The organism is Nocardioides sp. NPDC054178 (assembly GCF_055585005.1).
In genome coordinates this window covers 388507-612503 of the sequence record NZ_JBVJKY010000002.1, presented here as the reverse complement: position 1 = coordinate 612503, position 223997 = coordinate 388507, and the positions used below count along the sequence as shown (strand labels likewise).

Annotated in this window: 223 protein-coding genes, 6 tRNA genes and 1 riboswitch (2 of these 230 only partly in view); of the genes, 125 read left to right on the top strand and 104 right to left on the bottom strand. The window is 69.7% G+C overall.

Annotated features, from left to right (window positions below; translation table 11 throughout):
• Window positions 1-484: the 3' end of a CAP domain-containing protein gene (locus ACZ6WN_RS09670; RefSeq protein ID WP_465864370.1), read on the top strand. The gene continues 536 nt to the left of window position 1, outside the view; only the last 484 of its 1020 coding nucleotides appear in the window; its start codon lies off the left edge, out of view; the stop codon is at window positions 482-484.
• Window positions 485-548: 64 nt separating this feature from the next.
• Here ACZ6WN_RS09670 and ACZ6WN_RS09665 read toward each other — a convergent pair whose 3' ends face one another.
• The 3 genes from ACZ6WN_RS09665 to ACZ6WN_RS09655 all read right to left on the bottom strand — a co-directional run bounded on the left by ACZ6WN_RS09665 (window position 549) and on the right by ACZ6WN_RS09655 (window position 4003).
• The gene (locus ACZ6WN_RS09665) at window positions 549-2057 is read right to left on the bottom strand and encodes a DHA2 family efflux MFS transporter permease subunit (RefSeq protein ID WP_465864368.1); all 1509 of its coding nucleotides are present in this window, start codon (window positions 2055-2057) and stop codon (window positions 549-551) included.
• Window positions 2058-2174: 117 nt separating this feature from the next.
• A complete protein-coding gene (locus ACZ6WN_RS09660) occupies window positions 2175-2981 on the bottom strand; it encodes an ABC transporter permease (protein WP_465864366.1) in 807 nt (268 codons plus the stop codon).
• A complete protein-coding gene (locus tag ACZ6WN_RS09655) occupies window positions 2978-4003 on the bottom strand; it encodes an ATP-binding cassette domain-containing protein (protein ID WP_465864364.1) in 1026 nt (341 codons plus the stop codon). The genes ACZ6WN_RS09660 and ACZ6WN_RS09655 overlap by 4 nt, the downstream gene beginning before the upstream one ends.
• Window positions 4004-4293: 290 nt before the next feature.
• Here ACZ6WN_RS09655 and ACZ6WN_RS09650 point away from each other — a divergent pair, with 290 nt between their 5' ends.
• Window positions 4294-5250, top strand: a complete 957-nt coding sequence (locus ACZ6WN_RS09650; RefSeq protein ID WP_465864362.1) for a helix-turn-helix transcriptional regulator — start codon at window positions 4294-4296, stop codon at window positions 5248-5250.
• Here the strand turns inward: ACZ6WN_RS09650 and ACZ6WN_RS09645 are convergent.
• From ACZ6WN_RS09645 to ACZ6WN_RS09635, 3 genes are read right to left on the bottom strand one after another with little or no spacing between them, the layout of a single operon-like run.
• Window positions 5230-5781, bottom strand: coding sequence for a GNAT family N-acetyltransferase (locus tag ACZ6WN_RS09645; RefSeq protein ID WP_465864360.1), 552 nt, complete (start codon window positions 5779-5781; stop codon window positions 5230-5232). The two genes, ACZ6WN_RS09650 and ACZ6WN_RS09645, sit on opposite strands and share 21 nt — an antisense overlap.
• Before the next feature lie 8 nt (window positions 5782-5789).
• The gene (locus tag ACZ6WN_RS09640; RefSeq protein WP_465864358.1) at window positions 5790-6581 is read right to left on the bottom strand and encodes a serine hydrolase; all 792 of its coding nucleotides are present in this window, start codon (window positions 6579-6581) and stop codon (window positions 5790-5792) included.
• An 11-nt stretch (window positions 6582-6592) separates the two neighbouring features.
• Entirely contained in the window at window positions 6593-7321 is a 729-nt protein-coding gene (locus ACZ6WN_RS09635; protein ID WP_465864356.1) for a hypothetical protein, read from the bottom strand.
• 74 nt (window positions 7322-7395) lie between these two features.
• On the opposite strand from ACZ6WN_RS09635, the gene ACZ6WN_RS09630 reads away from it, so the two are divergent.
• The 4 genes from ACZ6WN_RS09630 (at window position 7396) to ACZ6WN_RS09615 (ending at window position 11100) form a co-directional block, all read left to right on the top strand.
• Complete coding sequence (locus ACZ6WN_RS09630; protein WP_465864354.1) at window positions 7396-8010, top strand: peptidoglycan-binding domain-containing protein; 615 nt, start codon at window positions 7396-7398, stop codon at window positions 8008-8010.
• 67 nt (window positions 8011-8077) lie between these two features.
• Entirely contained in the window at window positions 8078-8437 is a 360-nt protein-coding gene (locus tag ACZ6WN_RS09625; RefSeq protein ID WP_465864353.1) for a sterol carrier family protein, read from the top strand.
• 369 nt (window positions 8438-8806) lie between these two features.
• The gene (locus tag ACZ6WN_RS09620; RefSeq protein ID WP_465864351.1) at window positions 8807-9625 is read left to right on the top strand and encodes a hypothetical protein; all 819 of its coding nucleotides are present in this window, start codon (window positions 8807-8809) and stop codon (window positions 9623-9625) included.
• A gap of 110 nt (window positions 9626-9735) precedes the next feature.
• The gene (locus ACZ6WN_RS09615) at window positions 9736-11100 is read left to right on the top strand and encodes a M20/M25/M40 family metallo-hydrolase (protein WP_465864350.1); all 1365 of its coding nucleotides are present in this window, start codon (window positions 9736-9738) and stop codon (window positions 11098-11100) included.
• A 96-nt stretch (window positions 11101-11196) separates the two neighbouring features.
• On the opposite strand, the gene ACZ6WN_RS09610 is transcribed toward ACZ6WN_RS09615, so the two are convergent.
• The 3 genes from ACZ6WN_RS09610 to ACZ6WN_RS09600 all read right to left on the bottom strand — a co-directional run bounded on the left by ACZ6WN_RS09610 (window position 11197) and on the right by ACZ6WN_RS09600 (window position 16922).
• Complete coding sequence (locus tag ACZ6WN_RS09610; protein WP_465864349.1) at window positions 11197-12966, bottom strand: ATP-binding protein; 1770 nt, start codon at window positions 12964-12966, stop codon at window positions 11197-11199.
• A gap of 173 nt (window positions 12967-13139) precedes the next feature.
• On the bottom strand, window positions 13140-14984 hold the full coding sequence (locus tag ACZ6WN_RS09605; protein ID WP_465864348.1) for a sensor histidine kinase: 1845 nt from the start codon (window positions 14982-14984) through the stop codon (window positions 13140-13142).
• 48 nt (window positions 14985-15032) lie between these two features.
• A complete protein-coding gene (locus ACZ6WN_RS09600) occupies window positions 15033-16922 on the bottom strand; it encodes a sensor histidine kinase (RefSeq protein ID WP_465864347.1) in 1890 nt (629 codons plus the stop codon).
• Between the two features lie 179 nt (window positions 16923-17101).
• On the opposite strand from ACZ6WN_RS09600, the gene purF reads away from it, so the two are divergent.
• Together purF and purM are read left to right on the top strand one after the other, a co-directional pair.
• A complete protein-coding gene (purF, locus tag ACZ6WN_RS09595; protein WP_465864345.1) occupies window positions 17102-18619 on the top strand; it encodes an amidophosphoribosyltransferase in 1518 nt (505 codons plus the stop codon).
• A 14-nt stretch (window positions 18620-18633) separates the two neighbouring features.
• Window positions 18634-19701, top strand: coding sequence for a phosphoribosylformylglycinamidine cyclo-ligase (gene purM / locus ACZ6WN_RS09590; RefSeq protein ID WP_465864343.1), 1068 nt, complete (start codon window positions 18634-18636; stop codon window positions 19699-19701).
• A 63-nt stretch (window positions 19702-19764) separates the two neighbouring features.
• Here the strand turns inward: purM and ACZ6WN_RS09585 are convergent, their stop codons facing one another.
• The gene (locus ACZ6WN_RS09585; protein WP_465864342.1) at window positions 19765-21912 is read right to left on the bottom strand and encodes a PhoX family protein; all 2148 of its coding nucleotides are present in this window, start codon (window positions 21910-21912) and stop codon (window positions 19765-19767) included.
• Between the two features lie 287 nt (window positions 21913-22199).
• Between ACZ6WN_RS09585 and ACZ6WN_RS09580 the strand changes: the two genes are divergently transcribed.
• Window positions 22200-22391 (top strand): DUF3073 domain-containing protein, encoded by a 192-nt coding sequence (locus ACZ6WN_RS09580; protein ID WP_045551786.1) that lies wholly within the window; start codon window positions 22200-22202, stop codon window positions 22389-22391.
• A gap of 43 nt (window positions 22392-22434) precedes the next feature.
• Here the strand turns inward: ACZ6WN_RS09580 and ACZ6WN_RS09575 are convergent, their stop codons facing one another.
• The 3 genes from ACZ6WN_RS09575 to ACZ6WN_RS09565 all read right to left on the bottom strand — a co-directional run bounded on the left by ACZ6WN_RS09575 (window position 22435) and on the right by ACZ6WN_RS09565 (window position 27427).
• Window positions 22435-23769 carry a hypothetical protein gene (locus ACZ6WN_RS09575; protein WP_465864340.1) on the bottom strand — a complete coding sequence of 445 codons (1335 nt, stop codon included), beginning with the start codon at window positions 23767-23769 and terminating at the stop codon, window positions 22435-22437.
• Between the two features lie 33 nt (window positions 23770-23802).
• Window positions 23803-27228: an SCO7613 C-terminal domain-containing membrane protein gene (locus ACZ6WN_RS09570; RefSeq protein WP_465864338.1), complete on the bottom strand. Its 3426-nt coding sequence runs from the start codon at window positions 27226-27228 to the stop codon at window positions 23803-23805.
• Window positions 27229-27353: 125 nt separating this feature from the next.
• Window positions 27354-27427, bottom strand: a tRNA-Phe gene (locus ACZ6WN_RS09565).
• Window positions 27428-27542: 115 nt separating this feature from the next.
• Here ACZ6WN_RS09565 and ACZ6WN_RS09560 point away from each other — a divergent pair.
• The 6 genes from ACZ6WN_RS09560 to ACZ6WN_RS09535 all read left to right on the top strand — a co-directional run bounded on the left by ACZ6WN_RS09560 (window position 27543) and on the right by ACZ6WN_RS09535 (window position 33438).
• Window positions 27543-27615 (top strand) — tRNA-Glu (locus ACZ6WN_RS09560).
• 108 nt (window positions 27616-27723) lie between these two features.
• On the top strand, window positions 27724-28869 hold the full coding sequence (gene macS, locus ACZ6WN_RS09555; RefSeq protein ID WP_465864337.1) for a MacS family sensor histidine kinase: 1146 nt from the start codon (window positions 27724-27726) through the stop codon (window positions 28867-28869).
• Window positions 28842-29498 (top strand): response regulator, encoded by a 657-nt coding sequence (locus tag ACZ6WN_RS09550; RefSeq protein ID WP_465864335.1) that lies wholly within the window; start codon window positions 28842-28844, stop codon window positions 29496-29498. The genes macS and ACZ6WN_RS09550 overlap by 28 nt, the downstream gene beginning before the upstream one ends.
• Window positions 29499-30174: 676 nt before the next feature.
• Window positions 30175-31983, top strand: coding sequence for a PGAP1-like alpha/beta domain-containing protein (locus ACZ6WN_RS09545; RefSeq protein WP_465864333.1), 1809 nt, complete (start codon window positions 30175-30177; stop codon window positions 31981-31983).
• A gap of 77 nt (window positions 31984-32060) precedes the next feature.
• Window positions 32061-32134 (top strand) — tRNA-Asp (locus tag ACZ6WN_RS09540).
• 632 nt (window positions 32135-32766) lie between these two features.
• Window positions 32767-33438, top strand: coding sequence for a hypothetical protein (locus tag ACZ6WN_RS09535; RefSeq protein ID WP_465864332.1), 672 nt, complete (start codon window positions 32767-32769; stop codon window positions 33436-33438).
• 86 nt (window positions 33439-33524) lie between these two features.
• On the opposite strand, the gene ACZ6WN_RS09530 is transcribed toward ACZ6WN_RS09535, so the two are convergent.
• Window positions 33525-34574, bottom strand: coding sequence for a hypothetical protein (locus ACZ6WN_RS09530; RefSeq protein WP_465864331.1), 1050 nt, complete (start codon window positions 34572-34574; stop codon window positions 33525-33527).
• 280 nt (window positions 34575-34854) lie between these two features.
• Between ACZ6WN_RS09530 and ACZ6WN_RS09525 the strand changes: the two genes are divergently transcribed.
• Both ACZ6WN_RS09525 and ACZ6WN_RS09520 read left to right on the top strand, forming a co-directional pair.
• A complete protein-coding gene (locus ACZ6WN_RS09525; protein ID WP_357334458.1) occupies window positions 34855-35202 on the top strand; it encodes a WhiB family transcriptional regulator in 348 nt (115 codons plus the stop codon).
• Window positions 35203-35232: 30 nt separating this feature from the next.
• Entirely contained in the window at window positions 35233-35589 is a 357-nt protein-coding gene (locus ACZ6WN_RS09520; protein WP_465864330.1) for a metallopeptidase family protein, read from the top strand.
• A gap of 4 nt (window positions 35590-35593) precedes the next feature.
• On the opposite strand, the gene crcB is transcribed toward ACZ6WN_RS09520, so the two are convergent.
• The 3 genes from crcB to ACZ6WN_RS09505 are packed head-to-tail and all read right to left on the bottom strand — an operon-like array spanning window position 35594 to window position 37408.
• A complete protein-coding gene (gene crcB, locus ACZ6WN_RS09515; RefSeq protein WP_465864329.1) occupies window positions 35594-35962 on the bottom strand; it encodes a fluoride efflux transporter CrcB in 369 nt (122 codons plus the stop codon).
• The gene (locus ACZ6WN_RS09510; protein WP_465864328.1) at window positions 35959-36447 is read right to left on the bottom strand and encodes a fluoride efflux transporter FluC; all 489 of its coding nucleotides are present in this window, start codon (window positions 36445-36447) and stop codon (window positions 35959-35961) included. The genes crcB and ACZ6WN_RS09510 overlap by 4 nt, the downstream gene beginning before the upstream one ends.
• A 16-nt stretch (window positions 36448-36463) precedes the next feature.
• A complete protein-coding gene (locus ACZ6WN_RS09505; RefSeq protein ID WP_465864327.1) occupies window positions 36464-37408 on the bottom strand; it encodes an ATP-binding protein in 945 nt (314 codons plus the stop codon).
• A gap of 312 nt (window positions 37409-37720) precedes the next feature.
• Between ACZ6WN_RS09505 and ACZ6WN_RS09500 the strand changes: the two genes are divergently transcribed.
• From ACZ6WN_RS09500 to ACZ6WN_RS09475, 6 genes are all read left to right on the top strand, one after another.
• Window positions 37721-39163: an NAD(P)/FAD-dependent oxidoreductase gene (locus tag ACZ6WN_RS09500; protein WP_465864326.1), complete on the top strand. Its 1443-nt coding sequence runs from the start codon at window positions 37721-37723 to the stop codon at window positions 39161-39163.
• Window positions 39164-39308: 145 nt separating this feature from the next.
• Window positions 39309-40175, top strand: coding sequence for an alpha/beta fold hydrolase (locus tag ACZ6WN_RS09495; RefSeq protein WP_465864324.1), 867 nt, complete (start codon window positions 39309-39311; stop codon window positions 40173-40175).
• A complete protein-coding gene (locus ACZ6WN_RS09490) occupies window positions 40172-41122 on the top strand; it encodes a metal-dependent hydrolase (protein ID WP_465864322.1) in 951 nt (316 codons plus the stop codon). The genes ACZ6WN_RS09495 and ACZ6WN_RS09490 overlap by 4 nt, the downstream gene beginning before the upstream one ends.
• A complete protein-coding gene (locus ACZ6WN_RS09485; protein ID WP_465864321.1) occupies window positions 41119-42195 on the top strand; it encodes a PDR/VanB family oxidoreductase in 1077 nt (358 codons plus the stop codon). Before ACZ6WN_RS09490 ends, ACZ6WN_RS09485 begins: the two co-directional genes overlap by 4 nt.
• A gap of 47 nt (window positions 42196-42242) precedes the next feature.
• The gene (locus tag ACZ6WN_RS09480) at window positions 42243-42776 is read left to right on the top strand and encodes a GNAT family N-acetyltransferase (RefSeq protein WP_465864319.1); all 534 of its coding nucleotides are present in this window, start codon (window positions 42243-42245) and stop codon (window positions 42774-42776) included.
• Complete coding sequence (locus ACZ6WN_RS09475; protein WP_465864318.1) at window positions 42773-43051, top strand: hypothetical protein; 279 nt, start codon at window positions 42773-42775, stop codon at window positions 43049-43051. The genes ACZ6WN_RS09480 and ACZ6WN_RS09475 overlap by 4 nt, the downstream gene beginning before the upstream one ends.
• A 17-nt stretch (window positions 43052-43068) precedes the next feature.
• Here ACZ6WN_RS09475 and ACZ6WN_RS09470 read toward each other — a convergent pair whose 3' ends face one another.
• Window positions 43069-43839 (bottom strand): IclR family transcriptional regulator, encoded by a 771-nt coding sequence (locus tag ACZ6WN_RS09470; protein WP_465864317.1) that lies wholly within the window; start codon window positions 43837-43839, stop codon window positions 43069-43071.
• A gap of 69 nt (window positions 43840-43908) precedes the next feature.
• Here ACZ6WN_RS09470 and ACZ6WN_RS09465 point away from each other — a divergent pair, with 69 nt between their 5' ends.
• Genes ACZ6WN_RS09465 through dmpG form a run of 3 tightly spaced genes read left to right on the top strand, consistent with a single transcriptional unit; the run spans window position 43909 to window position 46714 of the window.
• On the top strand, window positions 43909-44712 hold the full coding sequence (locus ACZ6WN_RS09465) for a 2-keto-4-pentenoate hydratase (protein WP_465864316.1): 804 nt from the start codon (window positions 43909-43911) through the stop codon (window positions 44710-44712).
• Window positions 44713-44717: 5 nt separating this feature from the next.
• Window positions 44718-45692 (top strand): acetaldehyde dehydrogenase (acetylating), encoded by a 975-nt coding sequence (locus ACZ6WN_RS09460; RefSeq protein ID WP_465864314.1) that lies wholly within the window; start codon window positions 44718-44720, stop codon window positions 45690-45692.
• Window positions 45689-46714 carry a 4-hydroxy-2-oxovalerate aldolase gene (dmpG, locus tag ACZ6WN_RS09455; RefSeq protein WP_465864313.1) on the top strand — a complete coding sequence of 342 codons (1026 nt, stop codon included), beginning with the start codon at window positions 45689-45691 and terminating at the stop codon, window positions 46712-46714. The genes ACZ6WN_RS09460 and dmpG overlap by 4 nt, the downstream gene beginning before the upstream one ends.
• 195 nt (window positions 46715-46909) lie before the next feature.
• Here the strand turns inward: dmpG and ACZ6WN_RS09450 are convergent.
• Window positions 46910-46982: transfer RNA gene (locus ACZ6WN_RS09450), tRNA-Arg, on the bottom strand.
• A gap of 446 nt (window positions 46983-47428) precedes the next feature.
• Between ACZ6WN_RS09450 and ACZ6WN_RS09445 the strand changes: the two genes are divergently transcribed.
• The 8 genes from ACZ6WN_RS09445 to ACZ6WN_RS09410 all read left to right on the top strand — a co-directional run bounded on the left by ACZ6WN_RS09445 (window position 47429) and on the right by ACZ6WN_RS09410 (window position 57127).
• Entirely contained in the window at window positions 47429-47668 is a 240-nt protein-coding gene (locus ACZ6WN_RS09445) for a helix-turn-helix domain-containing protein (RefSeq protein WP_378732053.1), read from the top strand.
• Window positions 47661-48923, top strand: a complete 1263-nt coding sequence (locus ACZ6WN_RS09440; protein WP_465864312.1) for a type II toxin-antitoxin system HipA family toxin — start codon at window positions 47661-47663, stop codon at window positions 48921-48923. Before ACZ6WN_RS09445 ends, ACZ6WN_RS09440 begins: the two co-directional genes overlap by 8 nt.
• Before the next feature lie 44 nt (window positions 48924-48967).
• The gene (locus tag ACZ6WN_RS09435) at window positions 48968-49372 is read left to right on the top strand and encodes a DoxX family protein (RefSeq protein ID WP_465864311.1); all 405 of its coding nucleotides are present in this window, start codon (window positions 48968-48970) and stop codon (window positions 49370-49372) included.
• On the top strand, window positions 49369-50427 hold the full coding sequence (gene mgrA, locus ACZ6WN_RS09430) for an L-glyceraldehyde 3-phosphate reductase (RefSeq protein ID WP_465864310.1): 1059 nt from the start codon (window positions 49369-49371) through the stop codon (window positions 50425-50427). The genes ACZ6WN_RS09435 and mgrA overlap by 4 nt, the downstream gene beginning before the upstream one ends.
• Window positions 50428-50465: 38 nt before the next feature.
• Window positions 50466-51941: an amidase gene (locus ACZ6WN_RS09425; protein ID WP_465864308.1), complete on the top strand. Its 1476-nt coding sequence runs from the start codon at window positions 50466-50468 to the stop codon at window positions 51939-51941.
• 68 nt (window positions 51942-52009) lie between these two features.
• On the top strand, window positions 52010-53839 hold the full coding sequence (locus ACZ6WN_RS09420) for a serine hydrolase domain-containing protein (protein ID WP_465864307.1): 1830 nt from the start codon (window positions 52010-52012) through the stop codon (window positions 53837-53839).
• Between the two features lie 25 nt (window positions 53840-53864).
• Window positions 53865-55184 (top strand): M20 family metallopeptidase, encoded by a 1320-nt coding sequence (locus ACZ6WN_RS09415; RefSeq protein WP_465864306.1) that lies wholly within the window; start codon window positions 53865-53867, stop codon window positions 55182-55184.
• Window positions 55185-55291: 107 nt separating this feature from the next.
• The gene (locus ACZ6WN_RS09410) at window positions 55292-57127 is read left to right on the top strand and encodes a bifunctional metallophosphatase/5'-nucleotidase (RefSeq protein WP_465864304.1); all 1836 of its coding nucleotides are present in this window, start codon (window positions 55292-55294) and stop codon (window positions 57125-57127) included.
• An 88-nt stretch (window positions 57128-57215) separates the two neighbouring features.
• On the opposite strand, the gene ACZ6WN_RS09405 is transcribed toward ACZ6WN_RS09410, so the two are convergent.
• The gene (locus ACZ6WN_RS09405; RefSeq protein ID WP_465864303.1) at window positions 57216-58685 is read right to left on the bottom strand and encodes an MFS transporter; all 1470 of its coding nucleotides are present in this window, start codon (window positions 58683-58685) and stop codon (window positions 57216-57218) included.
• An 83-nt stretch (window positions 58686-58768) separates the two neighbouring features.
• On the opposite strand from ACZ6WN_RS09405, the gene ACZ6WN_RS09400 reads away from it, so the two are divergent.
• Window positions 58769-59242 (top strand): MarR family winged helix-turn-helix transcriptional regulator, encoded by a 474-nt coding sequence (locus tag ACZ6WN_RS09400; RefSeq protein ID WP_465864301.1) that lies wholly within the window; start codon window positions 58769-58771, stop codon window positions 59240-59242.
• Here the strand turns inward: ACZ6WN_RS09400 and ACZ6WN_RS09395 are convergent.
• Window positions 59218-59931 carry a TetR/AcrR family transcriptional regulator gene (locus ACZ6WN_RS09395; protein WP_465864299.1) on the bottom strand — a complete coding sequence of 238 codons (714 nt, stop codon included), beginning with the start codon at window positions 59929-59931 and terminating at the stop codon, window positions 59218-59220. The genes ACZ6WN_RS09400 and ACZ6WN_RS09395 overlap by 25 nt on opposite strands.
• Window positions 59932-60075: 144 nt before the next feature.
• Here ACZ6WN_RS09395 and ACZ6WN_RS09390 point away from each other — a divergent pair, with 144 nt between their 5' ends.
• From ACZ6WN_RS09390 to ACZ6WN_RS09375, 4 genes are all read left to right on the top strand, one after another.
• On the top strand, window positions 60076-60951 hold the full coding sequence (locus tag ACZ6WN_RS09390) for a helix-turn-helix domain-containing protein (RefSeq protein ID WP_465864297.1): 876 nt from the start codon (window positions 60076-60078) through the stop codon (window positions 60949-60951).
• Between the two features lie 31 nt (window positions 60952-60982).
• Window positions 60983-61058 (top strand) — tRNA-Lys (locus ACZ6WN_RS09385).
• Between the two features lie 367 nt (window positions 61059-61425).
• The gene (locus tag ACZ6WN_RS09380; RefSeq protein ID WP_045548871.1) at window positions 61426-61629 is read left to right on the top strand and encodes a cold-shock protein; all 204 of its coding nucleotides are present in this window, start codon (window positions 61426-61428) and stop codon (window positions 61627-61629) included.
• A 264-nt stretch (window positions 61630-61893) separates the two neighbouring features.
• Window positions 61894-62040 carry a hypothetical protein gene (locus ACZ6WN_RS09375; RefSeq protein ID WP_465864294.1) on the top strand — a complete coding sequence of 49 codons (147 nt, stop codon included), beginning with the start codon at window positions 61894-61896 and terminating at the stop codon, window positions 62038-62040.
• 6 nt (window positions 62041-62046) lie between these two features.
• On the opposite strand, the gene ACZ6WN_RS09370 is transcribed toward ACZ6WN_RS09375, so the two are convergent.
• On the bottom strand, window positions 62047-63180 hold the full coding sequence (locus tag ACZ6WN_RS09370; RefSeq protein WP_465864292.1) for a hypothetical protein: 1134 nt from the start codon (window positions 63178-63180) through the stop codon (window positions 62047-62049).
• 50 nt (window positions 63181-63230) lie between these two features.
• On the opposite strand from ACZ6WN_RS09370, the gene ACZ6WN_RS09365 reads away from it, so the two are divergent.
• The 5 genes from ACZ6WN_RS09365 (at window position 63231) to pstB (ending at window position 68294) form a co-directional block, all read left to right on the top strand.
• Window positions 63231-64097, top strand: a complete 867-nt coding sequence (locus ACZ6WN_RS09365; RefSeq protein WP_465864290.1) for an NUDIX hydrolase — start codon at window positions 63231-63233, stop codon at window positions 64095-64097.
• A gap of 176 nt (window positions 64098-64273) precedes the next feature.
• The gene (locus ACZ6WN_RS09360) at window positions 64274-65371 is read left to right on the top strand and encodes a phosphate ABC transporter substrate-binding protein PstS (RefSeq protein WP_465864288.1); all 1098 of its coding nucleotides are present in this window, start codon (window positions 64274-64276) and stop codon (window positions 65369-65371) included.
• Window positions 65372-65484: 113 nt separating this feature from the next.
• Window positions 65485-66444, top strand: coding sequence for a phosphate ABC transporter permease subunit PstC (pstC, locus tag ACZ6WN_RS09355; RefSeq protein ID WP_465864286.1), 960 nt, complete (start codon window positions 65485-65487; stop codon window positions 66442-66444).
• On the top strand, window positions 66441-67511 hold the full coding sequence (pstA, locus tag ACZ6WN_RS09350; RefSeq protein ID WP_465864284.1) for a phosphate ABC transporter permease PstA: 1071 nt from the start codon (window positions 66441-66443) through the stop codon (window positions 67509-67511). The genes pstC and pstA overlap by 4 nt, the downstream gene beginning before the upstream one ends.
• 9 nt (window positions 67512-67520) lie before the next feature.
• The gene (gene pstB / locus ACZ6WN_RS09345; RefSeq protein ID WP_141801331.1) at window positions 67521-68294 is read left to right on the top strand and encodes a phosphate ABC transporter ATP-binding protein PstB; all 774 of its coding nucleotides are present in this window, start codon (window positions 67521-67523) and stop codon (window positions 68292-68294) included.
• 82 nt (window positions 68295-68376) lie between these two features.
• Here pstB and ACZ6WN_RS09340 read toward each other — a convergent pair whose 3' ends face one another.
• From ACZ6WN_RS09340 to ACZ6WN_RS09330, 3 genes are all read right to left on the bottom strand, one after another.
• Window positions 68377-69378, bottom strand: coding sequence for an inorganic phosphate transporter (locus tag ACZ6WN_RS09340; protein WP_465864282.1), 1002 nt, complete (start codon window positions 69376-69378; stop codon window positions 68377-68379).
• Window positions 69379-69382: 4 nt separating this feature from the next.
• On the bottom strand, window positions 69383-70000 hold the full coding sequence (locus tag ACZ6WN_RS09335; protein ID WP_357334399.1) for a DUF47 domain-containing protein: 618 nt from the start codon (window positions 69998-70000) through the stop codon (window positions 69383-69385).
• 81 nt (window positions 70001-70081) lie between these two features.
• Window positions 70082-72277: an RNA degradosome polyphosphate kinase gene (locus tag ACZ6WN_RS09330; protein ID WP_465864279.1), complete on the bottom strand. Its 2196-nt coding sequence runs from the start codon at window positions 72275-72277 to the stop codon at window positions 70082-70084.
• A gap of 151 nt (window positions 72278-72428) precedes the next feature.
• Between ACZ6WN_RS09330 and ACZ6WN_RS09325 the strand changes: the two genes are divergently transcribed.
• Complete coding sequence (locus tag ACZ6WN_RS09325) at window positions 72429-73475, top strand: alpha/beta hydrolase (RefSeq protein WP_465864277.1); 1047 nt, start codon at window positions 72429-72431, stop codon at window positions 73473-73475.
• A gap of 7 nt (window positions 73476-73482) precedes the next feature.
• On the opposite strand, the gene ACZ6WN_RS09320 is transcribed toward ACZ6WN_RS09325, so the two are convergent.
• Window positions 73483-76128, bottom strand: coding sequence for a coiled-coil domain-containing protein (locus ACZ6WN_RS09320; protein WP_465864275.1), 2646 nt, complete (start codon window positions 76126-76128; stop codon window positions 73483-73485).
• A gap of 105 nt (window positions 76129-76233) precedes the next feature.
• Window positions 76234-76593 (bottom strand): DsrE family protein, encoded by a 360-nt coding sequence (locus ACZ6WN_RS09315; protein WP_465864273.1) that lies wholly within the window; start codon window positions 76591-76593, stop codon window positions 76234-76236.
• A gap of 60 nt (window positions 76594-76653) precedes the next feature.
• On the opposite strand from ACZ6WN_RS09315, the gene ACZ6WN_RS09310 reads away from it, so the two are divergent.
• The 3 genes from ACZ6WN_RS09310 to ygfZ are packed head-to-tail and all read left to right on the top strand — an operon-like array spanning window position 76654 to window position 78577.
• Entirely contained in the window at window positions 76654-77157 is a 504-nt protein-coding gene (locus ACZ6WN_RS09310; RefSeq protein ID WP_465864271.1) for a heme-binding beta-barrel domain-containing protein, read from the top strand.
• A 19-nt stretch (window positions 77158-77176) separates the two neighbouring features.
• Window positions 77177-77608 carry a Fur family transcriptional regulator gene (locus ACZ6WN_RS09305; RefSeq protein ID WP_350830679.1) on the top strand — a complete coding sequence of 144 codons (432 nt, stop codon included), beginning with the start codon at window positions 77177-77179 and terminating at the stop codon, window positions 77606-77608.
• A gap of 9 nt (window positions 77609-77617) precedes the next feature.
• A complete protein-coding gene (ygfZ, locus tag ACZ6WN_RS09300) occupies window positions 77618-78577 on the top strand; it encodes a CAF17-like 4Fe-4S cluster assembly/insertion protein YgfZ (protein WP_465864269.1) in 960 nt (319 codons plus the stop codon).
• Between the two features lie 14 nt (window positions 78578-78591).
• Here the strand turns inward: ygfZ and ACZ6WN_RS09295 are convergent, their stop codons facing one another.
• The 4 genes from ACZ6WN_RS09295 to ACZ6WN_RS09280 all read right to left on the bottom strand — a co-directional run bounded on the left by ACZ6WN_RS09295 (window position 78592) and on the right by ACZ6WN_RS09280 (window position 81936).
• A complete protein-coding gene (locus tag ACZ6WN_RS09295) occupies window positions 78592-79239 on the bottom strand; it encodes a hypothetical protein (protein WP_465864267.1) in 648 nt (215 codons plus the stop codon).
• A 134-nt stretch (window positions 79240-79373) separates the two neighbouring features.
• Window positions 79374-80351 (bottom strand): ADP-ribosylglycohydrolase family protein, encoded by a 978-nt coding sequence (locus ACZ6WN_RS09290; RefSeq protein ID WP_465864265.1) that lies wholly within the window; start codon window positions 80349-80351, stop codon window positions 79374-79376.
• A 10-nt stretch (window positions 80352-80361) separates the two neighbouring features.
• Window positions 80362-81180 carry a mycothiol synthase gene (mshD, locus tag ACZ6WN_RS09285; RefSeq protein ID WP_465864263.1) on the bottom strand — a complete coding sequence of 273 codons (819 nt, stop codon included), beginning with the start codon at window positions 81178-81180 and terminating at the stop codon, window positions 80362-80364.
• A gap of 9 nt (window positions 81181-81189) precedes the next feature.
• A complete protein-coding gene (locus ACZ6WN_RS09280) occupies window positions 81190-81936 on the bottom strand; it encodes a response regulator transcription factor (RefSeq protein WP_465864261.1) in 747 nt (248 codons plus the stop codon).
• Between the two features lie 121 nt (window positions 81937-82057).
• Here ACZ6WN_RS09280 and ACZ6WN_RS09275 point away from each other — a divergent pair, with 121 nt between their 5' ends.
• Window positions 82058-82327 carry a MoaD/ThiS family protein gene (locus ACZ6WN_RS09275; protein WP_357334379.1) on the top strand — a complete coding sequence of 90 codons (270 nt, stop codon included), beginning with the start codon at window positions 82058-82060 and terminating at the stop codon, window positions 82325-82327.
• Window positions 82328-82396: 69 nt separating this feature from the next.
• Here the strand turns inward: ACZ6WN_RS09275 and ACZ6WN_RS09270 are convergent, their stop codons facing one another.
• Window positions 82397-82831 carry an Hsp20/alpha crystallin family protein gene (locus tag ACZ6WN_RS09270; RefSeq protein ID WP_465864258.1) on the bottom strand — a complete coding sequence of 145 codons (435 nt, stop codon included), beginning with the start codon at window positions 82829-82831 and terminating at the stop codon, window positions 82397-82399.
• 94 nt (window positions 82832-82925) lie between these two features.
• Between ACZ6WN_RS09270 and ACZ6WN_RS09265 the strand changes: the two genes are divergently transcribed.
• The 5 genes from ACZ6WN_RS09265 to ACZ6WN_RS09245 all read left to right on the top strand — a co-directional run bounded on the left by ACZ6WN_RS09265 (window position 82926) and on the right by ACZ6WN_RS09245 (window position 85601).
• A complete protein-coding gene (locus tag ACZ6WN_RS09265) occupies window positions 82926-83216 on the top strand; it encodes a MerR family transcriptional regulator (RefSeq protein ID WP_357334376.1) in 291 nt (96 codons plus the stop codon).
• 29 nt (window positions 83217-83245) lie between these two features.
• Window positions 83246-83707 (top strand): thioredoxin family protein, encoded by a 462-nt coding sequence (locus ACZ6WN_RS09260; protein WP_465864256.1) that lies wholly within the window; start codon window positions 83246-83248, stop codon window positions 83705-83707.
• A gap of 243 nt (window positions 83708-83950) precedes the next feature.
• The gene (locus ACZ6WN_RS09255) at window positions 83951-84412 is read left to right on the top strand and encodes a DUF4395 domain-containing protein (protein WP_357334372.1); all 462 of its coding nucleotides are present in this window, start codon (window positions 83951-83953) and stop codon (window positions 84410-84412) included.
• Window positions 84413-84450: 38 nt separating this feature from the next.
• Window positions 84451-85299 carry a sulfurtransferase gene (locus tag ACZ6WN_RS09250; RefSeq protein ID WP_465864254.1) on the top strand — a complete coding sequence of 283 codons (849 nt, stop codon included), beginning with the start codon at window positions 84451-84453 and terminating at the stop codon, window positions 85297-85299.
• A gap of 2 nt (window positions 85300-85301) precedes the next feature.
• Window positions 85302-85601 carry a DUF1416 domain-containing protein gene (locus ACZ6WN_RS09245; RefSeq protein ID WP_357334369.1) on the top strand — a complete coding sequence of 100 codons (300 nt, stop codon included), beginning with the start codon at window positions 85302-85304 and terminating at the stop codon, window positions 85599-85601.
• Here ACZ6WN_RS09245 and ACZ6WN_RS09240 read toward each other — a convergent pair whose 3' ends face one another.
• Both ACZ6WN_RS09240 and ACZ6WN_RS09235 read right to left on the bottom strand, forming a co-directional pair.
• Window positions 85602-86300: a hypothetical protein gene (locus ACZ6WN_RS09240; RefSeq protein WP_465864252.1), complete on the bottom strand. Its 699-nt coding sequence runs from the start codon at window positions 86298-86300 to the stop codon at window positions 85602-85604.
• Window positions 86297-86812: an RNA polymerase sigma factor gene (locus tag ACZ6WN_RS09235; protein ID WP_465864250.1), complete on the bottom strand. Its 516-nt coding sequence runs from the start codon at window positions 86810-86812 to the stop codon at window positions 86297-86299. The genes ACZ6WN_RS09240 and ACZ6WN_RS09235 overlap by 4 nt, the downstream gene beginning before the upstream one ends.
• A gap of 159 nt (window positions 86813-86971) precedes the next feature.
• On the opposite strand from ACZ6WN_RS09235, the gene ACZ6WN_RS09230 reads away from it, so the two are divergent.
• From ACZ6WN_RS09230 to ACZ6WN_RS09220, 3 genes are read left to right on the top strand one after another with little or no spacing between them, the layout of a single operon-like run.
• On the top strand, window positions 86972-87283 hold the full coding sequence (locus ACZ6WN_RS09230) for a hypothetical protein (RefSeq protein ID WP_465864248.1): 312 nt from the start codon (window positions 86972-86974) through the stop codon (window positions 87281-87283).
• A complete protein-coding gene (locus tag ACZ6WN_RS09225) occupies window positions 87267-87851 on the top strand; it encodes a hypothetical protein (RefSeq protein WP_465864246.1) in 585 nt (194 codons plus the stop codon). The genes ACZ6WN_RS09230 and ACZ6WN_RS09225 overlap by 17 nt, the downstream gene beginning before the upstream one ends.
• Before the next feature lie 26 nt (window positions 87852-87877).
• Entirely contained in the window at window positions 87878-88702 is an 825-nt protein-coding gene (locus tag ACZ6WN_RS09220; RefSeq protein WP_465864244.1) for a beta-keto acid cleavage family enzyme, read from the top strand.
• A 155-nt stretch (window positions 88703-88857) separates the two neighbouring features.
• On the opposite strand, the gene ACZ6WN_RS09215 is transcribed toward ACZ6WN_RS09220, so the two are convergent.
• On the bottom strand, window positions 88858-89457 hold the full coding sequence (locus tag ACZ6WN_RS09215; RefSeq protein WP_465864242.1) for a TetR/AcrR family transcriptional regulator: 600 nt from the start codon (window positions 89455-89457) through the stop codon (window positions 88858-88860).
• Window positions 89458-89566: 109 nt separating this feature from the next.
• Here ACZ6WN_RS09215 and ACZ6WN_RS09210 point away from each other — a divergent pair, with 109 nt between their 5' ends.
• The gene (locus ACZ6WN_RS09210) at window positions 89567-90718 is read left to right on the top strand and encodes an FAD-dependent oxidoreductase (protein WP_465864240.1); all 1152 of its coding nucleotides are present in this window, start codon (window positions 89567-89569) and stop codon (window positions 90716-90718) included.
• A gap of 116 nt (window positions 90719-90834) precedes the next feature.
• Here ACZ6WN_RS09210 and cysC read toward each other — a convergent pair whose 3' ends face one another.
• From cysC to ACZ6WN_RS09185, 5 genes are all read right to left on the bottom strand, one after another.
• Window positions 90835-92025 carry an adenylyl-sulfate kinase gene (gene cysC / locus ACZ6WN_RS09205; protein ID WP_465864238.1) on the bottom strand — a complete coding sequence of 397 codons (1191 nt, stop codon included), beginning with the start codon at window positions 92023-92025 and terminating at the stop codon, window positions 90835-90837.
• A gap of 226 nt (window positions 92026-92251) precedes the next feature.
• The gene (locus tag ACZ6WN_RS09200; RefSeq protein WP_465864236.1) at window positions 92252-93502 is read right to left on the bottom strand and encodes a sulfate adenylyltransferase subunit 1; all 1251 of its coding nucleotides are present in this window, start codon (window positions 93500-93502) and stop codon (window positions 92252-92254) included.
• Complete coding sequence (gene cysD / locus ACZ6WN_RS09195) at window positions 93502-94416, bottom strand: sulfate adenylyltransferase subunit CysD (protein ID WP_357334357.1); 915 nt, start codon at window positions 94414-94416, stop codon at window positions 93502-93504. The genes ACZ6WN_RS09200 and cysD overlap by 1 nt, the downstream gene beginning before the upstream one ends.
• Before the next feature lie 156 nt (window positions 94417-94572).
• Window positions 94573-95424 (bottom strand): HipA N-terminal domain-containing protein, encoded by an 852-nt coding sequence (locus tag ACZ6WN_RS09190; RefSeq protein ID WP_465864234.1) that lies wholly within the window; start codon window positions 95422-95424, stop codon window positions 94573-94575.
• A complete protein-coding gene (locus ACZ6WN_RS09185; RefSeq protein ID WP_465864232.1) occupies window positions 95424-95711 on the bottom strand; it encodes a helix-turn-helix transcriptional regulator in 288 nt (95 codons plus the stop codon). The genes ACZ6WN_RS09190 and ACZ6WN_RS09185 overlap by 1 nt, the downstream gene beginning before the upstream one ends.
• An 89-nt stretch (window positions 95712-95800) precedes the next feature.
• Between ACZ6WN_RS09185 and ACZ6WN_RS09180 the strand changes: the two genes are divergently transcribed.
• Together ACZ6WN_RS09180 and ACZ6WN_RS09175 are read left to right on the top strand one after the other, a co-directional pair.
• Complete coding sequence (locus ACZ6WN_RS09180) at window positions 95801-96967, top strand: nucleotide sugar dehydrogenase (RefSeq protein ID WP_465864230.1); 1167 nt, start codon at window positions 95801-95803, stop codon at window positions 96965-96967.
• A gap of 140 nt (window positions 96968-97107) precedes the next feature.
• On the top strand, window positions 97108-97479 hold the full coding sequence (locus ACZ6WN_RS09175; RefSeq protein ID WP_465864228.1) for a phosphomannose isomerase type II C-terminal cupin domain: 372 nt from the start codon (window positions 97108-97110) through the stop codon (window positions 97477-97479).
• A 61-nt stretch (window positions 97480-97540) separates the two neighbouring features.
• On the opposite strand, the gene rfbA is transcribed toward ACZ6WN_RS09175, so the two are convergent.
• On the bottom strand, window positions 97541-98413 hold the full coding sequence (rfbA, locus tag ACZ6WN_RS09170; RefSeq protein WP_465864226.1) for a glucose-1-phosphate thymidylyltransferase RfbA: 873 nt from the start codon (window positions 98411-98413) through the stop codon (window positions 97541-97543).
• A gap of 94 nt (window positions 98414-98507) precedes the next feature.
• Here rfbA and rfbB point away from each other — a divergent pair, with 94 nt between their 5' ends.
• Both rfbB and ACZ6WN_RS09160 read left to right on the top strand, forming a co-directional pair.
• On the top strand, window positions 98508-99506 hold the full coding sequence (rfbB, locus tag ACZ6WN_RS09165; RefSeq protein ID WP_465864224.1) for a dTDP-glucose 4,6-dehydratase: 999 nt from the start codon (window positions 98508-98510) through the stop codon (window positions 99504-99506).
• Window positions 99507-99512: 6 nt separating this feature from the next.
• On the top strand, window positions 99513-100895 hold the full coding sequence (locus ACZ6WN_RS09160; protein WP_465864222.1) for a sugar nucleotide-binding protein: 1383 nt from the start codon (window positions 99513-99515) through the stop codon (window positions 100893-100895).
• A 3-nt stretch (window positions 100896-100898) separates the two neighbouring features.
• On the opposite strand, the gene ACZ6WN_RS09155 is transcribed toward ACZ6WN_RS09160, so the two are convergent.
• Entirely contained in the window at window positions 100899-101834 is a 936-nt protein-coding gene (locus ACZ6WN_RS09155) for a sulfite exporter TauE/SafE family protein (RefSeq protein WP_465864220.1), read from the bottom strand.
• A gap of 28 nt (window positions 101835-101862) precedes the next feature.
• On the opposite strand from ACZ6WN_RS09155, the gene ACZ6WN_RS09150 reads away from it, so the two are divergent.
• The 3 genes from ACZ6WN_RS09150 (at window position 101863) to ACZ6WN_RS09140 (ending at window position 103930) form a co-directional block, all read left to right on the top strand.
• On the top strand, window positions 101863-102819 hold the full coding sequence (locus ACZ6WN_RS09150) for an asparaginase (RefSeq protein WP_465864219.1): 957 nt from the start codon (window positions 101863-101865) through the stop codon (window positions 102817-102819).
• 141 nt (window positions 102820-102960) lie between these two features.
• Window positions 102961-103401 (top strand): helix-turn-helix domain-containing protein, encoded by a 441-nt coding sequence (locus ACZ6WN_RS09145; protein ID WP_357334340.1) that lies wholly within the window; start codon window positions 102961-102963, stop codon window positions 103399-103401.
• Window positions 103379-103930 (top strand): hypothetical protein, encoded by a 552-nt coding sequence (locus ACZ6WN_RS09140; RefSeq protein ID WP_465864218.1) that lies wholly within the window; start codon window positions 103379-103381, stop codon window positions 103928-103930. The genes ACZ6WN_RS09145 and ACZ6WN_RS09140 overlap by 23 nt, the downstream gene beginning before the upstream one ends.
• Window positions 103931-104051: 121 nt before the next feature.
• Here ACZ6WN_RS09140 and galE read toward each other — a convergent pair whose 3' ends face one another.
• Window positions 104052-105029, bottom strand: coding sequence for a UDP-glucose 4-epimerase GalE (gene galE / locus ACZ6WN_RS09135; RefSeq protein ID WP_465864216.1), 978 nt, complete (start codon window positions 105027-105029; stop codon window positions 104052-104054).
• Between the two features lie 43 nt (window positions 105030-105072).
• Here galE and ACZ6WN_RS09130 point away from each other — a divergent pair, with 43 nt between their 5' ends.
• The 9 genes from ACZ6WN_RS09130 to ACZ6WN_RS09090 all read left to right on the top strand — a co-directional run bounded on the left by ACZ6WN_RS09130 (window position 105073) and on the right by ACZ6WN_RS09090 (window position 113601).
• Window positions 105073-105753 (top strand): dihydrofolate reductase family protein, encoded by a 681-nt coding sequence (locus ACZ6WN_RS09130; RefSeq protein WP_465864214.1) that lies wholly within the window; start codon window positions 105073-105075, stop codon window positions 105751-105753.
• 97 nt (window positions 105754-105850) lie between these two features.
• Window positions 105851-106765, top strand: a complete 915-nt coding sequence (locus ACZ6WN_RS09125; protein ID WP_465864213.1) for a carbohydrate ABC transporter permease — start codon at window positions 105851-105853, stop codon at window positions 106763-106765.
• Window positions 106762-107688, top strand: coding sequence for a carbohydrate ABC transporter permease (locus tag ACZ6WN_RS09120; protein WP_465864212.1), 927 nt, complete (start codon window positions 106762-106764; stop codon window positions 107686-107688). The genes ACZ6WN_RS09125 and ACZ6WN_RS09120 overlap by 4 nt, the downstream gene beginning before the upstream one ends.
• A gap of 42 nt (window positions 107689-107730) precedes the next feature.
• A complete protein-coding gene (locus ACZ6WN_RS09115) occupies window positions 107731-109104 on the top strand; it encodes an ABC transporter substrate-binding protein (protein WP_465864211.1) in 1374 nt (457 codons plus the stop codon).
• A 48-nt stretch (window positions 109105-109152) separates the two neighbouring features.
• Window positions 109153-109911 (top strand): enoyl-CoA hydratase-related protein, encoded by a 759-nt coding sequence (locus tag ACZ6WN_RS09110; RefSeq protein ID WP_465864210.1) that lies wholly within the window; start codon window positions 109153-109155, stop codon window positions 109909-109911.
• 38 nt (window positions 109912-109949) lie between these two features.
• Window positions 109950-110708 carry a DinB family protein gene (locus ACZ6WN_RS09105; RefSeq protein WP_465864208.1) on the top strand — a complete coding sequence of 253 codons (759 nt, stop codon included), beginning with the start codon at window positions 109950-109952 and terminating at the stop codon, window positions 110706-110708.
• Window positions 110709-110783: 75 nt separating this feature from the next.
• On the top strand, window positions 110784-112169 hold the full coding sequence (locus tag ACZ6WN_RS09100) for a cytochrome ubiquinol oxidase subunit I (RefSeq protein ID WP_465864207.1): 1386 nt from the start codon (window positions 110784-110786) through the stop codon (window positions 112167-112169).
• On the top strand, window positions 112166-113164 hold the full coding sequence (locus ACZ6WN_RS09095; RefSeq protein ID WP_465864205.1) for a cytochrome d ubiquinol oxidase subunit II: 999 nt from the start codon (window positions 112166-112168) through the stop codon (window positions 113162-113164). Before ACZ6WN_RS09100 ends, ACZ6WN_RS09095 begins: the two co-directional genes overlap by 4 nt.
• 71 nt (window positions 113165-113235) lie before the next feature.
• Window positions 113236-113601, top strand: coding sequence for a YrdB family protein (locus ACZ6WN_RS09090; protein ID WP_465864204.1), 366 nt, complete (start codon window positions 113236-113238; stop codon window positions 113599-113601).
• A 26-nt stretch (window positions 113602-113627) separates the two neighbouring features.
• On the opposite strand, the gene ACZ6WN_RS09085 is transcribed toward ACZ6WN_RS09090, so the two are convergent.
• A complete protein-coding gene (locus ACZ6WN_RS09085; protein WP_465864202.1) occupies window positions 113628-114461 on the bottom strand; it encodes a helix-turn-helix domain-containing protein in 834 nt (277 codons plus the stop codon).
• Window positions 114462-114599: 138 nt separating this feature from the next.
• Between ACZ6WN_RS09085 and ACZ6WN_RS09080 the strand changes: the two genes are divergently transcribed.
• Window positions 114600-115469: an oxidoreductase gene (locus ACZ6WN_RS09080; protein ID WP_465864200.1), complete on the top strand. Its 870-nt coding sequence runs from the start codon at window positions 114600-114602 to the stop codon at window positions 115467-115469.
• Here ACZ6WN_RS09080 and ACZ6WN_RS09075 read toward each other — a convergent pair.
• Entirely contained in the window at window positions 115466-116155 is a 690-nt protein-coding gene (locus ACZ6WN_RS09075; RefSeq protein WP_465864199.1) for a helical backbone metal receptor, read from the bottom strand. The genes ACZ6WN_RS09080 and ACZ6WN_RS09075 overlap by 4 nt on opposite strands.
• Before the next feature lies 1 nt (window position 116156).
• Window positions 116157-116840: a GntR family transcriptional regulator gene (locus ACZ6WN_RS09070; protein ID WP_465864197.1), complete on the bottom strand. Its 684-nt coding sequence runs from the start codon at window positions 116838-116840 to the stop codon at window positions 116157-116159.
• Window positions 116841-116956: 116 nt separating this feature from the next.
• On the opposite strand from ACZ6WN_RS09070, the gene ACZ6WN_RS09065 reads away from it, so the two are divergent.
• The 4 genes from ACZ6WN_RS09065 to ACZ6WN_RS09050 are packed head-to-tail and all read left to right on the top strand — an operon-like array spanning window position 116957 to window position 121002.
• The gene (locus ACZ6WN_RS09065) at window positions 116957-117418 is read left to right on the top strand and encodes a nuclear transport factor 2 family protein (protein WP_465864195.1); all 462 of its coding nucleotides are present in this window, start codon (window positions 116957-116959) and stop codon (window positions 117416-117418) included.
• On the top strand, window positions 117415-119163 hold the full coding sequence (locus ACZ6WN_RS09060) for an FAD-dependent oxidoreductase (RefSeq protein ID WP_465864194.1): 1749 nt from the start codon (window positions 117415-117417) through the stop codon (window positions 119161-119163). Before ACZ6WN_RS09065 ends, ACZ6WN_RS09060 begins: the two co-directional genes overlap by 4 nt.
• 31 nt (window positions 119164-119194) lie before the next feature.
• On the top strand, window positions 119195-120085 hold the full coding sequence (locus ACZ6WN_RS09055; RefSeq protein ID WP_465864193.1) for a fumarylacetoacetate hydrolase family protein: 891 nt from the start codon (window positions 119195-119197) through the stop codon (window positions 120083-120085).
• The gene (locus ACZ6WN_RS09050) at window positions 120082-121002 is read left to right on the top strand and encodes a VOC family protein (RefSeq protein WP_465864192.1); all 921 of its coding nucleotides are present in this window, start codon (window positions 120082-120084) and stop codon (window positions 121000-121002) included. The genes ACZ6WN_RS09055 and ACZ6WN_RS09050 overlap by 4 nt, the downstream gene beginning before the upstream one ends.
• 127 nt (window positions 121003-121129) lie before the next feature.
• Here ACZ6WN_RS09050 and icmF read toward each other — a convergent pair whose 3' ends face one another.
• From icmF to ectB, 7 genes are all read right to left on the bottom strand, one after another.
• Window positions 121130-124249, bottom strand: a complete 3120-nt coding sequence (gene icmF / locus ACZ6WN_RS09045; protein WP_465864191.1) for a fused isobutyryl-CoA mutase/GTPase IcmF — start codon at window positions 124247-124249, stop codon at window positions 121130-121132.
• 91 nt (window positions 124250-124340) lie between these two features.
• Complete coding sequence (locus ACZ6WN_RS09040; protein ID WP_465864190.1) at window positions 124341-124823, bottom strand: MarR family winged helix-turn-helix transcriptional regulator; 483 nt, start codon at window positions 124821-124823, stop codon at window positions 124341-124343.
• Window positions 124824-124859: 36 nt separating this feature from the next.
• The gene (locus ACZ6WN_RS09035) at window positions 124860-125369 is read right to left on the bottom strand and encodes a hypothetical protein (RefSeq protein WP_465864189.1); all 510 of its coding nucleotides are present in this window, start codon (window positions 125367-125369) and stop codon (window positions 124860-124862) included.
• 79 nt (window positions 125370-125448) lie between these two features.
• Entirely contained in the window at window positions 125449-125775 is a 327-nt protein-coding gene (locus ACZ6WN_RS09030; RefSeq protein ID WP_465864188.1) for a DUF4333 domain-containing protein, read from the bottom strand.
• A 127-nt stretch (window positions 125776-125902) separates the two neighbouring features.
• Complete coding sequence (gene thpD / locus ACZ6WN_RS09025; RefSeq protein WP_465864187.1) at window positions 125903-126802, bottom strand: ectoine hydroxylase; 900 nt, start codon at window positions 126800-126802, stop codon at window positions 125903-125905.
• Entirely contained in the window at window positions 126799-127230 is a 432-nt protein-coding gene (locus ACZ6WN_RS09020) for an ectoine synthase (protein ID WP_465864186.1), read from the bottom strand. Before ACZ6WN_RS09020 ends, thpD begins: the two co-directional genes overlap by 4 nt.
• 24 nt (window positions 127231-127254) lie before the next feature.
• On the bottom strand, window positions 127255-129117 hold the full coding sequence (ectB, locus tag ACZ6WN_RS09015; protein ID WP_465864185.1) for a diaminobutyrate--2-oxoglutarate transaminase: 1863 nt from the start codon (window positions 129115-129117) through the stop codon (window positions 127255-127257).
• 152 nt (window positions 129118-129269) lie between these two features.
• Between ectB and ACZ6WN_RS09010 the strand changes: the two genes are divergently transcribed.
• Window positions 129270-129974, top strand: coding sequence for an IclR family transcriptional regulator (locus tag ACZ6WN_RS09010; RefSeq protein ID WP_045548462.1), 705 nt, complete (start codon window positions 129270-129272; stop codon window positions 129972-129974).
• Window positions 129975-130044: 70 nt separating this feature from the next.
• Here the strand turns inward: ACZ6WN_RS09010 and ACZ6WN_RS09005 are convergent, their stop codons facing one another.
• The 6 genes from ACZ6WN_RS09005 to ACZ6WN_RS08980 are packed head-to-tail and all read right to left on the bottom strand — an operon-like array spanning window position 130045 to window position 135350.
• On the bottom strand, window positions 130045-130530 hold the full coding sequence (locus ACZ6WN_RS09005; RefSeq protein ID WP_465864184.1) for a nuclear transport factor 2 family protein: 486 nt from the start codon (window positions 130528-130530) through the stop codon (window positions 130045-130047).
• A complete protein-coding gene (locus ACZ6WN_RS09000; protein WP_465864183.1) occupies window positions 130527-131984 on the bottom strand; it encodes an FAD-dependent oxidoreductase in 1458 nt (485 codons plus the stop codon). Before ACZ6WN_RS09000 ends, ACZ6WN_RS09005 begins: the two co-directional genes overlap by 4 nt.
• Window positions 131977-132810, bottom strand: coding sequence for an SDR family NAD(P)-dependent oxidoreductase (locus ACZ6WN_RS08995; RefSeq protein WP_465864181.1), 834 nt, complete (start codon window positions 132808-132810; stop codon window positions 131977-131979). The genes ACZ6WN_RS09000 and ACZ6WN_RS08995 overlap by 8 nt, the downstream gene beginning before the upstream one ends.
• A complete protein-coding gene (locus ACZ6WN_RS08990) occupies window positions 132803-133243 on the bottom strand; it encodes a nuclear transport factor 2 family protein (RefSeq protein WP_465864180.1) in 441 nt (146 codons plus the stop codon). Before ACZ6WN_RS08990 ends, ACZ6WN_RS08995 begins: the two co-directional genes overlap by 8 nt.
• Window positions 133240-134034: an SDR family NAD(P)-dependent oxidoreductase gene (locus ACZ6WN_RS08985; protein ID WP_465864179.1), complete on the bottom strand. Its 795-nt coding sequence runs from the start codon at window positions 134032-134034 to the stop codon at window positions 133240-133242. Before ACZ6WN_RS08985 ends, ACZ6WN_RS08990 begins: the two co-directional genes overlap by 4 nt.
• On the bottom strand, window positions 134031-135350 hold the full coding sequence (locus ACZ6WN_RS08980) for an MFS transporter (RefSeq protein ID WP_465864178.1): 1320 nt from the start codon (window positions 135348-135350) through the stop codon (window positions 134031-134033). Before ACZ6WN_RS08980 ends, ACZ6WN_RS08985 begins: the two co-directional genes overlap by 4 nt.
• A 211-nt stretch (window positions 135351-135561) precedes the next feature.
• On the opposite strand from ACZ6WN_RS08980, the gene ACZ6WN_RS08975 reads away from it, so the two are divergent.
• The 4 genes from ACZ6WN_RS08975 to fahA all read left to right on the top strand — a co-directional run bounded on the left by ACZ6WN_RS08975 (window position 135562) and on the right by fahA (window position 139516).
• Entirely contained in the window at window positions 135562-136236 is a 675-nt protein-coding gene (locus tag ACZ6WN_RS08975) for an IclR family transcriptional regulator (protein WP_465864176.1), read from the top strand.
• Window positions 136237-136326: 90 nt separating this feature from the next.
• Window positions 136327-137508, top strand: coding sequence for a homogentisate 1,2-dioxygenase domain-containing protein (locus ACZ6WN_RS08970; protein WP_465864175.1), 1182 nt, complete (start codon window positions 136327-136329; stop codon window positions 137506-137508).
• A complete protein-coding gene (locus tag ACZ6WN_RS08965; protein ID WP_465864173.1) occupies window positions 137505-138341 on the top strand; it encodes a hypothetical protein in 837 nt (278 codons plus the stop codon). Before ACZ6WN_RS08970 ends, ACZ6WN_RS08965 begins: the two co-directional genes overlap by 4 nt.
• A complete protein-coding gene (gene fahA / locus ACZ6WN_RS08960) occupies window positions 138338-139516 on the top strand; it encodes a fumarylacetoacetase (protein WP_465864172.1) in 1179 nt (392 codons plus the stop codon). The genes ACZ6WN_RS08965 and fahA overlap by 4 nt, the downstream gene beginning before the upstream one ends.
• 18 nt (window positions 139517-139534) lie before the next feature.
• On the opposite strand, the gene ACZ6WN_RS08955 is transcribed toward fahA, so the two are convergent.
• The 8 genes from ACZ6WN_RS08955 to typA all read right to left on the bottom strand — a co-directional run bounded on the left by ACZ6WN_RS08955 (window position 139535) and on the right by typA (window position 149077).
• The gene (locus ACZ6WN_RS08955; RefSeq protein ID WP_465864170.1) at window positions 139535-140533 is read right to left on the bottom strand and encodes a LacI family DNA-binding transcriptional regulator; all 999 of its coding nucleotides are present in this window, start codon (window positions 140531-140533) and stop codon (window positions 139535-139537) included.
• 14 nt (window positions 140534-140547) lie between these two features.
• Window positions 140548-142008, bottom strand: a complete 1461-nt coding sequence (locus ACZ6WN_RS08950; RefSeq protein WP_465864169.1) for a glycoside hydrolase family 1 protein — start codon at window positions 142006-142008, stop codon at window positions 140548-140550.
• On the bottom strand, window positions 142005-142853 hold the full coding sequence (locus ACZ6WN_RS08945; protein ID WP_465864168.1) for a carbohydrate ABC transporter permease: 849 nt from the start codon (window positions 142851-142853) through the stop codon (window positions 142005-142007). Before ACZ6WN_RS08945 ends, ACZ6WN_RS08950 begins: the two co-directional genes overlap by 4 nt.
• A 79-nt stretch (window positions 142854-142932) precedes the next feature.
• Window positions 142933-143898 (bottom strand): carbohydrate ABC transporter permease, encoded by a 966-nt coding sequence (locus ACZ6WN_RS08940; RefSeq protein WP_465864166.1) that lies wholly within the window; start codon window positions 143896-143898, stop codon window positions 142933-142935.
• Window positions 143899-143905: 7 nt separating this feature from the next.
• Entirely contained in the window at window positions 143906-145201 is a 1296-nt protein-coding gene (locus tag ACZ6WN_RS08935; protein ID WP_465864164.1) for an ABC transporter substrate-binding protein, read from the bottom strand.
• A gap of 137 nt (window positions 145202-145338) precedes the next feature.
• Complete coding sequence (locus tag ACZ6WN_RS08930; RefSeq protein WP_465864162.1) at window positions 145339-146175, bottom strand: class II fructose-bisphosphate aldolase; 837 nt, start codon at window positions 146173-146175, stop codon at window positions 145339-145341.
• 53 nt (window positions 146176-146228) lie between these two features.
• Window positions 146229-147110, bottom strand: a complete 882-nt coding sequence (locus tag ACZ6WN_RS08925; RefSeq protein WP_465864160.1) for an SIS domain-containing protein — start codon at window positions 147108-147110, stop codon at window positions 146229-146231.
• 74 nt (window positions 147111-147184) lie between these two features.
• Window positions 147185-149077 (bottom strand): translational GTPase TypA, encoded by a 1893-nt coding sequence (typA, locus tag ACZ6WN_RS08920; RefSeq protein ID WP_465864159.1) that lies wholly within the window; start codon window positions 149075-149077, stop codon window positions 147185-147187.
• Window positions 149078-149176: 99 nt separating this feature from the next.
• Here typA and ACZ6WN_RS08915 point away from each other — a divergent pair, with 99 nt between their 5' ends.
• The gene (locus ACZ6WN_RS08915; protein WP_465864157.1) at window positions 149177-150484 is read left to right on the top strand and encodes a M4 family metallopeptidase; all 1308 of its coding nucleotides are present in this window, start codon (window positions 149177-149179) and stop codon (window positions 150482-150484) included.
• Window positions 150485-150506: 22 nt separating this feature from the next.
• On the opposite strand, the gene ACZ6WN_RS08910 is transcribed toward ACZ6WN_RS08915, so the two are convergent.
• Window positions 150507-151199 carry an aspartate/glutamate racemase family protein gene (locus ACZ6WN_RS08910; protein WP_465864155.1) on the bottom strand — a complete coding sequence of 231 codons (693 nt, stop codon included), beginning with the start codon at window positions 151197-151199 and terminating at the stop codon, window positions 150507-150509.
• Between the two features lie 49 nt (window positions 151200-151248).
• Window positions 151249-151992, bottom strand: coding sequence for an SDR family NAD(P)-dependent oxidoreductase (locus ACZ6WN_RS08905; RefSeq protein WP_465864154.1), 744 nt, complete (start codon window positions 151990-151992; stop codon window positions 151249-151251).
• Window positions 151993-152138: 146 nt separating this feature from the next.
• Here ACZ6WN_RS08905 and mshA point away from each other — a divergent pair, with 146 nt between their 5' ends.
• Window positions 152139-153395 (top strand): D-inositol-3-phosphate glycosyltransferase, encoded by a 1257-nt coding sequence (mshA, locus tag ACZ6WN_RS08900; RefSeq protein ID WP_465864152.1) that lies wholly within the window; start codon window positions 152139-152141, stop codon window positions 153393-153395.
• Window positions 153392-153904 carry a type III secretion system chaperone family protein gene (locus tag ACZ6WN_RS08895; protein ID WP_465864151.1) on the top strand — a complete coding sequence of 171 codons (513 nt, stop codon included), beginning with the start codon at window positions 153392-153394 and terminating at the stop codon, window positions 153902-153904. Before mshA ends, ACZ6WN_RS08895 begins: the two co-directional genes overlap by 4 nt.
• Here the strand turns inward: ACZ6WN_RS08895 and ACZ6WN_RS08890 are convergent, their stop codons facing one another.
• Both ACZ6WN_RS08890 and ACZ6WN_RS08885 read right to left on the bottom strand, forming a co-directional pair.
• Window positions 153905-154807, bottom strand: a complete 903-nt coding sequence (locus ACZ6WN_RS08890) for a DMT family transporter (protein WP_465864150.1) — start codon at window positions 154805-154807, stop codon at window positions 153905-153907.
• A gap of 95 nt (window positions 154808-154902) precedes the next feature.
• Window positions 154903-155886 carry a GlxA family transcriptional regulator gene (locus tag ACZ6WN_RS08885; protein ID WP_465864148.1) on the bottom strand — a complete coding sequence of 328 codons (984 nt, stop codon included), beginning with the start codon at window positions 155884-155886 and terminating at the stop codon, window positions 154903-154905.
• A gap of 71 nt (window positions 155887-155957) precedes the next feature.
• Here ACZ6WN_RS08885 and ACZ6WN_RS08880 point away from each other — a divergent pair, with 71 nt between their 5' ends.
• Entirely contained in the window at window positions 155958-157256 is a 1299-nt protein-coding gene (locus tag ACZ6WN_RS08880) for an MFS transporter (RefSeq protein WP_465864147.1), read from the top strand.
• Window positions 157257-157337: 81 nt separating this feature from the next.
• Here ACZ6WN_RS08880 and ACZ6WN_RS08875 read toward each other — a convergent pair whose 3' ends face one another.
• Both ACZ6WN_RS08875 and ACZ6WN_RS08870 read right to left on the bottom strand, forming a co-directional pair.
• Complete coding sequence (locus ACZ6WN_RS08875; RefSeq protein ID WP_091046002.1) at window positions 157338-158015, bottom strand: response regulator transcription factor; 678 nt, start codon at window positions 158013-158015, stop codon at window positions 157338-157340.
• Complete coding sequence (locus ACZ6WN_RS08870) at window positions 158012-159169, bottom strand: sensor histidine kinase (protein ID WP_465864146.1); 1158 nt, start codon at window positions 159167-159169, stop codon at window positions 158012-158014. Before ACZ6WN_RS08870 ends, ACZ6WN_RS08875 begins: the two co-directional genes overlap by 4 nt.
• Before the next feature lie 121 nt (window positions 159170-159290).
• Between ACZ6WN_RS08870 and phoU the strand changes: the two genes are divergently transcribed.
• Window positions 159291-159941, top strand: coding sequence for a phosphate signaling complex protein PhoU (gene phoU / locus ACZ6WN_RS08865; RefSeq protein WP_465864144.1), 651 nt, complete (start codon window positions 159291-159293; stop codon window positions 159939-159941).
• Window positions 159942-159997: 56 nt separating this feature from the next.
• On the opposite strand, the gene ACZ6WN_RS08860 is transcribed toward phoU, so the two are convergent.
• From ACZ6WN_RS08860 to ACZ6WN_RS08850, 3 genes are read right to left on the bottom strand one after another with little or no spacing between them, the layout of a single operon-like run.
• Window positions 159998-160738: a phosphoglyceromutase gene (locus ACZ6WN_RS08860; protein ID WP_465864143.1), complete on the bottom strand. Its 741-nt coding sequence runs from the start codon at window positions 160736-160738 to the stop codon at window positions 159998-160000.
• The gene (locus tag ACZ6WN_RS08855) at window positions 160738-161490 is read right to left on the bottom strand and encodes a hypothetical protein (protein WP_465864141.1); all 753 of its coding nucleotides are present in this window, start codon (window positions 161488-161490) and stop codon (window positions 160738-160740) included. Before ACZ6WN_RS08855 ends, ACZ6WN_RS08860 begins: the two co-directional genes overlap by 1 nt.
• A gap of 44 nt (window positions 161491-161534) precedes the next feature.
• The gene (locus ACZ6WN_RS08850) at window positions 161535-162380 is read right to left on the bottom strand and encodes a UbiA family prenyltransferase (protein WP_465864140.1); all 846 of its coding nucleotides are present in this window, start codon (window positions 162378-162380) and stop codon (window positions 161535-161537) included.
• 235 nt (window positions 162381-162615) lie between these two features.
• Between ACZ6WN_RS08850 and ACZ6WN_RS08845 the strand changes: the two genes are divergently transcribed.
• Entirely contained in the window at window positions 162616-163101 is a 486-nt protein-coding gene (locus ACZ6WN_RS08845) for a CarD family transcriptional regulator (protein WP_008360791.1), read from the top strand.
• 79 nt (window positions 163102-163180) lie between these two features.
• The gene (locus ACZ6WN_RS08840) at window positions 163181-163795 is read left to right on the top strand and encodes a 2-C-methyl-D-erythritol 4-phosphate cytidylyltransferase (RefSeq protein ID WP_465864139.1); all 615 of its coding nucleotides are present in this window, start codon (window positions 163181-163183) and stop codon (window positions 163793-163795) included.
• Window positions 163796-163805: 10 nt separating this feature from the next.
• On the opposite strand, the gene ACZ6WN_RS08835 is transcribed toward ACZ6WN_RS08840, so the two are convergent.
• Window positions 163806-164507, bottom strand: a complete 702-nt coding sequence (locus ACZ6WN_RS08835) for an IspD/TarI family cytidylyltransferase (RefSeq protein WP_465864137.1) — start codon at window positions 164505-164507, stop codon at window positions 163806-163808.
• 179 nt (window positions 164508-164686) lie between these two features.
• On the opposite strand from ACZ6WN_RS08835, the gene nirD reads away from it, so the two are divergent.
• Genes nirD through ACZ6WN_RS08810 form a run of 5 tightly spaced genes read left to right on the top strand, consistent with a single transcriptional unit; the run spans window position 164687 to window position 169538 of the window.
• Window positions 164687-165049, top strand: a complete 363-nt coding sequence (gene nirD / locus ACZ6WN_RS08830) for a nitrite reductase small subunit NirD (RefSeq protein ID WP_465864136.1) — start codon at window positions 164687-164689, stop codon at window positions 165047-165049.
• A 39-nt stretch (window positions 165050-165088) separates the two neighbouring features.
• On the top strand, window positions 165089-165571 hold the full coding sequence (gene ispF, locus ACZ6WN_RS08825; RefSeq protein ID WP_465864134.1) for a 2-C-methyl-D-erythritol 2,4-cyclodiphosphate synthase: 483 nt from the start codon (window positions 165089-165091) through the stop codon (window positions 165569-165571).
• A 30-nt stretch (window positions 165572-165601) separates the two neighbouring features.
• Complete coding sequence (gene cysS, locus ACZ6WN_RS08820) at window positions 165602-167011, top strand: cysteine--tRNA ligase (protein WP_465864133.1); 1410 nt, start codon at window positions 165602-165604, stop codon at window positions 167009-167011.
• On the top strand, window positions 167011-167967 hold the full coding sequence (rlmB, locus tag ACZ6WN_RS08815) for a 23S rRNA (guanosine(2251)-2'-O)-methyltransferase RlmB (RefSeq protein WP_465864131.1): 957 nt from the start codon (window positions 167011-167013) through the stop codon (window positions 167965-167967). The genes cysS and rlmB overlap by 1 nt, the downstream gene beginning before the upstream one ends.
• A 50-nt stretch (window positions 167968-168017) precedes the next feature.
• The gene (locus ACZ6WN_RS08810; protein ID WP_465864129.1) at window positions 168018-169538 is read left to right on the top strand and encodes a metallophosphoesterase; all 1521 of its coding nucleotides are present in this window, start codon (window positions 168018-168020) and stop codon (window positions 169536-169538) included.
• 25 nt (window positions 169539-169563) lie between these two features.
• On the opposite strand, the gene ACZ6WN_RS08805 is transcribed toward ACZ6WN_RS08810, so the two are convergent.
• Genes ACZ6WN_RS08805 through ACZ6WN_RS08795 form a run of 3 tightly spaced genes read right to left on the bottom strand, consistent with a single transcriptional unit; the run spans window position 169564 to window position 172390 of the window.
• Entirely contained in the window at window positions 169564-170685 is a 1122-nt protein-coding gene (locus ACZ6WN_RS08805; protein ID WP_465864128.1) for an ABC transporter substrate-binding protein, read from the bottom strand.
• 23 nt (window positions 170686-170708) lie between these two features.
• Entirely contained in the window at window positions 170709-171494 is a 786-nt protein-coding gene (locus ACZ6WN_RS08800) for an amino acid ABC transporter ATP-binding protein (protein WP_465864127.1), read from the bottom strand.
• Window positions 171491-172390, bottom strand: a complete 900-nt coding sequence (locus ACZ6WN_RS08795; protein WP_465864125.1) for an amino acid ABC transporter permease — start codon at window positions 172388-172390, stop codon at window positions 171491-171493. Before ACZ6WN_RS08795 ends, ACZ6WN_RS08800 begins: the two co-directional genes overlap by 4 nt.
• A gap of 69 nt (window positions 172391-172459) precedes the next feature.
• Between ACZ6WN_RS08795 and ACZ6WN_RS08790 the strand changes: the two genes are divergently transcribed.
• On the top strand, window positions 172460-173176 hold the full coding sequence (locus ACZ6WN_RS08790) for a GNAT family N-acetyltransferase (RefSeq protein ID WP_465864123.1): 717 nt from the start codon (window positions 172460-172462) through the stop codon (window positions 173174-173176).
• 71 nt (window positions 173177-173247) lie between these two features.
• Window positions 173248-173323, top strand: a tRNA-Thr gene (locus ACZ6WN_RS08785).
• Between the two features lie 13 nt (window positions 173324-173336).
• Here ACZ6WN_RS08785 and pdxY read toward each other — a convergent pair.
• Genes pdxY through ACZ6WN_RS08765 form a run of 4 tightly spaced genes read right to left on the bottom strand, consistent with a single transcriptional unit; the run spans window position 173337 to window position 176114 of the window.
• Window positions 173337-174185 (bottom strand): pyridoxal kinase PdxY, encoded by an 849-nt coding sequence (pdxY, locus tag ACZ6WN_RS08780; protein WP_378685806.1) that lies wholly within the window; start codon window positions 174183-174185, stop codon window positions 173337-173339.
• Between the two features lie 23 nt (window positions 174186-174208).
• The gene (locus ACZ6WN_RS08775; protein WP_465864121.1) at window positions 174209-174802 is read right to left on the bottom strand and encodes a rhomboid family intramembrane serine protease; all 594 of its coding nucleotides are present in this window, start codon (window positions 174800-174802) and stop codon (window positions 174209-174211) included.
• A 14-nt stretch (window positions 174803-174816) separates the two neighbouring features.
• Complete coding sequence (locus tag ACZ6WN_RS08770) at window positions 174817-175371, bottom strand: hypothetical protein (RefSeq protein ID WP_465864120.1); 555 nt, start codon at window positions 175369-175371, stop codon at window positions 174817-174819.
• 53 nt (window positions 175372-175424) lie between these two features.
• Complete coding sequence (locus tag ACZ6WN_RS08765) at window positions 175425-176114, bottom strand: uracil-DNA glycosylase (RefSeq protein WP_465864118.1); 690 nt, start codon at window positions 176112-176114, stop codon at window positions 175425-175427.
• 77 nt (window positions 176115-176191) lie between these two features.
• On the opposite strand from ACZ6WN_RS08765, the gene ACZ6WN_RS08760 reads away from it, so the two are divergent.
• Window positions 176192-177190: an LLM class F420-dependent oxidoreductase gene (locus tag ACZ6WN_RS08760; RefSeq protein ID WP_465864116.1), complete on the top strand. Its 999-nt coding sequence runs from the start codon at window positions 176192-176194 to the stop codon at window positions 177188-177190.
• Between the two features lie 64 nt (window positions 177191-177254).
• Window positions 177255-178805: an FMN-binding glutamate synthase family protein gene (locus ACZ6WN_RS08755; protein ID WP_465864114.1), complete on the top strand. Its 1551-nt coding sequence runs from the start codon at window positions 177255-177257 to the stop codon at window positions 178803-178805.
• A gap of 37 nt (window positions 178806-178842) precedes the next feature.
• On the opposite strand, the gene ACZ6WN_RS08750 is transcribed toward ACZ6WN_RS08755, so the two are convergent.
• From ACZ6WN_RS08750 to ACZ6WN_RS08740, 3 genes are all read right to left on the bottom strand, one after another.
• Window positions 178843-178905 carry a hypothetical protein gene (locus tag ACZ6WN_RS08750; protein WP_465864963.1) on the bottom strand — a complete coding sequence of 21 codons (63 nt, stop codon included), beginning with the start codon at window positions 178903-178905 and terminating at the stop codon, window positions 178843-178845.
• 330 nt (window positions 178906-179235) lie between these two features.
• Window positions 179236-180258: a Gfo/Idh/MocA family protein gene (locus tag ACZ6WN_RS08745; RefSeq protein WP_465864113.1), complete on the bottom strand. Its 1023-nt coding sequence runs from the start codon at window positions 180256-180258 to the stop codon at window positions 179236-179238.
• A gap of 27 nt (window positions 180259-180285) precedes the next feature.
• A complete protein-coding gene (locus ACZ6WN_RS08740) occupies window positions 180286-181767 on the bottom strand; it encodes an alpha,alpha-trehalose-phosphate synthase (UDP-forming) (protein ID WP_465864112.1) in 1482 nt (493 codons plus the stop codon).
• A 118-nt stretch (window positions 181768-181885) separates the two neighbouring features.
• Here ACZ6WN_RS08740 and ACZ6WN_RS08735 point away from each other — a divergent pair, with 118 nt between their 5' ends.
• The 6 genes from ACZ6WN_RS08735 to ACZ6WN_RS08710 all read left to right on the top strand — a co-directional run bounded on the left by ACZ6WN_RS08735 (window position 181886) and on the right by ACZ6WN_RS08710 (window position 188707).
• Window positions 181886-182182 (top strand): DUF3263 domain-containing protein, encoded by a 297-nt coding sequence (locus tag ACZ6WN_RS08735; RefSeq protein WP_091046051.1) that lies wholly within the window; start codon window positions 181886-181888, stop codon window positions 182180-182182.
• Window positions 182183-182701, top strand: coding sequence for a LytR C-terminal domain-containing protein (locus ACZ6WN_RS08730; RefSeq protein WP_465864111.1), 519 nt, complete (start codon window positions 182183-182185; stop codon window positions 182699-182701).
• A gap of 92 nt (window positions 182702-182793) precedes the next feature.
• Window positions 182794-183648, top strand: a complete 855-nt coding sequence (gene otsB, locus ACZ6WN_RS08725) for a trehalose-phosphatase (RefSeq protein ID WP_465864109.1) — start codon at window positions 182794-182796, stop codon at window positions 183646-183648.
• Window positions 183649-183760: 112 nt separating this feature from the next.
• Window positions 183761-186088: an endopeptidase La gene (gene lon / locus ACZ6WN_RS08720; RefSeq protein WP_465864107.1), complete on the top strand. Its 2328-nt coding sequence runs from the start codon at window positions 183761-183763 to the stop codon at window positions 186086-186088.
• A gap of 143 nt (window positions 186089-186231) precedes the next feature.
• Window positions 186232-186371, top strand: a riboswitch (SAM riboswitch).
• A gap of 11 nt (window positions 186372-186382) precedes the next feature.
• The gene (gene thrC, locus ACZ6WN_RS08715) at window positions 186383-187654 is read left to right on the top strand and encodes a threonine synthase (protein ID WP_465864105.1); all 1272 of its coding nucleotides are present in this window, start codon (window positions 186383-186385) and stop codon (window positions 187652-187654) included.
• A 135-nt stretch (window positions 187655-187789) separates the two neighbouring features.
• Window positions 187790-188707, top strand: coding sequence for an SGNH/GDSL hydrolase family protein (locus tag ACZ6WN_RS08710; RefSeq protein ID WP_465864103.1), 918 nt, complete (start codon window positions 187790-187792; stop codon window positions 188705-188707).
• Window positions 188708-188824: 117 nt separating this feature from the next.
• Here the strand turns inward: ACZ6WN_RS08710 and ACZ6WN_RS08705 are convergent, their stop codons facing one another.
• The 5 genes from ACZ6WN_RS08705 to ACZ6WN_RS08685 form a co-directional block, all read right to left on the bottom strand.
• Window positions 188825-190423 (bottom strand): AMP-binding protein, encoded by a 1599-nt coding sequence (locus ACZ6WN_RS08705; protein ID WP_465864102.1) that lies wholly within the window; start codon window positions 190421-190423, stop codon window positions 188825-188827.
• A gap of 86 nt (window positions 190424-190509) precedes the next feature.
• Entirely contained in the window at window positions 190510-193356 is a 2847-nt protein-coding gene (locus ACZ6WN_RS08700; RefSeq protein WP_465864101.1) for an AMP-binding protein, read from the bottom strand.
• Between the two features lie 9 nt (window positions 193357-193365).
• Window positions 193366-193710: a YciI family protein gene (locus ACZ6WN_RS08695; RefSeq protein WP_465864100.1), complete on the bottom strand. Its 345-nt coding sequence runs from the start codon at window positions 193708-193710 to the stop codon at window positions 193366-193368.
• The gene (locus tag ACZ6WN_RS08690) at window positions 193707-194054 is read right to left on the bottom strand and encodes a YciI family protein (protein WP_465864099.1); all 348 of its coding nucleotides are present in this window, start codon (window positions 194052-194054) and stop codon (window positions 193707-193709) included. Before ACZ6WN_RS08690 ends, ACZ6WN_RS08695 begins: the two co-directional genes overlap by 4 nt.
• Window positions 194051-194416 (bottom strand): YciI family protein, encoded by a 366-nt coding sequence (locus ACZ6WN_RS08685; RefSeq protein ID WP_465864098.1) that lies wholly within the window; start codon window positions 194414-194416, stop codon window positions 194051-194053. Before ACZ6WN_RS08685 ends, ACZ6WN_RS08690 begins: the two co-directional genes overlap by 4 nt.
• A 126-nt stretch (window positions 194417-194542) precedes the next feature.
• Between ACZ6WN_RS08685 and ACZ6WN_RS08680 the strand changes: the two genes are divergently transcribed.
• From ACZ6WN_RS08680 to ACZ6WN_RS08640, 9 genes are all read left to right on the top strand, one after another.
• The gene (locus tag ACZ6WN_RS08680) at window positions 194543-195064 is read left to right on the top strand and encodes a GNAT family N-acetyltransferase (protein WP_465864097.1); all 522 of its coding nucleotides are present in this window, start codon (window positions 194543-194545) and stop codon (window positions 195062-195064) included.
• A gap of 212 nt (window positions 195065-195276) precedes the next feature.
• On the top strand, window positions 195277-196911 hold the full coding sequence (gene groL / locus ACZ6WN_RS08675; protein ID WP_160026878.1) for a chaperonin GroEL: 1635 nt from the start codon (window positions 195277-195279) through the stop codon (window positions 196909-196911).
• Window positions 196912-197038: 127 nt separating this feature from the next.
• Entirely contained in the window at window positions 197039-198070 is a 1032-nt protein-coding gene (locus ACZ6WN_RS08670; RefSeq protein WP_465864095.1) for an alpha/beta hydrolase family protein, read from the top strand.
• Between the two features lie 312 nt (window positions 198071-198382).
• Window positions 198383-198958 carry a hypothetical protein gene (locus ACZ6WN_RS08665; RefSeq protein ID WP_465864094.1) on the top strand — a complete coding sequence of 192 codons (576 nt, stop codon included), beginning with the start codon at window positions 198383-198385 and terminating at the stop codon, window positions 198956-198958.
• Window positions 198955-199503 carry a nucleotidyltransferase family protein gene (locus ACZ6WN_RS08660; protein WP_465864093.1) on the top strand — a complete coding sequence of 183 codons (549 nt, stop codon included), beginning with the start codon at window positions 198955-198957 and terminating at the stop codon, window positions 199501-199503. The genes ACZ6WN_RS08665 and ACZ6WN_RS08660 overlap by 4 nt, the downstream gene beginning before the upstream one ends.
• Window positions 199504-199576: 73 nt before the next feature.
• Window positions 199577-200455 (top strand): AAA family ATPase, encoded by an 879-nt coding sequence (locus ACZ6WN_RS08655; RefSeq protein WP_465864092.1) that lies wholly within the window; start codon window positions 199577-199579, stop codon window positions 200453-200455.
• Window positions 200452-201558: a vWA domain-containing protein gene (locus ACZ6WN_RS08650; protein ID WP_465864091.1), complete on the top strand. Its 1107-nt coding sequence runs from the start codon at window positions 200452-200454 to the stop codon at window positions 201556-201558. The genes ACZ6WN_RS08655 and ACZ6WN_RS08650 overlap by 4 nt, the downstream gene beginning before the upstream one ends.
• Complete coding sequence (locus tag ACZ6WN_RS08645; RefSeq protein WP_465864089.1) at window positions 201551-202672, top strand: XdhC family protein; 1122 nt, start codon at window positions 201551-201553, stop codon at window positions 202670-202672. Before ACZ6WN_RS08650 ends, ACZ6WN_RS08645 begins: the two co-directional genes overlap by 8 nt.
• A gap of 65 nt (window positions 202673-202737) precedes the next feature.
• Window positions 202738-203523 (top strand): hypothetical protein, encoded by a 786-nt coding sequence (locus tag ACZ6WN_RS08640; protein ID WP_465864087.1) that lies wholly within the window; start codon window positions 202738-202740, stop codon window positions 203521-203523.
• Between the two features lie 28 nt (window positions 203524-203551).
• On the opposite strand, the gene ACZ6WN_RS08635 is transcribed toward ACZ6WN_RS08640, so the two are convergent.
• A complete protein-coding gene (locus ACZ6WN_RS08635) occupies window positions 203552-204010 on the bottom strand; it encodes a GNAT family N-acetyltransferase (RefSeq protein ID WP_465864085.1) in 459 nt (152 codons plus the stop codon).
• 138 nt (window positions 204011-204148) lie between these two features.
• Between ACZ6WN_RS08635 and ACZ6WN_RS08630 the strand changes: the two genes are divergently transcribed.
• From ACZ6WN_RS08630 to ACZ6WN_RS08600, 7 genes are all read left to right on the top strand, one after another.
• Window positions 204149-205375 carry a transcriptional regulator gene (locus tag ACZ6WN_RS08630; protein ID WP_465864083.1) on the top strand — a complete coding sequence of 409 codons (1227 nt, stop codon included), beginning with the start codon at window positions 204149-204151 and terminating at the stop codon, window positions 205373-205375.
• Between the two features lie 98 nt (window positions 205376-205473).
• Window positions 205474-205989: a (2Fe-2S)-binding protein gene (locus tag ACZ6WN_RS08625; protein ID WP_465864081.1), complete on the top strand. Its 516-nt coding sequence runs from the start codon at window positions 205474-205476 to the stop codon at window positions 205987-205989.
• Window positions 205986-208463, top strand: coding sequence for a xanthine dehydrogenase family protein molybdopterin-binding subunit (locus ACZ6WN_RS08620; RefSeq protein WP_465864079.1), 2478 nt, complete (start codon window positions 205986-205988; stop codon window positions 208461-208463). The genes ACZ6WN_RS08625 and ACZ6WN_RS08620 overlap by 4 nt, the downstream gene beginning before the upstream one ends.
• A complete protein-coding gene (locus tag ACZ6WN_RS08615) occupies window positions 208460-209314 on the top strand; it encodes an FAD binding domain-containing protein (RefSeq protein WP_465864077.1) in 855 nt (284 codons plus the stop codon). The genes ACZ6WN_RS08620 and ACZ6WN_RS08615 overlap by 4 nt, the downstream gene beginning before the upstream one ends.
• Before the next feature lie 3 nt (window positions 209315-209317).
• The gene (locus tag ACZ6WN_RS08610; RefSeq protein WP_465864076.1) at window positions 209318-210046 is read left to right on the top strand and encodes an SRPBCC family protein; all 729 of its coding nucleotides are present in this window, start codon (window positions 209318-209320) and stop codon (window positions 210044-210046) included.
• Between the two features lie 117 nt (window positions 210047-210163).
• Window positions 210164-211660: a flavin-containing monooxygenase gene (locus tag ACZ6WN_RS08605; protein ID WP_465864074.1), complete on the top strand. Its 1497-nt coding sequence runs from the start codon at window positions 210164-210166 to the stop codon at window positions 211658-211660.
• A gap of 221 nt (window positions 211661-211881) precedes the next feature.
• Window positions 211882-212850, top strand: coding sequence for an AraC family transcriptional regulator (locus ACZ6WN_RS08600; RefSeq protein ID WP_465864072.1), 969 nt, complete (start codon window positions 211882-211884; stop codon window positions 212848-212850).
• Between the two features lie 13 nt (window positions 212851-212863).
• On the opposite strand, the gene ACZ6WN_RS08595 is transcribed toward ACZ6WN_RS08600, so the two are convergent.
• The 6 genes from ACZ6WN_RS08595 to ACZ6WN_RS08570 are packed head-to-tail and all read right to left on the bottom strand — an operon-like array spanning window position 212864 to window position 217966.
• On the bottom strand, window positions 212864-213598 hold the full coding sequence (locus ACZ6WN_RS08595) for a hypothetical protein (RefSeq protein ID WP_465864070.1): 735 nt from the start codon (window positions 213596-213598) through the stop codon (window positions 212864-212866).
• Window positions 213595-214497: a vWA domain-containing protein gene (locus ACZ6WN_RS08590; RefSeq protein WP_465864068.1), complete on the bottom strand. Its 903-nt coding sequence runs from the start codon at window positions 214495-214497 to the stop codon at window positions 213595-213597. Before ACZ6WN_RS08590 ends, ACZ6WN_RS08595 begins: the two co-directional genes overlap by 4 nt.
• Window positions 214494-215570, bottom strand: coding sequence for a VWA domain-containing protein (locus ACZ6WN_RS08585; protein WP_465864066.1), 1077 nt, complete (start codon window positions 215568-215570; stop codon window positions 214494-214496). Before ACZ6WN_RS08585 ends, ACZ6WN_RS08590 begins: the two co-directional genes overlap by 4 nt.
• Window positions 215561-216064, bottom strand: coding sequence for a hypothetical protein (locus tag ACZ6WN_RS08580; protein ID WP_465864064.1), 504 nt, complete (start codon window positions 216062-216064; stop codon window positions 215561-215563). The genes ACZ6WN_RS08585 and ACZ6WN_RS08580 overlap by 10 nt, the downstream gene beginning before the upstream one ends.
• On the bottom strand, window positions 216051-216938 hold the full coding sequence (locus ACZ6WN_RS08575) for a DUF58 domain-containing protein (protein WP_465864062.1): 888 nt from the start codon (window positions 216936-216938) through the stop codon (window positions 216051-216053). The genes ACZ6WN_RS08580 and ACZ6WN_RS08575 overlap by 14 nt, the downstream gene beginning before the upstream one ends.
• Before the next feature lie 14 nt (window positions 216939-216952).
• Window positions 216953-217966 carry an AAA family ATPase gene (locus ACZ6WN_RS08570; protein ID WP_465864061.1) on the bottom strand — a complete coding sequence of 338 codons (1014 nt, stop codon included), beginning with the start codon at window positions 217964-217966 and terminating at the stop codon, window positions 216953-216955.
• A gap of 189 nt (window positions 217967-218155) precedes the next feature.
• Between ACZ6WN_RS08570 and ACZ6WN_RS08565 the strand changes: the two genes are divergently transcribed.
• Window positions 218156-218596, top strand: coding sequence for a hypothetical protein (locus ACZ6WN_RS08565; RefSeq protein WP_465864059.1), 441 nt, complete (start codon window positions 218156-218158; stop codon window positions 218594-218596).
• Between the two features lie 13 nt (window positions 218597-218609).
• On the opposite strand, the gene ACZ6WN_RS08560 is transcribed toward ACZ6WN_RS08565, so the two are convergent.
• Window positions 218610-219221 carry an alpha-ketoglutarate-dependent dioxygenase AlkB gene (locus tag ACZ6WN_RS08560; RefSeq protein ID WP_465864058.1) on the bottom strand — a complete coding sequence of 204 codons (612 nt, stop codon included), beginning with the start codon at window positions 219219-219221 and terminating at the stop codon, window positions 218610-218612.
• 146 nt (window positions 219222-219367) lie between these two features.
• Between ACZ6WN_RS08560 and ACZ6WN_RS08555 the strand changes: the two genes are divergently transcribed.
• Complete coding sequence (locus tag ACZ6WN_RS08555; RefSeq protein ID WP_465864056.1) at window positions 219368-220081, top strand: GntR family transcriptional regulator; 714 nt, start codon at window positions 219368-219370, stop codon at window positions 220079-220081.
• Between the two features lie 16 nt (window positions 220082-220097).
• Here ACZ6WN_RS08555 and ACZ6WN_RS08550 read toward each other — a convergent pair whose 3' ends face one another.
• Window positions 220098-220448, bottom strand: coding sequence for a hypothetical protein (locus ACZ6WN_RS08550; RefSeq protein WP_465864054.1), 351 nt, complete (start codon window positions 220446-220448; stop codon window positions 220098-220100).
• 74 nt (window positions 220449-220522) lie between these two features.
• On the opposite strand from ACZ6WN_RS08550, the gene ACZ6WN_RS08545 reads away from it, so the two are divergent.
• A complete protein-coding gene (locus tag ACZ6WN_RS08545) occupies window positions 220523-220780 on the top strand; it encodes a DUF4031 domain-containing protein (protein ID WP_465864053.1) in 258 nt (85 codons plus the stop codon).
• A 115-nt stretch (window positions 220781-220895) separates the two neighbouring features.
• Here ACZ6WN_RS08545 and ACZ6WN_RS08540 read toward each other — a convergent pair whose 3' ends face one another.
• The 3 genes in view from ACZ6WN_RS08540 to serA are tightly spaced (at most 40 nt apart) and all read right to left on the bottom strand, a layout consistent with a single transcriptional unit that may run on beyond the window.
• Window positions 220896-222155: an MFS transporter gene (locus ACZ6WN_RS08540; protein WP_465864051.1), complete on the bottom strand. Its 1260-nt coding sequence runs from the start codon at window positions 222153-222155 to the stop codon at window positions 220896-220898.
• 40 nt (window positions 222156-222195) lie between these two features.
• A complete protein-coding gene (locus ACZ6WN_RS08535; RefSeq protein WP_465864049.1) occupies window positions 222196-222813 on the bottom strand; it encodes an HD domain-containing protein in 618 nt (205 codons plus the stop codon).
• Between the two features lie 17 nt (window positions 222814-222830).
• Window positions 222831-223997: the 3' portion of a phosphoglycerate dehydrogenase gene (serA, locus tag ACZ6WN_RS08530; RefSeq protein ID WP_465864048.1), read on the bottom strand. Its footprint extends 30 nt past the window's final position; the window shows 1167 of its 1197 coding nt (coding positions 31-1197); its start codon lies beyond the right edge, outside the window; the stop codon is at window positions 222831-222833.

Sequence of the window (223997 nt, the reverse complement as noted above, 5' to 3'; positions counted from 1 at the left end):
GACCGCGAAGCCCAAGAAGTCGGCGACGAGCTCGCCGACCCCGTCGCGTACGCCCTCCGCCTCCGTCTCCGCATCGCCGTCGACGTCGCCCTCGGCGTCGGCCTCCGAGTCGGAGTCTGCCTCGGCTCCGCCGGGGGGCGACTCCGAGACCGCAGGCCCGGTGACCTTCACCGGCGCCTCGGACTCGCCGAGCCCGGCCTCGAGCGGGCTGTTCGGGATCGGCTACGTCGAGATGGCGGTCGCCGTGCTCGGGCTGTCCGGTCTCGGGCTGCTCATCGCCTTCCTGCTGGCCTCGCGCCGCCGCCGTGAGCAGCGTCGACGCGCGATGCTGGCTGAGCAGGCCCAGCTCGCGAGAACCCGCCCGGCACGGCCGTTCCCGCCGCAGGCATTCCCGCCGCGGCCGTACCCGCCCCAGCCGTATTCGCCCCAGACGTACCCGCTGCAGCCGTACCCAGGCGCCCCAGGTGGTCGCCACCAGCGCTGAGGGTCGAGGCGGCCAAGCTCGCCGAGTCGGCTCGTCATGACGCGCCGACTCGGCGTGGGTCGTGTCAGTTCGCGCCGACTCGGTCGGTTGTCATGTCAGCTCGCGCCGACTCGGTGGACGGGCCGGTGGCGGAGCGAGCCGACGGCGTACGCCGGAAGACGAGGAACGCGACGACCCCCGAGATCGCCATCATCGTGACCGGCAGCCAGAACGCGACCTGCAGGGCCTCGGCGGCCAGCGGCGCGACGGCTGCTCGCTCGGTGGGGGAGAGGGCGCTGAGCGCCCCGACGCCATCGCTGCCCAGCCCGGGCAGGCGGGCGGAGAGCGCGGCGGCCAGGAGCACCGAGACGCCGGCGGTGCACAGCGCGGTGGCGACCTGGTTCATCACGTTGATCATCGTCGAGCCGGCCGGGATGGCGCTGTCCTCGAGGTAGCGGGTGGCGATGGTCATCGTCGGCAGCATCACGAACCCGGCGCCGGCGGTCGCGACTGCATGGGTGGCGGCCAGGGTCGCCATCGGTGCGTCGGCGCTGAGCTGGAGCGCCAGGGCACCGAAGCCCAGCGTGGAGACGATGATGCCCGAGCCGATCACCGGCAGGGGCGGGAAGCGGTCGATGAGGCGGCCGGAGATCTGGATCATGATCCCGGCCGCGATGCCGGCCGGAGCCATCAGCAGTCCCGCCGTGGTGGCGGACTCGCCGCGTACGACCTGCCAGTAGAGCGGCACCAAGATCATCGAGCCGAAGTAGCCGCCGGCGAAGCAGACCAGCAGCGCGGCGCTGCCGCCGGTCAGGCGCCGGCCGAGGAGCCGGATGTCCAGCAGAGGAGCCGCGGCGCGGAGCGCGTGCCGGACGAAGAGCGCCACGAGGACGATTCCGGCCCCGATCGGGACCAGCACCTGTGCGTCGAGCAGGGTGCCCTCGGCGAACGAGGTGCCCAGCACGAGGAGTGCCATCGCGGGAGGGAGCAGGAGCAGGCCGCGTACGTCCAGACGGGCGCTCGGACCGCGCTCCAGGCGCGGAAGGTTGCGCATCCCGAGGACGAGACCGAGCAGGCCGAGCGGCAGGTTGATCAGGAACATCCAACGCCACGACATCGTGTCCAGCAGCCAGCCGCCGAGCACCGGTCCGAAGACGGGGCCGACCAGCACCGGCAGGCCCATCAGGGCCATCAGACGGCCACGCTCCTCGGGCGGCGCCGAGCGCAGCGTCAGGGTCATCGCGGCCGGCATCACGAAGCCGCCGCCGAGCCCCTGCAGCACCCGGAACGCGATCAGCGACTCGACGTTCCACGAGGCCGCGACCAGGCCGGAGCCGATGGTGAACACGCCGATCGCGGTCAGGAAGACCTGGCGGGCGCCGAACCGGCTGATCGCCCACGCGGCGGCCGGGATGACCGTTGCCAGGGCGAGCGTGTAGCCGGTGGCGACCCATTGGATCACGGGCAGCGAAGCGCCCGTCTCCTGGGAGAGACGGGCGATCGCGACCGCGACGATCGTGATGTCGATCGGGATCATCACCGTTCCGGCGATGACGGTGAGCACGATCGTGGTCGGACTGGGCTGTCGAGTCATGCGTTCAGCCTGCAAGTTCAAGTTGACTTGAGGTCAAGGGAAAGGGGGTAGTCCGGTAGCGAACTGTCTATTACTGGCGAGTATTTGCGCAGTTCGCTACCGGACTATCCCGGCGGTTCAGCTCGACCTCTCCATGGTCCGTACGCCGACGAGCACCCCGAACACCGCGACCGCTGCCGCCGCGACGAAGCCGCCGATGACGACATCGGCCGGGAACTGACCGGCGAAGAGCGCCCGCTCCGCCTCCACGACGTACGTCATCGGGTTGATGTCGCTGAGGAAGCGGAGCCAGCCGGGGGCGCCGTCGAGGGGGAGGAGGACGCCGGAGAGCAGCAGCAGCGGGAAGATCAGCATCTGCTGGACCGTCCAGAAGACCCAGTCCTGCTCCTTCGCCGCGGTGGCCAGGGCGAAGCTGAGCGCACCCAGGCCGATCGCGAAGAGCGAGACGATGACGGCTCCGACCAGGACCCCGCCGAGATGGAGGTCGAAGCTGAACGGGGTCACGACGGCGAGGATGACGGCGGTCTGGACCAGCACCGGCACGACCTCCTTCAGGGCTCGTCCGACCAGCAGGGACGGCCGCGACAGGGGCGAGACCAGCAGCCGCTCGTGGGAGCCGGAGCGGATCTCCGCGGTCAGGTCCGCACCGGTCATCGAGGCGCCCATCAGCGCGGTCATGACGACGATGCCCGGCACGAACCACTGCAGCGCGCTGCCGCTCTGGACGTCGGGCAGGAGCGGCGCGAAGAGGCCCAGGAAGACCAGCGGCTGCATCATCGCGAAGAGCATCGAGGCGGGCTGGCGAAGCTTGGGCGTGAGCTCGCGGAGCAGCACGGTCCAGGTGTCGGTCAGGAACCCGGTCGGGTTGCTCGGCACCCGGTCGGTGTGCCGGACCTGTGCGGTCGGGACGGTGAGGGTGGTCATGCTGCTGCTCCTTCGGTCTGGGTGGTGGTGGACTGGGAGGTGGACTGGGCCGACTCGCGCAGGCTGCGGCCGGTCAGGTCGAGGAAGACGTCGTCGAGGGTGGGAGTGCGGACCTCCATCCGGATCGCGGGAGTGCCGTGGGCGGCCAGGTCGATCGCCATCGCCGGCGCGCTGTCGGCACCGCGCGGGGTGCGGATCGAGACCTGCGTCCCCTCGCGCTCGATGAGGGTCGGACCGGACAGCGCCGACTCGGCGCGGGATGCGGCGGCGGTGGCGTCGGCCTCGGTGCCGAAGCCGAGGAGGACCAGGTCGCCGAGCCGCTCCTTGAGCCGGGTCGCGGTGTCGTCGGCGATCACCACCCCGTGGTCGACGACGATCACGCGCCCGGCGAGAGCGTCGGCCTCCTCGAGGTAGTGGGTGGTGAGCACGATCGTGGTGCCGTCCTGGTGGAGCCGGTGGATCTGCTCCTGCAGATTGGCGCGGTTCTGCGGGTCGAGGCCGGTCGAGGGCTCGTCGAGGAACAGGACCTCGGGGTGGTTGAGCAGCCCGATCGCGATGTCGAGCCGTCTCCGCTGGCCTCCGCTGAGCGTCTGGACCGGGCGGTCGGCGTACTCCTGGAGGTCGAAGGCCACGAGCAGCTCCTCGATGCGCGCCTTGGCCGCGGTGCGCGGGATGCCGTGGGCGCGGGCCTGGGACATCAGCTCGTCGCGGCCGCGCTGCACGAAGGCCGCGGCATTGCCCTGGCCGACGTAGCCGATCGAGCGCCGGACGGCCGCCCGTGAGCGTACGACGTCATGGCCGGCGACCTCGGCGGTGCCGGAGGTGGGCGGGATGAGGGTGGTCAGCATCCGCAAGGTGGTGGACTTGCCGGCGCCGTTGGGACCGAGGAAGGCGACGAGCTCACCTCGGTGGATCTCGAGATCGAGCCCGCGTACGGCCTCGACGGTCTTCTTGCTACGGGTGAAGTGCCTGGTCAGCGCCTGAGTGCGGATCACCGGCCGCTGGTTGCTGTGGTTCGTCATGTCTCCAGCCTCTGCGGTCATCCGGCCAGGTTCTGTCCGCTTTCGAAAATTTCTTCCGAGATCGGGTTTAGAAGTCCGCGGAGCGGGTAAGAGGGGGATGGCGCGGCGTCGGTCGGCTCGAGGAGGGGGCGAGCCGACCGGCGTGCGGGCGCGATCCAGGTTCGCGGATAATCAGGCCACGAACTGACCGCAATGACACCTAAGGTCGGACTCATGAGCGAGCCTCAGCGAGCGACAATCAGCCTCGGCCCGTCGCGTCCGTGTCCGTGCCTCCCGACGGAGGCGACGGAATGAGCACGAGCGCCCGGATGCTGCAGCTCCTCTCCTTGCTGCAGACCCACCGGTTCTGGCCCGGCACGGAGCTGTCCGTACGCCTCGAGGTCAGCGACCGGACGCTGCGGCGCGACATCGAGCGGCTGCGCGATCTCGGTTACGACGTGGACGCCACCCGCGGGGTGGCCGGCGGCTACCAGCTGCGGGCGGGCAACGCGCTGCCCCCGTTGCTCCTCGACGACGAGGAGGCGGTCGCGATCGCCGTCGGGCTGCGCACCGCCGCCGCCGGCCTGGTCGCGGGGATGGGGGACACCTCCGCCCAGGCGCTGGGCAAGGTCGTCGCGCTGATGCCGCCCCGGCTGCGGCGGCGGATGGACGCGGTCACCTCGCAGACCGACTCGCTCCCCTGGGGTGGCCGGGTCCCGCTGGACGCGGGGGTGCTCGGCATCCTGGCGCAGGCGTGCCGCGACGACGAGGCGCTGACGTTCACCTACCAGGCGCCCGGGGCCGAGCCGACCCAGCGGCGCGTGGAGCCCCACCGGCTGGTGACGCTCGGCAACCGCTGGTATCTCCTCGCCTACGACCGGGTCCGCCAGGACTGGCGCTCCTTCCGCGTCGACCGGGTCAGCGACCCGATGACCACCGGCCAGGTGTTCCGCCCACGGGAGATCCCCGGCGGGGACGCGGCGACGTACGTGCAGGCGGGGATCCGCTCGCGCCCGGCAGCCCACGACGTCAGCGTCCGCTTCGGCGTCGAGCCCGACGTGGTCGCGCGGCAGGTGGGGCGCTGGGGTGAGGTCGAGCCCGCCGAGGGTGGCTGCCGGCTGCGCATGCAGGTCGACGATCTGAGCTGGCCGATGATGATCCTCGCCGGCGTCGACGCCGACTTCACGGTCGAGCAGCCCACCGAGCTTGCCGAGCTGGTCGAGCAGGCGGGGCAGCGGTTCGTCCGCTCAGGCGCCGTTGCGCCCTAGCCACTCCTCGCGCAGGAGCCCGTAGACCACCAGATCCCGGCGCTCGCCCGGATAGGCCTGCGCGCCGCGCATGGTGCCCTCGTGGGTGAACCCGAGGCGCTCGGCGACCGCGCGGCTGCGCTTGTTCATGACCGAGGTGTCGATGATCGCCCGGGCGATGTCGTACTCGTTGAAGAGGGTGTCCAGCAGCGCCGAGACGGCCCGAGTGACCAGGCCGCGGCCCTCGTAGGCCTCGCCCAGCCAGTAGCCGATCGTGGCCGACTTCTCGTAGAGGTTGATCCGCGCGGTGGTGGCGCCGGCGACCTGGCCGTCCTGGCGGATGACGCACGGGACCGCCTCGCCCTTCACCCACTGGTTGAGCAGGTAGGTGCCGAAGCCGGCGACGCTCAGCATGGTCTGGTTGCCGTGCGCCCACGGCTCCCACTCGCGAAGGTGGTCGAGGTTGGCGTTGATGAGCCCGTGGACGGCGAAGTCGGTCGATCGGTCACGCAGGACCATCTCCGCGCCGTTGCCGAGGTCGATGCTGAACAACTGATCTCCTACCGTGCCGGACCGGGACCTGGAGCGTAGCCGCCCTGCAACGCCTCCAGGATCAGCGTGCCGTACGCCCGCATCTGGGCCAGCACCGGGATGACCTCGCCCTGGAAGCGGCAGATGACCGCGTAGGCCGCCTGCCGGCCACCGGCCTCGAGCAGCCCGACCTCGGCCCGGACACCGTCGTCGGTGCCGGTCTTGCTCCATACGCGCAGGTCACCGGCCGGATCGGTCGGGGATGGATCGGTGTGGGCGAGCGGGTCCAGCCCGAAGGCGGCGGAGACCATCGATAGGTCCGCGGACGGCGCCAGCCAGGACAGGACGGTCGGGTGCGGCGTACGGAAGTAGGCGACCCAGTCGGCGGCGCAGCCGATGGAGAGCCTCGGCGGGTCCTCGGGCTCGCGTACGTCCCGGACCGAGTCGTTCAGCATCGACCCGCCCGCGGCCAGCCGCCGGGCGACGGCCTGGACCGGAGCGAGACCGACGTGGCCGAGGAGCACGTTGGTGGCCAGGTTGTCCGAGACCGCGCCGACCAGCCGGGCGCAGTCGTTCAGCGTCAGCGCGGGGGCGTCGAGGTGCTGCCACAGGCCGCTGTCGCCGACCGGCTCGACGCTGTCCTTGCGCAGCATCAACGGCCCGAGCGCCGGGTCCTCGTCGAGCAGTTCGGCGAGGTGGTGCAGCAGGAAGATCTTGGCGACGCTCGCGGTGGGCAGCAGCTGGTCCGGGGCGGACTCGACGAGGGTCTCACCGGTGCCGGTGTCGACCGCGAGGATCGACCATTCCGTCCGTGAACTCATGCTCATGGAGCCTAGACAGAGGTGGAGGACTGATCCTCACGCAGCTCGCCGACGACCTGGATCTTCTGCCAGATCTTGCGGGAGAGGTCGACGGTGAGGCCCTCGACGGTGCTGACCGTGTCCAGGACGACGTTGTCCTGGGAGTCCTCGGCGCACAGCGCGGCCGTCTTGCCGACGAGGCTGAGCAGCTCGGAGCAGTACTCCAGGTAGTGGATCAGCTGGTCGGCGTCGAGGGTGAGCTTGACGCTGGCCGCGGTCTCCTTGAACCCCGTACGCAGCCGCTCGGGGTCCTTGGTGAGCTGGTGCATGTCGATGATGTGGGCCAGCGAGCGCAGCCGGTGCAGCAGCTTCAGCGCGCGCGACCTCAGCAGCCGCTCGGGGATCGTGTAGAGGAAGAAGATCGCGACCGCGGCGAAGATGAGGTCGTTGACGGTGCTCTCCATCAGCGGCAGCCACTGGACGCCGGTGAGCGTCTCGTCGCCGAACGCCGTCGCGAGACCCCAGACGATGGCGGCCAGCGTCAGCGCGAGGACGGCCAGGATCAGCACGCGCGAGATCGCGCGCGTCCAGGCCAGCCGTCGCCGAAGCCGTTCCCCGACGCCGGAGGACTCCCTGATCAGACCCGCCAGCTCCTCGGCGACCTTCACCAAGCCCCGGTCGGGGAAGCGGGCCGCGATCCGTCCGTGCAGCGTCTCGACGGTCGTCAGCACCATCTCCGACTCGAGTCTCTCCAGTCCCACGGTCGGACCCTATCGGGTGGGTACGGGAAAGGTACGGGAGTTCCGGGACCTGCACCGCCTTTACCGTGCTGCCCATGAATGTCATCCGCAAGCTCGCCGTCATCACGGCTGCCGCCGCCGTCGCCGTCTCCTCGGTCGTCGGGGTCTCCATCGCCACCGCCCCCGAGGCGCAGGCGGCGAGCTGCTCGACCAAGACCGTGAAGCTCGGCAGCAAGGGCACCTGCGTCAAGGAGCTGCAGCGGCGCCTGGGCGCGCTGAGTGCCGACGGTGTCTTCGGCGCCGGCACCCGGAACCGCGTACGTTCCTTCCAGGCCGATACCGGACTCTCCGCCGACGGGGTCGTGGGCAGGAAGACCTGGGCCAAGCTCAACCGCTACGGCACCGCCGTCGCCTGGGTTGCCGGGGGCACCCTGTTCGCCTGCAGGAAGAGCTCCACCGAGATGTACTTCTCGTTGTGGAACAACACCGGCAAGCACGCCCAGTGGGAGTACAAGGTCACCGGCGGCACCTACTACGCCAACAGGACCACCACGAAGAACACGATCAGGCGACTCACCTTCGACAGCCGGGAGACCAGCTTCAACGCGCTGAAGCTCGGCGTCTGGGTCGGGTACGTCGACCCCGGGCACTACAAGTCCACCACGAAGGTGCGCGACTACAAGCGCTCCTCGCTGCGGACCTGCGCCTGACGCATCGCGCCTGACGTACGTCGCCTACCGCCCGGTCCCTGGTGGCCGCGGCGGTAGGCTCGCCGCTGTGCCCGCACGACTCAAGCCCGCCCCGGCCGCCGAGGTCTCCGCAGCGCTGGAACGGTTGACGGGATCGGCGGAGAAGGCCGACCTGCGACTCCTCACCAAGCACTTCCTCGCCCTGCTCGAGCAGCGCGCGCCGGGCAAGAGCGTCGAGGTGCGCGTCCCGCCCTATGCCGCGGCGCAGGTCATCGAAGGCGTACGCCACACCCGCGGCACCCCACCGGCCGTGATCGAGACCGACGCGACCACCTGGATCGCCCTCGCCACCGGGGCGATGACCTGGTCCGACGCCGTCGATCAGGCCCGGGTCAAGGCCTCGGGAGAACGCACCGACCTGTCGGCGTACCTGCCCTTGAGCCGGTAGTCCGGTAGCGAACTGTCCAAATACTCACCAGTAATAGACAGTTCGCTACCGGACTACCCCGCCGACCTTCGGGACTTATCCACAGGAGCCAGAAAACGGGATGCCAGGGTGCCGGTTGACGCGCACGCTGGCGGCATGGTGAAGCGAGCAGAGCATTTCGGGCCGCCGCGATGGTCAGCGGAGCGGCCACACGTGGTGATGCCGATGGCCCTAGACCTCACAGGGCGGGCGGGACCCACAACCGGGCAGAGCCGCGGTCGAAGATGGAGGCGGGTCTGGCGTGGGCTGTACGTTCCGGCGAGCGTCGATCCGTCCGACGCACAGCAGAGGGTGTTGGAGGCTGCGGTCCTGTCGCCTAACACGGGCGCAGTGACGGGATGGGCAGCGTACGCATGGGCCGGTGCGAAGTGGTTCGCCGGGATGGGCGAGGCGCGGCCGGTGACGTTGGCGACGTACGGTCACAAGCTCCTCACCCAGCCTGGCCTTGCGGTCTCGGCCGAACGGATGCCGCCGCAAGAGCGTCGCTGGATCGACGGGCTGCCGGTCACGAGTCCCGCCAGGTCGATCGTCTTCGAGATGCGGTATTCATCGGACGTACGTGACGCGGTGCGATGGCTCGACCTGGCGATGGCGAGCGACCATGTCAGTCAGAACGAAGCGGCAGCGTACATATCGACGCTGAACGGCTGGACTGGTGTCGGGATGGCTCGGGAGGCGATCGTCCTGGCTGACGAGAACGTCTGGTCGCCGAGGGAGGTCGACCTACGACTCCTGTGGCGGATCGATCTCGGGCTCACCGCGCTGGTATGTAATCGTCCGGTCTTCGATCTCGAGGGTCGGCACATCGGGACCCCCGACGTACTCGATCTCGAAGCCGGTGTCGTGGGGGAGTACGACGGCAAGCTCCATCTGGAAGGCAAGCGGAGGGCCGTCGACATCCAACGCGAGGGTCTGTTCCGTGCAGCAGGGCTCGAGTACGTCACCATGGTCTCTCGCGACATCGGCGACCCGAACGGGTTCCTCCGCCGCACCCTGGAGGCGAGATCTCGTATGCGTCGGATCGCCGTCGCCGACCGCCGTTGGACGATCGATCCGCCCCGTTGGTGGACCCCCACCCACACCGTCGAACAGCGCCGAGCGTTGAACGACGTGCAGCGGGAGCGCTTCGTGGCGAATCGGGCGGGGTGAGGAGTGCACGTCGGGGTAGTCCGGTAGCGAACTGTCCATATACCCGCCAGTAATAGGCAGTTCGCTACCGGACTACCCGACGTCCGCGCCCGCCCAGATAATCTCGCCCTATGAGCCACTCCACCGAAGACATCAAGGCCCGTGTAGACGACCTCTTCCCCGGGATCCGCAAGGACCTCGAGGACCTGGTGCGGATCGAGTCCGTCAGCGCGGACCCCGAGCGCCTGAGCGAGGTCGAGAAGAGCGCGGAGAAGACCCGCGACCTCTTCGCGGCCGAGGGCTTCGACGTGGAGATCGTGCGCGCCTTCGACGGCGCCCCGCCGGCCATCGTCGGGGAGAAGAAGGGCCCCGAGGGTGCCCCGACGGTGCTGCTCTACGCCCACCACGACGTCCAGCCGGAGAACGACCACAGCGACTGGGACACCCCGCCGTTCGAGCCCACCGAGGTCGGCGACCGGCTCTACGGTCGCGGTGCGGCCGACGACAAGGCCGGCATCGCGGCCCACATCGGTGCCGTCCGGGCTCTTGCCAGCCTCGACGAGAACGGTGACCTTCCCGTCACGGTGCGCCTCTTCATCGAGGGCGAGGAGGAGGTCGCCTCCGCGACGCTTCCCGAGCTGCTCGGCAAGTACCAGGACAAGCTGAGGGCCGATGTCATCGTCATCGCCGACTCCGGCAACTGGGACATCGGCGTCCCGGCGCTGACGACGTCGCTGCGCGGCCTGATCCGCGTCGACGTCGAGCTCCGCACCCTGGGTCACGCCGTCCACTCCGGCATGTGGGGCGGGCTGGCCCCCGACGCGATCATGGCGCTCGTACGCCTCCTCAACACCCTCTGGGACGAGGACGGCGCTCCCGCGGTCGAGGGCCTGGTCTCCGGGAAGGCGGCCGACGTCGACTACCCCGAGGAGCGGCTCCGCGCCGAGTCCGGTGCGATCGCCGGCCTCCAGTGGGTCGGCAAGGGAAGCGCCGTCGAGCGGATGTGGACGCAGCCGGCGATCACGATCACCGGTCTGGACGCCCCCAAGGTCGACGGCGCCTCCAACACGCTCTCCCCGAGCGCGCGGGCCAAGGTCACGATCCGGATCGCCCCGGGCGACTCCGGCGAGAACGCCGTCGCCGCGCTCACCCAGCACCTGGAGAAGCACGTCCCGTGGGGTGCCCAGCTGACCACCAAGGTCGTCGACACCGGTGAGCCGATCGCCCTGGACGCGACGGGTCCGGCCTACGACGCCGCCCGTGCCGCCTTCACCGAGGCCTGGGACGGCACCGCCCCGATCGACATGGGCGTGGGCGGCTCGATCCCGTTCATCGCGGAGTTCCTCGAGGCGTTCCCGCAGGCCAGTGTGCTGGTCACGGGCGTCGAGGACCCCGACACCCGCGCCCACGGCGCCAACGAGGGCCTCCACCTCGCCGAGTTCCGGAAGGTCGTCGTCGCCGAGGCGCTGCTGCTCCAGAAGCTGGGGAGCCGCTGACCGTTCACCGAGTCACCTCGGTGGGGTGGCACTGCCTTCGTGGAGTTCCGCGAGGGCAGTGCGCGTTCACCGAGCTACCTCGGTGAACATCCACCCCTAGACCCCCGGCAGCGTCAGCGCCACCCGGGTGCCCTCGCCAGGGCGTGAGTCGAGCTCGACCAACCCGTGGTGGCGCCTGGTGATCTGCTCGACCAGCGTCAGCCCGAGCCCAGCTCCGCGCGATCCACCCAGCGCGGAGTTGGAGCCTCGGTAGAACGGGTCGAAGACCTCCGGCTGCTCCTCGTAGGCGATCCCGACACCGGCGTCGGCGACGATGATCGTGACCTCGCTGCCGGCGCTGTAGAGCATCACCTGCACCCGCGAGCCCCGGTAGCTGTAGGTCAGCGCGTTCTTCACCAGGTGCAGGAACGCGGCACGCAGCTCGCGCGGGTCACCGACGACGTACGCCGGCCCGGTCGGGGTCGTCAGGACGCACTCGATGTCCTTCTGGGCTGCGTCGGGATCGAGCTCGTCGAGCACGTCGTCGAGCATCTCGGAGACCTCGATGGTGGTCTCGCCGGGTGCGTTGGCAGGGTCGCGGATCCGGGACAGGAGCAGCAGGTCGCTGACGATACCCTCGATCTGGGCGCTGCGTACGGTCAGCGTCTCCACCTGGACGATCCACGGCAGGGTGTTGACCTGCTCGCCGGCCAAGGCGTTCAGCGACGTGCCGAGCGCGTTCACCGGGATCCGCAGCTCGCGGGCGACGGCCTCGATCAGCCGGTTGCGTTCGCGGTCGGCGTGGGCGAGCTGCTGGGCGAGGTCGCGCTCTTGGGTGTAGGCGTTGGCGGTGAGCACGATGCGGCCGAAGTCGCGGCCCAGCTCCATCGCCAGCCGGCCCTCCGCGTCGGTCCAGGTGGGCCGCCCGGGGGAGCGGAGCAGGACGATGTGGCCGAGCCACTCGTGGTCGGCGCCGACCGGCACGACCAGAGCGCTGTCCGCGCCCAGGCTCTCGAAGAACTTGCTGGCCACGGCGGCCTGTTCGCTCCACTCCGAGGAGTCCGTGATCCGCTCGCGGCACAGGATCGAGTAGGTGCCCTCCACCCAGTAGCGGGAGGTGTTTCGGGAGGTCAGCGCGGCCAGGCCCGGGTCGGGGTCCCATTCGAGGCCCGGGGTCGCATGCACGACCATCTCGCGGCGGGGTCCCTTGGTCGCCATCCAGATGCCGTCGGCGCCCAGACCGCGGATCAGCGCGTCGTGGCTGGCGTCGAGGACCTCGGCGATGCTGAGCTTGGAGCTGGCGTCGCGCAGGAGCTCCTTGGCCGTCTCGAGGTTCGCGGCGCGCTCGTAGAGACGCTCGCGCTCGAGGTAGCCGCGGACGACCCGCTGGGCCCGCTTCGCGAACCGGTTGAGCACCCGGCGCTGGGTGAAGTCGGGCCGGCGGCCGCTGATCGGCATGTCGACCGAGAGGCAGCCCTGGATGGAGCCGTCGTCACCGAGGATCGGCGCGATCAGCATGTCGTGCGGGTGCCAGGCGTCGGCGGCGTCGATCATGTTGGTGGTGGAGACCCAGCTGCCCTCGTGAAGGTTCACCCGCTCGTGGGGGATGAACCGCCAGGCGCCCCAGTTCTCGCCGCGAGCGAGGTTGTCGCGCAGGTCGGAGAGGGCCCACCGCGTGCCGAGGATCTCCTCCGCCGTCTCCCGTCGGCCGTGCGCGTTCAGGCCGCTGATGAAGCCGTGGACCGCGACCACCTCGAGCTCGTCGCCGCGGACCACGTTGATCGCGGAGATGCCGAAGCCGAGCAGCTCGCAGATGCCCTCGGAGATCATCTGGAGCGCGGGATCTGCCACCGGCAGCGACGGCCTGCTCGGCGTGCTCGCAGGCACGTCGAGGGCATCGACTGACTGTGGTGGGGGCATCCTTGCTCTCAGGTAGGTCGGTCAGGGCAGGTGTTGCAACAGCGTGGCAGTCCTGAGGACCTGGGCACCACGGAGTGTTGCACGAAACGCGCGCGCTGTGCAGCCGTTGGCGTCCGTCTCGACCAGATTGTGACGTTTGGTTAACCCAGCGAGGTGGCGTCGTTGGCCAACGGAAGGACGAGGGAGACGCGGGTGCCGGTGCCGGGCTCCGAGCGCAGCGTGACGCGGCCGTCGTGGCGGCGCGCGACGCGGTCGACGATGCTGAGCCCGAGGCCGACACCCTTCCGGCCGCCGATCGCCTGGCTGGACCCGCGGTAGAACTCGGTGAAGACCTGGATCTGCTCGGCCGCGGGGATGCCGACGCCGTTGTCGGTCACCGAGATCGCGGCCTCGCTCGCGCTCTCCACGATGTAGAGCCGCACGTGGCCACCACGGTGGGTGTAGACGAGCGCGTTGTCGACCAGCCGGAGGATCGCCGCCTTGATCTCGCTGCGGTCGCCCAGGACGTAGACGCTGCGGGGCGGCACATCGATGCTCACCTCGATCCCACGCTTCTCGGACTCGTACGTCCTCTGCTCGAAGATCTCCTGCAGGAGGGAGGTCAGGTCGACGTGGGTCAGCGTCGGCCGCGACATGGGGTCGGAGAAGCGGGAGAACAGGAGCAGGTCGTCGACCATCGCGACCAGCTGGTCGGACCGGCTGATCAGGTTGCCGACCTGCTGGAACCAGGTCGGCGAGCCGCGGTCCTCGTGACGCATCGCGTCGATGCCGGTGGTGAGGGCGGTGAGCGGGCTGTGCAGCTCCTGCGCGACGGACTCGATCAGCCGGCTGTGCACCTTGTCGGCGGTGGCGAGCCGCTGGGCCAGGTCGCGCTCCTGGGTGTAGGCGTTGGAGGTGAGGACGATGCGGCCGAAGTCCCGACCGAACTCCATCGCCAGCCGTCCCTCGGCATCGGTCCATCGTGGCCGGCCGGCGCCACGTACCAGCACGAGGTGACCCAGCGCCGTCGTCTCCACGCCGATCGGCACGACCAGGAGCGAGTCGGCCCCGACGGCATCGAGGAACTCGATGCCGATCCTGGCGAACATCTTCCGCTCGGCATCACCGTGGCGCAGGGTGTTGAGGAGCAGGTCCCGGTTGACGATGGCGTGCTGGCCCGCGTGCCACAGCCGGGTGGCCTGGTAGGCCTGCCCCGCGGCGATGTTGTTGGTGTCACTGGCGTTCCAGCCCAGACCGGGCGAGGCATAGGCCACGGACCCGCCCTCGCCGTCCTGTGCCTGCACGTAGAGACCGTCGGCGTCGAGACCGCGGCTCATCGCCTCCTGGGTGGCCTCGAGCACCCCGGTGAGACCGAGCTGGGAGTTGGCCTCGCGCAGGAAGCTCTGGGCCTCGAGCAGGTTGTTGGCCCGCTCCTCGAGGTATTCGCGCTGCAGGCTCAGCAGCACCGCCCGTCGCGCCTGGCGGGCGAACCGGTTGAGGATCCGCTGCTGGCGCCGCCCGGGCCTGCGGCCGTTGGTCGGACGGTCGATCGACAGTACGCCGACGAGCTCCCCGTTCTCGTCGTAGAAGGGGGCCAGGAGCTCGTCGAGCCGATGCCAGTCCTGCGGGTCCTTCAGGATGTCCTCGTCGGTGTCGGGGACCCAGTAGCCCTCCGCCTCGCCGATGGTGTTCTTCTCATGCGGGACGAACTTGATGTCGCCCCAGTCCACCGACATGTCCAGCAGGTCGGTGACGACCGAGACCGGGAACCGGGTGCCGAGCATCTCGGCGACGGTCATCTCGCCCTCGACGGTGTGACCGGTCTCGTCGCCGTACGCGGCGACGATCTCGAACTCATCACCTCGGCGGATGTTGATGACGGCGGCACCGAAGCCGACGAGCTCGGTGACACCCTCCGCGATCAGCTGCAGACCGGGGTCCGGGGACGGGTACGCCCCGGAGGCGCGGGACGGCGCGTCCGGACCCTCTGAGGGCGTACTGGTCATGGAGTTCTCCGCCGAGATGGAAATGCAACCCGTTACCGTTGCGTAAGGTTAAACAATGGGCAGCGTCACACGGAATGTGCTTCCCGCGCCAGGGGTCGAGTCGACGGATATCAGTCCGCCGCGGCGACTGACGATTCGAGACACGATCGTCAGGCCGAGGCCCGTGCCTGGCTGTTTGAGCGCTGTGGGGTTGGTCGAACGGAAGAACTCGGTGAAGAGCCGGTCCTGATCCTCCGGCGAGATCCCGAGGCCGTGGTCGGTCACCCGGAGCTCGAACCAGCCGGGGCTGGTGCGCGTGCTCACGATGACTTGACCGCCCTCGGGACTGTACTTGATCGCGTTGGTGACCAGGTTGATCACCACCCGGTCGAGATCGCCCGGGGCGAGGGTCACGTAGACGTCGTCGGACGGCATCTCGAAGACGAGCTCGTGGGCGTCGCTGGTGGGCATCTCGGCGCTGAGCTGGCTGTGGACCTCCTCGAGCACGGACGCGACCTGGATCGGCACCGTGGTCGGCAGGTGGTCGGGGTCGGAGACCTTCGACAGCATCGCCAGGTCGGCCACGATCTTCTCGGTGCGGTCCCGGTTGCGCGTCAGCGCGGTCAACACCTCGGCGTACTCCTCCTCCGACTCCGCGTAGGGCAGCGACTCGATGTTCCACCGGAACGCGGAGAGGGGGTTCTTCAGCTCGTGGGCGACCGTCGCGATCAGCCGGCTCTTGTGGGCCTCGAGCTCGCGCAGGGAGTCGACCGCCGCCTTCTGGCGCAGGTAGGCCCTGGAGTTGTGGACCACGCGGCCGAAGTCGCGGCCGAGGTCGGCGGCGGTGATCAGCTCGAGCTCGCTCCAGTGGGGCTTGTCGGGACCGCGGCCGAGGAGCATCGCGCCGTACCACGTCTGGCCGGAGCCGATCGGGACCCCGACGATCGAGCCGACCTTGTAGTGGCGGATCCACTCGGTGATCCGCTGCTGCGCCTCCGGGTCGGGGTGCGGCAGCCGCTCGGCGCCGTCGGGGGTCTGCACGGTGATGCTGCGCTGGTCCCAGAGGTATTGCCCGTAGTCGACCATGAACGGGCTGGTCAGGTCACCGATCGGGAGCTTGAAGTCCTCCCGGTAGACCTTGGTGCGGATGCCCCTGCCGCCAGGCTTGGACATGTGCAGCCAGAAGTCGGTCAGGTCGAGCACGTCGACCAGCCCCGTGCTCAGCGAGTTGAGGATCTCGTCGGGGTCGAGCTCGCGCCCGGCGCGGCGGATCACGTCGCGGGCGGCCTCGGCGAGGCGTACCTGCTCGGAGAGCTCCTCACGCTCGAGGGCGAGCAGGATGGCGCGCTGCGCCTGCACCGCGTGGCGGCCGAGCACGGCGCGCTTCTCCGGGTTGGGGCGGAGGCCGTCGGTCGGTACGTCGACGATCAGGGTCCCGCGGAGTCTGCCGGCGTCGTCGCGCAGCGGCGCGACCAGCAGGTCGAGCGGGTTCCAGGCGCCGGCGGCGTCGATCGGGGTCATCGTCGGGATCCAGCCGTACACGTCGGCGTTCGGGTCCAGCCGCTCCGCCGGGACGAACTTGAAGATGCCCCAGTCGTCGGCCCGAGCCAGCTCGGCCTCGAGGCGCTCGATCGGGGTCACCGTGCCGAGCAGGTCGGCGCGGGCGGAGTCCTGGCCCGAGACCACCACCATGTGGAGGTGACCGTCAGCGCGCGCGACGCTGATCGTGGCCATCTCGAAGCCCGCCAGGGCGGTCAGGCTGTCGGCGATGAGCTGGAGGTCGGAGAGATCCTCGCCAGGGGTGAGCAGACCACCGATCTCGGCCAGGTCGGTCGTGATCGTGGTCATCGTCGTGGTGAGGTCGCTTCTGGCGCGTTTCCCGCCCAACGGTGGTGGGGCGAATCCCGGCGGCACCGTCAGTCGGTGACCGCCGGCGGGCTTGGGCGCTGGAGAAGTCATCGGATCGATTATCCGGGATGTCGGTCCCGTGCGGTAGGGCAGACGTGGATCGTTCTTTACATTCATGATTCCGAGACGTTCATGTGACCACCCTTACAGGACTGTCAAGGGTTCGCTGATCGCCTGCGTACGCCCTTACACTCGATGCCGTGGTCAACCTCACCAGCTCAGGTAGGCACGTGTCCCGACGCAAGGGTGGCGACGGCCGGCTCACCGCCGCCCTCGACCCCCACGACCAGGGTCCCCAGGACCACTGCGGGGTCTTCGGTGTGTGGGCGCCGGGCGAGGACGTCGCGAAGCTGACGTACTTCGGCCTGTACGCGCTGCAGCACCGTGGCCAGGAGTCGGCGGGTATCGCGGTCAGCAACGGACGCCAGATCCTGGTCTACAAGGACATGGGCCTGGTCAGCCAGGTCTTCGACGAGCCGACCCTCGAGTCGCTCAAGGGCCATGTCGCCATCGGCCACGCCCGCTACTCCACCACCGGCGCCTCGGTGTGGGAGAACGCCCAGCCGATCTTCAAGCCGACGCCGGACGGCTCCGTCGCCCTCGGCCACAACGGCAACCTGATCAACGTCGCCGAGATGCGCTCGGCCGTCGAGGCGCTGCCCGAGCACTCCGAGGGCCGCCACGCCCCGGTCTCGACCAACGACACCTCGCTGCTCACCGAGCTCCTCGCCTACCACCCCGACTCCTCCCTGGAGGCGCGCGCGCTGGAGGTGCTGCCGACGATCAGCGGCGCCTTCTCGCTGGTGTGGATGAACGAGGACACCCTGTTCGCCGCGCGCGACCCGCAGGGCATCCGCCCGCTGGTGCTCGGCCGTCTCGACCGTGGCTGGGTGATCGCCTCCGAGGACGCCGCGCTGGCCACCGTCGGCGCGAGCGTGGTCCGCGAGGTCGAGCCGGGCGAGATGATCATCATCGACGAGTCCGGCCTGCGCTCGGTGCGGTTCGCCGAGGCCGACCGCAAGGGCTGCGTCTTCGAGTACGTCTACCTCGCCCGCCCCGACGCCAACATCGCCGGCCGCAACGTCCACGAGTCCCGCGTCGAGATGGGCCGCGAGCTGGCTCGCGAGTTCCCGGTCGACGCCGACCTGGTCATCCCGGTGCCCGAGTCCGGCATCCCCGCCGCGACCGGCTACGCCCTGGAGAGCGGCCTGCCGTTCGGGCAGGCGTTCGTGAAGAACGGCTACGTCGGGCGCACCTTCATCCAGCCCTCCCAGACCCTGCGCCAGCTCGGCATCCGGCTCAAGCTGAACGTGCTCGAGCACATGGTGCGCGGCAAGAAGGTCGTCGTGGTCGACGACTCGATCGTGCGCGGCAACACCCAGCGCGCCCAGGTGCGGATGCTGCGTGAGGCCGGCGCCCTCGAGGTCCACGTGCGGATCTCGTCGCCGCCCGTCAAGTGGCCGTGCTTCTACGGCATCGACTTCGCCACCCGCGCCGAGCTGATCGCCAACGGTCTCTCCGTCGACGAGATCGCCGCCTCGGTCGGTGCGGACTCGCTCGGATACATCTCCCTCGACGGGATGATCTCGGCGACCCGGCAGGAGCGCAGCGCGCTCTGCACGGCCTGCTTCACCGGCGAATACCCCGTAGAGCTGCCCGACGAGAGCATGCTCGGCAAGCACCTCCTCGAGGTCTCGCTGCAGTCCCCGACCGAGGGCAAGGCCCTGCCGGTCCTGAACAACCCGTGATCGGAGATCCACCAGTGACCCAGAGCCAGAACGCGTACGCCGCAGCAGGTGTCGACATCCACGCCGGCGACCGCGCCGTGGATCTGATGAAGGTCTGGATCGAGAAGTCCCGGCGCCCCGAGGTGCTCGGCGGGGTCGGTGGCTTCGCCGGTCTCTTCGACGCCTCGGCCCTGAAGGCGTACGAGCGGCCGCTGCTGGCCACCTCCACCGACGGTGTCGGCACCAAGGTCGCGATCGCGCAGGCGCTGGACAAGCACGACACGATCGGTTTCGACCTGGTCGGGATGGTCGTCGACGACCTGGTCGTCTGCGGCGCCGAGCCGCTGTTCATGACCGACTACATCGCCACCGGGAAGGTCGTCCCCGAGCGCGTCGCGGCGATCGTCAAGGGCATCGCGGAGGCCTGCGTCGAGGCCGGCTGCGCGCTGGTCGGCGGCGAGACCGCCGAGCACCCGGGCCTGCTCGCGGCCGATGAGTACGACGTGGCCGGTGCGGCCACCGGCGTCGTCGAGGCCGACAACCTGCTGGGTGCCAACCTGGTGAAGGCGGGCGACGTCGTCCTCGCGATGGAGGCCTCCGGCCTGCACTCCAACGGCTACTCCCTGGTTCGCCACGTGCTCCTCAACTCCGGCGCCTACACGCTCGACGCGCAGGTCGCCGAGCTCGGCCGTACGCTCGGCGAGGAGCTCCTCACCCCGACCCGCGTCTACGCCAAGGCCTGCCTGGAGCTGGCGCGCGGGACCCGCACGCACGCCATGTCCCACGTCACCGGCGGCGGCCTGGCCGCCAACCTGGAGCGGGTCATGCCGCCGGAGCTCTCCGCGCGCATCGACCGCACCACCTGGACCCCGGCGCCCGTCTTCGACCTCGTCCGCCGCACCGGCTCCATCGCGCTGGCGGACCTGGAGATGACGCTCAACTGCGGCGTCGGCATGGTCGCGCTGATCGACCCCGAGGACGTCGACGAGGCCGTACGCATCCTCGCCGGCCACGACATCCGCGCCTGGGCCGCCGGTGAGGTCACCGACACCCCGGGTGGCAAGGTCGAGCTGACCGGCTCCTACGCCGGCTGGATCGCCTGAGGCCTCACGACGGACGAAGGGCGCCGGAGCGACTGCTCCGGCGCCCTTCGGCGTCTCTCGGCGCTACTTCTTGAAGACCTGAACCACCGACGGCCGCGGACCCGCGAACTCACCCTCGGCGGCGGTGCCCTCGACGTAGTCGGGGAACAGCGAGTGCTGGTCGGCCCAGGAGCCGTCCTCGCCGGGGTGCTGGACGGCGACGAAGACCGAGCCGTCCTTGTCGTGGATGACCGGACCGCAGGTCTCGGCCTCGCGCGGGACCGACAGGAACTGCTGGACGTGGCCGCGCTCGCGTCCCTCCAGCGGGACCTTGAACAGACCGTCGCACTTCTGGATCGTGCTCGGTGCGCCGTCGGTGGAGATCCACAGGTTGCCCTCGGAGTCGAAGGCGACGTTGTCGGGGCAGGAGATCGGCGAGACCTTGTCGGTCGGGTAGCCGGCGAAGTAGGTCGACGTGTTGGTCGCCGGGTCCCCGGCGACCAGGAGCAGCGACCACGTGAACGTGCCCGCGGCCGCGTCGTTGCGGGCCTCGGTGATCTCGACGATGTGGCCGTCGCGGTTGGTGTTGCGCGGGTTGGGCTCGGTGGCCGACTCCTTGCCCACCTTGCCGCGGTCGGTGTTGTTCGTGCACGCGACGTACACCTTGCCGGTCTTCGGCGACGGCTGGACGTCCTCGCAACGGTCCATCTTGGTCGCGTTGACCTGGTCGGCGGCCAGCCGGGTGTAGACGAGCACGTCGGCCACGGTCATGCCCGGGATCCGGCTGGCACCGTTCAGCACCAGCGGCACCCACTGGCCGTAGCCGTCGAACTTGCCGTCGGCGGGAAGCGTGCCTGACCCGTCGATCTCGGCCGGGGCCGAGTCGCCGAAGAGACGTGCGACGTAGAGGTCGCCCTCGGTGAGCAGGTCGAGGTTGGCGGCCCGGTCGTTCGGGTCGTACTTGCCCTCGGAGACGAACTTGTAGAGGTAGTCGAACCGCTCGTCGTCGCCCATGTAGGCGACGGCGTGGCCGGACGCGGAGATCGTGACGTTGGCGCCCTCGTGCTTGAAGCGACCGAGGTTGGTGTGCTTGCGCGGCGTCGAGGTCGGGTCGGTGGGGTCGATCTCCACGATGTAGCCGAACCGGTTCGGCTCGTTCTCGTAGCCCGGCTTGCGGGCGTCCCAGCGGTCCTCGACGGTCTCGAAGCCGTACGTCGTCTTCGTCCCGCTCGCGAGGCCGTAGCGCTTGTCGCTCGCGCTGGTCCCGGCGGTCAGGAAGTAGCCGTTGAAGTTCTCCTCGCCGGTGAGGATCGTGCCCCACGGGGTGGTGCCGCCGGAGCAGTTGCCGACCATGCCGGAGATCTTCTTGCCGGTGGGGTCGTCGACCGTCTTGAGCAGGTCGGAGCCTGCCGCCGGCCCGGTGGCGGCGAATGTCGTGGTCGCCGTGATCCGGCGGTTCTTGGGGGCGCCCTGGACGTACGTCCACTTCTTGCCCTTGCCGGAACGCTTCAGCTCCACGATCGAGAAGCCGTGGGCGGCCATGGCGATCTTGACCTTCTCGGTCGCGTCGAGATCCGGCGGGAACATGATGCCGGCGTTGACGTACTCGTGGTTGTTGCAGAGCAGCGCCTTGGTGCCGGCGCTGTTGGTCACGATGATGTCGAGGTAGTCGGAGTTGTAGCCGAAGGCCAGCTCCTGCTTCGCGGCGGTCTGCGCGGACGCGTCGAAGGGCGTGCCACCAGCCAGGATCGGGTCGCCCCAGCGCAGGATCGGCTCCCAGGTGTAGCCGCGCGGCACGACGAGCTCGTCGACGGTGGCGTCTACCGGCGAGATGGGCGCGAAGGGAAGGTTGCCGGGCCGGCCACCGTTGCCCTTGGCCGCGATGCCACCCGAGGCGGCCGGACCGGTCACAGCGGCTGCGGCGGCGGGCGAGGTGGCGCCCAGGGCGATCGCGCCCGCGCTGATGCCCGCGAAGCCCAGCATCTTTCGGCGGCTGAACACCGAACCCGCGATGTCGCGGAAGTACTCGTTGTCGGAGGTGTTGGGCACGGGCTTGGCGCACGCGCTGTCGCACTTGAGGGCACAGGTCACGGCGCTGCGCTTGCCGCGCGTGTGGCCGCTCATGGGCAGCAGCGACAGCATGGTGCGGCGGCCGTCGCTGACGGCGGGGGCTCCTTCGTCGCTGCACGAGGGGCAGGCGGTGTCGGTCTGGATGTCGCTCAGTTCGCTCACTGCAGTTCCGTTCAAGACGCGTGGTGTCAGGTCTCCCGAGAATCGGAAGGGAGGCTATGCGCGGCGAGACAACCGTCCGGCCCCTCAATCTGTCGTCCTGGTGAACGGCGAATGACGAGTCAACAGGCTCAGATTCGTGTGACCTCAGTAACATTCGCTGCTAGCGAACGGATTTTCGACACCCCGGCGTGCGGTTTCTTGGCATGAACCGGTAGCGTTATCCCTACGAGAAACCTGTGAACAGCCCGGGACTATCCCGGCCAAGTGCGACGAGGGGGCTGGACCCTATGGGGCGCGGCCGAGCGAAAGCCAAGCAGACGAAGGTCGCACGCGACCTGAAGTACCGGACCTATGAGACGGACTTCGGGGCCCTTGCGCGCGAACTTCACGGTGATGAAGACACCAGTCAGAAGTCCGATCAGAAGCCGGACGACTACGACGACTGGTCGGACTACGACGCGGGATCCTCGCGCGACTAGGGCTTGTCGGCCAACGGCGGCAACGTCTTTGGTCGACATCCCCTCAGACCGATCGACCCCGGGTCGATCGGCTCAGGACAACCTCCCCGTGAGTGCCGTAGCCGGGTAGCCGGCCGCCGTGAGGCGTGCCGTCGAAGGCGACGTGCAACCACTCGTCCCCGACCGGGATCAGCGTGGGCCACGGAAGGTTCGAGACGTACTCCGACCGGAGCTCTGCGACCTCGTTGAGGTCCAGATCGAAGATCGGGTAGCGAGCACGGACGCGACGCGGATTGTCGCGTCCGTCGCTGGCGCCGACGACCACTGTGCCGTCCAGCGGGACGAGCGTGGTGCCCTCGGTGGCCGTGCGGTCGGTCCGTGCTGCCCGCAGGCTGAGCGCGTCCAGGCTCGGCCCGCCGGCGAGCACGGGGTGGAACTCGAAGTACCTCTCCGCGCTCACGTAGCCGACCAGCCACTCGCCGTCGTGGCGGACGAGATGGGGGTCCCAGACCCCGACCGACGTACTGTGCCCGGTCCCGGGGCTCTCCGTGGGCAGCGTCAGCGGGCTCGCGTCGAGAACGTGCTCGCCCGTGGTCAGGTCCTCGCGCGAGCGGGCGACGGTGACGCCGACGGGACTCCAGGGCTTGCTCGGATCCGTCTTGTCCGGCGCCTTGAACGAGGCCCACGTGCTCGTCGCGACCAGCCACTCGTCGCCGTCGCGCACCAGATGGGTCGCGTGGTCGCCCTGGACCAGCCCGTCGCGGCGGAAGTAGAGCGCGCCGCGACGGACGAGGTCGTACGTCACCGGGTCCAGCGACCACACCGAGGTGTGCGCCGTGGGGAAGAAGCCCGGCCCGGCGCTGGTGGCGGTGAGCAGCAGGGTGCCGTCCTCCTCGCGGAAGGGGGAGCCGTCGGCGTACGTCACCACCCGGATGTCGCGCAGGCCGAGCTGCCCGAAGGCGCCGGTGCGCACGTCGTCGGCCGAGCCTTCATGGTCCGCGGTCAGGCCGCTGAGCCACGACTCCGCACGCGGCTCGATCCCGACCTCGGAGAGATCGACCCGCGCTCTGGCGACCCACGCCCCGCTCGCCTCACAGGTCAGCGCGGTCAGCATCGTCCCGGTCAGCGTCAACGCGAACCGGCCGACCCCGCGGCCGGCCCTGCCGTGGCGCCGGCTCGCATGAGACGTACGCCGCGACCCGGTCGTCACCACGAGCGACACCCGCCGCCCGTCGTACGTCCCGGTGAGCACGTCCTCACCCGAGGTGAAGGTCAGCGAGACCGGGCCGTCACAGGCAACCTCGATCGCGGCGTTGGCCGCGGGCCGGGGGAAGCCGGTGGACTCGGCCGCGATCGTGACGGGGCGCTGGCGACGTACGACCTCGAATTCAGGAAACATCGGCTCCAGTCTTCCGGGCGCGTGGGCCGCGCCCTAACGCAACCCCCGGACATAGGCCGTGGCCCGCCGTAGGTCGTGGAGCCGCGCCTCCCAGGTGATGCCGAGGAAGAGCAGCAGGAGCCCGGCCGCGCCGAGGACCCACCACTGCTGCAGCGAGTGGGCCGACGGCATCTGCGCCAGGGCCAGGACGGAGGCGACCAGGGCGCCACCGACCAGCGGTGCTGCCCAGCGCAGCCAGGCGCCGCCGATGATGAAGGCGAGGCAGGCGATGCCGAGCACCGCGGTGCGCATGGAGACGGGGTCCTGGAGGGCTGCCGGCACGGACGGGACCAGGGCTAGGAAGACGCCCGGCCCGAGCACCGGCAGCGAGGCGACCTCGCGGTCGAGGCGGAGCTTGACGACGCCGAAGACGAGCAGCGCGATCGCGGGCGGCAGGGTGTAGGACTCCCAGGTCGTGACCGAGGTGTCGGCCAGCCGGATCCACAGCGCGACCGTGGCCAGGCCGGCGCCGACCCAACCCAGCCAGCGCCGCTCGTGGTGGGCGATCGCGTGCGCGGAGACGGCCGCGGCGAGCAGGATCATCAGGATGCTCAGCCAGGGAAGATCGACTCCGCTCGAGCCGACCGCGGTCGGCCCGTCCGGGGTCAGGACGATCGTGGGGCCGAAGGTGACGGTGCCGACGACGATCGAGACGACCGCGGCGACGGCGGCGGTGATCTCGGCCGAGGGCAGCAGCCGGAAAATGGTCACGAGGGCCAGGATCACGATGATCCCGGCCGCGGTGTGCGGCTCGGCGATGCCGGTGAGGGACGCGAACATCCAGCAGAAGGCCGTCAGCGTGACGATCCAGTAGGGCGCCGTGACGGCCTTGGTCTGCAGCTCCTGGGTGAGGCGGTCCACGGCGACCGCGGCGGCGGTGAGGACGCCGGCCACCACCAGGGCGAGCAGCTCGTTGCCGAAGGCGGCGCCGAGCGATCCCAGGCCGAGCAGGCCGGCGACGGTGAGCCGCGGCCCGGACTGCTGCGGCTCGTGGCGCAGGATCGTCGCGATGCACATGACACCGGCGATCAGCAGCAGGATCGACAGCCAGTCGGTGTCGAGCACGCCGGCCTCGCCGAAGGAGCCCAGGCCGATCGACACGAGGGCACCGGTGGCGGCCGCGGCCTCGATGGCGGGGCTGCGGCGGACGAGCACGATGACGCCCATCGCCACCACGACCACCACCGCGGTGTAGGAACGGTCGACGTCGGCCAGCCGGGCCGCCTGCCACACGGTGGCGGTCAGCGCGAGGATCCAGTAGGCGGTCGCGACCTCCCGGGTCGTGCCGGACTGGACGCGGTCGACGACGATGCCCAGGGCGGTGAGGATGAGGGTCACGGCCAGCGCGAGCACGTCGCCGGAGAGCACCGCGGCCGTGGCTGCGCCGAGCCCGACGGTGCCGGCCACGGCGAGCGCGGGAGGCTGGCGGTGGTGCACGCCGATGGCCGCGGCGAGGATGGTGGCGATGGTCAGCAGGACCGCAGCCCAGGTGACGTCGACCGCGCCGATCCCGATCGAGATCGCGGCGCAGGCCACCGTCGCCCACCAGCCCGACGCCCGGAAGCGGAACAGCGTGATCAGCCCGAGGAGCGTCACGATCACGCACGCGGCCCACTGCCGCTCCACGTCGATCAGCGGCGCGAGCGACCACAGGCCGAGGGTGAGCGTCGCGACCGAGTAGCTGGCGGCGACTTCGCGGTGGATGCCGAGCAGACCCTGACCCGCGTACGCAGCCACCGCCGCCAGCGCGAGCGCGACGACCACGGTGAGCAGGTCGCTGGGTAGTGCGGTGGCCAGTGCAACCAGCCCGAAGATGCCCGCGGCGACCAGCCGTGGCCACCGCTCCGCCCACCAGGCCAGCGCGACCGCGACCCCGAGCAGCAGCAGCGCCGGGACGAGCAGCGGGGCGCCGTAGCAGGCGGCCGTGATCGCGAACCCGGTGAGGCCGCCGGAGAAGGTGATCCAGCCGACCGTGGGTCGGTAGGTGCGGAACGCGGGTGGGTTGAACCGGTAGAACCAGGCGGTGCCGAGGGCGAGGATCGCGAGCAGCGCCGGCAGGGCCAGCCAGCCCGGCAGCAACGGCTCCGGACCGGTGACCGGCGAGAACGCGGACTCGGTCCACGGCACGGCCGCGAGCCGCACGGCGGCCGAGACCGTCAGGATCAGGACGGTGATGCCCAGGCCCACGGCGTAGGGCGTCAACGCGGTGGCGGCCCAGCGCCAGGGCCGGGGGAGCACCACCAGGGCGCCCGCGGCGACCAGGGTGACCACCACGGCCACGACCGTCAGGGTGACCGCGCCGTCGTCGAGGGCGGGCTGGGTGAAGGTGTAGGCGGTGATGAGGAGGGAGATCCCGACCATCGCGACCTTCGCGTCCTTCGGCAGCGGGAACAGCAGTGCCACGACCGTCAGCACCGCGGCGGCGCCGAGCAGCAGCGGCAGCGTGCCGCCGCGCAGCAGCTCGGAACCGGTCAGCGCGGGATCGGCCAGGCCACGGACGATCAGCATCAGCCAGAAGCCCGCCATCACGACCATCGCGCCGATGGTCAGCGCCTGCAGGTCGGTCTTGCTCGCCACGATCACCACGAGGAGGGCGATGACCGCGGCGACCAGCGGGAACCAGATGAGGTCGGAGATGAGCTCGAGACCGATCAGGGCGGTGAGGACGCCGGCTGCGGCTGCCACCTGCGGCCCGATCACCGAGTCGAGCTTCTCGCTGCGCGCGCCGATCAGGGACATCGCGGTGCCTGCCAGGAAGACGACCACGCCGACGACGACCAGGAAGCCACGGTCCCAGTCGGCGCCACCGAGCCAACCGGCGTACTTCATCCCGGCTACGTCCAGGGCGAGCAGACCCAGTGCGAGCGTCCAGACTCCTTCGGTGCCGGCGCGCAGCTCGAGATGCATCAGCACCGCGCCACCGATCGTGAAGAGCGCGGTGAAGACGAGCAGCATCGTGGTGCGGCCGCCGACGCCCATCGTGGCCCAGGCGACCGCGAGGAAGATGACGCTCGCGACCAGCAGGAAGAGCACGCCGACGCCGACCAGGATCAGCGGCACGGTGATCGGCGCCCGCCGGGCGACCGGAGCACCGGGGAACGGCGCCGGTCCGGCCATGGCCACGGCCGGCGCCGGGGCCGGGAGGGGGGTGACGTCGGGCTCGGGCTGGATCTGCGGCGGCGCCGCGGGCGGCGCGCCGACCGGCACGGGAGCGGGCGACGGGGTCCGTCGCGCGGCCCGGCTCGCCTCCTCCCGGATCGAGCGCAACCGCGTCATGAGTACGTCGGCCCGCAGCAGGGTGCCGTAGAGCTCTTGCGCGACGGCGTTCTCCAGCGGCAGACCACAGTGCGGGCAGGGGCTGGTGCCGGGCTCGAAGGCCTCCCGGCAGTCGGGGCAGCGACCAGGATCGGCGTACTTCACAGCCAACCATCCTTGCGTAGATCCGCCGATGTGCGTGCGGGAAACGCAGGGTGTGCGCTGAGACTTGATCCAGAACGACAACCGGCTTCGACCCATAACTGCTGGTCGAAGCCGGTTGTTGCTTGTGGGCAGGGGCGGGGTCGAACCGCCGACCTATCACTTTTCAGGCGATCGCTCGTACCAACTGAGCTACCTGCCCAAGCGAGGTGAAACATTACCGGAAGCAACCGCGACGTTCCGAATCGGGACCCGAAACCGGACGCGCGGCCTCGCTTTGGCGGCCTCGGACGCAGGCCTCTAGGATGTCCCGGCAGGCCCCCTTCGTCTAGCGGCCCAGGACCCCGCCCTTTCACGGCGGTAGCGCCGGTTCGAATCCGGTAGGGGGTACACAGTCTTTCCATGGCTCGAGTCTCGCCGCGCGACAGGCCGGCCGGCATCCGCACGGATACTCATATCCACGACGCACGGGGCCGCCCGGATGCCACACTTCCCAGCATGGGTGCCAGCGTGAGGGCGTGGACGTCGCCGGCGGCGATCGAGGTCGAGAGCAGGCTCTTCCGGGCTCTCGCGGTGTTGCGCGTGGTGGTGCTCGTCAACGCCGTCGGGCTGACCGTCTACCGGGCCGGCAACTTCGTCTCGCCCACGGCCGCGCTGGTCTGTGCGCTCGTCATGATCGGCTGGACCGTCTTCGTCGTCTGGGCGTACGCAGAGCCGAGCCGCCGCACGGCGGTGCTCGTCGGTGCCGACCTGGTGGTCGCCCTCGGTCTTCTGCTCGTGACCCCGCTGGTCAAGGGTCCGGGGTTCCAGGCGAGCGTGCCGGGATTCTGGGTCAGCGGCGCGCTGCTCGCGTGCGCGATCCACTATCGCTGGCTCGGCGGCCTGCTGGCCGGCGTCGCGCTGGCGGCCGCCGACCTCGTGCTCCGTCAGGAGATCGACCAGTCGATCTACGGCAACGCGTTCCTGCTGGTCATCGCGGGCCCCGTGGTGGGCTACATGTGCGAGTCGGTGCAGCGGATGGCGCTCGAGCGCGACGAGGCGCAGCGGGCGGCCGCGCGGGCGGAGGAGCGGGCACGGCTCGCCCGGGCGGTGCACGACGGGGTCCTCCAGGTCCTCGCCCTCGTGCAGCGTCGCGGGGGCGAGCTGGGTGGTGACGCCGCCGAGCTGGGCAGGCTGGCGGGGGAGCAGGAGCGGGAGCTGCGGCTGCTGATCCGCGGCGAGCAGCCCGGCCGGGGCTCGGCTGCCGGACCGGCTCACGGGATGGCCGACCTCGCCGCCGCTCTCGCCGAGCTCGAGACCGGCACCGTGACCGTGTCCGGCCCCGCCAACGCCGTCGAGATGCCCGCACGCCGGGTCGGCGAGATCCTCGCCGCGACCCGCGCGGCCTTGGACAACGTACGCCGCCATGTCGGTGAGGACGCCCGCGCCTGGGTGCTCCTGCAGGCCTTCCCCGACCATGTCGAGGTCTCGGTGCGCGACGAGGGCCCGGGGATCCCCGACGGTCGCCTCGCCGTGGCGGAGCAGGACGGCAGGCTCGGCATCGTCGGTTCGATCCGGGGCCGGATCCTCGATCTCGGGGGCACGGCCGAACTCATCACAGGAGGGACGGGAACGGAATGGGAACTGACAGTTCCGCGAGGGTGATGGTCGTCGACGACCATCCGATGTGGCGCGACGCGGTCGAGCGCGACCTGACCGGTGCGGGCTTCGAGGTCGTCGCCACCGCCAGCACCGGGCGCGAGGCGATCACCCGCTTCGCCGCGACCCGGCCGGACGTCGTGGTGCTCGACCTGCAGATCCCCGAGCCCGACGGCGTCCAGGTCACCACCGAGGTCGTCGCCCTGCATCCCGCGACCAAGGTCCTCATCCTCTCCGCCTCGGGCGAGCAGAACGACGTGCTCGCCGCGGTCAAGGCCGGCGCGACCGGCTACCTCGTCAAGTCAGCCTCCCGCGACGAGCTCCTGGAGGCCGTACGCCGCGTCGCGGACGGCGACCCGGTCTTCACCCCTGGCCTCGCCGGCCTGGTCCTGGGCGAGTTCCAGCACAGCGCCGCCACCGAGGTGCGGGGCGACAAGCCCATGCTCACCGACCGCGAGACCGAGATCCTCAAGCTCGTCGCCAAGGGGCTGAGCTACCGCCAGATCGCCGACCGTCTCGTGCTCTCTCACCGGACGGTTCAGAACCACGTACAGAACACGTTGCGCAAGCTCCAGATGCACAACCGGGTCGAGCTCACGCGGTATGCGATCGAGCAGGGGTTGGATGCTGACTGAGCCTCTTTTTTGACGCGCTTCGGGTGGTGTGTTTTGGGGTTGGGGTTTGCCGCCGACCCTTTCTTGGAGGGTGTTCTCGGCGGCGTCGGAGTCAAGGACGGCCTGCGGCCGCCGGCTTCGCCGGTCGCCTTCGGCGATCCTTGACACCGGCCGTCGCCGAGAATTTTGGCTGGTTATCGGGTCGGCGGCAGGGGTTTGGTGCGACGGTCTTGGTTGGGTGCCGGCTTGGGAGGGTCGGCCGGTGTTGTTTCGTCCCGGTCGGTAGGGCGGGGTGGGAGGCGAACGAACGTTCGTTCGTGCCGAGCCCTTCGCTGCGGAACATGGGATCGGTGGGTGAAAGAAATGTTTCTTTCACCGGGGGTGGGCATCCAGCAGGGAGGCTCGGCGGGGCGAACGAATGTTCGTTCGCCCCAGAACAGTCACCTTCCCAGGAGCGAATCTTCCGCGGCCACACCCGGGCCGCCGCCCCGATAGCCAGCCAAATCTTTCTCGACCTGGTCCGGTGTCAAGGACCGCGCAAGCGGCCGGCGAAGCCGGCGGCCGCAGGCCGTCCCTGACTCCGGGCCAGGTCGAGAAACACTCGAGAACGGGTCGGCGGCCCACACCAACCCCGAGTAGCGGCCCACACCAACCCGAGAAACAGTCATCCGGCCGAGTCATACGAGAGAATCCAAGGGTGGTCTCGCTTCTCTATCTTCACGGCGTCGGCAACGGCGACCCCCGCGACGCCTGGCGTCGCGCGCTGGACAGCTCGCTGCAGGAGGCCGGCTACCCGGGGCTCGACGAGGTCGAGGTGATCGCGCCGAAGTATCCCGACGTGCTCCGCACCGCCGACGGCGACAAGACCATCAAGATCCCGCCGATCACCGCTCCCAAGCTGAGCGCCGAGGAGCAGCGGGACGTACGCCGCCGGGTCGAGCGCGCGACCGCGGAGCTCGAGTCGGTCCTGGGCGAACCCGTGCCCGCCTCGCCGGTGGGCGTGACCGACTCGCTGGCTCCGATCGTGCTGCGGGTGCTCCGCCAGGCGCACAACTACGTGACCAAGCCCGGCATCCGGGCGCGGACGCTGCGGATGGTGCTCGACGAGCTTCCCGAGGAGGGGGAGATCGTCATCGTCGGCCACAGCCTCGGCTCGATCATCGCGATCGACCTGCTCCGCCGGCTCCCCCCGAAGCTGACGGTCACCGGGCTGGTGACGATCGGTAGCCCAGCCGCCCACCCGAACCTCCACGAGGACTCCGACCGCCTGGAGATGAAGGCACCGGTGGACCACGTCGGGTGGTGGGTCAACGTGTGGAGCAACGGCGACGCGGTGACCGGTCTGCGCGGCATCTGGCGCCACTTCCCCTGGGCGCTCGACCTCCAGGTCGGGCTCGGTCTCGACCACCGCACCACCACCTACCTCCGTTCCAAGCCGGTCGCCAACGCGATCGGGCGCGGCCTGTTCGGCTCCCTCAGCAAGGAGGTGGCGATCGTCGAGGGCACCCCCGACGTCGCGCTGAACTCCCTCGAGGTGCGCCTGGCGCTGTGGCTCGCCTACGCCCAGTTCCTCCGCGACCACCTCAAGGGGGCCACCCAGGAACGCTTCGGCGCGGCCCTCCGTGTCGTGCAGCACGAGGTCCTGGAGCGGCTGATCGAGAACTACCAGGCCGATGACGTACGCATCCCGCAGCAGCTCCTCGACCTGCGCGTCTCGCCGACGGTGCCGTTCACGGAAGGCCCGGGGGCCCGGGACCTGCCTCGGCCCAAGCCGTTGACCCAGCTCTCCAAGGAGGAGGCCGTCCTCGCCCTGGTCGCGCTGGCGACCGCCAATCCGGTGCGGCCCTACGAGATCGACGTCCCCGACGACGTACGCCGTCAGGCATTCCACGACCTGACGGTCTGGATGGGGCTCGGGGGAGGGCTCGGCGAGAATCTGCACATCGCGATGCAGTCGGCGTCGAAGGCCGTCTACCCGGTCGACCAGTGGAAGCTGTGGGTCGGCATCGGGATCGGCGCGGCCGTGCTGGTCGCCGGGCCGATCGGGCTCGCCCTGGCCGCCCCCGCCGGGCTGGCCGGGGGAGCGGCGATCGTCGGCGCGCTCTCCGCCTTCGGGCCCGGCGGGATGGTCGGCGGGCTCGTCACCGCCGGCGCGATCACCACCACCGGTGCCGGCACGATCGCCGCCACCCTCGTCTCCAGCTCGTCCACCGCCGAGGACGTCGAGGTCACCGTCATCCAGCTCCTCACCGCTGCGATCCTGCGCGCCCGCGAAGGCCTCGAGCAGGATCTGGGGGTCTGGCTCGCGATGTCCGAGATCCAGCGTCAGACCGGGCGCGAGGTCGCCCGGCTCGCCGCCTACAGCGACGAGAAGGCCCCCGGCGTCGAGGCCCTCCGACGCAAGGCCCGCGCGGCCGAACGGGCCATGGCGTACATGGTCAAGAACCGGCTCGTGGAGGGCCTCACCGACGAGGAACCCAAGGGCGACGAACCCTTCGAGGAGTAGGACGCATCCCCGATTGTGAATCCCCCGCACCCATGGGCTATGTTTTTCCCGTTGCCGCACACAGCGGAAACAAACAAGGCCCTGTAGCGCAGTTGGTTAGCGCGCCGCCCTGTCACGGCGGAGGTCGCGAGTTCAAGTCTCGTCAGGGTCGCGGACGAATCAGAGAGGGCGTGTGTCGCAGAAATGCGACCACGTCCTCTTCGTCATTTACATGGCGGGCTCCGGCCGCGGCGGGGGATATCCCCGCACCCCCTTAGCCCCCTCGGGGTCAGAGTGTTTCGCGTTCGTCCGGTGGTCGAGCCGCCGGACCCGCTAGGCGGAGGCGTGTCGAGACCAACACAGTTCTCGGCCCGCTCGTCCAGCTCGTCCGGCTCGTCGTTTGCCCCTGTTTGCTGTGGCTGGAGGGCCTTGTTTCGGTTGGTGTGACCTGTGGGTCGGGTGTTGTTCCGGGACGGCGGGACACGCCGGGCTGTGGCGAGCGCGACGGGGCTCGAGCGTGGGAGGGTGGTCGTCCTGCTTCGGCAGGAGTCTCGGGCCGGAGATCCCTCGATCTCACCCCCGGTTCGGGCCGTTCAACCGTGTGGGATATAAGCCGATTTGGCGGTAACGTGCGGGCTGCTGTCCTCTCGTGAGAGGATTCTGCCGCTTGTGTCGACGTCGCAACTCGGCAGGGCACGGGGGAACGACTAAGACGTTCGGTATTCAGGAGGCAACACCACCATGTCGTCGTACTACCCGCATCGGCCGCCCCATGCGGCGAGTGCGGACGAGCTTGCGTCACGGATGCAGACGAACGGTGCCTACCGCACCCCGGCCGCCCCGGCGCAGCAGCAGCCCCCCGCCCTTGGTTGGGACCAGCGTCCGCAGCAGTCCCAGGCCCAGCCGCAGTACCAGGAGCCCGCGATCCAGCAGCCGGCCGTGATGGCGCAGACGACCGGAACGCACTGGCCGCAGTTCGTCAACAACAACCGTCTCATCGGCGCGCTCATCGCCGGCTTCGGTGCCACCCAGCTCGCCACGATGTTCGGCTACTGGATCTACGGCCTCGGCATCATGGAGGGCCCGCTGGACTTCGCGTTCTTCAACGGCGTCATCCTGACGCCGAACGCCACCGCCAACGAGGCCGGCTTCGCCGTCTCGCAGTGGTTCGCCGGTATGGGCTTCCACTACTTCAACGGCATGGTCTTCGCGCTCGCCTACGCCCTGGTGATCTTCCCGTGGCTCGGCAAGACCCACACCACCTCGAGCAACCTCGCGCGCTCGCTCGGCATGGGTATGTTCCTCGCCACCGCGTCCTGCGGCTGGTGGATCCCGGCCCTGCACCCGGAGGATGTCATCGGCATCGACCCGGGCTTCTTCTCGATCAACCTCGGATGGGGCACCGTCCTGGGTGTCTACCTGTGGCACGTCGTCTGGGCGGTCGCCCTCGGCCTGTTCTTCAACCCGCAGGACTGACCCACAGCAACACGAAGAGCCCCAGCCAACGGCTGGGGCTCTTCTTCATGTCTGCCCGACAGGGCGAGCTGCGGAGCAGCCGCAGACTACTCGGGCCAGGCGTCGAAGACCTGGCCACCGTTGGTGGTCAGGTGGTTGTGCAGCTGCTCGCCGGCAGCGGCGTCGCGCAGCGTACGGAGTACGAGGCGGCGCCGGTCGGACGGGTTGGCCGTCGGCGGTCCCGGGGTCAGCGCCATGGTCTCGGTGACCCGCTCGGCCAGCAGCCGCAGGTGGCTGCGCTCGCCACCGGCGTAGATGACGTGGGTGTGCTCGAGCGGGGAGGCCCACACGATGTTGCCCTCGACGACGATCAGGCGTGACTCGGTGGCCATCACCTTCATCTCGACGTCGGTCATGTTCTGGATCATGTCGGCCCCGGCGACGATCGACTCGCCCTCGTGCAGGAAGGCGGGGAGCGCGTGGGTGAGGTTGGCCTCGATCAGCGCGGCCTCCTCGCGGGCCCGCTGCTGGGCTCCCGCCTGACCGCCGTACGCGCTGCCGACAGCGCGCTGGGCGCCGGTGTTCGGCGCCTGCCCGTAGGCGCCGGTGTTGGTGCCGTACGAGCCCTGGTTGGGGTAGTAGGAGCCGGTGTTCGGGTAGGAGCCCGGGTTCGGGTAGGACCCCGGTGCCGGCGCGACGCCGTAGCTGGTGGCGGTGGGGGTGGGCTGGCCGTAGGCGTTGCCCGTGCCGTACTCACCGCCCCAGCTGGCGTCGACGTTCACCTGCGCGCCCGCGGCTCGCGCGGCGTAGTCGAGGGTCGGGAAGAAGTCGTGGAAGGCGTCCTTGTCCCGGATCTTCATCGTCGTGGAGTAGGACGATCCGGGGACCAGCGCCTCGATGATGAAGTCGCCCAGGCTGGGCGGCGGAGGAACACCGATGAAGGTCAGCACGGCCAGGTTGACGGAGAAGACGCGCTCGTGGAACTCGAACATCACCCGGCGGTCGGTCAGGAAGGCGTGACCTGAGGCGTTCCCCTCGTGGGGGAACTTGACCGCGACCCGGGCCCACTGGACCTCACCGGGCTGCAGCAGCGACTTCACCAGGAGCCAGTCTCGGGTCTCCGAGGCGATGGCTCGGCTGTTGGGATCATGCGCCATCCGTCGGTGGAAATCCTCCACGGGTCGGTGGCCTACGGTGATGGACGCCGAGGCCCTTCTCATTGAGCGCATGTTCGCAAACCCTAGCCCTTCCTCCTTCTAGTGTGGACAGTTTGTACCAGCAGGGTCGCGATGTTGTGGAATCCCCTGATGTAGATGACATCTCAACTGCATGACGGCTACGCACACCTGCCTATTGACAGAAAACTGACAGGCCGTCCGACCACCCTCTTCGGTGGGTATCCCTGACGACGGGGATCGGCGAGGGGATGGGGCTGTGATGACTGGTTCGCCTGTGGCGACGGCAAGAGAGACGACCGGCGTGCACTGGAGCGAGCTGCCGTGCGCGATCGAGGACGCGGACCTGTGGTTCGCCGCGACCAGCGCCGACGCGGACCGCGCCAAGGAGCTGTGCCGTACGTGTCCGCTGCAGCGTTCCTGTCTGCAGGGCGCGATCGCTCGGCAGGAGCCGCACGGCGTGTGGGGCGGCGAGGTCTTCTACGAGGGAATCGTCGTCGCGCGCAAGCGCACCCGGGGCCGCCCGCGCAACGGAGAGCTCCACCAGCGGGACCTGGAGCGCCAGGCTCGCGCAAACCTTCGGAAAAATACGTCGGAAGCAGTTGCGTAGTCGTATCTGTCACCCGGCAGAATGTCTGCTGTGGGGATTGAGATAAGCCCAGAGCGCTTCGACGCACTTGTGGACCAGGCGCTCGACGCCATTCCGGATGAGCTCGCCGCCCAGGTGCACAACCTCGTCGTGCTCGTCGAGGAGTGGCCGCCGGAGGGCGAGCCTCGCGACACCCTCGGACTCTACGACGGCGTCGCGCTGACCGACCGCAACGACCTCTACGGCCTCACCCTGCCGGACCGGATCTTCATCTTCCGCCAGCCTCTCCAGCAGATGTGCGTGGACGAGGCCGACCTGGCCGCCGAGATCCGCATCACCGTCGTCCACGAGATCGCCCACCACTTCGGCATCGACGACGACAAGCTCCACCAGCTCGGCTGGGCCTAGGTCCCTAGAGGCTCGACCCGATCAGCCAGCCGAGGCCGACCGCGGCGCTTCCCACGGCGAGGGAGCCGAGGACGTTCAGCGCGGCTGATCGCCAGCGGCCGTCCTCGGCCAGGCGGACGGTCTCGTAGGAAAAGGTCGAGAACGTCGTCAGGGCCCCGCAGAAGCCGGTGCCGGCCAGGGTGAGCACCCAGCCGGGAAGTACGCCGTTCGCGGCCGCCCCCGCCAGCAGGCCGAGCACGAACGAGCCGACGGCGTTGACCGCCATCGTCCCCCACGGGAAGTCCGAACCGGTCCATCGCCGGACGTAGAGGTCGGTCAGGTAGCGCGCCGGAGCGCCGATCGCACCACCGAGCACGACCAGGAGCGCGGTCATCGCTCCACTCCTCGGCCCGTATCCGGGCCGGGGTCGGGATCGAGGTCGGGGTCGATGCCGTCGACCACGACCTCTCGGCCGCTGTCGAGCACGACCACCCGGCCGAGTGTCAGCCCGAGCCAGGCGGCGCCGATCCCGCAGGCCACCGAGGCGAGCAGGTAGAGCATCGCGATCGCGGGCATGTGCCCGCCCAGGACGTACGTCTCCAGCTCGTAGGTCGAGAACGTCGTGTAGCCACCGAGCACGCCGACCCCGAGGAACGGGCGCAGGTAGCGGCCCCAGAACGGGACCGTGGACAACGGGCCCAGGACGAACGCCATCAGCACGCCCAGCAGCAGGCAGCCGGAGACGTTGGTGAGGAAGGTCGACCAGGGCCAGGAGTGGCCGCCGTGGGGGAGGATCGTCGTGAGGCCCCAGCGGGCCAGCGAGCCGAGCGCTCCGCCGGCAGCGATAGGGGCGAGCAGGTCGCCATGCTCACGCAGCACGCGGACAGCGTATGCCCTACCGGAGCGGCCCGGTCATCTGTGCCGCGCTCCACCGGGTGGGGCGGCCGCCGGCGGCCTGGGTGAGGTATTCACCGAGGAACCAGCGCTGGAAGGTGACCTGCTCGGGCGAGCGGGCCAGGACGAGCAGACGCTCCTGGCGGCAGAACTCGTCGATGAGGTCGAGCATGTCGAGAAAGCGGCGCATCGTCTCGGCCGCGGACCGCGGCATGCGTACGTGCAGGTCAGCCGTCTCCCGGTCGCGGCCCGAGCTCGAGCCGATCACCCCGGAGAGCTGGCCGTGGCCGAGGCCGTCGAGGAGCTGGCGCTCCAGCGAGCCGAACAGGGCCGAGAGGCTGGCGGCGAGAGGGTAGTCGTTGGCATGGGCGAGCGAGAGGAGGCGTACTTCTCGCCGCAGCTCCCGGAAGTGGTGCTGGAAGCCCTTGTAGAGGGCGACGGGCACGCCGAGGATGCTGACCTCGACCGCCTCCGGGCCGAGGCGCTCGAGCCGGGGTGGTGCGCCGGCGGGCCCGGTGATCACGCCCTCGACGCCGTCGCCCTCATCGATCTCGGTGGCGGGGGTGAACCAGACGGTCTTCCCGGACGCGTCGATGTCGGCGCCCCAGGCCTCCGAGACGCTGGCCACGATCGAGAGGCCGCGACCGACCGTCAGCAGGACCTCGTCCTCGTCGTCGAGGGCGAGCGGGACCGGCAGCAGCGGCGGTTCGGTCGAGCCGTCACGGATCTCGACGCGGGGGTGGTCGACGGTGCCGCGCATCCGGATCGTGACCGGGGCGGTGCCGTGGAACAGCGCGTTGGAGACCAGCTCGGAGACGCCGAACTCGGCGCAGTCGACGAGGTCGGTGCGCTCGATCTCCTCGCAGGCCGCCCGGACCCAGACGCGAGCGTCCTGGACGGCGCGGGAACCGGTGCGGAGCAGGAGAGCGGGCCGGCTCAACGGCATGTCTCCTCCTCCGATCTCGCGGGTCGGCATGCACACGATCTCGTTGTGTGCTGTTCGTTGCAAGAATTTTCCGCACTTGAAGGTGTCTGATCCGGGCCATGGACCACTAGGGCATAAGGTCCCGGTCGCCCTCACAGATTAAAGTCAAGGGGTTTCGACTCGATAACGGACACGCGGTGCGAGCACATACTCGGCGGCCGTCCGGCAACTGTGACGAAGTAGTCGTGCCCGGGAATGAACAGATCCGCCGGCATGGTTCAGAATATGAGGTGGAACGTTCAAAAGGTCTCGTTTGAGGTAGGGGATTAGTCAATGTCAGCGGACCAGGCAAAGCACCGGGTCGTCATCATCGGTTCCGGTTTCGGGGGGCTCTTCTCCGCGAAGGCGTTCAAGGGCCGCGACGACGTCGAGGTCACCTTGATCGCGAAGACGACCCATCACCTGTTCCAGCCGCTCCTCTACCAGGTGGCGACCGGAATCCTCTCGCAGGGCGAGATCGCCCCGCCGACCCGCGACATCCTGCACCGGCAGAAGAACGCCACCGTGCTGCTCGGCGAGGTCAACGAGATCGACACCGAGGCCAAGACGGTCAAGGCGGGCATCCTCAACCAGGAGATCGATGTTCCCTACGACTCGCTGATCGTCGCCGCCGGTGCCGGCCAGTCCTACTTCGGCAACGACCACTTCGCCGAGTTCGCGCCCGGGATGAAGTCGATCGACGACGCGCTCGAGCTGCGTGGCCGCATCTTCGGCGCCTTCGAGATCGCCGAGCTGACCGCCTCGCGCGGTGAGCCGATCGGTGACCTGCTCACCTTCGTCGTCGTCGGTGCCGGTCCGACCGGTGTCGAGATGGCCGGCCAGATCGCCGAGCTGTCCCGCCGAGTGCTGAAGAAGGACTTCACCTACATCCAGTCCGAGAAGGCCCGGGTGGTCCTGGTCGACGCCGCGCCGCAGGTGCTGCCGCCGTTCGGGGAGAAGCTCGGTGCCAAGGCGGAGAAGGCGCTGGAGAAGGCCGGTGTCGAGGTCGTCCTCGGCGCGATGGTCACCCACGTCGACGAGTTCGGCATCGAGATGAAGTTCAAGGACGGCAAGACCCAGCGGATCGGCTCGATCGCGAAGATCTGGGCCGCCGGTGTGCAGGCGTCCTCCCTGGGCAAGACGCTCTCCGAGCAGACCGGCGCCGAGCTCGACCGCGCCGGCCGGATCGCGGTCAACCCCGACCTGACCCTGCCCGGCCACCCCGAGATCTTCGTGGTCGGCGACATGATCAACCTCAACCACCTGCCCGGCGTCGCCCAGGTCGCGATCCAGGGTGGCAAGCACTCGGCCAAGACCATCAAGGCCCGCCTGAAGAACAAGCCGGAGCCCGGCGACTTCAAGTACTTCGACAAGGGCTCGATGGCCACCATCTCCCGCTTCAACGCGGTGCTGATGATGGGCAGCTTCAAGCTCTCCGGCGTCCTGGCCTGGTTCGGCTGGCTGCTGGTCCACCTGGCCTACATGACCGGGTTCCGCAACCGGCTCACCGCGACGCTGCACTGGATGATGTCCTTCATCGGCAAGGACCGCTCGGAGCGCACCACCACCATGCAGCAGATCTTCGCCCGTGAGGCGCTCGAACGCGTCCCGGGCGGTATGGCCGCCCTCATCGACGACCCGGCCGAGGTGGCTCTGCAGGTCGAACGCCGCCGCAAGGAGCTCGAGGAGCACGCTGCCGAGGAGTCGCGACTGGCCGACTCCCACAGCGCCTCGTAGCCGCTGCTTCCCGACCGGCCCGCCGCAGACGATGTCTGCGGCGGGCCGATCTGTTTCCGCGCTCCGAGATCGGTGCTTGCTATTGTATGCAGACACGGTGTCTCATTAATCCGTTGATGAGACACCCGCTATCGGAGGAGGACGCGTGAACGAGCGCCGGCGAGTGAACCAGGTGACCGAGGTGACGAAGCGGCTGGTCGAGACCACCGACGGGCTGGAGCTCGCGGTCTTCGAGCAGGGACCGGCCGACGCGCCGACGGTGGTGCTGGTTCACGGCTACCCCGACAACCACTCCGTCTGGGACGGGGTCGCAGAGGTGCTCGCCGACCGGTTCCACGTCGTCGCCTATGACGTCCGCGGCACGGGCGAGTCGGGGGTGCCGGGCTCGACCGCCGGCTACCGCCTGGCGCAGCTCTCCGCGGACTTCCAGGCGGTCATCGACGCCGTCTCGCCCGATGCGCCCGTGCACGTCGCGGCGCACGACTGGGGCTCGATCCAGACCTGGGAGTCGGTGACCGACCCGGCCCTGGACAGCCGGATCGCGACGTACGTCTCGATCTCGGGGCCCGACCTCGGGATGGCGACCACGTGGCTGCGCGAGCGGACGCACCTGGGGAGCTCGCTGCGGCAGCTGGCCCACTCCTGGTACGTCTTCGCCTTCCAGCTGCCGTTGCTGCCCGAGGCGATGGTGCGCTCGGGGCTGCTCGACCGGTTCGTCGGTGGCGGGCCACGACCGACGAAGGACCAGGTCAACGGCGTCGAGCTCTACCGCGCCAACTTCCTCGGCAAGCTGCTCCGTCCGCAGCCCCGGTCGACGAAGGTGCCGGTGCTGGTGATCGCCCCGCGCGGCGACGACTACGTGACGGTGCCGCTGCAGACCGAGGCGCCCCGGGCGTACGTGTCGTCGCTGGCCACCCAGGTCATCGACGGCGGCCACTGGGTGGTGGCCGCCGAACCCGAGCTGGTCGCGGGCGAGATCGTGGCCTTCATCGAGAAGGAGGGCGTGCGATGAGCAGGACGACCAAGGAGAGCAAGCGCGGGCACGAGCCGGCGAAGGTGGCTCTCCACCCGCGGAACGTGAAGTTCGACTGGAGCAAGCTGCCGCTGGTGTGGATCCCGGGCGAGGTCTTCGCCTCCCACTACGTCAACGTCCTGCACCTGCTGCTGCCCGAGGGCGAGCGGTGGTTCGTCAAGGTCTTCTCCGAGATCCTGCCGCTGATCGAGGACGACCAGCTGCGTGAGGACGTGATCGGCTTCATCGGGCAGGAGGGCGTGCATGCCGCCGCCCACCAGGAGGTCCAGGACTACTTCACCGACAACGGGCTCGACGTACGTCCGTTCGCGGCCGAGATCGAGGCGCTGTTCCGCAAGATCCTGGGCGACCGCGACCTGACCGGCCGGGCCAAGGAGGAGTGGTTGATCGAGCGGGCCGCGATCATCGCCGGCCTCGAGCACCTCACCGCCGTGCTCGGCAACTGGGTGCTCAACTCGCCCGCGCTCGACGCGGCCGGCGCCGACGAGACGATGCTCGACCTGCTGCGCTGGCACGGTGCCGAGGAGGTCGAGCACCGCAACGTGGCCTACGACGTCTTCCAGCACGTCGACGGGCGCTACCTGCGTCGGGTCCGCTCCTACCTGCTCGGCGGCACCGCGCTGCTCGTGCTGTGGTGGCGTGGCGCCGGCTACCTGATGGACCACGACCCGACCCCGCTCGATCCGGCACAGCCCGATCCGGCGAGGCGGCCGAGGGCGAGGCTGTTCCAGCTGATCGACGCCGAGCGTCGTGGGCTGGTGCCGGGTGTCGTACGCATCGGGTGGGCGACGTGGAAGTTCTTCCTGCCGAACTACGACCCGGCCAAGGAGGGCTCGACCGCCCAGGCGGTGAGCTATCTGGCCAAGTCGCCCGCGGCGCTGCGCGCCGACGCGATCGCGGAGACGCACAGCGTGGAGGGCACGTGACCAAGCCCGCGCACTACACGGTCCCGGACATCCCCGACTCACGGCTCTACCGAGGCTTCGAGGCGATCGTCGGGGGCTACTGGACCAAGGCCGCCTACCGCTCTTGGCGCGGTCGCAGGCCGCTCGGGCGGATCGACCGCGACCTGCACGTACGCGTCAGCCGGATCGACGAGGAGGGTCTCGACGTCAGGGCGATCTGGTTCGAGCGTGAGGACGGCAGCGACCTGCCGGCCTGGGACCCGGGCGCGCACGTCGACGTGGTGCTGCCCAGCGGGCGGCTGCGGCAGTACTCGCTCAACTCCGACCCCGACGACCTCTCCGCCTACCGGATCAGCGTGCGACGGATCGCGCCGACCGCGGGCGGAGGCGGCGGGTCGGTGGAGGCGCACTACCTCTCCGTCGGTGACCGGCTGGTCCTGAAGGGTCCGCGCAACGCCTTCCCGTTCGTCGACTCGCCCGCCGGCTACCTCTTCGTCGCCGGCGGCATCGGGATCACCCCGATCCTGCCGATGCTGCGCGACGTGGTGCGGCGGGGCGTGCCGTACGAGTTCGTCTACACCGGACGCTCGCGCGAGACGATGCCGTTCCTGGAGGAGATCCGGGAGATCGTCGGTGACCACGAGATCCAGCTGTGGCCTGACGACGAGCGGGGCGTGCCCGACGCGGCCAAGATCATCTCGATGGCGCCCGAGGGCGCCGCGCTCTACTGCTGCGGGCCGATGCCGATGATCGACGCGATCCGTGCGCAGATCCCCGACCCGCTGATCGACACGCTCCACTACGAACGGTTCTCGCCGCCGCCGGTGCTCGGCGGCCGTCCGTTCCGGGTACGCCTCGGCGACTCCGACGTCGAGGTGGAGGTGGGCGCCGAGGAGTCGGCGCTGACCGCGGTCCGGCGGGTGCGGCCGGCCCAGGCGTACTCGTGCCAGCAGGGCTTCTGCGGCACCTGCCGGGTCCGGGTCCTGGAGGGCGAGGTCGAGCACCGCGATCACGCGCTGGCCGACTACGAGCGTGACGGCCACATGATCCTGTGCGTCTCGCGCGCGAAGGGGACCGTGGTGATCGACGGCTGATCGATAACGGTTTGCCCCTCGGGCCGCGGGCTGATGTCCTGTGCGACATGACCGCCCTCGCCGTTCCCTCCATCGATCTCTACGACTCCTGGGCGGCGTGCGTCGCGGAGTTCGGCGGAGCCCACCTCGACGGTGCGTCCATCCCCGACGAGGAGGCCGCCGACGTGAGCCGGGAGGCGTGCGAGCGGCTGGTCGCGAAGACCGCCCGGGACCGCGACGTCACGATCCCGCCGCCCGCGGGGCGGGTGCACGCCTCGTCCTTCTGGATCACCGAGGGCTCCGAGGTGGTCGGGTTCATCCAGCTGCGGCACGCGCTCAACGAGTTCCTCGAGAACGTGGGCGGCCACATCGGCTACTCGGTGCGTTCCTCGGCCCGCCGGCGAGGTCACGCCGGGCGGGCGCTCGGGCTGGTCCTCGACGAGGCCCGGGAGCTCGGCCTGGAGCGTGTCCTGCTCACCTGCGACGACGACAACGAGGCCTCCGCCCGGACCATCGAGTCCCAGGGCGGCGAGCTCCAGGACGTCATCGACGCGGCGGCGTACGGCTACGGCCCCACCCGGCGCTACTGGATCAAGCTGTGAACGAGCAGGGCGTCGCCACCGAGGGCGAGCTGGAGTGGGCGTTGGCCGGTGACTCTGCCGCCCCCACAGAGCTGGTCGAGGAGGTGCTGACCGGGCTGCGCACCACCGGCCGTGCGCCCGAGGTGGACGTCGAGGTGCTGCGGGCCGCGGCCTTCCGGCTCGTCTCCGAGCACAGGCTCGACGAGGTCGGGCGAGCCTGGCTGGAGCTCCTCGACGCGGTCCGGGCGCACCCGGACGCCCGGCTGGCGGATCTGCCGCCGGCACGCACCGACTGACCTCTCCTGGTAGCCCGTCAGCTCGACAGCGAACGGCGGCGACTCGCCAGGCTGGAGAGGCCCTGGGCCGCGGCCCGGACGAGGGTCACGTGGGCCTCGGGCCGGAAGCGGCCGACCGGGCCGGTGACGCTGATCGCGGCCAGCGCCTTGTCCCCGCCCTCGGCGAGGACCGGAGCCGCGATGCACTGCAGCCCGACGGCCGACTCCTCGCGCTCGAAGGCGACGCCGTTCTCGAGCACGGCAGCGAGCTGCCTCTCCAGCAGGCCGGGCGCGACGATCGTGTGAGGCGTACGTCGCTCGAGGGGGCTGCTGAGGATCTCCTGCTGTGCCTCGGGGTCGGCGTACGCGAGCAGGACCTTGCCGATGGCGGTGCAGTGGACGGGCATCCGGCCGCCCGGCCGGGAGGGCGACTTCGCCTGCCGATGGCCGCCGATCTTGGCGACGTAGACGACGTCGTGACCCTCGCGTACGCCCAGGTGGACGGTCTCGTGGGTGCGCTCGTAGAGGTCCTGGAGGAACGGCATCGCCAGCTCCAGGAGCGAGCGCTCGACCGAGGCCCGCATGCCGAGCTCGAAGAGACCGCCGGAGAGGCGGTAGCCGAGGTTGGTGCGGTCCAGGAGGCGGTTGGTGACCAGGTCGCCGGCGACACGGTGGGCGGTCGCCTTGGGGAGTCCGGTGCGGCGGACGAGCTCGGCCAGCGAGAGCACCTGGTCGTCGACCGTGAAGGCCCGCAGGATGGTCACCGCCTTGCCGAGCACGGTGTCGAGATCGGCAGGTTGGTGCGTCATGGGATCACCGTACCGGTCAGCGGGACGCCTGGCCCGCTCCTTTCGCCCAACTGCTGAGACCGTGGGCCTATGAACGAAGTGACCTCCCCGTCCGATGCTGCCGTCGATGCCGCGGCAGATCGGCTGCTGACCGCCGCGGCGACCGGTGTCCCCGTGCCGCCGATGCGGGACCTGCTGGACGCGACGGATCTGAAGACGGCGTACGCGATCCAGGAGCGGCTCACCGCCGGCCGGCTCGCCGCCGGGGCGACGATCGTGGGCCGCAAGATCGGGCTCACCTCCAAGGCGGTGCAGGAGCAGATCGGCGTGGACACCCCGGACTTCGGCGTGCTCTTCGACGACATGGCGTACGCCGACGGGGACACGCTCCCCGCCGACGCGATCCTGCAGCCGCGGGCCGAGGCCGAGATCGCCTTCGTCCTCGCGGCCGACCTGGCCGACGGCGACCTCTCCTACGACCAGGTGCGCGAGGCCATCGACTACGCCGTCGCCGCCATCGAGATCTGCGGCAGCCGGATCGCCGACTGGAAGATCGCCTTCGGCGACACGGTCGCGGACAACGCCTCGGCCGGTGCCTATGTCCTGGGGTCGGAACGGCGACGGCTCGACGAGTTCGAGCCGCGCGAGGTGACCATGTCGATGTCGATCGACGACGAGGAGGTCTCGACCGGCACCGGCGCCGCCTGTCTGGGCGATCCGGTCAACGCGGTCCAGTGGCTGGCTCGCTACGCCCGTGACTTCGGTGAGCCGCTGCGTGCCGGCCAGCTCATCCTCTCCGGCGCGCTCGGCCCGATGCGGCCGATCGCCCCGGGCAACACCGTTCGTTCCACCGTGTCGGGCCTCGGCTCGGTGACCTTCAGCGTAGGGAAGTGACGTCCATGCCAGCGGAAAGCACAGCCAAGACGAAAGTGGCGATCATCGGTTCGGGGAACATCGGCACCGACCTGATGATCAAGGTGATGCGAACCTCGCAGCACCTGGAGATGGGCGCGATGGTCGGGATCGACCCTGCCTCGGACGGTCTGGCTCGCGCCGAGCTTCTCGGGTTCGCGACGACGTCGGACGGCGTCGAGGGGCTGATCGCCCTGCCGGGGTTCGACGACATCGAGATCGTCTTCGACGCGACCTCGGCCAAGGCGCACGTCGCCAACGCGGCCGCGCTGGAGCCCTACGGGAAGCGGCTGATCGATCTCACTCCTGCCGCGATCGGGCCGTACGTCATCCCGGCCGTCAACATCGACGAGCACATCGACGCCCCGAACGTGAACATGGTGACCTGCGGCGGGCAGGCGACGATCCCGATCGTGGCCGCGGTCGCGCGGGTCGTACCCGTCGCCTACGGCGAGATCGTCGCCTCGATCTCCTCGCGCTCCGCCGGTCCCGGCACCCGGGCCAACATCGACGAGTTCACCGAGACCACCTCGGGCGCGATCGTGCAGGTCGGCGGTGCCAAGCGTGGCAAGGCGATCATCATCCTCAACCCGGCCGAGCCGCCGCTGATCATGCGCGACACGGTGTATGCCCTGGTCGAGGGCGGCTCGCGGTCCCTCGAAGAGCTGACCGCGGAGATCACCGAGTCGGTCGAGAAGATGGTCGGCGACGTCGCTGCGTACGTCCCCGGCTACCGCCTCAAGCAGAAGGTCCAGGTGCAGGAGATCCCCGGTGACCAGCCGGTGGAGACGCTGCTCGCCTCGGCCGACGAAGCCCGGCCGACGCACCAGGTGTCGGTGTTCCTCGAGGTCGAGGGCGCCGCGCACTACCTCCCGGCGTACGCGGGGAACCTCGACATCATGACCTCGGCCGCCCTGCAGATGGCCGACCGGATCGCTTCGCCCAAGGAGGCCGCGCGATGAGCACTCCCATCTATGTCCAAGAGGTCTCGCTGCGCGACGGCATGCACGCCGTCCGCCACCGGATCACCCCCGAGGACGTCAAGCGGATCGTCATCGCCGCCGACGAGGCCGGCGTCGACGCCATCGAGGTCGCCCATGGCGACGGTCTGACCGGCGGGTCGGTCAACTACGGACCCGGCTCCAACTCCGACTGGGAGTGGATCGAGGCGGCCGCCTCGGTCATCAAGAACGCCCGCCTGACCACCCTGCTGCTCCCCGGCGTCGGCACGATCCACGACCTGAAGAGGGCCTACGACCTCGGCGTACGGTCCGTGCGCGTCGCGACGCACTGCACCGAGGCGGACGTCTCGGCCCAGCACATCGCCGCCGCGCGCGAGATGGGGATGGACGTCTCCGGGTTCCTGATGCTCTCGCACATGGCGCCGCCCGAGCAGCTCGCCGAGCAGGCCAAGCTGATGGAGTCCTACGGCGCCCACTGCGTCTATGTCACCGACTCCGGCGGCCGGCTGACGATGAACGACGTCCGTGACCGGGTCCGTGCCTACCGGTCCGTGCTCGACGACGAGACCGAGATCGGCATCCACGCCCACGAGAACCTGTCGCTCTCGGTGGCCAACTCGGTCGTCGCGGTCGAGAACGGTGTCTACCGGGTGGACGCGTCCCTGGCCGGTCATGGCGCCGGTGCCGGCAACTGCCCGATCGAGGCCTTCATCGCGGTGGCGAACCTGTCGGACTTCAAGCACAACTGCGACCTGTTCAAGCTCCAGGACGCCGCCGACGACATCGTCCGTCCCCTCCAGGACCGCCCCGTCCGCGTCGACCGCGAGACGCTGACGATGGGCTACGCCGGCGTCTACTCGTCCTTCCTCCGCCACGCCGAGAACGCCTCCGCCCGCTACGGCGTCGACACCCGCGACATCCTCATGGAGTGCGGCCGCCGCGGCCTGGTCGGCGGCCAGGAGGACATGATCGTCGACATCTGCCTGACGAAGCTCGCCGAGCGCGAGGCCGCCGACGCCTGACGGAGTCAGCCGGACGTGGGAGTCCTGAGGTCACAGGGTGACGTCGGGACTCCCACGTCAGGCTTGGACGAACCGTCGCTCGCCATTCCCATGCGCATGCACGGAAATGACGGGCCACCGTGTGACTGAAGCCGCAACTTCGGCACATATGTGTGGAAGTTGCGATCGGGGGCGCAGGTCTGAGCGAGACGTACGTGCCCTCGGGAGGAGTCGAACCTCCATCTCCGGCTTCGTAGGCCGGCGTCGTAGTCCGTTGGACCACAAGGGCGTGGCGGGGCCTGGAGTCGAACCAGGACCATCGGGCTTATGAGGCCCAAGGCGTCGCCGGACACTCGCGTCGAATCAAGGTCTAAGCCCGGGCGGTGGGAGTCGAACCCACTTTCCGCGGGTTTGGAGACCGGCCGCCTATCCGTTGGCTCACCCAGATGCAGGCGAGCTCTGTGCCGGATCGGCTGTTACAGGGCTCGCTCCTGGAGGTGGCGTCGCCAGCGACGGGCAGTCGGCATGTGTCCCACTGCTCCACCTCCTTGGATCCGCGCGGCTCGGTGCTGCGCTCGATGACCACCACGCTACGCAGCCGCTCGTGTGGGCGACAACTGGTTTATCGGGATATCCCGATATGGCGCCATGACTACCGAAAGGGAGTCAGGTCCTTTGACTACGTTTTCGTAGTCAAAGGACCTGAATACGTTATCGTAGTCGTAGGAGGTGCTCATGTCTTACACCGGAAAGGTCACCAGCCCGGAGTCGCTCGGGAGGATCCTGCAGCAGGCGCGGCTGCTGAACGGCTGGAGTCAGCGTGAGCTCGCGGCGAGGATCGGGACGACGCAGCGCTACATCTGGGAGATCGAAGCGGGGAAGCCGTCGATCTTCGTCGAGCGGCTGTTCGCGCTCATGCGGGAGACCGGGACCGAGCTGACGGCCACCATCGAGCCCAGGAGCGACGATGAGTGACCTCGTCGTCGAGCTCTACGGCAAGCCGATCGGTCGGTTGGGCGGGTCGAGCACGACGTACGACTTCATCGCCTCCGCCGAAGCGGTGGAGACGTACGGCCTGGACAGCACGGTCTTGTCGCTGGCCCTTCCGCTGGCCCCGGTCGCACCACGCGGGCGCAAGCCGCGACGGCAGAACTTCTTTGCCGAGATGCTTCCCGAAGGTCGGATGCGGACGAGGCTCGCGGCGATGGCCGATGTCAGTGAGCGCGACGTGATCGGGCTGCTGCGGGCCTATGGGCGAGACGTCGCGGGGGCGCTGCAGATCTGGGACCCGGACGTTCCCGGCGAGCCGCGGATCCCGAAGCTCGAACCGGTCGGTGAGCAAGGTGTTGCTGACCTTCTCGGCGAGGTGAGCTCCTTCCCGCTCGCCAACAAGCCGACTGGCGGCAAGACGTCGCTCGCCGGGGTTCAGGACAAGATCGTCCTGGTGCGCAACGACGACGGCTGGCACCGAGCGCTGGACGGGTATCCGTCCACGCACATCCTCAAGCCGGTCACCACTGACTTCCCGTCGATGATCTACGACGAGGAGTATGGCGCTCGGTTCGCGCAGGCTTTGGGGCTGACGACGTACGACACGTTCATCGAGGAGTTCGCGGGCGTGCCGGCGCTGGTGATCGAGCGGTATGACCGGGGCGATGCGGTCGGCGGTGTTCCGCGTCGAGTGCACCAGGAGGATTTCAACCAGGTCCTGGGTGCTCGAGGAGATCAGAAGTATCAGAAGTACGGAGGCAAGGTCTCGCTGAAGCGGATCGCCGGTGAGTTCAGTGCGCTCGGTGACTCCGCCTCGCTGCGGAAGCTGGCCCGGATGACCGTGTTGGCGGCGGCCATCGGAAACCTGGACATGCACGCGAAGAACATCTCGCTCCTCCATCACCCGGACGGCTCGGTCGAGATCGCTCCCGCCTACGACGTTGTTCCGCAACGGCATCTGCCCAACGACGGCGAGCTGGCGCTCGCGGTCGACGGGGTCTACCGGCACGCTGCGCTCACGCGCGCCAACCTGGTCGCCGAGGTCGGCTCGTGGCGCCTCCGTGATGCGGAGACGCTGGTCGATGGCGTTCTGGCAGACATCGCCGAGATCGTCGAGACCGAAGTCCCCGCTCACGGGGCGCACCCGGGCCTGGTCGAGGACATCCGCGCCTTCACCGCCAACCTGAGGGACGGGCGTTCTGCGGGAGCAGAGCTGAGCGGGTCCGAAGGACGGTTGTGACGGTCCCGCGGTGAGCCTTTGATGGCTATGGAAGAGTCGTACCCGTGCGAACCGAATCCTCTCTCGACCTGCCGCTTGCCGGCCTCGCCGTTCTGTTCCTTGGATCCGGCACCCTGCACCTGGTGAGGCCGCAGGTCTTCGAGTCGATCGTGCCGCGGCAGCTGCCGGAGGCGCGCAAGGTGGTCGAGGTGTCCGGGGTGGCCGAGATCGTGTGCGGGCTGGGGCTGCTGCACCCGAAGACCCGCCGGATCGCGGGGCTGGCGAGTGCGGCGTTGCTGGTCGGGGTGTTCCCGGCCAACGTGCAGATGAGCGTCGACGCCGGGAAGCGGGCGAACCGGAAGCGGACCGCCTCGTCGGCGGGATTCTTCGCCGGTACGCTCGCGCGGCTGCCGCTGCAGTGGCCGATGATCAAGGTGGCGCTGCGCGCCGGAAAGGGGACCGGCGCATGACGTACGTTCCTGCGGAGTCGCGCTACGACGCGATGCAGTACCGGCGGACCGGGCACAGCGGCCTGGACCTGCCGGCGGTCAGCCTCGGGCTGTGGCACAACTTCGGCGACGACCTGGCGTTCGAGCGGCAGCGGGCGATCCTGCGCACCGCGTTCGACGCGGGCATCACCCACTTCGACCTGGCCAACAACTACGGCCCGCCCTACGGCTCCGCCGAGGAGAACTTCGGCCGCCACCTGCGCGGCGACTTCGCCGGCCTGAGGGACGAGTTGGTGATCTCGACCAAGGCCGGCTGGGACATGTGGCCGGGGCCGTACGGGAAGATCGGCGGCTCGCGGAAGTACCTGATCTCCAGCCTCGACCAGTCGCTGAAGCGGATGGGGCTCGACTACGTCGACATCTTCTACCACCACCGCCCCGACCCCAGCACGCCGCTGGAGGAGACGATGGGCGCCCTCGACCAGATCGTGCGGTCCGGGAAGGCGCTGTACGTCGGGCTGAGCTCCTACTCCTCGGCGCTGACCCGCGAGGCGGCCGCGATCCTGCGCGACCTCGGCACGCCGCTGCTGATCCACCAGCCGTCGTACTCCATCCTCAACCGCTGGCTCGAGACCGACTCGCTGCTGGACACGCTCGACGAGGTCGGGGCCGGAGCCATCTCCTTCTCGCCGCTGGCGCAGGGTCTGCTGACGAACAAGTACCTCGGCGGCAGCGTTCCCGAGGACTCCCGTGCCGCCAAGGCACGGTTCCTGACCCCGGAGGCGCTCACGCCCGAGACGCTCGCCGGCATCGAGTCGCTGAACGCTCTCGCCGACGAGCGCGGCCAGACCCTGGCCCAGATGGCGCTCGCCTGGGCGCTGCGCGACCCCCGGATGACCTCGGTCGTCATCGGCGCCTCCCGCCCCGAGCAGGTCACCGACTGCCTCGGCGCGCTCTCCGGTCCCGAGCTCACCCCCGAGGAGCTGGCCAGGATCGACGAGTACGCCGCGTCCACCGGCATCGACCTGTGGAAGCGCGACCGGGTCGAGGGTGACTACCGAGAGATCTTCAACTGAGGCCTCCGCACCGGCGCGATGACCGCTAGCCTGCGCTCATGCGGGTCGATGAGTATCTGACGTACGACGCCACCGGGCTGGCGAAGCTGGTCGCTGACCAGGAGGTGACCGCGGCCGAGGTCCTGGCCGCGGCGCGGGAGCGGGCGGCGGCGGTGAACCCGCGGATCAACGCGATCGTCGCCGACATCCCCGAAGCGGACGCCCAGGTCGCCGGCGACGGTCCGAGCGGGCCGTTCGCCGGGGTGCCGTTCCTGGTGAAGGACCTGGCTCAGGAGTATCAGGGGCACCCCACGACCTACGGCTCGCGGTCGCTCGTCGACGACGTCGCCGAGGAGCACTCGTACTTCACCCGGAGCGCCCTGGACGCCGGTCTGGTGATCTTCGGCAAGACGAACACCCCGGAGTTCGGGTCGAAGGGGATCACCGAGCCGGAGCTGTTCGGCGCGGCGCGCAACCCGTGGAACACCGACCACACGCCCGGCGGCTCCTCGGGTGGCTCCGGGGCGGCGGTGGGCGCCGGGATCGTCCCGGCCGCCGGCGCCAACGACGGCGGCGGATCGATCCGGATCCCGGCGGCCTGCAACGGCCTGGTCGGGCTGAAGACCACCCGCGGCCTGCTGCCGCTGGGCCCGCAGAGCCTGGATGCCTCCAACGGCTTCGTCGTCCAGGGCGTGGTGACCCGCACGGTGCGCGACGCGGCCGGGCTCTACGACGCGCTCATCGGTGACCAGCCGCTGGCGATGATCCACGCTCCGCACCCCGGTGCCGCCTTCTCCGAGGCGATCGCGACCGCGCCGCGCAAGCTGCGGATCGGGTTCACCTCGACCTCCTCGATCACCGCGCCCGACCCGGAGGCGATCGCCGCCGTCGAGGACGCGGCCAAGGCCCTCGAGGCGCTCGGCCACGACGTCGAGGAGGTGGAGGCGCCCTACGACGCCGCCGAGCTCGGCCGCGACTTCCTCACCATCTGGTTCGCCTCGGCCGCCGCCGAGGTCGCCGAGGCCAAGCTCCGCGTCGGGGCCAAGGACGCCGACTTCGAGGCCGACACCCTGGCCGTGGCCGAGCTCGGCCGGGCCGGGGGAGTGGTCGCCGTCGAGCTCGCGCACATCAACCGCCGCAACCACGTACGCCGCCTGAGCGAGTTCCACGAGACGTACGACCTGCTGCTGACCCCGACGCTGGCGAAGCCGCCGCTGAAGGTCGGCCAGCTGACCACACCCAAGGCTCTGCAGACCGCGGCGCGCGTGCTCCACAAGGTGCACGGCGGGCGGATCATGCGGGCGACCGGGATGATCGACCAGCTGGTCGACGAGAACCTCGGCTGGGTGCCCTACACCCAGCTCGCCAACATCACCGGACGCCCGGCGATCTCGGTGCCGACCTACCGGACCGCTGCCGGGCTGCCGCTGGGCATCCAGCTCTCCGGGCAGCTCGGTGACGACGCGCTGCTGCTGCAGGTCGCCGCTCAGCTGGAGCAGGCGAAGCCGTGGGCGGAGCTCTGGCCCACGCTCTGAGCCCGGCGGCGTGAAAGAAAATTTCCTTTCACCACACCTTGCCGGTGCCGGAGCGGCAGTATCGGGGTATGACTCCGTCTCCGGACATGCTCATGACCTCTCGGCGCACCCTTCTCGGCAGCACGCTGGGTGGGGTCGCGATGACTCTCCTGGGTGGCGGTGCCGCGGTGGCCACGACGCCGGAGGACCCGACGAGGGCGGCCCGGCGGACGCTCGCCTCGCTGGCCGGGCAGCCGCCGACGATCACGCCCGACGAGCTCACCTTCACCCCACGCACCGTCCTGCGCCCCGGCCACCCCCGCCAGGTGGGCCTCGACCCGGCGCAGATCGCGAGGATCCGCAGCGAGCTGACCCGGTTCCTCGAGCCGACGCCGGACAACCCCGCCCACCCCCTGTACGCAGGCGCCACCGCGATCGCGGTCAAGGACGGTGTCGTCGTCGCCCACGAGAGCGTGGGCAAGGCGCTCCGCTACGGCCTCGACGGGACCACTGTCGTCGAGCTCCCGGCCGAGCAGCAGGTCGCGGCCGGGCTGGAGACGATGTGGGACATCGCCTCGATGTCCAAGCTCTTCACCACGACCGTGATCCTCCAGCTGATGGAGCGGGGCAGTCTCGACCTCGAGGCCCCGGTCGTCACCTACCTTCCCGAGTTCGCGCCGCACGGCAAGGACGCGATCCTCGTGCGCCACCTGCTCACCCACGTCTCCGGCCTGCTCGCCGGTCCCTCGCCGTCGCTGTGGGCGGGCTACGACACCTACGAGGAGCGGGTCGCGGCGATCATGGACACGACGCCGACGCACGCGCCCGAGCAGATCTACCGCTACTCCGACATCAACCTGATCACCCTCGGCCTGCTGGTCGAGCGGCTCTCGGGGAAGAAGCTCGACGTCTACGTCCGCGACCACATCACCGAGCCGCTCGGGATGCGCGACACCATGTACAACCCGCCCGCAGACCGCCTCGACCGGGTCGCCGCCACCGAGTACCAGCCGTGGGCCGGCCGGCCGATGATCCGCGGCGAGGTGCATGACGAGAACGCCTGGGCGCTCGGTGGCGTCGCCGGTCATGCGGGCGTGTTCTCGACCGCGGCCGACATGGCGAGGTTCGGCCAGATGTACCTCAACGGCGGCGTCTACAACGGCACCCGGATCCTGGCGGAGGACACGGTCAGGCTGTCGCTGTTCGACTACACCGGGGCCCGGTTCACCAGCTCCCGCGGCCTCGGCTGGGAGCTCGCCACGACCTGGTACCACGGCCCGATCTGGTCCCCGGTCTCCTTCGGGCACACCGGCTACACCGGCACCAGCATCGTGATGGACCCGATCGGCCACCAGCTCGTCGTGCTCATGACCAACCGTGTCCACCCCAGCCGCGACTGGGGCAGCAACAACCCCTCCCGTCGCGCCGTCTCCGACGCGCTGGGGATGGCCTCGGCGGTCCGGCCGGCCCAGGGACGTACGTCGTGGTTCTCGGGTCGCACCAACGCGAAGAAGGCGACCCTCGACGTGCCGCTGCCCGCCACCGGGACGGCGACGCTCCGCTTCGACTACTACTTCGACACCGAGCCACGCTACGACGTCGGCCGGCTGCAGCACTCCACCGACGGCACCACCTTCAGCGCCCTGCCCTGGACCCTCGAGGGCGGCGACTGGAGCTGGGAGACCGGCGAGGCGGTCAACGGCTACGGCGGCCGTCGCTGGCTGCGCGGACGGGCCGAGCTCCCGCAGGGGACGACGGCGGTCCGGTGGACCTACGAGACCGACTCGACGTCCCAGGGCCGTGGGATCTACGTCGACGGCATCGTGGTCAGTCAGGGGCGGCGTACGGTGTTCGACTCCTCCCGGCCCGGCGACGAGGCACGCATCGTCGCCGACGGCTGGGCCCTCAGCGACAGGTGACAAGTCAGCGATAGCCTCTGGCGGCATGACGCAGCCGCAGCAGCCGAACCCGTTCCTGGTCAACCAGCTTCGCGACGAGACGGACGCCAAGGCTCTGGTCACGAAGGCCGTCGAGACCGAGGCCGCGGGAGCGCCGCGCGGCATCCTCGACGCGATCCGCGACCGGCTCGCCGACCTTGGCCCGGAGCTGGTCGCGGTCTCCCACGACCTCGCCGAGCACCCGGAGACCGGCTTCGAGGAGCACCGCAGCTCGGCCGGGCTGGCCGAGTTCGTCGAGGCCCACGGCATCGAGGTGGCTCGTGGCGCCTACGGCCTCCCGACCGCCCTCTACGCCTCCGCGGGAGGCGCCAAGGACGGCCCGACGATCGCGGTGCTCTCCGAGTACGACGCGCTTCCCGGCATCGGCCACGGCTGCGGCCACAACCTGATCGCCACGGTCGGCGTCGGCGCGTTCCTGGCCATCGCGAGTGTCATCGACCGCCTCGGCGGTCGGGTGATCTGGCTCGGCACCCCGGCCGAGGAGGGCGGTGGTGGCAAGGAGCTGATGGCGCAGAAGGGCGCCTTCGACGGCGTCGACGCGGCGATCATGGTCCACCCGTTCACCTACGACAACTCCGAGCCCGTCTTCCTCGGCCGCAGGCAGCTGAAGGTGACGTACGTCGGGGTGCCGGCGCACGCCTCGATCCAGCCGTTCATGGGTCGCAACGCCCTGGACGCGGCCAACCTGCTCTACACCGGCGTCGCGCTCAACCGCCAGCAGATGCCGCCGACCGACCGGGTGCACGCGATCATCACCGACGGCGGCCTGCGCCCCAACGTGATCCCGGAGCACGCCACGATCGAGTTCTACGTACGCTCCGCCTACCCCGAGACGCTCAAGATCCTCTCCCAGCGGCTGGAGGAGATGGCGATGGGCGCCGCGCTGATGACGGGCTGCGGGGTCGAGTTCACCTGGGACGAGTCGCCGGTCTACCTGCCGATCCGCAACAACAGCGGGCTGGCGCAGGCCTGGAACCGTCGCTACCAGGAGCGCAACCACACCGTCCTGGCGCCCGGTGTCGTCCCGGACCTGCTCGCCGGGTCCACCGACTTCGGCAACGTCTCCTTCCGGGTCCCCGGACTGCACGCGATGGTCAAGATCGCCGAGCCCGACGTGTCGCTGCACAGCCGCGAGTTCGCCGCTGCCGCGGTCACGCCGTACGCCGACGAGGTGCTCGTCGACGCCGCCTACGGTCTGGCCGGGGTGGCGGCCGACTACCTCTCCGACGCGAAGCTGCGCGAGACGGTCCGCGAGGAGTTCGAGGAGGCCGGTGGAGCGGTGGACGTTACCGAATTTTTCGGCTGATTAACGGTTGATGACGATTCGGCAGCGGTAATCCGATTACCTCTTCACAAGAAGAACCCGAAGGGGCATTGTTCCCTTCGTCGAACTCTGAGATGGGGAGCCCAGCAATGCCTCGTAACATCCGAAAGCTTCGCCCCGTTGTGGCCGTTGCCGCCGTCGCTCTCGCGGCCGTCGCAGTCGCCAACCCGGTCGCGAACTCCGCCTCGGCCAAGCCCGGCAAGCACCTGGTCGATGTCCAGCTGCTCTCGTTCAACGACTTCCACGGCAACCTCGAGGCGCCGTCGGGTTCGAGCGGGCGCCTGGTCACCGGTCACCACATCGACCCGGCCACCGGTGCGCCGGTCGACGAGACCGTCAACGTCGGTGGCGTGGAATACCTCGCCTCCCACCTGGCCGAGGCCCGCAAGGGCCACGACCGGTCCCTGACCGTCGCCGCGGGTGACCTCATCGGTGCCTCGCCGCTGCTCTCGGCCGCGTTCCACGACGAGCCGTCCATCGAGGCGCTCAACAAGCTCGGCCTGGACGTGACCGCGGTCGGCAACCACGAGTTCGACGAGGGCTACAAGGAGCTGCAGCGCATCGCCGACGGCGGCTGCATCGACGACGGCGACGGCGAGGACAACCAGAACTCCTGCGCCGCCCACGAGTACGCCGGCGCCGACTTCGACATCCTCGCCTCCAACGTGATCGAGGACGCGAGCGGCAAGACGATCCTGCCGTCCTACGCGATCAAGGAGGTCGACGGCGTCAAGATCGGCTTCATCGGCATGACGCTGGAGGGCACTCCCGACATCGTCACCGCCGAGGGGGTCAAGGGCCTCACCTTCAAGGACGAGGTCGAGACCGCCAACGCGCTGGTGCCCAAGCTGAAGAAGAAGGGCGTCAAGGCGATCGTCACCCTGATCCACGAGGGCGCCAACCTGCCGAAGGAGAAGTGGACCGACCCAGCCACCGGCAAGGTCTACGACGTCAACGCCCGCTACGACTACACCTGCGAGGGTGGCGGCGAGCTGGTCGCCGGCTCGCCCATCGTGCCGATCGCGCAGAACCTCGACCCCGAGATCGACATGCTGGTCACCGGCCACACCCACAACCCCTACGTCTGCGACGTACCCGACCCCGACGGCAAGTCCCGCCTGGTCACCTCGGCCTCGTCCTTCGGTCGCCTCTACACCGAGACCAACCTGAAGTACGACCTCAAGAAGCGCGACATCGTCCGCTCCTCCGTCAAGGGGTCGAACCTGCTCGTCACCCGTGACGTGGCCAAGGCCCCGGAGCAGACCACGCTGATCAACACCTACAAGGAGCTGGTCACCCCGATCGCCTCCCGGGTGCTCGGTTCGATCTCGTCCGACGTCAAGCGTGACCAGAGCGCCGCCGGCGAGTCCGCGCTCGGCGACCTCATCGCCGACGCCCAGCTCGCCGACCCGTCGACGGTCGTCAACGGGCAGACGCCGGTGATCGCGTTCATGAACCCGGGCGGCATCCGTGCCGACCTGACCGCGGCCAACTCCCCCTACGGGGAGGCCGTCGGTGACGTCACCTACGACGAGGCGTTCACGGTGCAGCCGTTCAACAACTACCTGGTCTCGCTGACCATGACCGGCCAGGACATCTACGACCTGCTCACCCAGCAGGTCACCGGCGCCAACGCCGCGTCGCACAAGATCCTGCAGGTCTCGAAGGGCTTCTCCTACCAGATCAGCCCCTCGGGTCCCGTCGACGGCTCGGTCACGCTCAACGGCCAGCCGATCGACAAGGCCGCGTCCTACCGGGTCGTGACCAACAACTTCCTGCAGGGCGGCGGCGACGCCTTCGCGGCCTTCACCAAGGGCACCGACCCCTACTACGGCGGCCTCGACATCGACGCCTTCGCCGCCTACCTGGAGGCCAACTCGCCCTACACCCCGGGCCCGCTCGACCGCATCACCGGCACCCACTGAAAGAAACTTTTCTTTCGTACGCAGCGGGCCCGACCAGCGCTGAGCTGGTCGGGCCCGTTCGTCGTCTCGAGATCCGGATGTCCGGTGCTCAGTGCGCTCCGGCGAGGGCCGCGCTCTCCGCAGCGTCGTCGGTGGCCTTCTGGGGCCTCGGGATGAGGAGCACGATCAACGCCCCGACCCCGGCCGCGAGCGCCCCGATCACGAAGCAGAGCTGGAAGGCGCCCGCGGTCGGGATCTCCGGAGCTCCGGGCGCGAGGACCATGGTCCGGCTGGTCAGCACGATCGCCATGACCGCGCCGGCGATCGTGGTGCCCATCGAGCGCATCAGGCTGTTCAGCCCCACGCTCGCGGCGGCCTCGGCGGCGGGGACGTTGCCGAGGATGAGCGTGGGCATCGCGGCGTACCCGATCCCGACGCCGGCCGAGGCGACGCAGGAGGCGAGCATGAGCTGCCAGGGCGCGTCCATCAGGAAGACCGCGACGACGTAGCCGGCAGCCAGGACGACCGCGCCGATCGCCATCGTGCCACGACCGCCGAGGCGGGTCAGCAGCCGCGAGGAGACCGGGGTGAAGAGCATCATCATCAGCCCGGCCGGTGCCATCCACATGCCGGCCTGGAAGATCGTCTGGCCCAGGCCGTAGCCGGTGGCCTCGGGCATCTGGAGCAGCTGCGGGACCACGATCGACTGCGCCATCATGCCGAAGCCGATCAGGACGGCCGCGATGTTGGTGAGCAGCACCGGCCTGCGCGCGGTGGTGCGCAGGTCGACGAGCGGGTCGTCGTGGCGCAGCTCGTACCAGCCCCAGAGCAGCAGGATCACGACGCCGCCGATGATCATGCCGAGCGTCTGCGGCTCGCCCCAGCCCCAGTCGTTGCCCTTGGAGACGCCGACCAGCACGCCGACGAGGCCGGCCGCGAGCCCGAGCGCCCCGATGATGTCGAGACGGCCCGGGTGGGCGTCGCGTACGTGCGGGACGACGGCCGCGGTCAGCACGGTGACGGCGAGAGCCAGGCCGGCCGAGACCCAGAAGAGGGTGTGCCAGTCGAAGTCCTGGGCGATCCAGGCGGCCAGCGGCAGGCCGAGCGCACCGCCGACCCCGAGGGTGGCGCTGACACCCGCGACCGCGGTGTTGCGCAGGTGCTCGGGCGCGATCTCGCGAACGAGGCTGATCGCGACCGGGATGTAGCCCATCGCCATGCCCTGGAGCACGCGGCCGACCAGGACCGGGCCGACGGCGTCGGAGAGCGCCACGATGACGGAGCCGAGCACCAGCACGATGCCGGAGATCACCAGCACCGGCTTCTTGCCGTAGAGGTCGGCGAGGCGGCCGGTGACGGGCATCGTCACACCGGCGCCGAGCAATGTGGCCGTGACCACCCAGGAGGCGGTGCTGGCCGTGGTGGAGAGCAGCTCGGGGAGCTCGCTCTGGATCGGGATGACCAGTGACTGCATCAGCGCGGCGCAGAGGCTGCCGAAGCAGAGCACCAGGATGACGGCCACGGCGCCACCCGTCGAGCGCGCGGACGGCTCGCGGGTGGTGGACGGGGAGGGACTCACAGCACACCTCGGATGTGTAATCTACATATTGACGTATGTATGCTACACATCGTGAGGTTCGAACGACAATGCCTGGAGATGTGATGCCGTCCACAAAGCCCTCCTCCGAGGACCCTCTCTTCAAGCAGATCAGCCCGGACCTGTCTGCCGATCGCCGCCTGGCCTCGCTGGTCGGACGGCTCGAGGTGCACCGCCGTCTCGCCGAGGACCGCAGCGCGCTCAACCAGGCCGACGGCCGCCTGCTCTGGTTTCTCTCCGACGGCCGGCCGCGCACGCTGCGGGAGATCGCCGACGGCCTCAACCTCGAGCAGTCGACCGTGAACCGTCAGGTGAACGCCGCGCTCTCTGCGGGCCACCTGCGTCGGTTCGCCGAGCCGGGACGCTCGGCGCGGCTGATCGAGCCGACCGAGGAAGGCCTCGCCGTCTATGAGGCGGCCTCGGCCCGAGCGCTGGGCGCCTATGCGGACGGGCTGGCCGCTCTCGGGGACGAGTCGGAGAAGTTCCTCGACCTGCTCGAGCGGTTCGTGGGCGCCTATGGCGAGGCCGTGCGGGAGTGAGGCTCGGGCGGTAGTCCGTCGACGAGGGTTGCCGCTGACGAGGCTGCAGGAGCGATCCGGCTGTCGGGGATCCCGCAGGCGCGAAGGCAGGTCGAGGCGATGGTGGCTGCGGTGGTGTCGTCGATCGGCACGCCGCTGCCGCGGAGGGTGGTGGTGACCTCGACCAGGTGCATGAGCATCTCGCCGAGGTGCCCCGGCTCGGTCGTCGTGGCGATGCCGGGCGCTGCGGCCCGGGTGGCGATCCTCCCGTAGGCCTCCGCGAGCTCGGCGCGAGCGCTCCGAAAGGCGTCGAACGCCTCGCTGCTCGTCACATCGGGGTGGGTCGCCAGCATGCCGATGTTGTCCGGGGCCTCGGCGAGCGTGCGGACGTCGACGAGCGCCAGCAGGTAGAGGGCGGCCTCCGGGCTCGTCGAGGCGGTCAGTCGCTCGATCTGGTCGACCCGATCGACGGTGGGGCGGACGGATCGCTCCAGGAGCTCGGCGAGGATCTCGTCCTTGCCGGTGAAGTGGTAGTAGAGCGATGCCTGCCTGATCCCCACCTTGTCGGCGATCTCCCGGGTGGAGGTGGCCGCGAAGCCCTTGGTCACGAACAGCTGCGCCGCGGCGTGGAGCACCTGCTCGCGGGGTGGGGCTGGCGTGTTCGAGGGGATGAGGCGTGGTCGTCCGGGGTGGGTTCGTCGGATGCTCATCGAGGCCCTGCCTTCCTGTCGACGTCGACCCCGGATCCAGTAGAGCATAATATTGTGATCCTGCCAATCATGATGTGCATCTGGACGTGCGGTATGCCCATCGGGCACGATGGTGGCTCGCTGAATCCGTCGAAGGAGGCTCTCTTGTCCCGCCCGAGTCGTCGAGCCCGTGAGGCACTGACCGAGGCGCTTCGAGATGCCCGTCGCGCCGCCGGCCTGACCGGAGCCGGCCTGGCGGACGCCCTGGGCTCGGGCTGGTCCCAGCCGAAGGTGTCGAAGATCGAGTCGGGCCGGCAGTCGGTCTCCGAGGCCGAGGTCCGTGCCTGGGCGGCCGCGGTGGGTGCCGACCGGGAGATGCTGCTCGCGCTACGCGCCCGCGCCGACCAGGAGCACGTGGCGTTCCGCGACGCCCGTCCGACCGGCGGCGGTGCCGAGCAGCACCAGGATGCGTACGCAGCGGCCGAGGTGGCCGCCACGGTCCTGACCAGCTACCAGCCGCACAGCGTCCCCGAGCTGCTGCAGACCCCGGACTATGCCCGTGCCCTGCTGGCGCTGGCAGGTGGTTCGCGGGACCGGGCCACTGACGCCGAGGAGCTCTCCCACGTGATCGCGGCGCGGCTCCGTCGCTCGGCGATCCTCTACGAGGCCGGCCGCGAGATCACCATCCTGGTCGGCGAGGCGGCCCTCCACCACCTGGTGGGCTCGCCCGACATCATGCGTGCCCAGATCGACCACATCGCCCATCTGGCGACCACGACCCAGGCGACCATCGGCATCGTCGGTTTCGAGAGCTTCCCCGTCCTGGTCCAGCACGGCTGGGACCAGCGCGACCGGATCGTCACCCTCGAGACCAGCGCCGGCGACCTCGAGATCGCCGACCCGGTCGAGGTCGCCCGCTACGAGCGCTGGACGCAGCTCCTGCTCGAGCATGCGCTGACGGGAGCGGCCGCCGCCGAGCGGTGCGCGCGGATCATCAGCGAGCGTGGACGGCCGTCCGCATCGCCGGGCGACCACGAATAGGAGACGGCGGCTGCTCCGGTAGACTCCCGGCGGGCCGTTAGCTCAGTTGGTAGAGCAGTGGACTTTTAATCCATGGGTCGTCGGTTCGAGACCGACACGGCCTACCAGATCAGACCCTCGCCCGGGCCGGGCGAGGGTCTTCTGCTGTCCGGAGACCCGGTCCGGAAACCGCCCGTGCACGTCCCGCTGAGCGGCCGTTTCACCGCTCTGTGGGGCAACCTTCACCGCTTCGCACGTAAAACGATCGGTCAAGGGGGGTTCGCTCAGGCGTGTGAGTTGCTAGTGTCACTCCCGCAACAGGTGCAAGTTCCAGAAGGTCTGACGCCTGCGGAGTTTGTGATCCAACGGCGTTTCTGCTCTGTGCCCGCCCGGACCCCGGTCCGGGAACACAGGTCGGAGCGACGTGTCACCCGCCCCTGATGCGGGGCTACCGAACCTGGTGGCCTCTCGCCCCGACTAAGGAGTAACGAGCAGATGGCTCAGGGCACCGTTAAGTGGTTCAACGCCGAGAAGGGTTTCGGCTTCATTGCGCAGGAGGACGGCGGCGACGACGTCTTCGTTCACTACTCTGCGATCCAGACCAACGGCTACAAGTCGCTGGACGAGAACCAGAAGGTCGAGTTCGACGTCACCCAGGGTCCGAAGGGCCCGCAGGCGGAGAACGTTCGTCCTCTCTGAAACAAGGCTCCATGAGTAGCTAAGGCGATCTCGGGTTCGGCACCTGCCGACAATGATCATCTGCAACGAGGCCCCAGCCGTTCGGCTGGGGCCTCGTGGTCGGCTGGGGCGGGGCCCGGTGGTCTGGTTGGGGCCTTCTCAGGCTTCTGTGTCACGCTTGATGTGACAACTTTTGATGGTTCTTGGTGGATCAGCGCGCGGATCCACCAAGACTGGGCGATGATGTGAAGACGAGCTTTGAGTTGACGTGAGGAGGCGGCGGGCATGGCTGATCAGTTCGATGTGACGCTGGAAGATCCCGAGCTGCTCCTCGAGGTCGAGCTCACGACCAATCTCATCGTCGCCGCCAGCGAATCCGAGGATCACCTCTCCCAGGATGAGATCGACCGGATCCTCGGCATCCTCCCCTGAGGACGCTCAGCAGGTCGCGAAGAGCAGCGGCCCGTTGGCGAGGTCGGAGAGCACGGCGGTGCCGTCCTTCGGCTGCAGCTGCATGGTGACGACCTCGTCCTCGGCCGAGACCTTGCCGAGCTCGAACCGCTCGTCGAACGTGCCGCCCTGGCCGGGCGCCGGGCCGACGGCGAGCTTGGCCCGGGTGTCGGCGTTCGTACGCGCCTGGTCGTCGTTCTCGAACGACATCGCCACACGTACGTCCCCGTTCGGCTCTGCCGCCATGGCGAAGCCCGCGATCGGGTTGATGTCGCCGGCGGCGTCGACGAGACCGTCGGCCTGGTCCTGGTCGGCGGCCGAGGCGCCGCCCAGCCCGATCTCGGTGCAGGTGAAGTCGCCGTCGTAGACGAACGCCGAGAGCGGGTCGCCGAGCCGGTCGGCGGCGTCCGTCATCGGCTCGTGCAGGTCGCCGTCGCCGAGGTTCTCGACCTGGTCGCTCAGGTAGCGCCGGCCGTCCGAGGCCAGGATGAGGTCGTGCTCGGGCAGGAACGAGATGTAGGTGAGCTGCGGGCTGATCGTCGAGTCGATCCCGGAGTCGGTGAAGGTGGAGAACGGGACCAGGCTGCCGTCCCACACGCCGCCGTCCGCGGGGTCGTCCTCGGGAGCGGTGAACCCCATCGAGGTGAGCTGGTCGACGAGATGGTCGGCGTCCATGTCCTCGAGGTGTCCGACCATGAGCGCTCCCTCGGTCGACTGGGTGTAGAGCTCCCAGTCGAGGGTCGCGGGGGACCAGCCGAAGTGCTGCTGCAGGAGCCCCGAGGCGTCGGGCAGCACCGAGGTCGAGGTGAGGTCCTTCGTGTAGGCCTCGTCGATCATCTCGTGCACCTCCTCCGGCGTGGAGTCGGCATCGAGGTCGGCGCCGATGCTCTCGCGGATTCCCGTCCAGTCGGTGAAGGAGACCCGCGTCGCCTCGGCGGGGGCCAGCCGCAGCGCCTCGTCGAGGTCGCCGCCACGGGTCGCCCAGGCGCGGGCGAGGAAGATGACGAGCGCAACGACGACGACGCCCACCGCGATGGTTAACAAGGGGTGGGCGCGAAGGACTCGGGATGAGCGGCCGACCCACGTCCTGGGGCCGCCGAGAAGCTGCGGGGTGCGGAACATCCCGACGAACCTTAGACGAACCGGCCATGTTCTCGACATACCCTGTGCGCATGCCCGAGATCCCGGCCGCCGGCGTAGTGGTTTTTCGCGAGCACCAAGACCTGCCCGAGGTGGCACTGGTCCACAGGCCCAAGTACGACGACTGGTCCTTTCCCAAGGGGAAGGTCGACCCCGGTGAGGCGGTGCCGGTGACCGCGATCCGCGAGGTGCGCGAGGAGACCGGCCTGCGGGTCGCTCTCGGCCGCCCGCTCCGGCCGCAGCGCTATCCCGTCGAGGCGGGGCAGAAGGTGGTCCACTACTGGGTCGGCCGCACCGCTGCCGGCGCCGACGACGACGTCGACGGCTACCTGATCAACGACGAGATCGATGATGTCGCGTGGCTGCCGGTGGACACGGCGCGCACGCGGCTCACCTATCCGCACGATCGGGCCACGCTGCAGCAGGCCGAGGACGTACGCGATCCCACGACGCCCCTCGTGATCCTCCGTCACGCCTCGGCCGTCGGCCGTTCGGCCTGGTCGCGGTCGGACCACGAGCGGCCGATCGACGACACCGGGCGGGCCCAGGCGGTCGCCCTGGCCGGCCTGCTGATGGCCTACGACATCGGTCGGGTGATCACCTCGCCGAGCGTGCGCTGCACCCAGTCCGTCGCGCCGTACGCCGGGCTCGCCGGCATCGCGCCGGAGGAGATGAGACTGCTGAGCGAGGAGGGCGCGGAGGAAGGTAGCGTGTCGGCCCTGGCCGCGGAAACCCTGCGTGACCTGGCCGTTCCGACGGTGATCTGCACGCACCGACCGGTGCTCCCGTGGGTCTTCGACGGGCTGGGCATGCGTGATCCGAAGCTGGCGAAGGGCGAGCTGATGGTGCTGCATGTGCGCGCGGGTGACGTGCGGGCCGTCGAGGCATTTCAGGTCTGAGAGGGGCTTGAGGCGGGCCTGTTCATCTCCTGTGCCCGGAACTGACACTGATTTGCCACTGACTCTGTGTTCCTCGTTCAGCCTGCGTTCACCTTCACCGAGTTTCCCGTCCACCTCGGCTCCTTACGGTCATCGCGACAACTCCGAATCGACTGCATCATCATCAGGAGACTTGCGTGAACACCACCTCGCTGCGCCGGGCACTCGTCCCGGGCATCACGGCTGCGGCCCTTGCTCTTGCGATCAGCGCCTGCGGCGCTGCCAACGAGCAGAACAGCGGCAGCGACGGGGAAGGCACCCTCTCGGGCACCATCAAGGGTGGCGGAGCCTCCTCGCAGGAGAAGGGCCAGGCGGCATGGGTCGCCGGCATCCAGGACGCGAACCCCGACCTCAGCGTCGTCTACGAGCCCGTGGGCTCCGGCTCGGGTCGTGAGGGCTTCATCACCGGCGGCTACCTCTTCGCCGGCACCGACTCCGCCCTCAACGACGACGAGGGCGAGCTGACCAAGGCCAAGGAGCAGTGCGGAGCCGACCCGATCCAGGTCCCCGGCTACGTCTCGCCGATCGCCGTCGTCTTCAATGTCGAGGGTGTCGACGAGCTCAACCTCGACCCCAAGACCCTCGCCGGCATCTTCTCCGGCAAGATCACCAAGTGGAACGACCCGGCGATCGCCGCGACCAACCCGGACGCCAAGCTTCCGGACACCGCGATCACCCCGGTCCACCGCTCCGACGACTCCGGCACGCAGGAGAACTTCACCGACTACCTCGCGGCCGCCGGTGGCTGGACCGAGGAGCCGTCCGGTGAGTGGCCCGCCTCCATCAAGGGCGGCGAGGGCGGCGACGGCACCTCCGGTGTCGTGACCGCCATGCAGGGTGCCGGCTACATCGGCTTCATGGACGAGTCCGCGGCTCGCGAGAACGACCTCAACACCGTCAGCGTCAAGGTCGGCGATGACTTCGTCGCGCCGTCCGCCGAGGCTGCCGCGAAGATCCTGGCCGCCTCGAAGCCGGTCGGCACCAGCGACAGCGACCTGGCCGTCGAGGTCGCCCGCACCACCACCGAGGCCGGCGTCTACCCGGTCGTGCTCGTGTCCTACCTGCTGGCGTGCCCGACCTACGAGAACGCCGAGGACGCCGCCAACGTGAAGGGCTACCTGGAGTACATCCTCTCCGAGGACGGCCAGAAGGTCGCCTCCGAGGAGGCCGGCTCCGCGCCGCTCGACCGCGAGACCGCCGACAAGGCCCTCGAGCTCGTCGCCGGAATCAAGTGACCAGTCTCAAATAAGTGCCGATACGTCTGACCTGATCGCCGTTCGGGCGGTGGCTGCGGCCGCCGCCCGTACGGCTGTCTTTGAACCGAAACAAGAAAGTCGAGGAAAGCCTTGTGACTGTCGCCGCTGACCCCGGCGCCGACCCTGGCGTTGACCCGAAGTCGGAGCTCTCCTCCGGCCGTGGCTCGGTGGGTGATGTCGTCTTCCGAGGCCTCGCCGTCATCGCCGCCACTCTCATTCTGGTGGCGCTGGCAGCCGTCTTCATCTTCCTGGGCATCGAGGGCGTCCCGGGCTTCAACGTGGACGAGCAGAACTATGCCGGCCAGGGCTCGTTCCTGGGCCTGGTCGTGCCCCTGCTGTACGCCACCATGTACGCCGCCGTACTGGCGCTGATCGTCGCGGTCCCCTTCAGCGTGGCGATCGCGCTCTTCATCAGCCACTACGCCCCGCGGCGGATCGCGACCCCGGTGGCGTACGTCATCGACCTGCTCGCCGCGGTCCCGTCGGTCGTCTTCGGCCTGTGGGGTGCGGTGGCGCTCGGCCCCTACCTGGTGCCGGCCCACGCCTGGCTCGCCGAAAACCTCGCCTGGCTGCCGTTCTTCGACGGCCAGCCCTCCGGCAACGGACGTACGCTGTTCACCGCCGCGATCGTGCTGGCCGTGATGATCCTGCCGATCATCACCTCGATCTGCCGCGAGGTCTTCGCGCAGACGCCGCGCCTGCACGAGGAGGCTGCTCTCGCGCTGGGCGCGACCCGCTGGGAGATGATCCGCTACGCGGTCTTCCCCTACGCCCGCTCCGGCATGGTCTCCGCGGTCATGCTCGGCCTCGGCCGGGCGCTCGGTGAGACCATGGCGATCGCGATGATCGCCTCGCCGAAGGTGGTGATCACGCTGTTCATCATCGGTACCAACAACCCGCAGACGATCGCGGCGCACATCGCCCAGGGCTACAAGGAGAGCACGCCCGACCGCCTGTCCGTGCTGATCGCGACCGGCCTCGTGCTGTTCGCCTTCACCTTCCTGATCAACGCGCTCGCCCGCTGGATCGTCGCCCGAGGGAGGGCCAAGTGACCAATATCGACCCCTCCGTGAACGACGTGGCCCGGGAAGAGGCCACGCTCTCCCACGCCACGCTCCCACGAGGCGCGCAGTGGCTGGTCGGCGTCGCCGCGGTCGCCCTCGGAGGCCTGGCCCTGGTGCTCGGTGTGGGCATCGTCGGGGCCGTCGTCATCGGCGTGCTCGGCTTCCTGATCGGCTACCCGCTGTGGGCGCTGCTGGTGGAGAACCGGCGCTCGGCCACTGACAAGCTCGTCACCGGGCTCGTCTGGACGGCCTTCGGCGTCGCGGTCATCCCGCTGGTCTGGCTGGTCTACATGGTCATCGCCCGCGGTGCCGCGACCATCAGCCCGGAGTTCCTCACCTACTCGATGCGCTCGGTCACCGGCGACGAGCAGGGCGGCCTCTACCACGCGCTGATGGGCACCCTGATCGTCACCGGCATCGCCGCGCTGATCTCGATCCCGATCGGCATCATGACCGCGATCTACCTGATCGAGTACGGCAAGGGCAACCGCCTCGCCAAGGCGATCACCTTCCTGGTCGACGTCATGACCGGCATCCCGTCGATCGTCGCGGGTCTGTTCGCGTTCGCGCTCTTCACCCTGATCGTCGGGCCGGGCACGCGCTTCGGCTTCGGCGGTGGTGTCGCGCTCTCGCTGCTGATGATCCCGACGGTCGTCCGCTCGACCGAGGAGATGCTCAAGCTGGTCCCCGATGACCTGCGCGAGGCTGCGTACGCCCTCGGGGTGCCGAAGTGGCGCACCATCACCCGGATGGTGCTCCCGACCGCCATCGGCGGCATCGTCACCGGCGTCGTGCTCGCGATCTCGCGAGTGATCGGCGAGACCGCGCCGCTGCTGGTCGCCTCGGGCTTCAACCCGAACCTGAACACCAACGCCTTCGAGGACAGCCCGATGATGACCGTGCCGGTCTTCATCTACACCCAGCTGTCCGAGGCCACGGCGAAGGGCGTCGAGTACGCCTGGGGTGGAGCACTGGTGCTCTTCATCCTCGTCATGGTCCTCAACCTCATCGCCCGTATCGTCGGCACGATCTTCGCCCCCAAGACCGGGCGCTAGGAGAAACACATGTCCATCCAAGTCAAGGACGCCAGCATCTTCTACGGCGACTTCAAGGCCGTCGAGGACGTCTCCATGTCCATCAAGCCGAAGTCGGTGACCGCCTTCATCGGGCCCTCCGGCTGCGGCAAGTCGACCTTCCTGCGCACCCTCAACCGGATGCACGAGGTCATCCCCGGCGCCTACGTCGAGGGGAAGATCCAGATCGCGGGCCAGGACATCTACGGCCCGAACGTCGACCCGGTGGCCGTACGCCGCAAGGTCGGCATGGTCTTCCAGCGGCCCAACCCGTTCCCGACGATGTCGATCTACGACAACGTGCTCGCCGGCAACAAGCTCAACTCCAAGCGGATCAAGAAGTCCGAGGCGGACTCGATCGTGGAGAGCGCGCTGCGCGGCGCCAACCTGTGGAACGAGGTCAAGGACCGTCTCGGCAAGCCCGGCATGGGGCTCTCCGGTGGTCAGCAGCAGCGGCTCTGCATCGCCCGCGCGATCGCGGTCCAGCCGGAGGTGCTGCTCATGGACGAGCCGTGCTCGGCTCTCGACCCGATCTCGACCGCGGCGATCGAGGACCTCATCCACGAGCTGAAGTCCGACTACACGATCGTGATCGTCACCCACAACATGCAGCAGGCCGCCCGGGTCTCCGACGACACCGGCTTCTTCAACCTGAAGGCCGCCGGCCAGCCGGGTCACCTGGTGGAGTTCAACCCCACCAAGCAGATGTTCACCAAGCCGGACAACCCGGACACGGAGGCGTACATCTCCGGTCGCTTCGGCTAAAGAGCCGCCGAGTCGGCTCGTCCTGACAAGAAAAACCGCCGAGTCGGCGCGTCATGACGCGCCGACTCGGCGTTTGTCGTCTTTACGGGAGCTGGAAGACGAAGTGGCAGATCAGGTAGGTCAGGGCCGCGACGCCACCGGCTGCCGGGAAGGTGAAGACCCAGGCGGCCACGATCGACTTCGCGACGCCCCAGCGGACCGCGGAGAAGCGCTTGGTCGCGCCGACACCCATGATCGCCGAGGTGATCGTGTGGGTGGTCGAGATCGGGGCCTCCCAGACGTACGCCGTGGTGTAGAGCACCGAGGCGGCGACCGACTCGGCGGCGAAGCCGCGGGAGGGGTCCAGGTGGATGATCCGGCGGCCCAGGGTGCGCATGATGCGCCAGCCGCCGGACATGGTGCCGAGGGAGATCGCGGTCGCGGCCGCGGCGATCACCCAGAACGGGAGGTCGTCGTCGGCCGAGAGGAAACCGCCGGTGACCAGGGCGAGGAAGATGACGCCCATCGTCTTCTGGGCGTCCTGGAGGCCGTGGCCGAGGGCCATCGCGGCGGCCGAGATGGTCTGCGCGATCCGGAAGCCCTTCTGGGCCTTGTGCTGGCTGGCGCGGCGGAAGATCCACATGATCGCGAGCATGACGCCGAAGCCGAGTCCGAAGGCGACCACCGGGGAGACGAACATCGGGATGACGACCTTCTCCAGCACCGTCATCCAGTTGACGAACGCGCCGGCGGCGATCGCCGAGCCGGCCAGGCCACCGATGAGGGCGTGCGAGGAGGACGAGGGGAGACCGAAGTACCAGGTGATCAGGTTCCAGGCGATCGCGCCGAGCAGGCCGGCCATCACGACTGTCAGACCATGTGCCCCCGATGGAGGCGTGATGGTGTCCGAGACGGTGTGGGCGACCTTCTGGCCCAGGAAGGCGCCGACGAAGTTCATCACCGCCGCGAGGAGGAGGGCGATGCGCGGGGTGAGCGCGCGGGTCGACACGGAGGTCGCGATGGCGTTGGCTGCGTCGTGGAAGCCGTTGGTGTAGTCGAACACCAGGGCAACGACGACCACCGCGATGACGATGGCAAGTTCCACGGTGTCAGGATTCCTTGACGGCGATCTGCTCGACGGTGTTCGCGACCTTCTCGAAGCCGTCGATCGCGTCCTCGAGGGACTCGACGATGTCCTTCAGCTTGAGGACCTCCATCGCGTCGTACTCACCGGAGAAGAGCTTGGCGAGGATGCGACGGTGGTTCTTGTCGCCCTGGTTCTCGAGACGGTTGATCTCGATCCAGTACTCGGAGAGCTCCTTCATCGAGCGCAGGTTCGGCATCGCGGAGGCGGTCAGCTCGGCGCAGCGCTGGAGGACGGTCACCTGGTCGGAGAGCTCCGGGGGCAGGACGTTGACGCCGTAGACGAAGATCTGGTCGACGACCTCGTCCATCGAGTCCATCACGTCGTCCAGACCGGAGCCGAGGGCGTAGATGTCCTCGCGGTCGAAGGGCGTGACGAAGGTCGAGTTGACCTTCTTGACGATCTCGTGGGTGGTCTCGTCGGCGGCGTGCTCCGCGTCGCGCATCCGTCGCGCGACGTCCTCGCGATCGGCTGTGTCGCTGAGCATCTCGGCGAGCAGCGAGACACCGCCGACGAGGTGGTTGGCGGACTCGGCGAACAGGTCGTAGAACGACGTGTCGACCGGGCGGATTCGGAATCGCACGGGGGGCTCCTGGCTGGATGAGGCAGACCTGCGGGCTCATGTTAGGCGAGTCCGCTTGACACGACGAAAGCCAGGGTGTGTTCAGCCTGTCGCGGCGCGCCTGCGCTGGCGCTGTCGAGTGATCAACATCGCCTGCAGATGGTCGGGAGCGTGGTTTCGGGTCCAGGTCCCGTCGGGCCCGAGGAGCCAGGCATCCGTGGTCGGTTCGAATGCCAGGTCGAACAGTGCGCCGACCTCGGCCACGAGCTCCGGGGTGGGGAGACGTACGAGGGCCTCGACACGCCGGTCGAGGTTGCGGTGCATCATGTCGGCCGAGCCGATCCAGGCGCTCGGTCCGTCGCCGTCGTCGGGGGTGCCGTTCTCGAACCAGAAGATCCGCGAGTGCTCCAGGAACCGGCCGAGGATCGAGCGCACCTCGATGGTCTCGCTCAGGCCCTCCACGCCCGGACGGAGCGCGCAGATGCCGCGCACCAGCAGCTGCACCGGCACGCCCGCCTGGGAGGCCAGGTAGAGCGCGTCGATGATCGCCTCGTCCACCACGGAGTTGGCCTTCAGCCGGATCCTCGCCGGCCGCCCCGCCAGGTGGTGGGCGATCTCGGCGTGGATCTGCTCGATCAGCCCGCTGCGGACGTTTCCGGGGGCGACCAGAAGCTGTTCGTACGTCGCCTCCCGGCTCCAGCCGGACAGGTTGTTGAACAGGTGGGCGACGTCTTCGCCGATCGCTTCGTTGGTGGTGATCAGCCCCATGTCCTCGTAGAGCCTGGAGGTCTTCGGGTTGTAGTTGCCGGTGCCGATGTGGGTGTAGCGGCGGATGGTGCCGTCGGGCTCCTCGCGGACCACCATCGCGAGCTTGCAGTGGGTCTTCAGGCCGACCAGGCCGTAGACCACGTGGCAGCCGGCCTGCTCGAGCTTGCGCGCCCACCGGATGTTGGCCACCTCGTCGAACCGCGCCTTGATCTCGACCAGCACCAGCACCTGCTTGCCGGCCTCGGCCGCATCGATCAGGGCGTCGATGATGGGGGAGTCGCCGGAGGTGCGGTAGAGGGTCTGCTTGATCGCCAGCACCCGCGGGTCGGCAGCGGCCTGCTCGATGAAGCGCTGCACGCTGGTGGCGAAGGAGTCGTAGGGATGCTGGAGGAGTACGTCACCACGGCGGGCCGCCTTGAAGACGTCGACCGGCGCGGCGCTCTCGACCGGCGCGAGCGCCGGGTGGGTGCTCGGCACGAAGGCCGGATACTTCAGCTGCTCGCGGTCGATGTCGGCGATGCCGTGCAGCCCGCGCAGGTCGAGCGGGCCGGGCAGCCGGAAGACCTCCTTGTCGGAGATGCCGAGCTCGGAGACCAGCAGGTCGAGCGTCGAGTCGGTCATCGACTCCTGCACCTCGAGGCGTACGGGAGGGCCGAAGCGGCGCCTGAGCAGCTCCTTCTCCAGCGCGGTGAGGAGGTTCTCGGTGTCGTCCTCCTCGACCTCCAGGTCCTCGTTGCGGGTGACCCGGAAGGTGTGCACCTCGAGGATCTCCATGCCCGGGAAGAGCTTGGAGAGGCGCTCGCTCATGACCTCCTCGAGCGGCACGAAGCGGTCGTTGCCCAGCGGCACGAAGCGACTGAAGATCGGCGGGACCTTCACCCGGGCGAAGTGCTTCTTCTTGGTCTTCGGGTCCCGCAGCCGGACGGCGAGGTTGAGCGAGAGCCCGGAGATGTAGGGGAACGGGTGGGCCGGGTCCACCGCGAGGGGTGTCAGCACCGGGTAGACCCGCTCCTTGAACAGCTTCTTGCAGGCCTTGATCTCCTCGGGGGTGAGGTCCTCCCAGTGCAGCAGCTGGATGCCCTCGTCGAGCAGCGCCGGCTTGATCTTGCCGCGGAACACCTCCGCATGCCGCTCGGAGAGCTCGCGGGTCGTCCGCCAGATCACCTCGAGCACCTCACGCGGCATCAGGCCGGAGGCGGCCTTGACCGCCACCCCTGCCGCGATCCTTCTCTTGAGTCCGGCGACGCGGACCATGAAGAACTCGTCCAGGTTGGAGGTGAAGATCGCCAGGAAGCGCACGCGCTCCAGCAGCGGCAGCGTCTCGTCCTCCGCGAGCTCCAGCACCCGCTCGTTGAACCGCAGCCAGGACAGCTCCCGGTCGAGGAACCGGTCTTCGTACTTCTCGACCTCGGCCAGCGCCTCGTGGTCCGGGATGTATTCGGGCTCGACGTCGAACGGCTGGTCGGGAACCGCAGTCAGGCTCACGGTGTCCTCGGCCGAGCGGGTGGGGGCCTGCGGCTCGAGACTCATGGATCCAGTCTTTCATCCGACGGGGGTTTTGAAACCCTCGATTCCACGGTACGTCCCATCTGAGATCGAGCCGATAGCCAGGCCCGCGGCTCGCGGTCGTCTGGTGAACTACCTGTTACACGATGTCCCTACTAGCGGGTAGTTTTGGCCCATGTCGATTCTCGAGCGTGCGTCGTCCCTCATCGATCCGTTGCTGGTGCCGTTGAAGCGGCCCGCGTTCACGACGGCGTTGAACCTTCCGGCCGCGGTGCAGCGGCGGCTTGTCGGCAAGCCGGTGACGTACGACGGGCAGACGCTCGCGGTGGACACCCAGATCATGCTGGCGCTGATGAAGGTGTCGGGGGAGCCGGACCCGTCGACGCTGCCGATCCCGAAGGGGCGGGTGGCGCTGCTGCGGCAGTCGCAGCTCGGCGGTGGTCGCCAGGAGATCGGTTCGGTGCGCGAGCTCTGGGCAGCGGGGCTGAAGGCGCGGCTCTACGTCCCGGAGGGTGCCTCGGGCAACGCGCCGCTGCTGGTCTTCCTGCACGGCGGTGGCTTCATCTTCGGTGATCTCGACTCCCACGACGCCCCCTGCCGGCTGCTGGCCAGCGAGTCGGGCGTCAAGGTGCTCTCGATCGACTACCGGCTGGCGCCGGAGTCACCGTTCCCGGCGGCGTACGACGACTCGGTCGCGGCGTTCCGGTGGGCGGTCGAGCATGCGGCCGAGCTCGGTGCGGACCCGGCCCGGATCGGCGTCGGCGGCGACTCCGCCGGCGGCAACCTGGCGGCCGGGGTCGCGCTCGCGGTCGGTGAGGCCTGCGCGTTCCAGCTGCTCATCTACCCGGTGACGCAGTCGGAGCAGAACACCCGCAGCCGCCAGGATCTCAGCGAGGGCTTCTACCTGACCTCCGACTTCATCGCCGCGGCCACCGACAACTACCTGCCCGAGGGCATCGACCGCCGCGACCCGCGCCACGCCCCGCTGTACGCGGAGATCCCGGCGACCGGGATCGCTCCGGCGTACGTCGCGACCGCGGGCTTCGACCCGCTGCGCGACGAGGGCGAGGCGTACGCCGCCAAGCTCGAGGAGGCCGGGGTCAAGGTCGCGCACAAGCGCTTCGCCGACCAGATCCACGGGTTCCTGAACGTGGTCGGCGCCGGACGTACCTCACGCGCGGCCGTGCTGGAGCTCGCGCAGGTCCTGCGCGACAACCTCTGAGGCTGACTCAGCCGGCCATGTCGGGGCGCCAGCGGAGCACTTCCCGCTGGAACGCCTCGGGGTCGACCATCGACTTGTCGACCTTGACGGCGCCCGCCTCGTCGGTGTTGAACTCGACGACCCACTCGTCGGTGGCCGGCTCACCCTTGATGGTGATGTCGGTCTGGGTGTCGTAGAGGTCGTAGGTGTGGGTCTGCTCGTCCTTGCGTACGTCGAGCACACCCTCCTCGGTGACCGTGACGGTGCTCTCGGTCATGAGCGAGCCGTCCTCGGGCCGGAAGGTGCGCACGGTGAGCCTCTTGGCGCCGAACGGCTCGCCCTCCGACTCGTCGGCGGGCGCGTCGTCGGCAGCCGTGGCGGCCTCGGGCGCGGCGCTGCCGGCGCCGGGGATCTTGGCGCCGGGGAACTTGCCGGACTCGGCGAGCTTGACCGCCGCCAGCCAGCCGCTCGAGCGCTGGGGGAGGGAGTCGCTCGGGGTGTCGGGCAGGTCCGCCGGCGCGGTGCGCGAGTCCTCGGGCTGCTTCTTGTTGGCCTGCTTCTTGCCGGTCGGCCGCTCGGGCAGCGTCACGGGTGCGGTCGGAGGACCGGCCGTCGGCGCGGCCGGTGAGTCGACCGGTGCGGGCGCGGTGGTCTCGACAGGCTCGACCAACGGATTGCGCGCGACCGGCTCGAGGGGCTCGACCACGAGCGGCTCGTCGGGAGCGTCCGGGATGGGGAACTGCGCCTCGGGCGGCGACGGGGTCGCGGCGAGAGTGAGCTCGAGGGCCTGCATCGCACGCTTGTTGGTGCTGCCGCCCTTGACCGCGAGCATGACGGCCTCGCGCAGGTCGGCGAGCTGCTTGGCGAGCTGGGCGCTACGCCGCTCGGCGATCTGCCGGTCCACGATGGCCTGCTCGACCAGCTGGGTGTTGTGCAGGATCGAGGCCTCGACGGCCTGACGGTCGATCGCCTTCTGGCCGGCGACCTCCTCGGCCTCCGTCCGCAGGCGTACGGCCTCGGCGGCCTGCTCCTGGACGTCGGCGAGACGGTTCATCATCTCCGTCATCCGGCGCTCGGCCTCTTCGCGCTCGCTGGCCTGCCCGGTGATGAGCTCGGTCATCGACTCGTGGGCGGCGCGCAGCGCGGACTCGGCCGCGCGACGACCCTCGTTCGCCTCGGTGGCGGCACGCTCGGCGGCGCGCCGGCCCTCCAGGGCCTGCACCGCGAGATCGGCGTGCTCGGAGGCGCGCTGGTCGGCCGCCATCCGGGCGAGGTTGGCGGACTCGGCCGCCTGCTCGGCCTGGGAGGCGAGCTCGGTGAGCTGCCGGTAGCGCTCCTCGTTCTCGTTGGCCTCGTGCGCGGCGGCGGCGGCGAACTCGGCGTACTGCTTCGCGCTCTTCTCGGCCTCGAGACGGGCGTCGTTGGCGGCGTCGGCGGCCTTGAAGGCGCGCAGCGCGGCCTCCTCCGCCTCGGTGCGCGCGGCCAGCGCCTCGGCCGCCACGGCGTACTGGTCGGCCGCCGTCGCTTCGGCCGCGGCCCGGGTCATCGCGTGGTCCTCGGCGTTGGCGTCGGCGGCCTTGCGCTCCTCGAAGGCCTCCTTCGCCGCTTCCTCGGCCTCGGCGCGGGCGGTCGCGGCCGCCTCGGCCGCGGCATAGGCGGCCTCGGCGGCGGCCTCGGCCTCCTTGCGGGCCTGCTCGGCCTGCTCGGCCTGCGTCGCCATCGCGACCGCGGCCTCCTCGGCCGTGATCCGCGCGGCGGCTGCCTTCTCGGCCTCCGTCGCCCGGTCGTTGGCGGCCTGCTCGGCAGCCTGGCGCGCGGTGAACGCGGCCAGCGCCTCGTCGGCCCGGCCGGCTGCGGCCGCGTCGGCCTCCTCGCGCATCCGCGCGAGCTCCTCGGAGCGGGTGTCGGCCGCGGCGCGGGCGGTGTAGGCGGCCTCGGCGGCGGCCTCCGCCTCGCTGCGGGCCTCGTAGGCGGCGCGGGCCTCGTCCGCGGCCTTGCGGGCGGCCTTCTCGGCTGCCGCCAGCGCATCGCGAAGCTCGTCCATCTCCTCGAGGCGGTCCTCGGCGGCTGCCTCGGCGACGCTGCGCGCGGCGTAGGCGGCCTGGGCCAGCTCGGCGTGCTCGGCGGCCTTGGTGTGGGCCTCCGCGGCGGAGGCGGCCGCGGCGGTGGCCTCCTCGGCCTTGGCACGGGCGGCCTCCTCGGCCTCGGTGCGCGCGCTGGCCTGCTCCTCGGCGATCCGGGCGGCCTCGAGGAGGCGGCGCTCCGCCGCCTCCAGCTCCTTGCCCCTCGCGACCGCGGCCTCCTCGGCCTCGGCGCGCTCCTTGGCACGGGTGTCGGCGAGCTTCTCGGCCTCGACCCTGGCGCGGGCGTACTCCTCTGCTGCCTTCTCCGCGACCTCACGGGCCTGGTGGGCGTCGGCGGCCAGCTCGGCGTGGAGCTTGGCGGTCTCGTCGGCCTTCGCGCGGGCGGTCGCGTGCTGGGCGGCGGACTCCTCGGCCACCAGCCGCTCGGCCGCCTGCTCGGCGGCCGCCTGCTCGGCTGCGATGCGAAGTGACTCGGCTGCGGCAGCGGCGCGGGCCAACTCCGCAGCGCGCGCCGTCAGGTCCTCGTCGTCACCCGGCTGGGCGGCCGAGTCCCGGCTCCACCACTTGCCACTGGGGGTCTGCGTGCTCACGAGGGTGAATGCTAACGGCGAAGTAGGCGGTGTGTGGAGTCTCCGAGAGGATTAACACGCCCGCTACCTGGAACTACATCAGTGTAATTCCTGCCGGGGCCAACCTCAGTAGACGAGCGCCTGCACGCCGTCGCGCAGGATCTCCTCGGCGAACACGACCGCGCCCTTGATCACGATGCCGTCGATGAGGTCGTCCTCGGACAGGTCGCGGCGCGAGGCGCACTGGCTGCACACGGTCACCTGGCCGGCCTCGATGACCAGGCCGATCAGCTCCTGCAGCGGCGCCGCGTTCTCGAGGGTGAACTCCTCCGCGCGCCCGGGCACCGCGAACCAGGTCGCCTCACCGGTGAGCCACAGAGACACCTTCGCGCCGGCGGTCGCGGCTGCCGAGGCGACCGTGAAGGCCTGGTTCGTACGCTCCGGCGCCTCGGCGCCCACGGTCACCTTCACCACGAGTTCTTGCATGCCGAGCACACTAGCGCTTGCGTTTCGGGTCGTAGCCGACGTACGGCCTAAACTCGGGGTGTGGCTTTCGAACTTCCGGAGAACCTTCACCCCGATGCCGGTCCCTGTGCGTGGATGCTCGGCACCTGGCAGGGCAACGGGCACGGTGACTATCCGACGATCGACAAGTTCGAGTTCGGGCAGGAGCTGATCTTCACCCACGACGGGCGACCGTTCTTCCACTACTTCGCGCGCTCGTGGATCATCGACCCCGAGACGGGGGAGAAGGTGCGCGACGCCGCGCTGGAGACCGGCTTCCTGCGCTTCCGCCCCGAGGGCGAGGTCGAGTGGGTGATGACGCACAGCAGCGGCATCGTGGAGATCTGGTACGGCAAGGCCGCGGGCGGCAAGCTCGACGTCGTCACCGACGCGGTCGCCCGCACGGAGACGGCCAAGGAGTACACCGCCGGCAAGCGGCTCTACGGCAACGTCGAGGGCGACCTGCTCTATGCGTACGACATGGCCGCGATGGGTCAGGCACTGCAGCCGCACCTGTGGGCGCGGCTCAAGCGAGCCCACAAATAGGCTCACGGAAGTAGGCACGATGACCGAGGCCGCTGAGGACTGGCGCGAAGCCCTTCGGGCGAAGGGCTATCGGCTCACGCCCCAGCGCGAGCTGGTGCTCGGCGCCGTCGAGCGGCTGCGGCACGCCACCCCCGAGGAGGTGCTCGCGGTCGTGCGCGAGTCGTCCTCGGCGATCAACCTCTCCACCGTCTACCGCAACCTCGAGGTGCTCGAGGAGCTGGGGCTGGTGCGCCACGCCCATCTGGGCGAACGGGCCTCGACCTACCACTCGGTCTCGGGGCGGCCACATTTTCATGCGGTTTGCAGGAAGTGTCAGAAGGTCACCAGTGTTGACCCCTCGGTGGCCGACGGTATCTGCGAGCGGCTGCGTGAGGAGTACGCCTTCGAGGTCGACGTCGCTCATCTGACCGTCTTCGGGGCGTGCGTCGACTGTTCTTCCGAGCCCCAGTAGGAGCACAGCATGATGACTGCCAGCCCGCTTCTGTCCCTGCCCGGCGCCGTCGCCGGCGACGGTGCCGACGCACCCGTCGCCGCGCACTACGGCTCGTTCAACCTGGAGCAGCGGACGCTCGCCTCAGGTGAAGGATTCGTCGATCTCTCCCACCGCGACGTCCTCCGGATCGCCGGGCCCGACCGGCTGACCTGGCTGCACTCGCTCACCTCGCAGGCCTTCGAGGGACTGGCCCCGGGGGTCTGGACCTCGGCCCTGATCCTGTCGCCGCAGGGTCATGTCGAGCATTTCTTCTCCGGCGTCGACGACGGCTCCTCCTTCCTCGCGTGGACCGAGCCCGGAGCAGGTGAGGCGCTGGTGACCTACCTGGAGCGGATGAAGTTCTGGTCCGACGTGACGGTCGCCCTGGACGAGTCGCAGGCCTCCGTCTGGCGCCCCGCGCAGGGCTACTCGTTCGTCCCGCGCGAGTCCTTGGAGACGTATGCCGCCGCCGCGGGCCCCGCCTGCGGGTTCTGGGCGTTCGAGGCTCTCCGGATCGAGCGTGGTGAGCCCCGCTTCGGGGTGGACACCGACGCGCGCACGATCCCCAACGAGGTCGGCTGGGTGCCGGGTGCCGCGGATGTGGTCGGCCCGGACTACGCCGTGCACCTCGACAAGGGCTGCTACCGCGGCCAGGAGACGGTCGCCCGCGTCCACACGCTCGGCCGTCCGCCGCGGCGACTGGTGCTGCTCCACCTCGACGGCTCCGAGAACCGGCTGCCGGCTGCGGGGTCGGAGCTGGTCTTCGGAGAGAAGACGGTCGGCTTCGTCGGGTCCTCCGCCCGGCACCACGAGCTCGGCCCGATCGCGCTGGGGCTGGTCAAGCGCAACGTACCCGTGGACGAGCAGCTCGTCGTGGACGGGATGCCGGTCGCGCAGGAGGTCCTCGTCGACCCCGAGATCGGTCTCCACATCCGCCCGCTGCGCTGAATCCCGTGGGTGGGTCAGAGCCGCCCGTTCGACCGGACGGGTACGGGTGCCTTGTCGCTCAGCCAGTCGCGTGAGCTCGTGTAGGCCGCCTGGGATGCTCTGCGTTCGGGTGGTCCTGGGGGCTGCATCACGGTTGAGGGTGCACCCCACAGAACCCAGCGCCGCCGTGGCGGGAGAGCAAGCCAGGTGTCGTGGAACGAGTCGAACCAGTGACCCGGCGGCTCGAGGCGAAAGCTGCCCTGGTCATATCCGACGATCTCGGCGCCGACTGCCACCCAGCCGGCCATGACACCGATCATCGGGTGTCGCATGCCGGCTGCTGGACTCAAGCTGCTGTGCCAGGCGAGGTAGATCGAGGTCGGCAGAGGAAGTTGCCATGGCCCGGCGATGGCACGAGCACGGTCGCTCCAAGCGGCGTCGGTGTCGAAGGATTGCTTCCTGCTGATGCGGACGATGAACGGACGCCAGCGGTCTAGTTCCGACGTGGGACATTCGGGGCGGTCGAGCAGTTGGTCGAGCCGCCGTTCGTCATAGAGAAGCGCACTGCCTTGCCGCGTTGCCGGCCCCGCCATGCCGGCGGTCAGCACTCGCGCCGCATCTCGCAAGCCGATGCTGTGGGCGGCGGAGATCATCTCGGCGGCGGCACGGGCGGTGAGTTTCATGCAATCGACGGTAGGCGTGAGCACCGACAGTTCTCTGTGTGCGCGTGTAGTTGTCGCTCCTACATCAGTGGGCGGCACCTCGTGAACGATTCACAAAGTGCCGCCCATTGATGTAGGCCCGGGCCATGGCGCTGTCAGCTGCGACCGGCGGCAACGGCGTCCCGAGCGAGGGCGGCGAGGGCGTCGCCGGGGATGCCGGGGTAGCCGTGGCTGAGGGCGCGCCATTCGACGGGGACGGCCGCGGCGCCCCAGCGGGCGCCGAGGAGCCCGCCGGCGATGGCGGCGACGGTGTCGGTGTCGTTGCCGATGCGGATGGCGGTGTCGAGCGCTTCGACATAGTGCTCGGGTCCGGTGGCCGGGGTCTGGGCGATCGAGGACCAGGCGGCCTGCAGTGCGGTGACGACCCAGCCGTTGGGGTTGAAGGTCGCCGGCGGCGCGGTCTCGGCCTCGTCGAGCTTCTCGGCCCAGAAGGCGGCCTCGACGGGGGAGAGGTGGGAGAGGCCGGAGCGTACGTCGAGCTCGCCGTGCATCACCGCGTGCTCGATCGCGAGCGACCACAGCACGCAGCCGGAGCGGGCGTGCTCGTCCCAGTGGGTCAGGGCGCTCACCGCGGCGGCGGCCTCGGCCACGGCGGGACGGTCGCCGAGGAACCGGAGCGGAACCGCGGCGGTGCGCATCAGGGAGCCGTTGCCTCCGCTGCGGCCGGTCGTCGCGTGCAGCTTCTCCGAGACGAGCCGCAGGTCCGCGGCGGTCGGCGTGGGTCCGGCGGCGCCGAGCACCCGGGCGGTCTGGTTGCCGATGTCCTTCGGCTCCGACTCCGCCCACGTCCGGAAGTTGCGGCCGACCGCGGTCAGCCCGTCCTCGGTCCGCAGGTCGTGGCCGCTCGCGGCGGCGTCGAGGATGCACCATGCCATCGTGGTGTCGTCGGTCCATTCCCCGGGCGCGAACGGGCCGAGCCCGCCGCCGAGCATCTGCGCGCTCTCGTCCGCTCCGAGCCGTGGGCGGTCGAACTCGTAGTGAGCCCCGAGCGCATCCGCGACCGCGGTCCCGACGATGGCCCCGACGGCCCGGTCACTCTGAGACTCTGTGAGATGGGATTGGGTCAGGTCCACGCGCCAGACCCTAGCCGCGGGTGTACTGGACGTGCGTGTCCGCCGCGGCGCGGGTGAACCCGAGCCCTTCGTAGAGACGTACGGCCGGGGTGTTGTCGCCCTCGACATAGAGATGGATCCGCTCGACGCCGACGGTGGCCAGATGACCCAGCCCGAGGAGGGTGACCAGCTTGCCGAGGCCGCGACCCTGGGCGGAGGGATCGACGCCGACGACGTAGACCTCGCCCTCGGTGTCGCTGTGGCGCTTGGTCCAATGGAACGCCAGGAGCTTCTCGTCCTCCCACGCGGTGACCAGCCCCGATGCGTCGAACCACGGCTCCGACATCCGCTCCCGTAGACCCGCCTCGTCCAGCGAGCCCTGCTCGGGGTGGTGCGCGAAGGCGGCGGCGTTGACCCGGAGCAGCTCGGCCTCGTCACCCGGCTCGAAGCCGCGTACGACGATGCCGTCGGGAGCCTCCGAGGCCGGCGGGAGGCCGGCGACCGGACGCCGCATCACCCACAGCTCACGGGTGCGCTCCCAGCCCTGGGTGGTGGCCAGCCGGGCGGCCGCCGGGTTGTCCCCGTGGGACCAAGCCGTGGTCCCGGGCGCCAGCGACGGCGCCCGGAGCAGCAGCTGTCGGCCGAGGCCGACACCTCGATGCTGGGTGAGCACCACCAAGGACAGCTCGGTGCCGATCAAGAGCCCGAAGCCGCGTACGTCACCCCAGATCGTCGCGTCGTCGGGTCGGTTGCGCAGCGTCAGGAGGGTTGCCTCGTCGAGCGGCGCCACGCCGTCGTACGCCTCGGTCGCCTTCGCGATGGCCAGGACCTGCTCGACGGTGAGTGCCATGGGGCCAGCCTAGGCGTCGGCCCCCAGGCGAGGAGACGGGGTCAGCCGGGCGCCGTCGGCGGCGGCGTCGTTGTTCTTCGAGGGCAGCACGAAGCGGTAGCCGACGTTGCGGACGGTGCCGATGAGGGTCTCGTTCTCGGGGCCGAGCTTGGCGCGCAGGCGACGTACGTGGACGTCGACGGTGCGGGTGCCGCCGAAGTAGTCGTATCCCCACACCTCCTGCAGCAGCTGCTGGCGGGAGAAGACGCGGCCCGGGTGCTGGGCGAGGAACTTCAGGAGCTCGAACTCCTTGAAGGTCAGGTCGAGCGGGCGGCCGCCGATCTTGGCGGTGTAGGTGGCGTCGTCGACGACGACCTCGCCGGAGCGGATGACGTGGGCCTCGGGGTCGGAGGCGTCGCGAGCCGCCGAGATGCGTCCGATCGCGAGCTTGATCCGGGCCTCGAGCTCGGCCGGACCACAGGTGTGCAGCACGACGTCGTCCATGCCCCAGTCGTGGGCGACGACCGCGAGGCCACCCTCGGTGGCGATCAGCAGGACGGGGATGTCGGTGCCGGTCGTGCGGATCAGGCGACACAGGTCGCGGGCCTGGGCGAGGTCCTGCCGGCCGTCCACGAGCAGCAGGTCGGAGTCGGGCGCCTCGAGGAGCGCGCTACCTTCAGCAGGAAGGATCTTCACCTGATGGCCGAGGAGCGAGAGCCCGGGAAGGACATCTGTCGAAGGCTGGAGTGAACTGGTCAACAACAGAAGCGAGCTCATGGGGGTGCCTCTCGGTCAGAGAAAGAGGAGCACCGAAACGCAACATTGAGCCTCGGTGAGGTGATCGTTGGACCATATTAACGAAACCTCACGGTGACATAGGAAGGTTGTCCACGAGAAAGTGACGAATGTTATAGAGGTCCGCTACTGGGCTGCGGCCAAGTCGGCGGCCGGGACTCCGTCCGACCGGTTCGAGGTCGACGGCCCGTTGACGCTGGCAGAAGTCGTACGCCGTGCCGCGGAGCTGCACGCCGACACCCGTCTCCCCGAGGTGCTGAAGGTCTGCTCGGCACTCATCGGCGACCGTCCCGCGGGGACGAGCGACCCCGGCGGGATCGAGGTCCCACCGGGGTCGACGGTTGAGTTCCTTCCGCCGTTCGCCGGCGGCTAGTTCGCAGAGGGTTGGGGAGCCCGCACCCGGAGACTCGCCTGCGTAAGGGCCTGCCGGGGCGGGCACGTATCAGCCCTCGATCGCAGCAGGCTCCGACTGGGGGCTGGTGGCGATCTGGATCTTGCGCGGCTTGGCCTTCTCGGCCACCGGCACGACCAGGCGCAGCACCCCGGCGTCGTACGCAGCCTCGATGTGCTCGAGGTCGAGGTTGTCACCGAGCACGAGCTGGCGGCTGAAGCTGCCTCGGACGCGCTCGTTGGCCAGCATCTGCCAGTCGCCGTTCTTGGCGACCCGCTCGGCCTTGACGGTGAGCACGTTGCGCTCGACGTCGAGGTCGATCGTGTCCGGGCTGACCCCGGGCAGGTCGAACTCGATGACGAACCTGTCGCCCTCGCGCCAGGCGTCCATGGGCATCACGGCCGGCCGGTTGGTGGTGCCGCCGCCGAGGAGCTGCTGGGTGATGCGATCGAACTCGCGGAACGGATCGGTGCTTCGGATCAGCATGGTTTCCCTCCTGACGGGATCTATATCAACGGTTACACCTTTCATATATCCCAAGCGCTAGATGATTTCAACCCCTCGTGTCAGAATTGATCGCATGACGGAGCGAACCAGGGCTGTCTACGCCATCTCGGTGGCCGCAGAGATGGCCGAGATGCAGATCCAGAACCTCCGCGTCTACGAGCGGCGGGGGCTGGTCGACCCTGCGCGGACCTCGGGTGGTACCCGGCTCTACTCCCGCGCCGACGTCGAGCGCCTGGTCCGCATCCGTGACCTCCTCGCCGACGGTCTCAACCTCGCCGGGATCGCCCGTGTGCTGGCCCTGGAGGAGGACGTACGCCGCCTGGAGGCGGTCAATCAGAGGCTTCGGCGTACCTCGCGGGAATGAGTGGAGCGGATTGCCGGTTCAATAGTTCCATGAGCACCGGAGCCTGGATCGCCGTCATCGCGGTCGTCGCCGCCCTCGGGTTCGGCCTGTTCAGGTTGTTCACCGATGGACGGTTCAGAGGTACGAAGGAGCTGCACGTGGCCCACGAGGAGCACGCCCCCGAGCCGCGTGCCTGGGATGCGGTCACCGACGCGCTGGGGGAGAGCGAGCTCGGTGAGCGCGCGACGCTCGTGCAGTTCTCCAGCGCCTTCTGTGCGCCGTGCCGGGCGACCCGGAGGATCCTGGGCGATGTCGCCGAGATCGTTCCCGGCGTCGTGCACCTCGAGATCGACGCCGAGCACCACCTCGACCTGGTCCGCCGCCTCGACGTGCTGCGGACGCCCACGACGCTGGTGCTCGACGGTGCCGGCAACGAGGTCGCCCGGGCTTCCGGTGCGCCTCGCAAGGAGCAGGTCCTGAGCGCGATCCCGGCCTACGATCTCGAATCGTGACACTCGCGTCCGCATTCCGAGACATTCGTTTCGTCGCCGTCGAGCATCGCGCTACTGTCATCGCATGTTCTCGACCATGCTGACCAAGCGCCGCGCAGTGGATCACTGCCGCGTGCGCTCGGCGCTGTGTCGTTCCTGCCGCTGATTCCCTGAGATTTGTCGACCTGGTCGACCCCGGGGATCGCTTTCGCCTGTCAGGCTCGTTCCTGACGACCTCCCCTCCACTCTCGCAGGAGCACACCTATGTCCGAGACCTCGAGCACGACGGCTACACAGACCGGAATCGACCCCCGCGGCCCGCAGTTCACTGCAGCGGTGACCGTTGTCGTGCTCATCCTGGCCCTGCTGCTCCCGCAGCCCTGGGCTCTGGTGGTCACGGTGATCCAGACCGTGCTCTTCGCGATCGGGGCAGGTCTCGGCGTTCAGCGGACCCCTCACGCCTGGCTCTTCAAGAAGTTCGTACGTCCCCGCCTCGGTGCGCCGGACGAGCTCGAGGACCCGGCCCCGCCCCGGTTCGCCCAGGGGGTAGGCCTCGCCTTCCTGCTGGTCGCGCTCGTGGGTTACCTCCTCGGCGCCACCCTCGTGGCGCAGATCGCCCTCGGCCTCGCGCTGGTCGCGGCCGTGCTCAATGCCGTCTTCCGGTTCTGCCTCGGCTGCGAGATCTACCTGCTGATCAGGCGACTGGCTCCCACCCCGTCGGCCTGACCCCCTGAACGCCAGAAACACCAACGAAAGGTACCTAGATGACCCGCGAGAACTCCCTCGTCTCCGCCCAGTGGGTGGAGGAGCACCTCGATGACCCGAAGGTGGTGCTGATCGAGGTCGACGAAGACACCACCGCCTACGACAAGGGCCACATCAAGGGTGCGATCAAGCTCGACTGGACCACCGACCTGCAGGACCAGGTGCGCCGCGACTTCGTCAGCAAGGACCAGTTCTCGGCACTGCTCTCCGAGCGTGGCGTCTCCAACGACGACACCGTGGTGCTCTACGGCGGCAACAACAACTGGTTCGCCGCGTACGCCTTCTGGTACTTCAAGCTCTACGGCCACCAGGACGTCAAGCTGCTCGACGGCGGCCGTAAGAAGTGGGAGCTCGACTCCCGCGAGCTGACCGACGAGGCCGTCACCCGCGAGCCGGCCAGCTACACCGCCCAGGACCAGGACCTCTCGATCCGCGCCTTCCGCGACGAGACCGTCGAGGCCATCGGCGTCAAGAACCTGGTCGACGTGCGGTCGCCCGACGAGTACGCCGGTCGTCTGCTGGCTCCGGCCCACCTCCCGCAGGAGCAGGCTCAGCGCGCCGGTCACGTGCCGACCTCGATCAACGTGCCGTGGAGCAAGGCTGCCAACGACGACGGCACCTTCCGCTCCGACGAGGAGCTGCGCGAGATCTACGGCGAGGCCGGCCTCGACGACAGCAAGGACACCATCGCCCTGTGCCGCATCGGTGAGCGCTCCTCGCACACCTGGTTCGTGCTCAAGGAGCTGCTCGGCCACGAGAACGTGAAGAACTACGACGGCTCGTGGACCGAGTACGGCTCGCTCGTCGGCGTTCCCGTGGCGCTCGGTGACGAGCCCGGGGAGGCCTGAGCATGTGCGGAGCAACTGAGGGCGGGCTCTCGCTCGCCGGCGTCGATGTCGCCAAGGAGGCTGTCATCCAGGGTCAGGTGACCCGCGGTGGCGAGCCGGTCCACGGTGCCTACGTCCGGCTGCTCGACCGCAGCGGCGAGTTCACCGCCGAGGTGCCCACCTCGGCCACCGGCCACTTCCGGTTCTTCGCCGGCGACGGCGAGTGGACGCTGCGTACGCTCGCGCCGAAGGCGGAGCCGGTCGACAAGAAGGTCCACGCCGCGGTCGGCAACGTCGCCGAGGTGACGATCCCGATCGGCTGATCATTCGCGCCGTTCCATGCTTTCCGGCCCGTCCTGCTTCGGCAGGGCGGGCCGGTCGGCATTTCGGCCAAGCGCTCCGGTCGGGACCGAGGAGCCCGGCGGGAGCCGCCGGTTGAGTGAGAACAGCCGGCCGAGCACCGGCATGAGCACGATGTTGATCGCGTGCAGGATGCCGATGATCAGCAGGATCCCGGCGATCCTCGCCAACTCGTCGCTGAGCTGGTCGGCCGAGATTGAGCCAGCAGACCCGAGCCAGGAGTCGGCCGGCTCGAACCGGATCGTGAAGAGGATGTAGGCGATGAAGATCAGGTAGTAGACGATGTCGGTCAGCACGATGTAGCTCTTGCCGGTCCGCGGGTTGTCGTGGAACACGTCGGCGGCGTACGCGCGGCCGAACCGCTTGATCAGCGGACCGAGCCACAGGGCGAGTCCGATGAGGATCGCGGTCGTCAGGATTTCGAGCGTCCACCAGGGCATGGTTTCCTCCCCGTTCAGTTCACGGAGCTTGTTGACGTACGCCACCGCGCCGGTGACCACGGCGGCGAGGACGATGAGGGCGACGACCCGGCGGCGCACCCGGCGGCGCGCCCGGTCCCCGGCGATGCCCTCGACCACCCTGGCGAAGAGATCGCCGGACGGCGGTGGCGGATCGGCCGGGTCGCCCATCGCCTCTCGCAGCAGGTCGTCGAGCCGGCTCATCGGGACCCGTCCAGGGTTGCCGACAGGCTCTTGCGGCCGCGCCGGAGATGGGTCTTGACGGAGTTCTCCGAGAGACCGAGAGCGGTGGCGATCTCGGCGACGCCGAGGTCGTAGTAGTAGTGCAGGCTGATGCACTCGCGCTGTCGGGTCGGGAGCGCGCGCAGCGCGGCGATCACCTCGTCCCGGACGGCGTGGCCGACGGCGTGGTCCTCGGCAGAGGCCTCGTACGGTTCCGCCGGCGGTTGATGGCGCAGAGAGACGAAGCCGCGGCGGTTGTGATCGCGGGCCAGGTTGACGACGATCACGCGCAGGTACGCGGTCGCCTTGGTGTGGTCCCGAAGCCGGTGGGCGTGCCGGGCCAGCCGGATGAAGGCCTCCTGGACGAGATCCTCGGCCGCCGTCTTGTCGTCCACATACCACCGAGCCATGTGCACCAGCGCCGCCCCTTCGCTCTCGAAGAGCGCCACGAGCAGGCCGTCGCCGATCGCGACGTCGACGTCCTCATCGTCCATGGCACTCGTCCCATCACTCTCTAGACGAGTGGGACGGGCGATCGGGGTGACAGCCCCCGAGACGAAAAAAGAACTGCTTCGGCCGGTCACCCTCCCCGGCCGGCACAGACGTCTTCGAAGCAGAGTTTACAAACACCTCTACTCCCAAGGAGGGGTCCAATGTCCTTCATGAACAGCCCCGAGATGGCTATCGAGATGGCCGCGGAGCACCGTGCGCGCGAGATCGCCGCCCAGCAGGCTCGGCACCGGCTCCGGCTCGCCAGGCAGGCTCGACGGCAGGCGAGGTACGCCGAACAGCTCGCGCGCCAGGCCGCTCTCTACGCCGAGAACCCGGGCGTGCCCGTCGAGTGGCTCCCGAAGCCCACGCACCAGCACACCGACAGCGTCTACGTCCTGGTGAGGCGTTTCAGCGACTTCGTCCGCGATCTCGTCGGGCACGGCGGTAGGACTCCGGGTGTCCAGGCGCGGTGAGCTCGGCCGCTCCGTCCTCCTCTTCGTCGGGCTCGGGCTCGCCTGGGCGGCTGCGGCTCGGCTCTTCATGCGGTTCTTCAGCAACGACCCCTCGTTCACGCTGCAGGGGACCGGCATGATCGTCGGCCTCGTGCTGCTCGAGTTCATCGGGCTCGGGGCCGTCCGGGGCGCTCGGCTCTCAGGACGTACGCGATGGTGGCGGCTCGCGCCCGTGCCGGGACTGCTGCTCTTCTTCGGGCCCGGGATGCTCCTCGTGCCGTTCGTCGTCACGGGCATCGTCCTCGGTCGCTGTCGCGTACCCCTGGTCCGGGCGGTGGTGATGCTGATCGGCGCGTCCGCATCCGTCGCTCCGATCGTCATCCTCTCGAGGGGAGCCACCGACAACCCGCCCGCTCCCACTCTCGCGGTCGGAATGGTCCTGTACGTCGGGTGCGGACTCGCCCTCGCGGTCGCCTCGAGCGAGTGGTCACGCCCATGGCCACGACGGGCTCGAAGCGGCGAGGCGGGCAACCACCGGCGTACGCAGGCGACCTCTGGCGTCCCGACTGAAGGAAATCTTGCGGTCTAAGCGGGATATGACGATAGGTTGTCCTCATGTCTGGACTGCTTGTGACCGTGGCGCCGACCGGGGCGGAGACCGCGAAGGAAGACTGCCCGCAGCTGCCGACGACGCTGGAGGAGCTGGTGGCGACGGCCGTCGAGTGTGAGGAGGCGGGGGCGCGGATGATCCACGTCCACATCCGCGACGACGACCATGCGCCGACGCTCGACCTCGGCCGGCTCACCGAGACGGTCGATGCGCTCCACGAGAAGACCGAGCTGATCGTGCAGCTCTCCACCGGCGGCTCGGTCCATGACCCGCTGGACAAGCGGCTGAAGGTGCTCGACGCCGGGCCGGACTCGTGCTCGCTGACGATGGGCACGACGAACTTCGGCGACGACGTCTTCTCCAACCCGTGGCCGTTCATCACCGAGCTCTACCAGCTCACCCAGGAGCGCGGCGTGGTGCCGGAGTTCGAGCTCTTCGACCTGGGCCACGTCGCCGCGCTGCAGCGGCTGCTGGGGAAGTACGGGCTGCCCGCGGGCGGCAAGGTCCACGTCGACTTCGTCATGGGCGTGCCCGGTGGCATGCCCGGCACCTCCGCCGCGCTGGTCGCCGGCGTCGCCGCCCTGCCGGAGGAGGTGACCTCGTGGTCGGCGACCGGCGTCGGCCGCTCGACCCTCCCGGTCATGCTCACCTCGCTGGCCATGGGCGGCCACCTGCGGGTCGGGATGGAGGACGTCCTCACCCTCGCCAAGGGAGTCCCGGTCGACGCCAACCGCCAGCTCGTCGAGCGCGCCGTCGAAGCCGCCGCGGTCGCTCAGCGAGCGCCGATGAGCACCGACGAGGCCTGGGCCCTTCTCGGTCTCAAGCGGTAGTCATCCCGCCGAGTCGGCGCATCTGTCCCGTTTCGCGTTGCCGAGTCGGCGCATCTGTCCCGGTCTCCGCGGCCAACGCTCTTCGAGGCCGGGACATGTGCGCCGACTCGGCGAGGTCTCGCGGGACATTTGCGCCGACTCGGCCGGGATTTTGGTCAGGACGAGCCGACTCGGCCAGGGCCTTGGTCAGGACGAGCCGAGTCGGCGGTGAGGTAGCGGTCGATCGTGGGGGCCACCCAGGCGACGATCTCCTCGGGGGTCATGTCGACGATGGGTGGGAGATGGAGCACGTAGCGGCCCAGGGCGATGCCCAGGAGCTGGGAGGCGGCCAGTGCTGCGCGGCGTGGCGCCTGGGACGGGTCGGGGCACACCGGGGCCACCGCGCGCGCGACCTGGGCGGCGAAGATGCTCCGCATCTGCTCCGCCGCGCCCGGGTCCGAGGCGGCACGGCGCAGGAGTGCCATCAGGGTGCCGTCGGAGTCCCACATGCGTACGAAATGGGCGACCATCGTCCGGCCGACCTCGTCGGTGGGGACCGTGGTGAGGTCCGGTAGCGCGAGGTCGATCGCCGCGGCGGCGGTGAAGAGCTCCTCCTTGCTACCGAAGTAGCGCATCACCATCGACGGGTCGATCTGCGCCTCCGAGGCGATCGCGCGGATGGTGGTGCGGTCGTATCCCTGTCGCGCGAAGTGCTCACGCGCGACGGCGAGGATGCGGTCGCGGCTCTCGGCTCCGGATCGGCGCGTATCGGTCATGCCAACAAGTGTAGGCCAACACTTGTTGACGTCAACCATGACGCCGCGCTAGCTTAGTCAACACCAGTTGGCCAACACTCGTTGACCAAGCGAGAGCAGGGAGAGCATCATGTCCACCATCACCACTGATGTCCTCGTCGCCGGAGCCGGTCCCACCGGGCTGGCGGTGGCGGCCACGCTGGCCGCGGCCGGCATCGACGTCACCCTCATCGACGATCAGGCCGCCGGGGAGAACACCTCCCGGGCCGCGGTCGTCCACGCCCGCACGCTGGAGGTGCTCGCCGGTCTCGGTGTCTCCGCTCGTCTCGTCGAGGAGGGCATCGAGGCGCCGCGCTTCACCATCCGTGACCGCGACAAGGTCCTGGTCCCAATCCGCTTCGACGACCTGCCCAGCGACTTCCCCTACGCCCTCATGGTCTCCCAGGCGGTCACCGAGCGGGTCCTCCTCGAGCGTCTCACCGAGCTCGGCGGCCACGTCCGGAGGCCGATCACGCTCGTCGACCTCGTCCAGGACGACACCGGCGTCACCGCCACCACCGAGGACGGCACCGAGATCCGGGCGCGCTATCTCGTCGGTGCCGACGGCATGCACTCGACCGTGCGCGACCGGGCCGGGATCGGCTTCCCGGGAGGGAAGTACGCCGAGTCGTTCAGCCTCGCCGACGTACGCATCGAGGGCGACCTGCCGCACGACGAGGTCATCCTCTACTTCTCGCCCGAGGGCACCCTGGTCTGCGCGCCCCTGCCCGACGGCTCGTTCCGGTTCGTGGCCCCGGTCCCCGAGGCCCCCGAGGAGCCGGACGTCGACTACGTCCAGCGCCTTCTCGACCAGCGCGGAGGCGTCAAGAGCCCGGTCGAGGTCACCGAGGTCCTGTGGGGATCGCGATTCCGGGTCCACCACCGCGTCGCCGATTCCTACCGCGCCGGGCGGGTGCTGATCGCCGGCGACGCCGCCCACGTGCACAGCCCGGCCGGCGGCCAGGGCATGAACACCGGCCTCCAAGACGCCGTCGTGCTCGGCGATGCCCTCGTCGCCACGATCACCACCGGTGACGAGGCCGCGCTCGACGACTACGCCTCCCGCCGCCGGCCGGTCGCCGAGGAGGTCATCGCGCTCTCCGACCGGTTGACCCGGTTCGGCATCGCGCACGGGGTTCGGCGGGGCGTACGGAACCTGGTGCTGTCCACGCTCGCGAGGCTCCCTCGCTTCCGCACGATGCTCGCCTGGCGCCTGTCGGGGCTGGTCTACCGCGGCCGGTGATCCGTGGATGTTCGTCTAGGTATGCAGACCAACAGGCACCTCCCTGGCGGAGCTCCGCATGGGAGGTGATGGGTCACCTGCATACCTAGACGAACCGACGGTGCGCTCCCGGCGACTCAGAGCGAGAGATAGCCAGCCGTGCGGAGACCCTCGATCACGTCGGACAGGGCGTCGTCGATCGAGCGGCCGGTGGTGTCGACGCGTACGTCGGCGTCGGCCGGCTCCTCGTACGGAGACGAGATGCCGGTGAACTCCGGGATCTCGCCGCGGCGGGCCTTGGCGTAGAGGCCCTTGCGGTCGCGCCGCTCGCACTCCTCCAGCGGCGTGGCCACGTGCACCAGGAAGAAGGCGCCGCCGGCGTCGGCGACGAAGCCGCGTACGTCCTGGCGGGTCGAGTCGAAGGGCGCGATGGGGGAACAGACCGCGAGACCGCCGTGGCGGGAGATCTCGGCGGCCACCCAGCCGATCCGGCGGATGTTGGTCTCCCGGTCCTCCTTGGAGAAGGTCAGCCCGGCCGACAGGTTGCGGCGCACGACATCACCGTCGAGCGAGGTGACCGTGCGCGCACCCTGCTCGAGGATCCGGTCCATCAGGGCGCGGGCGAGGGTGGACTTGCCGGAGCCGGACAGGCCGGTGAAGAAGACGACCAGGCCCTGCTCCTCGGGCGCGGGCTGGTCGGCGTCGATGATCGCGGCGACGGCGTCGGGGTAGTCGTCCGACGCCGGAGAAGCCAGCGCGTGGACCGCATCCCCGCCCGCGTACGCCTCGACGACGGCCACGCCGAGCGCATGGTCGGCCTCGGGGTCGTCGTGCGAAGCCAGCGGCACCGCGACGACGGCCGCGTCGGGCAGGTCCTCCGCGGCCAGCAACGTCGCACGGAGCAGCGCGACGGGGGAGAGCGAGGGGGTGCCGTGCCCGACGAGAGCGAGCAGCAGCACCGGCCCGAGGTCGGCGAGCTCCTCGATCTCGGTGGTGGTGAGCGCGTCGGTGACCGGCACGACCGTCCGCCCGGGGTACGCCTTCCGGGTCTGCTCGGGGGTCAGATAGAGCCTTCGGAAAGGACCGTAGGCAGGGGAGGACAGGCCGGTGACGTCGCCGGCGGGCCAGGTGACTCGCGCCAGCGGGAGGCCCTCAGGGTCGACGATCTCGACGGCTCCCGCCGCGACCGCGGACTCCTCGACCGCGGCCGGCAGGTGCAGGGTCAGGGCCGATCCGTCTGCGTTGACCGGCCCGGGAAGGGCTCCGGAGACGATCAGCTCGACGTCGTCGAGCTCACGGGAAGAGGGAGAGTACTGCGGCACAGGCACGCCCCGAACTCTAACGTCGCGCTCGGTGGCGGCCAGCACCACGCTCGTGGGTGGACTGGTCCCCTGAATGTCCACCGAGGTAACTCGGCGAACGACCACTGCCTTCGTGGAACTCCCCGAGGGCAGTGACCTCTGACTGAGTTACCTCGGTCAGCATCCGGCCCGCCGTCAAACACGAAGCGGCGGCTCCCGGGTCGGGAGCCGCCGCTTCGTACGAAACCGATGATCAGTCGTTGATCATGCCCGCGCCGACGGTGACGCCGGTCGCCTCGTCGATGAGGATGAAGGAGCCGGTGGTGCGGTTCTTCGAGTAGGGGTCGCACAGCAGCGGCTTGGTGGTGCGCAGCTGCACGCGGCCGATCTCGTTGAGGCCGAGCTCCTTGGTCTCCAGGTCACGGTGGAGCGAGTTGACGTCGAGGCGGTACTGGATGTCCTTGACCAGCGCACGCGCCGAGTTGGAGGTGTGCTTGATGGCCAGCTTCTGCCGCGGGCGCAGCGGAGCGTTGGTCATCCAGCAGATCATCGCGTCGATGTCCTGGCTGGGCTCGGGGGCGTTCTTGACCCGCGAGATCATGTCGCCGCGGCTCACGTCGACATCGTCCTCGAGCCGGACGGTCACCGACATCGGCGGGAACGCCTCGGGGATCTCCTGGTCGAACAGGTCGATCCCGGCGATCTTCGAGGTCATGCCCGAGGGAAGCACCATGACCTCGTCGCCCGGCTTGAGTACGCCACCGGCGATCTGGCCCGCGTAGCCGCGGTAGTCGTGGTGGTCGTCGGACTTCGGCCGGATGACGTACTGCACCGGAAGGCGCACGTCGACCAGGTCGCGGTCGGAGGCGACGTGGACGTGCTCGAGGTGGTGGATCAGCGTCGGGCCGGAGTACCACGTCATCTTCTCGGAGCGCTGCACCACGTTGTCGCCCTGGAGCGCCGAGATCGGGATGACCTCGAGGTCCGGGATGTTGAGCTTGGTCGCGAACGCGGTGAACTCGGCCGAGATCTTGTTGTAGACCTCCTGGGAGTAGTCCACGAGGTCCATCTTGTTGATGCACAGGACCAGGTGAGGCACGCGCAGCAAGGACAGGAGCACCGCGTGACGGCGCGACTGCTCGGTCAGCCCGTGACGGGCGTCGACGAGCACCAGGCCGAGGTCGGCGGTGGAGGCACCGGTGACCATGTTGCGCGTGTACTGCACGTGGCCCGGGGTGTCGGCGATGATGAACTTGCGGTTGGGCGTCGCGAAGTAGCGGTAGGCCACGTCGATGGTGATGCCCTGCTCGCGCTCGGAGCGCAGCCCGTCGGTCAGCAGCGAGAGGTCGACGTAGCCGTGGCCCTTGTCCTGCGAGGTCTTCTCGACCGACTCGAGCTGGTCGGTGAAGATCGACTTCGAGTCGAACAGCAGCCGCCCGATGAGGGTGGACTTGCCGTCGTCGACCGAGCCGGCGGTGGCGAACCGCAGAAGGTCCATGGCCATCAGAAGTAACCTTCCTTCTTGCGGTCCTCCATGGCAGCCTCGGAGAACCGGTCGTCACCGCGGGTCGCGCCACGCTCGGTGACCCGGGCGGCGGCGACCTCCTCGATGATCTCGGGGATCGTGGATGCGGTCGACTCGACGCAGCCGGTCAGGGTCATGTCGCCGCAGGTGCGGTAGCGGACCGTACGCTCGGTGACGACCTCGCCCTCGCGCAGCGGGTTGAGCGGGGTCTCGGTCAGCAGCATGCCGTCGCGCTCGAAGACGCGACGCTGGTGAGCGAAGTAGACCTGCGGGATCTCGATGCCCTCGCGGCCGATGTAGTCCCAGATGTCCAGCTCGGTCCAGTTGGAGATCGGGAAGACCCGCATGTGCTCGCCCTCGTGGAGGCGGCCGTTGTAGAGCGACCAGAGCTCGGGGCGCTGGTTCTTCGGGTCCCACTGGCCGAACTCGTCGCGGTGGGAGTAGACGCGCTCCTTGGCGCGGGCCTTCTCCTCGTCACGGCGACCGCCACCGAAGGCGGCGGTGAAGCCGTTCTCCTCGATCGCGTTCAGCAGGGTGGGGGTCTGGAGCCGGTTGCGCGAGGTCTTGCCGTCGTCGACGACGATGCCGCGCGCGATGGCGTCATCGATGCTCGCGATCACCAGGCGTACGCCCAGACGGCTGACCCAGCGGTCACGGGTCTCGGCGACCTCGGGAAAGTCGAGGCCGTTGTCGATCTGGAGGACCGGGAACGGGATCTTGGCAGGGAAGAAAGCCTTCTCCGCAAGTCGCAGCATCACGATGCTGTCCTTGCCGCCCGAGAACATCAGGACAGGCTTCTCGAACTCTGCCGCGGCCTCGCGGAAGATGTGGATCGACTCGGCTTCCAGCTGGTCGAGCTGGCTGAGCCGGTAGTCGGCGTGTGTTGCAGTCATTACGGAACCAGAGGACCTCTCCGTCAGGTTGAGGCGCCCATGCTAGTGGCGGCTTCCACGGCACGGCGAAATGTCCCATCCCCGCGTGGGCTGGAAATCCGAGTGTACGCAGCAGCGGGGTCGCCTCCGCTCACACCACCCGCACGGTGAGATGCCTCAACGCCGCGGCGCCACCACGACCCGGCTCCCGGCCAGCAGGAAGGCGATCCCGTCGACGTCGTCGGCCGGCTCCAGGTTCAGCCCGAGGCGCAGGAACAGCTCGCGTACGCCGCCGCGGTCGGTCTCCTCGCTTGGCCGGAGTGCCAGCGCCTGGCGGATCGTCTCGGCGTGGATGCGCCGGCCGCCGAGCCGGTCCCAGCGCTCCGCGACCAGCGCCGGCTGCGCGCCGAAGGTCACCAGCTCGGTGCGGGCGGCGGGGATCCCGGCGGCGCGGGCCCGGTCGAGCTCCGCGATCCGAGCGCTGGCCTCCTCGGCCGTGGTCGGGCGCAGGATGTGCGTCGAGGGGTGCTCGTACGTCGGCCAGAACCACGTCCCCGAGGCCCGCCGCAGCGCGAACTTCCCCTGGTGGCCACCGAGGGAGAACCGGGGACGGGCCCGCTGGTCGAGCCAGGAGGTGGGCTGGTTGCGCAGCGCCGCGAGCCGGGTCGCGATCTCGGGCAGCGGCACCTCGACGGGATGCGGCGCCCGGCGCCAGGGCAGGTCGGGGTCGGCCGAGAGCGAGACCGCGCCGGCGAGGTCGTCGCCGTAGGAGGCGAGCAGCGTCATCGGCTCGGTGTCCGGCAGCCCTCGCTCGCGCGCCCATCGGCGGCGTACGTCCTCGCGGGCCGGGAGCAGGTTGTCCAGCCAGGCGCGGGCGGCTCCCGGGACGAGAGCCGGGCCGGTGCGCGGCAGGCAGAGCGAGATCGGTGTCGGGCCGGCGGTCTCGGCGTAGGTGAAGTCGACCTGGTCGCCGACCTGACGGAAGGTGCCGATCCGGCGGCGGCCGGCGAAGGCGTACAGCTCGCGCATCAGGGACCGGTCAGGCAGTGGGCCAGGACGGCGTCGAGGTCGACGTCCTCCAGGGGCGGCGCGATCGGGGGGAGCTGGGTGGGCGCCAGATAGACGTCGAGCACCTCCAGCAGCGCGAGCGCCTTGCCCAGCTCGGCGCGCGGGTGGCCGGACTCGACGTCGACCACGAACCGCCGGCCCACGCCGGCGCGGTGGGCCAGGTCCTCCTGGGTGAGGCCGGCGCGGCGCCTGGCCGTCCGCACGGCTGACCCGAAGGCGGCCGGTGAGGTCAGGTACGGCGACGGCACGGTGAACACTCTACGCGATGTTCCCGTACGGGAACATGGAGGGCGAAAGTGGCTGGGGCACGGCTCGAACCGGTGCTTACAGTCCGATCATGAAGATCACCGTTGTCGGCGTGGGGTACGTCGGGATGTCGCTCGCCGTCCTGCTCGCCCAGAAGCACGACGTCGTCGTCCTGGACATCTCCCAGGAGCGGGTCGACCTGGTCAACGCGGCCAGGACCCCGATCGAGGATGCCGAGATCACCAGCTTCCTGGCCACCAAGGAGCTCGGCCTGCGCGCGACCCTCGACAAGGAGGACGCCTACGCCGACGCGGCGTACGTCATCGTCGCCACCCCGACGAACTACGACGAGGCCTCGAACTACTTCGACACCTCCAGCGTCGACGGCGTGATCGCCGACGCGGTGAGCTACGCGCCGGAGGCGGCGATCGTGGTGAAGTCGACCATCCCGGTCGGCTACATCGCAGCCAAGCGACAGCAGCACCCCGACGCGACGCTCTTCTTCAGCCCCGAGTTCCTCCGCGAGGGCAAGGCGCTCCACGACAACCTCCACCCCTCCCGCATCGTCGTCGGCGACGACTCCGCGGCCGCGAAGGGCTTCGCCGAGCTGCTGCTCGAGGGCTCCCTCGACCCGGACGTACCCGTGCTGATGACCGGTGCCACCGAGGCCGAGGCGATCAAGCTGTTCGCCAACACCTACCTGGCGCTGCGGGTCGCCTACTTCAACGAGCTCGACACCTACGCCGCCACCCACGGTCTCAACACGACCCAGATCATCGAGGGCGTCGGCCTGGACCCGCGGATCGGCTCCCACTACAACAACCCGAGCTTCGGCTACGGCGGCTACTGCCTGCCGAAGGACACCAAGCAGCTGCAGGCCAACTACCAAGACGTCCCGCAGAACCTCATCTCGGCGATCGTCGAGGCCAACACCACCCGCAAGGACTTCGTCGCCACCGACATCCTGCGGCGCGAGCCGAAGGTGGTCGGCGTCTACCGGCTGATCATGAAGTCCGGCTCGGACAACTTCCGCGAGTCCTCGATCCAGGGCGTGATGAAGCGGATCAAGGCCAAGGGCGTCGAGGTGGTCATCTTCGAGCCCGAGCTCGACGAGTCGCAGTTCTTCCACTCCGAGATCATCAAGGACCTCGACGAGTTCAAGCAGCGGGCCGACGTGATCATCGCCAACCGGCGCACCGAGGTGCTCGCCGACGTCGCCGACAAGGTCTACACGCGCGACATCTACGGGCGCGACTGAGCCGCTCCGGCGGTGAGATCAGCACCGGTGGACGACCTCCGGGTAACGGACCGGTGAACATCGACTCGCGATGAACCGCGCGCGGATGCGTACAGTTATTGTCGCGTCTTCTGTTCAGTGTCTAGGAATGAGGCAACATCATGGCTGGTGACTCCGAGACCCGCCCCTGGGGTTCGTGGCACGTCATCGACATCGGTCCGGGCTACAAGGTCAAGCGGATCGAGGTGCTGCCCAACAGCCGCCTCTCCTACCAGACCCACACCCACCGCTCCGAGCACTGGGTCGTCATCTACGGCAAGGCGACCTGCATCATCGACGGCGTGACCACCATCGCCGGCCCGGGTGAGTCCGTCGACGTCGCCGTCGGCCAGGCCCACCGGATCTGCAACGAGACCGACGAGCCGCTCTCGATCATCGAGGTCCAGCGCGGTGGCTACACCGGCGAGGACGACATCGTCCGGCTCGAGGACGACTTCGGCCGGGCCGAGGCCGAGCGGACCGCGACGGCCTGAGACCACCACGACGTACGCGGCGGGGCCCTGCCCCGCCGCGTACGTCCCGTCTGGGGCCGGGTCAGGCCAGCAGACCGAGCAGATACTTCCCGTAGCCGCTCTTCAGCAGCGGCTGGGCCAGCTCGGAGAGCTCCTCGTCGGAGAGCCAGCCCTGGCGCCAGGCGACCTCTTCAGGCGCACCGATCTTGGTGCCCTGGCGGTGCTCGATGGCGCGGATGAAGTTGGCGGCCTCGTTGAGGTCCTCGAGGGTGCCGGTGTCGAGCCAGGCGGTGCCGCGGGGCAGCACCTCGACCGAGAGGGTGCCGGCCTCGAGGTAGATCCGGTTGAGGTCGGTGATCTCGAGCTCCCCGCGCGCGGACGGCCTGAGGTTGCGGGCGTGCCCGATGACCGAGCTGTCGTAGAAGTAGAGGCCGGGGACGGCGTACGGGCTCTTCGGCTTCTCCGGCTTCTCCTCGAGGGAGACGGCCTTGAAGTTCTCGTCGAACTCGACGACGCCGTAGGCACGCGGGTCGGCGACGCGGTAGCCGAAGACGGCGCCGCCGGTGATCGTCTTGAAGCGGGCCAGCTGGGTGCCGAGGCCGGGGCCGTAGAAGATGTTGTCGCCGAGGACCAGGCCCACGCCGTCCTCGGACTCGTCGAGGAAGCCCACGTCGGCACCGATCGTGAACGCCTGGGCGAGGCCGTCGGGGGAGGGCTGCTCGGCGTAGCTGATGTTGACGCCGAGATGGCTGCCGTCACCCAGCAGCCGGTGGAAGCCGGAGGCCTCGTGGGGCGTCGTGATCACCAGGATGTCGCGGATGCCGGCCAGCATCAGCGTGGTCAGCGGGTAGTAGATCATCGGCTTGTCGTAGATCGGCATCAGCTGCTTGCTGATCGCGAGAGTGATCGGGTGCAGACGTGAGCCGGTGCCGCCGGCCAGGATGATCCCCTTCATGGTCACTTGATCCTACGGATGTTCACCCGACGTTCTAGGGAACCCGCCGGGACTCGGCGACCACCGGGTGGTGAATTCTGCCTACGATGAACCGGTGAGACGGATTCTTGTGACCGGTGGGGCCGGGTTCATCGGCTCCAACTTCGTGCACCACCTCGTGGCCGAGACCGACGCGTACGTGACGGTGCTCGACAAGCTGACCTATGCGTCCTCGGAGGCATCGCTGGCAGGGCTCCCCGAAGACCGGGTGAAACTCGTGGTCGGCGACATCGCGGACGCCGCGGTCGTCGAGCCGCTGGTGGCGGAGTCGGACGCCGTGGTGCACTACGCGGCCGAGTCGCACAACGACAACTCCCTCTCCGACCCGGCGCCGTTCGTCCAGACCAACATCGTCGGCACCTTCGTGCTCCTCGAGGCGGTCCGTCGCCACGACGTACGTTTCCACCACGTCTCCACCGACGAGGTCTACGGCGACCTCGACCTGGACGACCCCAAGCGCTTCACCGAGGACACTCCCTACCAGCCGTCCTCGCCCTACTCGGCCACCAAGGCCGGCTCCGACCACCTCGTCCGCGCCTGGGTGCGCTCCTTCGGCGTACGCGCGACGATCTCCAACTGCTCCAACAACTACGGCCCCTGGCAGCACGTCGAGAAGTTCATCCCGCGCCAGATCACCGAGGTGATCGAGGGGCGTCGCCCGCGCGTCTACGGCGACGGGCTCAACGTCCGCGACTGGATCCACACCGACGACCACTCCTCGGCGGTCTGGACGATCCTGGAGAAGGGCCGGATCGGGGAGACCTACCTGATCGGTGCCGACGGCGAGAAGTCCAACGTCGACGTCGTCCGTGCGATCCTGCGCCACTTCGGCAAGCCCGAGGACGACATCGAGTGGGTCACCGACCGGGCCGGCCACGACCGTCGCTACGCCATCGAGTCCGGCAAGCTGCGCACCGAGCTCGGCTGGGAGCCGAAGTACCAGGACTTCGACAAGGGCCTGGCCGCCACGATCGCCTGGTATCAGGAGAACGAGGCCTGGTGGTCGCCGCTGAAGCACGAGACCGAAGCCAAGTACGCCGCGAAGGGGCAGTGATCCGCGGTGACTGAGCTTCGTGTCGACGAGACCCCGATCCCGGGGCTGCTGGTCGTCCAGCTGCCCGTGCACGGCGATGCCCGCGGCTGGTTCAAGGAGAACTGGCAGCGCGAGAAGATGGTGGAGCTGGGGCTCCCCGACTTCGGGCCCGTGCAGAACAACATGTCCTTCAACGCCTCCCGGGGCGCGACCCGGGGCATCCACACCGAGCCGTGGGACAAGTTCGTCTCCGTCGCGTGCGGGCGGGTCTTCGCGGCGTGGGTCGACATGCGCGAGGGTTCGTCGTTCGGGACGACCTTCTCGGTCGAGATCGGCCCGGAGACCGCGGTCTTCGTGCCGCGAGGCGTGGGCAACTCCTACCAGGCGCTGGAGGACGGCACGGTCTACTCCTACCTGGTCAACGACCACTGGCGTCCCGGGTTCGCCTACCCGGCGCTCAACCTCGCCGACGAGACCGCCGCGATCGCCTGGCCGATCCCGCTGGACTCCGCGGAGGTCTCCGAGAAGGACAGGGCCAACCCGCGCCTCGCCGAGATCACCCCGATGAAGCCGAAGAAGACCCTCATCATCGGGTCCAACGGCCAGCTCGGCCGGGCCCTCGTTTCGGTCTTCCCGGGTGCGGACGCCGTCGACCTCGACGAGCTCGACATCTCCGACGAGAAGGCGGTCGCGGCCTGGCCGTGGCCCGACTACCAGCTCATCCTCAACGCCGCCGCCTACACCGCCGTCGACGTCGCCGAGACCCCCGACGGCCGGCGCACCGCCTGGGCCGCCAACGCGACCGCGCCGGCGCTGCTCGCCCGGGTCGCGACCGAGCACCGGCTCACCCTGGTGCACTACTCGACCGAGTACGTCTTCGACGGCACCGCCACCGAGCACACCGAGGACGAGCCGGTCTCGCCGCTCGGCGTCTACGCGCAGTCCAAGGCCGCCGGCGACATCGCCGTCGCCGGCGCCCCCCGCCACTACATCCTGCGCACCTCCTGGGTCGTCGGAGACGGCAAGAACTTCGTACGCACCATGGCGGCTCTCGCCGAAAAGGGCGTCTCGCCCACCGTCGTCGACGACCAGATCGGCCGGCTCACCTTCACCGACACGCTCGCCGCGGCCACCGCTCACCTGCTGCGGTCCGGGGCTGCGTACGGGGTCTACAACTGCACCAACGCCGGAGAGCCGTGCTCGTGGCGCGACATCGCCGCCGAGGTGTTCTCGCTCTCGGGTCGTGACCGGGCCGATGTGGGCGCCACCTCCACCGAGGCCTACTTCGCGGGCAAGGAGGGCGTCGCGCCGCGACCGCTCAACTCGGTGATGTCCCTCGACAAGCTCACCGCCACCGGCTTCGAGCCCGAGGACCACCTCGACGCGCTGCGCCGCTACCTCAAGGCCTGACAGCTACTTCTCGGAGCGCTCCGGCACCCGCCAGGCGGCGGCGTTGTTGTCGAAGGCGTCCAGGCCGCGCGACTGGCGGATGAAGCCCCACAGGAGCGGGCCGAGGAGCAGCATCGCGCCGCCGAGGAGCAGCAGGAAGGTGGCGTCGGCGCCGAGCATCTTGGCGCCCGAGAGCGTCAGCATGATGACGATGCCGCGCCGGATGACCGACTGGGAGACCCAGCGCGCCATCCGGGAGCCGAGGAACGTGCCCGGGGTGCCGCCGAGGATGAGCGGGATCAGCACCGCCCAGTCGACGCCGTGGTTGAGCACCTGGCCGATCGCGGCGGCCAGGACGAGCGGCACCGCCTGGAGCAGGTCGGTGCCGACCAGCTTGACCGCGGAGAGGGTCGGGTAGACCAGCAGCAGCGCGATCATGATGACCGAGCCGGAGCCGACCGAGGTGATGCCGACCAGGAGACCGCCGAGCGCGCCGATGACGATGGTGAGCAGCGGCTTCAGGCGGGGGTCCTCCTCGGGAGCCTCGTTGCCGCCGGTGACCAGGCGCAGCTGCAGGTACATCCGGAACATGTAGGACGCCGCCGCGAACAGCAGGGCCCCGCCGAGGACGAGCTTGAGGAAGTGGTCGGTGTCGCCCGGTGCCAGCTTGTGGACGAAGGTGCCGAGGAACGCGCACGGCACCGAGCCGATGATCAGGTAGGTCGCCAGCCGGATGTTGGGTGAGCCGTGGCGCCAGTGGACCGCGGCGCCGACCGACTTGTTGACCGAGGCGGCGACGAGGTCGTTGGCGACCGCGGTCGTCGGGGGCACCCCGAGGAAGATCAGCGCCGGCGTCATCAGCGCGCCACCGCCCATGCCGGTCAGCCCGACGACGATGCCGATACCGAAGCTGACCACGAGCACGCTGAACGCGTCTTGGGTGAGGAGGTCGGCGAACACGGGGCAACTCTCACATAGTCTCGCCCCCATGCCAGCACCCGTGCCGTTCGCCGAGATCATCCGCTCCGACTTCGTCGAGGGACACCATTACGGGTCCGCCGTATCCCTGGCGGCCGACGGCACCGTGAACTGGTCGCTCGGGGACGTCGACTCCCCGATCCTGCCGCGCTCCTCCAACAAGCCGGTCCAAGCCCTCGCCATGGTGATCCTCGGCCTCGACCTGCCACCCGACCTGCTCGCCCTGGCCTGCGCGTCCCACTCGGGCGAGGCGTTCCACCAGGAAGGCGTACGCCGCATCCTCGCCACCGTCGGCCTGGACGAGTCCGCGCTCGGCAACATCGAGGACTATCCGTTCGGTGTCGAGGCGCGGGAGGAGGCGCTCCGGCGCGGTGAGCCGAAGACCCGGCTGGCGATGAACTGCTCCGGCAAGCACGCCGCGATGCTCGCCACCTGCGTCGCGGCCGGCTGGCCGCTGGAGGGCTATCTGGACCCCAAGCACCCGCTCCAGGAGGGGATCCAGGAAGTGCTCGAGGCATGCACGGGGGAGGCTGCGATCGCCACCGTCGACGGCTGTGGCGCACCGGCCCTGTCCACCTCGCTGACCGGGCTGGCGCGGGCCTTCTCGACGCTCGGCTCGGCGCTCGACGGTCCGGCAGCGCGGGTCGCCGAGGCGATCCGGTCCCACCCCGAGTACGTCTCGGGCACCACGCGCGACGAGGTCGCGCTGCACCGGGCCGTACCGGGGCTGATCGGCAAGCTGGGTGCCGAGGCGGTCTACGCCGTCGCGCTTCCCGACGGCCGCGCGTGGACGGTGAAGGCCGACGACGGCGGAGACCGGGCGCGAGCGGTGGTGATGGCCGCCGCGCTGCTGCGTGACGGGGTCGGTGACCTGGACGGGGTCGACGCGGACGCCTTGCGGGCGACCGGCGATGCACCGATCCTCGGCGGCGGGCGCCGGGTGGGGGAGATCCGCGCGCTCCTGTGAGCTGCTAGCGGTCCGCTAGCGAGGCTGCACCCCCTGTTTCAGGCATGTTTCCCCCGGTTGATGAAGCAACTAGTGGGTGATGTGTGTCACTTCGGTTGCCCAGGACTTGTGATTGCTAGCAATTGTTAGCACACTGGAGTCATGGTCAAGAGCAAGGTCACGAGTGCGGTCGGCACGCTCGGCGAGTATCTGAAGGAACAGAGGATCTCGGCCGAGATGTCTCTGCGTCAACTGGCCGACCAGGCAGGCGTGTCCAACCCCTACCTCAGCCAGATCGAGCGCGGTCTGCGCAAGCCATCGGCTGAGGTCCTCCAGCAGATCGCCAAGGCGCTGCGTATCTCCGCGGAGCAGGTCTATGTCCGTGCCGGGATCCTCAGCCCCGACTCCAACGTCGGGGGATCGGTGGAGCTCGCCGTGCTCGCCGACCCGAGCCTGACCGAGCGGCAGAAGCACTCGCTGCTCGACGTCTACCACTCGTTCCTTGCTCTCAACAGTCGTGTCACCGACGATGCGCCGGCCGCCGATGAAACCGCTGAACCACATCACGAGGAGAACCCAGATGCCCACGCTGCCCAAGATTGAGACCACCAAGCCGCTGAACGCCGTCGCCGGCGTCGCCGACCTCGCCTACGAGACCGTCAAGAGCTACGCCACCGACCTGCAGAAGAAGGTCGACGACTACCGCTCCGAGGCGACCACCAAGCTGACCGACGCCCGCACCAAGGCGACCGAGAAGGCCACCGCCTACCGGACCCAGGCGACCGAGAAGGCCACCGCTGCCAAGTCCACCGTGAGCGGCTTCGACCCGAAGACCCTCCCGGCCCTGGCCAAGGAGCAGTACACCGTTCTTCCCGAGAGGCTGAAGACCACCGTCAAGGCCAAGCTCGACGAGACCACCGGCTCCGCCACCGGCACCTACGACAAGCTCGCCACCCGCGGTGAGGCCGTCGTCGCGAAGTTCAAGAAGCCCGAGACCGCCGAGGCCCCGGTCGAGGCGCCCAAGGCCGAGGAGCCCAAGACCGAGGCCCCCAAGGCCGAGGCCGCTCCGGCCGAGAAGCCGGCCCCTGCCAAGAAGGCTCCGGCCAAGAAGACGGCTGCCAAGAAGGCCTGATCCTGGCCCAGCACGACCGACGGCTCACCGAGGTACCTCGGTGAGCCGTCGCTTATTTCGTGGAGTTCCACGAGGGGAGCGGGCGTTGACCGAGTTACCTCGGTGAGCATCCGCCCCGAGGTCAGCCCGGGTAGTCGGCACCCGCAGCCTGGCGAGCCTCCCAGGCGGTGGCGACCATGGAGCGCAGGTCGTGGCGCATCTCCCAGTCGAGGTCGCGCCGGGCGAGCTCGCCGGTGGCGACGATGCGGGCGGGGTCGCCGGGGCGACGCGGCTTGATGACCGGCTCGAAGTCGATGCCGGTCACCTCGCGGATGGCGTCCATGATCTGGCGCACGGAGGAGCCGTCGCCCGAGCCCAGGTTGTAGACCGGCTCGAGGTCCTTGCCCTCGGCGAGCCGCTTGGCGGCGACGACGTGGGAGTGGGCGAGGTCGGCGACGTGCACGTAGTCGCGTACGCAGGTGCCGTCGGGGGTCGGGTAGTCGTCGCCGTTGATCTGCGGGGTCTTGCCCTTGGCCAGCGCGTCGAAGACGAGCGGGAAGAGGTTGTGGGGGCTGGTGTCGTAGAGGTCCTTGCTGCCGGAGCCGACGACGTTGAAGTAGCGCAGGCTGGTGTGCGCGAGCCCCTCGGCACGCGCCACGTCGGCGATCAGCCACTCGCCGATCAGCTTCGACTCGCCGTAGGGGCTCTCCGGGTTGGTCGGCGTGGTCTCGGTGACCACGTCGACGTCGGGGGTGCCGAAGGTGGCGGCGGAGGAGGAGAAGACCAGCTTGTCGACACCGGTGTCCGTCATCGCCTGGAGGAGGTTGGCGGTGCCGGTGACGTTCTGCGCGTACGTGTGCAGCGGCCGCTGCACCGACACGCCGGCGTACTTGAAGCCGGCGAGGTGGATGACGCCCTCGACGCCGTGGTCGGTGATCGCCTGCTCGATCGCGGACCTGTCCAGCAGCGTCGCCTCGACGAACGCGACGTTGTCGGGCACGAACTTCGCGAACCCCGAGGACAGGTCGTCGATGACGACCGGCTCGATGCTCGCGTCGAGCAGTGCCTGCACGACGTGCGATCCGATGTAGCCCGCGCCTCCGGTAACCAACCAACTCATGCGACGAAGATAGCGGGGTGCCCCGACCGGTTAGGTTTGCGGGGTGAGGCTCTTGCACGGTGACGGCGACCCGACGACCCCCGAGGGCCTGCGTGCCCTCTACGCCCCGCCCCGTCTGCCGTGGCTGCGGGCCAACATGGTCAGCTCCCTGGACGGTGCGGCGACCGGCTCCGACGGCCGTTCGGGCACCGTCAACAACGCCGTCGACGTCGACGTCTTCCACCTCCTGCGCGACCTCGCCGACGCCGTCCTGGTCGGCGCGGGCACGGCCGTCGCCGAGACGTACACCGCCAAGGGGGAGGGGGCGCCGATCGTCGTCGTCTCCCGCCGCGGCCGCGTTCCCGACGAGCTCCGCGGCCGCGTGCCCGGCGCGGTCCGGCTCGCCACGGTGGCCGAGGCTCCCGGCCTGGACGCCGCGCGGGAGGAGATCGGGGAGGAGAACGTCTACGTCACCGGCACCTCCGAGGTCGACCTGTCGGCGCTCCTCGACCGGCTGCACGAGGAGGGCATGCGACACGTGCTCTGCGAGGGCGGGCCCACCCTGCTCGGCTCGCTGCTGGAGGCAGGTGTGGTCGACGAGCTCTGTCACACGATCACGCCCAAGCTCCTCGCCGGCGACGGCCGGCGGATCGTGGCCGGGCCGCCCACCGACGTACCGGTGTCGTTGGGATCCCTCATCGAGCACGACGGCACGCTGCTGGGACGCTGGCTCGTAACCACCTGACGTTCACGGTCAGTTTCCGGTAACGAAATCTTGAGACCGAGAGTTTTACTCTTGACGGGGTCCGTACCAGCCGCTTGACTCACCGATCGTGCCAGGTATGACGGCCGTCACCACCAAGCGACCACGTCAGGCACTCTCGGGAAGACGTCTGCGGGAGTGGCTGATCTTTCTGGCGTTCGTGGGGCCCAATGTTGCGCTGATCGTGGTCTTCACCTACCGACCGCTCTTCCAGAACATCTACTACTCGACGCTCAACTGGACGCTGGGCTCGAAGTTCGCGACCCCGGTCGGGCTGGGCAACTACCGCGACTTCTTCACCTCCGGTGAGGCGAGCAGGGTGCTGACCACGACGGCGGTCTTCACCGTCGCGACCGTCGGCCTCACGCTCGCCCTGGGCCTCGGTGTTGCGCTGGCGCTCAACCGCAAGCTCCCGGGTGCCGGGTTCGCGCAGGCGACGGTCTTCGCGCCCTACATCCTCTCCGGCTACGGCGTCGGTCTCGCCTGGCTCTACATCTTCGACCCCAACATCGGCGCGCTCTCCGCGATCCTGCGCGATGTCGGCCTGAACAGCCCGGAGTGGATCAACTCGCCTCCGTGGACGCTGACGATGGTGACCATCGTCTACGTCTGGAAGAACCTCGGCTATGCCGCGGTCATCTACCTCGCCGGGCTGCAGGCGGTGCCGGGCGATGTGCTGGAGGCCGCCGATCTCGACGGTGCCGGCCCGGTGAGGCGGTTCTTCACGGTCACGCTGCCGCTGCTGTCACCGACCACGTTCTTCCTGATGGTCACCACGATCCTCAACAGCCTGCAGGCCTTCGACCTGCTGATCGCGATGGACAAGCTCGGCCGCGGCGCCCGCACCCTGATCTTCGACGCCTACCTGACCGGCTTCAAGGAGCAGAGCCAGGCGGGCTACTCCGCGATGCTGTCCACGGTGCTCTTCGCGATCCTCGTGGTGCTCACGCTCGTCCAGCTGATCGTCGTGGAGAGGCGGGTCCACTACCGATGACCGAACCCACTCGGCCCCGCATCTCCCGCCGCGTCGCCTCTGCGGCGAACGATCGGTCGGGGACCCCGACGAGCGCCGCTGCTCCCTCACGCCGGCTGCGGCTGACGCCGCTGACCGTGCGCGACTACCTGGTGCTCCTGCTCGCGGTGCTCGTCGTCGTGCTGCCGCTGGGCTACATGATGCTGGCCTCCTTCAAGGGGCCGGGCGACCTGGCGACCACCGACCTGGTCGTCTTCCCCGAGGTCTGGCGGCCGGAGAACTACTCCGAGGCCGCGCAGAAGGTTCCCTTCGCGCGGCTCTTCCTCAACTCCGGCATCGTCACGGTCGTCGGCGCGGGGCTGAAGGTGCTGCTGGCGATCCTGACGGCGTACGGCCTGGTCTTCTGCGAGTTCCCCGGCAAGAAGTACGTCTTCTGGGGCGTGCTCGCCACGATGATGGTGCCACCCCAGGTCACCGCGCTGCCCAACTACGTCTTCATCAGCAGCCTCGGCGGCGAGAACACCTACTGGGGCCTCATCCTGCCGGGCCTCGGCACGGGCTTCGGTACGTTCCTGCTGCGCCAGGCCTTCCTGCAGCTGCCCTACGAGGTGATCGAGGCGGCCCACCTCGACGGCGCCGGCCACTGGCGGAGGCTGTGGCACTGCGTGGTGCCGATGTCGCTGCCGTCGATCGCGACCGTCGCCCTGGTCAGCGTGGTCTACGAGTGGAACGACTACCTGTGGCCGCTGATCATCATCACCGATCCCGAGATGATGACGCTGCCGCGCGGTCTGACGCTGCTGCAGAACAGCGAGTCCGCGGCCAGCTCGTTCGGCGTCCTGATGGCCGGCACCGTGATGGTGCTGCTGCCGATCCTCGCCGTCTTCGCGTTCCTGCAGCGACACATCGTCAACGGCTTCACCCAAGGCGGCGTCAAAGGCTGACGTTCTCAGCCCACAGTTGGCACAACAGGGAAAGGATGCTTCATGAACACCTCGTCCAACCTGCATCGCTCGGGTCTGATCCTGGACCGACGACGGTTCCTCGGCCTCAGCGCCCTGGGCATCTCCGCGGCGGCGCTCTCCGCCTGCGGTGGCGGCCCCTCGACCAGCGGCGGTGGCGGCGCCAGCGCCGTCGAGCAGATCGACTTCAGCGGCGTGAAGCCGGCCAAGGAGGTCACCTTCTGGACCTCCAACCCGGGTGACTCGATCAAGGTCAGCACCGAGATCGTCAACGCCTTCAACGCCTCCCAGTCCGACATCACCGTCAAGCTCGTCACGGCCGGTGCCGACTACGAGGAGATCGCGCAGAAGTTCCAGACCGCGCAGACCGGCGGCGACCTGCCCGACATCATCAACCTGTCGGACGTGTGGTGGTTCCGCTACAAGATGAACGACCAGATCATCCCGCTCGACTCCCTCTTCGAGGCGCTCGAGTTCGACACCGACGACTACGTCGACTCGCTGCTGGGCGACTACCTCTACGACGACGCCCACTGGGCGGTTCCGTGGGCCCGCTCGACGCCGCTCTTCTACTACAACAAGGACCACTGGAAGAAGGCCGGGCTGTCCGACCAGGGCCCGCAGAGCTGGGAGGAGTTCGGTGAGTGGACGACCAAGCTCGCCGAGGCCAGCGGCGCGAAGTTCGCCTTCCAGTTCCCGGCCCTGGCGGGGTACGCCGGCTGGACCCTGCAGAACAACCTGTGGGGCTGGGGCGGCGGCTGGTCGAAGGAGGAGTCCTTCGACATCACCTGCAACTCGGCCGAGTCGGTCGAGGCGCTCTCCTTCCTCAAGGACTGGGTCTACCAGGACAAGGTCGCCGGGGTCGCCGGTGTCGACCAGATCCAGGACTTCGCCGCGGGCGTCGCCAGCGCCACGGTGGGCTCGACCGGTGACCTGATCAACGCGATCACCTCGGCGAAGTTCGACGTCGGCGTCGCGCCCCTGCCCGCGGGGCCGGTGGAGAGCGAGAAGATCTGCCCGACCGGTGGCTCGGGCGTCGGCATCCCGAAGGACATCAGCCCCGAGCGGCAGCTCGCGGCCGGCACCTTCACCAAGTTCCTCACCGAGCCCGAGCAGGCGATCAAGTTCTCCGAGGCGACCGGCTATGTGCCGATCCGCAAGTCGGCCGACCCCGCCGCGATCCTGCAGAAGACCCCGCAGGCGCAGGTCGCGATCGACCAGCTCCCCAACACCCGTTCGCAGGACTACGCCCGCGTCTTCCTGCCCGGCGGGGACCTGGAGATGGCCAACCACATGGCCTCGATCCTCACCGAGAACAAGGACGTCCAGACCGAGATGGACAGCCTGAAGGCGGCGCTGGAGAAGATCTACACCGACCAGGTGAAGCCGCACATCTGATGAACACCCGCGTAGGGCACCCCGCGGGGTGCCCTACGCTCGGTTCTCGTGAGCGAGGACTTGGTAGTGGAGCGGCGCCCGGGCGTCGTACGCGTGACCTTCAACCGGCCGCAGAAGCACAACGCCTTCACGCACGCCATGTACGCGGCGCTGCACGATCTGTGCGACGAGCTGGCGACGGACGAGTCGGTGAAGGTGCTGGTGCTGACCGGCGCGGGCGGCCGGGCGTTCGCCGCCGGCAACGAGATCTCCGACTTCCTCTCCCGCGACGCGGTGGACTACGAGGACTGGATCCGAGCGCTGCTCGAGAAGCTCTTCGCGCTCCCGCAGGTCACCATCGCCGCGGTCGACGGCGTCTGTGTCGGGGGCGGGCTCGCGGTCGCCACCCACTGCGACCTGCGGGTCGCGACACCCCACTCCCGCTTCGGCTACCCGATCGCGAAGACCCTCGGCAACGCGCTCGCGGCCTCCATCGTCTACCGCGCGACAGCGGTCTTCGGCGAGCCGATCGTGCGGGAGATGCTCCTCGCCGCCCGGCTCGTCGGCGCCGACCGCGCCTACGCAACCGGCGCGCTGAGCGCCGTCACCGACTCGCTCGCCGACGAGGTCGACGCGCTGGTCGAGGGCATCCTGCCGCTCTCCGGCGTCACGGTCCGGGCCACGAAGAGCCAGCTCGCCGCGTACGCCGCCCGGGCGGAGGCCTCGCCGGAGGGCGATGAGGACCTGCTGCGCGAGGTCTACACGGGCGCCGACTTCAAGGAGGGCGTACGCGCGTTCCTGGCCAAGGAGAAGCCGGCCTTCAGATAGTCCGTTGACGCGTGCGCCGGGCGGGTCGACCATGGCGTATGCCTACCGAGCCGAAGACGTACGTCGACAGCGACCTGTTCCGCGACGCGCTGATCCGGCAGAGCGATGTCAGCGGTCTGGAGATCCGGGACTGCTGGTTCGAGGAGCGGCTGAAGGTCGTCGACTGCTACGGCCGCGACGTCTATCTCGCCGGCGACTTCGGGCGGGTCGTGGTCAACGACGTCGACGTCACGGCGTACGTCGAGGCCGAGCTCGACCGGGCCGAGCCCAACCGGGTGCTGGCCCGTGAGGCGGAGACCGCGGCCGAGATCCGGGCGGCCTGGGCGGCCATCGAGGAGACCTGGGCGGCCACGGTCGAGCGTGTCCGGGCGCTGCCGGAGAAGCTGCTCCACGAGCGGGTCGACCAGGAGTGGTCGTTCGTCGAGACCCTGCGTCACCTCCTCCACGCCAGCGACAAGTGGCTCGGCAACCCGATCCTGGAGGAGGACGATCCCCACCACCCGCTCGGGTACGTCCCCGGCGGCTCGGACGAGACGGCCATGGGACTCGCCGTCGACGCCGACCCGACGCTGGCGGAGGTCCTCGAGCCCCGTCTCGCCCGGATGGCGACGATGCGCGAGCTCGTCTCCGGGATCACCGATGCGGGGCTCGACCGGCTCTGTGCCCGCACCCCGGTCGGCAACAACCCCGAGGCCGACTACACCGTTCGCCGCTGCCTCAAGGTCGTGCTCGCCGAGGAGGCCGAGCACCACCGCTATGCCGTCCGTGACCTGGCGGTTCTGACGACGCGGGACTGAGCCGCCGACTCGGGCGTCGAGCCTGCCGTACGGGCAGTTGGTGGTCGTTTGGTCCGGTGTGCGTAGGCTCGAACCGTGATCGCCGAAGCGCTTGCGCTTGCAGCCGAGGAGCCCGCAGGGCTCTTGCCGGCGCGACAGCAGATGGCTTTCTCGCTGGGGTGGCACATCATCCTGGCCTGCTTCGGCGTCGCCTTCCCGAGCATGATCTTCGTCGTCCATCTCCTCGGGCTCCGTGGCAACGAGGTGGCGCTCGCCCTGGCGAAACGGTGGGCGAAGGTCTCCGCGGTTCTCTTCGCGATCGGTGCGGTCTCCGGCACCGTGCTCAGCTTCGAGATGGGACTGCTCTGGCCGGGACTGATGGAGAAGTTCGGCGACGTTCTCGGGCTGCCGTTCGCGTTCGAGGGGCTCTCGTTCTTCACCGAGGCGATCTTCCTCGGCCTGTACCTGTACGGCTGGGGGCGGATGTCGCCGCGCCTGCACCTGCTCTGCCTGGTTCCGATGGCGGCGGCCGGGATCTTCGGGACCTTCTGCGTCATCTCGGTCAACGCCTGGATGAACATGCCCACCGGCTTCCGGATCAACGCCGCAGGTGACGTGGTCGACGTCGAACCGTGGAAGGCGATGTTCAACCAGGGCGCGCTGCTGCAGTTCCTGCACATGTGGCTGGCCGCGTTCATGGTGGCCGGCTTCGTCGTGTCAGCGGTGTACGCCGCCGGTGCGCTGCGGGGGCGGCGGGACCCGCATCACCGGCTCGGCTTCACGGTGCCGTTCGTCTTCGCCTCGGTGGCTGCCGTGTTCCAGCCCGTTGTCGGACACGTCCTCGGCATCCGCCTCGGCGAGACGCAGCCGGCGAAGCTGGCCGCCTTCGAGCTGGCCGAGACCACCGAGCTGCCGGCGCCGCTGCGCCTGGGCGGGGTGATGATCGACGGCGAACCGCGCTATTTCATCGAGATCCCCAACTGGGGTTCCTTCATCGCCCGTGGCAGCTTCGACCTGCCCGTGCGCGGGCTCGACACCTTCCCTGCCTCCGACGTCCCGCCGGTCAACATCACCCATCTCGCGTTCCAGACGATGATCGGTATCGGATCACTGCTGATGCTGGCCGTCATCGGCTACTGGCTGTTGCGCTGGCGCGGTCGCGACCTGCTCGAGACCCGATGGTTCTGCTGGTTCGCGGTCGCAGCCGGACCGCTGGCCGTGATCGCGCTCGAGGCCGGCTGGGTCGCCACCGAGGTCGGGCGCCAGCCGTGGGTCGTCTACGACATCATGCGCACCGTCGACGCCGCCGGGGACAACCCGGGCCTGTGGTGGGTCTTCGGCACGATGCTGGTGGTCTACACCCTGTTGACGATCGGTGCGGTCCTGGTGCTGCGCTCGATGGCGCGACGGTGGCGCGAGGGCGGTGAGGACCTGCCCAGCCCGTACGGCCCGGCGGCGCTCTCGGAGGACGGCCGGCGATGAGCCTGGAGGTGGCCGTAGCGGCGGCGCTCTTCGTCGGAGTCCTGGCGTACGCACTCTTCGGCGGCGCCGACTTCGGGTCCGGCTTCTTCGACCTCACCGCCGGTGGAGCGCGTCGGGGTGCGGAGCTCCGAACGCTGGTCGACCACAGCATCGGGCCGGTGTGGGAGGTCAACCACGTGTGGCTGATCTACTGCCTGGTGGTGTGGTGGACCGCGTTCCCGGAGTCGTTCGCCGCAGTGATGACGACGTTGATCGTGCCGTTGCTGCTGGCGCTGCTCGGCATCGTGCTCCGAGGTGCATCGTTCGCGTTCCGCAAGTACTCCGCGACGCTGTCCCAGGCTCGTACGTTCGGTGTCGTCTTCGCGACCTCCTCGATCATCACGCCGTTCTTCCTGGGGACCGTGGCGGGAGCGATCGCCTCCGGCAGGGTGCCTGCCGAGGGCTACGGCGACCGCTGGTCGTCATGGATGAACCCGACCTCGATCTTCGGCGGGATCATCGCGGTCGGCACCTGCGCCTTCCTGGCAGGTGTGTTCCTCTGCGCTGACGCCGTACGTGGTGGCAGGCCGGCTCTGGCCTCGACCCTCCAGGTCCGGACCCTCGGGGTCGGGCTGGTCACGGGATTGGTCGTCTTCGTCGCGCTGATCCCGATCCAGATGGATGCGCCGACGCTGGCCAAGGGGTTGGAGACCCAAGCCGCGCCGCTGATCGTCTGCTCGTTCCTGGCCGGGGTGACCACCTTGTGGCTGCTGTGGAAGAAACGCTTCGCCGTCGCCCGGCTGCCGGCCCTGATCGCGGTGGCCACCGTCATCTCGGGTTGGGGAGTCGGCCAGTATCCGTGGCTCTTGGTCGACGAGGTTCTTCTCACCGATGCCGGCGGCGCCGAGGCGACCTCGAGGGCACTGCTGGTGGCCGTCGCGATCGCGGGGGTCGTGGTCGGACCTCCGCTGGTCCTGCTCTTCCGGCTCACTCAGACCGAGCGATGGAGCAGGTGAGCCTCGACGAGGCTCGGGCCGTGGCGCAATATTCAGACGCCGTGTACGCCGGCCGACCCTACGATGTCGCCGTGGCTGTCTTCGGCTGGTTCGTGCTGACCCTGGTGTTCCTCGACGAGCTGCTGGCGATGGCCGCCTTCGGCGTGTGGGGCTGGCAGCACGATCCGCGCTGGCTGCTGGTCTGGCTGCTGCCCCTGGTGGCGATGTTCGTCTGGTGGGCCTTCGCCTCGCCGAGGGCGCCTCGCGGTGGTCCCGTCGTCCGGCCGGTCGCCAAGGTGATCGTCTTCGGGCTCGCCTCGCTGGCGCTCCTCGACGCCGGTCACCCGGGATGGGCGCTCGCCCTGCTGGTCTTCTCGGTCGTCGTCAACGGCCTGGCTCAGCTGCCGGCGATCAGCCGCCTGCCCGCCGACCAGATGCGCCGAGTCGGCTCGTCATGACGAGCCGACTCGGCACCAGCTCCGTCTCACGGCTGGTTGATGCGCTCCGTGGACCCGAGAGAGCCGAGCAGCGCCAGCTTCTCGGCGCTCTCCGAGCCGGGCTCGGCGTGGTAGGTGCCCAGGATGAGGCCGCTCCCGTCGCCGAGCGTGAACTTCTGGCGGTGCAGGGTCAGCGCTCCGACCTGCGGGTGGTCGAGCAGCAGCGTGCCACCGGCGAGCGCCTTGACGTCATGGCGCGCCCAGAGCTGCCGGAACCGGTCGCTGACCAGGGAGAGCTCGCCCACGAGCTCGACGGTTCGAGGGTCGTCGGTGTCGTTGCCCACCGAGGTGCGGAAGGCGGCCACCAGGGAGCCGCAGATCGACTCCCAGTCGGTGTGCAGGGCCTGCACCGCAGGGTCGAGGAAGACCGACCGGAGCCGGTTCTCGCCAGGCACGAGGGTGGGGTCGAGAAGCCGGGCGAGCGGGTTGGCGGCGAGGACGTCGAGATACCTGTCCTCGATGACCGCGGGCACGCCGACGACCTCGAGGAGCTGTGCGAGCGACCGTGGCACCTGAGCCGTCCGGCGGCGACGCGCACGTCGCGCGCGGGGCGCGACCAGACCCAGCAGATAGCTGGTGCCGGCCTCGTCGAGCTGCAGCACCCGGGCGATCGACTCCAGCACCTGCGGTGACGGGTTGCGGTCGCGGCCCTGCTCCAGACGCAGGTAGTAGTCGGCGCTCACGCCCGCGAGCAGGGCGACCTCCTCCCGGCGCAGCCCCGGCACCCTGCGTACGCCCGTGGCCGGCAGACCCACCTCGTCGGGACGGACGAGCTCTCGTCTGGCACGGAGATAGACGCCCAGCCGGTTGTCCTCGCTCACGACCCCCACGATAGTCGCGCATCTGCTCACGGAGCGCGCTCCAGACTGGTCCTCGCGCCCCCAGGATCACTGGCCCTCTCCCTCCTGCCCGTCCGGCGAGGCACGGTGGGGACATCGGACGGAACGAGAGGACCATCAATGACCGACACCGGTACCGACACCACCACCTACGGCACCTACGCTCTGGGAGACCTCGCCGTACGCAGGATGGGCTACGGCGCGATGCAGCTCGCGGGGCCGCACGTGTTCGGGCCGCCGGCCGACCGGGAAGCCGCGATCGCGGTGCTCCGTGAGGCCGTCGCCCTGGGCATCGACCACATCGACACCAGCGACTTCTACGGGCCCTACGTCACCAACCAGCTCATCAAGGAGGCGCTGCATCCCTACCCCACGGACCTGCGCATCGTCACCAAGGTCGGCGCGCGACGAGACGCCGAGGGAGCCTGGCTTCCGGCCACCTCGGCCGACGAGCTGCGTGCGGCCGTCCACTCCAACCTGGCGAACCTCGGGGTCGACGCGCTCGACGTCGTCAACCTGCGGGTGATGGACGGTGCGGGCGTCGAGGACGTCGCCGGCGGCTACGCCGTCCTGGCCGAGCTGCGGGACCAGGGGCTGATCCGCCACCTGGGGGTCAGCGAGGTGACCGCCGAGCAGGTCGCCGCGGCCCAGGAGATCGCGCCGGTCGTCTGCGTCCAGAACCTCTACAACCTGGCCAACCGCGGCGACGACGACCTGATCGACTCGCTGGCCGAGCAGGGCATCGCGTACGTCCCGTACTTCCCGCTCGGTGGTTTCACGCCGCTCCAGTCCGGTGCCCTCGACGCCGTTGCCGGCCGGCTGGGTGCGAGCCGGATGGGGGTCGCCCTGGCCTGGCTGCTGCAGCGCTCACCCAACATCCTTCTCATCCCCGGCACCTCGTCGGTGGAGCACCTGCGCGAGAACGTCGCCGGCGCCGCGCTCGAGCTCGGTCCCGAGGATCTGGCGGATCTGGACGCGATCGGGCGTTAGGCCAGTCCGGCTACCTCGACGAGACTCGGCCCGTACCAGGTGATCAGCCGGCCGCTGACCAGCTCGGTCGACGTCCGCGCGAAGGCCTCCGGGCCGTCCTCGGCGGTGAAGACGTACGGCTCGTCGGGGAGCAGCACAGCATCGGCCCCGGCGCCGTCGATCTCGGCCAAGTCGACGTGCGGATAGCGGTCCGCGTGCTCGGCGAAGACGTTCTCCCAGCCCAGCCGCCGCAGCAGGTCGCCGGTGAACGTCCGCGAGCCGACCACCATCCACGGGTCGCGCCAGATCGGCACCGCGACCCGGCGGCTGACCCGGGGGAGCGGCCCGCACCACAGCCGGCGGGCCTCCGCCAGCCAGTCCGGACGGTCCCAGCCGAGTAGGTCGTCGAAGAGCCGCTCGTAGGTCGCCACGGCCGCCGGGACGCTCTCGATCTCGGTGACCTCGACCCGGATGCCGGCCTCGCGCATCCGGCGGACGTCGAGCTCCCGGTTCTCCTCCTTGTTGGCGATCACCAGGTCCGGCTCGAGCTCGTGGATGAGAGCGAGGTTCGGGTTCTTGGTGCCGCGAACTCGGGTCACCTCGAGGTCGGCAGGACGGGTGCACCAGTCCGTGGCTCCGACCAGTGCGTCCGGGTCCACCGATGCCAACGCCTCGGTGATCGAGGGGACCAGACTGACGATCCGCACGTCAGCTGTGCCGAGCCGTGTCGCGCTCGGCGAGGGCTCGCTCGAGGATGTCGGCCGTGTGCTGGTAGTGCTGCGTGAGCGCGCGTACGGCCCGGTCGGCATCCCGGGCGAGGGTCGCCTCCAGGATCTCGCGGTGCTCGCCGGCGACGTCTCGCCCCGGCTCGTGGACCTGTGACCAGCGTCGGTAGAACTCGCCGGCGTCACGCAGCGTCGTGGCGATGCCGAGCAGCCACGGGTTCTGGGCGCCGTCGAGCAGCGCGCCGTGGAAGCAGCTGTGGGCAACCTCCCAGTCGTCGGAGACGCGGGGCGGAGCGTCGGCGGTGAGCATCGGCGTACGTTCCATCCGGTGGTGGGCTGCCACCACCTCGGACTCCCAGTTCATGTCGCCCTGCTCGATCGCGTAGCGCAGCGTGAGCGTCTCGATGTCGATGCGGGCGCTGGTCAGGTGGCGAAGATCCTCGACGCTCACCTGTCGGACACGGAAGCCGATCCGGGGCTCGGACTCCACGAGCCCCTGCTCGGTGAGCCTCGAGAGGGTCTCACGGATGACGCTGACGCTGGCCCCGTACGCCTCGCACAGCGGCGTGGACTTCAGCCGCTCGCCGGGAGCGTAGACGCCGCCGAGGACATCCGCGCGAAGACGGGCGTAGACCTCCTCGGTGCTTGCACGTGGTCGGGTCGCCATGTGAGCACCCTAGCATGATGCGAATATTCAGAGATTTTCGAATATCTCTTGTTTCTTCGATTATCTGTGGTCAGACTGTGATGACAGTCACCACCTGTGCCGAAAGGGGTTTGGACATGGCTGAGGCAATGACGGACGAGGCGCGCAAGGCCCTCGCCCTGGAGTATCTGAAGCGGCTCGACCGCGGTGAAGACTTCTTCGAGCTCTTCGACGAGCACATCCAGCTCTACTTCCCGAAGATCGGGATCGTTGACGGGATCGACGCCGTCCGAGAGGCCTTCGCCAAGGTCGGCTCGCTGCTCGGTGGGATCAAGCACGACTACGCGTACTTCAACTATGTGGTCGCCGGAGACACCGTGGTGGTCGAGGGCACCTCGGCCGGCACGACCTCCGACGGCACCGAGTTCCGTGCCGGCGTGACGCACGCGGGTCGCTGGTGCGACGTGATGGAGATCCGCGACGGCCGGATCCAGCGGCTGTTCGTCTACCTCGACCCCGACTACGCCGGCGCCGACACGGAGCGCTACCCCTGGCTGGTCGAAGCGGAGCCCGAGCCGATGGGATCGGCGGCGTCATGACGTACGACAACACCACCGACGTCCTGGTCATCGGGGCCGGACCCGCGGGCCTGAGCATGGCGGCCCTGCTGGCGGCCTACGGCGTCGATGCGATCACGGTGACGAAGTACGCCGGCACCGCGCACTCTCCTCGTGCCCACATCACCAACCAGCGCACCATGGAGGTCTTCCGTGACCTCGGCCTCGAGGATGCGGTTCGCGAGGTCGCGACGCCCAACGAGCTGATGGGCAACAACGTCTGGGCGACCAGCTTCGCCGCCCCGGAGATCGCTCGCCTGCTCACCTGGGGGAGTGGGCCGGAGCGCCGCACCGATTACGACCTGGCCAGCCCGAGCGCGATGTGCAACGTCCCTCAGCACATCCTCGAGCCGGTGCTGCGGACCGGTGCCGAGCGGCTCGGCGCCGACCTGCGTTTCTCCACCGAGCTCGTCGAGGTGAGCCAGGACGACGACGGTGTCACCGCCGTCGTTCGTCACCGCGAGAGCGGCCGAACCGAGACCATCCGGGCCGCGTACGTCGTCGGTGCCGACGGCGGCCGCTCGACCGTCGCCGAACAGCTCGGCTTCGCGATGGACGGCGAGCTGGGCCTGGGTGCCGCGGCCAACGTCTGGCTCGAGGCCGACCTCACCGACCACACCGCCTACCGTCCCGGCACCCTCTACTGGATGTGCCAGCCCGGCAACGACTACTGGGTGGGGTCGGGCACCTGGATCTGCGTGAAGCCGTGGACGGAGTGGGTCCTGCTCTTCATGTACGACCCCGCCGAAGGTGAGCCCGACCTCTCCGAGGAAGCCGTCATCGCTCGTGCCCGCGCCACGATCGGAGACCCCGACGTGGACATCAGGATCAAGGCGACCAGCCTGTGGCAGATCAACCACATGGTCGCCGAGCGCTACCAGCTCGGTCGCGCCTTCCTCGCCGGCGATGCCGCGCACCGGCACCCGCCCGCGAACGGGCTGGGCACCAACACCTCGGTGCAGGACGCCTACAACCTGGCCTGGAAGCTCGCCATGGTGATCCGCGGCGACGCCGGCGAGGAGCTTCTCGCCAGCTATCACGACGAGCGTCAGCCGGTCGGTCGGCAGGTGGTCGACAGGGCCCTCAAGAGCGTGCAGGACATGCTGCCGATCTCGCAGGCGCTCGGCTTCGAGCCGGGCCAGAGCGCCGAGGACGGACAGCGGGCGCTCGACGGCCTTCGCGTCCCCGGCCCAGAGGGAGAGCGGCGGCGCCGGCAGCTCGCCGAGGCCGTACGTCTGCAGAACTACCAGTTCAACGCGCACGGCGTCGAGCTCGACCAGCGATACGCCTCGGGTGCCGTCCTCGACGACGGGACGCCATGGCCCACGCCCGAGCGAGACCCCGAGCTCTACCACCACCCGACCACCCATCCGGGGGCGCGGCTGCCGCACGCCTGGGTCGAGAAGGACCGCGTCCGGCGCTCGACCCTCGACCTCGCCGGCCACGGCGAGTTCACTCTGCTCACCGGTGTCGGTGGCGAACCCTGGGCCGACGCCGCCGGCAAGGTGGCGGCTGACCTGGGCGTACGCATCAGCGTGAAGGCGATCGGTCCCGGATGTGACCACACCGACCCCACGGGCGACTGGGCGGCACGACGTGAGATCGGTGACGCCGGCGCCATCCTCGTCCGCCCCGACCAGCACGTGGCCTGGCGGGCCCACGACATCACCGACGACCCCGCCGAGGATCTCGAGCGTGCTCTTCGCGCCGTGCTCGACCGACCCTGACCGACCCTGACCGATCCACGAAGGAGTCATCATGAAGCTCGGCAACCTGGACGGACGCGCCGTCCTGATCACCACCGACAACCCCGACGAGCCGCAAGCCGTCGATGTCCACAAGGCCAGCGACGGCCGGTTCGGACCCGATCCGGCCAGCCTGTTCGCGGACTGGTCGGCCTTCGTCGACTGGGCGCTGAGCGCTCGGATCGACGACCCGGAGAACGCGCTCGGGTTCGAGTTGGCGGAGCTCGGTGCGCCGTCCCCGGCGCCACGCCAGATCTTCGCGATCGGGCTCAACTACACCGCGCACGCCGCCGAGTCCGGTTTCGAAGCTCCCACCGGACTGCCGCCCGTCTTTCCGAAGTTCGTCAGCAGCCTGACCGGACCGGTCACCGAGGTGGTGCTGCCCGCGGGTGGCAACACCGACTGGGAGGTGGAGCTCGTGGCGGTGATCGGGCGCACCGCCAACCACGTCGCCGAGGCCGACGCGTGGGATCACGTCGCCGGCGTCACCGTCGGCCAGGACATCTCCGAGCGGGTCACCCAGCTCAGCGGCCCGGCGCCGCAGTTCGGCCTCGGGAAGTCCTTCCCCGGCTTCTCGCCGACCGGTCCCTGGCTCGTCACCGCCGACGAGCTGCCCGACCGTGACGACCTCGAGCTGCGCTGCGACCTGGACGGCGAGAACGTCCAGCTCGGCCGCACCAGCAACCTGATCGTGCCGGTTGCCCGCCTGATCGCCGAGCTGTCGAAGGTCGTCACGCTGTATCCGGGCGACCTGATCTTCACCGGTACGCCCGACGGCGTCGGCCTCGGCCGTGACCCGCAACGCTTCATCGAAGCCGGCCAGACCCTGGTGAGTACGATCGAAGGGATCGGCGACCTGCGACAGACCTTCGCGGCTCCGCCGACCGGGAGTGAACCGCGATGAGTCTGCACCGTCTCAGTCATGTCACCATCGGCGTTCCTGACGTCGCCGCGACCACGGCCTACTACACCGACTTCGGCCTCCGGCCGAGCGGCGAGGCGACGTTGGCGACCCGGGACGGCGGCGACCAGCTCCAGCTCACGAGAGCACCCTTCCGCCGGCTCGTCGAGCTGGGTGTCGCGGCCGACGACCCCGACGACCTCGCCCGGGTCGCCGCGTCCCTGCAGCGTCTCGGTCATCCGGCGTCCCTGGACGGGGACGCGCTGCTGACCACCGAACCGGTGAGCGGCTTCACGGTTCGGGTACGCGTCCTGCCCCGGCTGCGGCAGGAACCGCAGCCGGCCACGCCCTACAACGGGCCCGGCCGTATCGAGCGGTCGGGGCGTGCGCCCGGGGTGCTGCGTACGGAACGGGTCCGGCCCCGGCGGTTGGGGCACGCGGTGGCCGGCACCACCGACCTGGCCACGACGATGCGGTTCTTCGTCGACGGGCTGGGCTTCAAGGTCTCCGACCACATCGGTGACAAGGGCGCGTTCATGCGCTGCTCGACGGACCACCACAACTTCCTGGCGCTGCAGTCTCCGGTCAACTACCTGCACCACACCAGCTGGCAGGTCGACGACGTCGACGACGTCGGCCGCGGGGCGCACGCCATGCTCGAGGGCGCTCCCGAGCGCCACGTGTGGGGGCTCGGTCGCCACCACGCCGGCTCGAACTTCTTCTGGTATCTCAAGGACCCGGCCGGCAACTTCTCGGAGTACTTCTCCGACATGGACTGCATCCCCGAGGACGAGATCTGGGCGCCCGAGGTGCTCGAGGGAGCCAAGGGCCTGTTCAGCTGGGGACCACCGCCCCCGCCGTCGTTCCTCGAGCCCGAGGACCTCGCGGCCCTGATGACCGGAGCCCACAGCAAGGGGTGACGTATGGCGGGGGCGCACCTGCGTAGATCTCGACACGGCGGTCACGCCCGGTCGCAAGCTCCCGGGCGTGCGCCTGCTCGATCTCTTCGCCGACGCGACTGCCCTCCTTCGTCGGGCAGTCGCTGGCTCAGACGTTGCGCCGGTACTGCCCACCGACCTCGAAGAACGCCTCGGTGACCTGCCCGAGCGAGCAGACCCGGGCCGCGTCCATGAGCGCCGCGAAGACGTTCTCGTCGGAGGTGGCGGCCTGCTTGAGGCGTACGATCGCCTCCTCCGCCTCACGGGAGTGGGCGGCCTGGAAGGCGTGGACGCGGTCGAGCTGGGACTTCTTCTCGGTCTCGGTCGCACGAGCGAGCTCGACGGGGCCGGCCGGCTCGCCGTTGGTGTCGCGTACGAACGTGTTGACGCCGACGATCGGCAGGGTGCCGTCGTGTTTCTGGTGCTCGTAGAGCATCGACTCGTCCTGGATCTTGCCGCGCTGGTAGCCGGTCTCCATCGCGCCGAGCACGCCGCCGCGCTCGGAGATCCGGTCGAACTCCTTCAGCACGGCCTCCTCGACGAGGTCGGTGAGCTCGTCGATGATGAAGGAGCCCTGGAGCGGGTTCTCGTTGAACGCCAGGCCCCACTCGCGGTTGATGATCAGCTGGATCGCCAGCGCACGCCGCACCGACTCCTCGGACGGGGTCGTGACGGCCTCGTCGAAGGCATTGGTGTGCAGCGACTGGGCGTTGTCGTAGATCGCGATCAGCGCCTGCAGCGTCGTGCGGATGTCGTTGAAGTCCATCTCCTGCGCGTGCAGGGACCGGCCCGAGGTCTGGATGTGGTACTTCAGCTTCTGCGAGCGCTCCGAGGCGCCGTAGCGCTCGCGCATCGCGATCGCCCAGATCCGGCGGGCGACACGGCCGATGACGGAGTACTCCGGGTCCATCCCGTTGGAGAAGAAGAAGGACAGGTTGGGCGCGAAGTCGTCGATGTCCATGCCGCGGGCCAGGTAGGACTCGACGTAGGTGAAGCCGTTGGCGAGGGTGAAGGCGAGCTGGGAGATGGGGTTCGCCCCGGCCTCGGCGATGTGGTAGCCGGAGATGCTCACCGAGTAGAAGTTGCGCACCCCGTTCTCGATGAACCACTCCTGGATGTCGGCCATGCAGCGCAGGCTGAACTCGGTGGAGAACAGGCAGGTGTTCTGGCCCTGGTCCTCCTTCAGGATGTCGGCCTGCACCGTGCCGCGGACCGTCTGCAGCGCCTTGGCCGGGTCGACCCCGCGCTCGCGCGCCTGGTCGATCACGGTGTTGAGGAAGAAGGCCAGGATCGTCGGCGCCGGGCCGTTGATGGTCATCGACACCGAGGTCGTCGGGGCCAGCAGGTCGAAGCCGTCGTAGAGGGCCTTCATGTCGTCCAGCGTCGCCACCGAGACGCCGGAGGTGCCGACCTTGCCGTAGATGTCGGGGCGTACGTCGGGGTCGCGGCCGTAGAGCGTGACCGAGTCGAACGCGGTCGAGAGCCGGGTCGCGGGCTGGCCCTCGGAGAGCAGCTTGAAGCGACGGTTGGTGCGGAACGGGTCGCCCTCGCCGGCGAACATCCGCGCCGGGTCCTCGTTGGCCCGCTTGTAGGGGAAGACGCCCGCGGTGAACGGGAAGAACCCGGGCAGGTTCTCGTTGCGCAGGAACCGGGTCAGCTCGCCGCGGTCGGAGTAGCGCGGGGTCGCGACCCGCGGGATGTAGTTGCCCGCCAGCGACGTGCGGCCACTCTCGTCGGCGGCGTACGTCTCCTTGGTTTCCTCCCAGGAGGAGAGCTGCTTCCGCAGGTCCTCGGGGAGCTCGGAGGCGGGGGCCTCGAGCTCGGGGTGGTCCTGGGCGACGATCTCGTAGGCCTGCTCCTTGCGCACCGCGGCGACGAGCTCCAGGGTGTGCGCGTGGTAGTCGCGTACGTCGCCCGCGATCTCGGCCAGGTAGCGGACCCGCTTCTCGGGGATGATCGGGTGCAGACCCGTGGAGTGGCGGGTGTGGACACGGGGGAGCGTGCCCTCGCTCAGCGCGAGGCCGGCCTCGCCGAGGAGCCCCTTGATGTGCTGGTAGAGGGCGGTGACGCCGTCGTCGTCGAAGGCGGCGGCCGAGGTGCCGAAGACCGGCATGTCGTCGGGGGAGGAGGTGAACGCCTCCCGGTTGCGGACGAGCTGGCGGGACACGTCGCGCAGCGCGTCCTCGGCCCCGCGCCGCTCGAACTTGTTGATCGCCACGACGTCGGCGAAGTCGAGCATGTCGATCTTCTCCAGCTGCGAAGCGGCGCCGAACTCAGGAGTCATGACGTAGAGCGAGACGTCGACGAAGTCGCTGATCCCGGTGTCGCCCTGGCCGATGCCGGGGGTCTCGACAATCACCAGGTCGACGGCGGACTTCATCACGGCGAGCACGTCGGCGAAGTGCTCGGGCACCTCGTGACCGCCGCGGGTGGCGAGGGAGCGGTAGAACGTCGAGGAGGGGCCGCCGTCGGTGATGGGCGCGAGCGAGTTCATCCGGATCCGGTCACCCAGCAGCGCGCCGCCGCCGCGGCGCCGAGACGGGTCGATGGCGAGGATGCCGATCCGGATCTTGTCCTCCTGGTCGGTGCGCAACCGCCGGACCAGCTCGTCGGTGAGCGAGGACTTGCCGGAGCCGCCGGTGCCGGTGATGCCCAGCACGACCGCCCGGTCGGCCTCACGCAGCGGGTCCGCGATCTCGGCCGGCAGCCGCCCCTGCTCGGCCGCGGTGATGGACCGCGTGAAGGAGAGAGGGCAACCGCCGAGCACGTCCTCGGCAGCGAAGTCGAAGGTGGGCCACAGGTCGCGGTCGATGTCGCGTACGACCGAGTTGATCATCCCCGGCAGCCCCAGCCGCTGGCCGTCCTCGGGGGAGAAGATCTTGACGCCGGAGTTGGCCAGCCGCTCGATCTCGTAAGGAACGATGACCCCGCCACCGCCGCCGACGACCTTGACGTGCCCGGCGCCACGCTCCTTGAGCGCGCGGACCAGATACTCGAAGAACTCCACGTGCCCGCCCTGGTAGGACGAGACCGCGACGCAGTGGGCATCCTCCTGCAGGGCCGCGTCGGCGATCTCGGTCACGGAGCGGTTGTGACCGAGGTGGATCACCTCGCACCCCTGCGCCTGGAAGATCCGGCGCATGATGTTGATCGCCGCGTCGTGACCGTCGAACAGGCTGCTCGCGGTCACGATCCGTACGTGGTTCTGAGGGATGTGGAGGTCGGGCATGGGCGGGGCTCCCAGGGAAATAGTTGGACGTCCAAGTAATTCCAGCATAGGTCGTCCGTCACATACGCGCCAGTACGCGTTGTGCGGTGTCTCAGCCGACGGCGTCGCCGGAGGCGGCGCGGACCTGGGTGAGCAGCGCGGTCAGACCGGGTACGTCCTCGATCCCCGGCTTCTCGAAGACCTCGGTGTTGAGAGAGACCGTGGCGGCCTCGACGGCCTCGCGTCCCGCGTCGGAGATGGCGGCGAGGACCACGCGGCCGTCGTCGGCGGAGCGGCTGCGGCGTACGAAGCCCTGCTTCTCCAGGCGGGCGACGGCGCTGGTCACCGAGGCGGGGTGGACCTGGAGGCGGGAGCCGAGCTTGGCCATCGGGAGCTGGCCGTCCTGGGTGAAGGAGAGGAGGCGGAGCACCTCGTAGCGGGCGAAGGAGAGGTCGTGGGGTCGCAGCGCGGCGTCGACGCGCTCCATGACGAGCTGGTGCACGCGCACGAGCGAGGTCACCAGCGCCATCCCGTCGGCGGCGTCGGCCCAGCCGTGCGCGATCCACTGCCGTTTCGCCTCGCGGATCGGATCCATGCGGGCCAGCATCACACAGATGTCTTTACGACAGGATCACGACGGCGCGCCGAACGTCCCGAGCAGGTTGAGAATCACCGCCACGCCGATGACGGTCGCGATCACCGAGAGCGTCACGACCAGGCCGACCGCGACGGAGAAGCCCGCACCCTCGTGGCGCGCGCCGCGCTGCTGCAGCGCGTAGAGCCGGGCGACGCTGGTGATCAGCGTGCGCCCCTCCTCGGCGTCGAAACGGAACTGGTCCAGGTCGGGGGCCGCCTCCGGGTCGTGCACGGTCCACACGCCCTGGTCGGTCTGCTCGTCATCGGCCTCGATGCGGCGTACGCCGGTCTTCTGCGTGTGGGGCACGTCGCCGAACCAGACGAGGCTGCGGGTGTCCTCGATGATCGCGTAGGAGGAGCGGGTCGGCATCGAGACGTGGTAGGTGAAGACCCAGTGCAGCTTCGCGGCCATCAGGGTGGAGTGCCACCGCTCGTCGGCCAGGTCGAGCTCCACGTCGAAACCGCGTGCGGTCTCGGTCGCCTTGTAGGGAGTTCCGTCGCACACGCGCGCGACATGGTCGAAGAAGGGCCTCGTATGAGGGGACACGACTCAACAGGTTATCTGGTCCGGGGACTCTGCGGGACTACTCCGCGGCGTTGGGCGGCACGTCGATCTTGAAGTGGACGCGGCCGCCGTCGACCTCGTCGACGGTGATGATCGCGTCGTACTTCTCGCCCTCGGAGGTGAGGACACAGGTCATCTCCGTGCCGATCTTGCCCTCGAGGTCGCCGGGGCAGTCGAGACCCTCGGGGGTGACGCCGATGGCGTTGGTGAGCTGCTCGGTCGCGATCCGCTCGACCGTCTTCTCCTGCACGTAGTCCCCGCTCGAGCCGCAGGCCGTCAGCGCGAGCGGCAGTGCCAGCAGGGTCGCGCCGGTCATGGCGCCCGAGAAGGCGCGGATGCGTGTCATGGGCTCAGACTAGAGGTAGCCGACGATCAGGCAGACGTACGCCGCACCAGCTCGGGCGCCGGCACGCGAACGGCCGCCGGCCCTCCCCAGAGAGGGCGGAGGGCCGGCGGCCGGAGCGGCGGAGCGGTCAGCCCACCGGAGTGAAGTCGCGCGCCCCGATGAACGTCGGCCGCGGCCTCGAGGCCGAGAACGGCTCGACCGCGGTGTTCTCCACGCTGTTGAACACCAGGAAGACGTTCGAGCGCGGGTACGGCGTGATGTTGCCGTTGGAGCCGTGCATGCAGTTGCAGTCGAACATGACCGCGCTGCCGGCGGCACCGGCCAGGACGTCGATCCCGTAGGTGTCCGCCATCTTCGTGACCGTCTCCTGGTCCGGCGTGCCCGCGCCCTGCATCACCAGCGAGGACTTGTAGTTGTCCTCGGGGGTGGCGCCGCCGCACGAGACGTACGTCCGGTGGGTGCCGGGCATGATCATCAACGGCCCGTTGAAGGAGTGGTTGTCGGTCAGCGAGATCGAGATGCTGACGGTCCGCATCCGGGGCAGACCGTCCTCCGCGTGCCAGGTCTCGAAGTCGGAGTGCCAGTAGAAGTCACCGCCGCCGAAGCCGGGCTTGAGGTTGATCCGGCTCTGATGGATGTAGACGTCCGAGCCGAGGATCTGCCGGGCGCGGCCGACCACGCGCGGGTCGGCCGCCAGCCGGGCGACGACGTCGCTGGTCCTGTGCACCTCGAAGATCGAGCGCACCTCCTGGGAGGCGGGCTCGATGATGGTGCGCTCGTCGGCCCGGATGTCCGGGTCGTTGCTGAGCCGGTGGAGCTCGGCGCGCAGCTCCTCGACCTCCTCGGGGGTGATCAGCCCGGGGACGGTCAGGTAGCCGCGCTCGTCGTAGGAGTCGAGCGTCTGCTGGTCGATCGGTCCCTCGGCCCCTGTGCCCCAGACCACCCGGTCGTGGCGAGGGAGCGTGGAGAAGCCTTCCTCGAGGCGGGTGGGGTACACGTCCTCGGCGTGCTCGGTGGTAGCGGTCATGCAGTTACCTCCTGGGTCTCGGTGAGGTCGGTCTCGGTGAGGAGCGGGTAGACACCGTCGGCGTCGTGCACCTCACGGCCCGTGACGGGCGGGTTGAAGGTGCAGATCAGACGCAGGTCGGTCGTGGCGGTGACGGTGTGCTTGTCGTGCTTGTCGAGCAGGTAGCACATCCCGTCGCGGATCTCGTACGTCTCTCCGGTCTCGCGGTCGAGGAGCTCGCCCTCGCCGGCGACGCAGTAGACGCACTCGATGTGGTGGGCGTACCAGAACTCGTTCGTCGTCCCGGCGGGGATGTTGGTCTCGTGGAAGGAGAAGCCGACCCCTTCGCGGGCCAGGACGATCCGGCGGCTGCGCCAGGTCCCGTGCTCGGACTCGACACGTACGTCTCGGTCGGTGTCGTCGAGGTCTTCCAGATAGGTGACGCGCATGTTCTCTCCGTTTCGGGTCGGGGGTCAGGCAGCGTTGCCGAGGACGGACGCGGTGGCCTCCTCGAGGACGGCGAGACCGCGGCCCAGCTCCTCGGAGGTGATGGTCAGCGGCGGCATCGTCTTGAGCACCTCGTCCTCGGGACCGGAGGTCTCGACCAGCAGGCCGTGCTCGTACGCCGCCGTCGCGATCTTCCCGGCCGCGCTCGCGTCCGGGAAGGCGATGCCGGTCAGGAGGCCGCGCCCGCGGACGGTCGCGCCCTCGTACCGTTCGGCGATCGCGGTCAGCCCCGCGTGCAGCTCGGCGGCCTTCTCCTGGACCTCGTCCTGGAAGGACTCATCGGCCCAGTAGGTCTCCAGCGCGACCCGGGCGGTGACGAAGGCGAGGTTGTGGCCGCGGAAGGTGCCGTTGTGCTCGCCGGGCTCGAACTGGTCCAGGTCGGGCCGGATCAGGGTCAGCGCCATCGGCAGGCCGAAGCCGGAGATCGACTTCGACAGGCAGACGATGTCGGGGGTGAACCCGGCCTCCTCGAAGCTGAAGAAGGTGCCGGTCCGGCCGCAGCCGGCCTGCACGTCGTCGAGGATCAGGATGATGTCGTGCTCGCGGCACAGGTCCGAGAGCGCCTTGAGCCACTCCAGCCGGGCGGCGTTGAGACCGCCCTCGCCCTGGACGGACTCCACGATGATCGCGGCCGGCTTGTCCACGCCGGAGCCGCTGTCCTGGAGCACCCGCTCCAGCCACATGAAGTCGTCGACGGCGCCGTTGAAGTAGTCGTCGTACGGGATCTTCGAGCTGTTGGTCAGCGGGATGCCCGCGCCCCTGCGCTTCATCGAGTTGCCGGTCACCGCCAGCGAGCCGAGCGTCATCCCGTGGAAGGCGTTGGTGAAGGACAGTACGTGCTGGCGTCCGGTCGCCTTGCGGGCCAGCTTGAGCGCGGCCTCGACGGAGTTGGTCCCGGTCGGTCCCGGGAACATCACCTTGTAGTCGAGGTTGCGCGGCTCGAGGATCAGGTCGGAGAAGGCCTGCAGGAAGTCCCGCTTGGCGCTGGTGTGCATGTCCAGCGAGTGCACGATGCGGCCCTCGCGCAGGTAGTCGAGCAGCGGGTCCAGCAGCGCGGGGTTGTTGTGCCCGTAGTTGAGCGCGCCGGCCCCGGCGAAGAAGTCCAGGAACTCGCTCCCGTCCTCGCTGGTGAGGGTGGAGCCCTGGGCGTGGGTCATCACGGCCGGCCAGCTGCGGCAGTAGCTGCGGACCTGCGACTCGAGGGAGTCGAAGATCGCGGTGGCGGGTTCGGTGGTCGTCGTCATGGACATGACACCTCCGTGTGTCGTCGATCCCGAGGCGGGGTCCCGCTCGGGTCGTGCGGTCGAGAACGGGCCGATGCGGAACAGCAGCTCCGGGTCGTGCCCGTCGGGGAACATCTCGGCCTCGAAGAGCGGCGTGCGCTCGATCGGGGCGCTGCGTGCGTTCGCGAACGAGGTGAACAGCGCGATCGAGGCGCTGTTGTCCGCGGTGATGGTCGTCTCCAGGCGGCGTACGCCCTCCCCGGAGAGGCTCTCGACGAGCGTGTCGAGCATGCGGCGGGCCAGACCCTGGCCGCGGTGCCGTTCGTCGACGGCGACCTGCCAGATCATCAGGGTCTCCGGCTCGTCCGGACGGCGGTAGCCGATGACGAATCCTCCTGGATCGTCATCGACGGTCGCGACGATCGATGTCGCCGCGAAGTCGCGCGCCCACAGCAGGTAGGCGTACGAGGTGTTGACGTCGAGTACCCGAGATTCCCGTGCCATCCGCCACAGATGCTGACCGTCCTCGAGGTCCGGTGAGCGGAAGTCGACTCGGGAAGCCGACTTCGGGCGGGGCACGCTGCCAGTCGAATTGCGATGTGGCATCGCCACGCGACGCTAACAGGGTGACGGACGGGACGCCCGGGCCGCGTCCGCACTCCGATATGCGGCGCGGAGGAGTGGCAGGTCCCTGCCGGGCGCCCGTCGGGACGGGTAGAGTGTTCAGATAACGCACATTTCAGAAGGGTTGTCTGCAGATGCTTGATTCCGCGCCGCCTGCCGGTGCGCAAACGATCGATCGTGGTCTGCGGGTGCTGTGGTACCTGGCCGAGCATCCCTGGGGGGTCACCCTCGCGTCGCTGAGCCGGGACCTGGGGATGAACCGCACCGCGCTGCACCGGCTGATGGAGACGTTCCGGGCCCACGACATCGTCCGTCGCGACGAGAACAAGTGCTTCCACCTGTCCTACGGGCTCGTGCAGCTCGCCTCGCACGTCGACAGCGACCTGCACCGGATCGCCTATCCGGTGCTGGCGGAGCTGGCCGACGCGACCGGGGGGACGGCGCACATCATGGTCCCGGTCAGTGACAACGAGGTCCAGGCGATAGCCGTCGTCGAGCCGCGCAACGCCGCCGTCCATCTCTCGTTCCGGACCGGTCATCGCCACCAGATCGACCGGGGCTCGGGCGGCATCGCGATCCTGGCCGGCAGGCCGCCGAGCGAGGACGACTCCGAGGAGGTGCGGGAGGCCAGGCGCCTCGGCTACGCGCTCTCGTTCGAGCAGATCATCCCGGGTGTCGCGGGGGTGTCGGTGCCGGTGCCCACCCCCTCGAAGATGCCGGAGGCGTGCCTCGGCATCTCGCTGGTGGACCGCAACGCGGCGGATCGGGCGGCCCCGCTGGTGGTGAAGGCGGCCGAGGAGCTCAGGTCGCTGTTGCTCGTGCACGGCGGTCAGCGCTGAGGAACACCGGATCCCGGGCCTCGGGCGATACGCCTCGAGACCCGGGATCCGAGCCGGGGTCAGCCCTCGGTCAGGAGTAGACGCGGTCGGTCAGGTCGCGTCGGGAGGCGACCCAGGCGGGGTCGAGCCGGTCGACCATCGACACCGTGCGCGACTCGTCGAAGACCACGACACGGTCGGCGATGCCCCAACGGCCCTCGCAACGTTCGAACCGGTCGACGTAGCGGCAGCGGATGATCGCGAGCTCCTGCTCGGTCGTGCCCGGCGCCGGCTTCTGGCGCAGGAAGCACAGGCAGTACGACTCGACCTCGGCCGTGTCGTCGTCGACGAAGTCGATGAGCACGTTGCTGATGAAGTGCTGGGACGAGTCGATCGTCCGGTGCCGTTGCCGGATGTCCTCGACGAGTCCGGCCGCGTTCCCGGTGTAGCCACCGTGGACATCGATCGCGTCCTCGAAGTAGCACGCCGCGATCGCGTCGTAGTCCAGCCGGTCGACGGCGCGCGCGTACCGGAACAGGACGTCCTGGATCTCGAAACGGTCCTCGATGCGGCTCATGCGTCCGCAGCCTCCTTCTGCTTCTCGGTGATCTCTGCCGCGCGCCGGGCGCTCTCACGTCCGGCCACCCGACCGAGCACCAGCGCATGGGCGACGGAGTTCCCGCCGCCGACGTAGCGCTCGCCAAGGATGCCGCCGGCGGCCTCGCCCGCCGCGAACAGTCCCGGGACGACGCGGCCGTCGGTCCTCACCACCCGGGTGTGGGCGTCGATCTGGAGTCCGGTGTGGGTGCAGACGAGCTCCGCCGGCATCATCCGGACGGCGTAGAACGGGCCGGACCCGATCGGGTCGAGGTGGGGACCGGCGCCCTTTCCGGCCAGGGTCTCGTGCCGGAGGAAGTCGTCGTCGCGCCCGTTGCGGAACATCTCGTTGAACCGCTCGACGCTTGCGGTCAGGTTCTCGGCCGGGACCTCCATCAGGGCGGCCAGCTCCTCGAGGGTCTCGGCCCGCCGGACCACGCCCTTGGCGACCTCCTCGCTGATGCGATCGGCCGTCCAGTCGGCGTACCCCTCCGGGAGGGCCGTCCGCGCGCTCTCGTCGAAGACCGACCAGACCCAGCCGCCGTGGTCCTTCAGGATCCCCGGGCTGACCGCGTACGGCGCGTCCTCGTCCATGCAGCGACGGCCGTCGGTGTTGACGTGGATGCGGGACGGCGGCGGGAAGCCGCTCTGCCAGTGGTGGTAGCGCTGGAACTCGGCGGTGACCAGGAGCAGGCCCCAGCCCTCGCCGAACAGGGACAGGCCGTGGCGCTCGGCGATCCCGATGTGGTCCCCGCGGGATCCGGGCGCGGCGACGACGAACAGGGCCTCTCCGGCGACCGACGTCTCGGGGAAGTACTTCGCCACGAGCTCCGGGTCGGCGGCGAGCCCGCCGGAGGCGATCACGACGCTCGGCGCGGTGATCTCGGTGTCCTCGACGACCACGCCGGCGACCTCACCGTCGCGGATGAGGACGTCGTCCACCCGGCTGCCCAGGGCCAGGTCGACGCCGAGCCGGGCGCGTGCCTTGTCGAGCGCGACCACGAGCCCGTAGCCCTGGTCCTTCGGCACGTGGCCGCGCCACACGTCCTCGACGCCCGCGCGGGACAGCCCCGGCATGTGGGCGCTGTGGGAGATCTGAGCGGGGATCTCGACCCCGAGGTCGGTGACCCAGTCGACGATCGTGCTGGACTCCTCGCAGAACATCCGGACCGGACCGGGCAGGACCCGCCACTGGTTGAGGTCCATGTAGTGCTGGAACATCCGGGCGGGGGAGTCCTCCACCCCGAGCGCGGCCTGGACGCCGGTGCCCGCCGCGGTGAGCAGACCCGCGGAGAGCTGGGTTGATCCGCCGACCTCGGTCTCCGACTCGAGCAGCAGGACCCTGGCCCCGTCCTGGGCGGCCGCGATGGCCGCGGCCAGGCCGGCGCCGCCGGCGCCGACGACGATCAGGTCGTAGTCGTACGGCTCAGACATGCTGTGAGCCACCGTCCACCGGGATGTTGGTCCCGGTGATGTACCGGGCGCTGTCGGAGAGCAGGAAGTAGAGGGCGCTGAAGACCTCGATCGGGGCGCCCAGGCGACGCAGCGGCACGGTGCTGAGCGCGCGGTCGAGCGCGACCGGGTCCTCCTGCACCCAGCGGGTCATCTCGGTGTCGATGAAGCCGGGAGCGATCGAGTTGACCCGGATGTTGTCCGGACCGAGCTCGACGGACATGCAGGTCGTCAGGTGCTTCACCGCGGCCTTGGAAGAGTTGTACGTCGCGCGGGTGACCCGGGCGCGCACCGCCGCGACCGAGCCCATGTTGACGATCACGCCGCCGCCCACGGTGCGGAAGTGACGCGCCGCGGTCTGACCGCCGTAGACCACGCCGTTGAGGTTGACGCCGTAGGTCATCGCGAGCTGATCGGGGGAGATGTCGGTGAACTCAGCCTGCGGGAAGACCCCGGCGTTGTTGACCCACATGTCGAGCCGGCCGAACTCCTCGAGCGCCTTGGCCGCCATCGCGTCGTGAGCCGCGGGGTCGGTCACGTCGGCACCGATCCCGACGACCCGGCCCGCGTCGGGGACACCGGAGAGGTTGGCGTTGATCTTCTCGGCGACCGCCGCCATCGCGTCGCCGTCGAGGTCGCCGCCGACCGCGTTCACGCCGCGGCGGGCGAGCTCCTCGACGAAGAGTGCGCCCATGCCTCGGCCCGCGCCGGTGACGACGACGGTCCGGCCGCTGAGCTCGGGGTTGAGGGCCGGCAGCGGGGAGAAGTCGACGCGGCCGGGGTTCGTGGTGGCACGTTCGTCAGTCATGGGTAGCTCCTTCTTGGGTGGGATCCGGCTGCCCGTCGCGGACAACCAGACGGTGGTGAAGCCGCAGGTGCGGCAGACGCCGGAAGCGGTCGGTGATGGTGGTGATGCGCTCGATGCGCGCCCCGCCGGTGGTGATGTCGTGGGTCGTGACGATGAGGAGGTTGGCCCGCACCAGGACCGCGTCGTCGGTGACCTCGCCGAGCGCCACGTTGGTCACGATGTGGTGCAGATGGGGGCTGCCCCGATGCACCGTGCGAGCGAACTCCTCGAGTGCCGGCGTACCGACGACCGGGTCGGGGTAGGTCGGGGAGTCGAAGACGCCGTCCGGGGTGAACATCGCGGCCCAGTCGGCGGCCTCGCCCCGGTCGATCGCCAGGGACTGCCGCCCGTAGAAGTGCTGGACCTCGAGGAAGACCTCGAGCTCGGGGCTCATCGCTCGTCCTCCAGGTCGGCGAGGATCCGGTGGTAGAGGCCACCGGAGGTCAGTCCGCCGTCGGCGACCAGCTCGGCTCCGTTGATGTAGGAGGAGGCGTCGGAGAGCAGGAAGCACACCACGGCGGCGATCTCGTCCGGCGAGGCGAGCCGCCCCTCCGGCACCGCCCGGAGGCTCGCGTCCACGAAGCTGCTGTCGGGCGCCTGGTGCAGCAGCGGGGTGCCGGTCAGCCCGGGGTGGACCGAGTTGACCCGCACCTTCCGGTCCGCGAACTCCAGAGCGCCGACCTTCGACAGTCCCCGCACACCCCACTTGCTGGTGCCGTAGGTCGCGGAGAAGTAGCCGACCATCCCGGCGATGGAGGAGACGTTGACGACCGAGGCGCCGTTCGCGCTGGTCAGAGCCGGGGCGAGGAACTTCATCCCGTAGAACACGCTGGACAGGTTGACCGCCATCACCTGGTTCCACTGCTCGACGCTGGTCTCGCCGATGCCCAGGCGCAGGCTCACGCCGGCGTTGTTCACCAGGCCGTGCAGCGGACCTGCCTGCTCGACCTCCTGGGCGATCCGGGCCCACGACTCCGCGTCGGCGACGTCGAGGGCGACCGCTCGCGCCGAGCCGCCGGCGGCCGAGATCTCCTGAGCCACGCGCGCGGCGCCGTCCTCGTCGAGGTCGGCGACCCACACGTGCGCGCCGCGCGCGGCCAGGGCGAGGCAGTACGCACTGCCCAGGCCCCCGGCCGCGCCCGTGACGAGGACGGACCTGCCCTCGAAGTCGTCGCCGCTGGTCACAGCTCGAGGTCCTTGCCCCGGGTCTCGGGGAGGAAGAACGTGGCCACGAACGACAGCACCGCGGTGAACAGCAGGAATCCCGCCGGTGCGAGGTTGTTGCCGGTCAGGCTGATCAGGAGGGTGGCGATGAACGGGGCGGTGCCACCCAGCGTCATGTTGGTGAAGTTGTTCGCCAGCGCGATGCCGCTGTACCGGTAGCGAGCGCGGAAGATCTCGGCGTACGTGGAGAACGACACACCGTTGTTGCAGCCGATCACGAAGGCGAGGGTCGCCTGGGCCGCGATCGCGGCCGCCACCGAGCCGTCCCGCATCAGCAGGAAGGCCGGGATCGTCAGCACGACCACCAGGCCGGAGCTGGTGAAGAAGACCGGTCGGCGTCCGAACCTGTCGCCCAGGTGGCCGGCGATCGGCAGGCTGATGACGGCGGCGACCATCGCGATGCACGTCGAGGTGAAGGCGACGTCGGCGGAGTGGCCGCCCTCGGTCTGCAGGTAGCTGGCCGCGTAGACCGAGCAGATGTAGTAGCCGCCGACGATGAGCGCACCGAGCCCGATCACGAGGAGGACCTGGCGCCAGGCGTGCCGGAGGACGTCGGTGATCGGGTACGCCGACTGCTCGATGTCGTCGGACTCCTGGACGGCCTCGAACTGGTCGGTCTCGTGGAGCTGGCTGCGGATGTAGAGGCCGATCAGGCCGATCACCAGGCTGATCAGGAACGGCACCCGCCAGGCCCACTCGCTGATGGTGTCCTCGCTGAAGGCCGTGTTGACGCCCAGGGCGACGAGCGCGGCCAGCAGCGACCCCAGGTAGGTGCCGGTGTTCACGAACGAGGTCTGGAAGGCACGGTGCCTGGCCGGCGCGTTCTCCGCGACGAACGCGTTCGCGCCGCTGAGCTCGCCACCCGCCGCGAAGCCCTGCAGGCAGCGGCACAGGACCAGGACCGCCGTCGCCCAGATGCCCAGCGTGGCGTACGTCGGCAGGATCCCGATCCCGGCGGTGGCGAGCGCCATCAGCAGGATCGTGTAGGTCAGGGAGCGCTTGCGGCCGTACTTGTCACCGATGTGCCCGAAGAAGATCCCGCCGGGCACGCGCAGGAAGAACGCGACCGCGAAGGCGGCGAAGGTGTTCAGCAGCGCGGTGGTCGGGTCGCTCTCGATGAAGAAGTGGCTCGCGATCATCGTGGCCATGTAGCCGTAGATCGCGAAGTCGTAGTACTCGACGACGGTGCCGAGCACGGCGGCACGGATCACCTTGACGGTGGACTGTGCTGGGCGGCTGGTCTCGGTCGGACTGCCTGCGGTGACGGAAGGACTCATTACTGCCTCTCGGACGTTCAAATAACGAACGAAGCGTTCAATTATGAGTCACCATAACCACCAATGTGTGATGGGCGCAACACCGGTCGGCCGATCCGTGCGCTCCTTGAGGTGGCGGGCTCGGCGGCAGTGGTTGCCTGCCGGATGCGTGCTCTAGTGTGCGGCTGGGGGCTGATGCGCTCAGTCGACGACCCCGATCGAGAGGATGATGATGGCCACGCTTCAGGGCTTGGACCGTGGGCTGGCGGCGCTGGCCTACGTCTCTCAGCACCCGGCCGGGGTCACGGTGGCGGACGTCGCTGCCCATCTCGGTGTCGACCGCGCGATCGCCTATCGCATCGTCGCCACGCTGGAGGCCCGTGCCCTGGTTGCCCAGGGGGTCAACAAGCGGCTGCGCCTGGGTGCCGGGGTGATCGCGCTCGCCGGGCGGTTTCAGCCCCAGCTGGTCCGGGCGGCCGAGCCTGCCCTGCAGGACCTCGCCGATGCCGTCGGCGCTCCGGCGTTCCTGACGGTCGCCCACGGCGAGGACGAGTGCGTCCCGGTGCTGGAGGCGGACCCGCAGGTGGGGCAGGGCCCGGTGCGGGTCGGCTACCGGATCGGCCTTCGCTACCCGCTGGACAAGGGGGCGAGCGGGATCGCGATCCTCGCGCTCGCCGAGCCTGACCCGGCGGACTCCTCGGCGGTCCGGGAGGCGCGTGAGCTCGGCTACAGCCACACCGCGGGCGAGCTGCAGCGCGGGGCGGTCGGCATCGCCGTCGGGTTCGAGGCTCCCGGCCCGGTGCGGGCGTCGGTCGGCATCGTCACCATGGACGAGCTCGACCCGGCCGAGGTCGGTCCGCTCGTGGGGGCTACCGCCCGGCAGCTGGCGCAGCTCAGCTCGCACTGAGCCGGCTCTCTTGACGTGTCGTGCGGCGTCGTCCTACGTTTGCGCTTAGAGCGCACATAAATGTGCGTTCAACGCACAAGGAGAGACCCCATGCCGTACTACCACTCCGCTGGTGCCGTTCCCCCCAAGCGGCACACGCAGCACCGCGACGAAGCCGGGAACCTCTACTTCGAGGAGCTCATGGGGGAGGAGGGCTTCTCCTCCGACTCCTCGCTCCTCTACCACCGGAACATCCCCTCGGCCGTGCGCGAGTACCGCACCTGGGAGCTGAGCGACCAGTCCCTCGTGCCGAACCACCCGCTCATCCCGCGGCACCTCTCGACCCACAAGATCTTCGCGGAGGGTGCGACCGGCATCGACGCGGTGACCGGCCGTCGCCTGCTGCTCGGCAACGACGACGTACGGCTGTCCTACGTCGTGGCCGACGCGGTGAGCCCCTACTACCGCAACGCGCTCGGCGACGAGTGCCTCTACGTCGAGGACGGCGCGGGACGGGTCGAGACCGTCTTCGGTGACCTCGAGGTGGCGGACGGCGACTACGTGATCGTCCCGCGGGCGACGACGTACCGGATCGTTCCCGACGGTGTCCTGCGCATCTACGCGATCGAGGCCAGCTCCCACATCGGGCCGGCCCGCAACTACCTCTCGAAGCACGGTCAGCTGCTCGAGCACGCCCCCTACTGCGAGCGCGACCTCCGGCTGCCCGAGGGACCGAAGCTGGTCGAGGGCGAGGACGTCGAGGTCTACATCAAGCACCGTGGTCCGGACGGGATCGCGGGCAGCGTCCACGTGCTGCCCCACCACCCCTTCGACGTCGTCGGCTGGGACGGGTGCCTCTACCCGTACGCGTTCAACATCCGGGACTTCGAGCCGATCACCGGCCGGATCCACCAGCCGCCCCCCGTGCACCAGGTGTTCGAGGGCAACAACTTCGTCATCTGCAACTTCGTGCCGCGCAAGGTCGACTACCACCCGCTCGCGATCCCGGTGCCCTACTACCACTCCAACGTCGACTCCGACGAGGTGATGTTCTACTGCGGCGGCGACTACGAGGCACGCAAGGGATCCGGCATCGGCCAGGGCTCGATCTCGCTGCACCCGGGTGGCCACCCGCACGGCCCGCAGCCGGGGGCGTACGAGCGCAGCATCGGTGCGGAGTTCTTCGACGAGCTCGCCGTCATGGTCGACACCTTCCGGCCGCTGCTGCTCGGCGAGGCGGGCCGCTCGACCGACGACGGCACCTACGCCTACTCCTGGGTGCGCAACCGATGAGGCTCCTGACCGAGCTGCTCGACGACGCTGCCGTCTTCCCGCCGGGGAACGCGTCGATCGAGGAGGCCGTCGCCGGACACGTACGTCACCTGCGGTCGGTCCACGCCGGCCTGATCGGGCCGCTCGTCCTGGCCGCCAAGGACCTGGGCGCGCTCGAACGCGTCCTGGGAGATAGGCCCGAGAACTCCCTGGACCTCACCCTGACGGTTCCGCTGCCGGGACTCGCTCCGGCGATCGCCGCGGCACGAGCGGTCCGGTCCGTCCGGCTCGTCGGGCTCGAGGTCGCGCTTCCGGACGGGACCACCGCCGCGGAGGCTCTGTCCACGCTCGACGCCGCCGGGCTCGACGCCGGCCTGACCATCTATGTCGAGGTGCCCCGGGACGGTCGCCGCGGCGACGTCCTCGCAGCACTGGCGGGCACCCGCTACCGGGCCAAGTTCCGCACCGGCGGCGTCCGCGCGGACCTCTACCCCGACGAGGCGGAGCTGGCGGCGGCGGTCAGGTCCGCGGTCGCCCTCGGGGTGCCCTTCAAGGCCACCGCCGGCCTGCACCACGCGGTGCGCAACACGGACCCCGCGACGGGGTTCGAGCAGCACGGCTTCCTCAACGTCCTGGTGGCGACCGGGTCTGCGCGCGACGGCGCCGATGACACCAAGGTCGCCACACTGCTCGCCGAGCGGGACGGAGCCCGTCTCGCCGAGCAGGTCCGGGCGCTCGACCCCGCGGTGCGGGAGGCGTTCTGCTCCTTCGGCACCTGCTCCGTGGACGAGCCCATCACCGAGCTGGTCGACCTCGGCCTGCTCGACCCCCGCTACAAGAAGGATCTCGCGTGACCAGAATCAGCATCCCCGACGGCTCGCTCTTCGGCCTGGCCAACCTGCCCTACGGGGTCTACTCCGTCTCCGGCCAGGAGCCGCGGGTCGGGGTCCGGCTGGGCGAGCACGTGGTCGACCTGGCCCTCCTGCTCGGCGACGACGTCTTCGCCACCGGCAGCCTCAACCCGTTCATGGCGCAGGGCCATGAGCGGTGGGTCGAGGTGCGCGCGTCGATCACCGAGCGGATCCAGGGTGAGGTGCCCGACGAGGCCGTGCACGATCTGCGGGACGTCACGCTCCACCTCCCGTTCGAGGTCGCCGACTACGTCGACTTCTATGCCTCCGAGCACCACGCCGCCAACCTCGGCCGGCTGTTCCGTCCTCAGGTCGCCGAGCCGCTGCTGCCGAACTGGAAGCATCTGCCCGTCGGCTACCACGGCAGATCCTCCTCGATCGTCGTCTCCGGCACCGAGATCGTCCGCCCGTCCGGCCAGCGCAAGGACGCCGCCGACGAGCTGCCGGTCTTCGGTCCGTCCACCCGTCTCGACATCGAGGCCGAGCTGGGATTCGTCGTCGGCACCGGGAGCGCGATGGGGACCAGCGTCCCCGCCGACGACGCCGAGCGGCACATCTTCGGCGTGGTGCTGTTCAACGACTGGTCCGCGCGCGACATCCAGGCCTGGGAGTACGTCCCGCTCGGCCCGAACCTCGGCAAGTCGTTCGCCTCGACCATCTCGCCCTGGGTCGTCCCGCTGCTCGCGCTCGACGCCGCACGGGTCCCGACTCCCACCCAGGAGCCCGCGGTCCTGCCCTACCTGCAGATGCAGCGTCCGTGGGGTCTGGACATCGAGCTCGAGGTGGTCTGGAACGGGCAGGTCGTGTCCCGGCCGCCGTACGCGGCCATGTACTGGTCACCCGCGCAGATGCTCGCACACCAGACCGTCAACGGTGCCCCCAGCCGTACCGGTGACCTGTTCGCCTCCGGAACCATCTCCGGCCCGGACAAGGACGCGCGCGGCGCGTTCATCGAGCTGACCTGGGGTGGAGCCGAGCCGATCGAGGTCAACGGCGCCCCGCGCACCTTCGTGGAGGACGGCGACGAGATCGCGCTTCTCGCCACCGCCCCCGGTGCCGACGGGACCCGGATCGGGTTCGGCGAGGCCCGCGGCCGCATCGTCGGACGCGTCGACTGATCGATCCCGCCGCCCTGATCAGGCAGACGTACGCCGCACCAGCTCGGGCGCGAAGACCACGCGCCGCGGGATGGTGGTGGTGCCGTCGAGCTGGGCGAGGAGGAGCCGGGCGGCCTCCTCGGCCATGTCGCCGATCGGGTTCTTGACCGTGGTGAGCGGGGGAGCGGTGCGCTCGGCGATGCCGAGGTCGTCGTAGCCGACGACCGCGACGTCGTCGGGGACACGGCGGCCGGCCCGGCCGAGGGTGCGGAGGGCGCCCGCGGCCATCAGGTCGGAGGCGACCATGAGGCCGTCGATGTCGGGATGTCTGCCCAGCAGGATCTCGCAGGCGGCCTCGCCGCCGTCCTCGGTGAAGTCGCCCTCGACGACCGCGTCGGCGGCGAGACCGGCAGCGTCCAGGGCGGCCCGCCAGCCGGCCACCCGGTCGGCGCCAGCGCTCATGTCGGCGGGGCCGGTGATGGTGCCGATCCGGCGGCAGCCACGGTCGATGAGCACCTGGGTGACCTCGCGGGCGCCGGCGAAGTTGTCGGTGTCGGCGTAGGAGACCCGGTGGGCACCGGTCCACGGGCGGCCGACGAAGGCCGCCGGCAGACCGAGGTCGGCGACATGGTCGGCGAGCAGGTCGCTGCGGTGCGAGGAGACGACGATGGCGCCGTCGATGTGGCCCCCGCGCAGGTAGCGCAGCATCCGCTCCTCCTCCTCGCCCGGACGCGCGATCAGGAGGACCACCTGCAGGTCGCGGGCCGAGAGGGCCCGGGTGACGATGCGCAGCGTACGCGCGAAGAACGGGTCGGCGAAGACCCGCTCGTCGGCCTCGGGGATGACCATGGCGACCGAGTCGGTGCGCCGGGTCACCAGCGACCGCGCCGCCGGGTTGGGGGTGTAGCCGAGGGTGCGGACCGCCTCGGCGACGGCCTCGGCGGCCTTCGCCGAGACGCGCGAGCCACCGTTGATCGCGCGCGACGCGGTCGCCCGGCTGACACCAGCCAGCCGGGCGACCTCGTCGAGCGTAGGCATGTTCACGACAGTGCCTATTCCTTCCGGGCCGGCACCCGGTTGTGGGCGGCGACATCGGCGAACCAGAGGCCGCTGTCCTTCGGCGTACGCACCTGGGTCTCGAAGTCCACGTGCACGATCCCGAACCGGTGCGCGTAGCCGTAGCTCCACTCGAAGTTGTCGAGCAGGGACCAGGCGAAGTAGCCCTGTACGTCCGCACCCTGCTCGATCGCGTCGAGGGTCGCGCGCAGGTGCTGGTCGATGTAGTCGAGCCGGGCGGTGTCGTGCACTGCTCCGTCCTCGACCACGTCGTCATAGTAGGCGCCGTTCTCGGTGATGTAGATCGGCGGGGCACCGTACTCGTCGCTGAGCCGGGTCAGCAGCCGAGTGAGCCAGACCGGGTCGATCTCCCAGTCGCGGGCGGTCGTGGGGCGACCCGTCCGCGGGGTGACGAACTCGGCGCCGGGGTAGGGGTTCCCCCGCGGCAGGTCGGAGTGCACGAGCCGGCTGCCCAGCACCTGGTCGGGGTCGATCTCGAACGGCTCCGCCGCGATGGCGTTGCCGAAGTAGAAGTTGATCCCGAGCACGTCCAGCGGGGCGGAGATGACCTCCAGGTCGCCCTCGAGCACCCAGTCCTGCCACGGCCGGCCCTGGAAGGTGAGCCCCTCGGTGTCGGCGGCCAGGTCGTCGGCGTACTTGCCGCGGAACAGCGGCTCGAAGAACACCCGGTTGTGCAGGCCGTCGATCCGCCGGGTCATGTCGACGTCCTCGGGACGGTCGGCGTCGTAGGGGTCGACGACCGTCGGGTTGAGGGTGATGCCGAGATACTTGCCGTTCTCCGGCGTCGCGCCGCGGTCGCGCAGCTCGTTGACCACGAGGCCGTGCCCGAGCATCAGGTGGTGGGCCGCGACGATCCCGGCCACACCCTCCTGACGACCCGGCGCGTGCTGACCACCGGAGTAGCCGAGGAACGCCGAGCACCACGGCTCGTTCAGCGTCGTCCAGTGGTCGACACGGTCGGAGAGCGCGTCGTAGACGGTCGTGGCGTACTCCACGAACCGGTAGGCGGTGTCCCGGCTGGTCCAGCCGCCCTGGTCCTCCAGCGCCTGCGGCAGGTCCCAGTGGTAGAGCGTGACCCATGGCGCGATCTCGGCCTCCAGCAGCTCGTCGACGAGACGGCTGTAGAAGTCGAGCCCCGCCTGGTTGACCTTCCCGCCGTCGGGGCGGATCCGCGGCCACGCCGTCGAGAACCGGTACGAGGCCAGGTTGAGGCGCTTCATCAGCGCGACGTCCTCGGGCACCCGGTGGTAGTGGTCGCAGGCCACCTCGCCGGTGTCGCCGTTGAGGATCGCCCCCGGCACCTTGGAGAAGGTGTCCCAGTTGCTGGGCGTACGTCCGTCCTCGTCGATGGCTCCCTCGATCTGGTAGGACGCGGTGGCCGCGCCCCAGAGGAAGTTGTCGGGGAAGGTGCGGCCCGGGTAGGTCGGGGTGGTCATCCTTTGACGGCTCCTTGCATGATGCCGGACACCAGGTGGCGTCCGGTGGCGATGAACAACAGCAGCAACGGGATCGTCGCCATGATGGTCCCGGCCTGGAGCAGAGCGAGGTCGCTCAGCCCCTGCCCGGGTGCGATCTTGAGCTTGTCGAGCGCGGTCTGGAGGGTCTGGACGTCGGAGTTCTGCAGCACCAGCAGGGGCCACATGAAGTCCGTCCAGACGCTCATGAACGTGAACAGCGCCAAGATCGCCATCGCCGGACGTGCTGCCGGGACGGCAACGGTCCAGACGATGCGAATCTGAGAGCAGCCGTCGACGCGGGCCGCGTCGATCAGCTCGTCGGGGATCGCGTCGACGAGGTACTGACGCATGAAGAACACCCCGAAGGCGGTCACCAGCCACGGCAGGGTGACCGCGGTCAGGGTGCCGTCGAGGCCGAGGTTGCTGAACTGCTTCAGCATCGGCACCAGTGCGAGCTGGGTCGGGACCGCCAGTGTCATGACGATGAACGCCATCAGCACGTTGGACCCCCTGAAGCGGAGCTTCGCGAACGCGTAGCCCGCCAGCGTCGAGAACGCCACCACCGAGAGTGCGCCGATGCTCGAGACGACGACCGAGTTGAGCAGCGCCGACCAGAAGTCGATCTGGTCGAAGACCCGCTTGGCGTTGTCGATGAAGTGACCGCCGGGCACCAGCGGGGGAGGCGACTGGAGGGTCCGCTCCCTGGTGACCGTGCCCATGACGTACGACCAGTAGAGGGGGAAGACGGAGCCGAGGACGAACGCGGCGAGCAGCGCGTAGACCAGGAAGCCCGGCTTGTTGATGCTGTGCATCTTGGAGCTCATCGGGCCACCTCCGTAGCGCGAGCGCCAGAATACGGACGCGGCCCGATGAAAGTTTCGATGTTCGCTCGCTGACGCTCGCTCATCGGGCACCTCTGTTCTGGATCGCGCGGGTGATCACGAAGTTGAGCAGGGCGATCCCGACGATGAGCAGGAACAGCAGCCAGGCCGCGGCGGCCGCCCGGGGGTAGGGGTCGGTCGCGCTGTTGGCGGTGTTGAAGACGTACATCGTCAGGGTCTGGAACTGGTAGTTCGCTCCGCCCTGGTGCTGCAGGTTGGTGTCGAAGAGCCGCGGCTCGGTGAAGATCTGCAGACCGCCCATCGTCGAGGTGACGATCACGAAGATCATCGTGGGGCGGATCGAAGGCAGCGTGATGTTCCAGAACTGGCGTGTGCTGCCGGCCCCGTCGAGGGAGGCGGACTCGTAGAGGTCGCGGGGGACCGCCTGCATCGCCGCCAGGATGATCAGCGTGTTGTAGCCGGTCCAGCGCCAGTTGACCATCGTCGCGATCGCCGTCCAGCTGGCGAAGCGGTCGGTGTGCCAGCCGATCGGGTCGATCCCGATCACGCCGAGCATCTGGTTGGCGAGCCCGGACTTGTCGGCGAAGATCGCGCTCCAGATGAGCGCGGCCGCGGCGGGGGCGACGACGTACGGCAGGAGGACCGACATCCGCCACCAGGAGCGTCCGCGCAGGTTGGTGTCGAGGAGCGCCGCGATGAGCGTCGCGACGATCACCTGCGGCACCGAGGAGAGCAGGAAGATCCCGATCGTGTTGACCAGGGCCTTGTGGAAGACCGGGTCGGTGATGACGTGGACATAGTTCGCCCAGCCGACCGGGTCACCGACAGCGCCGCCGAAGCGCGGCCAGGAGAAGAAGGACAGGTAGCCCGTGTAGAGCAGCGGGTAGAGGCCGATCACCGCGAAGACGATGAAGAACGGCGCGACGAAGAGGTACGGCGCGTACTTCACGTCCCAGCGGCTGAGCCGCTGCCGCAGGGCCGAGGGGCCCTGCGGCGAGCGGCTCGCCTGGGGGGATGTCTTGAGCATCGTCAGATCAGAGCTTGTCCACGGCCCCGACGAAGGTCGTCCAGGACGTCTCGGGGTCCTCACCCTCGTCGACACGCTGGATCGCGGTCTGGAAGAGGCCGAGCACGTCGGAGTACTTGTCGCCCTTGAACGGGACGCCCGGCGTGACCGCAGCGGCACGGTTGGTCAGGATCTCGGTGGTCTTGGCGTTGCCGAAGTAGGGGTCCTCGGCGTTCTCGGCCTGGAGGGTCTTCTGCGCCTCGAGGTTGCCCGGGAAGTTGCCGGCAGCCTTGGACGCGGAGACCTGCGACTCGGCGTTGGTCAGGTAGTCGGCGACCTCCTGGGCCTCCTCGGTGTGCGCACCGCTGGCCGGGACCGCGAGGAACGAGCCGCCCCAGTTGCCGCCGCCGCCCGGGAAGGCGTCAGCGATCCGCCAGCCCGTCACGTCCGGCGCCGAGGACTTGATGTTGGCGAACATCCAGCCCGGGCACGGCATCGTCGCGAAGCCGTCGTTGGTGAAGTTCGCCTGCCAGTCCTCGCCCCACTGGACGACCTTGGTGGACAGGGTCGGGGAGTACTTCGTGACCGTGTCGTAGACCGCCTTCAGCTCGTCGTTCTCGACGTTGACCTTCTGGTCCTCGGTCTGGAACGGGAACTCGACCTGGTTGAGCATGGCCTGCGCGACCGAGCCGGAGGCGTCGTACCACTTCGTCTCGGGGAGCTTCTTGGTGAACTGCTCGCCGGTCTTGTAGTAGGTGTCCCAGTCCTTGAAGAGGGCTGCGGCGCCTTCGGGGTCGCTCGGGAGGCCGGCCTTCTCGAAGAGGTCGGCGCGGTAGCAGATCGCCTCGGGGCCGATGTCGGTCGGATAGCCGATCTGCTTGCCGTCGGTGGTCTGACCGGCCTTGTAGGCGTACTCGACCCAGCGGCCGTCGAGCTCGGGGTCGGAGATGTCGGCGAACTGCTCGTTCGCGCCCTCGGCGACCAGCGCCGCCATGGCGTCACCCTCGACCGCGATCACGTCGGGGAGCTCGGTGCCGGCCTGGAGAGCCTTGGTCATGGACTCCTTCCAGGTGTCCCACTCGGCGATCTTGGTCTGCTTGATCTTGAAGGGACGCTCGGGGTCGGCGTTCCACTTCTTGATCTGGTCGTCGTAGCCGAACTCGCTGAACGTGGTGATGGTGAGCGTGTCGTCCTTACCGAGAGAGGACTGCTCGTCGCCGTCACCGCCGCCGCAGGCCGTCAGGCCGGCGACGAGAGAGGCGACGGCACATGCGGCCAGGGCGGTCCTGGGCCGGCGGAGCCAGGGCTTGGAGTTGTTGGACACGGGAGTGCTCCTGCACGTCTGTGTGGGGAGTGAGAGCGCTTCCACTCTCGGGATTAGGGAGAGTGTGATTGCCCTCACAAGACTCTGTCAAGAGGAGCGGTGGTAACGATTTAGTTGGTGTGGGAGCGCTTCCACTTCTAGCGGCTCGAAATCACCGTCAGCAGACGTGCGGTCTCCGCAGCCATGGCGTCCCGCCCGGCGCCGAGATAGCGGCGCTGGTCGACCAGGGCCGGGTCGGCGCCGAGGGCCTCGCGGACCGCGGCGGTGAAGGCCTTGTTGAGCTGGGTGGCGACGTTGATCTTCGTCATCCCGGCGGCGATGGCGGCTCGGAGCCCGTCGTCGCTCACTCCGGAGGAGCCGTGCAGGACCAGCGGGACGCCGACGGCACGGCGGATCTTCGCGATCAGCGCCTCGTCCAGGGCCGCGTCGCGGGTGGTCATCTTGTGGCTCGAGCCGACCGCGACGGCGAGGGCGTCGACACCGGTGCCGGCGACGAACGCGGCCGCCTCGCCCGGGTCGGTGCGTACGCCGGGCGCGTGGACGCCAGCTTTCCCGCCGACCTCGCCGAGCTCCGCCTCGATGTGGGCGCCGCGGTCGTGGCAGCGACGGGCGACGGCGGCGGTGCGGGTGAGGTTGTCCTCGTAGGGGAGCTGGGAGGCGTCGTACATGACCGACGAGAAGCCGAGATCGACCGCGATCCCGACCAGGCGCTCGTCGGTCGCATGGTCGAGGTGAAGCGAGATCGGCATCGTCGAGCCGGACGCGACCGCGATCGCGGCCTGGGCCAGCGGGGCCAGGCCGCCGTGGTAGCGCACCGCGTTCTCGCTGATCTGCACGATGACCGGCCGGTTCGCGCTCTCGGCGCCGGTGGCGATCGCCTCGACGGTCTCCAGGTTGATCGCGTTGAAGGCGGCGACGCCGCGGCCCTCCGCGTAGGCCGCGCTGATCAGCGAGGCGGTGGTCGTGAGGGTCACTCAGCTCTCCTTGACGACAGGGACGAGAGGTCGGACGGCGGCCGCTGCCGTGGTCATCGGTCCGGGAGCTCGACGGCTCGGGTCAGGTGGCGTGGCCGGTCGGGGTCGAGGCCGCGGCCGAGCGCCAGGCCGACGGCCACCCGCTGGGCGAGGACGAGCTGTGCCAGCGGGTCGAGGTCGCTGGTGACGAACCCGGCGCCGGTCGCGACGACCTGCTCCCGCAGGCCCTCGGGTGCCTCGCCGAAGGACCAGACGTCCCGGCCGGGCTCGGCGATCGAGATCGGTCCGTGACGGTAGTCCATCGCGGGGTACGCCTCGGCCCAGAACTGGGCCGCCTCGCGGGTCTTCAGCGCCGCCTCCTGGGCCAGCCCGATCGTCCAGCCCTGCCCGACGAAGCTGATCTGCTCGGCGCTCAGATGTGGGGCGACGTCCTCGCTCAGGGCGTGCTCCGCGTCGGTCGCCAGCGCCTCGACGTCGTGACCGAGATGGGCCCGCAGCAGCGCCAGCGTCGTGGTCGCGAACCTGGTCTGCACGACCGACTCCTCGTCGGCGAAGGGCAGCCCGACGACCTCGTCGGCGACGTCCTTGACCTGCTCCTGCGGGACCCCGGTGATCGCGACGGTCGGGGCCTCCACCGAGGCGAGCAGCCGCAGCACCTCGGTCGTCGTCCCCGACCTGGTGATCGCCACGACCCGGTCGTAGCGACGCCGCGGCGGGAGCTCCGAGGCCGTGAACGCATCGGTCTCGCCCTGCCCCGCGGCCTCGCGCAGGCCGGCGTAGGCCATCGCCATGAACCACGACGTCCCGCACCCGACCACCGCCACCCGCTCGCCGGCGCGCGGCAACAGACCGGCCACCTCCGGCAGCAAGGCCGCCGCCGCTCGCCACGTCGACGGCTGGGTCGCGATCTCGGCCTCCACATGCGTACGCCTCATGGGGGAAGTGTCGCAGGCAGATGACAACGAAACGGCCGCCGGCCCACAGGGTCGGCGGCCGTCACGAAGGTCGGTCAGGACTTGTTGGCCTTGCGCGCCCGGCTCGCGATCTTGGCGCGGTCGTTCTGGTCGAGGACGACCTTGCGGATGCGGACCATGTCGGGGGTGACCTCGACGCACTCGTCCTCGCGGCAGAACTCCAGGCACTGCTCGAGCGAGAGCTTCTTCGGCGGGATGAGCTTCTCGAAGTTGTCGGAGGTGGCGGAGCGGACGTTGGTCTGCTGCTTCTCCTTGGTGATGTTGACGTCCATGTCGTCGGCGCGAGAGTTCTCGCCGACGATCATGCCCTCGTAGACCTCGGTCGCCGGCTCGACGAACATGACGCCGCGCTCCTGCAGCGAGGTCATCGCGTACGCCGTGGCCGCACCGGCCCGGTCGGCGACGAGCGAGCCGTTGTTGCGCGAGCGGATCTCGCCGGCCCAGCGGTCATAGCCCTCGGAGATGTGGTGGGCGATGCCGGTGCCACGGGTCTCGGTGAGGAACTCGGTGCGGAAGCCGATCAGGCCACGCGCCGGCACGATGAACTCCATGCGCACCCAGCCGGTGCCGTGGTTGGTCATGCCCTCCATGCGGCCCTTGCGGTTCGCGAGCAGCTCGGTGATGGAGCCGAGGTACTCCTCCGGCGCGTCGATGGTCAGACGCTCGAACGGCTCGTGGATCTTGCCGTCGATCTCCTTGGTGACCACCTGCGGCTTGCCGACGGTCAGCTCGTAGCCCTCGCGGCGCATCTGCTCGACCAGGATCGCCAGCGCCAGCTCGCCACGGCCCTGGACCTCCCAGGCGTCGGGGCGCTCGGTGTTGAGGATCTTCAGCGACACGTTGCCGATGAGCTCGGAGTCGAGGCGGTCCTTGACCAGACGCGCGGTCACCTTCGAGCCCTTGACCTTGCCGACCAGCGGCGAGGTGTTGGTGCCGATGGTCATCGAGATGGCCGGCTCGTCGACATGGATGAGCGGCAGCGCGACCGGGTTCTCCGGGTCGGCGAGGGTCTCGCCGATGGTGATGTCCGGGATGCCGGCGATGGCGACGATGTCGCCGGGGCCGGCGATCTCGCCCGGCTTGCGCTCGAGCCCCTCGGTGATGAGCAGCTCGGTGATGCGTACGTTCTTGACCTCGCCGTCACGCCGCATCCAGGCGACGTTCTGGCCCTTCTTCAGGGTGCCCTGGTGGATGCGGACCAGCGCGAGGCGGCCGAGGAACGGGCTCGCGTCGAGGTTGGTGACGTGGGCCTGGAGCGGCGCGCCCTCGACGTAGGTCGGAGCCGGGATGGTCTCCATGATCGTCTGGAACAGCGGCTCGAGGTCCTTGGAGTCGGGCAGGGTGCCGTTCTCCGGCTGCTCGAGCGACGCCACGCCGGCCTTGCCCGAGGCGTAGATCACCGGGAAGTCGAGCGCGTCCTGGCTGTGGGAGTCGTCGAGCAGGTCCATGAAGAGCTCGTACGTCTCGTCGACGACCTCCTCGATGCGGGCGTCGGGGCGGTCGACCTTGTTGACCACCAGCACGACCGGCATGTCGGCGTTGAGCGCCTTGCGCAGCACGAACCGGGTCTGGGGGAGCGGGCCCTCGGAGGCGTCGACCAGCAGCACGATCCCGTCGACCATCGACAGGCCGCGCTCGACCTCGCCACCGAAGTCGGCGTGGCCGGGGGTGTCGATGATGTTGATCGTCATCCCCTCGGGCGCGCTCGGCCCGGTGTAGTGGATGGCGGTGTTCTTCGCGAGGATGGTGATGCCCTTCTCGCGCTCGAGCTCACCGGAGTCCATGACCCGGTCGGCGACCGATTCGGCCTCGTGCTCGGTGAAGGTGCCTGCCTGACGCAGCATGGCGTCGACCAGCGTGGTCTTGCCGTGGTCGACGTGCGCAACGATGGCGACGTTGCGGAGATTGGCCTTGAGGGTCTCGGACATGTGCGAAGCGGCTCGATTTCTGGCGCGGGACGGGACGACTGATCTTATCCGCCGTGACCTCCTTGACCCGCATCCGGAGATGACGGTTGGCTGAGGTCCATGACTTCTCGGAAACACGTGTGCCAGATCGTGCCCCCGTATCTCATGCAGCGGATCGATGCCGGCCGCGTCGACCGGGACAACGCGTTTCGAGCCGCTCGGTCCGAGCACCTGACCAGGGTTCTCGCCCTGCGTGCAGCCCCCGAAGCCGGCGAGACCACGGCCGAGACCACCGCCGAGGCCGGGGACTGGACGGTCCACACCGCGAACAACGGCACCGACCTGCCCGGGGAGAAGGTCCGCGCCGCGGGCGAGCCCGAGTCGGGCGACGAGAGCGTCGACGAGGCCGCGACGGGCATCACCGGCTCGCTGGCCCTCTTCGAGGAGGTCTACGGCCGCGACTCCTACGACGGTCAGGGCGCGGAGGTCGTGATGACCGTTCACTACGACCGGGACTACGCCAACGCCTTCTGGGACGGCACCCAGCTGGTCTTCGGCGACGGCGACGGCGAGATCTTCCAGCGGTTCACCAAGGCCGTCGACGTGATCGGCCACGAGCTCTCCCACGCGGTCACCGAGCACACCGCCGGGCTCGTCTACCAGGGCCAGCCCGGCGCGCTCAACGAGTCGATGTCGGACGTGTTCGGCTCCTGCCTCAAGCAGCGTCTGCTCGGCCAGATCGCCGAGGAGGCCGACTGGATCATCGGCGAGGGCCTCTTCACCGAGTCGGTCCAGGGCGTCGGGCTGCGACACATGCTCGAGCCGGGGACCGCCTACGACGACCCGACCCTCGGCAAGGACCCGCAGCCGGCCCACATGGACGACCTCTACGACGGCACCGACGACAACGGCGGCGTCCACATCAACTCCGGCATTCCCAACCGTGCCTTCGCCCTCGCCGCCACGGCGATCGGCGGCAGCTCGTGGGACGGCGCCGGCAAGATCTGGTACGCGGCGCTGACCAACGGCGCCGTCTCCACCGACACCGACTTCGCCGGGTTCGCCGCGGCCACGGTCGCCGAGGCCGGCGACCACGCCGAGGCGGTCACCACCGCCTGGTCCGAGGTCGGGGTCACCCCGGCGTCCGGGACGCCCGCGCCCGACGGCGAGGCGCCGACCCTGGTGAAGGTACGCCGCAGCGGCGGTTTCCTGGGACGTACCAAGGAGGGGTCGGCCGAGCTCGCCCCCTCGGCGGCCCAGGTGGCCACCGTGCGCGACCTGGTCGCCGGCGGCGCCGCTCCGTCGAAGCCGAAGGGGGCCGACCGATACATCTACGAGTTCGAGGTCGACGGCCGCACCGTCGTCGTCCACGAGGGCGACCTGACCCCCGAGCTGCACGCGCTCGCCCAGGAGCTCCTCGAGAAGTAGCCGGCGCCGCTGCCGCTGGGGGCTACTCCGGGAGGGCGCGGTCCAGCGCGGCCTCGACGTGCACGGTGATGGCGTCGAGGATGGGTACGTCGACGTCGCTGGGCCGCACCAGGAGGCTGAGCTCGGAGGCACCGAGGATCACGCCGTCGGAGCCGGCGTCCCACAGCTCGTGGACGACCTCGAGGACACGCTTGCGTGAGCCGGGCACGACGATCCGGTGGATGAGCTCCTCGTAGATGATCGAGTCGAGCATCTCCACGTGGAGGGGGTCGGGCAGGTTCACGTCGACGCCGTGGTCGGAGATCCGCTGGGCGAAGAAGTCGTTCTCCACGGTGTAGCGGGAGGCGAGGAACCCGGCCTTGGTGATGCCGAGCTCCTTGGCCTTCGCGGCCAGCTCGTCGGCCAGGTGCAGCACGGGCACGTCGACGGCGGCCGCTACCTCGTCGTAGACCTTGTGGAAGGTGGTGGTGCACAGCAGGATGAAGTCGGCGCCGCCTGCCACCACGCTGCGGGCCGCGGCGACCAGGATCTCGGCGACCTGGTCCCAGGACTCCTTCTCCTGGAGTGCCGTCAGCTCGGCCAGGTCGACGGAGGCCAGCACGATCTTGGCGGAGTGGAGTCCGCCGAGCCGCTCCTGGACACCCTTGTTGAGTCCCTCGTAGTAAGCGGCGGTGCTTTCCCAGCTCATGCCGCCGATGAGTCCGATCGTCTGCACGACATCGAGTGTGGCACCGTCGGCTGCCGGGTGCTGAATCCTCGGCTGATCAGCCCTCTCGGTGCACCTTGTGCGGGGCTGCCTGGGCGCGCGGCTTGATGACCAGCTCGTCGATGTTGACGTGAGCCGGACGCGTCGCCATCCACACGATGGCGTCGGCGATGTCCTCGGCCACCAGCGGGTCCGCGACGCCCTGGTAGACCGCGTCGGCCGCCGCCTGGTCGCCCCCGAGGCGTACGAGCGAGAACTCCTCGGTCTGGACCATGCCCGGGGCGATCTCCATGATCCGCACCGGCTTGTCGACGATCTCCAGGCGCAGCGCCTCGGTGACCGCCCGGGTGCCGAACTTGGCCGCGTTGTAGCCCGCGCCGCCCTCGTAGGCGCGCCGGCCGGCGATCGAGCCGACATTGATGACCGCGCCCGCTCCCGAGGCGACCAGCGCCGGGAGCAGCGCCTTGGTCACGCGGGTCAGGCCGATCACGTTGACCTCGAACATCGCCTGCCACTTGGTCAGGTCGGCCTCGGCCACCTTGTCCACGCCGAAGGCGCCGCCGGCGTTGTTGACCAGCAGGTCGAGACGGCCGCCGACCGCCTCGACGAGCGCGGCCACGGAGTCGTCGGAGGTGACGTCGGTCGCGATCGCGGTGCCACCGATCTCGGCGGCCAAGGCCTCGATCCGGTCGGCTCGGCGAGCGGCGAGGAAGACGTGGTAGCCCTCCTTGGCGAGCTGGCGGGCGGTGGCGGCGCCGATCCCGCTCGAGGCGCCGGTGACGACAGCATTCTTGGACGACATGCGGCCATTCTCTCGTCAGTCGCTCGACTATGCCCACCGGGTCCCACGATCGAAGACGATTCACGCGGGTTCGCGCGGCCGGGAATGATGAACGGGTTCCGGGTGTTGAGAGACGGGACCACAGGCATAGACACAAAGGGGCAGGAATGATCCACCGCGTAGCGATGGTCAGTCTGCACACCTCTCCGCTCGACCAGCCCGGCACCGGCGACGCCGGCGGGATGAACGTGTACGTGCTCGAGCTCTCCCGGCGGCTGGCCACCCAGGGCATCGCGGTCGACATCTTCACGCGCGCGACCTCCTCGCGCCTGCCGCAGGTCGTGGAGGCGTACGACGGGGTGGCGGTGCACCACGTCCACGCCGGTCCGTTCGAGGGACTGGCCAAGGGCGACCTTCCCGGGCAGCTGTGCACGTTCGCGCGTGAGGTGCTCCGCGCGGAGGCGTCCAACCCGCCGGGCTACTTCGACGCCGTGCACTCCCACTACTGGCTCTCGGGCCAGGTCGGGGCGCTCTCCCGCGACCGCTGGGGAGTGCCGCTGGTCCACTCGATGCACACCATGGCCAAGGTCAAGAACGAGGCGCTCGCCGAGGGCGACAGCCCCGAACCGGAGGCCCGGGTGATCGGGGAGGAGCAGGTGGTCGAGGCGGCCGACATGCTGATCGCCAACACCGACCTCGAGGCCAAGCAGCTGATCAACATGTACGACGCGGAGCCGGGCCGCGTCGCCGTCGTGCATCCCGGGGTCGACCTGCGGGTCTTCCGTCCGCGCGGTCGGGCCGAGGCGCGGGCCGCGCTCGGGCTCCCGGCCCGGGCTCACGTGCTCCTCTTCGCCGGTCGCATCCAGCCGCTCAAGGCTCCCGACGTACTCCTGCGGGCGGCCGCGGTGATGCTCGCCCGCGACCCGTCCCTGCGCCGCAACCTGGTCGTCCCGATCGTCGGCGGGCCCTCCGGCTCCGGTCTGGAGCACCCGACCGGGCTGGCCGATCTGGCGGCCGAGCTGGGGATATCCGACGTGGTCCGGTTCGTCCCGCCGGTGCGCCAGGACGAGCTCGCGCTCTGGTACTCCGCCGCCTCCGTCGTCGCCGTCCCCTCCTACAACGAGTCGTTCGGGCTGGTCGCCGTCGAGGCCCAGGCCTGCGGCACCCCTGTCGTCGCGGCCGCGGTCGGTGGTCTCACCACCGCGGTGCACCACGGCCGCAGCGGCCTCCTGGTCGACGGGCACGACCCCGCCCAGTGGGCCGACGCCCTCACCAACGCCATCGCCTCCCACTCGCGCTGGTCGGCGCTGGCCGAAGGCGCCCGCAGACACGCCCAGGACTTCTCCTGGGATCTCACCGCACGCAATACGCTCGAGGTCTATGCAGACGCCAAGATGTCGATGCGTGAGGAGCTGACGGCATGACTGCGGAATCGCGGGCAGACCTGGAAGAGGTCGTACGCGGCTGGCTGAAGTCCAACGACCTGACCTGGGACGAGACGTCGCAGCCGGGTGACGAGGTGGTCTTCTCGTTCTCGCTCCCGGGCGAGCGCAAGCTGCAGACGCCGGTCCGGCTCGACCTGGGACAGCACGCCCTCGGCGTGCACGCCTTCGTGTGCCGCCGTCCCGACGAGAACTTCGAGGCCGTCTACCGCTGGCTGCTCGAGCGCAACCTGCGGCTCTACGGGGTCGCGTTCGGGCTCGACCGGCTCGGCGACATCTATCTCGACGGCCGGCTGCCGCTGGCGATGGTCACGGCGGACGAGCTCGATCGCCTGCTCGGCTCGGTCCTGACCTACGCGGACGAGTCCTTCAACACCATCCTCGAGCTGGGCTTCGCCTCCTCGATCCGCAAGGAGTGGGAGTGGCGCAAGCTGCGCGGGGAGCCCACCGCCAACCTCGAGGCGTTCCGGGGCTGGCTCGAGAAGGAGTGATCAGCGCGGTCGGCGGCGGGTGATCAGCACACCCGCGATGCACATCGCGCCACCGACGAACGCGAGCGCCGGCGGCACCTCGTCGAGCACCAGCCACGCCATCAGCGCGGTGATGAACGGCACCAGGAACGTCGACTGCGCGAACTTGCCGGCATCGGAGTGGGAGAGGGCGTACGCCCAGGTCACGAAGGCCAGCGCGCTCGGGAAGAGGCCGAGGTAGACGATCCAGCCGACGTTGGCGACGCTGATGTCGGGGATCGTGGTGGCCAGCTCGTACGACCAGGGCAGGCAGATGACGAGGCCGGCGATGGCGTACCAGAACGTCAGCAGCAGCGCGCTCATCGTCGGCAGCAGCTTCTTCTGGGTGAGGACGCCGACCGCGAAGGTGAGCGCGGCGACGACCGAGAGGGCGACGCCGATCCAGTCGCCGGTGTCACCGTTGGCCGAGGCGCGCCCGATGACGACGACACCCGCGAAGCCGACGCCGGTGCCGATCAGGATCCACCGGTGGATCGTCTCCTTGAGCACGAGGCCCGCGAGGAGCGCCACCACGATCGGGCCGACCTGCACGATCAGCGCCGCGGTCGCCGCGTCGATCCGGCGCTCGGACTCGTTGAGCGCCAGGTTGTACACGCCCAGCCATGACGCCCCGCCCAGAGCGATCAGCGGCCACTCCTTCCGCGTCGGCAGCCGGAACCCGCCCTTCAGCGCGAGGTAGGCGCCGAGCGCCGCGACCATCACCACCAGCCGCCCCAGCGACAGGCTCCCCGGCGGGACGGTGTCGCCCAGATGACGGATCCCCACGAACGCCGACGCCCAGAGCACCAGCGTGACCCCACAGGCCACGAGTGGCTTCCAGAGCGGTGTCGTGGTTGCGGGCGCGGGGTCGATCGTCGTCGTCACGGTAAAAGGCTAGAGACCCGTACGCCTTCGGGCGAGCGGATAACCGTCATCGATGTTCGACATCCCGCCATCTCGTCCCCACCTCGGCAGGGTGGTCAGCCGCGGAAGGTGCGGCGGTACGCGGTGGGGGTGATGCCGAGGGCGGCGTGGAAGTGGAGGCGGAGGGACTGGGCGGTGTTGAGGCCACAGCGGGCGGCTACCTGCTCCATCGAGAGATCGGTGGTCTCCAGGAGCGTGCGGGCGAGCTCGATGCGCTGACGCTGCAGCCAGCGGCCGGGGGAGTCGCCGGTCTCGTCGCGGAACCGCCTGGTGAAGGTGCGTACGGACATCGAGACCTGGGCCGCCATCGTCTCCAGGCTGAGCGGCCGGTCGAGATGGGCGAGGGCCCAGGCGGTCGCCGCCGAGATGCCGGTGTCGCCGGGAGCAGGTGCGTGGTGCCGGATGAACTGCGCCTGTCCGCCGTCGCGGTGGGGAGGTACGACCGTCACCCGGGCGACGCGGTTGGCGACCGCGGCGCCGTGGTCCCTGCGTACGACATGCAGGCAGAGGTCCAGACCGGAGGCCACGCCGGCGGAGGTGAGGATGTCGCCGTCGTCGACGAAGAGTACGTCAGGGTCCAGCTTGACCTGCGGAAACAGGGTGCGGAAGTCGTCGGTGTGGGCCCAGTGGGTGGTCGCCGGCCGGCCGTCGAGGAGGCCCGCGGCCGCGAGTGCGAACGCGCCGGTGCAGATCGACATGATCCGGGTGCCGGGGCGGATCAGGTCGAGCGCCTCCTTCAGCGGCGCCGACAGCACCCCGTCCGAGACCGTCGGGTAGTCGCGGCCGAACTTCGGGATCACCACGGTGTCCGCGTCCGCGAGCGCCTCGGGTCCGTGCGGCGCGAGCACGACCAGGTCCGAGTCCGACTGCACCGGTCCGGGGCCGTCGGTGGTGCAGGTGACGACCTCGTAGAGCAGCCGGTCCTCGCTGTCGCGGGCCTTGCCGAAGATCCGGTGCGGGATGCCGATCTCGAACGGGATGAACCCGTCCTGGATCAGCACCGCTACCCGATGCGGAGAAGCCACCCACACGTCGCTCATGGCTGGATCTTACCGATAGATGTCAATCAGGCCACTGTCCGGAAGGATGCGGACTCGGCAGGATCATCCCCATGAGCCAGACGACGACCCCGCCGGTCGGCGGCCGCACCTCGCCGCGCCGCCCCCGCATCCACCCCGCTTGGTGGGTGGCCGCCATCGCCTTCGTGACGATCGTCGGCGCCGCGGCCTTCACCGCGGCACCGGGCCTCCTGGTCGGCCCGCTGCACGATGAGTTCGGCTGGTCGCGGGGCACGATCGGCGTCGGGATCACGCTGCAGCTCGCGCTCTACGGCCTGACCGCGCCGTTCGCCGCCGCACTGATGGACCGCTTCGGGATCCGCCCCGTGGTCGCCGTCGCGCTGACCATGATCACCCTCGGCTCGCTCGGCACCGTCTGGATGAGCCAGTCCTGGCAGTTCGTCCTCGGCTGGGGCGTCCTGGTCGGGGGCGGCAGCGGCTGCATGGCGCTCGCCTTCGGCGCGACGATCACCACCCGCTGGTTCGACAAGCGGCAGGGCCTGGTCAGCGGTCTGCTGACCGCCGGCGGCGCCTCGGGACAGCTGATCTTCCTGCCGGTGCTGGCGATCCTGATCGGCGAGTTCGGCTGGCGGGCCGCCTCGGTCACCATCGCCCTGGTCGCCGCCGCGGTGATCCCGTTCGTGCTGCTCCTGCTCCGCGACTACCCGGCAGACGTCGGCCTGGCGCCCTACGGCGCCTCGCAGATCGTGCCGCGGCCCGCACCCGCGACCGGCGCCGCGCTACGCACCGTGCGGGTGCTCGGGATGGCGATGCGTACGAAGGCCTTCTGGCTCCTAGCCGGTGCCTTCGCGATCTGTGGCATCACCACGAACGGGCTGATCAGGACCCACTTCGTGCCCGCCGCGCACGACCACGGGATGGCCACCGTCGCGGCCGCCTCGCTGCTCGCCGTGATCGGGATCTTCGACGTCGCCGGGACGATCTTCTCCGGCTGGCTCACCGACCGGTTCAACCCGGTGGTGCTGCTCGGCGTCTACTACTCGCTGCGCGGGATCTCGCTGATCTTCCTGCCGATGCTGCTGGCGCCCGAGGTGCACCTCCCGATGGTCTTCTTCATCGTCTTCTACGGCCTCGACTGGGTCGCCACCGTGCCGCCCACCCTCGCGCTGTGCCGCGAGGTCTGGCCCGAGGATGCCCCGATCGTCTTCGGCTGGGTCCTCGCCTCCCACCAGGTCGGCGCCGGCCTGGTCGCGTGGGTCGGCGGCGTCGTCCGCGACGTCACCGGCTCCTACGACCTGGTCTGGTACGCCGCCGGCGCGCTGTGCGCCGCCGCCGCTCTGATGTCGCTGGTGATGCCGCGGGAGCCGGTGGCGGTTCAGCAAGGTATGTAGAGAAACCGTCGCTTCCCAAGTGGAGTTCCACGTGGGAAGCGACGGTTCGGCTGCATACCTAGACGAACATCCAGCCCGCCGTCAGAGGTCGAGCTTGTAGCCCAGCCCGCGCACGGTGACCAGGAACTTCGGCTCCGACGGGTCGGGCTCGAGCTTGGCGCGCAGGCGCTTGACGTGTACGTCGAGGGTCTTGGTGTCGCCGACGTAGTCGGAGCCCCAGACGCGGTCGATGAGCTGGCCGCGGGTGAGCACCCGGCCGGGGTTGCGCAGGAACATCTCCAGGAGCTCGAACTCCTTGAGCGGGAGTCGCTGCTCGGAGCCGTCCACGGTCACGACGTGGCGCTCCACGTCCATCCGGACCGGCCCGGCCTCGAGCGTGGCGGGGGCGGCATCGGGCTCGGTGCCGCGGCGCAGGACGGCGCGGATCCGGGCGACGAGCTCGCGCGGGGAGTAGGGCTTGGTGACGTAGTCGTCGGCGCCGAGCTCGAGGCCGACGACCTTGTCGACCTCGTCGTCCTTGGCGGTCACCATGATGACCGGGACCGATGAGGTGGCCCGGATCTGCCGGCACACCTCGGTGCCGGAGAGGCCGGGAAGCATCAGGTCGAGCAGCACGATGTCTGCTCCGTTGCGGTCGAACTCCTTCAGCGCGTCGGTGCCGTCCTCGGCGACGGCGACCTCGAAGCCCTCCTTGCGGAGCATGTAGGACAGTGCCTCGCTGTAGCTGGCTTCATCTTCGACGACGAGTACCCGGGTCACGGGCGTTCCTCCTTGCTTGTGCCGGACTGCCCGGCAGTTGGAAGGTGCTGGGGCAGGGTGAGGGTGAAGGTGGAACCCTGACCCTCCTGCGACCAGACCTTGACCTCGCCACCGTGTGTGGCGGCGACGTGCTTGACGATCGAGAGGCCGAGCCCGGTGCCGCCGGTGGAGCGGTGGCGAGCCGGGTCGACGCGGTAGAAGCGCTCGAAGATCCGGTCGATCTCCGTGGACGGGATCCCGATGCCCTGGTCGACCACGGAGATCTCCACGGAGCCGTCGGTGGCGCGGGTCGAGACGGTCACGGTCGAGCCGGGGTCGGAGTAGGCGACCGCGTTGGAGACCAGGTTGGTGACGGCGGTCGAGACCTGCTCGTCGTTGCCGAAGACGTGCAGCCCGGCGGTGCCGGCGCTGACCACGTTGATGCCCTTGGCGTCGGCATCGACCGTCGAGGCGTCGACGGCGGCCGCGATGACCTTGTCGACGTCGACCGCGATCGGGGCCTCCAGAGGCTCGTCGCCCTGGAGCCGGGAGAGCTCGATGATCTGCTGCACGAGCTCGGTCAGGCGCTCGGACTCGATGATCATCCGGTGCGAGAAGCGGCGTACGGCCTCGGGGTCGTCGGAGGCCTCCGTGACCGCATCGGCGAGAACCCTGATCGCGCCGACCGGCGTCTTGAGCTCGTGGCTGACGTTGGCGACGAAGTCGCGGCGTACGGCCTCCACGCGGCGCTCGCGGGTGCGGTCCTCGACGAGGGCGAGCGCCAGGCGCGTGCCGAGCGGAGCGACGCGGGCGGTGACGTGCCGCGTGGCCCCGTTGGCGCGGGAGATCACCAGCTCGGTCTCCCGGATCTGGCCGTCACGGCGCACCCCGTGGACGAGCTCGGAAAGCTCGGGTGAGACCAGCGAGGTGCCGCGCACCAGGCCCAGGGCGTACGCCGGGGCGCTGGCCTTGAGCACCGTGTCGTGCTCGTCGACGACGACCGCGCTGCTGCGCAGGACCGAGAGGACGGCGGCCACCTCGGAGGGGACTTTCGGGGCTTCGACCTCGGGGATCCGGCGTCGGGAACGCTCGCTCATCGCCCACGCAAGCACCGCCGCTCCGGCGACGACAGCGCCGAGGAGCGCAGCAAGAAAGGCCTGCGTCGTCGAGTCCACACGATCAGGGTAAGCCCATCAAACACCCAAACTTCGCCTCTGGACGTCTCCGCGCCGAACGTTCACCGTCGGTTCACTCGGGATGAAGATCAGTACATGTCGAGTGTCTAGGATCGGCGACATGCGCGCTGCTTTCCATGAGGACCTCGATGCCATCTTCACCGATCTCACCAGTGTCTGTGAGCTGGTGTCGGTGGCCGTACGCGACGCCACCACCGCTCTCCTCGAGGCCCGCAACGACCTCGCCGAGCAGGTGATCGACAAGGACGTCGAGATCGACGACGCCCGTGAGCGCATCGAGGAGAACGCCCTCGAGCTGCTCGGTCTCCAGTCGCCGGTCGCCGGCGACCTCCGCGTCGTCGTCGCCGCGCTGCGGATGATCTCCGACCTCGAGCGGATGGGCGACCTCTCCGTCCATGTCGCCAAGATCGCCAGGCTGCGTACGCCGAACAAGGCCGTCCCCGAGCTGGCCCAGCCGACCATCGCCAAGATGGCCGAGATCGCCCAGCAGATGGTCGAGCGCACCTGCGAGATCCTCCGCAGCCGCGATGTCTCCGCCGCCGCGGACCTGGTCGCCGACGACGACGAGATGGACCGGCTGCGGCGCAAGTCGTTCACCGAGCTGCTGGGCCAGGACTGGACCCACGGTGTCGAGCCCGCCGTCGACGTGGCCCTCCTGGGTCGCTATTACGAGCGCATCGCCGACCACGCCGTCACGGTGGCCAACCGGGTCGTCTTCGTGGTCACCGGCGAGACCCCGGCCGACTCCTGACGTACAAAACCGCCGAGTCGGCTCGTCATGACGAGCCGACTCGGCGGTTCTTATGGCTACTGCTTGCCCTGGTTGGCGACGGCCTCGGCCGCGGCGGCAGCGGCCTCGGGGTCGAGGTAGGTGCCGCCGGCGACGACCGGCTTCAGCGACTCGTCGAGCTCGTAGACCAGCGGCTGGGCCGTGGGGATGTTGAGCTTGGCGATGTCGGTGTCGGAGATGTTGTCGAGGTGCTTGACCAGCGCGCGCAGGCTGTTGCCGTGGGCGGTGACCAGCACGGTCCTGCCGGCCCGGAGGTCGGGCACGATCGCCGACTCCCAGTAGGGGATCATCCGGGCGACGACGTCCTTGAGGCACTCGGTGGCGGGCACCTCGATGCCGGCGTAGCGCGGGTCACCGGCCTGGGAGTACTCCGAGTCGGCCTCGATCGGCGGGGGCGGGACGTCGTAGGAACGCCGCCACAGCTGGAACTGCTCCTCGCCGAACTTCTTCAGCGTCTCGGACTTGTTCTTGCCCTGCAGCGCGCCGTAGTGGCGCTCGTTGAGGCGCCAGTCGCGACGCACCGGGATCCAGTGGCGGTCGGCGGTGTCGAGGGCGATGTTGGCGGTGTTGATCGCACGGCGCAGCAGGCTCGTGTGGACCAGGTCGGGAAGGATCCCGGCCTCGGTCAGCAGCTTTCCGCCGTTGACGGCCTCGGCCCGGCCCTTGTCGGTGAGGTCGACGTCGACCCACCCGGTGGAGAGGTTGAGCGCGTTCCACTCGCTCTCGCCGTGACGCAGAAGGACGAGCTTGTAGGTCATCAGTGAGCTTCCTCGGCGCCGGGCAGGGCGGCCGGGGGGAACTCGCACGAGTAGGGGTCCTCGGAGACCTCGGACGCGCTGTGCGCCTCGGTCTCGGTCTCGCCCTCGGCGGACTCCTCGGCCGGCAGGGTCGAGGCCTCCTCGGTGCCCTCGGAGGCTTCCTCGCCGGCAGCGCCCTCGGAGGCCTGGGTCTCGGCGTTCTTGCCCTTCTTGGCGGGCTTGGCGGTCTCGTCGACGGCGGCGACGACCTCGGCGTACGGACCGCACTGGGTGACCACCGGGACGGAGATGGTCTTCTCCTCACCCTCGGAGAAGGTGAAGGTCATCGGGATGCTGTCGCCCGGCTTGAAGTCGCCGGTGACCGCGATGCCACCGATGGTCGGGTCGGCCAGGTTGATGATGCCCGAGGTGGGCAGCTCGATCGACGTGAACGACTCCGGGGTGACCGTCTCCTCGGCGTCGGCCGCCGTGGAGATCCCGGTGACCGACGGCAGCGCCTTGCCGGCGACCGCCGGGTTGATCGCCGGGTCGAGCGAGAAGGTGCCGACCAGGACGCCGGAGCCCTCCTGCGCGGTCACGATGCGAGCGGCGTTGATCCGGATGGCACCGTCGAGCGTCGAGCCGCCGTGGCTGATCTCGTTGGGCCGGTCGGTCGCGTAGTCGAAGCTGTTGCAGGCGGTGAGCGCCGGGAGGGCGAGAGCCACGAGTGCGCCCGTCACTGCGAGCCGCTTCTGCATAACCTTGGTCGTCACGCGCGACACTCTATCCGCCCGATCCGCTGATCGAAGGAACTGGGTCAGGCACGCAGTCCGACGGCGCTCGCGGCGTACAGGATCCCGGCGACCACCGCGGCGATGTAGATCAGCGTGACGAGGAGCAGCTTGCCGGCCCCGAGCTTCAGTCCGGCCTTGAGCGGCAGGTACGTCCACTTGTCCTCGTGATCGGCGACCAGGCCCCACAGTGCGGTCAGGAAGTGGACACCCACACCGAGCGCCGCGGCGAGCACGACCATCACCCAGTGGGGCGGTCCGCCCGTGGACTCACCCGCCCAGCCGGCGTAGGAGAGGTAACCGGGGTAGCAGGCGAACGCCGCCGCCCACAGGACCCAGGAGAAGAGGCCCTTGCGCAGCAGTACGTTGGCGAGCATCCCGATCACCAGCGAGCCGAGGTAGAACAGCCCCGCGACGGTGCCCGAGGTGACCGAGAGCGGAATGACGAGCAGTACGCCGCAGCACAGCGCGAACCAGACGCCGCCCGGTTCGAGGCGGCCGTCCGAGATCGGCTTGCCCTCGCGCTCGTGACGACGGTCGACGACCTGGTCGACGAGGTCGTTGTGCCAGCCGAGCACGGCCTGGCCGACGAGCACGGTGACCGCGATCAGCGCCACCTCGCGTGTGGTCAGCCCGGCGAGGACGGCCGCCCCCGACAGCCCGATGGCGGTCAGCACCGCCTGACGGGGGTGGGCGGAGCGGATGAGGAGGAGCGGGGCCCAGTTGCCGACCTTGTCCATGACGCTTTTTCTGCCCGCCGGGGCATCAGGAACGGCCGACGCACTGGCCTGCGTCTCTTCCGGGTCCTGATCCTGGGCGTGCGACGACACGGTGAAGATGGTCTTGGGGGCGCTCTGCGATGCATTCGCCATGGCGGCAGTATCGGGCACTCGACCGAGACGCGCAGGACAACAGGCTGGCTACGACGAGATTTCGCAGTCGTTTCGAAATCAGCCATGCTGCCACGTCCGGCGGGCCTGCGCGCGCGGAACCACACAAGTTGTCGATCTGTCAACCCCAGATTGAGCCCCTGACCTGCGCAAACGCGGAATCCGAATTCTAAGATCCGTGGTAGACTTATAGCCCTAGGAAGGGGTACCTAAAAATATGACTTTCACCGTCGGCGAGACCGTCGTATACCCGAACCATGGCGCGGCCGTCATCGAAGACATCGAGATGCGCACCATCAAGGGCGAGGAGCGGCAGTATCTGGTCCTCCGCATCATCGCTCAGCAGGACCTCGTGGTGCGTGTTCCGGCCAACAACCTCGAGCTCGTCGGAGTTCGAGACGTCGTAGACAAGGACGGGCTTGATCGAGTCTTCGAGGTGCTTCGTGCGGAGCACGTCGAAGAGCCGACCAACTGGTCGCGTCGTTACAAGGCAAACCTGGAGAAGCTGCACAGCGGCGATGTCATGAAGGTCGCCGAGGTCGTGCGTGACCTGTGGCGTCGTGAGCGTGACCGTGGCCTCTCCGCCGGGGAGAAGCGCATGCTCGCCAAGGCACGCCAGATCCTCGTCTCGGAGCTCGCGCTGTGCGAGCACACCAACGAAGACAAGGCTGAAGTCCTCCTCGACGAGGTGCTGGCCAGCTGAAGCTGGTTTCGGTCTGCGTTACAGGCTCCGGGTCATCCCGGGGCCTGTTTCGCGTCCTGGGGCGGATACGGTGACCTCCATGGAGGATCCCTACGCCGGCTACGACGAGCTCGACGAGACCGCCGAGGTCCCGCCCGCGCTCGGGATCGTCGCCGATGACGACAGGGGCTCGCTGCCGTTCGCGTTGATCCACGGCGAGGCGCTGGTCGCCGCGGCGACCTGGTCCCTCGGTGAGTCCGGGGTGACCCCCGTCGACTTCACCACCTCCTGGGAAGGGATCGTCGCGGCCGAGGAGCCGCTGGTCCTGCACGACTCGCTGTGCCCGATGACCCCGCCGGCCTTCATCGCCCACTGCGTCTCGACCGCGCTCGCCCGCGAGGCGGTCGTGGTCGGCGTACGCCCGGTCACCGACACGGTCAAGAACCTCCTCGTCGAGGACGGGGTCCCGGTCCTGGGCGCGACCATCGACCGCACCTCGCTCGTCTCGGTCGCCTCGCCGATCGTGCTGCCGCCCGCCGTGGTCGCCTCGCTCGAGGACTGGCCCGAGGGCGACTTCGCCGAGATCGCCGGCGCGCTGGCCCGCCGGTTCCCCGTCGTCTCGGTCGAGGCGCCGTCGGTCGGCCGCCGCGTCGCCTCCCCGGATGACCTGCGCCTGCTGGAGGCGCTGTCGTTCGACGGCTCGGCCCGGGGATGAACCGGGCGGCTCATCTGAGCAGCGCCGTCACCGCGCCGAGGTCGTCGGCGAAGGTCACCTTGAGGTTCAGCGGCGTGCTGGGCACCGCGACGATGCGTACGCCTGAGGCGTAGCGCTCCAGGGTGGCGCCGGTGTCGGTGCCGTCGAAGCCGTCGGCCGCGGCCTGGGCGTAGGCGGCCAGGAGGTCGGCGGCTCGGAACGCCTGCGGAGTCTGTACGCCGACGAGCGCACCGTCCACCGGCTGCAGGTCGCGCGTGGTGAGGTGGGTGAGTGGGGCGGCGGGGATGGCCCCGCCGTGCTCGCGGGCGACGCCGATGACCGCGGTGAAGAGCTCGGGCGCCACCAACGGCCGGGCGCTGTCGTGGATCGCGACGACGTCGATCGCGCCATCGTCGCCGGCCTCGATGTCGGGCCGGAGCACGGCGAGCGCGGCCTGCTCGGAGGCGTGGCGGGTGTCGCCGCCGACGACCATCACGACCTCACGGTCCTCGAGCAGGGGCTGGGCGACGGCCGCGACCGCCTCTTCCTCGCCGCTGCGTACGACCAGGACGATGCGGTGCACGTCGGGCACCTCGAGGGCGGTCCGGAGCGAGAGTCCGAGGGCTGAGGAGGCCGGATCGTCGGACCCGTCGAGCGGGAGCAGCACCTTGTTGGTGGCGGCTCCGACGCGGGTGCCGGATCCGGCGGCCAGGAGTACGAGAGCGGCGGGCACCCCTGGAGGCTACTGGAGGCTATCCGTTCGGTGGAGGAGAGGGCAGAGGGGCTGGGCGCTGGTGTTTACGCACCCGTAACAGAGCGAAACAGGAGGTGACCACGACGCCCCATAGCGTTCAAATCCAGCGAAGGGAGGACCCGACGAATGTCGACGAAGCGGCTCGGGCCGGCGACGTCATGAGCGCAGCGACGCAGCGGGACGACCAGGGAGACTGGCAGTCCGTCTGCCAGGTCGACGCGCTCGAGGTGAAGCGCGGCGCCACGGCACTGGTCCACGGGCAGGCCATCGCCATCTTCCGGATGCCCGGCGACGTCGTCTACGCCCTGGGCAACCACGATCCGTTCGCCAAGGCGTCGGTGATCGCCAAGGGGATCGTCGGGGTCCGCGACGGGGTGCCGTTCGTGGCCTCGCCCGCCCACCGCCACGGCTTCGACCTGCGGACGGGAAAGTGCCTGGACGACCCGCACGTGACCATCCCCGCCTACGAGGTCCGGGTCGTCGACGGGCTCATCCATGTCGGTCACCGGAAGGCGGCCTGACTGCGTCTCGATCGTGGGGGATCTGGGAGACTGCGGAGCGTGCAGCTTCCTCTGGTCGGCATCGGGACCGACGTACACAGCCTTGCCGACGGTGTCCCGATGCACGTGGCAGGCCTCGCCTTCCCCGACGAGAAGCAGGGTCTGGCCGGGCACTCCGACGGCGACGTGGCGGCCCACGCCTGCTGCGACGCGCTCTTCTCCGCCGCGGGCCTCGGCGACCTGGGGTCCAACTTCGGCACCTCCGAGCCCGAGTGGGCCGGGGCGGCCGGGGTGGTGCTGCTGGCCGAGGCCGCGCGCCGGGTCCGCGAGGCAGGCTTCGAGATCGGCAACGTCGCGGTCCAGGTGATCGGCAACCGGCCGAAGATCGGTCCGCGCCGCGACGAGGCCAACCAGGCGCTCTCCGCTGCGGCCGGCGCGCCGGTGACGGTGACCGCGACGACCTCCGACGGTCTCGGGCTCACCGGCCGCGGCGAAGGTGTCGCCGCGATCGCCACCTCGCTCATCGTGCGTCGCGATAGGTAGGGAACCCGCGTACGTCCCTAGACTTGGGGTATGGCACTCAGGCTCTACGACTCGGCGACCCGTGAAGTACGTGACTTCACTCCCTTGCAGCCCGGCAAGGCGTCGCTCTATGTCTGTGGTCTGACCGTGCAGAGCGAGCCGCATGTGGGGCATGTGCGGAGCGGGGTGAACTTCGACGTGCTGCAGCGGTGGCTGCGGGCGTCGGGCTACGAGACCACGTTCATCCGCAACGTGACCGACATCGACGACAAGATCCTGGCGAAGTCCGCCGACCAGGGCCGGCCTTGGTACAACCTCGCCTACGACATGCACCGTGAGCTCGACGCCGCCTACGCCTCGCTCAACGTCGCCCCGCCCACCTACGAGCCGCTGGCCACCGGTCACATCCCCGAGATCATCACACTGATCGAGGAGCTGATCACGAAGGGCCACGCCTACGCCGCCGAGGACGGCTCGGCCGACGTCTACTTCGACGTACGCTCCTGGCCCTCCTACGGCGAGCTCTCGGGGCAGAAGGTCGACGACATGGAGGCCGCCGCCGACGCCGACCCGCGCGGCAAGCGCGACCCCCGCGACTTCGCGCTGTGGAAGGGCCGGAAGGTCTCCGAGCCGGAGACCGCCTCGTGGCCCTCGCCCTGGGGGCTGGGACGCCCCGGGTGGCACATCGAGTGCTCGGCGATGGCCGGGAAGTATCTCGGTCCCGCCTTCGACTTCCACGGCGGCGGCCTCGACCTGCGCTTCCCGCACCACGAGAACGAGCAGGCCCAGTCCCGCGCTGCCGGCCGGCCCTTCGCGAGCAACTGGCTGCACAACGCCTGGATCACCACCTCCGGCGAGAAGATGTCGAAGTCGCTGGGCAACTCGCTGGTCATCCCCGAGGTCCTGAAGAAGGTACGCGGCATCGAGCTGCGCTACTACCTGGTCGCGGCCCACTACCGGTCCCACGTCGAGTTCTCCTTCGAGGCGCTCGCGGAGGCGGCCGCGGGATTCCAGCGGATCGAGGGCTTCCTGGAGCGCGCCGCCTCGGCGATCGGTGAGGTTCCCGCAGGCGGTGTCGCGTGCGCAGACTTCGTCGAGGCGATGGACGACGACCTCGGCACCCCGGCCGCGGTCGCCGCCCTGCACGAGGCCGTACGCGAGGGCAACAAGCTGCTCGCCGACGGCGACAGCCCGGCGCTGCGTGGGGTCGCCGCGAGCGTCCGTGCGATGCTGGACGTGCTCGGTCTGGACCCCGCCGACCCGGCGTGGGGTCCGGCGAGCGGTGATGACGAGAAGCTGACCGGCGCACTCGACGTACTCGTTCGCGGGGTCCTGGACGAACGCGCCGAGGCGCGTGCCGCCAAGGACTGGGCCCGCGCCGATGCCATGCGAGACCGGCTCAAGGACGCCGGGATCGAGATCGAGGACACCCCTGAGGGTCCGAAATGGAGCGTTAACTGATGGCAGGCAACTCCCAGCGTCGTGGAGCGATCGCGAAGGGACGCAAGAAGGGCGCCCAGGTGGGCACCGGTGGCAACCGGCGCAAGGGCCTCGAGGGCAAGGGCCCGACGCCGAGGGCGGTCGACCGGCCGTACCACAAGGCGCACAAGGCAGCCCAGGCCGCCGAGAAGCGGGCCGGCAAGGGGCCGCGCAAGCGGGCCGCCGGTGACGCCGAGTGGATCATCGGACGCAACTCGGTGGTCGAGGCGCTGCGCGAGGACGTACCGGTCAACGGGCTCTACGTCGCCGAGGGCGCCGAGCGCGACGGGCGGCTGCGCGAGGCGTTCCTGCTCGCCTCCGAGAAGGGCATCTCGCTGCTCGAGGTGACCAAGGTCGAGCTCGACCGGCTGACCGGCTTCAACGGCCACCAGGGCCTCGCCGCGCGGATCCCCGCCTACGAGTACGCCCACGCCGACGACCTGCTCGACCGGGCGGCCGAGATCGGCGACAAGCCGCTCATCGTCGCGCTCGACCAGGTCACCGACCCGCGCAACCTGGGCGCCATCGTGCGTTCGGCCGCGGCCTTCGGTGCCCACGGCGTGGTGATCCCGGAGCGGCGTGCGGCCGGGATGACCGCGGCCGCCTGGAAGACGAGCGCCGGCGCCGCGTCGCGGATCCCGGTCGCGCAGACGGTCAACCTGACCCGGCAGCTGAAGGCCTACCAGGAGGCCGGCTGCATGGTCGTCGGGCTCGACATGGAGGGTGACATCACGCTGCCCGAGCTGGGTGCTCCCGAGGGCCTCGCCGACGGTCCGCTGGTGATCGTCGTCGGTGCCGAGGGCGGTGGGCTCTCCCGCCTGGTCCAGGAGACCTGTGACCAGATAGTGTCGATCCCGATGGCCAACTCCGTAGAGTCTCTCAATGCCGGCGTCGCCGCGTCGGTCGTGCTCTACGCGGTCGCGGAGGCTCGTCGCTGATCTCTCGTCGCACTCTGTTTCGGGGCCTCGCCGTCTGGGCGGGGCTCGGAGTGCTGTGGCTCGCGCTCGCCGTGGCGCTGAGCACGTGGCTCTTCCTGTCCAGCGAACGCCAGGTGGTCCTGGCCGGCCACGACTCGGTCCTGCGCCCGACGCTGTCGGGCAAGGCGATCATCCACACCGGACCGGTGCTGCCCGACGTACGCCTGGACGTCGGTGGCCCGGTCGGTGTCGACGTCACCCTCGGGAAGACCGAGCTGAGGTCGATGGACGAGCTCTTCGAGCGCTACGCGGTCCTCGGCTCGGCCCCCGACGGTCAGCGCGCGGTCGTGGTGGAGCAGGTCGAGTCGATGCTCGTCGCCGCCGTGCTCCGCGGTGCCGCGATCTCCTTGGCGATCGTCGCCGGAGGAGTCCTGCTGTGGTGGCTGCCCGGGGCCCAGCGCCGCGCCGACCTGGGCCGACGTGTCAAGGAAGCGGCCCGCACCCGGCACGGCCTGACCACCGCGGGCATCGGCGTGGTCACGGTGGCCGTGCTCGCGGTCGCGGTCTGGCAGCCTTGGGGTGAGTCCGGAGCGCCGGCGTCGGACAAGGAGGCCGGACCGGTCGCCGGCGACTGGACCCCGCTGGCCGACTTCCTCGGCACGGACATCCCGGTGCCGGAGGAGCTGGCCGATGTGGAGGTCCGCGGCGACGCCTACGCCAACCAGACCCGCCGGCTCGTGGCCAGCGCCGTCGACACCTACAACTCCAGCCGCACCTTCTACGAGAAGGTGGTGGCGAAGGTCCCGGACCTGGCGCTGCGCGAGCCGGCCGAAGACGAGACCGTGTCGGTGCTCGTCTCCGACCGACACGACAACGTCGGCATGGACTCCGTGGTGCGCGCGATCGCCGACGAGGGCGGCGCGACCGGCATCCTCGACGCCGGTGACGACACCTCGACCGGCTCCGACTGGGAGACCTTCTCCCTCGACTCCCTCACCGACGCCAGCGACGGCCTGGACAAGTGGGCGGTCACCGGCAACCACGACCACGGCCCGACGGTCGGCACCTACCTGGCCGACAAGGGCTGGACCATGCTCGACGGCGAGGTCGTCGACGGTCCCGGCGGGTCGACGCTCCTGGGCGTCCCCGACCCGCGCACCAGCGGCCTCGGCAACTGGATCGACGAGAAGGGCGTCACCCTCGAGGAGGCCGGCGAGAAGCTGGCCGACATCGCCTGCGCCTCGAAGGAGGAGGGCAAGCCCGTCGCGACCCTTCTCGTCCACGATCCGTCCCTGGGTCGCGAGACCCTGACCCGAGGCTGCGCGACCCTCGTCGTCGGCGGCCATCGCCACGTACATCTGGGGCCGACCGAGGTGACCGGCGAGAACGGTCAGGTCGGCTGGACCTACACCAACGGCACCACCGGCGGTGCTGCGTACGCCTTCGCGATGGGGAAGATCCGCCGCACCGCCGAGGTCACCCTGATCACCTACGCCGACGGCCTCCCCGTCGGTCTCCAGTCGGTCGAGCTGGAGACCAACGGGGCGCTCACCGCCCACGAGTACGTCCCGTTGGAGGGTGCCGGCCAGTGAGCCGGGCCGGGTGGCGCTCAGCGGGTCACTGGTTCTCCAACGGCAGGCCGGGCGGGTTGATCTCGGACTTCTCCACGGCCTCGTTCGAGAGCCCGTAGGTCTTCAGCCAGGTGGCGTACTGACCGTTCTCGATCAGGTAGTCGATCGCGTCGGCCAGCGCTTCGACCAGCCCGCTGTCCTTCTTGGTGGTCGCGGCGATCAGACCCTGCAGCGACTCGCCCGCGCCGGAGAACGTGCCGGCGTTGCGGAACGTGTCCTCGGTACCGGCGATCTGGTAGGCGATGCCGGGGTTGGGGCCGAAGAACGCGTCGATCTGGCCGGACTCCAGGGCCGTCCAGGTCGCCGGGTTGTCCGGGAAGTAGGTGACGTCCAGCTTCTTGCCCTCGGCCTTCAGCTTCGCCTGCCACTCCAGCAGGATCTTCTCCTGGTTGGTGCCCGAGCCCACGGCGACCTTCAGGCCGTCGAGGGTGCGGTAGTCGCCGCCGAACTCCCACGTCGAGGTGCCGACGGTGGCGAAGCCGAGGTTGTCCTGGCGGTAGGAGGCGAAGTCGTACTTCTGCTTGCGCTCCTCGGTGTCGGTCACGTTGGAGATCGCGACGTCGCTGGTGCCGGCGTCGAGGCCGACGAAGAGGTTCTGCCAGGTGGCGTTGTTGAGCTCCGGCTTCAGGCCGAAGACCGCCGCGATGAGGCGGGAGAGGTCGGGCTCGGCCCCGGTGAGGGTCTTGTTGTCGGTGCCGACGAAGGCGAGCGGCGGGAACCCGGCCGGGAGCGCGCCCTGGCCGATCTCGAGGGTTCCGCGGTCGAGGATCTCCTGCGGCACCTTCGCCCGGATCTCCTCGACGACCGGGACCTCGATGGTGGTCGGCTTCGCGGCGGTCCCGGCAGCCACGCCGATCTCGACCTCGGTCACGTCTCCGCCGGACTCCGCCGCTGTCTCCTGGTCGTTCCCGCGGCCGAGCAGGACGGCGGCGATGACCGCAATCACGGCGATGACCGCGACGGCCGCGATGACCAGCGGCGTCCGGCGGCGCGGCGGGATCCCGGGTGTCTCGGGCTTCTCCGTGCTGAGCTCTTCCTTGTTGTCGGGCTTGCTGTCGGGCTTGTTGTCGGGCTTGTTGTCGGGCTCTGTCTTGGTGTCGTCGGACATGGCTGTTCTCCTAGGGGGTGGGGTTAGCGGACCTTGCCGAGAAACTCGCGGGTGCGAGCGTGCTGAGGGTGGTCGAGCACCTGGGTCGGCGGACCCTGCTCGACCACGACGCCGCCGTCGATGAACACGACGTGGTCGGCGACGTCACGTGCGAAGCCGATCTCGTGGGAGACGATGACCAGGGTGCGGCCGTTCCCGGCGAGCTCCTTGATGACCGCGAGGACCTCACCGACCAGCTCGGGGTCGAGGGCGGAGGTGGGCTCGTCGAAGAGCAGCAGGTCGGGCTCGAGCGCCAGTGCTCGGGCGATCGCCACCCGTTGCTGCTGGCCGCCGGAGAGCTGGCGCGGATAGTCGGTGCAGCGGTGCTTCAGCCCGACACGGTCCAACAGCTCGTACGCCTGGGTGTAGGCCGCATCCCAGCCGGCGACCTTGTGCGCCAGCAGCGGCTCGGCGACGTTGGCGGCGACGGTGAGGTTGGGGAAGAGGTTGAAGCTCTGCGCGACGAACCCGATCCGGGCGCGCTGCTTGCGCACCTGCCGCGGGCTGAGCTCGTGGAGGCGGCCGTGGTGCTCGCGTACGCCGATCAGCTCACCGGCCACCGAGACATAGCCCAGGTCGAGCGTCTCGAGGTGGTTGAGCGTACGCAGCAGCGTGGACTTGCCCGATCCGGACGGGCCGATGACGACGGTCACCGTCCCCGGAGCCAGGTCGAGGTCGATCCCCTTCAGGACCGGGGTGGGGCCGAAGGCCTTGTGGGCGTTGCGGACGCGTACGCCCTCGGCCGTCTTCGCTGACTCGGTGGCGGTCATGCCCGGACCTCCCAGCCGCGGGAGTAGTGGCGCTCGACGTAGTGCTGGAGGACCGAGAGGACGGCAGCGATGATCAGGTACCACGCGGTGCCGACAAGCAGGACCGCGACCTTGTCGCTCACGTGGGTGCTCTCGAGCTGGTAGACGATGCCGAAGAGGTCGACCAGGGAGACGTAGTAGACCAGTGAGGACGCCTTGACCAGGCCGATCAGCTGGTTGACGTAGCCGGGGACGATGCTGCGCAGGGCCTGGGGGAGGACCACCTGGCGCAGACGCCGCCACGGGGAGAGGCCGAGCGCGTTGGCGGCCTCGATCTGGCCGTGGTCGACGGAGAGCAGCCCACCGCGGATGATCTCGGCGGCGAAGGCGGCCTCGTTGAGGCTGAGCCCGACGACCGCGGCCACGAACGGCACCAGCAGGCCATCGACGTCATAGGAGACCAGGCTCGGCCCGAACGGGATGTTGATCCCGATCTGCGGGAAGAAGAGGGAGGCGTTGAAGATGATGATGAGCAGTACGACCAGGGGCAGCGACCTGAAGAACCAGATGTAGAACCAGCTCAGGGCGTTGACCAGCGGGTTGCCGGACATCCGGCCCAGGGCCAGGACCACGCCGCCGACGAAGCCCACGACGGCGCTGACCGCGGTCACCTCGAGGGTGACCAGGAGCGCGTCGAGCACCACGTCGAGGGTGAAGTAGTAGGAGATCCGATCCCACTGGTAGGCCGGGTTGGCCGCGAGCGCTCGGACCGCCTCGACGGTGAGGGCGAGGACGATCGCGGTGACGATCCAGCGGCCGTAGCGGCGGCGCGGCGCGACCCTCCTGGTGGCCAGGGGATCCTCTGGTGGCGCCGGTGGGTCGGCCTCGGCGGTGGCCGGGGTGGCGGTGGTGGTCATGGCTTCCTCGGGTCTCTGGGGGACCGCCAGACAAAACACATAATGTCTAGCGAGTTGCTAGAGAATAGGATGCCGTGCGTGACCACTGATGCGCGACCGATTGCTGAGACGAGCTCCGTCCTGGACAACATCGTCTGGGAGTCCCTCGTCGGACCGAACCGGCAGCTGGGAGAGATCTCCGGGCTGGCCGCGCGCTACGACCCGCAGGTCGCCGCCTTCGCCGGCCTCGCCGAGGACTCGCCGCGGGCCTGGGCCGATCTCGCCGGGCTCCTCGGGCCGTCCGGGACCTGCTTCTTCACCTCGCCGAGGCCGGTGCGCCCGCCCGCCGGATGGGAGATCCTCGGCGGGGGCGAGGGCGTGCAGATGATCGACGCCGGGGTCGTCGCGGTGCCCGACGCCGATGTCGTCGTCCTGGGAACGGCCGACGTCCCGGAGATCCTCGACCTGGTCGCGCGCACCACGCCCGGTCCGTTCGAGCCGCGCACCATCGAGATGGGCACCTATCTCGGAATCCGCGCCGGCGACCGCCTCGTCGCGATGGCCGGCGAGCGCAACCACCCCCGGGGCTGGACCGAGATCAGCGCGGTCTGCACCGACGCCGACTTCCGCGGGCAGGGGCTCGCCGGCCGGCTGGTGCGGGCGGTGACGTACGGGATCAACCAGCGCGGCGAGCGCGCCCTCCTGCACGCCAGCGGCACCAACGAGAACGCCATCCGGCTCTACCGCTCCCTCGGCTTCGCCCTCCGGCGTACCACCAACTTCGCCCACCTTCGTGCGCCTGGGTAGGGGCGTCGGATGCGCGCAACCGATGGTGACTGGCTACGATTGTCCCGCCGTCGTCGTGCTGAAGGCGGCATGCCGGTGTAGCTCAGTTGGTAGAGCGTTCGCCTTGTAAGCGAAATGTCGCGGGTTCGACTCCTGTCACCGGCTCCATCCCCTACCTTCCTCAGCGGAGCTGAGTGACCTCGTACGTCGTCGGCGGGTTGGCGATGTCGTCCTGGGAGGCGATGAGTTCGAGCTCGCGGCGGCCGGACTTCAACGTGCGGTCGAGGATGGCGAAGAGGGTGTTCGCGGTGCGGCCGAGGGCGGCCGGCGTGGAGCCGGTCGAGAGCAGGTGGGAGAGGTAGACGGCCGCGGTGACGTCGCCGCCGCCGTTGGGGGAGATCGGGAGCAGGGGAGTGGTGACCGACCAGGCGCCCTCGTCGGAGACGGCGACCAGGTCCAGATGGGTCGGGTCCTTGGTGATCACCGAGGTCACCAGCACGTTGGACGGGCCGGACTCCCGCACGATGTCGACGGCGGCGAGCACCTCCTGGAGCGTGTCGGTCGACTCGAGGCCGGCGAGGAAATTGAGCTCGAAGTGGTTCGGCGTGATCACGTCGGCGGCGGGGACGACCTCGTCGCGCATGAACTCCGGGATGCCCTCGCGCACGAACATGCCGCGCCCGACGTCGCCCATCACCGGGTCGCAGCAGTACAGGGCGCGGGGGTTGAGCGCCTTCACGCGGCGTACGGAGTCCAGGATGATCGCGCCGACGGCCGGGTCGCCCTGGTAGCCGGACAGCACCGCGGAGACGGTGGAGAGACCGTCGCGCTCGGAGATCCCCTCGATGACCTCGGCGACCTGGTCGGCGGCCACGACCGGGCCGCGCCACGCGCCGTAGCCGGTGTGGTTGGAGAAGTTGACCGTGAGCACCGGCCAGACCTCGTGACCGAGGCGCTGGATGGGGAAGACTGCCGCCGAGTTGCCGACGTAGCCGAAGGCCACGTGCGACTGGATGGAGAGGATCTGCATGCGTCCAGTCTCCAACAAACGGCTCAGGCGGCCTGCTTCTTGGGCGGGTCGTTGAGCAGCCACGCTGCCAGAGCGCCACCGATCGCGCCGAAGAGGTGGCCCTGCCAGGAGACACCGGTCTGCCCGGGAAGCACGCCGAGGAGCAGGCTGCCCCACGCCAGGAAGATGAGCACACCGATGACGATCTGACCGACGCGGTGGCTGAACAGGCCGCGCAGGATCAGGTAGACGAGCCAGCCGAAGATCAGCATCGAGGTGCCGGCGGTGATGCTCCCCGGGGGCGACATCAGCCAGACGCCGACACCCCCGACCACCCAGATGATGAGCGTCGCCACGATCCCGCGGCCGACGCCCGAGGCGAGCACCAGGAAGCTGAGGACGAGCGCGAACAGGGTGTTTCCGTAGAGGTGGGCCCAGCCGAAGTGGAGCACCGGCGCGAACACGATGCCGAGCAGGCCGGCGTCGGTGCGCGGCTGGATGCCGAGCGTGTCGAGCTGGTGCCCGCTGATGTAGTCGGTGGCCTCGAGCACCCATAGCAGGGCGACGAAGCCGAGCGACCAAATACCGGCCCGAATCCAGTTGGCGCGCTGGGGCCGCGTGGGGGAGTCCTGGCTCACGCCAGAAATCTTACCTACCGCTCCACAGCGGCGAGCCGCTGCTCGAGACTCTCGTAGAGGTAGGGGACGGCGGCCGGGTGCGGACCGGTCTCGTAGAGCTCGGTGGCGAGGCTCCGGGGCGATTCTCCGGTGTGGTCGGCCGCCCAGGTCTCACCGCCCCCGGTGATCCGCCCGCCGTCGAGCGGCAGCACCGCATCGGCGGCCAGCGCCACCCAGCGCCCGCCACCGCCCTCGAGCCAGGCCACCGGCACGGCGTACGCCTCGCCCTCGGTCATGTCGGCGTCGAGCGTGATCCCGCGGCCGATCGAGTGGGCTCCCTGCCGGCTCCACAGGACGGTGGTGACCTCGAGCCGGTCGGCGGGGCCGGCGGTGCCCAGGACGAGGTGGTCGGCGAAGGTCGCCCAGTCGCGTACGTCGCTCGCGGGGAACTCCGGAGGCCCGGCCCGGTCCAGCAGGGCGCGTCCACCGAGCACGGCCGCCCAGGTGGCCATCAGGACGACGACGATGGTGCCGACGATCTTGAGCCGCCGTGACACCGACAGCGTCGGTCCGGTCGTGTTCTCGCCCACGTGACCCCCGTTCACCGTGCCGACGGGCCGATGGGGCGACCCTGGGGCAGAGCCTAATCGGGAAGGGACCAGTCGACCGGGGAACCGCCCTGCTCGACCAGGAGCGCGTTGGCGCGGGAGAACGGCCGCGACCCGAAGAATCCCCGGCGCGCGGAGAGCGGCGAGGGGTGGACGGACTTGACCGCGGGCACCCCGTTGAGCCGCGGCTCGAGATTCTGCGCGTGCCGGCCCCACAAGATGGCGACCAGCGGCCCGCCGCGTTTGCCCAGGACGTCGATCGCCCGCCCGGTGACCTCCTCCCAGCCCTTCTTCGAGTGGGACGCCGGCGCGCCGGGGCGCACCGTCAGCGAGGTGTTGAGCAGCATCACCCCGCGGTCGGCCCAGGTCGACAGGTCGCCGTGCTCGGGCATCTTCAGGTCGAGGTCGGTGGCCAGCTCGGCATAGATGTTCCGCAGCGACGCGGGCAGGGGACGTACGTCCTTCTCGACCGCGAAGCTGAGTCCGATCGGGTGCCCGATGGTCGGGTAGGGGTCCTGGCCGACGATCAGGACGCGTACGTCTCGCAGCGGGCGCCGGAAGGCGTTGAAGATCCGGTCGCCGTCGGGAAGATAGGGACGCCTGGCCGCCAGCTCGTCGCGCAGGAAGCGGCCCATCTGCTCGATCTGCGGCTCGGCCGGCGCCAGCGCCTCGGCCCAGTCGGCAGCCATCAGGCCCTTGTCCACGAGTCCGGCGAGTGCGCTCATAAATGATGAGGGTATCGGCTGGCACCGACGGATAAGTTGTCCGTGGCACCCCAGGTTGCACTCATCAAGGAGTAGACATGAAGTTCGGTTTCTTCGTCCCGCAGGGATGGCGCTTCGACCTCGTCGGGATCGACCCGGCGGACCAGTGGACGACGATGAAGGACCTGGCGATCCACGCCGACTCCGGTTCGTGGGAGAGCATCTGGGTCTACGACCATTTTCACACCACACCGGAGCCCTCCGACCAGGCGACCCACGAGGCCTGGTCGCTGATGGCGGGTCTGGGCGCGGTGACGTCGCGGGTGCGCCTGGGGCAGATGTGCTCGTGCATGTCCTACCGCAACCCGGCCTATCTGGCGAAGGTCGCCGCCACCGCCGACCACATCAGCGGCGGCCGGGTCGAGATGGGTATCGGCGCGGGCTGGTACGAGCACGAGTGGCGGGCCTACGGTTACGGCTTCCCCGCGGCGCGCGACCGTCTCGGGATGCTGCGCGAAGGCGTCCAGATCTTCCAGCAGGCCTGGACCAAGGGCATCTCGTCGCTGGACGGGAAGTACTACCAGGTCGACGGCGCCATCTGTCAGCCGCTGCCCCTTCAGCAGGGCCGTTCCGGCATCCCGCTGTGGATCGCCGGCGGCGGCGAGAAGGTGACTCTCAAGATCGCGGCGCAGTACGCCGACTACACCAACTTCCTCGGTGACCCGGAGACCTTCACGGCGAAGTCCGACATCCTGCGCGGCCACTGCGAGGCTCTCGGGCGCGACTTCGCGGAGATCACCCGCTCGTCGAACTACAACGTGCTGCTCGGGGAGAACGAGACGGAGGTCGCCGAGAAGGTGAAGGCCTGGGAGGCCCGGCTGGTGCCGCACCTGGGCGCGGCCAAGGCGGCCGAGGTCGTCAACGGCGCCGTGGACGGCCCGACCTCGCTGGTCGGCACGCCGGACCAGGCCGTGGAGAAGCTCAAGGCCGTGGAGGAGCTGGGCATGACGTACGCCATCGGCTACTTCGCCGACGCCGCCTACGACCGCTCCTCCATCGAGCTCTTCGAGTCGAAGGTCATTCCCGAGTTCGCCTGAGCGACGCCCGGCGACACCGTCGCGGACGTTTACAACGAGGTGACCGCCCGGTAGGAAGACGTACATGAAGATGACGACCCTCCTCGGGGGAGTGGCGGTTGCCGCCGGCGTGGTCGCCGCTCGCGACCTGACCCAGCGCAAGCACGCGATCCTGCGGAACTTCCCGGTGATCGGTCACGCGCGGTATCTGATGGAGAAGATCGGGCCGGAGCTGCGGCAGTACATCGTCGCGGACAACGACGAGGAGCGGCCCTTCAGCCGTGACCAGCGGCGCTGGGTCTACGCCTCGGCGAAGGGACAGAACAACTACTTCGGCTTCGGCACCGACAACGACATCGAGCACACCCAGGGCCACATCCACATCAAGCACCGGACGTTCGCCGACGCCCTGCCCGACGACCACGACCAGGCCGCCAAGCTGCCCTCGGCGAAGGTGCTCGGCGGTCCGCGCGGGCGCGCGAAGGCGTTCCGGCCGGAGTCGGTCGTCAACGTCTCGGCGATGTCGTTCGGGTCGCTGTCCGGGCCGGCGATCACGGCACTCAACCTGGGCGCGCGGCGGGCCGGGGCGATGCACAACACCGGTGAGGGCGGCATCTCGACCTACCACCTCCAGGGTGGTGCCGATCTGGTGATGCAGATCGGCACCGCCTACTTCGGATGCCGGAACGCCGACGGCACCTTCTCGATCGACCGGCTCAAGGAGCGGGTCGCCACCGCGCCGGTCAAGGCGATCGAGATCAAGCTCTCCCAGGGTGCCAAGCCCGGCCTCGGTGGACTGCTGCCGGCGGCCAAGGTGACCCCGGAGATCGCCGAGATCCGCGGCATCGAGCTCGGCAAGGACTGTGCCTCGCCGTCCCGCCACTCCGCCTTCGGCGACGTCGACTCGATGCTCGACTTCGTCGAGATGATCGCCGCCGAGACCGGGCTGCCGGTCGGCATCAAGTCGGCGGTCGGTGAGATGGAGTTCTGGCAGGAGCTCGCCGGCACGATGCGGTCGGGGGAGCGGGGAGTCGACTTCATCACCGTCGACGGCAGCGAGGGTGGCACCGGCGCCGCGCCGCTGATCTTCTCCGACGCGGTGGCGATGCCCTACCGGATCGGCTTCTCGCGGGTCTACGGCACCTTCGCCGAGCTCGGCCTGACCGACTCGGTCACCTTCATCGGGTCGGCCAAGCTCGGCCTGCCGGAGAACGCCGCGGTCGCCTTCGCGCTCGGCGCGGACATGGTCAACGTCGGCCGCGAGGCGATGATGTCGATCGGCTGCATCCAGGCTCAGAAGTGCCACGACGACACCTGTCCCACCGGTGTCGCGACGCAGAGCAAATGGCTCTCCGGCGGCCTCGACCCGCAGGACAAGGGCGATCGCTGCGCCAGCTATCTCAGGACCCTGCGCCGGGAGCTGACGAAGGTCTCCGCCGCCGTGGGCGTCGCCCACCCCGGCCTGATCACGCCCCACGACATCGAGGTCATGAACGGCGACTACGAGTCACGCACCCTCGCCGGTGTCTACGGCTACAAGGACCACTGGGGCGCCCTCGGGCCCGATGTCGCCCGCGAGCTCCTCGCCGTCGTCCAGCCCCACCGCACCTTCAACGAAAAGCCGTCCACCGCCTGACCCGCCGACGCGTCACGTACGTCGGGCGAGACGGCACCTAGGTCGGGCGAGGTGTCACGTACGTCGGGCGAGGTGTCACGTACGTCGGGCGAGGTGTCACGTACGTCGGGCGAGGTGTCACCTACGTCGGGCGAGGTGTCACCTACGTCGGGCGAGGTGTCACCTACGTCGGGCGAGGCGTCACGTACGTCGGGCGAGACGTCGCGTACCTGGGCCGAGACGTCACTCGCGTCGGCCGAGACGTCACGCAGCTGCCACGTCGACCGACGCGAGTGACGTGTCGACCGACGCAGCTGACGTGTCGACCGACGCAGCTGACGTGTCGACCGACGCAGCTGACGTGTCGACCGACGCAGCTGACGTGTCGACCGACGCAGCTGACGTGTCGGCCGGCGGGGGTGACGTGTCGGCCGGCGGGGGTGACGTCTCGTCAGGATTCGGTGGCGTACCGGGCGCCGATGGACTCGCGGATCATGTCCATCTGGCGCATCAGACTGAGCGTCTGGGAGTGGGGGACGAGGGGGGACTCCAGGAGGCCCTCGCGCAGGCAGCGCTGCACCTCGACGATCTCGTTGCCGTAACCGGCGCCGATGACGGGCTCGTCACCGACGATCTCGACGGGCTCGTCGCCGTTGGCGGGCGTGAAGACCGCCGAGGAGGGGTGGTGGAAGTCGGTCAGCTCGATCCGGCCCTGGTCGGTGGCGATGGCGGCCGAGCGCGAGGAGTAGGAGGTGACCGAGGAGACCATGGTGGAGAGCTCGTTGCCGGCGTACTTCCCCGTCATCACCAGGTCGAGGTCGAAGGTGGCGCCGTCGGCACCCTCGCCGAGGTTGGCCTGAGCGGTCAGCGCGCGGGCCTCGCCGAAGAGCAGGTGGGCGAAGGTCAGCGGGTAGATGCCCATGTCGAGCAGTGCGCTGGCGCCGAGCGCCGGGTCGAGCAGGCGCTGGTGTCGCTCGGGGTCGGCGACGAAGCCGAGCTCGGCGTGTACGTGACGCGGGACGCCGAACCGGCCCGACCTCACGTCGGCGACGAGGCGCCGGATGATCGGGTTGGTCGCCATCCACATGGCTTCCATGAGGAAGAGCTTCTTGGAGGTGGCCAGGTCGACCATCTTCTGCGCGTCGGCGGCGTTGAGCGTCAGCGCCTTCTCGCACAGCACGTGCTTGCCGCCCTCGAGCACGAGCGTGGCGTGCTCGAGGTGGTGGGAGTGGGGGGAGGCGATGTAGACGACGTCGACGTCCTCGTCGGCGGCCAGCTCCTCGTAGGAGCCGTGCGCGCGGACCGGGCCGTGGGCGGCGTACTCCTTCGCGAACGTCTCCGCGGACTCCGTGCTCCGTGACCCGACGGCCACGAGTCGGCCGTCGGGGACGAGCATCAGATCGGTGGCTAGGGAGTGGGCGATCCGGCCGGTGCCGAGAATTCCCCACCTGATCGAGTCAGAGTTGGTGGTCACGGCTCGACTCTAGCCACCTGGCGGGCCTCAGTGGGCGTTGGGCGGAAGCACGTTCTTGGTGTGGCTGCCCTGCACCGCGGCGAGCTCCTCGAGGAAGGAGTCGGCCCAGTAACGTACGTCCTTGGAGGCGACCTGCTTGCGCATCGCCTTCATCCGGCGGGTGAGCTCCTTCGGCTCGGCCTGGTAGGCCTCGAGCAGGGCGGCCTTCATCCCGTTGATGTCGTAGGGGTTCACCAGCCAGGCCTGGCGCAGCTCCTCGGCGGCACCGGCGAACTCGGAGAGCACGAGGGCGCCGTCGTCCTCGTAGCGGCAGGCGACGTACTCCTTCGCGACCAGGTTCATGCCGTCGCGGTAGGGGGTGACGACCATGATGTCGGCGGCGCGGTAGAGCGCGGCCATCTCCGCACGAGGAAGCGAGGTGTGGAGGTAGGAGATCGCGGGGCGGCCGATGCGGCCGAGGTCGCCGTTGAGGCGGCCGACGAGGCGGTCGATGTCGTCGCGCAGCTTGCGGTACTGCTCGACGCGCTCGCGGGAGGGCACCGCGACCTGGACGAACATCACGTCCTCGACGTCGAGCTCGGTGTCGCGGAGCATCTCGCCGAAGGCGCGCAGCCTGGCGTAGATGCCCTTGGTGTAGTCGAGCCGGTCGACGCCGAGCAGGATCTTCTTCGGGTCGCCGAGCTGCTCGCGGATCTCCTTGGCGCGCTGGTTGACGCCCTCGTCGTGGGCCATCTCGTCGAAGCCGACGAAGTCGATCGAGATCGGGAAGGCGGCCGCGTGCACGGTGCGTCCGTCGGGGAGGTAGACCAGGTCACGATGGGTCTTGTGGCCGACGCGCTGGCGCACCAGGCGGACGAAGTTCTGCGCCGCCTGGGGGAGCTGGAAGCCGACCAGGTCGGCGCCGAGGAGTCCTTCGAGGAGCTGGCGGCGCCAGGGGACCTGCTGGAAGAGCTCGGCCGGCGGGAACGGGATGTGGAGGTAGAAGCCGATGCGCAGGTCGGGGCGGAGCTCGCGCAGCATCTGCGGCACCAGCTGGAGCTGGTAGTCCTGCACCCAGACGGTCGCGCCCTTGGCGGCGACCTCGGCGCACTTCTCGGCGAAGCGCTGGTTGACCCGTTGATAGCCGTCCCACCACTCACGGTGGAACTCCGGCTTGGCCACGACGTCGTGGTAGAGCGGCCACAGCGTGCCGTTGGAGAAGCCCTCGTAGTGCTCCTCGATGTCCTGGGCGGTCATCGTCATCGGCAGCAGGTGGAGCCCGTCGTCCTCGAACGGCTCGAGGTCCTCGTCGGTGCCGCCGGGCCAGCCGATCCAGACCCCGTCGTTGGCTCGCAGGACCGGTTCGAGAGCGCTGACCAGACCTCCTGGCGAGCGTCGCCACGCTTTCGTGCCGTCCGGCATCTCCACTCGATCGACGGGGAGCCGATTGGCCACGATTACCAGGTCAGCCTGCACATCTCCGACTGTAATGGACGAGGGCCAGGTTCGGCGCCGTGTCGTTCCACCCACGACTTCCGGCCCCCTGGACCGAATACCTGTCGAGTAACACGCCGGGAGGGTGAACCACAGCGGTGTAGTTCGGCGCGTTAGGGTGTGGTCAGATGCAGACGACACCGGGGGACGAGGAATGAGCGCTGTCAACGTGCAGGTCACAGGCCCAGGCGAGGACCCCGCGAGCCTCAGCGAGCGCGACAAGCAGATCCTTGATTTCGAGCGTCAGTGGTGGAAGTACGCCGGCGCCAAGGAAGCCGCCGTCCGTGAGGCGTTCAACATGTCCGCCACCCGTTACTACCAGGTGCTCAACGCCCTGATCGACAAGCCGGAGGCCCTCGAGGCCGACCCCCTGCTCGTGCGTCGCCTGCGACGGCTCCGCGCGGCCCGGCAGCGTCAGCGCTCGGCGAGACGGCTCGGCTTCGAGGTCTGAATGACCGGCTGCGTACGTCCTTCGAAGGGTGAGCGTGGCGTAGCGCTCCCCACACCCGTCATCGCGCTGAGCGTGGTGGCCGTCGTCGCCGCGGTGATCATCTTCTGGATCACCGGGGGCGACGAAGACGAGGGCAAGGAGATCGCCCAGGCCGGTGGCAGCCCCTCGGCCTCGGCGTCGGCCCAGCCGAAGCCGGCCAAGACCGAGGAGAAGAAGCCGCCGAAGGCCGAGCCTTCGCCGGTCGACCGCGCCAAGGTCAGCGTCGAGGTCTACAACCAGTCCAACATCGGTGGCCTCGCCAGCGACGTCGCCGCGAAGGCGACGACCGTCGGCTGGAACGTCGTCGGCGAGGACAACTGGATGGGCTCGGTCCCGGAGAACACCGTCTACTACCCGCCCGAGATGAAGCGCGAGGGCCAGCAGCTCGCCGATGACCTCGGCATCAAACGGACCCATCTCTCGGTCGAGGGCTCGATGAAGGGCGACCGGCTGACGGTGGTTCTGACCGGGGCTCTCTGAGGCTTTCCGGCCGTTCTCGAACGTGTGTGATCTGACGCACGGCCGAGGCCTCCAGGTCGGCTCCGCGGCGGTCGCCGTGCCACAGTTGAGGCATGGCCGAACTCCAGCCTGATGGCGCCGCAGGAGAGCAGAAGTACGCCGCGATCGCGGCTGCTGCCGCCGAGACCCTCGTCGGTCTCGACTTCGACGGGACGCTCTCGCCGATCGTCGAGGACCCGGCCGCGGCTCGGATCCATCCGGACGCGGCCTCGGTCCTGATCGCGCTCGCGTCCCGGGTGAAGGCGCTGGCCATCGTCACCGGCCGACCGGCCGGACAGGTCGTCGAGCTCGGCGGTCTGGCCGCGATCGCCGACGCGCTCGCGGAGTCGGGCAAGGAGCTGTACGTGTTCGGGCAGTACGGCAACGAGCGCTGGAGCGGTGCCGACCGGGTCGTCGTCGGCCCGCCGCCGCCCGAGGGCCTCGCCGCCTTCGAGGCGGCGCTGCCGGCGGTGCTCTCCGCTCACGGGGCGCAGGACGCCTACATCGAGGAGAAGGGCCTCGCCGTCGGGGTCCACACCCGCCGGTTCCCCGATCCCGACGGTCTCGCCGCGCGCCTGCTCCCGCCGCTGACCGAGCTGGCCGGCCAGCACGGGCTCGTGGTCGAGCCCGGCAAGCAGGTCATCGAGGTCCGTGCCCCCGGGATGCACAAGGGCCACGCGATCGACACGCTGGTCTCGGAGGTCTCGCCCGGCGCGATCCTGTTCGGCGGTGACGACCTGGGCGACATCGAGGCGTTCGAGGCCGTCCGGGCCTGGGGGAAGACCACCGGGTCGCCGACCCTCCTCGTCTACTCCCACGCGGGTTCCGACCGAGGTCCGCTCGCAGATCTCGCCGATCTCGAGGTCGCGGGCCCGGACGGTGTGCTGGAGCTGCTGCGGCGGCTGACCGGCGAGTCGCGCCCGGTGTAACACGGTCGACGCGGCCGCCGTCCGCTCACAGCGAACACACTAACCGGAGGGAACATCCGGTTGCTCCCGGAAGTTGAGCCAATAACACTCAACTCTTCTAGGAGGGTCCGCAATGGACAAGCTTCCTGTGCTGTTCGTCTCGGATGCCGTGGTCCTGCCGGGGATGGTCGTGCCCATCGAGCTCGACGAGGCCGCGCAGGCCGCGATCGACGCTGCCCGGGCCGGCTCGGAGAGCCGCCTGCTGGTCGCGCCGCGGCTGGGGGACCGGTATGCGACGTACGGTGCTGTCGCCACGATCGAGCGCGTCGGCCGGTTCCGGGGCGGTGAGCCCGCGGCGGTGCTGAGGGCCGTCGGCCGGGCGAAGATCGGCTCCGGCGTGACCGGGCCCGGTGCTGCGCTGTGGGTCGAGGTCGAGCCCGCCACCGAGACGACCACGGAGCACGCGAAGGAGCTGGCCGAGGAGTACAAGCGGCTGGTCGTCGCGGTGCTCCAGCGTCGCGAGGCGTGGCCGGTCATCGACCAGGTCAACCGGCTCACCGAGCCGTCCGAGATCGCCGACACCGCCGGCTACGCTCCGTACCTCGACGACGACGCCAAGCGCGAGCTGCTGGAGACGCCGGACGTCACCGAGCGTCTCGAGAAGGTCATCGCCTGGGCGAAGGACTACATCGCCGAGTCGGAGGTCAGCGACAAGATCGCCGAGGACGTACGCGAGGGCATGGAGAAGACGCAGCGGGAGTTCCTGCTGCGCCAGCAGCTCGCTGCGATCCGCAAGGAGCTCGGCGAGGGCGAGCCCGAGGGCTCCGACGACTACCGGGCCCGTGTCGAGGCCGCCGACCTGCCCGAGGCCGTACGCGAGGCCGCGCTGCGCGAGGTCGACAAGCTCGAGCGTGGTTCCGAGCAGAACCCCGAGACCGCCTGGATCCGCACCTGGCTGGACACCGTGCTGGAGCTGCCGTGGGGCGTGGTCACCGAGGACTCGACCGATGTGACCGCGGCTCGTGAGGTGCTCGACGCCGACCACCACGGCCTCGAGGAGGTCAAGGACCGGATCGTGGAGTACCTGGCGGTGCGGACCCGACGTGCCGAGCGGGGCCTGCAGGTCATCGGCGGCCGTGGGTCCGGTGCTGTGGTGCTGCTCGCCGGCCCGCCAGGAGTCGGCAAGACCTCGCTCGGTGAGTCGGTCGCGCGCTCGCTCGGACGCAAGTTCGTCCGGGTCGCGCTCGGCGGTGTTCGCGACGAGGCCGAGATCCGCGGTCACCGGCGCACCTATGTCGGCGCGCTCCCGGGCCGGATCGTGCGGGCCATCAAGGAGGCCGGATCGATGAACCCGGTCGTGCTTCTCGACGAGGTCGACAAGGTCGGCAGCGACTACCGGGGTGACCCGGCGGCAGCGCTGCTGGAGGTGCTCGACCCGGCGCAGAACCACACCTTCCGCGACCACTACCTCGAGCTCGACCTGGACCTCTCCGACGTGCTCTTCATCGCGACGGCCAACGTCGTGGAGCAGATCCCGAGCGCGCTGCTGGACCGGATGGAGCTGGTCACGATCGACGGCTACACCGAGGACGACAAGGTCGCCATCGCTCGCGACTTCCTGCTGCCCCGGCAGCTCGAGCGCGCCGCGGTGACCGCCGAGGAGGCCACGGTCTCCGACGACGCGCTGCGTGAGCTGGCCGCGAACTACACCCGCGAGGCGGGCGTACGCCAGCTCGAGCGGCTCATCGCCAAGGCGCTGCGCAAGGCGGCGACGAAGCTGGCCACCGGGGCGGAGCACGTCGAGATCGGCCTGGACAACCTCAAGGACCTGGTCGGACGGCCGCGGTTCACGCCGGAGTCGGCGGAGCGTACGTCTGTCCCGGGGGTCGCCACCGGACTGGCCGTCACCGGGCTCGGTGGGGACGTGCTCTTCATCGAGGCGTCCTCGGCCGAGGGGCAGGCGGGGCTCAACATCACCGGCCAGCTCGGTGAGGTGATGAAGGAGTCCGCGCAGATCGCGCTCTCCTTCGTCCGCTCGCACGCCGCTGAGCTGGGCGTCGACCCGGCCGTGCTCGACCGCTCGCTCCACGTCCACGTGCCCGCGGGTGCGGTCCCGAAGGACGGGCCGAGCGCCGGCATCACGATGGTCACCGCGCTCACCTCTCTCGCGACCGGTCGCCCGGTGCGCAGCGAGGTCGGCATGACCGGTGAGGTCTCGCTCTCCGGCCGGGTGCTGCCCATCGGCGGCCTCAAGCAGAAGCTGCTCGCCGCCCAGCGGGCCGGCCTGACCGAGGTCTTCGTGCCCCAGCGCAACGAGCCCGACCTGGACGAGGTCCCCGACGAGGTGAAGCAGGCGCTGAAGATCAACCTGGTCAGCGACGTACGCGATGTCGTACGCGGCGCGCTCGCCGACGCCGGGTCCGCCACCGACGGCGGGGCTGAGTCGGCGCGCGCCGCCTGAGCTCGGTTCTCGCTCCCCGGGGGTAACACGATGTTCGCTGCAACACCGTGTTACCCCCGCACGGTGTCCAGATGGCGGACGGATGGTCCGCGGAGTGGAACCCGGGTGTGATCGACGGATGTTGCCTGCCGTACGATCGGTATTGCTCATCGAGAGGGACTGAGGGAACGGCCCAGTGAAGTCCCGGCAACCGACCACGAGCCTCCTCCCGACCACGGGCAGGGCGTGGGACAAGGTGCTAATTCCGGCCCGGCGCGAGAGACGTGATCGGGGAAGATGAGGAGGAGGTTTCTCATGAGCGCTGCGACCACGGAGACGAAGGGCCTGCGCGAGGGTGCTTTCGGCAACGCCTCGGCGCTGTCGTGCCGGGAGTGTGGCCACCAGATCGAGCTCGGACCGCATTACGCCTGTCCGGAGTGTTTCGGGCCACTGGAGGTGGCCTATGACTTCCCGGCCGTGACCCGCGAGGAGATCGAGGCCGGACCCCGCAACATCTGGCGCTACAAGGCGCTGCTGCCGGTGCCCGACGACATCGAGCAGAGTCCCAACACCGAGCCCGGCTTCACCCGGCTCCTGGACGCGAAGAACCTCGCGCGCGAGCTCGGCCTCGAGAAGCTCTGGGTGAAGGACGACTCCACCAACCCGACCAACTCCTTCAAGGACCGCGTGGTCGCCTGTGCGCTGAGCGCGGCCCGTGAGCTCGACGCCAAGGTCTTCGCCTGCCCGAGCACCGGCAACCTGGCCAACGCGGTCGCCGCCGCCGGCGCGCGCGCCGGGATCCCGACCGCTGTGTTCATCCCCAGCAACCTCGAGCAGCCCAAGCAGGTCAACTCCGCCGTCTTCACCGACAACCTGATCGCCGTCGACGGCAACTACGACGACGTCAACAAGCTGGCCCAGGAGATCGCCGCGGAGGAGGACGGCTGGGCGTTCGTGAACGTCAACGTACGTCCCTTCTACGCCGAGGGCTCCAAGACGCTCGGCTTCGAGATCGCCGAGCAGCTCGGCTGGCGCCTGCCCGACCAGATCGTCATCCCGGTGGCCTCGGGCTCCCAGCTGACCAAGGTTGACAAGGCCTTCAAGGAGCTCATCAAGCTCGGCCTGGTCGAGGAGAAGCCCTACCGGATCTTCGGCGCCCAGGCCACCGGCTGCAACCCGGTCGCGACCGCGTTCAAGGCCGGCGTCGACGCCATCCGCCCGGTCAAGCCCGACACGATCGCCAAGTCGCTGGCCATCGGCAACCCGGCCGACGGCATCTACGTCCTCGACGCCACCCGCTCCTCCGGCGGCGCCGTCGAGGAGGTCACCGACGACGAGATCCGCTCGGCGATCGTGCTCCTGGCTCGCACCGAGGGCATCTTCACCGAGACCGCCGGCGGCACCACGCTCGCGGTCACGAAGAAGCTCGTCGAGACCGGCGCTCTGGACCCGAGTCTGGAGACGGTCATCATCAACACCGGCCACGGCCTCAAGACGCTCGACGCGATCAGCGGCATCGTCGGCCCTCGCGCCACCATCGCCCCCAACTACGACGCCTTCGAGGAGGCCGGGCTCTCGCAGGCGTAGGGCTGCGGATGTTCGTCTAGGTATGTAGCCGAGCCGTCACTTCCCATGCGGAACTCCGCGAGGGAAGTGACGGTTCCTCTGCATACCTAGACGAACCAACCGCCCGTTCACTCTCGTGCGCTACAGATAAGAGACGTGAGCAGCGCGAAGACGAGTGAAGAGGCCAGATGGCTCGGCATGGTCGCCGCGAGCGCCGCGGTCGCCGGTGCGATCGGCGTGGTGGGGGCGGCGGCCGGGGCCGGGTTCGTGACGTTGCTGAAGAGACAGGCGGCGCACGCGCGCGACGTGATCGGCAAGCCCCTCGGCGAGGTGGCGATCTACGCCGACAAGGTCTACAAGAAGACCTACGGCGGTACGCCGGTCGAGCTCCTCGTCCTCGGTGACTCGATCGCCGCGGGACTGGGCGCGGAGACCAGAGGCGGCACTCTCGGCGCTCGGCTGGCCAAGGGCACGGCGAAGGCCCTGCTGAGGCCGGTACGGCTGCGTACGGCCGCCGTGGTCGGGGCTGAGACCTCGATGGTCCCCGCGCAGCTCGAGTCGTTGCCGGAGGGCTACCGGCCCGATGTGGCGGTGGTCGTCGTCGGGGGCAACGACGTCACCCACCGGGTGCCGCAGAAGGACTCCACCCGGGTGCTGGGGGAGGTCATCGACGCGCTGCGTGAGCGTGGTGCCGAGGTCGTCGTCGGCACCTGTCCGGACGTGGGTGCGGTGCGTCCGCTGCCGCAGCCGCTGCGTTCGCTCGGGCGCCGGATCGCCAAGCAGCTGGCCGACGGCCAGCGGGAGATCGCTCTCGCCCGGGGTGCCCACGTCGTCTCGCTCTCCGACGTCGTCGGCCCGTTCTTCATCACCAACCCCGACGAGATGTTCGCGATCGACCACTTCCATCCCAGCGCGATGGGCTACAAGCGCACCGCCAAGGCGATGCTGCCCTCGGTCCTCGCCGCTCTCGGGCAGGTCCAGCAGGTCCCGTTCGGTCATCACCTGCCCGAGCTCCCACCCGAGGCAACCGAACCGCCGGGCCTCGCTGACCCGGCCCAGCACAGCGAGCCCTGACGCCGACCCGGCGCTTCTGTCCCGCACAACGACGCCGAGTCGGCGCGTCTGTCCCGTACGGCTGGGACAGTTGCGCCGACTCGGCGTCTGGGGGCGGGACAGTTGCGCCGACTCGGGCTACTTGTCGTCCGCCTCGTCCGGGGCCTTGCCGCCGGTGCTGAGCAGGTCGGCGGTGAGGCCGGTGGCGGCTCGGTAGTCGACGGTTCCTGCAGGCGTACGCGGCACCGACTCGACCAGCAGCACGAGCTTGGGCTCGTGGGACTCCCCGAGCCGGTCGCGGGCGTGCTTGCGCAGGTCGGCGGCGGTCGTCTCGGTGGAGGGGGCCAGCTGTACGAGCGCCGCGACCTGCTGGCCCCAGCGCGGGTGGGGCATGCCGAAGACGGCGGCGTCGACGACGTCCTCGTGGCCGAGGAGCACGCCCTCGATGGTCTCGGGGTGGATCTCGAGGTCACCGGTCCGGACGAGGGTCGCAGCCCTGCCGAGCAGGGTGATCGAGCCGTCCTGCTCGCGACGGGCGAGGTCGCCGGGGAATGTCCAGCGCCGGTTGTCGATCAGCTTGATCGCGGTGGCCGAGCGGGCGTTGTCCTTGTAGTAGCCGAGGGCCGCGGGGCCGGAGCGGGCCAGCAGCCCCTCGACCCCGGGGGCCGCCGGGGTGAGGTCGGGGGTGAAGACCTCCACCTCCGGGCCGACCATGAACCGCGTCTCGCCGGGCACCAGCGGGGAGCCGTCGTCGGCGCGGGAGCCGGTGACGCCGGTCTCCAGGGTGCCGTAGGAGTCGACGATGACCCGGCGGGCGAACGCGTTGCGAAGGACGGAGAGGACGCCGTCGGAGAGCGGCGCCGCGGTGTTGGAGACGCCGGCGAGCGAGCGCAGCGGCCAGCGCTTCTTGCCGGTCAGCCGGGCGTTGGCCACCGGGCGGGCCTGGGCGTCGCCGAGGAGCGTGATCGCGGTCGCGCCGGCCTGCTCGGCGAGGTCGAGGAAGGCCTCCGCCGAGAACGACGCGGAGGTGTCGAGCACCGCGGTGCCGCCGGCGACCAGCGCCCGCAGGAGCAGCAGCTGGCTCTGTCCGTGCAGCAGCGGCCCGCCGGCGAGCAGGACGACACCCGAGTCGCGAGCGGCCGCCTCGGCGGCGAGCCCCTCGACCGAGGGGATCGGCGCGTTGCGGCGGACCGTGTTGAGCGCGGCCCAGACCAGGTCCTCCTGGCGCCAGACCGCACCCTTCGGGGTGCCCGTGGTGCCGGTGGTGAAGATGATGTGCCAGTCGCCGGGGGTACGCCCGACCGTCGGCCGCTCCTTGGACGCCGCGGCGACCTTGGCGTCGTAGTCGGGGCCGAGGACGACCCGGTGATCCAGCGACAGCGAGAGCTCGTCGAGGTCATCGGTGAACTCGGGGGAGACGATGGCCGCGACGCAGTCGGTGGCGGCGTACGTCCGGGCGAGCTCGTCGCGCCGGTAGGCGTGGTTGATGTTGACCGGGATCGTGCGGGCCTTGAGGCACCCGTAGAGGGCGTCGACCCACTCGATCCGGTTGGTCGCGTGGATCGCGACCTGGGCACCCGGCTCGAGGCCGACGCTCAGCAGATGGTTGGCCAGGCGCGTGGCGCGCTCGTCGATCTCGGCGTACGAGTAGGTGCGGTCGGTGGTGACGACTGCCGTGCGATCGGGGATCGCATCGGCCATCGCTTCCAGGATGTCGGGCAGTGTGAGGGGGATCACGGCGGACACAGGACGTCTGCGCCTTCCTTGGTAGGGCCGGGGATAGGGCCGTACGGCACCGAACCGTACGTCGGATCAGCCGGTCGTCACCTACGCGCCTCGAGCAGCTCGGCAGCGACCGTAGCGCTCGCACGATAGTCCACCTTGCTCACGGGCGTGCGGGGGACTCGCTCCACGAGCAGGATGTCCTTGGGTGCCTTGTAGGCCGAGATGAGGCTGCGGCAGTGCTCGCGCAGCGCGTCGGCCGAGGTCGTGGCGCCCTCGCGGAGCTGTACGAGCGCGGTCACCTGCTGGCCCCAGCGCTCGTGCGGGGTGCCGACGACCGCGGTGTCGAAGACGTCGGGGTGACGCAGCAGGACCGACTCGACCTCCTCGGGGAAGACCTTCTCGCCGCCGGTGTTGATGCAGCCCGAGCCCCGGCCCAGGACGGTGATCGAGCCGTCCTCCTCGCGCCGCGCGAAGTCGCCCGGGATCGACCAGCGCTGACCGTCGATCTCCTTGAACGTGGCCGCGGTCTTGACCGGGTCGTTGTAGTAGCCCAGCGGGATCGAACCGGTGCGCGCGAGCATCCCGGTCTCGCCCGGCGCGCACGGCTCGAGGTCGGCGTCGAAGACCTGGACGTCCATCCCGACCTGGAACTTCGGCGCGGCCTGTGCGCCCTCGTTGCCCTCGTCGACCTGCATGCCGGTCGCCCCGGACTCCGAGGCGCCGTAGGAGTCGAGGATGTAGCGGCCCGGCAGTGCCTCCCGGAGCTGGGTGCGGACCCCCGCGGACAGCGGCGCGGCGCCGTTCGAGACGGCGAACAGCGCGCTCAGGTCCCAGCGCTCCGGCTCGCGCAGGATCGCCTCGGCGACCGGGCGGCCCATCGCGTCCCCCAGGAAGGTGAGCGAGTTGACCCCCGCGGCCTGGACGAGGTCGAGGATCGTCTCGGCCGACCAGGTCGGCTCGGTGTAGAGCGCGACCGTGCAGCCGGCGACATGGCCGTTGCCCATGATCCACTGGCTCCCGCCGTGCATCATCGGACCGCAGGCCAGCAGCACCATCGGCGTCTCCTGTGCCGCGGCCTCCTCGGCGAGCTGCTCGACGGTGTCGAACGGCGCCCCGAACCGGCTCGCGTTCAGCGCGGCCCGGATGATGTCCTCCTGGCGCCACACGACGCCCTTCGGCATGCCCGTGGTGCCGCCGGTGTAGATGATGTAGCGGTCGTCGGGGCTGCGCTCGACGTCGGGGCGCTCCTTGGAGGCGGCGGCGACCGCGGCGTCGTACTCCTCGCCCAGCACCAGCGTCGGGATGCCCAGGCCGAGCGCGGCGACCGCCTCGACGTGCTCCGGTCCGATGATCGCCGCGACCGCGTCGGAGTTGCGATAGAGGTGGTCGAGCTCGTCGTGGAGGTACTTGTGGTTGATGTTGATCGGCACCGCCCGTGCCTTCATGCACCCGTAGAAGGCGTCGACCCACTCGATCCGGTTGCGGGAGTGGATGGCGACGTGGTCGCCCGGTTGGATGCCCTGCCCGAGGAGGTGGTTGGCCAGCCTGGTCGCGCGCTCGTCGACCTCGGCGAAGCTGTAGGCGTGTTCCATCGTGAACACGGCGGTGCGGTCGGGGATGGCGTCGGCCATCGCCTCGAGGATGTCAGGGAGAGTGATCGGGGTCACAGGACCGAGTGTGGCAATTAGAACGTGTTCTCGTCTAGCGATTGGGGCGCAAAAACCTGCCAGCGCATCGCGTCGCCGGGCGAGGTCGGCCCGTTCCGGCCCGTGCGCGCAGAGCGCGAGGGCCTCGGCGTAGGCCTCGATCGCCTCGTCGTGCCGCCCCGACCGTTCCAGCAGCTGCGCACGAACGGCAGGCAGCCGGTGTCCCGGGAGCGCGACCGACTCCAGCGCCCGGAGCCCGGCCTCGGCCCCGGAGGCCTCGGCTACCGCGACGGCCCGGTTGAGACGTACGACCGGGGTGTCCTGGAGCGCGAGCAGCTCGTCGTAGCGCTCGACGATGCGGTCCCATGCGGTCGCCTCCGAGGTGGGCGCGACCGCGTGCTCCGCGGCGATCAGGGCCTGGAGCAGATAGGGCGCCGGTGCGGCGTGGGCGAGCGGGGTGAGGATCGCGAGGGCCTCGGTGATCTCCTCGAGGTTCCAGGTGGTGCGGTCCTGGTCGGGGAGCAGGACCAGGCCGCCGTCGGGCCCGATCCGGGCCGCCCGGCGGGAGTGCTGCAGCAGCATCAGGGCGAGCAGCGCGTCGACCTCCTGGTCGGGGGCCGGGAGCACCGTCCGCAGCACCCGGACCAGCCGGATCGCCTCACCCGCGAGATCGCTGCGGACGACGTCGGCACCGGTGCCGGGGGCATAGCCCGCCGTGAACGCGAGGTAGGCGACCTCGGCCACGATGCCGACCCGTTCCCGCAGATCGGCGAGGTCCGAGGGCACCTCGAAGGAGGCGCCCGCCAGCCGCTTCCGTGCCCGGGTCAGCCGTGCCGCCATCGTCGCCTTCGACTGCAGGAACAGCCGCCCGATGTCCTCGGTGGAGACACCGAGGACCAGCCGGAGGGTGAGGGCAGCGGCCGCCTCGCGCGACAGCGTCGGGTGGGCGCAGAGCAGCACCAGCCGCAGCCGCTCGTCGGTGACCGCCTCGCCCCCGGCCCCGGCCGGCACCGTGGCCATGACCTGCTGCGCCTCCTGGGTGAGCCCGGCATCGACCACCAGCAGGGGCATCTTGCGCGCCAGCACCTCCTCCGAGCGCATCCGGTCGACGATCCGCCGCCGGGCGGTCGTCAGCAGCCAGGCCGGCCCGTTGGCGGGCTCACCGTCGACCGGCCAGTGCCGGGCGGCCGCCTCGAAGGCGTCGGCCAGCCCGTCCTCGGCGAGGTCGAGACGGCGGAACTGCGCGACGAGCAGGGCCAGCAGCCGGCCCCACTCCTCGCGCAGCAGCGTCTCCAGCATCGTCGGTGGTCAGTCCAGCTCCGCCGCGCGGATCTCGATCGCCGACTCCGCGGTGGCGAGCAGCTTGCAGCACTCGACCAGGTCGTCGCGGTCCTCGGACTCCACGACGTAGAGCCCGGCCAGGTGCTCGGCCGCCTCGGTGTAGGGCCCGTCGGTGACCCCCGACCCGCGCACCGTCACGGCCGTCGCCGGATCGGCGAGCGCGGCGCCGTACCCCTTCAGGTTGACGTGCCCGCGTTCGGCGAGCAGTTTCGCGAACCGCTCGTGGGTGGCGAAGACGGCGTCCTTCTCGGCCCGCGTCTTCGCCTGCCACTCGGCCTCCACGTTGGGGATGAGCAGGTAGTAGCGGGTCATCGGATCTGCACCCCCTGGGTGGGCCGGACCTCGACCGCGAAGTGCTTCGGCAGCAGCTTCGCCAGGGCCAGGGCGTCGTCGAGCGACGGCACGTCGATCACGTAGTAGCCGCCGAGCTGCTCGACCGACTCCGCGTACGGGCCGTCGGTCACGGATCCGTCCTCGTGGACGGTCCGCGAGCTCGTGTCGGGCTGGACGGCGTCGCCGTCGATCAGCTCGCCCCGCTGCGCGACCGCCTTCGCGAAGGCGCCGAAGTCGGCGTACGCGCTCTGCTTCTGCTCCTCGGAGAGGGCGGCCCAGCGGGCGTGGTGGTCGGGGCCGCCGAGCAGCAGGAGATACCTCATGCCGACATCCCCTCGTGCTCGACGATCTCGCGGACCTCGAGCGCCGTCTCGAGCTCGGCGAGCACCTTGCAGCACTCGAGCATGTCGTCGACGTCGTCGGTCTCGATCGTGTAGAAGCCGGTCACGTGCTCGACGGTCTCGGCGAACGGGCCCTCGGTGATCACCACCCCGTCACCGGTCTTGCGCAGCGTCCTGGCCTTGCTGGAGTGGTGGAGCTCGGCGCCGCCGGTGACCTTGTGGCCGCGTTCGGCGAGCAGCTTGGCGAACCTTCCGTGCACCTCGTACCCGGCTGCCTTCTCCTCCGGTGTCGACTCGGCCCAGAAGGCCTCGTTCGTCGGCAGCAGCACCATGTATCTGGTCATCGTCTTGATCCCTTCGTGTGCCTCGATGTGAGTCTTTCACCGGGGATGACGGGTGGGACAAGGCCAAATCGACACCGCGCGGGAACGACCTCGCCGCGCTCCTCGACGCCTGGCTATCGTGGGCCTGTGCCTGAGCTGACCTTCCGTGACGCGACCTTCTCCGACGTGGAGGCCCTGGTCGGGCTGATCGAGTCCGCTTACCGCGGCGACGCCTCCCGCGCCGGCTGGACCACCGAGGCCGACCTGCTCGCGGGCCAGCGCACCGACCCCGAAGGCGTACGCGAGGTGATCACGGCCCCGGGCTCGCGGCTCCTGGTCGTGGAGCAGGCCGGCGAGATCGTCGCCTGCTGCCAGCTCCAGAAGCGCGAGGCGTACGTCTACTTCGGCATGTTCTCCGTCTCGCCGCGGCTGCAGGGGGCCGGTGTCGGCAAGTCGGTCATCGCCGAGGCCGAACGGATCGCGCGCGCGTGGGGTGCGGAGGAGATCCGGATGACGGTGATCCGCCAGCGCGAGGACCTGATCGCGTTCTACGAGCGGCGCGGGTTCGGGCGTACCGGACGCTTCGAGCCCTTCCCCTACGGCGACGAGCGCTTCGGTCTCCCGCTGCGCGACGACCTGGAGTTCGCCGAGCTCGCGAAGCCTCTCTGACCGTCGCCATCCTGGGATTTTCTTGCACTCGCAGGGGTCGAGTGCTAAACATGAGGCTGGCACTCTTACCATGAGAGTGACAACAACCGGACCGGTGACGTTGAGGCGTCGCGAGCGGCAGGGAAGGGTTCTGCCGGGAGTGGCGTCGTCCGTCGCGGGCAACCCATCGGACCGGATCCAACGAACTTCCCAAGTGAAGGATCGCAGGAGCAATGCCGAAGCTCATCGCTTTCAACGAGGAGGCCCGTCGGGGTCTGGAGAAGGGTCTCAACACCCTCGCCGACGCCGTCAAGGTCACCCTCGGTCCCAAGGGCCGCAACGTCGTGCTCGAGAAGAAGTGGGGTGCCCCCACGATCACCAACGATGGTGTTTCCATCGCCAAGGAGATCGAGCTCGAGGACCCCTACGAGAAGATCGGTGCCGAGCTGGTCAAGGAGGTCGCGAAGAAGACCGACGACGTCGCCGGTGACGGCACGACGACCGCGACCGTTCTCGCCCAGGCGCTGGTCCGCGAGGGCCTGCGCAACGTCGCCGCGGGTGCCAACCCGGCCGGCCTGAAGCGCGGCATCGAGGCGGCCGTCGACGCCGTCTCCGAGCAGCTGCTCGCCCAGGCCAAGGACATCGAGACCAAGGAGCAGATCGCTGCTACCGCCTCGATCTCCGCTGCTGACACCACCGTCGGCGAGATCATCGCCGAGGCGATGGACAAGGTCGGCAAGGAAGGCGTCATCACCGTCGAGGAGTCGAACACCTTCGGGCTCGACCTCGAGCTGACCGAGGGTATGCGCTTCGACAAGGGCTACATCTCGGCCTACTTCGTGACCGACCCGGAGCGTATGGAGACCGTCCTCGACGACCCGTACATCCTGATCGTCAACTCGAAGATCTCCAGCGTCAAGGACCTGATCCCGGTCCTGGAGAAGGTCATGCAGACCGGCAAGCCGCTGGTCATCCTGGCCGAGGACGTCGACGGCGAGGCTCTCTCGACGCTGGTCGTCAACAAGATCAAGGGCACCTTCAAGTCCGTCGCCGTCAAGGCTCCGGGCTTCGGTGACCGCCGCAAGGCCATGCTGCAGGACATCGCCATCCTCACCGGTGGTCAGGTCATCTCCGAGGAGGTCGGCCTCTCCCTGGAGACCGCCGGCATCGAGCTGCTCGGCCAGGCCCGCAAGGTCGTCATCACCAAGGACGAGACCACCATCGTCGAGGGTTCGGGCGACCAGGGTCAGATCGAGGGCCGGGTCAACCAGATCCGCGCCGAGATCGAGAAGTCGGACTCCGACTACGACCGCGAGAAGCTCCAGGAGCGCCTCGCCAAGCTGGCCGGCGGCGTGGCCGTCATCAAGGTCGGCGCGGCCACCGAGGTCGAGCTCAAGGAGCGCAAGCACCGCATCGAGGACGCCGTCCGCAACGCCAAGGCTGCTGTCGAGGAGGGCATCCTCGCCGGCGGTGGTGTCGCGCTGATCCAGGCCGCCGCTGCTGCCTTCGAGAAGCTCGAGCTCGACGGCGACGAGGCCACCGGTGCCTCGATCGTCAAGGCCGCCATCTCGGCGCCGCTGAAGCAGATCGCCATCAACGCCGGCCTCGAGGGCGGCGTCGTGGCGGAGAAGGTCGCCGGCCTCCCGCAGGGCCACGGCCTCAACGCCGCCACGGGCGAGTACGTCGACCTGCTGGCCGCGGGCATCATCGACCCGGCCAAGGTGACCCGCTCGGCGCTGCAGAACGCCGCGTCCATCGCCGCGCTGTTCCTCACCACCGAGGCCGTCGTGGCCGACAAGCCGGAGAAGGCCGCCGCTGGTGGCGACCCGACCGGTGGCATGGGTGACATGGGCGGCATGGGCTTCTGAGCCCGTCTCGCTAGCTCCACCACGAGGGCCTCTCCTTCGGGAGAGGCCCTCGTGCATTTCGGCGGGGGCCGATGCCTTGACGAAGGAACCGCCCGCCGACCCAGGACCACCGGGCTACGCTCGACGCATGGGCCTGAAGGCGATGTCGGCGCTGGCGTTCTCGGCCGTGCTTCTCGCCGGGTGCGGCGGGGAGCCGGCCGCTTCGCCGCCGTCGCGGTCCGCAGCTCCGGCGACCTCGGCGACTCCGCCCGCGCCCTCCCCGAGCCCGTCGCAGACGCTGCCGCCGGTGACCGACAAGGTCTCGCTGCCGCAGCTGATGCGGGAGGACTTCCCCGGGGGCGAGGTGAAGGTGCTGCGGGAGTCGGGCAGCACGGAGGCCTATCGGCGCTTCGAGGTCAGCTACCCGAGCGGTCCGCTGAGGATCACCGGGGTGCTCTTCCGGCCGCGGGGCGCGGGGCCGTTCCCCGGGGTCGTCTTCGCGCACGGCCACATCGACACCGACATCTACGTCACCGGGCAGGGGCTGAAGCGGGAGCAGGACCGGCTGGCTCGGGAGGGCTACGTCGTCCTGCACACCGACTACCGCGGCCACGCCGGGTCGTCCCCGATCCCGGAAGGCACCGAGGAGGACGAGAGCCGCCTCGGCTACACCCGCGACACCATCAACGCCGTCCAGGCGATGAAACGACTTCCGTACGTCGACCCCGACCGCACCGCGCTGCTCGGACGCTCCATGGGCGGGGGAGTGGTGATGAACGCGCTGGTCGCCCAGCCGGGGCTGGTGCGGGCCGGGGTGACGTACGCGTCGGTCTCCTCCGACATCGTCGACAACATCAACCGGTGGGCGGTGCCGTCGCGGCCCGACGAGGTGGCCCGGCTCTACCGGCAGTACGGCGATCCCGAGACGGAGCCGGAGTTCTGGGAGGGGCTCTCGGCGCGGACGTACTTCGACCGCATCGCGGTCCCGCTCCAGATGCACCACGGGACCAATGACGAGTCGTGCCCGATCCGGTGGGCCTACACCACCCGGGACCTGCTGGAGACCGCGGGCGTACGCCATCGTCTCTGGGTCTACCCCGGTGAGCAGCACGCCTTCGGGCCGCAGTGGGACCTCTCGATCCGGCGGGTCATCGGGTTCCTCGATCGTCAGCTGGCATGACCTGATCAGGCGATGAGGACGGGCCCAGCGGCCCCATCCTTTTGGGGACTTTCGACACTGTCTCGACAACAGCTCGGTAACGCAACATGGGTGCTCCACACAGTGGCCGACTGCGGGGAAGCGTCTGGATCTGGGGGGCTTGAAGCCCAAGGGAATATCCGGGTGAGGTTCTGCAGCGGCGGGCGGGGTCAGGGCTCTTCGAAGCCAGGGCCCCGCCTGCGTGTGTCGACGGGCGGGTGCCCGGCGGGTCCGCGGATGGCACCCAGGGGTGAGGCATGATGTTGGCATGAGCGAGCGCCAGCGAGTGACGGCATGAGCGTGGACGTCGGGTCGAAGACCGGGATGCAGCCGCCGCGGTCACCGTGGCGCTGGGTCGCAGCCGTGATCGCCGCCGCGGTCGTGCTCGTCGCGATCGTCGCCTCCTTCGGCCTGCTCAGCTCGGATGACACCGCCGAGGACCCCGATGCCGCGCCTCCGTCGCCGACCGCGACGGTCACCGAGACCGCGCCCGTCCCCTCCCCGTCCGCCCCGGCCGGGGGCGCCGGAGCGACCGAGCTGACCGTCGTCGCCGACGCCGCCCGATGCATCCCGCCGACCTCGAAGTGGCTCTCCCAGAACGCCGCGCTGGCCTTCGAAGGCACCGCGGAGAGCGTGACCGACACCGAGGCCGTGCTGCGGGTGAAGACGTGGATGTACGCCGACGGCTTCGGTGGCACCGACACCGTCCGGATCACCCTGCCCGCGCCGAGCACGATCCCGATGCCCGAGTTCGAGAAGGGCAAGAACTATCTGGTCGCGGCCACGGGTGATGCCGAGGTCATCGGCTGTGGCTACAGCGACCCGAAGACTCCGAAGCTGCAGAAGCTCTACACCTCCGCGTTCAAGTGATCTCCGGGCTTCTCCTGGCCGCCGGCGCGGGCCGGCGGATGGGCACGCCGAAGGCATTGGTCGACGACTGGCTGGTCCGCTCCGTCGCCGTGCTGCGTGAGGGTGGCTGCGACGACGTGCTCGTCGTGCTCGGGGCGTCCGCCGACGAGGCGCGGGCGCTGCTCCCGGCCGGTCAGCGGGTCGTCGTCGCCGAGGGCTGGGACGAGGGGATGGGGGCCTCCCTGCGGGTCGGTCTGGCGGCTCTCGGGCCGGACGCCGAGGCCGCCGTCGTCCATCTCGTCGATCTGCCGGACGTCGGGGCTGATGTGATCGCCCGGGTGGTCTCGACAGGCTCGACCACCGGCACAGGCTCGACCGCCGGGTTGGCGCGGGCGGCGTACGCCGGGGTTCCCGGTCATCCGGTGCTGATCGGACGCGACCACTGGGCGGGCGTCATCGAGGCGGCCGTCGGCGACCAGGGCGCTCGTGGCTACCTGAAGGCCCATGACGTACGCCTGGTGGAGTGTGGCGACCTGGCCGGCGGGAACGACGTCGACCACCGCTGAACGACTTCTCGTTCGTACCCTCCTAGGAGGTTGTCCAACCCTGAGCCAACGCTTCGCGTTCTACGCTCAGGTCATGGACCTGACGCCCCGGGAGATCGCCGACCGCCTGGCGGCGACCGGATACCTGGCCGACCCGGAGCTGGCGACGGTGACGTTCCTCGGGCTGAAGATGCAGCGGCCGCTGCTGCTCGAGGGTGAGCCGGGGACCGGGAAGACCGCGCTCGCGGAGGCCGTCGCCGAGGCGCTCGACCTGCCGCTGGTGAGGCTGCAGTGCTACGAGGGGATCGACGCCACCCAGGCGCTCTACGACTGGGACTTTGCCCGCCAGATCCTGCACCTGCGCGCCCTCGAGGCGGCCGGTGGCGCGGGGGAGGTCGAGGAGGCCGAGAAGTCCCTGTACGACGAGCGGTTCCTGCTCGCCCGCCCGGTGCTGGCCGCGCTGCGCCAGGCACCGTCGGTGCTGCTCGTCGACGAGGTCGACCGGGCCGACGACGAGTTCGAGGCGTTCCTGCTCGAGGTGCTGTCCACCTACCAGGTGACGATCCCGGAGTTCGGGACGGTCGCCGCCACGGTCCCGCCGATCGTCGTGCTCACCTCCAACCGCACCCGCGAGCTCCACGACGCCCTCAAGCGCCGCTGCCTCTACCACTGGATCGACCACCCCGGCCTGGCCCGCGAGATCGAGATCGTACGCAGCCGAGCCCCCGAGGTCGCCGAGGAGCTCGCCCGCCAGGTGGTCACTGTCGTCCAGCAGCTGCGCGGTGCCGAGGGTGCGAGCGCCCTCCTCAAGCCGCCGGGGGTTGCCGAGACCCTCGACTGGGCCCGCGCCCTGCACCACCTCGGAGTGGTCGAGCTGGACCTGGAGAGCGCCGCCACGACGCTCGGCGCGCTCGTCAAGCACCGCGAGGACGCCGACCGCGTCCGGGCCGCGCTGGATCGGCTGCTGGCGTGAAGCAGGGACACGACGGCCCCGAGATCCTGCTCGGCTTCACCCGGGCGCTCAGGGCGGCCGGGGTGCACGTGACCCAGGACCGCGCCCACGGCTTCCTGCAGGCGACCGCGATCGTCGGCGCCGGCGACCCGGTCGCCACCTACACCGCCGGCCGGGCGACGCTGTGCGCCGGGCCCGACGACCTGCGCCGCTACGACCAGGTCTTCGAGGCCTGGTTCGGGTCGACGGCCACGCTCCCGGGGCCGCAGGGGCCGCCGCGTACCGTCTCGGTCACCTCGACCCTGCCCGAGACCGAGCCGCAGGCGGGCGAGGGAGAGGGCGAGGAGACCGACGACCTGATCAGGGCGCGCGCCAGCGATCTCGAGACCCTGCGTCATCGCGACGTCGCCGACCTCGACCCGGCCGAGCAGGAGCGGGTGACCGCGCTGATCGCCCGGCTCCGTCCGCGGGCGCCGCGCCGCCGGACGCCGCGCCAGGAGCAGTGGCGGCGGGGCCGCGTCGACGCCCACCGCACCCTGCGGGCCAGCCTGCGACACCTCGGCGAGCCGGCCGGGATCCACTACCGCAGGCGTGGCGAGCGGCCGCGCCGCGTGGTGTGGCTGATCGACGTGTCCGGCTCGATGAGCTCCTACGCCGACGTGCTGCTGCGGGTCGCCCACCGGGTGAGCTCGACGACCGGGAGCGGCGCGGTGTTCACCATGGGCACCAGGCTCACCGACATCACCCGCGCGCTGCGCCACCGCGACCCCGACCGCGCGCTCGTCGCGGCCGGCGAGACGGTGCCCGACTGGTCGGGCGGCACCCGGCTCGGTGACGACCTGCAGGCCTTCCTGCGGCGACACCAAGGACTGGCCCGAGGCGCGGTGGTGGTCATCGCGAGCGACGGCTGGGAGCGCGGCGACACCGCGCTCCTCGAGGAGCAGACGGCGAGGCTGCACCGCCTCGCCCATCGCGTGGTGTGGGTCAACCCACATCGTGGCAAGGTTGGATATGAACCACTGCAGCGAGGCATCGTCGCGGTGCTCCCGCACGTGGACGACTTCGTCGCCGGACATTCCCTGGCGACGTACGAGGATCTGGTGGAGGTGATCGCGCGTGCGTGACGTACTCGACGATCTGATGAAGTGGTGGGAGTCCGGCGAGACGGTGGCGGTGGCCACCGTGGTGGCGACGTTCCAGTCGGCGCCCAGGCCGCCGGGCGCCTCGATGCTCGTCGGCCCCGACGAGAGCGCGGTCGGCTCGGTCTCCGGCGGCTGCGTCGAAGGCGCCGTCTACGAGGTGGCCCGTGAGGTCGCGGAGAGCGGCGTGCCGGAGCTCAACCGCTACGGCGTCTCCGACGACGACGCCTTCGCGGTCGGCCTGACCTGCGGCGGCATCCTCGACGTCTTCGTCGAGAAGGTGTCCCAGGAGACCTTCCCGGAGCTCGGCGAGCTCGCCGAGGACGTACGCAGCGGCAGCCCGATCGCGCTCGCGACCGTCATCGAGCATCCCGACCCCGAGATCCTCGGGCGCCGCGTCCTCATCCGCCCCGAGGGGGTCAAGGGCTCGCTCGGCAGCGCCCGGATGGACGACGCCGTCCACGACGACGCGCTGGGGCTGCTGGCTCACGGCACCAACCAGACACTGTCCTACGGCATCGACGGCGAACGCCGTGGCGAGGGCATGCGGGTCTTCGTGTGGTCCTTCGCGCCCAAGCCCCGGATGCTCGTCTTCGGCGCGATCGACTTCGCCGCCGCCGTCGCTCGGGTCGGCGCGTTCCTCGGCTATCACGTCACCGTCTGCGACGCCCGCCCGGTCTTCGCCACCAACTCACGCTTCCCCTCGGCCGACGAGGTCGTGGTCGACTGGCCCCACCGCTACCTCGGGGCCGAGGTCGAGGCGGGCCGCATCGACCAGCGCACCGTGATCGCGGTCCTCACCCACGACCCGAAGTTCGACGTGCCTCTCCTCGAGGTCGCCCTCCGCCTCCCCGACATCGCCTACGTCGGCGCGATGGGCTCGCGGCGCACCCACGACGACCGCCTCGCCCGGCTCCGGGAGGCCGGTCTCACCGAGGAGGAGATCGCCCGCCTGAGCAGCCCCATCGGCCTCGACCTCGGCGCCCGTACGCCGGAGGAGACCGCCATCTCCATCGCCGCCGAGATCGTCGCCGGCCGCTGGGGCGGCTCCGGCGAGCGCCTGGCCACCACCACCGGAAGGATCCACGAAGACCGTTAGCGGCGCGCTGCGGACACTCGGCGCACGTGCGATCGAGCCACGATCTCCTTTGCTACGGTCGATGGATGAAGCGAACATGGCAGATCGGTAATGTTCTCGCCCTCGTCTTCGCGCTGGTGGCGAACTTCCTGACCGGTGCACAGGTGCTCGATCTGCCACCGATCGGTGAGATATCGGACAAGTACGCCACCTATCTGACCCCGGCGAGCTACGCCTTCTCCATCTGGACCCTCATCTACCTGCTGCTGATCGTCTTCGCGGTCTACCAGGCGAGAGATCTTCGTGATCCGCGCGAAGAGAACGCCGTCCCGCAGCTGCTCGGGCCGCTCTTCATCGTCGCCAGCATCTGCAACGGGCTGTGGACCTACGTCTTCGTGAAGGAGTGGGTCGGCCTCTCCGTCGTTGTTCTGCTCACCCTCACCGCCACGCTCTACGCCGCGCTGTGGCGTCTCGGGGTGGGCACCACCCGGCCCTCGACCAAGGACTTCCTCATGGTCTGGCTGCCGCTGATGCTCTACACGGGATGGGTGACCGCGGCCAGCATCGTCAACATCGCGACCTACCTCGACTCCAAGGACGTCACGGTCAGCCCGCTGGCCTCGACCCTGGTGATCGTGGTGCTCACCGTCGCTCTGCTGTTCCTCCTGTTCACGCGCAACCTGCGAGAGCTGCTGTTCTCCTGCGCCTGGGCGCTGGTCGCGGTCGGGCTCCGCCAGCTCCAGCTCTCGCAGAGCACGTCGGTGGCGATCGTGGCGCTGGTCTGTGCCGGAATCCTGGTCTTCGCGATGCTGTTCCACGCGACAGCTCGCGGGCTGTCGTACGGCGGCCGCACCGAAAGCGCTCCGGCCTGACCGTGGCCGAGCGGCCGACACGGGCGCGCTACAGCTCCTTCTCGTAGTAGAGCGCCCGCGGCCCGGAGCCGCGGCCCTCGTGGTTGTCGAAGCCGAACTTCTCGTACAGCGCGCGGGCCGAGGTGTCGTCCTCGCTCGTCCCCAGGTCCATGTACGTCGCACCGCGGGCCTTCGCCTCGTCGATGATCGCCTGCAGCAGGATCGTGCCGAGCCCCTGCCCGCGACGGGAGGGCACGACGTACAGCTCGGCGAGGTAGGCCTCGAGCTCGTCCGCCGTGGTCTGCAGGCGGAAACGGGTGATGCCGTGGCCGACGGCGGGGTCGCCGATCAGCATCACCGTCGTGTCCCCGCCGTCGACGAGCCGGCTGAGGTGCCGGGCGAGCTCCTCGGCGGGCGGGGCGGGGTAGGCGTACTCGGTGTTGAAGTCGACCTGCAGCCTGGCAGCGGTCTCGAAGTCGGCCCAGGTCGTGGCGGTGCGCGTCGTCATGCACCCACTCTGACACCGCCCCGGGAGCCGCGATCGGGCGTGGCGCGAGCGGGTACCACCGAGGGGATCGTGAGGCACGTCACAGGGTGCTACCTTGGCAGGACCAGCCTCAAGGGCCGGACTCCGAAGGGGGATCTGATGGTCCGTAGCGATCTGCAGGAGCGCCGTATCAGCGCGGCGCGGGCGTGGACCGCCTTCGTGGAGAGCGGCGACGCCGCCGAGGACTTCGTCAGGCCGGAGATCCTGTCGAGCTGGACGCGCTCGGCGACGGCCATCAAGCCCGACGTGCGTGAGGCGCCGCTGGCCGACGAGGACGAGACCCGCGAGATGTGGCGAGGCTCGCCGCTCCAGGTGGCCGTCGAGCGGGTCGAGGAGGAGCTGCGCTGCACCGCCGACGACGGCGACCTGGTCATCGCGGTCACCGACCCGGACACCCGGGTGCTGTGGACGTACGGCGGCCGGGTGATGCGCCACAAGGCGGAGTCGGTGAACTTCGTGCCCGGAGGCCGCTGGGACGACGAGAGCGCCGGCACCAACGCGCTCGACCTGGCCAACCGGACCAACTCGCCGACGATGGTCTTCGGCCCGGAGCACTATGCCGAGGTCGTGCACAACTGGGTCTGCTGGGCGGCGCCGCTCCACGACCCGGTCACCGGCAAGCACCTCGGCGTCCTCGACCTCTCCACCACCTGGGACCGCACCCACCCGATCGGGATGGCCACGGCCCGGGTGATGGCGCGCCTCATCGAGGGGGCGCTGCCGAAGCTGCCGACGCAGCGCGCCGAGGACGAGGCGATCGACCAGCCCGGCCTGGTGCTGACCCTGCTGGGCACCGCGGAGACCTGGCTCGACGGGCAGCGGCTGCTGCTCAACCGGCGCCAGACCGAGATCCTCGCCCTGCTCGCGCTCCATCCCGAGGGCCTCTCGCTGGAGCGGCTGCACGCGATGGTCTACGGCGACCAGGCGGTGACCTTCTCGACGCTGAAGGCCGAGGTCTCCCACCTGCGCCACGCGCTCGGCGGCCAGGTCGCCTCGAGGCCCTACCGTCTGCTGATGCCGGTCGCGACCGACGTCGAGCAGGTCCTCACCCTGATCCGGCACGGCCGGGTGGCGGCCGCGGTGGAGGCGTACGGCGGTGATCTCCTGCCCGGCACCAACAGCCCGGCGCTGGCGGAGATGGCCGAGTACGTCGCGGTCGCGCTGCGCGAGGCGCTGATCGCCGACCCCCAGCCCGACGCGGTGCTGCGCTACAGCGAGCTGGCTCCCTACGACACCGAGGTCGTCGACGTATGTCTGCGCCGCCTGGGCGGCAGCGCCCATCCCGCGTTGCCCCTGCTCAGGGCACGTTTGGCCGCCAGCCGCTGACCAAGAAGAGGTATGCCGCGACGGCAGCCAACCGGAGCCCAACCCTGCGCGTCCTACTGTGATCTGGCCCACACAGTGACGTCTGGCAGGGAGACAACATGGCCCGGATCAGCATGCGCGTCGACGGTATGAAGGTCACCGACGACGTCGAACCGCGGACACTGCTCGTGCAGTATCTGCGCGAAGGACTCGGCAAGACCGGCACGGTGATCGGTTGCGACACCAGCAACTGCGGCGCCTGCACGGTCCATCTCGACGGTGACTCGGTGAAGTCGTGCAACGTGCTCGCGGTGCAGGCCGACGGGTGCGAGGTGACCACGATCGAGGGCCTCGCCGACACGGTCGAGAGCGACCTCCACCCCGTCCAGGAGGCATTCCGCGAGTGCCACGGCCTGCAGTGCGGGTTCTGTACGCCCGGCATGATCATGCAGTCCGTCGACCTGCTCAAGCGCAACCCCGAGCCCAGCGAGGACGAGATCCGCGAGGGCATCGAGGGCAACCTGTGCCGCTGCACGGGCTACCACAACATCGTCCGCGCGGTGCAGTACGCCAGCGGCCATCTGGCCACCGCCGCCAACCCGCGCGGCGCCACCGAGGAGGTGGATGCGCTGTGACCGCCGTAGAGGCTCGTCCGGAGCAGACCAACGAGATCGGCCGCGACCGGCGCCGCAAGGAGGACGCGCGCCTGATCACGGGACGGACCCGCTGGACCGACAACATCAACCTTCCCGGCATGCTGCACCTGGCGATGGTGCGCAGCCCCTTCGCGCACGCCCGGGTCACGAGCATCGACACCAGCGCGGCGGAGGAATCCGAGGGTGTGGTGACCGTGCTCGCCGCCAAGGACTTCGACGAGGGCCTCGGTGTCTGCATCAACGCCTGGCCGATCACGCCCGACCAGAAGGCGCCGGCCCACCCGCCGATCGCGTCCGACCGGGTCACCTTCGCCGGTGAGATCGTCGCGGTCGTGGCCGCGCGGTCGGCGGCCGCCGCACGGGACGCCGCCGAGATGGTCGAGGTCGACTACGAGGAGCTGCCCGCGGTCGTCTCCCTCGAGGAGGCCGTCAAGGACGAGGTGCTCGCCCACCCCGACCTCGGCACCAACAAGTCCGCGCTGTGGGTCTTCGACAGCGCCCAGGCCGGCACCGGCGGCAGCGTCGACGAGGCCATCAGTGCGGCGAAGAGCGACGGGATCGTGATCGAGCGGACCTATCGTCAGCAGCGGCTGATCCCGGCGTTCATGGAGCCGCGCAGCGTCGTGTGCGACCCGACCGGTGAGCAGATCACCGTGTGGAGCGCCACCCAGATCCCGCACATCCTGCGGTTCGCGTTCGCCGCGACCACGGGCGTGCCCGAGTCCAAGATCCGGGTGATCGCGCCCGACGTCGGTGGTGGCTTCGGCGGCAAGCTCCAGCAGACGCCCGAGGAGATGATCGTCTTCGCGATGGCTCGCCGCCTCGGCAAGCCGGTGAAGTACACCGAGACCCGGTCCGAGTCGCTGCTCTCCGCCCACCACGGCCGCGACCAGATCCAGAAGCTGACCCTCTCGGCCACCAAGGACGGTCAGGTCACCGGCCTCAAGGTCGAGCTCGACGCCAACCTGGGTGCCTACGTCGCCATCGTCGGCGGCGGTGTCCCGGTGCTCGGCGCCTTCATGTTCAACGCGATCTACAAGTTCCCGGCCTACCAGTTCAACTGCCAGACGGTGTTCACCAACACCACCTGGACCGACGCCTACCGCGGTGCGGGACGGCCGGAGGCGACGTACGCCATCGAGCGGCTGATGGACGAGCTGGCCGCGGAGGTCGGGGTCGACCCGCTCGAGATCCGGGAGAAGAACTGGATCAAGCACGAGGAGTTCCCGTTCACGACCATCGCCGGTCTGACCTACGACTCCGGGAACTACGAGGCCGCGACCGCCAAGGCGAAGGAGATGTTCGGCTACGACGCGCTCCGGGCCGAGCAGGCCGAGCGCCGTGCCAACAACGACCCGGTCCAGCTCGGCATCGGCATCTCCACCTTTACCGAGATGTGCGGCCTGGCACCGTCCCGGGTCCTCGGCAGCCTCGACTACGGCGCCGGTGGCTGGGAGCACGCCCAGGTGCGACTGACGCCGACCGGCAAGGTCGAGGTCATCACCGGGGCCAGTGCGCACGGGCAGGGGCACGAGACCGCGTTCAGCCAGATCGTGGCGGACCGTCTCGGCGTACCTTTCGAGGACGTCGAGGTGCTCCACGGCGACACCCAGATCGCGGCCAAGGGCTATGACACCTACGGGTCCAGGTCGCTGGTCGTGGGTGGGGAGGCGCTGGTGCGGGCCGCCGACAAGGTGCTCGAGAAGGCCAAGCCGATCGCGGCGCACCTGCTCGAGGCGAGCGTCGAGGACCTGGAGTTCACCGGTGGCAGATGGACGGTGCGCGGCACCGACCAGGGCATGTCCATCGGCGAGCTGTCCACGGCTGTCTTCGCCGCGCACAACCTGCCCGACGGCGTCGAGGCCAACCTCGACTCCGAGGCCACCTTCGACCCGGAGAACTTCAACTTCCCGCACGGCACCCACCTGTGCGCGATGGAGGTCGACACCGAGACCGGGCAGGTGAAGATGCGGAAGTACGTCTGCTGCGACGACATCGGCAACATCATCAACCCGCTCATCGTCGCAGGTCAGGTGCACGGTGGACTGGTCCAGGGCATCGCCCAGGCGCTGTGGGAGGACGCGGTCTACGACGACGCCGGGACTCTGGTGTCGGGCTCGTTCGTGGACTACCTGCTGCCGACCGCCGCCGACACGATCAGCTTCGACATCGACCACACCACCTCGCCCGCGACCACCAACACGCTCGGCACCAAGGGCGTCGGCGAGGCGGGCACGATCGCCTCCACCCCGGCGGTGGTCAACGCCGTCGTCGACGCGCTGCGTCCGCTGGGCGTGCACGACGTGACCATGCCCTGCACCCCGGAGCGGGTGTGGCGGGCCATCAGCGAGGGCTCGGCCGGTGGCGAGACCACCGGCGCGGCCGCACCGCACTTCGATCCGTCGACGGGCATGTCCGGGAACGTCGACCGCACGGAAGGAGATGTCCAGTGATTCCCGCATCGTTCGACTACGTCGCTCCGACCACGGTCGAGGAGGCACTGGCCGCCCTCGCGCAGTACGGCGACGAGGCCAAGATCATCGCCGGCGGGCAGAGCCTGCTGCCGGTGCTGAGGATGCGCCTCAACGCTCCGGAGTGGGTCATCGACCTCGGTCGCATCGACTCGCTGCGCGGCGTACGCGACGAGGGTGCGGCGATCTTCGTCGGCGCCATGACGCGCCACTGTGACGTCGCGACCGATCCTCTGGTCGCCGAGCACGCCGCGCTGGTCGCGCGTGCCACGGCGACGGTCGCCGACGAGCAGGTGCGCCACCGGGGCACGTTCGGTGGCGCGCTCGCCCACGCCGACCCGGCGGGCGATCTCGGCGCCCCGGCCCTGGCCCTGGATGCCGAGTTCGTCATCGCCGGGCCGGCCGGCGAGCGGGTGGTCCCGGGCGCGGAGTTCTTCCAGGGGCTCTTCGAGACGGCCGTCTCCGAGGACGAGCTGCTCATCGGCGTACGCATCCCGAAGCACACCGGGTGGACGGCCCACTACGAGAAGTTCGTCCGGGTCGCCCACCAGTGGCCGATCTGCGCGGTCGGCGCGAGCCTCAAGGTCTCCGGCGGCGTGATCGAGGGCGCGGCGATCGGTCTCACCAACATGGGCTCGACCCCGTTGCGTGCCGCCGGTGTCGAGCAGGCGCTGGTCGGCCAGCAGGCCACCGAGGAGGTCGTACGCAACGCCGCGGCTCTGGCCGCGGACGGCGTCGAGCCGCCCTCCGACCTCAACGGCGACGCCGACTACCGCCGTCATCTGGTCACGGTGCTGACCCGGCGCGCCATCACGAAGGCCCTCGGGGGCTGAGGCGTGGACCTGACGCACGAGTTCACGGTTCCGACCTCGGTCGAGGAGACCTGGAACAGCTTCCTGGACATCGGCTCGCTCGCCGAGTGCTTCCCGGGAGCCCAGGTCACCTCGGCCGAGGGCGACACCTTCACCGGCACGGTGAAGGTCAAGCTCGGTCCGATCGCCATGGTCTACGCCGGCTCCGGCACCTTCGTCGAGAAGGACGAGACCGCACGTCGTCTGGTGGTGGAGGCCAAAGGACGGGACAAGCGCGGCAACGGCACCGCCGGCGCCAACGCGACGTTGACGATGGCCCCGGAGGGCACCGGCACGAAGGTCGAGATCGTCACCGACCTCGCCGTCACCGGCAAGCCCGCCCAGTTCGGTCGCGGGGTCATGCAGGACGTCTCCGACAAGCTGCTCGGCCAGTTCGTCGCGTGTCTGGAGTCCAAGTCGGCCCCCGCTGCCGCCCCGCTGGTCGAGCCCGACGGTGACGCCGCTGGTCGAGCCGCGAGCGCCAGCGAGCGTGCCGAGACCAACACGGCACCATCGAGCACCGGAGCGGACCGTGTTGGTCTCGACACGCCTTCGCCCAGCGGCTCCGGCGGCTCGACCAGCGGGAGCACCGAGGCGATCGACCTCGGCGCCACGGTCGTACCGGTGCTGATCAAGAACTACGGCAAGAAGATCGCTATCGGGGTGGCGGTCGTCGCGGCGGCGGTGATCGCCTACAAGCTCCTGCGAGGCTGAACCCGTCGCAACCCGTCGCGCAAACCGGATACCACCCGCGCAACCTGGATAGCGAGGGCCGTTCGACCTCTCTAGCGTTTCCACTACGCAGACCCCGCTGCGAGAGGAAACAGAAAAGTGAAGATCGCGGTCATCGGTGCCGGGTTCGCAGGCGTTGCCTCGGCCAAGGTGCTCACCGAGCTCGGTCATGACGTCACCGTCTACGAGAAGGCCCCGGATGTCGGCGGCGTCTGGAGCCGGACCCGTCGCTACCCGGGTCTGACGACGCAGAACAACAAGGACTCCTACACGCTCTCGGACCTGAGGATGCCCAAGGTGTTCCCCGAGTGGCTCAGCGGCGAGCAGGTGCAGAGCTATCTCGAGATGTACGTCGAGAAGTTCGAGCTCGCCCCGATGATCAGGCTCTCCACCGAGGTGCGGAGGGCCCAGCCGGCTGGAGGGGGCGGCTGGGCCATCACCTCTGGCGGCGGTGCGGCTGCGGAGGCCGACGGCGAGACCACCGAGCACTACGACCATCTGGTCGTGGCCAGCGGTGTCTTCTCGGAGCCGTTCGCCCCTGCGTACGACGGGGTCGAGGAGCTGGAGGCCGCCGGCGGCAGGATCCTCGCGGCGAGCGAGCTGCACGACCTGGAGACCGTCGCGGGCAAGAACGTCGTGGTCGTCGGCTACGGCAAGTCGGCCTGCGACGTGGCTGTCGAGATCGCCAAGGAGGCGGCCTCGACCACCGTGGTCGCACGGCAGCTGCTGTGGAAGATGCCCCGCAAGATCAAGGGCGTCCTCAACTACAAGATGCTGCTGCTCACCCGCCTGGGGGAGGGGCTGTTCCCCTATCAGAACATCCGCGGGGCCGAGAAGGCCCTGCACGCGGGCGGCTCGAAGGTGGCCGGCTCGATGGTCGGCAGCGTCGAGTCGGTCACCAGCAGCCAGCTCAAGCTCAAGAAGCTCGGGCTGCTGCCCAAGGGCCAGTTCACCGACATCGCCCGCTCGACGGTCTCGCTGGCCACCGAGGGCTTCTTCGAGGGCGTCGAGGCCGGCGACATCGCCGTCGAGCGCGACACCGAGATCGCCGCCTTCGTGACGAGGGACGGCAAGCCGTACGCCGAGCTCGCCAACGGGCGCGCGGTCCCCGCCGACGTCGTGGTGACGGCGACCGGGTTCAAGCAGGAGCTCCCGTTCTTCTCCGAGGAGATCCAGGACCAGCTCACCGACGACAACGGCGACTACCAGCTCTACCGCCAGATCCTCCCGCTGAGCGTGCAGGACCTGACCTTCGCCGGCTACAACTCCTCGTTCTTCTCGCCGCTCTCGGCCGAGATGAGCGCCGTCTGGATCGGCTCGCACCTCGGTGGCGGCCACGAGGTCCCGCCGGTGGAGGAGATGGAGGCTCACGTCGCCGCGCGGCTGGCCTGGATGCGGGAGCGTACCGACGGCCACCACGCCCGCGGCACCAACATCATCCCGTTCTCGATGCACAACATCGACGAGGTTCTCGGTGACGTCGGTATCGACCTCAGCAAGCGGGTCAAGGCGATCCAGTGGCTGCTGCCGATCGACCCGAAGGCGTACGCCTCCATCACTCCCAGACTCGTGGAGAAGCTGGCAGCGAGGAGCTAGTACGGCGAGATGCCGGTGCTCTTGGGTGGGACCGGTATCTGGTTCGGAGTGTCGGGGTAGTCCGGTAGCGAACTGTCTATTACTCGTCGGTATTTAGACAGTTCGCTACCGGACTACCCCGACGGCCGGGACCTTAGACGGTGATTGCGCCGGGTTCGCGTTGACGAGGTGCGGGCTCCGCTACGCTCTTCGGTCAATCGAGCACGCTCCAGGAGCCTCCCTTGCCCCGTCCCCTGCTGGGTCGTCACACCGTTGTCGCCACCACCGACGTGGACCAGGCCAGAGAAGCCGTGGCCGAGCGGTTCTGTGCCCACTACCTGGCGCTGACCAAGGCCGGTTCCCACCTCGACATGGTGCACAACGCCGCGCCGCTGGGTGAGGACGTGATGCTCAACTACATGCGCTACGGCGACGAGGTGCGGATCACTCCCGGCACCTTCGACGACTTCTACCTGATCCAGCTCCCGATCGCGGGCACCGCCAAGGTCAAGGTGGGGGAGCAGGTCGTCCTCGCCGACCGCACCCGCGCCTCGATCGGCTCACCGACCGAACCGGTCGACATGCTCTGGTCCGACGGCTGCGAGAAGCTGCAGGTCTACATCCGGCGCAGCGCCGTGGAGGAGGCGGCCGCGGGCATCGGCGGCTCCGGACCGGTGGTCTTCGATCCCACGCTCGACCTCGGCCGGCCCGAGGTGCGCGACTGGCTGAAGATGGTCCGGCTGGCCTACGACAACGTCGAGGCGGGTGGCTCGCTGATGAGCTCTCCGCTGGTCGCGGCGCCCTATGAGCAGGCGCTCATCGGGGGCCTGCTGACGATCCAGGCGAACACGTCCCTGGAGATCGTCTCCGAGAACGTCACACCCACGATCTCCCGAGCCGTACGCATGGCCGTCGACCTCCTCGAGGCCCACCCCGAGCACCCCTGGAAGGTCGCCGAGCTCGCCCAGAAGGTCGGCGTCTCCACCCGTACGCTGCAGGAGGCGTTCCAGCGCGACCTCGACACCACCCCGCTGGAGTACTGGCGGCGGACCCGGCTCGATCGGGCCTTCACCGACCTGCTCGCCGCCGACGCCACCGCCACCTCGGTCACCGCGATCGCGGCCCGGTGGGGCTTCTTCCACCTCGGCCGGTTCTCCCAGGCGTACCGGGCGCAGTTCCAGGAGCTTCCGTCTCAGACGCTCATGCGGTGAAACGCGCAGGGACTCACCACTGGGGCTCGTCGCTGAACCCGCCGTAGTCGTCGAGGTCGGCGTCGTCGCGGCGGTAGTTCTCGCCGTCGCCGTTGCGCTTGTCGAGCTTGTCCTCCTTCTTGTCCTGGTTCTGCGGCTCCTCGGGCTGGTCGTCCTGCTCGTCGGGCTTGATCCGCACCTTCGGGGTCAGCTTCTCCTTGAGGCGCTCCTCGACGGACTCGCCCTGCTGGGACTGCTCGGGGCCCTGGCCGGCGTCGGTGGGGCAGTCGCCCTCCTTCAGGGTGGCCAGCGCCTCCTCGTAGGCCGCCTTCGCGCCGGCCTGGTTGCCGGCGTCGCGGGCGCGGTCGCCGATCGCCTCCTGGGTCAGCGACAGGTTGATGCGTACGGTGCACTCGTGGTCCTCGGGCACACGCTCCAGCGCCTCGCCGTAGTAGGCGACCGCGCGGGCGTTCTCGCCGAGCAGGAAGGCGGCGTTGCCGGCGTCGAAGTGGGCGATCCAGGGCTGCAGGACGTTGAGGTCGCGGTTGGCCGAGTAGTGCTCCATCGCGGTCGCGGCGTCGCGTACGTCCCAGGCGTCCCGGCCGCCACGGTCGTGGTGACCCATCACGATCACCTTGCCCAGGAAGACGAGGCCGACCACCACCGGTACGATCCCGGCGAGCAGCAGCGCGCGCCGGACCTGCTCGCGGGGAGTGCGCACCGGGACCTGCGGTGCGGTCGGGTCGACGGGCGTCTCGGTGACGGTCACGACAGCACCTCCTCGGCCTCGTGTCCACGGCGACGATGGCCCCACAGCTCCCACAGCAAGAGTGCCAGCAGGGGGAAGCCGAAGAGCCAGGCCCGCGACGTCTCGCCGCCGGCGGAGGTCTCCTCGGTGAGCATCTCGGAGTCCCAGGTCGAGGCCTCCGTGGCCACCTCCTTGGTCTCCTTCGTCGTGCGGTGGAGCGTCTGAAGACCCATCTGACCTGCGATCTCGCGCAGGTTGGCCAGGTCGATCCGGGAGCGGGCGTCCTGGCCCTCGCCGTCCTTGAGATAGCCGTCCTGGGGGCGCTCGTCGTCCCAGGGCATCCGGCCACCCTCCTCGGTGCCGTAGCCGAGCACCACGCCACCGGCCGAGAGGTCGTCGATCTCGGCGAACGACTGCTGGTCGACGCCCTCGCGGGTGTTCTCGCCGTCGGAGGCGAACACCACGATCCGGCGCCGCTCGGGGAAGCGCTCCTGGTCCCTCTCCAGGGCCTCGATGACCTCGTCGCGCGGAGCATCGACCATCGAGCCGGACCCGTCGAAGGCCCGTTCGGCGTAGAGACCGTCGACCCAGGCGTTGAAGGCGGTGGTGTCGTAGGTGAACGGCATCTCGGTGCGGACGACCTCGCCACCGAAGGTGATCGCGCCGAACCGCACCGAGGGCAGGGCCGCCGAGAGCGCCTTGAGGTCCTTCTTGAGCTGGGTCATCCGGGCCTCGCCGCCGGGCGCGTCCTCGGCGACCATCGACCGCGTGCGGTCGACCACGACGAGGACGTCGAGGTCCGCCGTACGCATCTGCGCAGGTGCCGCGCCCCAGCTCGGTCGCACCAGGACGACGACGGTGAGCAGGACGATCAGCACGCGGCGTACGAGCGTGAGGATCTGCCACCCGCCGGCGCTCATCGGGCCACCTCGCTCGGTGCCCGGACCTGGTCGGACGCCCGGCCCGTGGGCGGCGTCGGACGGGACGAGCCCGGGAAGACCCTTCCGGAGCGGACGAGGGCGTAGCTCCACCCGGCGATCAGCATGAGGACCCCGAGCACGATCAGCGCGATCGGCCAGCCGGGAGCGTCGCGGATCTGGTACTTCGGCGGCTCGACGACCTCGTCGGCGGAGAGCCGGTCGATGCCGGCCAGGATCGAGTCGATGGAGCCGTCGTCGCCGAGCAGCGAGAAGGTGCCGCCGGTGTCGGTCATCGCCTTGTCGAAGGTGGCTCGCTTGTCCTCCTGGAAGCTGAGGTCGGCGGAGCCGATGCCGAAGAGCTGGACGTCACGCTCCTTGGCGAACTCGGTGGCCTCGGGCAGCGAGTAGACCGGCGGGCCGCCCTGCGGGTCGTTGTCGGAGGCGACGATGACCGCCCGGCCGCGCTCGGAGTTGGACAGGTCGAAGCGCTTGACGCAGGAGACGATCCCGTCGCTGATCAGCGAGGCCCGCTCCTTGCCGAGGTAGGTGCCGGCGACGTACTCCTGGTCGCCGAGGGCGAAGGCACGGCCGGCCCGGGCCAGCTCCTCCTGCACCCAGCCGTAGTCGTCGGTGAGCGGGAAGACGGTGACCGCGGCGTCGCTCCACAGCACGAGGCTGACCCGCTCGCCGTTGAGGCCGGCGACGAGCTGGGAGTAGGCCTGGGTGACCTGGGTGTCCTCGTCGAACATCGACGTGGAGGCGTCCAGGCAGAGCACGATGTCGCGGGTGGAGTAGCGGTTCTGGGTGATGTCGGTGGTCTGCGGCCGGGCGATCAGCCAGATGCACCCGATCACCGCGAGCGCGATCCCCGCGGTCTGCCACCAGGACAGCCACCGCTGCTGGGCGGCGAGCTCACGGAACCGCGGCAGCCGCTTGAGCCGCGCCGTGTGGGCGACGAGCACCGCGTCGGCCGGGCGACGATGCACCCGGGCGGCGACGACGACGATCGCGGCGATCGCGGCGATGGTGAGGACCAGCACGATCGCGCCGAGAACGGGCCATCTCAGGTCCATGTCGTCACCACCTGGCGGGCGCGGTCGAGCGCCTCGGGGAAGCGCTCGGCGGCCTTGCCCTCCTCCTCGGAGGCGAAGGCGGGCGGGTACATCACCTCGACGGCCATCGCCAGCGGGCGGGTGCGTGGGTCGCTGCGTACGGTCGCCTTCAGGTCGGCGAGGACCATCTTGTCGGCCGGGATCTGGCTCACCTCGGCGACGTAGTCGCGCACGGTGCGGCTCAGGTGCTGGTGGCCGACCCGCGCCGGGACGTCGCCGCGGTGCACCGCCCGCTCGATCCGGTCGATCTCGGCCAGGTGCTCGGCACGCAGGTCACGGGGCTCCGGCACCCAGGGCGTCTCGACCTCGACGACCTCGCGGCGCTTGCGGGTCAGCAGGATGACCGCGATGTAGTAGAGCGCCACCGCGGCCAGCAGCGCGAGCGCGAGCACCAGCCACCAGCCCGAGTGGGCGATCGGCTGCTGGAACTCCTCGGGGACGCTACCGCCGCGCATGACGGTGCCTCTCCAGGAGATGGAAGACCGCACCGATGGCGGTGGTGTCGTCGCGGACCCGCTGGTAGGCGATGCCCAGGCGGTCCAGGGTGCCGCGCAGGCCCTGCTCCTCGGCGGCGGCCAGCTCGGCGTACTGGGCCTGGAGGACCGCGTCGCCGGTGAGCCATCCCGGCAGCGCGGAGACGGTGTCGATGTCGACGGTCGGGGCGCCGCCGGCCACCGCGGTCGTGGGGTCGAGGTCGTCGATGCCGGCGACCAGCACCTCGTGCTGGACGGTGAGGCGGCGCAGGACCGCGGCCATCTCGTCGCTGAGCGAGTGCTCGTCGGTGACGACGAGCAGGATCGCCCGGCGGCGTACGTTGGTGGCGATGTGGCGCAGGACCGCGACGATGTCGGCCTCGGCGGAGTCGGGGGTGATCGCGTCATGGGCCTGCCCCAGTGCCCGCTCGAGCGCGACCTCGGTGTCGGCGGGCTTGGTGAGCTTCTGGGTCGCCGAGTCGCCGTAGGCGACCGCGACCTTGTCGCCGTGGCGCACGCCCAGCCAGCCGACCAGGCCGGCGGTGAAGATCGCCAGCTCGCGCTTGGTCGTGGTGCCGGTCGCCTGGGCCGCCATGCTCCGGCCGGTGGAGATCGCCAGCAGCACCAGGTGCTGGCGCTCGGCGGTGAACCGCTTGACCAGCAGGCTGCGGGACCGGGCCGTTGCCTTCCAGTCGATGTCCTTCACGTCGTCGCCGGGGACGTACTCCCGCAGGTCGTGGAAGTCCATGCTGCGCCCGGTCTGGAGGCTGGCGTACTCCCCGTCGAGCAGCCCGACCACCTTGCGGTGGGCATGGATCATCAGCCGCGTGCGGATCCGGGGAAGGTACGTCGCCATGTGCTCAGGAGCGATCAGGGACTGGGGACGGCGCGGACCAGCGCGTCGACCAGCATCTCGGGCTGGACCTTCTCGGCCAGCGCCTCGAAGCTGAGGTGGAGCCGGTGGCGCAGGATGCTGTGGCGCAGCTCGCGCACGTCCTCGGGGGTGACGTAGGAGCGGCCGAGCAGCAGCGCCGCCGCGCGCGAGGCCTGCAGGAACGCGATCGAGGCACGCGGGGACGCGCCGATCTCGACGTAGGAACCCGTCTCCGGCCCGAGCAGCTGGCGGGCGTTGCGGGTGGCCTGGACGAGGGCGACGATGTAGCGCTTGATCGCCGGGTCGACGTAGACCCGCTTGGTCAGCTCCTGGAGCCAGATCACGTCGTCGGGGTCGGCGACCGGACGGGTCACCTCGTGGTCGGGACCGAGCGTGCCGGCCTCGATGCGCTCGAGGACGACGAGCTCTTCGCCCTCGCTGGGGTAGTTGACGATCTCCTTGAGCAGGAACCGGTCCATCTGGGCATGGGGGAGGACGTAGGTGCCCTCCTCCTCGATCGGGTTCTGGGTGGCGAGCACCATGAACGGGCGTGGCAGCGGGTGGATGTGGCCGGCGATCGACGTCTGGCGCTCCTGCATCGCCTCGAGCATCGCGCTCTGGGTCTTGGCCGAGGATCGGTTGATCTCGTCGAGCAGCACGAAGTTGGCGTGCACCGGGCCGAGCTGGGTCTCGAACTCGTGGTTGCGCTGGTCGTAGACCTGGGTGCCGATGATGTCGCTCGGCAGCAGGTCGGGGGTGCACTGGATCCTGGAGAACTGTGCCTTGACCGTCTGGCTCAGGGTGCTCGCAGCGAGGGTCTTCGCCAGCCCGGGCACGCTCTCGAGCAGCACGTGACCCTCCGAGAGGAGCGCGATCAGCAGCGCCGTCCTGAGCCGCTCCTGGCCGACCACACGGCTGCTGAAGGCGGTGCTGACCCGCCCGACGATCTCCTTCGCCCGGGCGATCTCCTCGGCGGATGGCGGGGCGAGGGGTGGTGCGGTGGTGGTCAAGGCGGCTCCAGAGGCGTCGGCTGTCGATCCCATCCTTTCCTACCAGCGTACGGAACGCATCTGGGGGCCGCCTCAGGACCGGTGATATCGGGCTCCGGCAGGTCCGGGTACGGGAGCGGTACGGGTTCGTGGAGGTCGTGGGAGGCGCCACCATGATGAGCCCAGAGTTCCTCGGAAAGGACATTTGTCGTGCCCCACCACCCCTATCGGCTGCGTACGTCGATCGTTGCACTGGCGCTGGTCGCCGGGCTGGCGCCGATCGGTGCCGTCGTCGCCTCGACCCCGGCGCCGGCAGAAGCTGCCGCTCCGATCCGGATCAGCATCGCGGCGATCGAGTCGGCGACCTCCTCGTTGAGGGCCGAGAGGGCCTATCTCTCCTCGCACCGCACGAGGAAGGCGTGGCAGGCGCGGACCCCGCGCGTGACCAGCTACTTCAACCAGATCGAGGGCCAGCTGATGGGGCGCTCGTTGCGGGCCGTACAGACGTACGAGGCAGCCTTCCTCGCCCGTGCGAGCAGGCGCCAGTACGCGAGCGGGCTCAAGGTGCTGGCCACGTTCATCGCCAGGATGAGCGCTGCGGTCGCCAACTACCGGCGCACCGGCATGCTCAGCATTCGGCCCTTCGGCTGATCCGGGACCCGCCTCAGAAGACGTTGCGGGGGCGGAACTGGACCGAGATCCGGGGGCCGGCGGAGGAGACCTTGGGGATGGCGTGCTCCCAGGTGCGCTGGCAGGAGCCGCCCATGACGACGAGGTCGCCGTGGCCCATCTCGATGCTCATCCCCTTGCCGCCGCCGTGGGGGCGCAGCGCGAGCCGGCGGGGGTCGCCGACCGAGACGATCGCGACCATCGTGTCGTGGGTGCGGCCCCGGCCGATCTTGTCGCCGTGCCAGGCCACCGAGTCGTGGCCGTCGCGGTAGTAGCAGCAGCCCGCGGTCACGAACGGCTCGCCCAGCTCGGGCAGGTAGTGGGCGGTCAGCCGGCCGCGGGCCTCGGCGAGCCGCGGGTGGGGGAGCGGGTCGCCCTGGCCGTAGGTGTGCAGGAGCCGGGGTACGTCGACCATGCGGTCGTACATCTGCCGGCGCTCCTCGCGCCACGGGACGTCGCTGACCAGCGCCGCGAAGACGTCGTCGGGATCAGGCAGCCAGGCTCGGGAGATGTCCACCCAGGCGCCACGGTCCAGATGGATCCGCTCGTAGGTCGTCTCGGTGGTCTCGTCGTCGGTGGGGGCGAAGAGGGTTCCCTGGAAGTCCACCCCTTCATCGTACCTCGCGATCGAACATGTGTTCTACTGAGATCGGACATCGTCATTTCGTTGCAGCCGAGCTGCCTCATCTCGCTGCAATGTCACAACTTGACCAAACTCGGGACGTACGCGAGGTGTAGACCTACGCTCAGCTCATGGTCCGGTCGGTCGAGGGAGAGCGGTCGCTCAAGCACGTCCAGATCCGGGAGTACGTCCGGGAGCTGGTCATCGGCGAGAGCCCCGGTGCCTCCGCGCCCTCAGAGCGCGAGCTGGTCCAGAAGTTCAGCGTCGCCCGAGCCACCGTGCGGCAGGCGCTCGACGCGCTCGTCGCCGACGGTCTGCTGGTCCGGATCCCGGGCCGGGGCACCTTCGTGGCGCGACCGCCGCGGGCGGCGAGCCCGGTGCTCGGTTTCAGCGAGGAGATGGCCCGCCGGGGGATGCAGGCGTCCTCGGAGACGCTGCTGCTCGGCCGGGAGAAGGCCGGGCCCACGATCGCCCGCGCGCTGGGCATCCAGGAGGGTGCGGCCGTCGTCCACTGGCGCCGTCTGCGCCGCGGTGACGGGGTGCCGATCTGCATCGAGGACGTCTACCTCGACGAGACGATCGTGCCCGGGATGCTCGAGCGGGCCGCGCCGGCCAGCCTCTACGCCGAGCTGGGCAGCCGCCAGATGCGGCCGTCGTGGGTCGACGACACCTTCCGTGCCGACGTGGCCAACATCGAGGAGGCCACCCTGCTCGGCCTCTCGGTCGGCGTCCCCGTGCTCCGCAGGCAGCGCAAGTCGGTCGCGGGGGACCGCTACGTCGAGGTGTGCCGCTCGGTCTACCGTGCCGACCGCTACGCGCTGCACCTTCAGCTCGGCCCTTCCTGAGGGGCCGGCCGCCGACTCAGAGGTCGCCGAGCGGTGCGACCACGTCGCCGCTCTCCTCGCAGACCCAGATCGGGTCCGGGCCTCCCAGGTCGGGGGTGATGTGGAGCGAGTGCACCGGTGACTCGGGCGGACAGGTGGTGCACACCGGCCAGCGCGCGGCGGCCTCGCCGTCGAAGAGCAGGTCCTGCACGTCCTGGGCGACCAGGCCGGCGACGTACGCCTTGCCCTCCGGCCACTGGTCCACCCACCAGCCGCGCTCGGTCATCGCGTCCTCGAGGGCCGAGACGGCTGCCGCACCGGCGAGTCCGCGGGCGTCGAGGTCATGGAGCACCCTCGCCCGAGCCTCGAACAGCACTGTCGTGTTCATCACGGACCATTCTTGCCGACCGGTCAAGGCGGTGGGTTCAGGCTGCTCCAGGGTGGACCCGGTAAGAATGCCCCGTGATCCTCATCGACCCGCCGAACGTACCCAGCCGCGGCCGGATGTGGTCCCACCTCGCCAGCGACACCTCCTACGAGGAGCTGCACGCCTTCGCGAGCCGGATGGGCATCCCGCCCCGAGGCTTCGACCGCGATCACTACGACGTACCGGCCGAGGCCTACGACGACATGGTCGCCGCGGGTGCCGTCGAGGTCACCTCCCGAGCCCTGGTCTCCGCTCTTCTCGCCGCGGGTCTGCGCCGCCGCAAACCCCGCTAGCCGCCCCGCCGGCCGAAGCGTCACGTACGTCGGCCGAGGCGTCACCGCGGTGGCTACTCGGCCGACGCGGCTGACTTCTCGCCCGGCGGGAGTGACGCCTCCACGCTTCGCGCGGTTACTCCCTCGCTCGGCGCGAGCGGACGAGCAAGCTCGCCGCTCGACCTCGCTCAGTCGTCTCGGCTGGGGTGGACATCCGTCGGGTGGTGAGCCAGATGGCTGCCGCGATCAGCAGGCCGAGGCCGCCGCCGAGGACGAAGCCGCCCTGCCAGCCGATCAGGTCGATGGCGAATCCGGCGGTGGGGGCGCCGACGGCGCTGCCGAGGGTGATGGCCGAGCCGTGCCAGCCCATCACCTCGCCGCGTACGGTCGAGGGGACGCTGCTGGTGATCGCCTCGAGCGCCGCGGTCAGGGTCGGTGCGCAGAAGAAGCCGCTGAGCAGGAGCAGGACGGCGAAGGAGATCGGTCCCCACGCGAAGGCGGTCAGCACCGTCGTCGCGCCCAGCAGGACGAGCATCACCGCGGTCGAGGGGTGGCGGTTCAGGGCGCCGTAGATGAGCGCGCCGAGCAGCGAGCCGAGCGCCCAGATCGCCATCACGAGCCCGAGCAGGGCCGTCCGGTCGAAGTCGCGCATCGCGGCGACGGTGCCGAGGTCCTCGGCGATGAGGATGAGCGAGGCGGTGAAGGTTCCGGCGAGCAGCAGGATCACGCCCGGGTTCACCCACGAGGGGAGCCCGAAGCGGCGCCTCGGGACGCCGGCGTCGCTGGGGACGGCGTCGCCCGGAACGGTCGGCTCGCCCTCGGTGATCATCGGGTTGAGCAGCCACAGCACGACCGCCGCCGCGATCCCGAGCCACTGGATCAGCAGCAACGCCCAGGACGTGCCGAAGTAGCTGGCGCCGAGCACGCCGATGACCGGGCCGACCATGAAGCCGAGCTCGGTCATGATCGCGTCGGCGCTCAGCGCGGCGGTGCGCTGCCCGGGGCCGACGGAGCGGAGCATCACCTGGCGCACGATCGAGAAGGACGGGACGGTGAGGAGCCCCGCGATCGCGACCAGCACGAGCAGCGGAAGATAGCCGACCCAGGGCGCGATCGACCAGGCGATCGGCAGGACGGCCAGCGGCAGCAGGAGCGTACGCCGCAGGCCGAGGCGGTCCAGGAGCCGGCCGAGCCAGGGCGCGGAGACCGCCATCGCGATCGCGAGCACCGTCGAGACCAGGCCGGCCTCGGCGTAGGAGCGGTCCAGGGGGCCGACGACGTGCAGGGTCACGATGACAGAGGACGCCGGCATCGGGATCCGCAGGAACAGACCCAGCACGAGGATGCGGCGAACGTCAGGAATCCGCCACAGGTCGGCGTACGTCTGGAAGCTCACCGAGAGATTCTGTCACCGGTGAGGGGTTCCGAACGAATCGTTATTGATCGGTTGACAGGTATGTGCTGAGGGTCTCCAGCTCGGCCGAGATGTTGGCCCGCGCGGCGGCCTCCCAGCTGATCCTCGCGAAGGGTGTCGAGAAGAGCGACTCCTTCTCCAGCAGCCGCTCCAGGACCTGGGCGCGGCCGACGCGGAACTCCTCGTCGGACAGGTGCTGGTACTCCTCGCGGACGGTCGCGGCGTACTCCGCATAGCGCTCCGCCGGTGCGGCCAGGATCGCCAGGTCGGCATCGGAGAGCACCCGGCCGCTGTGGTCGTCGGGCGCGGGGTCGTGGGTCTCGGTCAGCCGCACCAGGCGGGCGACCTCGGCGACCGCGTCGGCATCCAGGTGGGCGCCCAACGCGTTCTCGGCCCAGGTGGCCGAACGTTCCTCGGCGTCCCGCTCCCCGTCGTAGACGGAGTCGTGGAAGAAGGCCGCCAGGGTGACGGTCAGCGGGTCGAAGTGCTCTCCCTCCGCCCGCAGCTCCTCGATCCGGTCCAGCACCTCGGTGAGGTGCCGGCGGTCGTGATAGCGGCGGGTCGGCTCGTCGTACGCTGCCAGAACGTCACCGAGAAGCTCGGTGGCGTCGGGCAGCGGCCAATGTCGGGGCAGCTCCATGGGCCAGAACGCTAGCGTCACACGTGGTAGGCGCGCACCCACCTGGTGTGCGGGTTGCCCGCGATCTTCTCCAGGGTCGTGGGCGGCACGCTGGTCACGTCGGTGACCACGAAGCCGGTCTCGCCGCTGGTGGCCAGGTATTGACCGGTCACGTTGACGCCCTCGGCGGCGAGCAGGTTGTTGAGCTCGGCGAGCACGCCGGGGACGCTGTCGTGCAGCAGCGCGAGCCGCGAGCCCTCGGCCAGCGGCGGCGGCTGGACGGCCGGCAGGTTGACGCTCAGCGCGGTCGAGCCGGCGCGGATGAAGTCGCGCAGCTTGCCGGAGACGAACCAGCCGATCTCCTCCTGGGCCTCCTGCGTCGAACCGCCGACGTGCGGGGTCAGGATGACGTTGTCGAGACCCTGCAGCGGGCTCTCGAAGGCGTCGCCCTGGGCCTTGGGCTCGATCGGGAAGACGTCGAGCGCGGCACCGGCGATGTGGCCGGACTCGATGTGCTTGCGCAGCGCGTCGTTGTCGACCAGGAAGCCCCGCGCGGCGTTGATGAACAGCGAGCGCGGCTTCATCTTCGCGAACTGCTCCTCGCCGAACATGCCCAGGTTGCCCGGGCGGCCGTCGATGTGGATGGAGACCACGTCGGCCTCGGCCAGGAGCGCGTCGAGGGACTTCATCCGGCGCGCGTTGCCGTGGGCCAGCCGGTCGGCGATGTCGTAGAAGATGACGTAGAAGCCCAGCGCCTCGGCGACGTTGGACAGCTGGGTGCCGATGTTGCCGTAGCCGATGATCCCGAGCGTGCGGCCGCGGACCTCGTGGGAGCCCTTCGCGGACTTGTCCCAGACGCCGGCGTGCATCTTCTCGGTCTTCTCCGGCAGCCGTCGCGCCAGGGAGATGATGTAGCCGATGACCAGCTCGACGACCGAGCGGGTGTTGGAGTAGGGGGCGTTGAAGACGGCCACCCCGCGCTCGGCGGCGCCGGCCAGGTCGACCTGGTTGGTGCCGATGCAGAAGCAGCCGATCGCCTTGAGGTCCGTCGCGGCGTCCAGGGCGCGCGGCGTGATGTGGGTGTTGGACCGGATCCCGAGCAGCGTCACGCCCGGCAGGGCCTCGACCAGCTCGTCCTCGGAGAGGGACTTGCTGCGCAGCTCGACCTCGAATCCGGCCTTCTCGAGGTTCTCGACAGCGACGGG

Coding starts and splice junctions, on each gene's coding strand:
- ACZ6WN_RS09665 (WP_465864368.1), bottom strand. CDS start 2,057: ATGACTCGACAGCCCAGTCCGACCACGATCGTGCTCACCGTCATCGCC.
- ACZ6WN_RS09660 (WP_465864366.1), bottom strand. CDS start 2,981: ATGACCACCCTCACCGTCCCGACCGCACAGGTCCGGCACACCGACCGG.
- ACZ6WN_RS09655 (WP_465864364.1), bottom strand. CDS start 4,003: ATGACGAACCACAGCAACCAGCGGCCGGTGATCCGCACTCAGGCGCTG.
- ACZ6WN_RS09650 (WP_465864362.1), top strand. CDS start 4,294: ATGAGCACGAGCGCCCGGATGCTGCAGCTCCTCTCCTTGCTGCAGACC.
- ACZ6WN_RS09640 (WP_465864358.1), bottom strand. CDS start 6,581: ATGAGTTCACGGACGGAATGGTCGATCCTCGCGGTCGACACCGGCACC.
- ACZ6WN_RS09630 (WP_465864354.1), top strand. CDS start 7,396: ATGAATGTCATCCGCAAGCTCGCCGTCATCACGGCTGCCGCCGCCGTC.
- ACZ6WN_RS09615 (WP_465864350.1), top strand. CDS start 9,736: ATGAGCCACTCCACCGAAGACATCAAGGCCCGTGTAGACGACCTCTTC.
- ACZ6WN_RS09605 (WP_465864348.1), bottom strand. CDS start 14,984: ATGACCAGTACGCCCTCAGAGGGTCCGGACGCGCCGTCCCGCGCCTCC.
- ACZ6WN_RS09600 (WP_465864347.1), bottom strand. CDS start 16,922: ATGACTTCTCCAGCGCCCAAGCCCGCCGGCGGTCACCGACTGACGGTG.
- ACZ6WN_RS09580 (WP_045551786.1), top strand. CDS start 22,200: ATGGGGCGCGGCCGAGCGAAAGCCAAGCAGACGAAGGTCGCACGCGAC.
- ACZ6WN_RS09575 (WP_465864340.1), bottom strand. CDS start 23,769: ATGTTTCCTGAATTCGAGGTCGTACGTCGCCAGCGCCCCGTCACGATC.
- macS (WP_465864337.1), top strand. CDS start 27,724: ATGGGTGCCAGCGTGAGGGCGTGGACGTCGCCGGCGGCGATCGAGGTC.
- ACZ6WN_RS09550 (WP_465864335.1), top strand. CDS start 28,842: ATGGGAACTGACAGTTCCGCGAGGGTGATGGTCGTCGACGACCATCCG.
- ACZ6WN_RS09535 (WP_465864332.1), top strand. CDS start 32,767: ATGCAGACGAACGGTGCCTACCGCACCCCGGCCGCCCCGGCGCAGCAG.
- ACZ6WN_RS09530 (WP_465864331.1), bottom strand. CDS start 34,574: ATGGCGCATGATCCCAACAGCCGAGCCATCGCCTCGGAGACCCGAGAC.
- ACZ6WN_RS09525 (WP_357334458.1), top strand. CDS start 34,855: ATGACTGGTTCGCCTGTGGCGACGGCAAGAGAGACGACCGGCGTGCAC.
- crcB (WP_465864329.1), bottom strand. CDS start 35,962: ATGACCGCGCTCCTGGTCGTGCTCGGTGGTGCGATCGGCGCTCCGGCG.
- ACZ6WN_RS09505 (WP_465864327.1), bottom strand. CDS start 37,408: ATGCCGTTGAGCCGGCCCGCTCTCCTGCTCCGCACCGGTTCCCGCGCC.
- ACZ6WN_RS09500 (WP_465864326.1), top strand. CDS start 37,721: ATGTCAGCGGACCAGGCAAAGCACCGGGTCGTCATCATCGGTTCCGGT.
- ACZ6WN_RS09490 (WP_465864322.1), top strand. CDS start 40,172: ATGAGCAGGACGACCAAGGAGAGCAAGCGCGGGCACGAGCCGGCGAAG.
- ACZ6WN_RS09480 (WP_465864319.1), top strand. CDS start 42,243: ATGACCGCCCTCGCCGTTCCCTCCATCGATCTCTACGACTCCTGGGCG.
- ACZ6WN_RS09470 (WP_465864317.1), bottom strand. CDS start 43,839: ATGACGCACCAACCTGCCGATCTCGACACCGTGCTCGGCAAGGCGGTG.
- ACZ6WN_RS09465 (WP_465864316.1), top strand. CDS start 43,909: ATGAACGAAGTGACCTCCCCGTCCGATGCTGCCGTCGATGCCGCGGCA.
- ACZ6WN_RS09460 (WP_465864314.1), top strand. CDS start 44,718: ATGCCAGCGGAAAGCACAGCCAAGACGAAAGTGGCGATCATCGGTTCG.
- dmpG (WP_465864313.1), top strand. CDS start 45,689: ATGAGCACTCCCATCTATGTCCAAGAGGTCTCGCTGCGCGACGGCATG.
- ACZ6WN_RS09445 (WP_378732053.1), top strand. CDS start 47,429: ATGTCTTACACCGGAAAGGTCACCAGCCCGGAGTCGCTCGGGAGGATC.
- ACZ6WN_RS09440 (WP_465864312.1), top strand. CDS start 47,661: ATGAGTGACCTCGTCGTCGAGCTCTACGGCAAGCCGATCGGTCGGTTG.
- mgrA (WP_465864310.1), top strand. CDS start 49,369: ATGACGTACGTTCCTGCGGAGTCGCGCTACGACGCGATGCAGTACCGG.
- ACZ6WN_RS09425 (WP_465864308.1), top strand. CDS start 50,466: ATGCGGGTCGATGAGTATCTGACGTACGACGCCACCGGGCTGGCGAAG.
- ACZ6WN_RS09420 (WP_465864307.1), top strand. CDS start 52,010: ATGACTCCGTCTCCGGACATGCTCATGACCTCTCGGCGCACCCTTCTC.
- ACZ6WN_RS09415 (WP_465864306.1), top strand. CDS start 53,865: ATGACGCAGCCGCAGCAGCCGAACCCGTTCCTGGTCAACCAGCTTCGC.
- ACZ6WN_RS09410 (WP_465864304.1), top strand. CDS start 55,292: ATGCCTCGTAACATCCGAAAGCTTCGCCCCGTTGTGGCCGTTGCCGCC.
- ACZ6WN_RS09400 (WP_465864301.1), top strand. CDS start 58,769: ATGCCGTCCACAAAGCCCTCCTCCGAGGACCCTCTCTTCAAGCAGATC.
- ACZ6WN_RS09395 (WP_465864299.1), bottom strand. CDS start 59,931: ATGAGCATCCGACGAACCCACCCCGGACGACCACGCCTCATCCCCTCG.
- ACZ6WN_RS09380 (WP_045548871.1), top strand. CDS start 61,426: ATGGCTCAGGGCACCGTTAAGTGGTTCAACGCCGAGAAGGGTTTCGGC.
- ACZ6WN_RS09375 (WP_465864294.1), top strand. CDS start 61,894: ATGGCTGATCAGTTCGATGTGACGCTGGAAGATCCCGAGCTGCTCCTC.
- ACZ6WN_RS09370 (WP_465864292.1), bottom strand. CDS start 63,180: ATGTTCCGCACCCCGCAGCTTCTCGGCGGCCCCAGGACGTGGGTCGGC.
- ACZ6WN_RS09365 (WP_465864290.1), top strand. CDS start 63,231: ATGCCCGAGATCCCGGCCGCCGGCGTAGTGGTTTTTCGCGAGCACCAA.
- pstB (WP_141801331.1), top strand. CDS start 67,521: ATGTCCATCCAAGTCAAGGACGCCAGCATCTTCTACGGCGACTTCAAG.
- ACZ6WN_RS09330 (WP_465864279.1), bottom strand. CDS start 72,277: ATGAGTCTCGAGCCGCAGGCCCCCACCCGCTCGGCCGAGGACACCGTG.
- ACZ6WN_RS09325 (WP_465864277.1), top strand. CDS start 72,429: ATGTCGATTCTCGAGCGTGCGTCGTCCCTCATCGATCCGTTGCTGGTG.
- ACZ6WN_RS09315 (WP_465864273.1), bottom strand. CDS start 76,593: ATGCAAGAACTCGTGGTGAAGGTGACCGTGGGCGCCGAGGCGCCGGAG.
- ACZ6WN_RS09305 (WP_350830679.1), top strand. CDS start 77,177: ATGACCGAGGCCGCTGAGGACTGGCGCGAAGCCCTTCGGGCGAAGGGC.
- ygfZ (WP_465864269.1), top strand. CDS start 77,618: ATGATGACTGCCAGCCCGCTTCTGTCCCTGCCCGGCGCCGTCGCCGGC.
- ACZ6WN_RS09295 (WP_465864267.1), bottom strand. CDS start 79,239: ATGAAACTCACCGCCCGTGCCGCCGCCGAGATGATCTCCGCCGCCCAC.
- mshD (WP_465864263.1), bottom strand. CDS start 81,180: ATGGCACTCACCGTCGAGCAGGTCCTGGCCATCGCGAAGGCGACCGAG.
- ACZ6WN_RS09280 (WP_465864261.1), bottom strand. CDS start 81,936: ATGAGCTCGCTTCTGTTGTTGACCAGTTCACTCCAGCCTTCGACAGAT.
- ACZ6WN_RS09270 (WP_465864258.1), bottom strand. CDS start 82,831: ATGCTGATCCGAAGCACCGATCCGTTCCGCGAGTTCGATCGCATCACC.
- ACZ6WN_RS09265 (WP_357334376.1), top strand. CDS start 82,926: ATGACGGAGCGAACCAGGGCTGTCTACGCCATCTCGGTGGCCGCAGAG.
- ACZ6WN_RS09260 (WP_465864256.1), top strand. CDS start 83,246: ATGAGCACCGGAGCCTGGATCGCCGTCATCGCGGTCGTCGCCGCCCTC.
- ACZ6WN_RS09255 (WP_357334372.1), top strand. CDS start 83,951: ATGTCCGAGACCTCGAGCACGACGGCTACACAGACCGGAATCGACCCC.
- ACZ6WN_RS09250 (WP_465864254.1), top strand. CDS start 84,451: ATGACCCGCGAGAACTCCCTCGTCTCCGCCCAGTGGGTGGAGGAGCAC.
- ACZ6WN_RS09245 (WP_357334369.1), top strand. CDS start 85,302: ATGTGCGGAGCAACTGAGGGCGGGCTCTCGCTCGCCGGCGTCGATGTC.
- ACZ6WN_RS09240 (WP_465864252.1), bottom strand. CDS start 86,300: ATGAGCCGGCTCGACGACCTGCTGCGAGAGGCGATGGGCGACCCGGCC.
- ACZ6WN_RS09235 (WP_465864250.1), bottom strand. CDS start 86,812: ATGGACGATGAGGACGTCGACGTCGCGATCGGCGACGGCCTGCTCGTG.
- ACZ6WN_RS09230 (WP_465864248.1), top strand. CDS start 86,972: ATGTCCTTCATGAACAGCCCCGAGATGGCTATCGAGATGGCCGCGGAG.
- ACZ6WN_RS09220 (WP_465864244.1), top strand. CDS start 87,878: ATGTCTGGACTGCTTGTGACCGTGGCGCCGACCGGGGCGGAGACCGCG.
- ACZ6WN_RS09215 (WP_465864242.1), bottom strand. CDS start 89,457: ATGACCGATACGCGCCGATCCGGAGCCGAGAGCCGCGACCGCATCCTC.
- ACZ6WN_RS09210 (WP_465864240.1), top strand. CDS start 89,567: ATGTCCACCATCACCACTGATGTCCTCGTCGCCGGAGCCGGTCCCACC.
- ACZ6WN_RS09200 (WP_465864236.1), bottom strand. CDS start 93,502: ATGGCCATGGACCTTCTGCGGTTCGCCACCGCCGGCTCGGTCGACGAC.
- cysD (WP_357334357.1), bottom strand. CDS start 94,416: ATGACTGCAACACACGCCGACTACCGGCTCAGCCAGCTCGACCAGCTG.
- ACZ6WN_RS09190 (WP_465864234.1), bottom strand. CDS start 95,424: ATGCGCGAGCTGTACGCCTTCGCCGGCCGCCGCCGGATCGGCACCTTC.
- ACZ6WN_RS09180 (WP_465864230.1), top strand. CDS start 95,801: ATGAAGATCACCGTTGTCGGCGTGGGGTACGTCGGGATGTCGCTCGCC.
- ACZ6WN_RS09175 (WP_465864228.1), top strand. CDS start 97,108: ATGGCTGGTGACTCCGAGACCCGCCCCTGGGGTTCGTGGCACGTCATC.
- rfbA (WP_465864226.1), bottom strand. CDS start 98,413: ATGAAGGGGATCATCCTGGCCGGCGGCACCGGCTCACGTCTGCACCCG.
- ACZ6WN_RS09150 (WP_465864219.1), top strand. CDS start 101,863: ATGCCAGCACCCGTGCCGTTCGCCGAGATCATCCGCTCCGACTTCGTC.
- ACZ6WN_RS09145 (WP_357334340.1), top strand. CDS start 102,961: ATGGTCAAGAGCAAGGTCACGAGTGCGGTCGGCACGCTCGGCGAGTAT.
- ACZ6WN_RS09140 (WP_465864218.1), top strand. CDS start 103,379: ATGCCCACGCTGCCCAAGATTGAGACCACCAAGCCGCTGAACGCCGTC.
- galE (WP_465864216.1), bottom strand. CDS start 105,029: ATGAGTTGGTTGGTTACCGGAGGCGCGGGCTACATCGGATCGCACGTC.
- ACZ6WN_RS09125 (WP_465864213.1), top strand. CDS start 105,851: ATGACGGCCGTCACCACCAAGCGACCACGTCAGGCACTCTCGGGAAGA.
- ACZ6WN_RS09120 (WP_465864212.1), top strand. CDS start 106,762: ATGACCGAACCCACTCGGCCCCGCATCTCCCGCCGCGTCGCCTCTGCG.
- ACZ6WN_RS09115 (WP_465864211.1), top strand. CDS start 107,731: ATGAACACCTCGTCCAACCTGCATCGCTCGGGTCTGATCCTGGACCGA.
- ACZ6WN_RS09105 (WP_465864208.1), top strand. CDS start 109,950: ATGCCTACCGAGCCGAAGACGTACGTCGACAGCGACCTGTTCCGCGAC.
- ACZ6WN_RS09095 (WP_465864205.1), top strand. CDS start 112,166: ATGAGCCTGGAGGTGGCCGTAGCGGCGGCGCTCTTCGTCGGAGTCCTG.
- ACZ6WN_RS09080 (WP_465864200.1), top strand. CDS start 114,600: ATGACCGACACCGGTACCGACACCACCACCTACGGCACCTACGCTCTG.
- ACZ6WN_RS09070 (WP_465864197.1), bottom strand. CDS start 116,840: ATGGCGACCCGACCACGTGCAAGCACCGAGGAGGTCTACGCCCGTCTT.
- ACZ6WN_RS09065 (WP_465864195.1), top strand. CDS start 116,957: ATGGCTGAGGCAATGACGGACGAGGCGCGCAAGGCCCTCGCCCTGGAG.
- ACZ6WN_RS09060 (WP_465864194.1), top strand. CDS start 117,415: ATGACGTACGACAACACCACCGACGTCCTGGTCATCGGGGCCGGACCC.
- ACZ6WN_RS09055 (WP_465864193.1), top strand. CDS start 119,195: ATGAAGCTCGGCAACCTGGACGGACGCGCCGTCCTGATCACCACCGAC.
- ACZ6WN_RS09050 (WP_465864192.1), top strand. CDS start 120,082: ATGAGTCTGCACCGTCTCAGTCATGTCACCATCGGCGTTCCTGACGTC.
- icmF (WP_465864191.1), bottom strand. CDS start 124,249: ATGCCCGACCTCCACATCCCTCAGAACCACGTACGGATCGTGACCGCG.
- ACZ6WN_RS09040 (WP_465864190.1), bottom strand. CDS start 124,823: ATGGATCCGATCCGCGAGGCGAAACGGCAGTGGATCGCGCACGGCTGG.
- ACZ6WN_RS09030 (WP_465864188.1), bottom strand. CDS start 125,775: ATGACACGCATCCGCGCCTTCTCGGGCGCCATGACCGGCGCGACCCTG.
- thpD (WP_465864187.1), bottom strand. CDS start 126,802: ATGACCGCTACCACCGAGCACGCCGAGGACGTGTACCCCACCCGCCTC.
- ACZ6WN_RS09020 (WP_465864186.1), bottom strand. CDS start 127,230: ATGCGCGTCACCTATCTGGAAGACCTCGACGACACCGACCGAGACGTA.
- ectB (WP_465864185.1), bottom strand. CDS start 129,117: ATGCCACATCGCAATTCGACTGGCAGCGTGCCCCGCCCGAAGTCGGCT.
- ACZ6WN_RS09010 (WP_045548462.1), top strand. CDS start 129,270: ATGCTTGATTCCGCGCCGCCTGCCGGTGCGCAAACGATCGATCGTGGT.
- ACZ6WN_RS09005 (WP_465864184.1), bottom strand. CDS start 130,530: ATGAGCCGCATCGAGGACCGTTTCGAGATCCAGGACGTCCTGTTCCGG.
- ACZ6WN_RS09000 (WP_465864183.1), bottom strand. CDS start 131,984: ATGTCTGAGCCGTACGACTACGACCTGATCGTCGTCGGCGCCGGCGGC.
- ACZ6WN_RS08995 (WP_465864181.1), bottom strand. CDS start 132,810: ATGACTGACGAACGTGCCACCACGAACCCCGGCCGCGTCGACTTCTCC.
- ACZ6WN_RS08990 (WP_465864180.1), bottom strand. CDS start 133,243: ATGAGCCCCGAGCTCGAGGTCTTCCTCGAGGTCCAGCACTTCTACGGG.
- ACZ6WN_RS08980 (WP_465864178.1), bottom strand. CDS start 135,350: ATGAGTCCTTCCGTCACCGCAGGCAGTCCGACCGAGACCAGCCGCCCA.
- ACZ6WN_RS08975 (WP_465864176.1), top strand. CDS start 135,562: ATGGCCACGCTTCAGGGCTTGGACCGTGGGCTGGCGGCGCTGGCCTAC.
- ACZ6WN_RS08970 (WP_465864175.1), top strand. CDS start 136,327: ATGCCGTACTACCACTCCGCTGGTGCCGTTCCCCCCAAGCGGCACACG.
- ACZ6WN_RS08965 (WP_465864173.1), top strand. CDS start 137,505: ATGAGGCTCCTGACCGAGCTGCTCGACGACGCTGCCGTCTTCCCGCCG.
- ACZ6WN_RS08955 (WP_465864170.1), bottom strand. CDS start 140,533: ATGCCTACGCTCGACGAGGTCGCCCGGCTGGCTGGTGTCAGCCGGGCG.
- ACZ6WN_RS08950 (WP_465864169.1), bottom strand. CDS start 142,008: ATGACCACCCCGACCTACCCGGGCCGCACCTTCCCCGACAACTTCCTC.
- ACZ6WN_RS08945 (WP_465864168.1), bottom strand. CDS start 142,853: ATGAGCTCCAAGATGCACAGCATCAACAAGCCGGGCTTCCTGGTCTAC.
- ACZ6WN_RS08940 (WP_465864166.1), bottom strand. CDS start 143,898: ATGCTCAAGACATCCCCCCAGGCGAGCCGCTCGCCGCAGGGCCCCTCG.
- ACZ6WN_RS08925 (WP_465864160.1), bottom strand. CDS start 147,110: ATGAGGCGTACGCATGTGGAGGCCGAGATCGCGACCCAGCCGTCGACG.
- typA (WP_465864159.1), bottom strand. CDS start 149,077: ATGTCCGAGACCCTCAAGGCCAATCTCCGCAACGTCGCCATCGTTGCG.
- ACZ6WN_RS08915 (WP_465864157.1), top strand. CDS start 149,177: ATGACTTCTCGGAAACACGTGTGCCAGATCGTGCCCCCGTATCTCATG.
- ACZ6WN_RS08905 (WP_465864154.1), bottom strand. CDS start 151,992: ATGTCGTCCAAGAATGCTGTCGTCACCGGCGCCTCGAGCGGGATCGGC.
- mshA (WP_465864152.1), top strand. CDS start 152,139: ATGATCCACCGCGTAGCGATGGTCAGTCTGCACACCTCTCCGCTCGAC.
- ACZ6WN_RS08895 (WP_465864151.1), top strand. CDS start 153,392: ATGACTGCGGAATCGCGGGCAGACCTGGAAGAGGTCGTACGCGGCTGG.
- ACZ6WN_RS08885 (WP_465864148.1), bottom strand. CDS start 155,886: ATGAGCGACGTGTGGGTGGCTTCTCCGCATCGGGTAGCGGTGCTGATC.
- ACZ6WN_RS08880 (WP_465864147.1), top strand. CDS start 155,958: ATGAGCCAGACGACGACCCCGCCGGTCGGCGGCCGCACCTCGCCGCGC.
- phoU (WP_465864144.1), top strand. CDS start 159,291: ATGCGCGCTGCTTTCCATGAGGACCTCGATGCCATCTTCACCGATCTC.
- ACZ6WN_RS08860 (WP_465864143.1), bottom strand. CDS start 160,738: ATGACCTACAAGCTCGTCCTTCTGCGTCACGGCGAGAGCGAGTGGAAC.
- ACZ6WN_RS08850 (WP_465864140.1), bottom strand. CDS start 162,380: ATGGCGAATGCATCGCAGAGCGCCCCCAAGACCATCTTCACCGTGTCG.
- ACZ6WN_RS08845 (WP_008360791.1), top strand. CDS start 162,616: ATGACTTTCACCGTCGGCGAGACCGTCGTATACCCGAACCATGGCGCG.
- ACZ6WN_RS08840 (WP_465864139.1), top strand. CDS start 163,181: ATGGAGGATCCCTACGCCGGCTACGACGAGCTCGACGAGACCGCCGAG.
- nirD (WP_465864136.1), top strand. CDS start 164,687: ATGAGCGCAGCGACGCAGCGGGACGACCAGGGAGACTGGCAGTCCGTC.
- cysS (WP_465864133.1), top strand. CDS start 165,602: ATGGCACTCAGGCTCTACGACTCGGCGACCCGTGAAGTACGTGACTTC.
- rlmB (WP_465864131.1), top strand. CDS start 167,011: ATGGCAGGCAACTCCCAGCGTCGTGGAGCGATCGCGAAGGGACGCAAG.
- ACZ6WN_RS08805 (WP_465864128.1), bottom strand. CDS start 170,685: ATGTCCGACGACACCAAGACAGAGCCCGACAACAAGCCCGACAACAAG.
- ACZ6WN_RS08800 (WP_465864127.1), bottom strand. CDS start 171,494: ATGACCGCCACCGAGTCAGCGAAGACGGCCGAGGGCGTACGCGTCCGC.
- ACZ6WN_RS08795 (WP_465864125.1), bottom strand. CDS start 172,390: ATGACCACCACCGCCACCCCGGCCACCGCCGAGGCCGACCCACCGGCG.
- ACZ6WN_RS08790 (WP_465864123.1), top strand. CDS start 172,460: ATGCCGTGCGTGACCACTGATGCGCGACCGATTGCTGAGACGAGCTCC.
- pdxY (WP_378685806.1), bottom strand. CDS start 174,185: ATGCAGATCCTCTCCATCCAGTCGCACGTGGCCTTCGGCTACGTCGGC.
- ACZ6WN_RS08765 (WP_465864118.1), bottom strand. CDS start 176,114: ATGAGCGCACTCGCCGGACTCGTGGACAAGGGCCTGATGGCTGCCGAC.
- ACZ6WN_RS08760 (WP_465864116.1), top strand. CDS start 176,192: ATGAAGTTCGGTTTCTTCGTCCCGCAGGGATGGCGCTTCGACCTCGTC.
- ACZ6WN_RS08755 (WP_465864114.1), top strand. CDS start 177,255: ATGAAGATGACGACCCTCCTCGGGGGAGTGGCGGTTGCCGCCGGCGTG.
- ACZ6WN_RS08735 (WP_091046051.1), top strand. CDS start 181,886: ATGAGCGCTGTCAACGTGCAGGTCACAGGCCCAGGCGAGGACCCCGCG.
- ACZ6WN_RS08730 (WP_465864111.1), top strand. CDS start 182,183: ATGACCGGCTGCGTACGTCCTTCGAAGGGTGAGCGTGGCGTAGCGCTC.
- otsB (WP_465864109.1), top strand. CDS start 182,794: ATGGCCGAACTCCAGCCTGATGGCGCCGCAGGAGAGCAGAAGTACGCC.
- lon (WP_465864107.1), top strand. CDS start 183,761: ATGGACAAGCTTCCTGTGCTGTTCGTCTCGGATGCCGTGGTCCTGCCG.
- thrC (WP_465864105.1), top strand. CDS start 186,383: ATGAGCGCTGCGACCACGGAGACGAAGGGCCTGCGCGAGGGTGCTTTC.
- ACZ6WN_RS08700 (WP_465864101.1), bottom strand. CDS start 193,356: ATGCTGGAGACGCTGCTGCGCGAGGAGTGGGGCCGGCTGCTGGCCCTG.
- ACZ6WN_RS08695 (WP_465864100.1), bottom strand. CDS start 193,710: ATGACCCGCTACTACCTGCTCATCCCCAACGTGGAGGCCGAGTGGCAG.
- ACZ6WN_RS08690 (WP_465864099.1), bottom strand. CDS start 194,054: ATGAGGTATCTCCTGCTGCTCGGCGGCCCCGACCACCACGCCCGCTGG.
- ACZ6WN_RS08685 (WP_465864098.1), bottom strand. CDS start 194,416: ATGACCAGATACATGGTGCTGCTGCCGACGAACGAGGCCTTCTGGGCC.
- groL (WP_160026878.1), top strand. CDS start 195,277: ATGCCGAAGCTCATCGCTTTCAACGAGGAGGCCCGTCGGGGTCTGGAG.
- ACZ6WN_RS08670 (WP_465864095.1), top strand. CDS start 197,039: ATGGGCCTGAAGGCGATGTCGGCGCTGGCGTTCTCGGCCGTGCTTCTC.
- ACZ6WN_RS08665 (WP_465864094.1), top strand. CDS start 198,383: ATGAGCGTGGACGTCGGGTCGAAGACCGGGATGCAGCCGCCGCGGTCA.
- ACZ6WN_RS08655 (WP_465864092.1), top strand. CDS start 199,577: ATGGACCTGACGCCCCGGGAGATCGCCGACCGCCTGGCGGCGACCGGA.
- ACZ6WN_RS08640 (WP_465864087.1), top strand. CDS start 202,738: ATGAAGCGAACATGGCAGATCGGTAATGTTCTCGCCCTCGTCTTCGCG.
- ACZ6WN_RS08635 (WP_465864085.1), bottom strand. CDS start 204,010: ATGACGACGCGCACCGCCACGACCTGGGCCGACTTCGAGACCGCTGCC.
- ACZ6WN_RS08630 (WP_465864083.1), top strand. CDS start 204,149: ATGGTCCGTAGCGATCTGCAGGAGCGCCGTATCAGCGCGGCGCGGGCG.
- ACZ6WN_RS08625 (WP_465864081.1), top strand. CDS start 205,474: ATGGCCCGGATCAGCATGCGCGTCGACGGTATGAAGGTCACCGACGAC.
- ACZ6WN_RS08590 (WP_465864068.1), bottom strand. CDS start 214,497: ATGAGCGCCGGCGGGTGGCAGATCCTCACGCTCGTACGCCGCGTGCTG.
- ACZ6WN_RS08585 (WP_465864066.1), bottom strand. CDS start 215,570: ATGGACCTGAGATGGCCCGTTCTCGGCGCGATCGTGCTGGTCCTCACC.
- ACZ6WN_RS08580 (WP_465864064.1), bottom strand. CDS start 216,064: ATGCGCGGCGGTAGCGTCCCCGAGGAGTTCCAGCAGCCGATCGCCCAC.
- ACZ6WN_RS08575 (WP_465864062.1), bottom strand. CDS start 216,938: ATGGCGACGTACCTTCCCCGGATCCGCACGCGGCTGATGATCCATGCC.
- ACZ6WN_RS08555 (WP_465864056.1), top strand. CDS start 219,368: ATGGTCCGGTCGGTCGAGGGAGAGCGGTCGCTCAAGCACGTCCAGATC.
- ACZ6WN_RS08550 (WP_465864054.1), bottom strand. CDS start 220,448: ATGAACACGACAGTGCTGTTCGAGGCTCGGGCGAGGGTGCTCCATGAC.
- ACZ6WN_RS08535 (WP_465864049.1), bottom strand. CDS start 222,813: ATGGAGCTGCCCCGACATTGGCCGCTGCCCGACGCCACCGAGCTTCTC.